Source organism: Brevibacillus brevis (assembly GCF_031583145.1).
GTDB lineage: Bacteria > Bacillota > Bacilli > Brevibacillales > Brevibacillaceae > Brevibacillus > Brevibacillus brevis_E.
Window position 1 is genome coordinate 5,188,397 of record NZ_CP134050.1, and the last position, 230,686, is coordinate 5,419,082.

The following is a 230,686-nucleotide window of genomic DNA, read 5'->3' on the forward strand; positions in this document are numbered from 1 at the left end:
GTTCAGAATCATGAATGCGGCCCGGTCCGCCACTTCCTCGGGAATCGCGGTCAGATCAGGGAGAAACCCGTTTTCCTGACGCAGCGGCATGGCATACGGAATCGCGCCCGCCAAATGGACGCTGCCTGCGTATATGGGATAGCCAGGGTCGGGGACGAGCACGAGATCGCCCGGATCGGTCCAGGCCAACGCGAAGTGAGCGAGGCCATCCTGCGAGCCCATCAGAGAATGCACCTCTTTGTCCGGCGCCAGCTCCACTCCAAAGCGAAACTGGTACCAGCGGGCCACCTCCTCGCGAAACGCCGCTGTCCCTTCGCTCAAAGCATATCCGAACGCTCCCGGCTGCCGGATCGCTTCCGACAGCGTTTGCAGGAGGTGATCGTCCGGCTGCTGGTCCGGGCTGCCGATGCTCAGGTCGTAGACCGCCCTGCGCTTTGCCGCTTCTCGCTTGCGCTCGGCCATCTCGGAAAAGATCGCCGCCGACAAATGCTCGAGTCGTTTGGAAGGCTTTCGCATGTCTACTTGCCTCCCCAGGCTTTTTCCAGTTCCTCTGCCTTGAAGCCCAAGGTCACCTTCTCGTCGTCCGTGATCAGCGGACGCTTGATCAGCTTGCCGTTGGAAGCCAGCAGAGCGAGCATTTCCTCATCAGACATGCCGGGCAGCTTGTCTTTCAGCCCCAGCTCCCGGTACTGGACGCCGCTGACATTGAAAAACTTGCGCAGGTCAAGTCCGCTCGCCTTCCAGATGCTGCTTAGCTCTTCCTTGGACGGAGGAGCATCGACAATCGGGATTTCCTCGAACGCAACACCCTCGTCCTGAAGCCATTTTTTTGCTTTGCGGCACGTGTCGCATTTGTTGTATAAGTACGCTTTGATCGCCATGTATGTCACCTCGGTATGTGGAGTCCTTTGTGCATGATTTTTCCTATGGATAGCATACCATTGTCCAAGCGGCAGTGCATCCCTTTCCAGGAATGCTGCCGGCAGGCTTTGGGGGGTCGTCAAAAGACAGCTGTCTTCGGCATCCGCAAAGCGTTCCGCTCATGACCGACCGGTCCCCGCACCATGAGCTTCCCATCGCTATCGTGCACGATGGGCTCGAAAGGCAGCTCGGGAAAGCGGTCCGGCGGAAAATGCAGCACCCATTTGGTGAACGGCTCGGGTATCGCCGCACCTACTTCGAAGAGCGGGGGAATCTGCTTTCCGATGATGTCGTAGAGGTGCAAGGTCTGATCCTCGACAGCATAGACGAGAATCGCCTGCACACGCTCGGAATAATGCACGAGCCGCTCAAATGAGGGGCTGTACATATGCAGGAAAAAGGAAGACTCGTAGCCGACCGGGGCAAACACCCGAGAGATAGGCTCATGATTTTGGAAGCAGTCCCTCACCAATTGGACATCCCGCTCCTCGCGAAGGTGGATCGGGCGAAGCCCTCCATCCGAGCTGCCGCTGTGGGAATATTCCGCAACATAAGCATACTGCGGCACCATCCGAAATCCAAAGGGGGTGTAAAGCTCCGGCGTCTCCGTAAACAGCCACGCTGCCGGATATTCCCGATCGATGTCCGCGAGCATCTGCGAGAGGAGCTGGCGCATCAGGCCGCGCTTCCGATACTCGGGATGAGTCATGACGGATTGTATTCCGGCAGCCTCCACCCGCGCCCCGTCCATTTGCAGTTTGAGCGTAAACATCGAAGCGTTCGCTACGGCTCCCTCGCCGTCAAAAAACGTGTAGGGCCGGTACGTCGGATCCCAAAACCCTCGTGCGTGAAAGTCCTGAAGCTCATCGGCAGGAATGCCGAAGACACTTTCAAACAACGGGTACAACGATTCACGCTTGCTCGTTTCTTTCGAGTAGTGGCGATGGAAAGTCAGAGAGTCCATCCTATTCTCCTCCTGCAGAAAAACGACAGCCTGTATTTGACGCTTCGGCTGTCGTTTTCCTGATGATGGGCTTTCATTCAATTGTCAGCACGATATCGCCGGCTTCGTCGGGGCCGGGATTGACCTGCCACGTCTGCGCGAGCGGCGAATACGGCACACCCAGCTCCGTTCCTTTCAGGACTTCAGCCGCTTCTGCCAACGTGCCGGTCAAAGGCTCCGTATATTCGATCTCCCCGTCCATCGCTGCCTCTCTCCTCCCTGCCGTTTGTTTCAGTGTGAAGGAGTTGGGGCTACTTTATGCAGATGGCTTCGCCGCTACCTCAATTTGATAACCGGCGTGCTTTCGTGCCTGGAAGACGCCATTGTCGAAAATCAGGTACTGCGCCTTGACACCGATCAGTCGTCCACCGAGCTTTTCTTCCTTATCCAGCGTCCGGGAGTTGATCTTGTCCAGAGATTCCAGGATCGGATACGTGATGTCCACCCATTCGTCCTCCCGGTATTGGAACGGTTTGAACTCGTCCGGGAAATGGCTGTATACCTCGTCGCGCATCGCCAAAAGGTCGATCTCCTTGACGTCGCCCTTGAGCATCTTGCGCCAGTTGGTCTTGTCCGGCAAATACTGGCTCAGATGGAACTCCAATTCGCCTGCCATGCGTCTGGTCGGCACCTCGGCGATCGGGATGGCGCGGATCGCTCCCTGATCGACCCAGCGCTTCAGCTGGTTGTGCTTGCGCGTAAGTCCCACCTTGATGTCGCTGGACACCGCCAAATAGACGAAGTGCGGAATCATGCAGTATTTTTCACCAAAGCTCTCGTCCCGGCACGTCCCCTGATCGAAATGGCATTCGTGCGGCTTGACGATGCACAGGTCATTTTCCGGCAGCTTGGTAAAACAGGGGTAGCAATACCCGCTGTTAAAGGTCTTGTTCGTCTTGCGGCCGCAGGCGATGCAGTTCTTTTCGCCCAAAAAGGAAATGGTCAGCTCTCTGCCCAGCCACTCGTTCAGGGGCAAGCGCTCTTCGCCGATTTCCAGGTAATAGTCTACGGGCTTGTCCTTCCCGTGATACTCGTGCGTGAGTCCATGCAAAATACCGCGGAGCTCCACTTCGTTCTCTCCTCTCCTATGTACGGTCCTTCCATTCTACCATATCCCTTATGCCTACTGGCCGCTGTTTTCTTTTGGCAGCATGTTTTCCAAAAGAGGCGGTGAACCTAAAGGCATCTGAACCCAGAAGGAGGGGACGACATGCGCCGCGGCGCCTTTTACGCTATGCTCATCGCCTGCCTTCTCGGCTGGGGCGTCATTCCTGCTTGGGCGAGCGCTCCTGCTCCGCTCTATGAACCCATCCACCGGATAGACACGCAGAAAAAAGTTGTTGCGCTGACGTTTGATGACGGCCCGGACGCGACCTATACCCCCAAAATTCTCGAGGTGCTGCATCAAAACAAAGTACCCGCCACCTTTTTTGTGCTCGGCTCCCAGGTGGAAAAGCATCCGCGGGTGATGCAATGGATTTCCAAAGCGGGACATGAGATCGGCAATCACGGGTACCACCACTACGATTTGAACAAGCTGACAGAGCACGAAGTCTACGAGGACATCAAACAAGGAGAGCGCGCCATCCTCAAGACGACAGGGATCCTGGCGCAATACTACCGTCCGCCCGGAGGCGTCATGACCCACGATGTGATGAACGCGGTACAGGCATGCGGGTACGACATCATCCACTGGTCCGTAGACCCGCGGGACTGGTCGCTTGCCCGGACAGCATCCGTCATCGCCAAATCGGTGAAAAGCAATGTCTCGTCGGGGGACATCATCCTGTTTCACGACGGCGGACTGAACCAGCGCCAGACTGTAGCCGCCCTGCAGGAGCTCATAACGGATCTGCGTTCGCAAGGATACCGGTTCGTCACCGTCAGCCAGCTGTTGGACGCTGCGAAATAGTTCGAAGAAGAAGAAAAGCACCAGTGCTCGTTGTCAGCGTAGCATCTGGTGCCTTTTGGCGCTTAGACCGTCTCGGCCTTTACACGCGTTTTCCCCGTTGAGAAAGACCTCTTCATCATGGTAGTACGCGACATCTCCTTTGGCCCTTCGGCGTTGTCATTTTCCCCAAGTCATCGGCTTCCATGAAGTCTTGCGGAAACGATTGCAGCTTCAGAGGTTTCGTCATTTCACCAGCACCCGTCCGAGGAAGGAGCGAAGACGTTCGTTTTGGGTGTCTTCGAACAGCTCTTCCGGCTTTCCTTCCGCCATGATAATGCCTTGGTCCATAAAGATGACCCGATCCCCCACTTCCCGGGCAAAGCCCATCTCATGCGTCACGACGATCATCGTCATGCCTTCCCTGGCCAGATCCTTCATGACGGCCAGCACCTCACCCACCAGCTCGGGATCGAGTGCGGAGGTAGGCTCGTCAAACAGCATCACCTTCGGATTCATGGCCAGTGCCCGAGCGATCGCCACCCGCTGCATCTGCCCGCCGGACAACCGATCCGGATAGACGTCCGCCTTGTCCGCCAGCCCCACTTTTTTCAGCAGCTCGAGCCCTCGCTCACGGGCTTGCTCCTGCGGCATTTTCCGCACCTTTACCGGAGCCAGCATCACATTTTCCAGCACGGTCTTGTGAGGGAACAGATTGAAGCGCTGGAACACCATCCCTACATCTTCCCGCACTTTGTTGATGTCGACCTTGGGATCGGACAAGTCGTGCCCATTGATCACGATACGCCCGCTCGTCATTTCCTCCAGCTGATTCAGGCAGCGCAAAAAGGTACTTTTCCCCGACCCGGATGGTCCGATGACGCAGACCACTTCCCTTTCGGCCACCTGGGTCGTGATGCCTTTCAGCACCTGCAGCTGCCCGTAGTTCTTTTTCAAATCGGTTACTTGAATAATCACGGTACGCCCCCCTGTATCCGACTGCTCGCTTTCGTCTGTGCTTATAGTTTACATGAATAGTTAAAAAATTGCATGAATTTTGAACGCGTGCTCGAACAAAAAGACAACCGGGACCGTATCAATGGCCCCGGCTTCTCTCTATATAGGGAAGAACTCCCCCTTACCCTTTGGAAACTCCCAGCTTGCAGGCTCCCTGGCTGCAATTGCACGATTCGCAGGCGGAAATCGCCGGAGGAGGTGCAGTCCGTTTCCGTTTGTTTTTGTCCGCCAAATAATGAATCAGCCGAGCGGAGTTCAGGACGACCAGCACAGACGTCGCATTGTGGACGAAAGCGCCGCCCACAGGGCCGAGGATCCCAACCATTGCCAGGACGACTGCTGCAGCGTTGATGGCGCTGGAGACGATCAGGTTTTGACGAATGACGCGCAGCGTCTTGCGGCCGAGCTCTGCCACGTCCGCTACCTTGGCAATGTCGTCGGTCATGATGACGATGTCGGCAGCCTCTGCCGCGATCTGCGTGCCTCCCGCTCCCATGGCGATGCCGACGTGTGCCGATGTGAGCGCCGGAGCGTCGTTGATTCCGTCTCCCACCATCCCGACGACAAGTCCTCTAGCCCTGTACTCTTCGACTCGCCGGTACTTCGCTTCGGGGAACTGCTCGGCGTACACCGTCGTGACTCCGGCCTGGCGGGCGATTTGCTCGGCCGCTCCGCGATTGTCCCCCGTCAGCATGGCGATCTCCCCTACGCCATGGAGACGCAGGCGGCCAATCGTTTCGCGCGATTCCACCCGCACGCGGTCTGCCAGAGACACCATTCCGATCAATTGGCCTTCACTGGCTACGAAGACAGCCGTCTGACCGGCCTTTTCCTGCTCCTCCTGCAGATGGCGCAGCTCCTCCGTGGACACGCCCCGTTCTGCGAAGAAACGACGATTCCCTACGAGCACCCGACGTCCCTCCACCAGGCCGGATACGCCGTTTCCGGGATGAACTACAAACGAATCGACGTCGGGAAGGACGAGCCGCTGCTCCTGGCTCGCAGCGACGATCGCTTGCGCCAGCGGATGCTCCGAATGCCGCTCCAGTGCGGCAGCCAGCCGCAGCACCTCCTCCTGCTTCAGGCTGTGCAAACGGGCGATGCCGGTGACTTGCAGCTTTCCTTCCGTCAGCGTACCGGTCTTGTCGAACAGCAGGGCGTTTACCAGACCGATCTGCTCCAAAGCTGCACCGCTTTTGATCAGGATCCCGTGCTTGGCGGCACTACCGATTCCCGCCATGATGGCCGTCGGGGTAGCGAGCACGAGGGCGCACGGACAAAAGACGATGAGGATGGTGACTGCCCGCACCAAATCGCCTGTGAACAAGTACATCAACACCGCCAGCGCGAGGCTGCTCGGAACGATCCATGCGGCCCAGCGGTCAAGCAGGCGCTGGACAGGAGCCTTGCGCTCCAGCGCTTCGGCAACCAGGCGAGTGACCTTGGCAAAGGTGGTCTCTTCTCCGACCCGATCCGCCACGACTTCGATCACTCCGTTCGTGTTGATCGTCCCCATGTACACTTCGTCGCCCGCACGCTTTTCCACCGGCAACGATTCTCCCGTCAATGCCGCCTGGTTCACCGCAGCCTGGCCGCTTGCCACCGTTCCGTCTACTGGGACCTTCTCGCCCGGCTTCACCTGGATGAGATCACCGCGCACGACCTTTGCGAGGGCGATTTCGGCCCACTCCTCCTGACGCTTGACGCGGGCGGTTTGCGGTGCCAACTGCACCATTTCCTCCAGAGCGGATGCTGCCTTGGCCACTGTCCGGTTTTCCAGCCACATACCGATCATCATGATCAAGGCCACTTCTCCTGCCGCGAAGATTTCCCCGATGCCGACAGCCGCCGCGATCGCAATGGCGACCAGCACATCGCTGTTGATCGACCTCTCCGCAAACAGCTCTTTGAGCGCCGCCACAGCAATCGGCACCCCGCACAAAAACACCGCCAGCCAGGAAAGCTCCACTCCCCCGACTTCCCCGTACAGCCAGCTGACCAACAACCCGATGCCGGATACAACCATTGCCGCTTTTTGCCACATGCGATCCACTCTCCTTTTTTATGTCCATGGGTACACATTCGCAGTTCTTTGCTGAGAAAGAGAATCAGAGTTATTTCCCCCGTAAAAACAGTGGAAGCTGCTGCCCGAAGGCAACAGCATCCTTAATTGATAATGATTATTCCTATCTTTACTTAGGTGAATTTTTTTGGGCAAGGGAAATAATTTTATAATCATTCTAATTTGCTCCATCCTTTTCGTCAATCCCTTTTTTTCCAGACCCTGCCTCATGCGTAATGTAGCCGTCTGCTGCTCATGCTAAGGACCGAGGTGGTTTTCATGAATCGGAAAAAATGGGTCGCCCTGCTTATCATCCTCGTCGTCTTCATCGCAGGACTCCTGGTCGAAACCGTATCCGACACCAATGCGAGGCTCGCCGACCATCCGGGAATCTCCTGGGAAGAAAACATCGTGTCCGGTTCCGGGACAGGCAAAATCGTCCAGCTGTTTGTCAGCGGCGTCATCTCGGGAGAGCCGAGTGCGGCCGGCGCGCCATCCATGAGCGAGGTGCTTGCCGAACAGCTGCGCCGGGTGGAAGAAGACCCCTCTGTCAAGGCTCTGGTGTTGCGGATCAACAGTCCTGGCGGCGAGGTGGTCGCGACCGACGAGCTGCACACCCGTCTCTTGCGGCTTAAGCAGGTACGGCGCATTCCCATCGTCGTGAGCATGGGTTCCACAGCCGCGTCGGGCGGCTATTATTTGGCGACGGCCGGAGATGCGATTTTTGCCAATCCGAACACTTTGACGGGAAGTCTCGGCGTCATTTTCAACCTGCTCAATTACAGCGAGGCCGCAAACAAACTCGGAGTCCATCAGTTCGCGATCAAAAGCGGACGGTTCAAGGACATCGGCAGTCCCTTCCGGCCACTCACAACTCCAGAGAGGCAAATTTTTCAGTCGCTGGTCAACGAAAGCTACCAAAAGTTTGTCGATGTGATCGTCAAGGGACGCAATCTGTCGCGGCAGCGTGTCCTTGAAATCGCGGACGGTCGCGTGTATTCCGGCGAGCAGGCCAAGCGGCTGGGCCTCATCGACCAGTTCGGGGATTTGGAAGAGGCGACCCGCTACGCTCTCTCCCTTTCAGGCGAACGGGAAGCGACAGTGGTCCGCTATACCGATCAGCTCTCGCTTAGCAAATTGCTGTTCAGCCTCAAGCAGCATCTGGCCAACCCCGATCCGCTTGGCCTCTCCCGGTCGCTCGAACGTCAGAGCTCGCCTCAGCTTTTATATCAGTTCATGCCGTAAAGAAGGGAACGACACGTCTATGGAAACCCGATCGGACGAACATTACGCTTCCGCTGACGCCACCCCTGGCTATCGCTTTGCGGGATTTTGGATCCGCGTCGTCGCCTCCTTGCTGGACTCTCTGTTTCTGGTGGGTGTCAGCATGCTCCTCTTCAATCCTTTGCGCCGCGCCTGGGGCGTATGGGGTGCTTATTTTTCCATCGTCGACCTGGCGGAAGTCGCCTTTGATCTGCTGTACTTCATCCTGCTCACCTGGTGGACCGGGCAGACGCTCGGCAAGATCATCACTGGCATTCGCGTAGTCAATGCCCGGCACTCCCGGAAAAACTTGAGCGCCGGACAAGTGATTTTGCGCGAAGTCATCGGAAAAGCGCTGTCTTCCCTGCTGTTTGGCATCGGGTATATGTGGGCAGGCTGGAACGCCCGCAAGCAAGGCTGGCACGATTTGCTCGCCAAAACATACGTCATACGCGAAGAGCGGGACTAAAGGACCCTTCCAAAGCGGCCCAAACGTCCCGGTCTGCTTGGCGCGGCTCATTCGCAAAAGATAATTCCCTTCCTTGTCCCTATTGTTGATTGATAAACAGATGGTTACAATTACCTCCAAGGCATGACCCACACGAGGAGGTATGATTGATGCGCAAAAAGTATGCAGGCAGCATCCTCGCCGCCGGCCTATCCCTTGCTTTGCTTGGCATCGCACCGCCGCTTGTTCAGGCGGTAGCAGCCCCGATCGCCGCCACGGCATCCACACCCGTCACCCAGACATCTGTCTATGGAATCCAGCTGGGTATGACTGCTGCGCAAGTCGAACAGATTTTGGGACAGCCAGCCCGCAAGGATCCCAGCACTACCGGAGTGGAATGGTGGATTTACAACCGCGATCTCAACCATTACATACAAGTCGGCATCCAAAATGCCAAAGTGGTCACGATGTTCACCAATGGTGCCAATGCCCGCGTCAAAGGAATGGGCATCGGATCCACAACCGCCGAATTGCAAAAAGCGTGGGGAGCCCCGCCAAGCTCACTCGCCATAACCCCCACGTTGAAAATCAACGGCAACACGCTCGGTCATCCGAGTTATTCCCTGAACAATCAGATTGTTACGTTTTCCATTGACCAGCTCGGGGGCGGCAAAATCGCTGGCATCCGCCTTTCTACCCCCGACTACTTCAGCTCAATCGCAATCGGCTTGATGTATCCCATTTCCTATACCCGACTGCCCGCCCAGCCGGTCTTGACGGAGCAGCAGCGCCAAGCGGCGGCGCTCGCGAGCGAGAGGGAGAACTTCGATCTGCTCAACATCACAAGAGCCAGAGCCAATTTGCCTCTGCTTGCCTGGGACGAGAAGGTAGCGACAGTGGCCCGCGCCCATAGCCAGGACATGGCGAAAAACAACTATTTCAACCACACGTCCCAGACGACGGGCAGCCCGTTCGACCGTCTCAAGCACGCTGGCATTTTGTACGGCTATGCCGGAGAAAACATCGCGTACGGACAACTGGACGGGGTCGAAGCGCACATGGGCTGGATGAACTCCGCCGGCCATCGCAAAAACCTCCTCGAGCCCCACTACAAGCAGGTTGGCGTTGGCATCTCGTACAAAGACGGACGAGCCTATTACACGCAAAACTTCGTATCCAAGATGTAGCACAAAAAGACCCTTCCCGTTCACCCGCCGACTGGGGGCATTCGGGAAGGGTCTTCTCGTCTTGGCCTATCCTTTCAGCAAATGCTTCATGACTTTTCCCAGCCCGTTGACAGGAAGGCTGGGGACAAACACAACCTCGGGAATCTTGTACTCGGCCAGCCTTTCCCGGCAGACGCTCACGATATCGGCTTCGGTCAAAGGACTCCCCTCTTTTTTGACGACGTACGCGCGGGGAACCTCCCCCAGCTTCTCGTGAGCGACCCCCACCACCGCCACCTCCATCACATCCGGAATATGGTCGATGACATCCTCCACTTCGATCGGATACACGTTGTCGCCGCCGACCAGGATCATCTCCTTGTAGCGCCCGGAAATGTACAAAAATCCCTCCGGATCGAGTCTGCCCGCGTCTCCCATATGATACCAGCCATCGATCAGCACTTTAGCTGTCGCCTCCGGGTTGTGCAAGTATCCTTTAAACAGATACGGGCTCTTGATCAGGACCTCCCCTACTTCTCCTGCCGGCATCTCTTCGCCAGTGGACGGATGCGCGATCCTTACCTGCACGTTTTTGAACGGACGGCCCACGGAATCGATGGAATCCAGTCCCATGATCGGATGCCAGCCGCTGACGAATGCCGCTTCCGTGCTCCCGTATCCTTGCGTCATCGGAATGCCCAGCTCCAGATACCTTTTGATCAGGGCCGCAGAGGCTTTCGTCCCGCCCGTGGAAACGAATTGCAATGACGAGATGTCCCATTGGTCCCGCTTCAGTTCCTCAAGAATGTAGGCATACACCGAAGGAAACGCGAACATCGCCTCGATCTTCTGCTCCGCGATCGTTTTCAGGATGGATACGGGATCCCCGTCTGCCAACAGGACGATCGTGTTTCCACTGTATACGTTGAAAAAGATCATCGAGGTGCTGCTCATGTGAAACAGCGGATGGACCGCCAAAAAACGCTTCGGCTGCTCCGTCCGGACACGCCCTTCCCGCAAGTACGTATCGTAGCAGCCATGAGAAATCATGCAGCCCTTGGGTGTCCCGGTCGTGCCGGAAGTAAACAGGATCACCGCCAGATCGTCCTCCCCCACTTCCGTATCGGGAAGGACATCCGGCTGCTCTTGAAAAATGCGTGCGAACTCATCCGTCATCGCAAGTCCGCTTCCGGCGGATACCCACCTGGCCGCTCCTCCGTTTTCCCGGGCGATGGCAATGGCATCCGCAAAATCGAGATCGTAAAACAGCACTTTCGGCTTTGCGATCTGCAGAATGCCGTCCAATTCAAAAGCGGTCAGGCGCCAGTTGAGCGGGATCGCTACCGCTCCGATTTTGAGTGTCGCCAGCAGAATCGTCGGAAAGGGATGGTCGTTTTTGCACAGAATCCCGACGAAATCGCCTTTTCGGACACCTGCTTCCAGGAGGAAGGAGGCCAATTGATTGGTGCGCTGGTCCAATTCTTTATACGTAAAGGCATGATTCGCCGACACCAGCGCTTGGACATCCGGTGATTGCCGAGCGTGGTCCGTCACGTAACGGTGCAGGGTCCCCATCTTTATCCCTCCAAAAGACAATCGGTTTCCCCTTACTATGCCCAAAAAGGCTCGCCCATTGTAAGGCGAGCCTTTTTCGTTTGATTGCTTCTTTCTATTTGACGGTAGCCGTATTGGCAGCCGGGGCGGGAGGCGTCTCACTGTCGTCGGAAAAGAACGGAATGATCACCAGGCTGATCAGAAAAAACAAGATCCAAACGAGCCCCCGCTTGAAAACAGACGGAGTAAGCATCGGGTCAACCCCTTCAAACATTTCTTTCCATATATCTCTACGTTTCCCCACCCCGCGCCCGTTTATGCTTTTTTTTCATAGCGCCTGTTTTTTTTGCAGGAAAAAAGCGCCTTCCCCGCGCGGAGACAGACGCTTTTTTCAACAGAAATTCACTTACCCCTGTTTTTGTACAGGGGCCGAGACTTGATCCATTCGTGTCCTTCCCCGTTGTACAGCCAGGCAAGCGGCTGCGAATACGAACAGGAACGCCCCCATGAGCCAGAATATCGTCCATGGCTCCCATACTTCCATCAGAAATCCGTTTACATTCGGGGCCAGGATGCTCGCCACTCCGAAATTGATGCCCGCCACGATTCCGGCTGTCGGAACCATGGAGGCAGGCAATATATCGGCAGCGAACGCCAATCCCAGGGAGTAGAACGATCCCACGGCGGCTCCCGCAATGGCGAGCAGAAGCATCATCAGCCAGACATTCTCCCCGGACAGCGGGAACAGGAAAAAGGCGATCCCGCCTGTCAGAGCGCACGCTGTCATCACCCGTTTGCGTCCGATCCGGTCGCTCAGCGTCCCCAGAGGCATTTGCAAAATAATGCTGCCCACGACGAACGATGGCAAAATAATCGAGACCCATTCGATCGACAGTCCCGTGCGCAGCGCGTAAACCGGAAAGCTGCCGTTCAGGGAGGTCTCCATGAAGCCGTACAAGAACGACGGAATCAGGGCCAGCCAGCCGAGGCGCAGCACGGCTGCGTATTTGTTCTCTTTCTTCTCCGTCTGCTCGATTGCGTCCGGAAACTCGTTTTTCATCCGTCCCAATAGCACAAAAGCGAGCGCGTACAGGACGAGCAGCGTCCCAAACGGCACCCACAGCCCAAACGGGAGCAGGTTCAGCCCGAGCGGCCCGGCGCTAAAGCCCACGCCGTATGCCAGTCCGTACAGGGAAAGGTCGCGTCCGCGATTTTCCGGGGCCGCGATTTTCGTGACCCACATTTGACTGGAGTAGTGCAGGCTCGAGTCGCCGATTCCCATCAGCAGCCTCAGGACAAACCAGACGGCCAGATGGGAGAACATCGGGATCAGAGCCGTAGCCACCGTGAGCAATGACAGCCCGAAAACGATCGTTTTCAAATATCCAAACCTGCGAAGGGGGATTTCCAGAAAAGGCGAGATGAGCACCATCCCGATGTACAGTGCCGCAGCGTTCAGCCCGTTCATCACCGAGGATACGCCTTCCCTCTCCAGCAATACCGCCAGCAGCGGGATGCTCAGCCCCTGGCTGAGACCGGCGATCGCCACTACCGCAATCAACACCCAAAACGTGTATCGCGAAGCTGACATGGTGTTGATCTCCTTTCTCTTCATTTCCATGAAAAATAGTTATCCGTTCGTCGCCACCGTCACATGTCCTTGCTGGAGCTGATACATTTTGTGATACAGACCATCCTGCTCCATCAGCTCGTCATGCGTACCCCGCTCGACGATTTGCCCGCGTGACAGCACCAGAATTTGATCCGCGTGCTGGATCGTCGACAGGCGGTGAGCGATGATAAATGTCGTACGTCCGCGAGACAGCACGTGCAGGGCCTCCTGGATCGCCGACTCGGTCTCGCTGTCGATGCTGGCCGTCGCTTCGTCCAGGATGAGAATGGCCGGATCGGCCGCCAGCGCCCGTGCAAACGAGATCAGCTGGCGTTGCCCTGCCGAGAGCGTCATCCCCCGTTCCACCACCGGCTCTTCGTACCCTCCCGGCAGCTGCCGGATAAACGCGTCTGCCTTTACTGCCTCGGCGGCCCGCCGCACTTCTTCGTCCGTGATGGCGTCGTTGTACATCCGGATATTGAAGCCGATGCTGCCCGTAAACAAAAACGGATCCTGAAGCACCAGTCCGACATGCTTGCGAAGCGCCTGGGTATCGATGCGGCTCATATCCGTACCATCGATCAAGATCCTGCCGTCTGTCACCGGATAAAAACCGAGCAGCAGATTCATCAGGGAGCTTTTGCCCGAGCCCGTATGCCCGACAAGCGCGATCGTCTGCCCGGGCTTGGCGGTAAAGGAGACATTTTGGAGTACGTATTCGTCTCCTGTATAGGAAAACGAGACGTTCTCAAACACCACCTCGCCGCGCGGCCGCTCGATTTCTGCAGGCAGCTGCCCTTGCTGCGCCTCCTGCTCCGTGTCGAGGATGTCAAACACGCGCTTGGCTGAGATGGCAGCCTGCTGCAGCTGTGACAGACGGTTCATGATCATGTTTATCGGCTCAAAGAATCGCCCCATATAGTCCACGAAGGCGAACAAGGCCCCGAAGGAAATGGCGCTGTGGAAGGACGTGGATCCGTAATACCAGACGATGATCGTCAGCACGACTTTCCAAATCAGATCGACCGCCGGCCGCAGAAGAAGCGACTCCAGATTGTTCTCCTTCAGCTTGACCTTGAAGTACTCCTCATTGACCTTGGAAAACTCCTCCGCCACGCCTTGTTCCCGCCGAAACGCCTGAACGATCGCCATGTTCTGAATCATTTCGTTGATCGTCGCATTCATGTCGCTCAGCCGGGTGCGAATGATGGCGTAGTAGCGGGAGCTGTATTTATGGTAGAAATACACGAGCAGCACCAGGATCGGCACCGTCAAAAAGCAGATCAGCGCGAGCTGCGGCTGCAGGATGTACAGCGCGACGAGAATTCCGACCAGATAAATGCCGTTTTGCACAAATGTCGCGAGCACGCTCACATACAGCTCGCGGATGGCTTCCGTATCGTTGCTGACGCGGGAGACGAGCGAGCCGACCGGCGTCTTGTCAAAAAAGGAGACCGGCAGCTTTTGCAAGTGGATGAACAGCTTCATCCGCATCTGCTGAATAATGCGCTGCGCAATCGTCTGCAGCCACAAAATCTGGATGTAATTGAAGCCGGCGGACAGCAGGATCAAGGCGGCATATCCGGCAGACAGCCAGAGGATCGGAGGCACCTCGGCCTGGTACATCGCTTTGACCTCGGAGGTCGTGAGGCGAATCCCGCTCAGTGCCGCACCTGCATTCGCCAGGTCCGCTCCCTTGCCTAACGTCACTTCCACTCGTTCACGCCCGTTTTCAGCGGGGAGAGCCGTCACTTGCTTTTCTTCATTAGGCTGGACGGTTCCATGCACGAGATAGTACGCTGTCCCTTCTACCAACACGCTCACCGGTACGGCTGAAGGGCTTTGGGCTGTCGTCGCTCCCGGATCCGCGAGCCAATCCTCGCGAACGTAGTACTTTTTGTCCAGCTGCACTGTGTTTTCCGCCGCCGCCGGGGCCTTATCGAATTCGTACCAGGGCTTTTGAATGGCAAGGATATGATTGTCGATCATCACCTTCGCCAGGAACGGCCCCGCCAGCTCCGCGCTCGTGCCGAGCAGGAGCAGAAGCAGCGCTCCCGCTATTTGTTTTTGGAACGGCCGGGCGTATTCCACCAACCGTTGCCATACGCTTTGCCCGCTCATGAAACGCACTCCTTCCTGCCTCTACCCGGCGACATCCTGTTCCATCTGCTGACGCCGGAACTGTTCGGCGTACCAGCCGTTTTGCGCCATCAGTTCCTCATGCGTGCCGCGTTCCACGATCTGTCCTTCATCCAGGACCAGAATCAGGTGGGCGTGCTGCACGCTTGACAGTCGATGGGCGGTAATGATCGTGGTTTTTCCGGCGCGCTCCTGCCGCAGATGGCGCAGAATGCTCTCTTCGGTCCGGGCATCGACGGCAGACAGGGAATCGTCCAGGATCAAAATGTCCGCATCCAGAAGCAAGGCGCGGGCGATGGAAATCCGCTGCTTTTGGCCGCCGGAGAGCGAAACGCCCCGCTCTCCCACCTTCGTTTCCACTCCTTCGCGGAATTGCAGGAGGTCGCTGCCCATCTCAGCCAGCTCCAGAGCGCGAAGCACTTCCTTAGAAGTCGCTTCCGGCTTTCCGAATGCCACGTTGTCCGCGATGGTTCGGGAAAACAGCAAGTGCTCCTGCGGCACATAGCCGATTTTCCCGCGCAAGGCCGAAAGCGACAGAGACTCGATGGGCACACCCCCTACGAAAAGCGAACCCGGCTGCAGCTGGTATTGATGCAAGAGCGAGCGGCACAGCGTAGACTTGCCGCTGCCCGTACGCCCGACGATCCCGAGCGTCTCGCCTTCGCCCAGCGTAAAGGTGATGTCGCGCAAGGCAGGCTTATCTGCACCGGGGTAGGCAAAAGTAAAACGGCGCGCCTCCACGACATTGGACAAGACGGAGGTGATCGGATCCGCCTGGTCCCGGACATCCGGCTCCTCTATGAACAGCTCCGACAGACGCTTGTGCGAAGCACCTCCGCGCTGCAAGACGTTGACCAGCCAGCCAAAGGCGAACATCGGCCAGATCAACAGCCCCAGATACATGTTGAAGGCGGCCAGATCGCCCAAGGAAATCGCGCTCGTAAAGACAAGATACGTGCCGTAGCCCAGCCCGATCAAAAAGCTGAAGCCGATGATGATCCCGATCGTCGGCTCGAACAGCGCGTCGATGCGCGACACGCTCACATTTCGCTCCAGCGTCTTTTCGCTTACGCGGCGATAGGCTTCCACATCCGCTTTTTCCTGGACGAATGCGCGGAGCACCCGCACGCCGGAGACGGACTGCTGGACGTGGTCGTTCATTTCGCCGAATGCTTCCTGCGCCAGGTAAAAGCGCTCGTGAAGCAGCCTGCCGTAGTACGCCGTCGACCACGCCAGAAACGGCATCGGGATCAAGGCTGCGAGCGTCAGCTTCCAGTCGATCGCGGTCACCATGACGACCAGCGTCACCAGCGTCATGAACAGCGAATCGGCCAGCGTCAGCACCCCCGTGCTCGCCGTCTGTTCGATGGCAGGGATGTCGTTGGTCGCGACCGCCATCAGGTCGCCGCTGCGCTTTCGCGAATAAAAGGAAGGCGTCATGCGGGTCAGATGGGCAAACAGCCGATCGCGCAGAGTCCGCTCCAATATCAGCGCTCCTCCGTTCAACAGGTAGCGCCACATGAAGCGCATGCCGTACAGGGCCAAACCGAGCAGGAGCAAGATCGTGACCGTCTTCATCAGTGCGGGAGCCGTAAGCGAGCTGTCGCGGATGGAGTCGACCATCTCCCCGATCAGCCGCGGCGGCAGCAGCATGAGCAGATCAATCAGAAACAAAAAGGCGATTCCGACCGTATATCGCTTCCAATGCGCTTTGAAAAACCAGGATAATTGCCGGAGTGTCTGCATATCGTCCACCTCTTTTCCCAAGACGCTTCCCTTCAGGAAACTTCTGATTCCGTGAAAAAAGGAGCTGCTACACGCGCAGGCCCCTTTTTGGCTTTCTCCATCGTAATTTACTGAATTTTCCTTGTCAATCTAACTTTTTTTCCTGTTCCGCCCCTCCGCCCACTCTTCACGAAGCAGACTGTAAACAGCATGGTCGACGTAGTGGTCGTACAGAAATTCATTTCGCCGCAAGACGCCTTCCAGTTGAAATCCGAGGCGTTCCGGGATCGACCTGCTCTTGTAGTTGGCGGTCGCCGCCTGGATCGTCACTTTTTCCAGATCCCACGAGCCGAAGATCAGCCTGTCGATATAGGCAGCGACGGCTTCTGTCATCAGCCCCTTGCCCTGGAACTGCGCTCCCAGCCAATAGCCGATCGAGGTCTTCTTGTTGATCCAGTCGATGTTGTGGACGCCCAGCGTTCCCGCCAGCCGGCCTTTGTGCCAAATCCCGTAGTGCGTCCCCTGATTGTTGTTGTGCTGATTCACCGTCATCTGGATGAACTGGGCCGTATCCTCCACACGCCGCGCGTAATCGAGCCAGGGCAGCCATTCCCGCAAATAGGAGCGATTCGTATCCGTCAGCCAAAACATCTCGGCTGCATCCGCAGGTTCCAGCTGTTTCAAGTGTGAATCTTCGGTCATCGGTATCCGTCTCATGTGCTTCCCTCCATCGCTTCTCTATTGCCATGCGGGCACCAGTCCCCTGTTGTGCTTACGCTCGATTATGGTACAGAGGCGATTGTTTGGCAAGATAACGGTGTTGCTGTATAGACTTCGGGAAAAAGAAAAAGCTGACACGCTGGCCCTCCAAGATTAAGATACAGGGTGGAAAATCGCCTGATAAGGAGCTTGACGGTAACGATGCGTTCAGACTGGTTTCTCAAAAGAGCAGCTCACAGTCTTTATGCTCCCATACATCAAATAAATTCCCGTCCGGGTCTTCAAAAACGAAAAATTTTCCGTAAATGCCTTCATTGCTGATTGGTCTCGTCTTAACCCCGTCAGAGGTCAATCTTGCGTATAACGCTTCAATATCATCCGTAAAAAATGTGATAACCCATCGAGTCCGTCCATTTACTTCAAAAACTGCCCGCGTATCATTATCCGATTCGATTACATCAAGGATGGGGCGGTTATCCCTGAATAAACTTAAATAGTTACCCCTATCGTTTCTGATGGTAAAACCAAAATGCCTGACAAACCACTCTCCAGATTTCTTAGCATCTTTGACTGGAATTACATTATAGGCAATGCCCAAGATCCTCCCATTCCCCATACAAATCAGCCCCTGTCTTCACCATTTCCAAGACATTCGTTCAAGGCGGCCCCGGACATCCTGCCCTCGCTTCTTCGATTTTCTCAAGTACAGTATGTTTCATATCGGCTAAGCCTCCATAACCCCCTAGTCATCCGGCCACTCTCTTCCCTCACATTTCTGAAGGGATCTACAAAAAGTTCTGCGCTTCGATCCTTGAATCCTCGTACGACTGGAAATATTTTACTCACCCTTTAATTCAGTTAGCTTCCCTTCCTATCCCGTACGAATCAAAGACTTCTACGTGAATTCCTCGCAAAAAAGCACCTGCCTCCGACAGAGAAGCAGGTGCTTTTCGCTATTTCTTGCTGGTACCGATCTCTTCCGGCTTGAATATGCCGGTCTCGGTCACGATTGCGGTGATGTATGCCGCAGGCGTCACGTCGAACGCCGGATTGTACACTTTGACGCCGTCCGGAGCCACTTGCTTGCCCAGGCCGCGCGTGATTTCCTCCGCCGGACGCTCCTCGATCGGGATGTCCGCTCCGGTCGGCGTCTCCAGGTCAACCGAGGAGAGCGGCGCCGCCACGTAAAACGGAATGCCGTGAGCCTTGGCCAGTACTGCGACCCCGTACGTGCCGATCTTGTTCGCCACGTCACCGTTTGCCGCCACGCGGTCGGTTCCGACGATTACCGCCTGCACTTTGCCTTGGGACATGACCATTGCCGCCATGTTGTCGCAGATCAGCGTGACATCGATACCCGCCTGCTGCAGCTCGTACGCGGTGAGGCGGGCGCCCTGGAGCACCGGCCGTGTCTCGTCCGCGTACACCTTCAGGTCCCAGCCCCGCTCTTTGGCAAGGTAGAACGGAGCGGTCGCCGTCCCGTACGCTGCCGTCGCAAGCGCGCCCGGATTGCAGTGGGTCAGGACCCCCATTCCGTCGTGCAGGAGCGTCAGCAGATGCTCCCCGATCGTCCGGCACACTTCCGCATCTTCTTTCTGGATCGCCAGCGCTTCGTCGAGAACCGCGGCCTTTAGCTCGGCTACCGGTTTGGCCCCTTCCTGTTGCACGCGGGCCTTGACCCGGTCGAGCGCCCAAAACAGGTTGACCGCTGTAGGGCGGGAGGTGCCCAGGTAGTCTGCCTGGGCTTTCAGTTCGTTCCAAAATGATTCGTGATCGGCCGCCTCGCTGTTGCGAACGCCCAAATACAGGCCGTAGGCGGCCGACATTCCGATGGCGGGAGCGCCGCGCACCTGCATGCTGCGGATGGAGTCCCACACCTGTTCGGAAGTCGTCAAAGTCAAATATACGGTTTCTACGGGCAAGAGCGTCTGGTCGAGCAGGACAAGTGCATCATTCTCCCACTTGACCGGCGCTAGCTGAGTGCTGGTTGTCATACGGTTGTGGCCTCCTGATAAAATCGAGCTGTCACGGTGCGGACGATGTCTGTGATGTCCGTGGATTCCTCTACGTTGCCGCGGCCGAGAATCAACGCTTCCCCGATCGCCAGAGCCAAGCGCTCCGCTTCCGCGCGGGTCTGCGGATCTTCGATGCTGTTTAGGTCAGCCACGCCTGCCAGACCGATGACGCGGCGCAGGATTTTGCAGCCGGCAAAGCCTGCGGCATCCTGGATCAGCCGCTTCACGTAGCTTTGCCAGAAGCCTTCCACGTGGGCGCTGCGCTCTTTGGCGTGCCTGTGCCACAGCTGTACAAACTGGGACACGAATTCATTCCAGACATCTTCCACCGTCGTAAGCAAGTATTCGCGATACGATTCGCGTTCTCCTTGATCTTTTTGCAAGCCGTGCTGACCCGCGAAGTTGAGCAGCAGGTTGGCGATCACTGCGCCGATGTCAAAGCCGATCGGGCCGTAGTAGGCAAACTCGGGATCGATCGCTTTCATGCTGGTCGGTGTAATGAAAATGCTGCCGGTGTGCAGGTCTCCGTGGAGCAGGGCCTCCGCCCGCGTCAGGAAATCGTATTTCAGCTTGGCGATTTCCAGCTTGAGCGGCTTGTTGTTCCAGATCGCTTCCACCTCTTTTTGGATCAGCGGATTGAAATCGTTCGTCGGCGCGTTTTCATAAGGATCAGTAAAGACCAGATCTTCCGTAATTTTGCACAATTCCGGATTCAAGAATGTTCCGACGAGCGCCTTTTTGTCAAAGGGACTTGCGCCCAGATCAGAGGTGTAGAACAGCGTATGGGCGAGAAACTTGCCGATCTGCTTGGCGAACAGCGGATAGCGGTTGCCCTCGATCAACCCTTTGCGCATGATGATGTGGTCTCCCACGTTTTCCATGACGGTCAGCGCGAGCTCCTGATCGAAGTGGTACACCTGCGGCACAAGCTCCGGTACGAATTTGTGCTGAATGCGGAGCGCCTCACTCTCGATGCGCGCGCGATCCACGGTCAGCGGCCAGGATTCCCCTACCACTCGCGCATACGGCAAAGCCTGCTTGACGATGACGCTTTTTCCCGTCGCTTCGTCCCGAATGTCAAAAACCAGATTGAGGTTGCCGTCGCCGATTTCCTTGCTTGTGAGCGTGGCCCCCTCGTTAAACAGCCCCGGCAAAGCCTTTACATACTCAACTGCTTCCTGTTCGCTCAGTGCGCGATATGCCATGATTCTCATTCTCCCCTCTGCTCCATTTTTCGTATATTTCCAGCGGGCGGTCATGCTCCCCGGACTTTGCCCTGCTCCGGTGCGGCCAGCATTTCCCGTCAGTATGCAAAAAGACCTCTTTCCCGAAGAAAGAGGTCGCTGTCGTCACGTACAGAGAAACGTGCCTATGTCCCCCTTATCTTCCAGACCACTTTTGTTTCTGCAGGAATTAGCACCGTGCACGCCGCCTTTTTCAGTCGCCTAGCGCTTCTGAATGGCATCGTGTCGGTTGCCGGGTATCATCGGGCCAGTCCCTCCACCTTCTCTGGATAAGGTATCCAACGTATGCGGTTTTGAATTTAGTTTGAATCATACATCCACGTCAGGGCCATGTCAACACCCTTTTTGGGCGGAATGTGTCCGGCCGCTACCAGCTGTACTCCGTGCCCGATGCCCCGGGCCGGTCCCAGTTCCACCAGTCTACCTTGCCGAGGAAAGCCGCCGTGATGGACTTTTCTGCCTGAAGCTTGAGCAGCTCTTTGGTCGGACCTGTGACGACAGCGCCGTAGATGCGGACGCCATGTTTCTGCAAGTAATCGTAACGCTCTGCAATCCGGGTGTCCCTCCCGAAGATCAGGTCCTCGCCGATGTCATCCGTGAGCCGCTCGTGCTCGGCGAGGTATTTCATCTCCGCCACGAACGTCGCAGTCCTCCTGTCCCAATCCCCTTGCAGCTGGATCGGGGCATCGCCGTAGTCCAGTGCGCGATCAGAAAACCCCCACACCTCTCCCGCGGACAGGAGCAGGTTTCCCCCGTCCGGCTCGTGGCCGCGGGCCTCTGCGCCGGTATCCACCGCGAGCCACGACGTCTCCATGTTGTACGCAAAAACGTGCTGCGCCACCAGGCTCTCGTACTCTTTGAGAGTCATCGGGCGATCAAAGGAGATGGCCAACTGGCTGACGGTTCCCTCCGGTAGCTTGCCCATCGCGTTCCAGGCAGGCGTCCGTAGGTAAGCTGTCTCGTCCCCAGTCATTTTTTCATCTGTCGGGTAGCGGAAGAACAGCTTTTTTTCCCGGATGCCACCCGCCCACTTGGGCTCGGCACGCACATTCCACAAGAAATTGCTGACCTCCAGAAACCCGGCCGTCTTCTGTTCGGCTCCCACCTGCTCCCGCAGCTCCAGCTTGATTTGTCCGTACAGCGCTCCGACCTGCGAGCCGCTGCTGCCCGCGCTGACACCGGACTGGGTAAAATTGACAAGGTCTTTGGTGACGCGGAACATATCGGCGTGCATCCAGGAGCCGACCCAGGCGTTGCCGAAGAAAGCAAGGGCGCCGGCCAGAAAGACAATCCCGAACGTAAAAGCGGAATTCGTCAGCCTCATTCTCCACTTTCCCCGTCTGAGTATCTTCCGCTGCTGTTTGTCCGAGAGCGTCTCGTCCGTCATCTCTTGCCCCCCGCTTCCTTCTCCCAGCAAGAGCCGCTCCAGCCGCCCCGCGTATTCCTCGTCATCTGCGACCATATCCTCGAGCTTTTTCGCATCCGCTTCTCCCAGCTCTCCACGCAGATAAGCCATCAGCTTTTCGTCGAGCTCCCCGATTTCACGCTTTTCCTCACGTCTATTCGTCATCGTCTTCGTCCCTCCACATCTTGCGCATCTTTTGCCGCCCCCGAAACAGCGAACGCTTCACATCGGCCACGTCAATTCCCAGCACCTGAGCGATTTCGGCATAGGAAAACTGCATGGCTGCCAGCAAAATGACCTGCTTCTGCTTCTCTGGCAGCCGGTCCAGGAATGCGTGAGCGGATGCCCACATTTCCCGGTGCACCAGCGAATCAGCCGGATCTACCGCCGACAGGTCCGCTGTCTCGGGCATGTGCTCCACGAAATGCAACGGACGTCTGGCCTGCTTGCGATGCCAATCCACAAAAGCGTGGTACGCTACCTTGAACAGCCACGGCCTGACTCTTTCCCCGTGGTAGTCGTCCAGAGCGGAAAAGGCGCGAAAAAACGTTTCCTGCGTCAAGTCCTCCGCGCATCTGGCATCCCGTGTGAGCCGGTAGAGATAGCGGTAAATATCGTTTACGTGCAGGCGATACACGTCTTCAAGGCCTACCTTCCCAACGGTTTCACACCCCTTCCCTTCTTACCACGCCATACGCGGGGAAAAGTTTCACCTTCGTGTGCATGCCCGGCAAAAAACAATTTGACTCCCGCTTCCGAACGTCATATCATGAAACTATCGCACACGCTATTGTTCGTGTGAATCACATAACACTCTTATCGCGAGCTGGCTGAGGGACTGGCCCTATGATGCCCGGCAACCGGCGCTGCTCTAGCCATTTGGACTGGAGAGCGAAACGGTGCTAATTCCAACGGATAAGAGTCGAGACTGGGCGACGTTTCCCCTTTTCCTCGACTACTGACCCGAGAGATGAGAGGAGACGAAGACGAAAGCATAGTCGACAACCGCCTCCCTGATCGCCGGGGAGGCTTTTTTATTGTCATACCAAAGGAGGATGAGTCCTAGCAATGAGTGAGCACCGTATCCTCGTCACCTATTTGACTCAAGCCAAAGACTTGTACAAAAAAGCGGAAGCGATCGCCGTCGGCATGACTGTCGGCTCCTGGACAGAGCTGCCTGCCGCCAAGCAGGCGGAGCTGAAGCCGTATCTGGGCGAAGCCGTGAGCGCTACCCCGCTCGAGACGCTGGAGAGCGGCGAGACGCGCGGCCTGATTACTGTCAGCTACCCGACCCGCAACTTCACAAACGACATTCCTTCCCTGTTGACCGGCATTTTCGGAAAACTCTCCATGGACGGAAAAATCAAGCTGTTTGATATCGAGTTTCCCGATTCGTTCCTCGGCGCATTCCCCGGCCCCAAGTACGGCATCGACGGGCTTCGCGGACGCCTTGACGCACACGATCGCCCCTTGCTCATGAGCATCTTCAAATCGTGCCTCGGCCTTCCCTTCGACGATTTGAAAACCCAATTCCGGGCGCAGGCACTCGGCGGCGTCGATCTCGTAAAAGATGACGAAATTTTCTTTGCGGACGACCGCGCACCGTTTCTCGAGCGCATCAAGGCGTTCAAGCAAATCGCGGCCGAGACCGAGCAAGAAATCGGGAAGCCCGTCCTGTACGCAGCCAACCTGACCGGTCCCGTAAGCGAATTGAACGAGAAAGCGAAACGCGCGGTGGAAGCAGGGGCCGACTGCCTCCTGTTCAATGTGCTGGCCTTCGGCTTCGACGCCTTGCACAGACTGGCTGCCGATCCGGATGTCCACGTCCCGATCATGGCACACCCCGCCTTGGCCGGCGCGTACTACCCATCGCCTGACTACGGCATCGCCACGCCGCTTCTGCTCGGCAAGCTGATGCGCATCGCGGGCGCCGACCTGGTGCTGTTCCCATCGCCGTATGGCAACGTTGCCCTGGACAAAGGCGAAGCGCTGCAAGTCGCGAAAAACCTGACCGCTCCGCTGGAAGGCGTGCGCCGTTCCTTCCCGGTCCCGTCCGCCGGCATCCATCCCGGCCTCGTGCCTCAGCTCTACGCTGACTTTGGCCTGGACCAGATCGTCAATGCAGGAGGCGGCATCCACGGACACCCAGGCGGGGCAACCGCGGGAGCCAGGGCGTTTGTCGCTGCCATACAGGCCGCAGTCGCCGGCAAAACGCTGCAGGAAGCCGCAGCCAGCTCCCCTGAGCTGGCCGCTGCCCTCGAAAAGTGGGGTGGCGGACGATGAGCAAAAAGCTCGTGCTGTTCTGCGACTTCGACGGGACCATTACCGAAAAGGACAACATCGTGGCCATTGTGCGCAAATTCGCGCCGCCCGAGTGGGAAGCGCTGACCGAGCAGATTCTTTCGCAAAAAATCAGCGTGCAGGAAGGAGTCGGCAAGCTGTTTCAGCTGATTCCCTCCTCCCTGCGCGGGGAGATCGTCGACTTCATCGTGAAGGAAGCCTCGATTCGTCCCGGTTTTGCCGAGTTCGTCCGCTTTTGCCGGGAGGAAGGAATCGAGTGGCTGGTGACCAGCGGAGGGATCGACTTTTTTGTGGAGCCGATTCTCGCCCCCTTCGATCTGGACGGAGTGCCGATCTATTGCAACGGAAGCGATTTTTCGGGCGAAAGAATCACAATCACCTGGCCGCACTCCTGTGACGATCACTGCACCAACGGCTGTGGAATGTGCAAGACGACGATTATCCGCCGCTACGATCCCGCCGAGTACTTCCGGGTCGTCATCGGCGATTCCATCACCGATCTGGCCGGGGCCAAAATTGCCGATTTCGTCATTGCCCGCTCGCTTCTGGCCCAGAAGTCGGAGGAGCTGCAGCTGCCCTACCGCAGCTTCGCCACATTCCACGACGTGATCGCTATCTTACAAGACTTGAAACACCAACAGGAGGTCGGCTGACCCATGACTGCTACTTTCGAACAACGTCTGGACGCTTTTCGCCGCCTGGACGACGCCAAGCTGACGTTCGCCCGCCGAGACTGGTTTCCGGGCACGAGCGGCAATCTCTCCATCAAGCTCACGAACGACCCGCTGCAGTTCGCGGTAACCGCTAGCGGCAAGGACAAAACAAAGCTCTCCCCGGAGGACTATCTGGTGGTGGACCGCGATTCCCGTCCAGTAGACGAGACCTCTCTCAAGCCATCCGCTGAGACGCTGATCCACGCTGTGGTCTACAAGAAGTTTCCCCAGGCAGGCGCCTGCTTCCATGTGCACACGGTGTGGAATAACCTGATTTCAGAGCTGTACTTCGGTCAGCGCGCTTTTTCCATCCAAGGCCAGGAGCTGATCAAGGGACTGGGCATCTGGGAGGAAAACGCGCAGATCACGATTCCGATTGTAGAGAACTTTGCCGATATTCCGACCCTGGCGGCCGCGATCGAAAAAGTGATCACCCCGGAAGTGCCCGGCGTCCTGATCCGCAATCACGGCATTTACGCCTGGGGCAACAGCGACTTCGAGGCGAAACGCCACCTCGAGGCTTTCGAATTCCTGTTTGAGTACCACGCCCGCTTGCTGCAGCTGCGCCAAGCAGTCGTGTCCACTACAACCACAAACTAAAGGAGGAGTTTTACGATGGCACAAGTACGTTTTCACGACACCAACGAGTATATCGGTTCGCCGGAGGAAGTCGTTTCGTTTTTGAATACCCAAGAAATCATCTATGAAAAATGGGGAGTAGATCGTCTGGATCCCAAGCACCGGGACAACTACAGCCCGACCGAAGAAGAGAAACAGGAAATTCTCGACACGTTCAAGCCGGAGATCGAGGCGATCAGCAAGCGCCGCGGCTATTTGACGGCGGACATTATCGTCCTCTCCGACAAGACGCCGAATCTCGATGAGCTTCTGGTCAAATTCAAAAACGAGCACCACCACACCGATGATGAGTGCCGCTTCTGCGTGGACGGCCACGGCATCTTCGCGATTAAAGGAAAGGACGGCCGCTACTTCGACGTCGAACTGGAGCCCGGCGACCTGATTTCCGTACCGCCGAACTTCCGTCACTACTTCACCTTGATGGACGACCGCAAAATCAAAGCGATCCGCCTGTTCGTCACTCCTGCAGGCTGGGAAGCGATTTACTAATCTCCTCTTCGCTCAGACATAAGCAATCACCTCGGTCGCGCATGACCGAGGTGATTTTTTTACTTGACGAGCCCGTTTCCTTTAATGGACACATGGGGAACGATGCGGACGGCCGCATTCGCAAAGGCATGCGGCCAGTCGTTCTCCACCTTTTTCCACTCGGGGTACTGGTAAGCCCTTGCGTACAATCCGAAGCCGAACGGATCGATATGGTTCTTCTGGCACTTTTGCACCAACCGTTGAAACTCCTTGCCCATCTCCTCTTCGATCTTTTTCTCCATTTTTTTGTAATCCTTCTCCATCTCAAATGGAAAAAGGCGCTCGGAGATGGAGACTTTCATGTCCATATCGACATCGATCTGAAAGCGTCCCTGGTCGTGGCTCACTTTGACTTTTTTGGAGATCCCTTTGACAAAAAAACTGAGCCTTTTTTTCACGACTTGCTTCTTCTTTTCCCCTTCCTTATCCTCATCCGGGTACGGGATCGAGACAGAGAGCTCCCCCTTCTTTCCATGAAGCAGCATTTGCAGGTAGACCGATTCCTTTCCGGATATCACCGTTGCCAAGGATCCCTCTTCTTTCAGCAGGGCTGTGCCCATGACCCGGATGACATTTCCCTTCGCCTTCGCCAGCTTCGTGAGGGATGGAGTCATTCCTTTCTCGTACATCTGGCGGTGCAGCTCTTCCACCGTCGTCTTGACGGTAATGTTTCTTCGGTTTGCGGTATCCACCAGCTTGGTCAAGTGCATAGCGAGGCGAGGCTTGGTAGGCGGCGGCTTGCGGAACAAATCATGGACGGGTCCGTCGTAGACGATCATTTTGGCATTGACGCTAAACCGCGCATCGCGAAATACCACGTCCAGGAGACGGAACCAGTCAGGCGTCTCAAGCAACCGCGTGCCTATGACAAACAGCTGCGTCTTTCCCGACAGCGTCAACCCTGTCACCATCTCGTCAAACCTTGCCCGGGATTGCCTCAGGGCTTCTGCCCTGACTCCGTACTCCTCTGACTTTTCTTTTGCCTCCCTGCTGAAAATAGGGCTGGATAAGTAGAAAAGCAGTTCGTTTTTCGGGTTCAAGTCCATGCCGATCATGAGGGAAAGAGTGGCATCCTCCAGATCAATCCGGTCCATGCAGCCGGGCAAAGGCAACCATAACAGCAGCGCCAACAGCAAAAAAAGTGGCTTCCTCATCCGCTTCGCTCCCCCGCCTTTTTTCCCATAAACATCAACAGACCTGCCAGCAGGCATGGAATCGCATACCCGATCACCATTCCAGTCCTTCCCCAATAGTCGACCATCTTTTTCAAGTCGCTGAAGGAGGGCGTATACATCACCGCCGCCACTGTGATGAGCAGCAAGATCAGCTTTAGGTAGCCAAGATGATTTTTGCTGCCGAGCAGCCTGCTTGTGGAAAACACAGTGAGATACATATACGGGATGCCCGTCGTCGACAAAACGAACAGATAGAAAGCCAAAAAGACGATGTCGAACCGCTCCAAAAACCGAAATTCGATCACTTTGCAAAGGCCCAGCGTCGGCCACGTAAATTGGGTAATCTCGTCCGGGCTGAATAAGCTGTAGCAGAGGATCGTCACAGTCAAAAAGACCAGCATGGACAGTGTGTTAGCGACAAGCATGCCGGCTACGGCGTACTGCTTTCTTTGCAGAAAAGGGTACCAGAAAAAGGCAAGCTCAAAGCCCAAAAAAGACAGGATGGTCGATTGGCTGGCTTGCAGAATCGGCTTCCACCCCTCCTTGAACAAGGGAAGCAGATGAATCCCGTTCAACTTGGGCCATGTAAAAAAGAGCACAGGAAACATCCAGAGCGTCAGATAAAAAATCAGTTCGGAATAACGCCCCAGCACCCGCACCCCGCCCTTCATCACCTGGTAGAGCGGGATGATAAACAAAATGACGATGATGTAGCCAGGGGTTTGTGTCAGCAGCCAGATGTTGATCAGGGACACACTGTACGCAAATACCGTGATCGCCCCAAACAGGCAATACAGGACAATCAATACCGCCGCTGTGTTGCCCAGCCATTTACCCAGCAGCAGCGGCAGAATCTCCACGATGGTCTTGTCGGGGTAATGCTTCATCGCATTCAAAAGCAGCAGGCTGGCGACGACGGCAATCCCCCACCCCAGCACGATTGACATCCAGCCGTCCGTTCCCGCGATGGAGGCGAGCTCCCGCGGCATCGTCAAAACCCCGATCCCCACCTGCGTACCGTGAATCAACAGCACATACTGGATCGTCGTGATTTCGTTTTTCCCAATCCCAGTCATTTATCGTCCCCCTTGAGACGATTATCTCCCTGTCTCTTGTTTTGCCTCGCTCTGGCGCTGACTGGCCTGTCCTTCATATTCCATAGCGGCACACGCACGAAAAAGTCTTTCCAGTCCGCGTATCTCGCCGGCGCAAACGGGCTCCCGTACGGTACGCCCAAAGACTCCAATGAAATCAAATGGCCGATCAACGCCATCAGCCCGATGATGATGCCGACAATCCCGAACATGGCGGCCAGCCCCATCATGCCAAAGCGCAGTAAACGCAAGGCTGACGCCATGTCGTAATTGGGGATGATAAACGAGGCGATGGCGGTAAAGGCGACGACGATGACCATGATATTGCTCACGACTCCCGCCTGTACCACTGCCTGCCCGATTACGATACCGCCGACGATGCCGACGGTCTGGCCGATCGGGGCTGGCAGACGAACGCCCGCTTCCCGCAGCATTTCCAGTGTCAGCTCCATGAGCATGGCCTCCAGGATCGGGGGAAAGGGCACCCTTTCGCGAGACTCTCCCACGGACAGAATCAGGTCCAATGGGATCACTTCATAGTTGAACGACACGAGCGCGATGTACAGTGCGGGAAGAAAGGTCGCTACCAAGAAAGCGGTAAAGCGCAGCAGTCGAATAAAGGTGGCAACAGGCCAGCGCGTGCTGTAATCGTCCACGTTTTGAAAAAAGGAAGCAAACGTAGCGGGTCCGACCAGCACGATGGGGGACCGGTCCACCACCACGATAACCCTGCCCTGCAGCAAGTGCGAGGCTGCCGTATCAGGCCGCTCCGTCGTCAAAAATTGGGGGAAGGGCGAAAATGGATCGTCCTCGATCAGCTCTTCCAATTCCCCGGTATTGAGGATGGCATCGACGGTCAGCATGTTGATCCGGCCTTCCAGTTCACGCAGGACATCCTGACTCACGAGATCCTGCATGAACATGATGGAAATCTTGCCGCTCCCCCGCTCCCCCAAGGTCAGCTCCTTGATTTTCAGCTCTCGGTTGGGGATGTATCGGCGAATCAGGGCGATGTTCTGGATGCCTGTCTCCACGAAGCCTTGATGGGAGCCCTTCAGAGAGGCTTCCAATTGGGGGTCTTCCACGGCTCGTTGCGGCCACCCATGGGTTTCCACTACAATCGCTTCCCTGCGCCCCTCAATAAAAAGAACACTGCTCCCGAGCAATATTTCCTTTTCGACGGATGGGAAGTCCACGTATGTCGAGACGCTCCCGACGGACAGCAAGTCAAGAATGCTCGTGCTCCCTCCCTCGGAAGGGTTCAGCAGCGGACGAAGCAGATTGTTGTTGATCGAGTTTTTGTCCACCAGCCCCGACAGGTACACGAGCGCGGCCCGCCCTTCCACGAAGGTGCTTTCAAAGGTGCGGATAACCAAGTCCGGGGTCAGCGTAAAAGTCGATTGCACCATGTCAATGTTGTCTTGCAGCTTCTCGGAGATCGGTTGGATGGAGCGTGTGCTTGTCCGTTTTCCCATCATCGCCAATGCCCGTTTTCTTCCCAACCATCCCTTCAGACTCATCTGTCCACGTTCCTTGCCAAGTTGTAATAGGTTCTATTAGCGTGAGTGAAGACTGCCAAAAATATGCACACACCCGGGAAGATAGCGCCTTGGCCTGCCAGCTGAAAAAAAAGAAGCAGGCTGCCGGGTGATGGAGCCCGTCAGCCTGCCGCTATGTTTTACGTACCCGAGATGGTTTTCGTGAATTTGATGTAGCTGCCGATTCGCCAAATGCCGACATAAAGAACCCCCATCAGCATCATCAGAACGGACAATTCGATAACATCGATGGATTTGAAGTACTGCGTCAACAAGACGCGAATGAGCACGATCGCAATCAGGATGAATTTGAGATTCCGGTTTGGCTTCGAATAGACCAACCCATCCTCTCTTTTCTCATATTCGGTTTGCTTCAGCATGACCACCCCGAAAACGACACCGAGAAGACCGGCAATCAACAGCTCCCAAGCTGCCGGCACGTGAAACGGTTTCCCGGGGATGTGCATGAGCTGGTACAAGCTCCATGGAATCACCACAAGCAATACCACAATGGGGGCCAGAATCCCGTAGCCTTTTCCCCTGATCGGCTTCTTCCCTCTCCTGGTTCTGAGCCAAATTCCCAAACCAATGATCAAGATGACAATAACGATAGGAATATACGTTTCCATGACGTCCTTCCTTTCTTCATAGTTGTAATGGGTGGATGCCCTCGGTTGCTAGAGAGCCAGTTTGCGTTCTAGCAGGTAGGCCGCCACGCGGATGAAAAGATAGGCGGCGATCCAACTGATGACCATGCCTGCCGCCACTCCCCCCGGATTGGGGAACCAGATCCCAGCCTGGTCGCTGAATAGTCGGCGCCCCAAATGGTAGTTGGGAAAAAAAGTCGTAAATCCGTTGTAGAAAGTGCTCAAGCCGCCGATGATGACGATCCACAGAATCGGACTGATCGGTCGGAGAGTCGTGTAATGGGTAGAGGAAAGCAGGATGCTGAGGGAGAGAATGGACGGACTGAAGCCGACGACGATCGCCAGCAACGGCAGTCCCGTCACCATGGTCAGCCATACATCCGCGGACGAATACCCTTCCACCAGCAGCGCGATGATCCCGGCAAACAGCGAAATCAGCACGTACACCCCGCATGCGATCGCTACCGTCCGCAGCCAGGCAGCGACGAACTTGGCGCCTACCAGACTGAGCCGCGAATAAGGCAGGGTGAGCCACCATCCGAAGGTCCCGTTCTCCCATTCCCTTTTGAGCATCATGACTCCCATGACGACCAGCATGTAGGGAAAACCGATCGCGACGCCCCAAAGCTGAGGCAATTGGAGCTGACCTTGGATCGCAAAATAAGCAGCTACTCCAATGGCGACAAGGACGAGAAGCGCCAGGTAAATGGCCCTCCCACCCCTGGAACCATGCGAGCGATCCAGCTTCCTCCTGCTTCCCTTCAGCTTCCATTCATGACGGACGAGCGCCCAAAACGTGCGAGAACTCATCGGCTCCACTCCCTTTTGTAAAACGTCCGGAATACGTCGTGAAGGGATCCATGCTGCGCCCGCAGCTCCTCGGCTTCACCGGACCAGATCGCTTTTCCCCGATCCATGAGGACGATATAGTCAAACAGCCCTTCCACTTCCTGAATATCGTGCGTACTGATCAGGATGGACACCTCCCGCTCTTCCAAATAATCGATCATGCCGGAAATGATCGCTTCACGGGAAATCACATCAATCCCGGCGAACGGCTCATCCAGAATAATGAGCGGTACATCGCGGGCCATGCAAAGAATCAGCATCACCCTCGCCTCCTGTCCTCTGCTCATGCCGCTCATGCTCATTTCCAAATCGACGTCCATGTACGCGGCGAATGCTTTGGCTGCGTCCATGTCAAACCCCGGCAAGAAGGAGGCTCCCCATTCGAACGCCTGCAGCACGGTTTGACGCGGATACCAGCGAGCCCGATCCGGAAGGTAGGCAACGTCGTGGTTCGTCTGCCACCCCGGCGCTCGCCCAAACACCCTGATCTCTCCTGCGTCCGGTTTGATCAGGCCAGTGATGGCGCGAAAAAAAGTGGACTTGCCGCAACCGTTTGGACCGAGCACGCCCACGATTCGTCCGGAGGGAATAGCCACATCCAGGCGGTCGAGCGCGTTTTTTTTGCCGTAGCGCTTCGTCAACTGGTCACATTGGACAATAGGCTGCGCCATCATCGGGTTCCTCCTTCTCCATTTCGATAGTTCCTGTTGAGGTAGCCCTGGATTTCTGCCAGAGATATGCCCAGACTGGCCATCTGCTCCATGAACGAATCCATGTATTTCGACGCCAGCTCCGTCCGAAACGACTGCACTCGTTCGGACGACGAAGTGACGTAGGTTCCCTGTCCCCGGCGTTTTTCCGTTAATCCGTCACGCTCCAGCTCCTGGTAGGCTCTCATCACCGTATTCGGGTTCATCCGGAGTTCCAGAGCCAGCTCGCGTACGGATGGCATTTTTGCTCCCAATTCGATTTCTCCTTTTGCGATAGCGCTGCGTACTTGATCCAGGATTTGCTCGTACAGCGGTTGGCTAAAATCGATCCTGAACCGCAGAGAGCCAATCTTTTGTTCCTCCATGGGCTTTCCTCCTGCCCTTTCTTGCATATGTAGTGTATTATATCACTTAATACACTTAACACAAGGGGGAGTGAACCATATTGTTAGCATTTACCGTTTTACGAAAACAAAAAAAGAGCCGTTTCTTCGGCTCCTTTTTGCTTTTATAGCGCGTATCCGCCCGCTTCGATCACCCGGTCCGCGATGGTTCTCTTCAGGTGCACCGTATTGACCGGGGTGCGGCGTGTCAGCTTTTTCAGGATCGACAAGCGCAGGCGCAGGTCGTCTCCTTCTTCCATAGTCGCGAGCGCTTCTTTTGCCCATGCCTCCACCCGATCGAACGCTTCCTGGACGTAGACCGTGGTCAAATCCAGCTTTTGCTGCTCGCTTTCCAGACCGTTCGCCGCGATCGCCTTTTCCGTCCGTTTCACAATGCTGTCCATCGCGTACAGCTCGATGATCATATCTGCCGCGAAGGCCAGCAGCTCCTGCTCTTTGGAGATGGCCTGCTGGTACTTCATCAGCGCGGAGCCCGCGACCATCAGGATGATTTTCCGCGTCATGTCGATCAAGTGCTTTTCGGCAGCCAGCGGCGCATCCTCGATCTCCTGCGGATAGTAGCTCATCAGCTCCTGCTGCAAGTTGGCGGCAGCCTGCAGCAGCGGCAGCTCGCCCTTCATCGCCTTCTTCACCAGCGTATCCGGAATCAGCAGCCGGTTGATTTCATTCGTTCCTTCAAAAATTCGGTTGATGCGGGAGTCGCGGTACATGTTCTCGATTTCATACTCGGACATAAAGCCGTACCCGCCGTGGATCTGCACGCCTTCGTCCACGCAGTAATCCAGCACTTCGGTCGCAAACACCTTGTTGATGGAGCACTCGATGGCATAGTCGGCGATTGCTTTCGCTACCTCCTGACCTTCGTCCGCCTTCTCGCCAAGTCTGCTGAGCGCGGTGTCAAACAGCCCTACCGTCCGGTAAACCGAGCTTTCTGCCGCGTACGTCTTCAGCGCCATGTTCGCCAGCTTGTTTTTGATCAGTGTGAAATTTGCGATAGGCGTCTTGAACTGCTTGCGTTCCTTTGCATAGTTCGTGGCAATCTCCAACGCGCGCTTCGCGGATCCGACCGCTCCCACCGCGAGCTTGTAACGTCCCACGTTCAGGATGTTAAACGCGATGACATGGCCTCTGCCCGGCTCTCCCAGCAGGTTTTCCACCGGTACTTTGGCGTCCTGGAAAATGACCGTGCGCGTCGAGGAGCTCTTGATCCCCATCTTCTTCTCTTCGGGACCGAACGACACACCGGGGAAGGTCCTCTCTACGATAAAGGCGGTGAATTTCTCCCCGTCGATTTTGGCGTACACGATGAAGACGTCCGCGAAGCCCGCATTCGTGATCCACTGCTTTTCCCCGTTCAGAAGGTAGTGGGTGCCGTCGGCGGACAAGGTCGCCGTCGTCTTCGCCCCGAGCGCATCCGACCCCGATCCCGGCTCCGTCAGGCAATACGCGGCGATCCGGGCACCGGAGGCCAGGTCGGGCAAATAGCGGCGTTTTTGATCGTCGTTGCCGAAGTAGACGATCGGCAGGGAGCCGATGCCCACGTGCGCTCCGTAGCTGAGGGCGAAGCCGCGCGCCAGCGAGAACTTTTCCGTCACCAGTGCGGTGCTCACCTTATCCAGTCCCAGCCCCTCGTATTTTTCCGGCACATCTCCGGCCAGGAGCCCCAGCTCGCCCGCTTTTTTCAGCAAGCGCACGGAAATCTCGAAGTTGTGGTTTTCGATTTCCTCCAGATGCGGGCGCACCTCTTTGTTGACGAAGTCCTCGGTTGTCTTGGCAATCATCTTTTGCTCTTCGTTGTACTCCTCCGGCACGAACACGTCATCTGCCGAGCCTGCATCGATCAGAAAGCTTCCACCGCGGATCAGTTCTTTCGTATCTGCCATTGCAATCCCTCTCCTTTATGGTTCCAAAATGGATGATCGTGAAGGTTTACAACATTTCGAATACGCCAGCCGCACCCATCCCGCCGCCGACGCACATCGTGACGACGCCGTACTTGCCGCCGCGCCGCTTCAATTCGTTCAGGATGGAGATCGTCAGCTTGGTCCCTGTGCAGCCCATCGGATGTCCCAAGGCGATGGCCCCTCCGTTGACGTTTACTTTCTCCGGATCCAGTCCCAGCTCGCGGATCACGGCGACAGCCTGCGATGCGAACGCTTCATTCAATTCGAACAGATCGATGTCCGCAAGCCCCAGCCCCGCCAGCTTGAGCGCTTTGGGGATCGCCACAATCGGTCCGATTCCCATCACATCGGGATCGACTCCCCCTACCGTAAAGGAACGGAACTTGGCGATCGGCTCGATCCCCAGCTCGGCAGCCTTGTCGGCGGACATGACCAGCACTGCCGCTGCGCCGTCGCTCGTCTGCGAGGAGTTCCCCGCCGTCACCGTCCCTTGCACGTGGAACACGGGCTTCAGCTTGGCCAGCGCCTCCAGCGTCGTATCCGGACGCGGACCCTCGTCGATCTGGAATACCTTTTCTTTTATTTGCAGGGTGCCGTTTTCGTCAAAAGAGTGCTGCTTCACCGTGAGCGGCACAATTTCTTCCTGAAACTTGCCGGAAGCGATTGCTGCCGTCGCCCGTTGATGGCTGACGAGGGAAAAGGCGTCCTGGTCTTCCCGGGAAACGTTGTACCTTTTGGCTACTTCCTCCGCCGTGTGCCCCATCCCCATGTACGCCTGGGGCATGGTTTCGACCAACGTAGGGTTCAGTGCGACCTTGTGCCCCGTCATCGGCAAAAGGCTCATGCTCTCCACGCCGCCTGCCACGACGACATCGGCGCTGCCTGTGATGATTTGCTGGGCCGCGTAGGCGATGCTTTGCAGGCCCGATGAGCAAAAACGGTTGATGGTGACACCCGCTACATTCGTCGGCAGCCCGGCGCGCAGGCCGATCAGCCGCGCCATGTTCATCCCCTGCTCCGCTTCCGGCGTAGCGGTCCCCATGATCACATCGTCTATCTGAGCCGGATCCAATTGCGGGACACGGCGCAGCAAATCGCTCACTACCGCTCCCCCCATATCCACCGGATGTACATCCTTCAAGCTGCCCCGCTTCGCTCTGCCGACTGCGGTGCGGGCGCCTGCCACGATCACTGCTTCTCTCATCGCTTTTTTGCCTCCTTCTCCCTTGTGGAACTGCGGACCCTGCCGGAATCAATTGCGCAAAGGCTTGTTTTTGGCCAGCATGTGCTGCATCCGCTGCTGGGTTTTTGGCGTTTGGATCAGCTCCAGAAACGCTTTCTTTTCCAGCTCCAAAATGTAATCCTCCGTCACTTCCGTACCCGCAGGCAGACTGCCGCCCGACATGACGTAGGCGATCTTGCTCGCGATGAGCTCGTCGTGATCCGTGATATATCCGCTCTTCTTCATCGCATAGACGTTCTGGCGAAGGTTGGCGTAGCCCGTCTCGCCGATGACGCGAATCTTGCGCGGTGCCGGCGGCGTATAGCCTTCCCGGTCCATCGTCAGCACCAGCTGCTTGGCATCGTAGAGCAGATGGTCCGGATTGACGCTGATACGGTCTGTCTTGCGCAAGTAGCCGAGATTGATCGCATCCTGGCCGCTGGTCGATACTTTGGCAAGCGCGATCGTCTCGAACGCCCGCGCCACGTACGGGAACGGATCGACCGGCACGCTGCCGCCCTCCGGCACGTTTTCCATCGCGCGAAACAGCATTTCCTTCGTGCCGCCGCCCCCTGGCAACAGGCCGACGCCGACTTCCACCAGGCCGAGGTACGTCTCGGCCGACGCCTGCACCCGGTCTGCGAGGTAGACCACTTCCACACCGCCGCCCAGCGTCATCGCGAATGGCGCCGCCACGACGGGCCGGTGCATGTAGCGCAGCGTCCTGGCCGCCTTGTGGAAGTTGGTCACGAGCAAATCGAGCTCCAGCCAGTTTTCATCCTGGGCTTCCAGCAAAGCCATTGCCAGGTTCATCCCCACGCAGAAGTTTTTGCCCTGATGTCCGATGACGAGGCCGAGGAAGTTTTTTTGCACTTCTTCCGCGGCGATGTTGGCCATCTGCAATACGTCCGGCCCAAGCGCGCTGTTGGGAGAGGTAAACTCCAGGCAAGCGACGCCGTCCCCCAGATCGATCAGCGCTGCGCCCGCATTTTTCCGGACGAGCTTGCCCTGCTCCTTGAGCGCAGCCAGATTGATTTTTTCCTTTTTCTCTTCGACGCCCTTGTAAACGCCGCCGATGGAGAATGCCGCCGTACGCCCTTCGCTCTTTTCATAGAAAGAGGTCTTGCCGCTCGCCAGCAGCTCTTCCACGAGAGCGGGAATCGTCTCTCCCTCCTCGCGCATGCGAGCCACCGATTTCTCCACGCCGATGGCATCCCATGTCTCGAACGGACCGAGCTCCCAGCCAAAGCCCCACTTCATCGCCCGATCGACGGCGACAATGTCCTCTGCGATCTCATGCGCCTTTTCCGCCGCGTACAACAGAACTTTCTTCAGGACCGTCCAGACGAATTCGCTGCCCTTGTCCTTGCCGTAGGCCAGCGTCTTCAGTTTATCCGGCAGCGATTTCGCCGTCTTGGCCGCATCGAGCGAAGGGAATTTCGCCTTGACGCTCGGCCGGTACTCCAGCGCAGCGATGTCGAGCGCCAGGATTTCCTTGCCACCCGCTGTCTGTACCTGTTTGAAAAAGCCTTGGCCCGCCTTTTGGCCGATCCACCGCTTCTCCACCATCTGCAGCACGAACGGCGGTACCTCGAATATCGCTCGCTCCTGCTCATCCCGGCTCTTGTTTTTCACGTTGTTTGCCACGTGTACGTAAGTGTCCAGTCCAACCACATCGAGGGTACGGAATGTCGCGCTCTTCGGACGTCCGATGACGGGACCGGTGAGAGCGTCAGCCTCATCCACTCCGATCCCCAGACGCACCAGCTCGTGCAGGGAGACCTGGAGACCGTATGTACCGATGCGGTTGGCAATGAAGTTGGGGGTATCCTTGCACAGCACTGTGCCTTTTCCGAGCACTTGCTCACCGAATTGCATCATGAAATCGACGACAGCCGGATCCGTGTCGTTGCCCGGTATAATTTCCAGCAGCTTCAGGTAGCGAGGGGGATTGAAAAAATGCGTGCCGAGAAAATGCTTGCGGAAGTCGTCGGAGCGGCCCTCCGCCATTTCATTGATCGATACCCCAGACGTGTTGGAAGAAATGATCGTGCCCGGTTTGCGGTGGGCTTCCACCAAAGCGAATACGCTTTTCTTTACTTCGAGGTTCTCGACGACGACTTCGATGATCCAGTCTGCCTCGGAGAGCAGAGACAAATGATCTTCGAAGTTCCCGACTGTGATCAACTCGAGGTTCTTTTTATCGTAGAGAGGCGTCGGCTTATCCTTCAGCAGCCGGTCCTTGCCCGATTGTGCGATGCGGTTCCTTACCAGAGAGTCGTTCAGAGTGAGCCCTTTTTTGCTCTCGTCCGCGGTCAGTTCACGGGGTACGATGTCCAGCAAGTAAGTGGGAATTCCGACGTTGGCCAGATGCGCGGCGATTCCTGCTCCCATCACACCTGAGCCCAGGACGGCCGCCTTGCGAATTTTGCGTTCCATCTACATATCCTCCTCGATACAAAATGACGCTTTGTAAATAGCCAATTTTCAGACAGGCAGAGTATTCTTATAACTTCTCCCTTTCCAAGGATATTCCTGTCGGCAGATCCTCATGCTCCCGATTGAATGAATACTCATTCAGTCGCTGGGACAAAAAAGCACATCTCTTTTCGCGCGTGCCCTGCAGAGATGCTGTCCCTTACTGAATCATCGTTCATTTTTATTGTAATCGAAAATTCTGTCAGTTGCAATCACAGCGAAGCGCAAATCGGTGAAAAAGGACATCCGCAACAGGATGTCCTTTCGCTCTTCTTACTGGGAGTAGATGACTGCGGCGATTTTTCGGCCGAATGGGGTCGTCGCATCGGGGTCCATTCGGTATTCGATCCGGTATCCGCTGTTCAGGCCGGTTTTGTACTCTGCGATGGCCCACAGTTTCCGGTTGTCTGTCTCATCCACTTTCGTCGTGACGCTGACCAGATCGTCCGTCAGCGGAGTGCGGGGAAGCTTGCCCATGCTGGCAACTGCTCCTTGAGTGTAATAGTAAAGCATTTTGGCTTTGTCTTTCTTCTCGCCTGCGAGATTGGCAGCCCGTATGAACGCCGTCGCCACCTTTTGCGACTGCTCCGCTTTCCCCGTGAATTGCAGGCCGACTTGCTTGCTGTAATAATCGAGCAGGCGCTTCAGGACGACCGCGTATTCGGCTCTCGTCATCAGCTTGTCGGGCTGCAGGGTCGTTTGCGAAGAGAACAGGTGGAACTCCCGGATCGCTGTCGCGTAAGGCGAATATGTATCCCGATAGTAGCTTTCCTGCTTCCATTCGTAGTAGCTCGTAAAGAAAGCGGGCGCATCCTGAGGTTTGATGTTGGCGGTCCGGTAAATTTGCGGCGTGAGCAAATGGAACAGGACCATCGTTGCTTCTTCTCTCGTCATTTCCCGCTGCAAGGCTTGGGAAGAGAGCCACCAATCCGGATTTTCCTTCTCGGGTTTCTTGATCAGTTGGCCGCTTTCGGCAATGTGCAAGTAGTAAAGCATGCGGTCGCCGGGATCGTAGTCGATCGGCACCCCTGTTTCAATTTGCAGCATCGCCTTCATGTTGGTCAACAGCTGTTCGATCTCCCAACGGGATGGATAGCGGTAATCGAGGTTGTTTTTTCGCAGCGGCTTGGCAACCGGCCCGTACACATGCTCGAATACGCGGTTCAGCATCGCCAGCGCTTCCCCTCGCGTAATGGGGCTCTGCGGGTAGAACAGATGCTTCCCGTTATCCTTGATAATGCCCAGGCTCGCTAATTCGCTAATTTGCTGCTGTGCCCAGTGGCCCTTGATGTCTGTGAATGAGCTTGCCGCACCCGCCTTTCCGGCAAAGATGCCCTGCACGAGCAGCAATGCCATCAGAAAAACGATTGCCACACGTTTCATCATGACCATTCTTTCTCCTTTCCGTCCATTGTCTTCCTCGTCATCTTTAGTCTATTCCCTTCATTCTCCCAAATATGAACTTCCAATACCATCCTTTTTGTCCGAATATTTTCCTGCCGATGCCATTCATATCGTAATGATGGCGATTTTCAAGAAAGCTCCCCTATATGTATCGGGTGTCACAAGGCTGTTGTTTAGCTGTTTTATTCCTTTTGGCGGAGCCGCGATTGCCCTTATTCCGGATAGGAATTTTATCATTTCCGATCCGTACAAAAAAGCCGTCCACCTGGAGCGTGGACGGCTGGAAACACCGTGTTTATTCAGCTTTCGATCTTGCTCAGCCATTCCGGTCCCCTGTGGCGCAAAACGCGGTACAAGATCCAATCCGCGAGGGCAAACAGGACGAACAGCAGGGCCGCCAACCCGGCCATCGAGAAGCCCAGCGAAAACGCGAGCAAGACGCAAATCCCCCCTGCCAACAGCCCGAACAGCAGCGAAAACAGCGGATTCAGGTTTTGTTTGACGGCTTCTTGCTCAGAACCCCACACCAGCTTAGGCATCTGCAAATCCACGAGGATGCCGAGCAGATTGATCAAGAGAATCGCGGGCACCCCCACCAGACAGGTGAGAAGGACGAAGGACGGCGACAGCGTGAGCAGCCAGACGCCTTCTGCCAGCAGCAGAGCCATGCTGAACAGGCTAAGTACGGTGCCGGGCACGAGCTTGGCCATGATTATCTGCCCCGGAGAGAGGGGGAAGGTCTTGAGCATGGAAAAGCCTTGTCCTTCCCGGGTGATCGCCGTCACGGATGTGCTGTTGGAGCCGGTCATGATCGCGATCATCGCTACTCCCACGGCCAGGCTGATTCCGCCTGCCTGGCCGCCTTGCATCCACGAGCTCAGCGCCGCCAGCATTTCCCCGCTGTCCCTGCGGCTGAGCAGCGGAATCATTCCGAACAGAGGCAGGAGGATGCTGGAAAGGACGCAATTCATGAAATACGCGGGCGTTCTCCAAAGGATTTTCCATTCCTTTTGGGCGTATGCCAACCATCCTGGGCGGGAACGAAGCCCTTTGCGGATGGCCCCCTGTTCGACCCTTTTTCGAGAGGAGCGGGATTCGCTGATGCCCATGACGCCGGCAAAGTACAGGCGATCGCCGGCAATCAAAAAGACGGCGAGGGCGACGGCAGCCGCTGCATAGAAAGCAAACAGGCAGCCGAGCCCGCTCAAGGCTCCGCTCTCAAACATGGCGAGAGCGGCCAGCTTGCTCGCGGGAAACATCTTGGTGACGATCCCGAGAAGTCCTTGCTCCGTCTGGATCATCTGCTGGAACTGCTCGAGGCCGTTGCCAGCCCCGCTGCTTTGGCGCTGAATAAATGCCTGAAAGCCAATGGCGATGCCAATCGCGAGCACCCCGCCGATGAGTCGGAAACGGTCCTTGCTTTTGCCGAAGCTGGTGAAGCGCATGAACAGCATGACAACCAGCGAAGACAGCGTGAGAGGGATGATCGGAAGCGCGAGAAAAACGAGCAAGCCAACGAGATAGTAGAGAACGCCTCCCCCGCTTTTGACCCCGAACGTGATCAGAATCGGACCGATGAGGACAAGCAGCGTCAAATATTCGTAGTACAACGCTACGAGAAATTTGGCGCCGAGAATGTGCACCGGCGAAAGCGGCAAAGGAAGCAGATGCTCGACATCCTGGGAATAGTAAAAGACCGACAGTACATAGACGATGCCCAATACGAAAATGGCCAATGACGCCCCCGCCACAGCGATCCCGAGCAAGGCGCTCTCCTGGCCGACCTGTGCCAGCCCGTCGTATAGCCCCGCTGTGACGGCCACCATCGCCAGAATGAGCGGAATGATACCCAGTCCGACAGCCAAGAGTAGCAGCAGGCTCTTCCAGCCGCCTCCCTTTTTCGCGCTCCACGCCGGCCCCGCGTTCTTCAGCATGATTTTGGACAGCAGCCACACTTTACTCATGGTCGGTCAGCTCCAGGAACAAGCTCTCGAGCGAATGATTGGACTGAAAATGCTGCTGCATTTCCGGGAACGTGCCGCAAAACAGCAAGTTTCCCTTGCTGATGATCGCCACCCGGTCGCACAGCTTTTCCGCCACTTCGAGCACATGCGTAGAAAAGAATACGGTCCTGCCGCTGTTCGCGTGCTCCCGCATCATTTCTTTCAGCGTAAACGAAGATTTCGGATCGAGTCCGGTCAGCGGTTCATCCAGGATCCATACTTCCGGTTGGTGGATGAGTACGCCCATGATCACGATTTTTTGCCGCATCCCGTGCGAGTAGCTCTGGATCGGGTCACCCAGCGCCTCCTCCATGTCGAAGCGCCCTGCCAAATGCTCAATTCTCTCCTGGCGCACGTTCTCGGGGACTTCGTACATGTCGGCCATGAATGCGAGGTACTCGAGTCCTTTTAATCGCAAAAACAGATCGGGGCTGTCCGGCACATACCCGAACTGACGCTTGGCTGTCAACGTTTCGGTGGCAATATTTTTGCCATTGATGAGGATTTCTCCCGCGTCCGGCCGGATGATTCCGGTGATCATTTTGATCGTGGTGGTTTTTCCTGCTCCATTGGGTCCCAGAAACCCGAAGATTTCGCCTCTTGGAACCGTCAGACTCAATTGGTCGACAGCCTTGGTCGTACCGTTGTAGCTTTTGGTTACGCCTCGCAGTTCAATCATGGAGGTCCTCCTGTCGGTTTTTTCCTTATGCTGCCAATTGACTATTTACCTATACGGCTACAGGCTTCCAAAGGTTGCGGTTTTGCCTAAAAAAAGAGAGCTGTCGGTTTCCCCCCAGCTCTTGTCCGTACTTTTTTGATCGCAGCTTGCCCTCAGGATTGCGGCACAAAGCTGCCGTCGCGCAGCATGGTCAACTCGCCCATGATGAATGCGAAGTCTTCGGAGTCGTCCAGCTTTCCGCTTTCCTCCAAGGATTCCAAACGGCGCAGCAGCATATTCGCAAAATCCTGAATTTCCACCGGATGCGCCTCCATATCGGCATCGTCGTGAATGTCGAAGCCAGTCAGTGCTTCCAAATGAGTCAAAATGCGAAAGCCGCCGATTTCCCCGAGCAGCTCCTGTTTGTTCAACTTGGACTTTTCCAACTTCTTCAGCATCGACAAGACGTCGTTTGCCACCGAGCTGGGAAAGGCCACTTGGTAAAAGCTGCGGTTTTTCGCTTCTTCCGCCTTGATAATCAAAACGTCGATTCCGTTCGGCTTCTTCGCCTTTTTTCCAAATCCAAACATGTATCTTCCACCTCAAATTGTTTCGTTCTGCATAGCTCTCTCCATGATAGACATAATCGGGGACAGAGACAACCCCCTTCCTGTTTCCTTTTGCCACTCCTGCCTGCAAATGTTTTTCCAAGGAAAATGTTAACTCGGCTATCCGTCTTTCAACCCACACACGCTAACGGGAAAGCATGGTTATGGAAAGGGTGCAGACAATTGAACAGCTGGACATTCAGGATCCTTCTCCTCTCCTTTCTCCTGCTTCTCTCCGGATGCAATACGCCGTCCAAAGAACACAAGGCAAAGACGCAAAACAAACCGCCCAAGCAATCCGCCATCCAGAAGCTGGGGGAAAACAAAACGGACGTCGTTCTCTTTCTGAACCGGGCTGAGCACGTGTTGGAAGAGGTGTACTTCGCGGCGGCAGACAACGCCAAAGGAAAGACGATCTACGAGGATGGACTGGCCTACCGGGAGATGCCCAAGCGGTTTGACAGCAAGGACAAAATCGTCCGCTTCTTCTCCCGCTTCTGGAGCAGACCGTTGGCAGAAGCCATGTACGACAACATGTCGACCAAGGTCGTGAAGGACAAGGTGTACGTTTCCTTTCCGAAGAACGACTACCCCGTTTTGATATCCACCCGTAATACCACGGTTCAAAAAACAAACGGAGAACTTCGCGTGACGGTAGAGGATGCGACGACCCCCGCCTTTTCCACCGACCGCACCCTCCGCTACCAGCTCGTTCGCGACGCCAAGACGAAGCGGTTTGAAATCAAATCAAGATTGGGCGCTTATGGCAACGAGCAATTTCAATAAGCCTCTTGACATTTCTCAGTCGACAGGAGAATAATAGTGAATTAAATAAGCACATCGTGATCGGCAATGACGGGGAACAGTACAACCGCCCTTCGGGTCCAGAGAGTGAAATCCACCGGCTGAGAGGTTTCACCCATGAATCGGTTCGAACCCACCCCAGAGCATCCAGGGATGACCTGGACAGGTTTCTTTCACCTGTTATCCAAGAAAGAGAGCCGGATGTCCCGGGCAAGAGCATCGACCGCTCTGTGTCCAGACGTCAAGTAAGGTGGTACCGCGGAGGTCGTATGCCCTTTCGTCCTTATTCAAAGAGACGAAAGGGCTTTTTATATTGTCTGGAACCAGGAGGAACAAACATGAAAAAGGGCAAAATGCGGTTGGTCGTAAAAGTGGGCAGCAGCTCGCTTGCTGCGGCGGGCGGCGGCGTCGATCGTGACAAAATGGCCTTGCTCGTATCGGCTGTGGGCCGGCTTCGGGAAGCGGGGCATCAGGTGGTGCTGGTCTCTTCCGGAGCTGTCGCCAGCGGCTATCAGAGCCTCGGCTACCAGCAGCGTCCGCGCACATTGGCCGCGAAGCAAGCCGCCGCGGCCATCGGGCAGAGCCTGCTGATGCAAATGTACACGCAAATGTTTGCCGCCCATCGCTCCAGCGTGGCGCAAATTCTCTTGACCCGGAGCGACTTTTCCCATCGCGAGCGGTATCAGCACGCTTTCCAAACCCTATCGCTGCTGCTGGATAAAAACATCTTGCCAATTATCAACGAAAACGACACCGTTTCCGTGGCCGAGCTGACGTTTGGCGACAACGACATGCTTGGGGCCTTGGTTGCAGGCTTGGTGCACGCCGACCTGTACATGATCCTGACCGATACCGACGGATTATACGACAAGGATCCGAGAAGCAATCCGGACGCCAAACGCATTTCCTGGCTGCAGGACATTACCGAGGAGGTCGAAGCGCTTGCGGGCGGTGCCTCCCAGCTGGGCACAGGCGGCATGCGCTCCAAGCTGATCGCCGCCAAGACCGCGCAAGGGCTGGGAATTCCGACTTTTATCGGAAAGCTGAATCAGCCGGCAGAGCTTCTCGACGTTTTAAACGGGCATGGAAACGGTACGTATGTGAGCTATCATCCGGAAGCCCCCGCATCGGGCGGTCTTCCTACGCGGAAACAGTGGATCGCCCTGCACTCCCCCATCCGCGGGTCCATCACCATAGACGGAGGAGCTGCGGAAGCCATTTTGAAGAAGCGCAGCAGCCTTTTGCTCGCCGGAGTGCGGGACGTATCCGGAAGCTTTGACCCCAACGAAGTAATCGAAGTGTATTGCGACGGAGCGTTGATCGGCCGGGGTGTCAGCCGGTACGGGGCAGAAGAGCTCCTGGAGCTTTTGTCCCCTGCCGCTAGGACGCGGCGCAGCGGCACTGTCATCCATCGCGACCAATGGACACAGACGATTTAGGTTTGCCTGTCAAAATAGAGAGAATAAAGGAGCTGGGGAAATCATGGAAAGCTTGAAAACGAAAGTGCTCGAACAGATCATGCTGGCAAAACAGGCTTCGCGCCAAATGGCTTTGCGCAGCCGGGACGAGAAAGACAAGGCGCTGTTCGCCATCGCCGATCAGCTCATAGCCGATGAAGCCGCGATTTTGGCGGCGAATGAACAAGATCTGAGCCGTGCGGAAGCCGATGGCCAGCCTGCCTCTTATCTCGATCGGCTCCGACTGACTCCTGCGCGCATTCGCGATCTGGTAGACGGATTGCACCAGCTTGCGAGCCAGGAAGATCCGGTCGGTCAGGTCATGGAAAGCTGGACGCGTCCGAATGGCCTTGCCATCAAGCAAGTTCGCGTCCCTCTCGGCGTGATCGGCATGGTATATGAAGCCCGTCCCAACGTCACGGTCGACGCCGCCGCGATCGCCCTGAAAACGGGAAACAGCATCGTGCTGCGTGGAAGTCACAGCGCCGTGCACAGCAATCTCGCCTTGGCCGGAAGCATCCGCCATGCGTTGTCTGCGGCGGGTCTGCCAAGCGATGCCGTGCAGTACCTGCCGTACGCCGAGCATGAATCCGTGGATGTTCTCTGCACAGCCAACGGTCTGATCGATGTCATCATTCCGCGCGGCGGAGCCGGCCTGATCCAGCGGGTCCTCAAGCAGTCGAGCGTACCCGTGCTGGAAACTGGCGTGGGCAACTGCCATCTCTTCATCGACAGCCAAGCGGCGTACGGCATGGCCGAAGCGATCGTCCTCAATGCGAAAACCAGCCGTCCCGCCGTCTGCAATGCTGCCGAAACCTTGCTGGTGCACCGCGACTGGCCGCTGACGCATCAGCACGCACTGCTCAAAAGCCTGCTCAGTGCCGGCGTGGAGCTGCGCGCCTGCGAACAGACCAAAGCCCTTCACCCTGATCTGGCCGACCAGCTCAAGGACGCTTCGGATGCGGATTGGGATATAGAATACTCCGCCCTCATCATGGCCGTACGCACCGTGGACAGCTTGACCGACGCACTGGAGCACATCCAGCGCCACAGCACCGGGCACTCCGAAGCGATTGTCACCGAAGACCTCGAGGCGGCAGAGCGATTCCTGGCCGCAGTCGATGCCACAACGGTTTATCACAATGCGTCCACCCGCTTTACCGATGGCGGCGAATTCGGATTCGGAGCGGAGATCGGCATCAGCACCCAAAAGCTTCACGCGCGCGGCCCGATGGGTTTGCCTGCGCTTACTTCTTATAAATACGTCGTACACGGCACCGGACAAACCAGATAGTCCAACAGGAGGGGATCAACCATGAACGACCAAAAAGCTTGTTCCATCGAGGGACGGATCGGCTTTCTCGGTGCCGGCTCGATCGTCGAAGCCATGCTGTCAGGGATTCTGAAAGAAGGCCTGGTCTCGCCAGACCGGATCTGTGTAACCAATCGCAGCAACACGGAACGACTCGACCAGCTCTCGCAAACGTATGGAATTCACACCACTCATGACAAAATGGAGGTCGCCCGGTCGGCGGATATCCTGATTCTGGCCATGAAGCCAAAGGATGCCGGGGAAGGTCTGAGAGAGCTTGCAGGGGTCGTAACCCCCGGGCAATTGATCATCTCCGTCATTGCGGGCGTCTCCACTACCTTGATCGGCGAGTGGCTTGGCGTCAATTGCCCCATCATCCGGACCATGCCCAACACCTCGTCGGCTGTCGGCCTGTCGGCTACGGGACTGGCTGCCAATCCTTCCGTAACCGAAGAGCAGCTAAAGCTCGCGACTAGCCTGTTTGAAGCGATCGGAACGGTGTACACCGTCGCAGAGGAAGAGCTCGACATCGTCACAGGGTTGTCCGGCAGCGGCCCCGCCTACATTTATTACCTTGTCGAAGCCATGATGGGCGCAGGGACTACTGCCGGTCTGGACCGGGAAATGGCACGCCAGCTTACCCTGCAGACCGTGATCGGTGCGGCTACCATGCTGCGGGACACCCGGGAAGAGCCTGCCCTGCTGCGCAAAAAGGTCACCAGCCCCGGAGGAACGACACAGGCCGGACTGGAAGTGCTGGAAGCCTACCAGTTCAAGGAAGCCGTTACTTCCGCGATCTTGCGCGCCACCGAGCGTTCCCGGGAGATGGGCGCGGAGTACCGGTAGCTTTTGGTGCTGCTGCCTGTCATGTATACTGGGGAGACAGCATCCCCGAAGGAGGTTCCTATGGAAATCTACGCACTATACGGCACGAGCGGAACAGGAAAAAGCTCAAGCGCCCTGGAACTGGCACATCGCATGAACATTGACGCCATCATCGACGATGGGATCCTCATCTACCAAGGACGCAAGGTTGCCGGAACCTCCGCCAAGTACGAGAAAACGAAAATCCAGGCAGTCAAGCGGGCGATCTTTCACTATCCCGAGCACGCCACCGATGTTCGCCGGGCCATTGACCAATTTCAGCCCGGGCGCATCCTCGTCCTGGGGACGTCGCGGAGGATGATCGGGCGAATCGTCGAAGCACTCGGCCTGACAACGCCTGTCGAGTACATTCCGATCGAATCCATCAAGCCTCCCCAAGAGATCGAAGCGGCCCGCTACGTCCGGGAAACCATGGGCAAGCACGTCATCCCGATCCCGCGAGTGGAGGTGGAAAAAGATTTCCTGCAGCGGCTGGTAGCCTCCGCCCAGCAGATCTTTTCCCCCAAAAAGGAAGTCATCGGAGAGACGACAGTCGTGCACCCTCCTTTCAGCGGTGGACGCATCGTGATCCACCCCCAGGTGCTGCGCAAAATCGTAGAAGCGACCTGCCGTCATTTTCCCGAAGTCAGTCAGATTCTGAAAACAGAGTACACCTTCGAAGATCTGCCGAGGCTGCAGGTAACGCTTGCTCTGGCTGTGCCGTTCGGTACTGAAATTCCTATGCTTGCCCAGGACATCCAGCAGGCGCTTTACAAGGAAACCAGCTACTGCCTCAATATCGCTCCCGCCAGTATTGACATCAAAATTGCCTCGCTGCAATTCGTCACTGCGGCGAAACCCGTTTGATCCGGCCCCCTCGGCCGGATCTTTTTCTTTCCCTGTAATCCACAGGGTTAGGGCTTCGGCGAAGGACCATCCTATACGTGTATCCTCCCTATGAAAGGAGCAGTCTGATGCCAACCATCATGCCTTCCGCGCCTACGATGCAAGTACCGATTCCCGAGCCGCCACGCGTCATCACCACCAAGGACCTTAGCTACTTGAAGGACGCGATGTCATGGGAGCTCATCGCGTTTAAAAAGCTGCACGCGTTCGCCCAGCAAGCAACCGATCCGGAAGTGAAGCAATGTCTGGAAAAAACGGGACGCATGCATCAGCAGCATTACCAAAAGCTGCTCACCCATTTGCAAAACAACAATACGGCGGCGATGAGCGCCATTCCGCAGGTCCAATCCGGGCAACAACAGCAGCAGCAACAACAAATGCAGTAAGGGAGGAAGCCGGATGCCAAACCAAAACCAGATCGCCAATCCGCAGTCGGGTCAGCTGCCTCAGGTAAAAGGTCCGCAGATGAACGACCGCGACTACCTGAACGATTGTCTGGCTACCTGCAAATATTTGACAGACAGTCTCAACATCGCCGTGCGCGAAGCGAGCCACCAGCAGCTGCACCAAGATTTTTTGCAAATGCTGAACGAGACTCACCAGAGCGCGCGGGAAGCGTACGACCTGATGTTTCGCAAAGGCTGGTACAAGCTGGAGGCAGCCCAGCAGCAACAGCTGCAGCAGGCGCACCAGCAGTTCAGCGGCTACTCGACCCAGTTTCCTTATCATTGACAGGCTGTCGGGAACAAAAAGGGACATCCGCCACTCTTGCCGGATGTCCCTTTTTCATGTCGAGAGCAGCCGCGCCAAAGAATGCAGCGCCTGCTCCAGCTTGTCTTCGTCCGCGTAGGCGTAAGACAGCCTGAGATGCTGGCTGTCGGACCGGTCGTAGACATAGCCGGGATTGAGCAAAATCCCCTCTGCGAGCGCCTTGGAAAACAGCGATCGCATGGAGACGGCCCGGCGCAATCGCAGCCAGATGTAAAACCCTCCGGAAGGAACTTCCCATTCGGCGAGGTCTCCGAACCAGCGGGAGAGCAATCGGACGACGAGATCTCTCCGCTTTTTGAGCGCATGCCTCACCTCCCGCACGTGCTCGCTGTACATCCCCGAAGCCAGCCATTCTGCCGCTACCAGCTGAGACAGGCTGCTGGCACCGTAATCCGTCTGCATTTTCACATCCGCAAGCCGCTCGATGACCGGCTGAGGCCCGACGATCCAGCCGATGCGCAGCCCCGGAGAGAGCGTCTTGGACAAGCTCCCCAAATAGAGCACCTGACCTCCTCGATCGCGCGATTTGAGCGGGAGCGGGCCCGGCTCGTCAAACCACAGCTCTCCGTATACGTCGTCTTCCAAAATCGGCAGCCGCTCGCGTGCGCACACCTCCAGCACCTGCTGCCGTCTGTCTTCCGACATGAGAATTCCCGTCGGGTTGTGGTAGGAAGGAATGGTATAGAGCAGAGCCGCGCCTTGTGCGAGCTTTTGCCTTTCCAGCGCATCGGGGCGAATCCCCTCCCGATCCATCGCCACTCCGACCATTCGCATTCCGGATGACTGAAAAAGCGGCAGCGAAAACAGGTAGGACGGCTGCTCCAACAGAATCGTGGAGCCGCGCCTCAGGATGCCGAGTGAAATGAGCTGAAGCGCCTGGAGCGCCCCCGAGACGACAAGGATGGACGCAGGGGATGCCTCGATCCCCCTGGTCCCCAGATACCGGCTGATTTCCTCGCGCAGCGGCAGCAGCCCTTTGGGTTCGGCGTATCCGAGGTGGGTCATCTTGCCGCCCAGTCCGGCCAGGATGGACTCCATCTGCCTCGTCGGCAGCAGCCGGGGAGACAGCTCTCCCGTGCCCAGGCGGATGTAGCTCGGGTCGGGCTCGTACCGGTTGATGTCCTGGATAATCGGCGTGTTGGGGGGATGCACCCCGGCCTCCACATAACCGAGCCAATCCGGCGGCGATGCCGGCTGCAGCAGCGACCACGTGTTGTTGCTCACTATCGTGCCGCTGCCCACCGTCGACTCGATCAACCCTTCCGCCTTCAGCTCCTCCAGCGCTGTGACCACCGTGCTGCGGTTCACTTCAAACGCCTGCGCGAGCGCTCGCTGGGTCGGAAGCGTGCTGCGCAGGGGCCACTCCCCCGCTTCGATTTTTCCTTTGATGTACGCGACAATTTGCAAATACACAGGGATGTCCGCCTGCTTATCCGGTTTCCAATCGACCGTGAGCATTCTAGTCCCCCCTTCTGATGGTTCCATTCTACAAATTGGTTGGGCACAAGGCAAACCAATTGGCTGGAGACAGATACCTTTGCTTCCGTCCATAATGGACGGGAACGACCGGCGACAGCCGCGATCAAAGGAGGAACCACCCGTGTTGGAAGCCATGCTGCATGGATTTATTCTTTCATTCGGACTCATTTTGCCGCTCGGGGCGCAAAATGTCTTTGTCTTTAATCAGGGGGCCGTCCAGCCCACGCTCTGGCGGGCCTTTCCCGTCGTCGTGACTGCCGCTCTTTGCGACGCGATACTGATTTTGCTTGCCGTGTTGGGCGTATCTCTCGTCGTACTGACAGTCGCTTGGCTGAAAACCGTCCTGTACGCGGTCGGCGTCTGCTTTCTGCTGTACATGGGGTATTTGACCTGGCGCAGCCGCCCCGCCTCTGACACCAGCGAGGCAGAACGCTTTTCCGCCAAGCGGCAGGTGATGTTTGCCGCTTCTGTCTCCCTGCTCAATCCCCATGCCATCCTGGACACCATCGGGGTCATCGGAACCAGCTCGCTGAGTTACAGCGGCGCGGAAAAATGGGGATTTACCCTCGCCTGCATCGTGGTGTCCTGCATCTGGTTTTTCGGGCTTTGCATGGCGGGCCGCTTGGCAGGCCGACTCGATCCGTCAGGAAAGCTGCTGCGCGGCCTGAACATGGCTTCCGCTGTCATCATGTGGCTGGTCGCCGTGTACATGGCAAAGCTGATGTTCACTGCCTGAACCATGCTTGGTGAATAATCCTCGCCTCCTCCAAACAAAATACTTCTAGTCGGATTTACAAGCGGAGGTTTGCCATGCTTTTCACAAAATCAGACGCCTTGCTGGAAGACCTGTACGTGATCGCACAAAACGTGCACGCGTCAGCGAGCTACTTCAATCAATATAAAATTTCCTCCATGGAGACCTTGAAAAAGTTTGCGGAAACCATGAAGGAATACGAATCCAAAGGCGACAAGCTGATCCACGATATCATTATCCGCATCAACAAGACGTTCATCACCGCCATCGAACGGGAAGACGTCATGGAGCTGGCCGTCAAAATGGACGACGTACTGGACGGTCTGGAGGCGTGCGCTGCCCGGCTATACATGTACGACATCATGGAGCCGGACGAAACGATGGTGCGTTTTGGGCAGATCATCGAGGATTCGTCCCAGCAAATTTTGCTCGCCTTCGAGCTGCTCAGGCAGCAAAAGCTGACCGCCATGAGGGAGTACATCATCCGCATCAACGATCTGGAGAGCGCAGGCGACGATTTGGTGCGCCGCAGCATACACCGGCTTTTCCACTCCTCCTCCGATCCGATCCACATCATGCAGTTCAAGGAAATTTACGATGTGCTGGAGGGTGTCATGAACCACTGCGAGGACGTCGCTGACGCGATGGAGACAGTCATCATGAGCAACACATAACCCAAGGAGATTTTGCCCATGTATACGAGCCTTCCATTCATCATCGCCGTCGTCGCGTTAGCCGTTTTCTTTGATTTTATCAACGGCTTTCACGATACGGCCAATGCGATCGCGACGACCGTTTCGACCAAAGCCTTGCCGCCGCGGATCGCGATCATCATGGCGGCGGTCATGAACTTCGTGGGAGCCCTCACGTTTACCGGCGTAGCCAAAACGATCGGGGGAAAAATCGCGGATCCGGCCAAGCTGGAATACGGCGTGCTCATCGTCATCTCCGCTTTGCTGGCGGCGATCCTGTGGAATCTCATTACCTGGTGGTACGGGATTCCGAGCAGTTCATCCCACGCTCTCATCGGATCCGTGGTCGGAGCCGTGCTCGTGTCCTCGGGCAGCCAGCAGATCAATTGGGGCGGCTTTGTGGAAATCTTTGAGGCATTGATTCTTTCCCCCATCATCGCCCTCGTGGGAGGCTACGTTTTGATGCACCTGTTTTACCTGCTCTTCCGCAAAGTAGCCACTCCTCCCTCCAAGGTGAATCGCCGCTTTCGCTACTTTCAAATCCTGACCGCCGCGCTCCAGTCGTTTACCCACGGAACCAACGACGCCCAAAAAGCGATGGGGATCATCGTCTTCGCCCTGGTCGCGGCTGACATCCTGCAGGATGCGAATACCATCCCGTTTTGGGTGCAGCTCAGCTGCGCCATGGCCATGGGACTGGGAACTTCCGTAGGGGGATGGAAAATTATCAAGACGGTCGGCGGGAAGATCACCAAAATCGAGCCGATCAACGGGGCGACAGCCGACCTGACCTCTTCCTCCATTATTTTCACGTTTACACAACTCGGCTTGCCCGTCAGCTCCACACACGTCATCTCTTCGGCCATCATGGGAGTCGGATCGGCGAAACGGATCAAGGGAGTCAACTGGGGCGTCGCCAAGCGCATCATCATCACCTGGTTTATCACCCTTCCCATTTCAGCGGTGATCGCCGCTTTGATCTACTACCTCCTCCATCTGATTTTTTAACGAAGAACGAGCCCTCACTGCTTGAAGCGAGGGCTCGTTTTTGCTGCGTCCGGAAGACGGTCCTGGACGCGCGATTTCCAATTTTCCTGCGTCAGCAGTCCAGCCAGATCGTCTCCGAACAGCTCCTGAATCTCCGTCCGTGTCATGAGATAGGATTCCGTGGGAAAGCGATACTCGATAGCCTGAAGGTTGTCGATCAAGGCAAAGGCTGCGATGGAATTGTAGAGCAGCGCTTGCTCTACCTCGCTTCTTCTCGGATCGTCTACGGAGCTCCTGTACTGAATTTGGAGCTTCAGCTGCTCGGGATAAAGCTGAAACTCCCGCTCCCAGCCGTTCAGGGGCAGACGCCCGTACAGATTGATCAGATTGCTCGCGTTTCCCAGGTACTTGTTTTTGTACGGCAGAATCGAGCTCAAATGGTGTGTCAATGGGTTTTGCTGCTCCTGCTCGTATCTCTGTGCCCTCTCGATCTTGTAAGGAATGACAACTCCTCGAATGAGGACAAACAGAAGCACTCCCGCCAGAGCAAGAATCAGGATCGCTTTATGTCTCGTCGCGTTCATCCGCTTCCCCCACTTCGTATTTCATGATGAGCTTGGGCATGAGGTGAAAAGCGAGAGGAAGTACGATGGAGACCACAGGCAGCAAGTAAGGGATCGCGATCATGGCAAACTGGTACGGACCCGAAATGGTGACAGGCCGACCAAACCAGATGCTGCTGCCAAACTGCAGCGCTGTCGTATACAGGGTGGACACGATCATATAGATCGTCCAGAGCGTCCAGACTGTGTTTCGATACACGATAGCTGCTCGCAAATCCATCTTCATTACGCCCTCGGGAGCCGTCTTCTTCTTTTTCAGCAGCGCTGCATAGATAAGACCGGCCAGCAGGCTCAGCGAGAAAAGCGCGAGGCTTTGCACCTCTCCTGCTCCCACGATCTGCAAAGGCATCGAAACGATCCACGCTACCAGCAGATAGAGCAGCACTCGCTGCACCCATTCCAGCCAAAAGCCGTTTGCACGGATGCGCCGCTTTCCACCCAGGAGGATGTCGATGGATGGGAGGTTAGACTTTGCCACGCGTACCGCTTGGTCGTAGGCCATGCCGCCCGCCGTCAAGTCCGCGACCCGCGCCTCCAAATTGCTCAGTACTTCTTCCCTTAATTCCTGTGCCTGACTGCTCCCTCGATAAGGACGAAACAGCTGTTCCACATGATGGCGCAAAGGATCCATGTTCGTTTCAGCCCTTCCTTTCTATCAGTTGGTCGATCAATTCCTTCGCCACTTTCCAGGCGGCGAGGGCCCTTTCGTACGCTTCCGCACCCTCGGGGGTCAGCCGGTAATACTTTCTCCGCCCGCCCTGCGTCTCATCTCCCCAGTACGAGGCAATCAACTTTTGCCCCTCGAGCCTTTTCAAACTGGTGTACAGCGAAGGCTCCTTCAGCTCGTACTGTCCGCCGCTGTTCTTCGCGATGGCTTTGATAATTTCATAGCCGTAATTGTCACCCTCGGACAAGACGCGCAGGATAATCGCATCGAGATGCCCACGGATGATATCGCTGCTGATGCTGCTTTCCCCCATCTCTTTCACCTCTACACACAACTTATCACATATTACTATGTGTGACAATGTACTCTGCAACAAAATCTCACCTGCGAGCCACTTCGCTCTATGTTCTTCCAATCGTTTTGTTTTTTGCCATCTTTTATAGCCCGGTTGAGTCATTTGGAAAACATTTCATGCTGATATGCTAGTGATAGCTCTGCCACAGCGTCCAATCAAAGGGGGAATCACTTTGCCACCTGGAAGGAAGAAACAGTCTGCTTGCTGCTTGGCCTTGCTGATCGCCGCTTTTCTCTTCCTCAGCCATTTTGGCCCTGCTCACGCGAGAGCAGCCGAACAGAACAGCCAGGAATCCTTGCAGCAGCGGATAGACCGGGCACTGCCGGGCGAAACCCTTTCCTTACCGGAGGGTACATACTCGGGCCCCATTCGCATCACCAAGCCGCTTACTGTGGTCGCTCAAGGCTCTGTCACGATCTCCCATCCATCCCCTGATCCAGCACGCGAGCCGGTTGTCACCATCGACAGCGACCATGTGACCCTGCAAGGCATCACGATCACGGACAAACGCATCAACCCCAAAGACGCTTCACTCGTTTTGAAAGGAAACGACAATGTGCTCGAGCAAATCCGCATCGAGACGATGGGAACAGGCATTCAGCTGCGAGAAGCTACGAATAACACTCTGCACGACATCCGCATCACGGGAAAGGTCAAGGATCGGAGCGTCGCCGGCGCTGCTTTGCACGATCATGCCAGCCACGGAGCCTCTTCCGCCGGGAACGGGGACCCCGCAGGCAATGTCCCGGCACGCAAAGGGAACGGGATCGATCTGTTTCAATCGCATCAAAACCGCCTCATCGGCAACCAGATCACCAACGTTTTTGACGGCATCTATCTGGAGAGAAGCACCGGCAATCAGATCCTCCGAAATACAGTCGAGAAATCACGCTACGGCTACCACTTCATGGGGACAGCCCGGACACTTCTGGCGGACAATACCGGGACCGAAAACGTAACCGGAGCAATGCTGATGGAAACCACCCAAGCGACGGTTCAAAACAATCGGTTCCTCAAACAAAAGAACAATCCCAATTCGCAAGGGATCCTCTTGTACGACGTGACGGATTCGAAGCTTAGCGGCAATCACATCGAAGGCAATCGGGTCGGATTGTACCTGGAAAACTCGACTGGCGTAGACATCCGGGAAAATCGGCTGTTGTTAAACTTCATCGGGATGCAGGTAAAGGCTTCGTCCGCGAATATGTTTGCGGCCAACCAGCTCGTCTCCAACGTCATTCAGGCGCAAGCGCAGGACAGCGACTCGGACCGCTTCTTCGGCAACTACTGGGACAACCTGCAGACACTCGACACCGATGGGGACGGGCATAGCGACCTCCCGTATGAAATGAATCCTTTTTACCTGGCATTGACGGATGCCGTATCGCCTTACCAGCTCTTTTTCCAGGCACCAGGCTTCGTCTTTTTGGAGAGCCTGTTCTCTTCCGGGACGGACACCTCTATCCGCGACGAAAGCCCATCCGTAGCGATCACCACGGATGGGGATGAACAGGCTTCCCGTCCCCTCTGGGCAACCGGGATCCTCGGGCTCTTGCTGCTCGCAGGCAGCGTATCAATCATGTATACAGGAGGAAAACGACAATGAAGAAACGTACGTGGGTAACCATCATGGGAGCAATCGTGGGGATGAGCATGCTGATCATCGGCTGCGGCAAGCAAGAGGCGCAGCCCGTCGAGATCGCGGAAGGCGTGGACAAATGCGATGTCTGCCACATGCATGTCGCCAATGACCAGCATGCGACAGAGCTCATTCTTCAGGACGGTAAAGTCTTGAAATTTGATGATATCGGATGTATGCACACGTGGGTCAAAGAGCATGGAACCGAGCAGGTAGATGTGCAGTTTGTCCGCGACTACTACTCGGCAGAATGGCTGAAAGCAGATCGGGCGGCCTTCGCTTACGACAAGACCTTCCAAACACCCATGGGGTACGGCATCTACTCCTTCCGGGACAAAGCCGCCGCCGAGGCGTTTGTACAGGAACAGAAAGCCGGCGTCGTGATGAACGCGGACGGGCTGAGCAGCCATACCTGGGAGCGGACGATCAGTGAACACATGAAGATGAATGGGAGCATGGACGGCAAGCCATCGGGTGAAACGATGCAGCCCATGTCCCAGCATTGACCGGGGGTAGAACGCCATGCACATTCACCTCATCGCCAAGCGGGAAGTGACCTTCGGTTTCCGCAATCCGTGGTCGTATTCGTTTTTGGCTCTGTTCACCTTGTTCAGCTTGGGCCTCCTGGTGATCCAGTCACAGAGCTTTCTGGATGGCTACACGTATTCGACGGGCACCATGCTGAATCTGATCCTGTACTTGCTGCCCCTCATGACAATGCTCCTCTCCGCCTTCTCCTTGACAGCTGAAAAGGAGGAAGGGAACTGGCAGCTTTTATCCACCTATGCGATGACGTCAACCTCCTTTCTGTTCGGGAAGTACGCAGGTCAGGCCATCGTTCTGATCACGATCGTCTGCTTTGGCTACGGCCTCTCCGGGGTCGCCGGCGTCCTTCTGGGCAAAAGCTTTTCGCTCGCGGCTCTCCTGTTTCTGCTTGTGTTTTCGGTGTCGATCATCCTGTTGTTTTTGGGAATGGCAATGATGATCGGTGCGCTCAGCAAAAACCGCTGGCAGGCGCTCACCATGGGGGTTGCCGTCTGGTTTTTCCTGATCCTGGCGTGGCCGACTCTGCTTATTTCCGCGCTGAGCTTTGTGCCGTACACGTGGATCAAGCCGTTGCTGCAGCTCGCGACATTTTTCAATCCTGCTGAATTTGTACGCATTTTTTCTGTGGCGCGCTTGGGCGGCGGCTCGATCTTTGGCCCCGAATACTACAAATGGATGTACTGGATCGATTCACCCTTGGGCGATGTCCTATTCGTCGCCCTCAGTCTGTGTTGGATCGCAGTCACCATGTACATTGCCAAAATAGCGTGGGAAAGAAGGTAGGTCCATGGCAACGAAGGGATTGGTCATTTGGCAAGTCACGAAAAAGATAGCGGATAAGGTGGTTGTCCAGCCATTTGATCTGCATATCGAGCCTGGTGAGGTGGTAGCCCTATGCGGCGGAAACGGAGCGGGGAAAAGCACGATCTTGCGCATGATTGTCGGGATCCTGTCTCCTACCTCCGGAACGATTTCGTTGCACAGCAAGACCTATGCCGAGCACCGGGTGGAATATCTGCAGCAAATCGGGTACATGCCCGATCACTTCAACTTTGCTTCCGCCCTGACTGCACGCGAAACCATTCGCTTCTACGCCGCTCTGCGCGGGAAATCGTCGGAAGCAGCCGATACGGCTCTGCGCGCTGTCGGTTTGGAAGAGGCCAAAAACAAGCGGGTCACCCAGTTTTCCAAAGGAATGCAGCAGCGCTTGCTGTTCGCCCAAGCCATTTTGGCCAAACCGTCTCTCGTCGTTCTGGACGAACCGACGAACGGGCTTGATCCCTATTGGATGGATGCCTTTGTCGACCTCGTCCGGGAGCTGAAGCAGGCTGGCCAATCCGTCCTGTTTTCGACGCATCAGCTGCAAGTGGCTGACGCGGTCGCCGACCGGGCGATCTTCCTGATGGACGGGCACGTCGCTCGGGACAGCCCGATCCAGGAATACCGGAGGGAATACGGGGCGAATGGATTGTACGCTGCCTTCTCCGAGCTGTTTGCCCCTTCCCTCCGGAGCGGCGGCCCCTCCGAGTCTTCCCAGCGGCGAAGATGATCCCGAAGAAAAAATGGAGAAGCCCCTTTTTTCCGGAAGGCTTCTCCTGATTTCCTGCAAATCTTCTGCTACGCCTCTACCTTGACGCCTTTCTCGACGTTCGCCAGCTCGCGTCCGAGGAACTTGGCCACTTCCAGCATGCCGTAGGTGCCAGCAGCAGCTTCCGCGTCCGAGTTGTAGTTGGTATTCGTGTTGATGTCGTACGTGAAAATTTCTCCGTCGCGATTGCGGATGAATTCGATGCCGGCTATCTGGATGCCGTTTGCCGCCAGAAATCGTTCATACTTGTCGATGATCGGATCGTGGAAGCCATCCACGATCTGAAACTTCGGCTTCGCCGGCACTTCCTCTCCTACCGGGCAAAACAAGTCCCCGATCTGGCAAGCGTCGGCCGGACACAGCTCAAAGCCTTCGGACGTGTCCACCTGCACGGCATAAAGGAACTTCCCGCCGACGAACTCGCAGCGGGTGATAAACGGCTGCGGAGCCTGGATGTACTCCTGGATCAGCGTGATGCCATCCACCGGCTCGTCGAATGCCGGTCCGTTCACGTACGACTCCAGACCTTCCAGCGAGTGAAACAGTTGCACCCCAAGCCCCTTCCCTGCCCGGTTGTGCTTGGTGATGAACGATTGCCCCTCGAAGGAACGAGCCGCTTTCAAAATCTGCTCCTTGCCTACTGCCGCGATGGTCCGGGGCGTACGGATGCCGTGTCCGGCCAAGGCCAAATACTGAGCGACCTTGCTCACCTCCAGACGCAGGGCGCTCGTTCCGTTAAACACTTTGCGGCCGTAGCTCTCCAGCCAGTCCAGCACGGCTCCCGTCAACTCCGGAGCATAGCGGTGGCCGCGAGTGTGGGAAGAAGCGCTCATGCGGCTGTAATAGACGCCGACAGGAGGCTCTTGTGTCAAATCGACAGTGCCTTCGTCCAGGTGCCACTCCTCGTAAGGCAGTCCCAGCTCTCGCAATCGCTTGGTCAAATGAACGGTCCATTCGCTGTTTTCATGGATGACGTAGATCTTTTTCATCGTAGGATTCTCCTCATTTTTCCGTTTTTCTGCCCCCAGACGGGGTGGACTAGGACAACAGGGTAGTCGGTGATTCAGCCCGGAGGCGTTCTGCCAAAGGCATGACATCCTTGGCAAAACGCTCCATTTCCTCCAGCTGCGGAGAGAATTGCAGCAGCAAGAGATCGACGCCCGCCTTTTCGAAGGCCAGGATGCGCTCGGCAATTTGCTCCGGTGTCCCGATCAGATCGGGGCGCAGCCCTCGGTTGGATACGGAATAGTCCCGCAATTGAATGTGCTGTTCGAGCTGCGACTTGTTGACGAAGTCCTGGTAGCCTGCGTAGCCGCTCGACTCCTTCACATCCGTGATGCGGGCCAGTTCGGCCTGCGCCTCCTCCTCCGTCGGGCGGCAAATGACGTAGGCGGCCATCCCAAACGAAAAGAACGGCGCTTTCCCCGCCTGCTTCCGGCGTTCCCTCATGTCCCGGATTTTCCGCTCGACCTCTTCCGGCGTGCCGCCGTGCATCACATAGGCGTCGCATGCGGAGGATATGACTTCTTTTCCGCGCTCGCTTTCTCCGCCTGCGTACAGGATGGGATTCGGACGTTGGACAGGCTTTGGCGCCAGCCTGGCTTCGCGAATGTCATAAAATTTACCATGGTAGCTGAACGTCTCTTCGGTCCAGAGACCTTTCAGCACGTCCAAAAATTCCAGCGTGCGCTCGTACCGTTCGTCGTGTTCGGTGAAAATTCCCCCGTACTGACGGGCCTCTTCCTCCCACCACGCCGACACCACATTCAAGGTAAAGCGGCCGTTGCTGATATGATCGATGTTCGCCGCCATTTTTGCCGTAACAGCTGGATTGTGAAAGCCCGGGCGAACCGCTGTCATGATCTCGATTTTTTCTGTAACCGCTGCCAAAGCGGCGGCTGTCGACCACGCTTCGAGCGAATCCGACTCCGGACCTTTTATATCGTTCAAGTACAGCTCCGCGATGAGCGTGGTATCGTAGCCCCAGCGCTCGGCCGCTTGAATCACCGTCTTGGCGTATTCAAACGTCGGGGGCATGTGTTCGTCTTCAACATTTCGGAGCCAACCGCCAAAAATCGGTAACCAAAAGCCGTATTTCATCGCTCTCTTCTCCTTTGCCTTCGGGACTGAAACGACGTGAATGGGTTGAAAGAAAGTAAAGTAATCCTACTACAAAAACCGGAATACTTCAATATTCTGATTTTGGAGAACAGCAGAAAGGCTCTGACGCTGTTCATTCTCAGCATCAGAGCCTCGTGGGCGGGATGATTTTCTTGTTTATCCAAAACCATGCGAGGACAGGATAATAGGTAAAATCACCAAGATTTCACCCGCAAAGGAGCTGATGTGTAATGACTCGTCAACGTCTTTCGCAGCTTCGTTATCCATTCATCGCATTGGCTGTGACGTTAGCGCTACTCGGAACGCATCATCAATATCGACTACATACGTCTTACGCCGCTACGCAACGTACCCAGACCGTCACCATTTCCAGTGCCGGTTTTTTGCCTAACCGCATATCCGTCCACGAAGGGGAGCACATCTCGTTGATGGTCGTGAACACGGACACTCGCCCGCACAACCTCGCTATTCGCGAGTTGAACGTCTCTTCAACCGAGCTCAAGCCGACGCAGTCGACCACGCTGCAATTTGCCGCCGTGAAGAAAGGGCAGTATGCCTTTGTGTCCGATTCTCCCGGCTATCCGGAGACCGGGTATCAAGGAGTGCTGATCATCGAGTAACGTCCCATTCCTCCGCGTGCTTGGCTTGCTTCCACCGCCCGAAGCGGATCAGGCACAGGGGGATGATCCCCACAGCGGTCACCATGCCGAAAAACAAATAGATCGCCAACGTGGAAAACTCGTCTTTGATCCAGCCGGCCAAGAGGTTGCAAAGCATCGTGCCGAGCCCGCTCCCCACCGAGAAAAAGACGGCAAGCGCAGTCACCTGAAGGGATGACGGCGTATTTTCCCGTACGAACTGGGCTGCGGTCGCCAAGTAAAAGCCGACGGACAACCCTTGGATGAAAAACAGGATGAGAACGGCAAGCGTACTGGGAGCAGAGCTGTACCAAAACCAGCGGAGAGCGGAAAAAACGGCAGCCGACAGGAGCACCGTCTCCAGCCCAAAACGCCTGACGAAGTAACCCGCCAGCTTCATAAACGGCGCCTCGCTTCCGGCAAACAGGAGAAAAGCCAGACCGACACCCGCAACCGTTCCCCCGATTTCCTGATAGTACAGGGAAAACCAGATGTTGTTGGCATTGATCGCCCCGAACATGCAGAAGGACGCCAGCAGGAACAGCAAAAAGCGCGGAATCCGGAGCAGCTGCTTCATCCCCTTGAGCATGCTGACGGTAAAGCGGGAAGATTCCGTCACTTCTTCAGGGACGCGCAGGAGGAACAACAGCGCCGCGATGAACGCCAAACAGTACGAGTAGAAAAGAGTGGCCGGCCCCCAACGCTCTACCAAAAGTCCGGTGACGAAAGCCGCGAGCGCAAATCCGACCGCTCCCCATAGGCGAAGGTCGCCAAATTGCAGCTGGTTCTTTTTCGCATAGCCCAATGCCAGGCTGTCGGAGATCGGAACGACCGCGCTTTGGAAAAACGAAAGGAGAATGTAAAGGAGAAAGACAAAGGCATACGTAGAAACTGTCGTAAAGAAAAGGCCTATCAGACCGGATAGGAGCAGGGTAAAGAGGAGAACAGCCTTTCTGATTTGAAACCGGTCGCAAATGAGCCCCCACATCGGTTGGGCGACGATGGCGACGACTGGGGCCACCGCGCTGATCGCGCCGATTTGCGTGCCGGACAGGTGAATGGACTTGTAGTATTGGGTGATGAGCGGAGAAAACGCCCCAAACCCGTAGTAAATAAAGAGGTAGAGGGCGCTGACGCTCCAGTACCTGCTGCCAGCGCCCCCTAGGTATTTGCCGGAAAGTGATCCTGACATCTCGCTCTCCTATTTGACCGCCGGCAATATTTTCGCCATGTTGACGGTTCGTTTCTTTTCCCATGTTTCGGGCTTGCTTTCATCGTACTGCTCCAGGAAGGCGATGACTTCCTTGGTCAGCGGAGTCGGCGTGGATGCGCCCGAGGTGACAGCCGCCCGCTTTTTGCCTTTCAGCCATTCGAGGTCGAGCTCCGAGAGGTCCGCGATCCGATAGGAAGGCACATTTGCGATCTCCTCGGACACTTGGGCCAGGCGATTGGAGTTGTTGCTGCGCGGATCCCCTACGACGATGCACACATCCGCTTCCCCAGCCTGCTCGGCCACTGCTTCCTGGCGCACCTGCGTCGCCAGGCAAATCTCGTTGTGCACTTCCACTCGCGGGAAGCGTTTGACGATGGCATCCATGAGATGTTTGACATCCCACTGGCTCATCGTCGTCTGGTTGGTCACGATCAGCCGGTCGGTCGGCACCTGCAGCGCCTCGAGGTCTTCCAGCTTTTGCACCAGGTGTACATGGTCCGGCGCAATCCCGATCGCCCCCTCAGGCTCGGGGTGCCCCTTTTTGCCGATGTATAGGACATGGTAGCCGTCCGCCACTTTCTCGCGGATCAGTTCATGGGTTTTGGTCACGTCCGGGCATGTCGCGTCCACGACAGTCAGACCCTTGTCGCGGGCTTTTTTGCGCACCTCCGGCGACACTCCGTGAGCGGTGAAAATGACCGTCCCTTCGTTCACCTGATCCAGCAGGGCGAGCCGGTCTTCCCCATCCAATGTCTTGATGCCCTGTTGTTCAAACGCCTCGACGACATGGGCATTGTGCACAATCATACCCAAAATGTGAATCGGGCGAGGAAGATCAAAATTTTGCGCTGTCCGCAGTGCCAGCACCATGGCATCCACGACACCGTAACAATATCCGCGGGGGGAAATCTTGATGACTTCCATCTGTACCCCTCCTACTTATTCTAATGACGTCTCGCCCATTTATTATACCTTATTTGCCAGCGCTTCGCTTCTGTTCGTATACCTTCAAATTATTGTAAACCACCTTCAGCAAAGGCGTGGATACTCCCAGCTGCTCCGCGTGCTGGAGCAGGTACCCTTGCAGATGGTCTCCCTCGACCGGCAGGCCCTTTTCCATGTCTCGCAGCATGGACGACTTCATGGCAGCCCCCTGGTTCTGGAACATTTCCATCTGCTTCTCGACGATATCTTCGCGGATCGGGGCTTCCAGTGCGCGCATGACCTGGGCGCATTCCTCGGAGAGCTGGCGGGTCAGCTCCAGCCCGTAGTGCGAATCGCGGATCGGGCCGACCGCCGCGTTCATCAAGGTCGTAATCCCTGACAGCGTCGTAATGAACAAATATTTGTGCCATGCCTCTTTCTGAATGTTTTTGCTCGCACGCATCGAACCGTTGATGCCGGAGAATGCCTCCGCGATCCGCTCCACCCGCTCGCTGATCCCGCCTTCCCACTCGCCAAACACCGCTTCGTGCGTCGGACTGGTCTGCACTACATCTCCATCCGCGTTCAAGGTCGTCTCGATGAAGCACAGACCGCCCAGCACTCGCTCTTTGCCGAACCGCTCCCACAGCAGCTCCATGTGGGCGATCCCGTTCAACAGCGGAATGACCACGGTTTCTTCGCTTACATACGGCTCGATGTCTCGCACGCTGTCTGCCAGGTGGTACGCCTTGTTGGACAACAGGACCACATCGAACGGTCCGCTTTCCTCACCCGCACGAATCAGCTGCGGCCGCTCGATGACCAGATCTCCGTGCATGCTCTGGATCCTCAGGCCTCGCTGCGTCAATTGCGCATGCCTGCGCTCACGCACGAGAAACGTGACATCCACGCCCTTTTCCGCCAGCCTTCCTCCGAAATACCCACCGATTCCCCCTGCTCCCAAGACCAGTACCTTCATGCGCGTTCCCCTCCATATCAATGTTCCAAACAGTTTGTCTATATTCTACAAAATCGGAACCCTTTTCAACACCCTGCAATATTATGTTAGAAATTCTAACACAAAACGTCAGAAAACCTCTTGACGAACAAACCCTCCTGTCGATATAATTCGAAATAGAAAAACACAAGAAAAAACGAACTTTACCTTTTAATCGATAAAAATAATTCGTGAATGGAGTGTATTGCCTTGGATATGAAAACGGTCTTGTCCACCATTGACTCTGAAAAAGTCGAATACGTCGATTTCCGCATCGTCGACCTGCTCGGCCGCCAGCACCACGTCACGGTCCCTGCCTACGCAGTGGACGAAGGCACTTTCCGCAACGGTGTGGCTTTCGACGGCTCCAGCCTGACCGGCTACAAATCCATCGAAGAAAGCGACATGGTGGCCATGCCTGATCCGGCAACTGCCTTCATCGATCCTTTCGTGGAAGCGAAAACACTGAACATCGTCTGCAACATCGTAAACCCTGACTACACCACCTACGACCGCGACCCGCGCGGCATCGCCCTCAAGGCGGAAGCATACCTGCAGCAACTGGGCGTAGCGACTGCGGCTTACTTTGGTCCGGAATCCGAGTTCTTCCTGTTTGACAGCGTACGCTATGCATCCGGTCCATCCGGCTCCTTCTTCCACATCGATTCGGAGGAAGCGTTCTGGAACACCGGCAAAGAAGGGCAAAACCTCGGCTACAAAGTGCGCAACAAAGGCGGCTACTTCCCTGTACAGCCCACTGACACGCAGGCGGATATCCGCAACGAAATGTGCACCCTGATGACCCAAGCCGGTCTGAGCGTAGAGCGTCATCACCACGAGGTAGCGACTGCGGGACAAGGCGAGATCAACTTCCGCTTCGACACCCTGACTCGCACCGCCGACAACCTCCTGCTGTTCAAATACATCGTGCGCAACGTAGCGGCCAAGCACGGCAAAACCGCGACATTCATGCCAAAACCGATCGTAGGCGACAACGGCTCCGGCATGCACGTACACCAAAGCCTGTTCAACGGCGACACCCCGCTCTTCTACGAGCAAGGCGGATACGCCAACCTGAGCCAAACCGCTCTGTACTACATCGGCGGCATTTTGCACCACGCGCCGGCACTGATCGCGCTGACCAACCCGAGCACCAACTCGTTCAAACGTCTGGTCCCTGGCTACGAAGCGCCGGTCAATCTGGTGTTCTCCAAAGGGAACCGCTCTGCAGCCGTCCGCATCCCGGTAGCTGCCGTCACACCGAAAGCGTCCCGCATCGAGTTCCGTACGCCTGACTCCACCGCCAACCCTTACCTGGCTTTCGCTGCCATGCTCATGGCTGGACTGGACGGCATCAAGCGCAAACTCGACCCGCGCGAAATGGGCTTTGGTCCTCTGGACAAAAACATCTACGACCTGTCTGATGCCGAGAAGCACGAAATCAAGAGCGCTCCCGGCTCTCTCGAAGAAGCGCTGATCGCTCTCGAAGCCGATCACGACTTCCTGCTGGAAGGCGGCGTCTTCACCAAAGAACTGATCGAAAGCTGGATTTCCCTGAAGCGCGGCGAGATCCAACAAGTCGAGCGCACGGTGAATCCGAAAGAGTATGAGCTGTATTACGATCTGTAAGATAGATTCGAAGCCCTTCCCGTTCGGGAGGGGCTTGTTCTATTAAGAAAACCAACTTTTTCATGCGTCACTTTCGGTGCAAAGAAAGAACCCCACCAAAAGGCGAGGTTTTACTCAGAAGCTATCGGTAGCTCGAAAAACGATTCGATGTGCGTCTATATCACGTGCAGTTCAAACCTCACCGATTGGCTTCCTCCTTTCCCCTCATTGGCGGTCAATGTTACGGCCGAATCACCAAACGTCATTGCGTCAACCAAAAATCCTAGTATCCGTATATGTTTGGCCATTCCCATCAGTATTGCTCTCCTGACCAATCATTACCGGCCTAGAAGTGTGACTTTTTGTACGATGGCCATTGATAGGGTAACAAAAGGTATAAAGGAATTTCTCCTGACTAAGGCTAGAGATTGGGCCGTACTTTGAAGTCTTGTCGTTGGTTGACCATCGTTACCGCCTAATGAAAAGACCCTTAGGAGGATGCCCAAGGGTCGAGCCAAACTATTTAGTCGATGGAAAACAATTTAGTCAATGGCAAACACAGACGTTTTGGTAACGGACTTGTTTCCTGCTGCATCTACTGAGTACATAGCGAATGAGATTCTAAGACCACTTGGAACAAAAAAACTTGCGCTGCCGTCTCCTTGCGTATACATGCTGCTGTGTTCATATTTACTGCTTGTATCATCTGCGTCACCTTCTGGAGCGACTAAATAGTACAGCTCATAGTGATCCCAATCGGCATCTGTCGTCCCCACCCAGTTAAGTTTAATGCTTCCACCGAGAAAGGGCGTTGCAACTAAACTCGGTACAGCCTCTGGCGGTGTTGTATCAATCGGTTCGCTATTCTCGTTTTATCCCGTACTTGGGTTTATAACGAGCCTACACCGTGCGGGCGACTTTCATCGCACACGGCGTTCCGTCAACGGATAGAAGGACTCCTTTCCTCGAGATTCTTACAATGGGCATATGAATATTACTGCATAGAAGCACGACTCTCCTGCTCTTATGAAAATTAGCTATTATCGGCAGGTTCCCTCAGATCAACATATACCTTCAGGCGGTTCTGTGACTCGTTGTAGGATCTCCGGATGACTTTAATCGAGTCTATAGTAGAGGTCATTGTTGCTCCAGATCTATCCATTTTTGCTTGCAGGGCGGGTTTCACGCCTTTGTCACTACACAACGACCTCAGCCTATTGAGTTTGTTCTGAAAATGAAAAAAGAGCCCAAGCACTCTATATGAAGAGTTTCGGGCTCAACTTTCTTTCAATTTTTATCTAAATGTTCCTTGCTACGCTACACATCACTTACACTGTCTATAGCTCTGAGATTTGTGCAGTCGTTAAAGGTCTAAAAACTTTCTTGATAAACAGGTAGATACCAACCTTTTGCGATTACGACCAATTCACTGTGATGGTTTCAACCGCTGGAAGAACATGGCCGCTTGAAAGTGATGCACGAATTTTGATCGTTTGCGACCCCGTTCCCAAAGCGATTACGGTATTGGTATAGGATGAAGTAGTTCCGTTTGTCGTATGTTTCACTACATCGTTAACCAAAATTTCGAACTTTGCACCTGTGGGAGTTCCCATAACGTTGGCAAGTTTCCAGTTAACAGTTACAGTTCGAGTGGTTGCACTGGCAGGAACATTAACGGTAAAGTAAAATTCTTTACTACCCGTGGTGTTTAGTTCAGCGCTATACTTGCCAGAACCTACTGTCCATCCACCGACTTCTACGATAGTAAAGTTAAAGTTGGTATCTGTAAAATCTTCCGTGATGGATACCGGAGTTACACCTCCTCCGCTATTAGTGACATTTAGAATAAATGTCCCAGTTATCGAACTGTTGTAGCCATACACTCGCAAGAAATAGGTTGTTCCCGCCGACAGAAAGTAGGAAATTCTTGGTTGTGAATTTCCGTCACTGTCATCGTTATTAGTAATAACTTCACCACTGGAGTTGAGCAAATCCATCACTAGATCAATGGATGAATCAGTGTCGAAAGTAAATGTGCCAGATGTAGTTGGAACGTATTTGAAGTAGTCGGCACTACCAGCCATCAGGTTTCCTTGAGACGAAGATCCGGACAGAATGACTGGGTTTGTGAGCGACTCACCTGGAATACCACCACCGCCTGTCCATGCTCCTACAGTTACACCTTTTCCACTTACTGTAACTTCGTCTACATATATATGGCCCGTTCCTGTATAGGAAAATGCCACATTGTTAGTACCTTCTCCAAGCATGAACTCTTTGTATACCCAATCGGCATTTGCCGTCGCTGAATATTTTTCAACGCCATTAATAACTACTTTAAATGAATCGCCGGGATTCATAACTTGGAGATACCAAAAGGACAATTTAGCATTTGTGACTCCTGTCGGAACTGTAACTTTAAAAGTAGCTTGTGAAGTGCCGACATTTGTATAGCCGTAATTACCCTTATAAGCAACTAATGGAGCTATTTTCCATCCACTGTTGAACGGAATAGTAAATGAACTGTCCTCAAAATCTTCGACAATGTAGTTTCCTTGGTACACAGTATTCAGTGTAAAAGATCCGGTTTGCGTATTACTGAAACCTGATATTGCAATATAATATGTCTGTCCGGCTGTAAGATTTAGAGAAAGTTTTGGTTGAGAACTACCTGCTCCATCATCATCTTGACCCATCAAATTATAATTCGTATCAAAAACCTGCAAGTACAAGTCTAATGAACTTGAAGTGGTGATATCATAAAGTCCGCTTGACGCAGGAATGAATTTGACGTGCTGTATTGCTCCGTTGGTAATCGAGCCACTATAACTACTTCCGTTCAGTGTTGCAGAAGTGGAAGTTGTTTTGCCAATATAATTAGTTGGAGTGAACCAAGGGGATTTTACCATACCTTTACCGTACACAACATCATGGCCATCTTTACCTAATTCTTCAACATTCGTTTCAATCAAGTTACGAAGCTGGTCGACCGTATATTTTGGGTACATTTGTTTATACAGTGCAGCTAATCCAGCCACGTGCGGTGTTGCACAAGAAGTTCCATTAAATGAACCGTATACAGTACTTGGTGTTGTATAATCCGTACCGGATTGATTGGCGGAACTTGGTACTGTCGTCATAACTCCATCACCAGGAGCACAAACATCTATTTCGGGACCACGGCTAGTATAGTCAGCTGACACTCTGTTTTTCTTAACACACCCGACCGCAATAACAAAATCATAAGCTGCTGGATATGACACCTGATTATTACCGGTGCTTCTCCCATCATTACCTGCACCGCAAATAAATAATACTCCATCATTTTCGTAGGCATCTCGCATCGCTGTTTTCCTTGCTAGGCTGTCAAAAGTATTGCCAAAGCTACAATTGATGATCTTTACACCTTGATCAACAAGCCATTCGATACCCTTAATTTGCGCATCTACACTAATGTCCGTTGTGGTGCTACTATTATCGTCGGCTTTTACAGCGTATAGTAAGCACTCAGGGGCCACACCTACATATCCTTTCTCATTATTTCGAGCACCGATAATGCCGGCAACCATTGTACCATGGGGATTTTTGGATGCCTCTGCTGGAGTTGTCCCACCATGAACCGCAGTATATGCATTATAACGCCCAGCATACACCAGATCTTCATGGTTTGCCGCCCCTGTATCAATAAATCCGACTTTCACCCCTGCGCCAGTATAACCTCTAGAATGGAATCCCAAAATATCGGAAAGTGTGTGCGACCATTCACTAGGACTCTGTGCCATAAGAGGTTTGTCATAAATATTTTCTTCTACAGCTACGATATCCCCGTCATTTTCCAAGTCCTCAAGTAACTCATCATCAGCATCTTCAATAATGAATACACGTGGCAAACGTTTTAATTCGCTATTCAATTTTGGTTTTTTCAAATTACGTTTAACTGCGTGTTTGGCAATATGCTTCTCAAGCTTAGCTTTGTTTTTCAAATGGTCACGTTCTTTGAAAGTAATCAAGTGAATTTTTCTCACAAAAATCCTCTCCCTTTTTTGGTTTCTGTTCTTTCTCTTATCAACCCGGCCAACCATGATAGGACCAGTCATACCCCACAAATAGAAAAGCCACCTTGGCGCCCAGGTGGCTCGTTTCTCTATTCGCTTGCGTTCATTTTAACCGAATCTCGCATTTACGTTGGAAATGTTCCTGTACTGTAAACTAGTGTAACTATTTGTATTCTTTGTACCTTGGCAATTCCATCTGCAGTGACAGACTCCCCCTATTGATCATTGCCTTATCCACGGCTCGTTCTTCAGAATTCAGCCTCCACCTTAAAAATACACACATCCCTCCCCACCATCCGTCCGTTTCAAGCAGACGGGTTCCTGCATATTAATGCTATTGAATAAGGATACCCCTTATATCACAAAAGAGAAAAAGGAGGAGTAAAAGTGGCGATCATCAAGCCATTTATCACCTCGGCAAGGTTCAACTCGACCATTGGCTTAGGAACTGGAACGGGAGCAACCTTTGCCATCGCGGCAACGGCTTTCAATACGGATGCAGGCACTGCCGCAACAGCGTTTCCCAGCACGTTCGCGTATTACAATCTGTACGTGAACGGCGTCCTTCAACCAGGGAACACGTCCACGATTACAACCACAGCGATTACCATTCCGGATGGAGATGCGGAAAACGGCGGTACCCCGGTATGCGTCGAGTTTGTAATCAACTAAAAACGACAGGCTTTTACCCCAGTACCGCAAACTACTGGGGTTCTAAATGTCCTGATCGATGTGTGCGAAGAAAGGTGATCGTATGGGCCGTGAATTTTCGCGAGGAAGTCAGGTCAATCGGGGGTATATCCGGATCAACACCTATCAGCTAATGCCTCCGAGTGGCTGTCCCGATATTTTCCCGGTACAGCCATGCCCACCATGTCCCCCGTGCCCCTGCACGCCAGGCGTTTTACGTACGGAGGTTTATCAGTACACGGCTTTTTCTGATGGAGTTCGCAATGTCTACACAAACAGCGACGCCGATGCCGCCTTCAGCACTTCTGCCATCCTCTCTCCGAGTGACTATTCGCTTGTGAATTTGTTTATCAACGGGATTTTGCAGCCACCCCATCTATACGCGGTGCAAGCGGGGGTACTCATTCTCAGTGAAGCGCCGACACAGGGAGTCCCTTTGATTCTGCAATTCATCAAAATTTTCACTTCCTAACATGCGGCTCGCAATGTAAAATCATTCCATATAGTACATTGGGATACGTTGTTATCTTGGCCCCTCCACCCCTTTGGCTTTCCCCCAATCATGAGCTGGGCTGCTATATCCCGGCAAAATCCGGGTTATGAAGTGGGGTGTGAAGTAGGGTACGAGGGAACCCAGGACTTTGTCCCGATACGGCAATCCGTGTTCCATTCAAGAAGGAAAGCGATGAAAATCAGCGATGGATATCCGCTAGCCGGCCGGTGCGGTCTCCGACAGGAAGGTGAAAAGGGCTTTCACGAACAAGCAAAAGCCCCGGTTACAGTCGATTGTTTCGAACAAGCCCTCCTCCCTGGAAGGAATCGTGAAATTGCCGCAGCCTCCGCTTATTTCACCCTGGTCCTTGCCGGGAAGCTTTTTCAAGAAAATGTAAATACAGTCGTTTTAGAATCCGATGCCAATTTACCTAGCAAATATTGAGAGGTGCCTTGATGAAAAAATCGTTCTTCCCTTGGTCTTGGTTCACTTTTATAGCACTCATCGCTTCAGGCTGCTCTCCGACAACGCCCACCGACTCCATCGGTTCGGCACCTGTACACCACCCCCATGCAAAGAGCGAAGAACCATCTGAACCGTTCGAACTGTCCTTCCTCATCGATACAAAAACAATCACCATTCCTGTTGAAAAAATTGCCCCGGTAAAACAATACCTCGATCAACGTGACCCCCAGGAGCGAATGAACGAGTTTAGCCGTATACAAACGGAGACATTCTCGTCACCATCTGGCGTCGTTTACGGCGACATCCGGTATAGTTGCGGTGTGAAGCAGTGCGACCATACTCTGGTTCAGATGAAAAACGATTCCTTCCAAACCCTCCCCTTGCATTCCGGAAGTATCTGGATGAGGCATGCGTTCTCCCCAAATGAGAAGAACCTTGCTATCTTGCTCGGAAGAAACGAAGGCACGGAAGTGCTCCGAAATAGCCTGCTGATCATTGACGCCGATTCATTCCGGCTCGCGGAAATTCAAAACGCCGACGAGCTCGCAAGTCAGCTAACAGCTCCCGAGTTTTTGTTTCCGATTGTTTCGATGAGCTGGGAAAATGACAGGACACTAAAGGCAACGATTCCTGATACAGAGGATGTTTCGTTTGATGCCTTACAGGAATGGAAGCAGGGTGAACACAAAACAAAAGAGGTTTACCTACAAATGAAATAGTATAAAAAAGAGGCGTTCCGGCAGGCAGAAAGCTTTTCTGCAGCATGGCCGAAACACCTCAGAGATCACTGACGAAGGGATGATTTGCACAGCATGTAAGCGTCAACTGCAGCATACTACATAGTCAGCCTGATCTCTCTCATTTAGCCAAAGGGATCCGTCCTTCTCCACCTTTACGTCCAAACCGTTCTTTTTCAGTTCTTCTACATACTCAGGAGGAGCCGTTTCTGACAGCTTGTAGTATTTCTCTTCCTGGCCCAGAAGAAAAAAAGCGATAAGCCCAAGCAGTAAAAAAAACGAAGCAGTGACGAACCGTTTTTTCATAGTGGAAGCCCTCTCTGGGAATGAAAGTACGATTTTGAATTGCGGGAAGGGAAGTGCTGGACGAGGGGCGAATGACCGACTTGCCCCTCTTTTGACACCGTCTCAAGTACTATGATTCTTGTCGTCCCTTGCAGGTTTCCACGATCTCAGCCAGCTTTTGATTCCGCTCTCGGTCGAGCTGCAGCTTTTTCTTCATGAAGCTGAGTGCACTCCACAAGAAATAGACGACAAACGCGTAAAACAAGAGCGCCGGAAGCAACACGAACAGCTGCACGATCATCGTGCCCCATTCCAAAGACACAGCACCGAAATCCAACACATTGTACAACCCCTTCTCCCCAAAAAAAGATGCTCTCGCGGAAAATCCGACTGGTAATATATGCCTGTTCCGTTTTTGATTTTATCATAAACCGCCTGTTTGTTCACTGCGATATGCAACCATCGTGTAACGGGCTACCCGACCATCATGTGTTCCGGGAGAACAAAGGGGACCTTTTACTTGAACAACCGGCGGAAATAAGGGCTCCCCAATGCCAAACGCCGGCTGTTCACCATTTCACAGAGATCCCGCTAATATTGCCTCGATCGAGGCTGCCGATATTTACGGTGACATCCGGTTTCCCCTGCTGCTTCAGCACGTACCCGCCCCAATCTTTGCCGCCGTACGCCTTGTACCCCGAGATATCCAGCCCAAATATGCTTTGGACAAGCGGGTTTGCCACTGCTACGACTTCCTGGATCGACTTGATTTGATAGTCGGTTCCATAGCCGACATGATAGACTTTGCCCGATCTCGCTCCCACTTGTGCGGAATAACGTTCTTGCTTATTGGTAAGCTCCCAGATATCTTCTTTCTTATCATCCGATTTTCTTGCTTCGGTAAAAGAGGCACTCTTGCCATTGGATAGGATCGTGAACGCCTGTTGGGCGGCGGACATCACTTTTTGATCCACATCCTCCGGCTTGTACTGGATACGGAAATCGGTGATTTTGTTCGTTTTCAGGTCAACCCTGACGAACTGCAGATTGCCTGACTCCCCACTTCCTTTCTCATAGGACAACGTTGTTCCTTCGTCATCCTGAAAGAGATGGACGTCATCAAAATGGGCGTCCTGTTTTGCTTCCAGAAAGGCGGCCCGCGCCGTCTCCGTATACTTCCGGTACCGATCCGGGAGCTCGCTGCTCGCTACAATCGCCGAGACAGTGTTGACCTCCGTCGTATCCGGTTTAAATGTAACGATAGCCTCGCGATTCTTTGTTCGCACAATGAAATATTCGGTCGCTTTCTCGGTCTCCTCAAAATGAAATTCCTTGGTGATCCCCGTCGCTTTGATGGCCTTTTGCGCAGCCGCTTCATACGTCGGGTCTACAAAAGAAGCACTTCCTGATGTTTCGGCCGGCAGGGCGAATGGTTTCATCCAAAATAAGGCGAGGATCACGGCACAAGTGACAAGCCCATTGGCCATCCAGCCAAAATACTTTCTCTTTTTATGTTGATTGCGCATTTTGCGTCGCTCCTCCCGAATGCTCGCTAAAATCTTTTCGTTTTTCTCCCTGGCAAGAACCTGTTCCGGGAAATCATGCAATTCGTCCCAGATCATTTGCTCATCTTGTGACGGCATTCGTCATCTCCTCCGTTACTGAAGCATGGCTTCGGTTTTGAACAGCTTTCATGGCCCTGTGCATGGTCAGGTGCACCTTGGCTTCACTCCATCCCAATACCTCCGCGGTCTCCTTGCTGGATAAGCCCTTGATCCCGCGCAAGATCAGCACGTCTCGATACGATCGTTTCAACTGATGGATGATTTCATAGAGAATGCGTTTGTTCTCACTGAGCTCCAGTGACTCTTCCGGGGTCTTGTCGTGCGATACGAGATGCTGCAAGAAAAGCTCCGGCAACCAGCTTCGCAGTTTTCTTCTGCGCCCTTCATCGATGGCGACATTTCTCGCAATGGCAAAGAGCCACGTTTTGGGATTCTCAACCTCGACCTGCTGAGGAGCCTTCAGGGCCCGAATAAACGTCTCTTGGACAAGGTCTTCTATATCCTTGCGTCCTGTGTAGTAGACCAGAAAACGATATACATCGTTGCTGTATGCCCGAAACCATTGTTCGATGCGCACACCATTGTCATCCAATCGTTTTCCACCTCCTTTTTCCACTGTAAAGACGGATTGGTCTTGGCCATCTTTCACTTTATCGGAAATTTTTCTGATTCAGCCTCTGACTCCGGTCCGTTTGCCCAAGCTTGCCCTGCTTTTTCGGCAAAGAAAAACGGCGCCAAAGTTCACCCAGCATGGGGTGATACTTCGGCGCCCTTCGTCTTATGGTATCGATTAAAACTTGAATTTCTGCACAAAAGCCCGCATCTCGTCCGCCATCTTGGACAGCGAGCTCGATAAACTGCTTACCTCTTCCATGGAAGCGAGCTGCTCTTCCGCAGCCGACGCGATGTTTTGCGAATTGGCCGAGGATTGCATCGCGATGGAGGACACATCCTCCATGCTTGCCGATACTTCCTGCATGCTGGCAGATATTTGCTGGGACACGCTGGCCAAGTCCTCGACTTGTCGCGAAACGTCCGTCGTCAGCTCGAGAATGTCAGCAAACCTGCGCTCTGTTTCGTTCGCGACGACAATACCGGAGTCCACTTCCGCCTTTACTTTTTCCATCGTCGAAATGGTTTGCTGCATGTCCTGTTGAATTTCTCCGATCAAGACGGAAATCTGCTGAGAGGACTGACTCGACTGATCCGCCAATTTCCTGACTTCTTCGGCCACCACGGCAAATCCGCGTCCGTGCTCGCCTGCCCGCGCCGCTTCGATCGCCGCATTCAAGGCAAGCAGGTTCGTTTGGGCGGAGATGTCCGAAATGACGTTGAGCATCAATTCAATCTGCTGCGTCCGATTCTCCAGCAATTTGATGACCGAATCAAAATCATTGACGGTGTCTTTGATCGAGTTCATTTGATGGACGGTTTTTTGCACCGCTTCACCGCCAAGCCCAGCCGTTTCCCTGGTATGCTCCGACGAATCCGAAATCGCAGAGGAGCCTTCGGCAATGCGCTGCATGCCAATCGAAATCTCCTCCAGGGATGTGGATGCCTTTTGCAGGGAAACTTGCTGGTTGTCCGCACCTTTGGCCGACTCCTGTACGTCTACCGCAATTTGCTCGGATGCTTTGCTGGTTTGTTCGGCGCTCGCCGACAATTCATTGGAGGAAATTGCTACCCGACTGGCCGAATCATGGACGTCCTTGATGAGCTGCCGCATGCTTTGGATCATTCGATTAAAGTCGGCGGCCAATATGCCAATTTCATCCTTGGAGCGAATATTCACTTCCTCAATGGTAAAGTCACCCTCGGCTACATGGTTGAGCTTGTCCGCAACCAGCAGGATCGGCCTTGTAAAGCGCTTGGAGTAGACGGTCGCAAAAACAGCACCGGCCACCACGGCTGCAGAGGCGATGATAATCACCAAGGTCATGACCTGATCCGCCCCGCTGTTAAACTCCGAAAGATACGCCCCGGCCCCGACCGTCCAGCCCCAATGCGAGTCCGTTTCCACGTAGCTGACTTTCGTCTCGATGGCGTCCGACTTGGCTACCTTCCATTTGTACTGCAAAAATCCTCCGTTTTTTCCGACCGCGACGATGTCGTGTCCCAGCATGATCCCGTCCTCGGTCTTTACATCGGTCAGGTCTGTTCCCTCGTTTGACGGATTCATGACAGACACCATATTCTGATTGACCGCCCACAAATATCCCGTTTTTCCTACTGTGTATTCCTGTTTGATCGGACGCTTGCCGTCTGGGCCTTTCTCTCCCAGCAATTCATTGCGCATTTTGTCTTGCGCTTCATCCAGCGTCATATTTCCCGCTTCCACTTGTTCATTCAGCATATCGATCATGGCGATTGCGATTTTGACATGTTCTTTCAATCGTTCTTTTCCTGCTTCGTCCAGCTTGCTCTTGGCCACTTCGAAGGATCCGATGCCGATCACGAGAGTAGGGATAAGCACGACAAGAAGACAAGAGATGATGAGCTTCGTACGCAGTGACTGTACTTGAAATTTCATAGTTGTGCCCCTTTCTGGAGATTTTTTATTCCTTTTCCCCATTAAAGTCGCTTTCGAAACATTTTGGAGCACATCTTTTACATTTCGGATTTGGTAGATCGGCTGCTTATCCCTCTATTCTCCCCCGGATTCTGCCGATATGTAGGTAACGACTCGACAAAAAGGAGAATCACATGGCCTATCTGGTTGGACTGCTCTTTTGGCTGGGAGTGATCGCCTACAGTATCTACCGCTGGCATACCGTTTCCCCGAACAGCTTTATGTATCCATTGGGGTACTTATGGGCTGTAAGCATCGGTGTCTTCGGCACGCTTGTCACGTTGCTCTACTTTTTCCTTGTTCTTTGGTACCAAGAAAAATTCACATACATGTTCATCGTGCTTGGCATTTTGACAGCGGCTTTGCTCTACCTCCAGCATACCGGTCTGCTATTCATCCTGATTTAGGAGTGTTGGATGAAAAATAATTAAAACAGCCCTAACCCAAACGACTGGAGGGAAGCTCGAACCATGCCGCTTCCCTCTCCGGATGACTGGAAGCCGTATCGACAGTTCCTGCAGGGTCAAAGCGAACGAATAGAAGCATCCTCTTGGAAGTAAAAGGGTTCGCCAAAGAAGAAAACTGCCTGTTGACTGAAAAACCCGCCCTTCACTGGAGGGGCGGGTTCTGCTGTGCCATGTATTTGCTACACTCTCTGGCGTGATCTGATTTCCTCTCGTGCCTTGTCATTCATTCGCGCCGGGCTCCATCTCGGCTCCCAGACGAGGGAGACGTCCACTTCCTTGACACCGGATATAGCTCCCACCGCCTCCTTCACGTTCTTGACGATGTCATCGGCCAGCGGGCACTCGGGAATGGTAAGCGTCATTTCTATTCTCGCCCGCCCGTTTTCATCGACCTTCACCTCGTAGACGAGCCCCAAATCTACAATATTCACTCCGACTTCAGGGTCGTCCACTTCTTCCAAAGCAGACCAGATCGCATCTTCCGTAGTCACGATTAACACCTCGTTTATCCCTCTGCGAGACAAGGGAGAAATGATTCACACGTTCCTACTTTGGTCGTCCGTCGATGATTTTATCCACACAGCGTTGTCCGCTTGCCTATGCGACTAGCTCTGAAACGCCATCGGAAACTGCCGGATGATCCCCATCGTCATCGCGTCCGCCATGCCGAGCGCTTGCGGTTCGATCAGGTCGTTCGCCAGGACGTTTTGGGCGTAGTTCCCTTCGATGCGCGTCATCACTTTGCTGGTGAGCAGCCGCAAGTGCTCGAACAGCATGTTGCGCCATTCCGCGGTGGACCAATACGGATTGATTTTGCCCAGAAAGACCGCAATGTCATTCGCATTCGCATACCACCGCTTTTGCACTTCTTCGGCAGCTGCGGAATCGCCTTTGTGCAGTGTGGTGACCCACTCTGTCGCGAGGGTCAGATGGCCCCGAAACAGATCGGCAAACTTGTCCGCTACGACCGGCGGATAGTGAACATCGAGCACGGCTGCAAAATCGGCGGGATTCCGAAACAGTCGGGCAATCGTCTCCTTCTGTTCGGGAAGGTCGTCGACGATACTGTTCACCGTCAAACTCGTCCAGAAGATATGCTGCTCCCACAATGACCGCAGCTTTCGATTCAGCTCGACCTTCGACGGCGTCCACCCCGCGGTTGATACTTGTCTGACGCCGTAGCCGTAATAATTCGGGAAGTAATTGTGCATGCTGTCTTTCTCCCTTACCCATTTTCCAACAGTATACAGGCGAATGGCCTTCGAGGTGCCTATCCCTACCTGGACTTCAGGCTTCAGACGTGACGGCCAGGGACTTGCTTTGGCAAATGATAGTGCGTCTGTCCCCACATAAAGAAGCGGCAGACATACCAATAATACGAGGGGTGATCAACAAAAGGAGTGATAACGAATGCAGCTGGGGATTCACGAAGCCTGCGAACTGAATGAACTCTTGATGAGCTGTACGAACTCGATCCAATCCATGGCCCTTTTCATCAATCAGGCCCAGGATCCGGAATTGCGGGACATGATTCTCCGCCATTTCTCCGTTCACGTGCAGGATTACAATATGAAAGTGGAATTTGCCACACAGCCAAACGGCTCCCACGACCAATTGAATGTCCCTCCCTTGCAGCAAGCAGGCACTGTCGCCATGGCAGCCGCACCGCAGCCGATTACACCGCAAGTCAAGCTCAGCCAGCTGGACGACCGGGCTATCGCCACTTCTTATTTGCTGACCCTGAAGCGGGCAGGCAGAGATTACGCCTGGGGGACCTTCGAATGTACGGTTCCGTCGCTGCGTTCTTTCCTGGAGGACGCTTTTCGCATGTGTTCCCACCAAGCCTACGAAGTGTGGTCCTACATGGTTCGTAAGGGCTGGTACCCGGCGATTGCCGCTCCGATGGAGGCCATGCACGCCATGGGTCAAGTCTATCAGAAGGTGCAGGCTCATGAGCCGATGGCCGTGTACAGCTGATCGGTTAGGAAAAAAAGCCAATCGTTTCCCGCTGGGGAGGATTGGCTTTTTTCATACAGATCGGAATAAGGGCAACCGAAAGGCATGGCGTAGCCAGGTTTCTCATGCTGCCAGGCGAGCCGCTATTTGCGCGGCGAAACATCCCACGTCTCCTGCAAAAACTGAACGATCCGGTCCACCGACCGCTGTACGAGCAGCTCTCCTTTTTCGCGCGTCGCCATGGTCGGGTATCCGATCGTACCTAGCTGCGATTTGGTTGCATACCGCGCGTATTTGATCACGTCCGGAAACCGGTCTTTTTGCTTCGGCACTTCGTCCACGAAACGGGTCTGATCCACGAGCTCCGGATGCAAGTACAGCATGACGGACGTACCGGCTTCCCCGGCATGGCCATGGGCCACCTCACCTGACTCTACCACCCCCTCATCCTGCGCTTTGATAAACCGCCAGCAGTCGATCTGGGCCAAGCGAATCTCCGGGTGCTCCCGCCACATGTGCGATACGTGGTTGATCATCGCGACGTTGCCTGCATGGCCGTTGATAAACAACACCTTTTTGAACCCCCATTTCACGAGGCTGTCCACGACGTCTTTCAGGTAGTTCGCAAAGCTGTCCGGACGAATCGTGATCGTCCCCGGAAAATTGTCAAGCGCCGATGAATCCCCGACCTCCACTGTCGGCCCGATGATGGCGTTCACCCGCTCGGCGACCCGCTCCGCCAGCTTCGTCGCGACGAGCATGTCCGAGCCCATTGGCAAGTGCGGGCCATACACCTCGCAGGCTCCTGATGGAATCAGGACCAGGTCCGTCTGTTTTTTGCGCTCCGCAAATGTCGTCCAGCTCATCTCCTGCATACGGTTCGTATCGATCATTCAACTCTCCTCCTTGCGAAGCTCGGTTCGCGTCTACTCGTACAAGTGGCAGGCGATGTAGCGGCCGTCCCGCAGCTTGAATTCGGGCTTGACCGTCTTGCAGATGTCCATACAGTCCGTGCAGCGCGGATGAAACGTGCAGCCGGCAGGGGGATTGGACGGACTGGGCACATCGCCGCGCAGGACAATCCGCTCTTTTTTGAGCAGGGGATTGGGAGTGGGCACCGCTGACAACAAAGCTTTGGTGTACGGATGCTTCGGGGCTTCGAACAGCTCGTGCTTATCCGCCAGCTCTACGATCCGCCCCAGGTACATGACGCCGATCCGGTTGCTGATGTGCTTCACGACACTGAGATCGTGCGCGATGAACAAATAGGTCAAATCGAATTGCTCCTGCAAGTCCTGCAACAAATTGATCACCTGAGACTGGATGGACACGTCCAGTGCAGATACCGGCTCGTCGGCGACGATCAGCTTGGGGTTCAGTGCCAGCGCCCGGGCGATGCCGATCCGCTGGCGCTGGCCGCCGCTGAATTCGTGGCCGTATCGCTTGGCGTGATAGCTGCTCAGGCCCACGACATTCAACAGCTCATCAATTCGCCGCTCTTTTTCCTTCCCTTGGGCGATACGGTGGATTTCCAGCGGCTCGGCGATGATATCTCCCACCGTCAGGCGAGGATCAAGGGAAGCGTACGGATCCTGGAAGACCATCTGCATGTCTTTGCGGATTTTCCGCAGCTCGCTTGCGCTCATCCCGACCAAATTCCTTCCCTCGTACTTCACTTCCCCTGCGGTCGGCTCCAGCAAGCGCAAAATGACTCTACCCGTCGTGGACTTGCCGCAGCCACTCTCGCCCACGAGCCCAAGCGTCTCTCCTTTGTAAATGGAGAAGTCCAGACCGTCCACCGCTTTGACATACCCTGCGGTTCGGCTGAACATCCCCCTCTTGATCGGGAAATACTTCTTCAAGCTGGTCACTTCAATGAGCGGACGATTCATGCGCGCTCCTCCCCTCGTCGGACGTGTGGAGCCAGCAGCGGCTGAGGTGTCCCCTCTCGATTCGCTCCAAGGGCGGGGGCTGGATGCGGCACAAATCCATCGCCTTGTCGCAGCGGGGAGCAAAGCTGCACCCCTCGCGCACGGTTCCCTGGGCAGGTACGCTGCCTTTGATCGAATACAGCCGTTTCTCCTGCGAATCCAGCGTCGGCATCGACTTCATCAAGCCTTGGGTATACGGGTGCTGCGGATTCGTAAAAAGAGTGACGACATCGCTCTCTTCCACCACTTTTCCGTCGTACATCACCACCACGCGGTCGCACATCTCCGCCACCACGCCCAGATCGTGCGTAATCAGGAGGATCGCCGTTCCCTTCTTCTCTTTCAGCTCACGCATCAAGTCCAGAATTTGCGCCTGAATGGTCACGTCCAGTGCCGTCGTCGGCTCATCGGCGATCAACAGCTTGGGATCGCACGCCATCGCCATGGCGATCATCACCCGCTGCCGCATCCCGCCCGACAAGCGATGGGGATATTCATCCACGATTTGCTCCGCTCGCGGAATGCCCACCAGCCTCAGCATTTCCACGGCTCGCTCTCTTGCCTGTGCCTTGGTGTACTTCATGTGGATGCGGACGACTTCCCCGATTTGATCGCCAATCGTGAAGACAGGGTTCAGGGACGTCATCGGCTCCTGAAAAATTATCGCCATCTGATTGCCCCGAATCTCCCGCATCCGTTCCTCCGGCAGCGCCAGAATGTCTTTTCCGTCAAACGTGATCGAGCCATCCACCACCTTGCCGGGCGTCAGCCGCATCGCCGATAAGGAGGTCACACTTTTGCCGGAGCCGGACTCCCCGACGATCCCTACCGTTTCTCCTTCCCGAATCCGGATATCCACGCCGTCGACCGCCGCGATGACCCCTTCGTCCGTAAAAAAATACGTCTTCAGTCCTTTGATCTCGAGCAAATACCGCTCCATGCCGCTCCCCCCTTCCTCACAGCTTCATCTTCGGGTCCAGCGCATCCCGCAGGCCGTCTCCCAGCATGTTGAACGCCAGTACCATAAACATGATGGCGAGGCCCGGGATCGTGCTCACGTGCGGGGCGGTGCGCAAATATTCGCGCCCCGTGCTCAGCATCGCCCCCCATTCCGGCGTAGGCGGCTGAGCGCCCATCCCCAGAAAGCTGAGACCGGATGCCGTGAGAATCGCCGTTGCGATGCGCATGGTAGAGAGGACGATGATGGGCGCGACGCTGTTCGGGATCACGTGCTTGATAATGATGCGGGAATGGCTGGCCCCCATCGATTTCGCCGCCTCGATGTACTCCTTGTTCTTGACCGCGATGACGGCGCTGCGGGAAATGCGTGCGAAGGTCGGAACGGAGAAGATCCCGATCGCGATCATGACGTTGATCATCCCCGGCCCCAGCACGCTGACGATCGCAAGCGCCAAAAGAAAGCTGGGAAAGGCCATGAAAATATCCATCATGCGCATGATGAACATGTCCGTCCTTCCGCCGAAATAACCGGAGAGCGTGCCCAAGCCGACTCCCAGCACGACGGAAATCATCACGCCGACAATGCCGATCATCAACGAGATTTGCGAGCCGTACATGATGCGGGAAAAAATGTCCCGCCCGTACTCATCCGTCCCGAAGAAGTGGGCGGCGGACGGAGGCTGCAGGATCACGTTCATGTTCTGCTCGATCGGATCATACGGCGCGATCCATGGAGCAAACGCCGCCAGACCGACAAACGCGACGACCATCCAAAAGCCGACCAGGGCGCGTTTGTTTTTCTTGAACCGGCGGATCATCAGAGCCCAGGGCGAGCGCCGCTTGTAGGCGGCTTCCGGAGCTGGAGCGCCTACCTGCAAAGTGATGTCCGTATCGCTCATGGCTTCTATTCCCCCTTTCTAGTCGTAGCGGATGCGGGGATCGACCGCCCCGTAGCACAAATCCACCACGAGATTCACGATGACGAAAATCGCTGCGACGAACAGGATGCTTCCCTGGATGGCCGGATAATCCCGAAACTGAATCGATTGAATAATGTAGCGGCCGATGCCGTTCATCGAGAATACCGTCTCGGTCAGCACCGCTCCCCCCAACAAGTGGCCGAACTCCAATCCCACGATCGTAATGATGGGAATCAGGGCGTTTTTCAACGTGTGCTTGTAGATGATCAGCTTTTCCTTCACCCCTTTGGCGCGGGCCGTACGGATAAAGTCCTGATGGATCACTTCGAGAATGCTGGAGCGAGTCAGGCGAGCCAGCACCGCCGAGGAGGACACCCCCAGCGCGATGGCGGGCAGGATGTAATGCTTGAGCTGCGTGCTCCCCCCGGATGGCAGCCATTGCAAGTAATACGAAAACACCAGAATCAGCATGATGCCTGACCAAAATACCGGCATGGAGATCCCGAACAAGGAGAACATCATCGTGGCGTTGTCGCGGACGCTGTTTGGCCGAGTCGCGGAGACGATTCCCGCGAAGAGGCCGACGATAACCATGATGACGACCGAAAGCATCGTCAAAAGGATGGTGCTCGGAAACCGAGTCAGGATTTCTTCCGCCACCGGCCGGTCGGAGCGAAGGGATTTGCCCAGGTCCCCCTGAAGCAATCCCCAAGCATAGCTCCCGTACTGCTCGTACAAAGGCCGATCCAGGCCCAACCGCTCCTTGACGATCTGGATCTCTTCCGCCGTGGCATCTGCGCCGGCGATGAGATTCGCCGGGTCTCCCGGAACGGAATGGATGATGACAAAGCAGAGGATCGATACACCGATCAAGGTCGGAATCATTTGCAGCAAACGTTTGACGATATAGCTCAGCAACTCAATCGCCGCCTCCCTTCCCTTCGCGATTCAGTCAGTCCGTTTTGCTTTTCGCAGGCTGTCAGACATAAAGCTCCGGCTGCCTGTGCAGGTGAGAAGGCAACTTGGCACGCACTTGCCGCACGCGGTCCAGATCGATGCGGCAAGGGACGAGCGCTTCCGTCTCCGCGCCGCGCGCCAGCACGACTCCCATCGGATCGACGACAAGGCTCTGCCCGATGTAATGGTCGTTGACCTGGTTGCAGGCGACCACGTACGACGTGTTTTCCAACGCCCGCACCGTCACCAGGCTTTCCCAGTGCCGTTCCTTGACTGGCCCCTTCACCCATCCGGAGGGCACAATCAGGATGTCCGCGCCGCGCAAGGCCTGATGGCGGGAGATTTCCGGAAAGCGCAATTCGTAGCAGACGAGCAGCCCGATCTTTCCGAATGGTGTGTCGATTGGCTCGAACAAGGAGTCGCCCGGTTTGATCGCGAGCGATTCCTGGGCTCCAAATGCGTCATACAGGTGGGTCTTCCGGTACGTGCTCACGATCTCGCCATCCGAATTCGCCAGGACCACCGAGTTGTATACCCTGTCATCCTGCGCATCCTCTGTCCTCTCTCGCATGCCGAAAATAATCCACACGCCGTACTTTTTCGCCAGCCCGCACATCCGGCTGACGAACGGGCCCGCCATGCTCTCCGCATCGTTCAGCTTGACTTCTGTGGGCGTACCGACGATGAAATAGCTCATATAGGCCTCGGGAAACACGACCAGATCCGCCCCGTACGTTTGCTTCGCATCCCGAATGGCCGCCTCCGCCTTCTGCACATTCACTTGCTTGTCATCGGTCGAGCCCAACTGAGCCATCACGACTTGAAAAGACATACAATCACCCCTTCTACTTTTTCACGACTTTGCGCAAGTCCCAGATATAGGTCGGCTGCACCTCTACACCCTCGACGTTTTTCCTGACGCCGACATAGCCCACGTCCTCGTGCAGGGAAATCCACGGCGCGTCATCCTTGATGATGTTGAGCGCTTCCGCGTAGGTCTTCTGGCGATCCTGTGGCTTGACCTGCGCCGCGCCGGCTTTGATCAGCTTGTCTGCCTCCGGGTTGGAATAGTGGGAGTAGTTCGTGGCGCTCGTGGACAAGAGACCGTCGCTCAGCACGGAGTCGGCATCGCCCGTCGCCGCGGAAGCCCCCCTCACGAACAGGTCGTACGTCTTCGGATCCTTCAGCGTTTCCAGATACGAGCCCAGCTCCAGAATCTTCAGTTCCACGACAAGTCCCAGCTTTTGCAAGCCATTCTGGACGAACTCGGCAGCCGGTCTGTCCTGAATGACGTTGGCGGCGAGAATCAGCCGAAACTTGGTCCCCTCCTTGACCCCCGCTTCCTTCAGCAGCTGCTTCGCTTTTTCCGGCTCGTACGGATACGCTCCCACGTCGCTGTATCCAAACGTCTGCGCCGCCACCGCTGCCGTCGCCATCTTCACGCGGCCCTCGTACAGCTTGTTCACCAGCGTCTCCCGGTCGATAGCGTAGTTGAGCGCCTGGCGCACCTTTACTTGGTCAAATGGAGCGACAGTCGTATTGATCCCGACGTACAATACCCGGTTCGTCGGTCTGGAGACGATCTGCACTTCCTCGTTCGATTTCAATCGCTCGATTTCCGAGGCTGGCACCTTTTCGATCACATCCGCTTCGCCCGTCTCCAGCATGATGACCCGAGCCGCGTTTTCCGGCACCGGCTTGAACGTGACGGATTTCACCCCGGGCTTCCCGCCCCAATACTGCGGGTTCGCTTCCAGCACGAGCTGGTTCCCGGGCGTCCATTCCTTGAATGTGAATGGACCGGTTCCGATCGGATGCTTGGCGATGCCTTGCTCATCTTCTTTGATCTGTTTCGGGCTCAGAATCCCGCTCGCCGTGACCGCCAAGTTATTCAAGAACGGCCCTTGCGGGGTATTGAGATGAAACACGACTTCCGAATCGCCATTGGTCGCAATCGACTCGATGAATTGGCCGACCAGCACGCGCCGGCTCAGCTTTTTGCTTTTGTCTGCCAGCCTCTCGAAATTTGTTTTCACCGCTTCCGCCGTAAACGGAGTGCCATCCTGGAAAGTGACGCCCTGCCGCAGCTTGAACGTCCACGTCTTCCCGTCGTCGGACGTCGTCCAGCTTTCCGCGAGCCGCGGGACGATCTCCATTTTGTCGTTGAACGCGACCAGCGTGTCGAGAATTTGATAGTTGATCAGGCTGGAAATCGTATCAGTCGCATTGTGCGGGTCCAAGCTCACTGGATCCCCTGTCAGCCCGACGACCAAATCCTTGGCCTCCACCTCCCCGTTTGATGAGGAAGATTCCGAACTGCACGCCGTTACCAGAAGCGCCAGCACCACGGCCAACAGCCACCCCCGTTTGCCTATCCTCTCCCATTTCATCCGCGATTCCCCCTTTTGCGCTTGGATGGTTTCAAGCCTTCGTCACGCGAGATGCAAGCAGCTGGTCGTACCCGCGCTCCCGCCTCATCTCCGCTTCCTTTTGCTGCTTTTCCAGCGCTCTCTCCCCGTACTCCTTGGCGAGGGCGGGACTTACGACAAACACTCCGTCGTCATCCCCGACGATCAGGTCCCCCGGGTGGATAGACACGCCGCAGACGCTCACCGTCGTATTCACTTCCCCCTCCAGGCCCAGTGTGCGGGTCGTGAGCGCGCTGACGCCGAGGGAAAAGACAGGGAAGCCCAATTCCATGATTGGGCGCACATCCGTCACGCACCCGGCGATGATCGCACCCGCTGCTTTTTTCGTGAGGGCCGCATAGGTCAAAAACTCTCCCCAGCACGCCCGCTTTTCGTCACCCGACATGTCGATGACGAGGACGTCTCCAGGCTCCACCAGTTCCAACGCGTGGCGGATCGCAGTCGCATCGATGTGGGGTATTCTCACGGTCACGGCGTTGCCCACCAGGCGAATGGGCCGAAACAGCGGCTGCAAGCCATTCAGAAAGCCAAAATCGGTAAAGTGGCCGATGGTCGAAGGACTGACCGTTTGATACAGAGCGAGCACCTCTTCCGTTGCCCCTTGCACTCTCGGTTTGACGGTAAACAAAATGTTCTCCCCCTTTCGTTTGCCAGGTAATTCTTGCAATGCCTGTGCCATTAATCCGAATATTCAAATAACTGCATTCATGTCCGCTGATGCGCCACGATCCGTTCCAAATTCGGAACAAACGTACTAAAATAGGTACCAGCATAGACTGGCGAACGTCATTTCTCCCACCAGGAGGGGAACAGCATGACTACCAACATTACCATCGTGGGGCAAGGAGAGTTTATCGGCCTGGCCGAACAGGTCACGACCGCCATCGCCCCGCAATTGGACGTCCACTTCCAGCTGGTCGAAATCCAGCAGCTGGAGTCCAAGGACCTCATTCCCACCATCCTGCCCCTGATCGAGAAAACGGGCACAGACATCATCGTGACCGGCCGCTTTGTCGAAGGACTGCTTGCAGGCAAAACGGACATCCCCATCATCCACCTGCACCTCACTCCCACAGACATTCTCGCCGCTGTCAAAAAGTCGGTCCCCTACTCCCGCCACATCGCGATCGCCATGGCAGAGCTGTCGGATTTGCGATACGACTTCTCCACGCTGCAGGAGCTGTTGAATATCCAGCTCGAGTATTTCAACTACGTCACCCCTGCCGAGCTCCAGCTGAAAATAAGCGAATTTTCAAAGAAGGACGGGGCCGTCATCGGGACAGGCCTGGCCGTCAACTACGCCAAGCAATACGGCATGCACGGCACCCTCATTTACTCGGAGAACAGCATCATCGAATCCATCGAGCGCGCGCTGGAGATCATTCATTTCAAACGGGAAGAAGAAAAGCGCAATCAGGCCTTCAAAGCGATCATCAATTCGGTCCGCGACGGAATCATCGCCACGAATGAGAGCGACAAGATCACCATTGTCAACGATGCTGCCAGGCACCTGCTGCAGCTCCCGGACGAAAACCTCGTCGGGCGAGACCTGTCCGACACCGTGCCGAGCGTCTGCCTCCCTGAGCTGACGAACGAAGAGAGCTTTCAGGACAAGATCGTCACGTGCAGGCAAACCCGTTTGAATACAAACAAGACAGCCATCTACCAAAAGGACGCCAAGATCGGGACTGTACTGACCTTTCAAGACATCACGCACATTCAAAACATTGAGCAAAAGTACCGGCTGGAGAACGAGGCGAAGGGGCTGGTCGCCAAAGCCCGCTTCGAAGACATCATCAGCGCAAATGAAGCCATGCAGCGGACCATGGAACGCGCCAAGCGCTTTTCGCAGACCGACTCCACGATCCTGATCATCGGGGAAACCGGCACCGGGAAAGAACTGCTGGCCCAAAGCATCCACAACCACAGCAACCGAAAATCGCAGCCCTTCGTCGCCATCAACTGCGCGGCTTTGCCGGAAACGCTCCTGGAGAGCCACCTGTTCGGCTATGAGGACGGGGCGTTTACCGGAGCGTCCAAAAACGGCAAGAAGGGGCTGTTCGAAATCGCCCACAACGGCACGGTGTTCCTGGACGAAATCAATTCGATCTCGCTTCATTTCCAGGCGAGATTGCTGCGTGTGCTGCAAGAAAAAGAAGTCGTGCGCGTCGGAGGAAGCAAAGTCATCCCTATCAATATCCGGGTCGTCGCTGCGGCCAATGAAGATTTGCTCCCGCTGGTACGTAGCAGCCGATTCCGGGCAGATCTCTATTATCGACTGAATGTTCTGAAACTGTCTGTCCCTCCCCTGCGAAACCGGCTGGAAGACATCCCCCTTCTGACCAAGCCATTCTTGCGGCATCAAAACCTCGAGCTCTATCAGCAGATCGAGCCGTTCATCGAGAGCGTGTGCGGGGAACTGCAGAAGTACTCCTACCCGGGCAACATCCGGGAGCTGTACAACATCCTGGAGCGCTTTTCTATCCTGTGCGAGCCCGGGAAGACTTTCGGACCTGACACGTGCCGGAAGATCATAGCGGAATGCATGGAGGATCGGGCTGCGGAATGTGCCCCTGGCGATCAGCGGATCGAAATCGGTCTCAAGGAAGGATACCGGGAGAGTGTGGTCGAGGCGGAGCGCGTGATCATGACCTGGTTCATCGATCAGTTTCGCGGGGACAAGACCATGCTGGCCACCAGGCTGGGAATGGGCCGAACGACGTTCTACCGCAAGCTGAAGGAGCTGGGGATCTCCTTATAAGGGAAAAAAAAACATCCTTGCCCGTTCGTGAGCAAGGATGCTTCTACACCGGAGCCGTCTCGCGCTTCGCTTCGAACCGCCCGGCCAGCCTGTTCTTTAGTTCATCGACGGATCGGGGAATGCCGGCTCCCAGCTCCCTTTTCAAGGAATCCGGCAGCACCTCCCACACCTCCGCTACCAGGGGGACGCCGAGATGAAGGCTCTCCAGCATTGCCTTCTGCTCCAGCGCCTCCCGCGGCTCTCCGGCAAAGACGAGACGTCCCCCATCCATGACGCACATCCACTCGGCCCATTCGAAGGCGATGTCCATATCGTGCGTCGCCATCAAGACAGTCGTCCCTTCCTGGTGGATGGCGTCGAGCTCGCGGAGCAACACTTTCGTCTGATAACGGTCGAGGTAGGCCGTGGGCTCGTCAAGCAGCAGCAGCTCCGGCTCCAACACCATCACACCGGCCAGTGCGAGTCGCCGCTTTTGTCCGAGACTCAGATGGTGGATGGGCACATCGGCCAGCTCGGTCATGCCGAATGCAGCCAGCACCTTCTCGACTTTTTCGCGGATGACCTCCGGCGGCAGCTTCCGGTTGACCAGTCCGTACGAGATGTCCTCTGCGACGGTGCTTGCGATCAGCTGATGCTCGGGGTCCTGAAAAACGAGCCCCACCTTCTGTGTCATTTCCTGCAAGAAGGAACGCTTGTAGACAAACGGCACCCCTCTCCATGAGACTTGTCCTGCCTGTGGCTGCAGGATCCCGTTTGCATGCAGAAACAGCGTCGATTTGCCGCAGCCGTTGCGTCCGAGCAAGGCGCATTTTTTCCCCTCCGGAATGCCGAAGCTGACCCCTCTCAGGACAGGCCTTCCGCTTCCCGGATACGTGAATTGCAGCTCTGAAAATTCCAGTAACCACGATGTCAAAACAGCCAACCTCCCGTCAGGCACTCTATGACAACCAGCGCGATGCATCCTGCTACCGCTTCCCGTTCGTACCGGGGAGAGCGCGCATAGGTACGAAGGCTTTGCACTTGAAAGTTTTCCGCGAATCCTCTGGCGGCCATGCCCATGGACAAGGACCGGTATTTTTGCATGGCCCGGACAAACAGCTGGGCCGCCACCATGCCGACATCGCGCAGCAACGCCCGGAACCCTTGGTGACCGCCGCGGAACCGCTGGGCGACCCACAGCTGAAACGAAGTATCCAGCAGGACAAAAATAAACCGGTACATGATCATCAACAGATCCGTGACGAGCTCCGGAATCCCGAGCTTGCGGAAGGCTTGCAGCATTTCCGCAAACGGGATGGTAAACAGCAGAAACGAGAAGCACGCCAGGCTGGCCATGATGCGGACAAGCAGCTCCAGCGCTCGGCTGGCTGAGGCCGCTGCGACGTAAATGGCGTACGGGCCGACTTGCCAGGACACCAGCCATTGGGATGGACGGGGGGCTACCGGATCGTGTCCTGTCAGATCAAAGAGCAGACCGGGCAACCCCGCTACGAAAAAAGACAGCGGAAGGAGCAAAAACAGCAGGTGGGAGCGGAGCGGTATTCGCGCGTACCCTACCACCCATACTCCCATCCAGAGAAAAATCAGCAGCTGCACGACCGAATGCCCGGCCAATGCGAGCAGCAGCAGCACGCCCGCAAACAGGAGTTTTTGGACGGGGGGCAAATGCCGCAGCCGATTTTGATACGAAAGGGAATCAAGCTGCTGCCAGTTCATTTCTTCGACTTTTCCATGCGGCCCTTATAAACTCCCACGGCATATCCGATGACACCCGCGCCTAAAGCCGCCTGCACCGCGAACAAAAGGCTTTCGGTTTCTCCGCCCGGCGGCTCGATCAGCGGTTGGAACCAGGGCTCGTACGACGGAGAGATTTCCTTGATCGCTTCTTCTGCCGCGCCGTCCGCTCCCCCGAACTCCGAATCCTTGATGAACAGAAGCGGCAGCGCAGCCAATACGACGACTCCCAAGATCAGAAGCCAGTTCATTCCTTTTTTCACAGCGATTCCTCCCGCTTGAAGAGGCGCAGTTGCGCCAATTCATTGGCATTGTAAGACTGCAGCCAGTTCCACACGAGCACAGTCAACAGCCCTTCGCTGATCGCAAGCGGCACCTGGGTAATGGCAAAAATGCCTGCGAACTTGACGAAGGAGGCGAGCACTCCCCCTGTCGCCGCCGGAAAGGCCAAGGCGAGCTGAAGCGAAGTGACGACGTACGTGGACAAGTCAGCTAATGCCGCTGCCGCAAACACGGCGGTCCGCTGTTTGCCGCTTTTCGCAATCAGGCGATAGACCCCGTAAGCGACCATCGGACCGACCACGGCCATGGACACGGCATTCGCTCCCAGCGTCGTCAAACCGCCGTGAGCCAGAAGCAGCGCCTGAAACAGCAGAACCATGCTGCCGAGCACCGACATCGTGAGCGGTCCGAACATGATCGCTCCAAGCCCTGTCCCGGTCGGATGCGAGCTGCTTCCCGTGACCGACGGAATTTTCAGGGCGGACAGCACAAAAGCAAAGGCTCCGGAGACGCCCAACAGCAGCTTCATCTGGGGATGCTCTTTCACGATCCGGTTGATTTGGCGCAGCCCCAGTACAAAAAACGGCAGGAAGACCACCCACCAAAACAGTGCCCAGGACAGCGGCAGGTAGCCTTCCATGATGTGCATGGCATGTCCTGTCTGCGGCTCATTGAACAGAAAGTAAACGACGAAGCCGGCTATCAACAGACAGCTGGAAACCAATCGAGAACGATTCATGAATCCGATTCCTCCTTTGAATCAAAAAATCTCATCCCCAAAGTGGATGAGATTGTTGCATACCAAAACAATAGACTGACCCACCAGCCCTATTGCCTCTGTATTCACCTCTCCTTTCCGCGAAGGTTCCGGGTGCGGCAGCTTAGGTAGGTCTCCTGGCTTCCAGATCTTTGCGCTCTTTGTCCTTCCCCATGTCAATGAGTGGCTATCTTTCAAAGAGAACTCCCTGGTTACAGTGGCGGGACCGCTCGGGACTTTCACCCGATTCCCTGTTACCCTGTATGTGTCTATTCACATAAAGGCACCTAACGCCAACAATATGTAATTCTCGGACATTTCTGATTGTCCATCCACATTATACTCCAGGCAATGAAAAAAGAGAACCATAGAAAAAACCGACGGCTCCACGGCGGAACCATCGGTTTTGGCACTGGCTGCTCCTGAGTTACTTTGCGTCCACCCCGACCGCTTCGCTGATGTGGGTGAACCCGTCTCTTGCCAGCAGCTTGAGCAGCTTCTTGTTGATTTGCTTGGCGATTCCCGGCCCCTGGTAGATCATCCCGGTGTACACCTGCACCAGACTCGCCCCCGCCCGGATTTTCTGATAGGCGTCTTCGCCGGTGTAAATGCCACCGACACCGACAATCGGCACTTTGGCTCCGACTTCCTGGTAAATTTCTTTGACCCATGCCGTAGATCGTTCCGTCAGCGGCTTTCCGCTGAGTCCCCCCGCTTCTTCCGCCTTCGGATGGTTGGCGACGGCTTCGCGAGACAGCGTCGTGTTGGTCGCGATGATACCGGAGATGCCTTCCTCGACTGCGGCAAGGACGACGTCCCGCATCTGCTCGTCCGACATGTCCGGCGCCACTTTCAACAGGATCGGCTTTTTCTTGATGCCGCGCATTTCCAGTTCAGCCGCCTTTTCTTTGACGGCGGCAATAAGCACCCGCAAGCTTTCGGTCTCCTGCAAGTCGCGCAGATTCGGGGTGTTCGGAGAGCTGACATTGATCACGAAATAATGGCCATAGGCGTACAGCATGTCCAGGCATTTGCTGTAATCGCTGGCCGCTTCCTCATTTGGCGTCACTTTGTTCTTGCCGATATTGATCCCGATCGGAACATCGGAATAGGCGAAATCCACCAAATGTTGGGAAGCAAGATAGGCCCCGTGATTGTTGAAGCCCATCCGGTTGATCACTGCCTGGTGCTCAGGCAGGCGAAACAGCCTCGGCTTCGGATTGCCCGGCTGCCCTTGCGGGGTGAGCGTTCCTACTTCTACAAATCCAAACCCAAGCGCTCCGAGCGCATGGTATACTTCCGCATTTTTGTCAAAACCCGCTGCCAACCCGACCGGATTGGGGAACTTGAGGCCCCACAGACTGGTTTCCAGGCGGCTGTCCCGCAGCTGGTACATCATTTTCAACAATGTTTTGCCCGGAGCGGATTCTTCCACCAGCTTGAGGGCATGAATCGTTTTCTCGTGAATCTCTTCAGGATCTTGCTGAAACAGATACTTGCGAATAAGCTGATACATCGTGGCTGCACTCCTTACTCCGTTTTACCTCATAGTAGAATACCATATTTTCAAAGGGTGGGTAACCTTTATCCGTGATACATATTTCCAGATGGGCAGGTAAATCCTAGCAGTACCATCCTTCGCGGAGGTGACGAATAATCTCTATGAAAGTGGACGGCAAAATCGGGATTAGTCAGGCGATCATGACGATCATGCTGACTGTCGGCATCACCAACCACGTCACGGTCATTCCGTTGCTGCTCAGCAGCGCCAAACGCGATGCCTGGCTAAGTGTCCTGCTCGCGTCCATACCTTTTATCGGTTGGGTTTGCTTGCTAGCTTTCATCAACACTCGTCTTCATCGACAGCCGCTGAATCGATGGATCCTGCGGACAAGCGGAAAATTCGGAGGCTACCTCATCCTGACCCCGTTGCTGGTGTCTCTGTACGGAATGGCACTCGTTCATCTGATTGATACCCAAACGTGGACAACCGTAAACTACCTGCCTCGCACACCCGAGTGGGTCACAGCGCTCGTGCTTGTGCTGCTGTGCGCCATCGCCGCGTATGGAGGCATCGGACCTCTGGGCATGACAGCGGGAGTATTGCTGCCGCTCGTAGCCTTGCTTGGCTTCTACGTCGCTTTCGGGAATATGCCCAAGAAGGATTACAGCTTCTTGTTGCCCGTGTACCAGTTCGGGCCGATGCCGATCCTGCATGGAATGATCTATGCGGGGGGAGGATTCGCCGAGCTCGTGCTGCTTCTGCTGCTGCAGCATCACGTGAGGCAGCCGCTGCGGCTCATTCATTTTCTCATCATGTTCGTCATCATCATCATTCTCACACTCAGCCCCCTCACTGGCGCCATCGCGGAATTCGGTCCCATCGAATCATCCCGGCAGCGGTTTCCCGCATTTGAGCAATGGCGCCTCCTGACGATCGGCAAGGATATTGAGAACATGGAGTTCTTTGCCATCTTCCAATGGCTGTCGGGTTCGTTCACCCGGATCACCCTTTGTCTGATGCTGATGACGGAAATATTGAACGTACATACGGTCAAAGCCCGGACGCTCGTCTTGCTTGTGCTTGGGGGCAGCATGATCGCCGTTACCGGCCTGCGTTTCAGCGACATGACGTTCGTCCGCTTTTTGAGCGATCTTTATTACCCGATTTACTTGGTGATGACGATACTCCTTACACTCATGGTGGCAGGTCTGGCTCTAAGAAAACCTAACAGAGAGGAGAGAGCAGACCATGACGCGTGAGGATGAGATCCACAGCCTGTTTTCCCACTGCGCAGACGTCGAGACGATGCGCCTTGTCACGCAGGAAGACCAGCCTGTGCTTCTCGTCTATTGCCAAGGGCTCGTCGATCTGAAAGAAGTGCAGCGCCTCGTCATCCCTCAGCTCAATGAGCATCTCTCCGCCGGGGACATTCGCGCACTCCCGCTTTCTCGGTTGGAGGACGACCAACATGTATGGGTGGACCGTTTGTTTGCCGGAGACTTGCTCGTCTTTATCGGGGAGCTCCCCCCTTTTTCCTGGGAGGTGTCCAACCGTCCGCAGCGCACGACCGAAGATGCGAATACGGAAGTGTCGATCAAAGGGCCGCGCGACGGGTTCATCGAAGACATCTCCGCCAACGTCGCCCTGATCCGCAAACGGCTCCGCACCCTCTCCCTTGCCAGCGAAACTTTCACGCTGGGGACACGTTCCCGCACCAAAGTCGCCCTCCTTTACATGCGCGACGGAACCGCCCCCGATATTGTGGAAACCATGCGGGAAAGGCTGCTTGACTGCGCACAAAACAAAATCGTCAACAGCGCCATTCTGGAGCAAAAGCTCAGCGACCAGACGTATTCCGTGTTTCCGCTTGTGGACTATACCGGGCGGCCGGATAAAGCCATTATCATGCTGATGGAGGGGAAAGCGATCGTCCTCGTCGACGGCTCTCCGCTGGCACTCATCGCGCCCGTCACCCTGCTGGAGCTGATCAAGTCTCCCGAAGACGACCAGTATCCGGTCACCCTCGTATGGATGGAACGCATTCTCCGCCTCGGCGGGATCTGGATTTCCGTCTTTTTGCCCGGCTTCTGGATCGCTTTATCTGCCTACAACATCGAGGAGTTCCCGTTCCAGCTGCTGGCGACGCTCACACAGGGCCGAAAAGGGTTGCCGTTTTCCGCTCCCATGGAATTGCTGGGCGTCTTGTTCATCTTTGAATTTTTGCGTGAAGCAGGCGCCCGTCTGCCCAAAACTGTGGGACAGACGCTGGCTCTCGTCGGCGCGCTCATCATCGGGGACGCTTCGATCCGGGCCGGATTCACTTCCCCTTCGATGCTGTTTATCGCCTCGCTGACGGTCGTCGCCTCCTTTACGCTGATCAATCAATCCCTTAGCGGAGCCGTCACCGTGTCCCGATTCGTCGTGTTCCTGCTCTCGGCCACGCTGGGGACGTACGGCTTTGTCATCAGCAATATTCTCATTCTCTACTATTTGTCCACGCTGACTTCCTTTGGCAGGCCGTACGTGCTCTTCCAGTCGTCCAACTTGTTCTATACGCTGTTCCTGATCTTGTTCCGTACTCTGGTCAGCATCTTTCGGCAATCCGCCAAAAAAGGAAGGGATGCCTCGTGAAGCGCCGACTGCTGGCAGCCGTCCTGCTGTTCTGCTCAATGCCCCTGCTCAGCGGCTGCTGGGATCAGAAATCGATCCAGGACCTTCTTTATCTAACAGCGATCGGGGTCGATTACGTCGACGATCAGTACGTCGTGTACGCCCAGTCCTCCGATCTCGCCAGCGTTTCCAAGCAGGAATCGCCGGACCAGACGTCGTCGCCCGCCGTTATCGCGATTGGCCGAGGCGAGACCCTGCAAAACGCGATCGACAATCTGCAAAAAAACTCCCAAATCCCGATGTTCAACGGCTTCGTCAATTCCCTGATCTTTCACGAGCGGATCTTGAAAAGAGACATTTTGCCGGCGTACGACATCTTGAATCGCTACGGCCTTTTTCGTTATACAAAATGGGTGTTTGGTACGCGCGATCCGCTGGAGGACGTGCTCAGCAATCACGCCCTGACAGGCTTTTCGCCGTTGATTTCCATCCTGCATCAGCCGCAGGATGTGTACAAGCAGCGCTCTTTCATCGAGCCGATCCAGTTCTACAAATTCATTGCCCGCTACTGGGAGCCGAGCAATACTGTCATCCTGCCGAATATCACGCTCTACAAGAAGTCGTGGAAAGAAAACAACGACTTTGTCTCCCGCCTCACGATCGACGGCATCCATGCCATCCGCCGGGGAAAGTGGGACGGATTTTTTACCAATCCCGAGCTGCTTGGCCTACGCTGGATCAACCCGCATACGGAGTTTGGCGGATTGATCATTCGCGAGAAAAACGTCCCCAAAGCGACATTGCGCATTCAGAATGTAAGGGTGGAGGTCGTCCCTGTTCAGGGGGGCGAAAACCCGCGCTTTCACCTCCACGTCCATCTGAAAGGTTTTATTCGGGAGGTCATGAGCAAGATCTCGACAAAAGACATCAGGCGGATCGCCGAAAAAGAGGTTCGGCAACAAATACAGGAAACGTTTTTGACGGGGGTCAAACGGGGGGCCGATCTGTACAGCCTCGAGGAAGTGTTGTACAAGCATGACCTCAAGGGCTGGAAGCAGTTTAGCCGCAACCATGCCAACAAAATCAAGGCAGAGGCGCTGGATGGCGTGGACGTTCACGTCTATTTGAGCGATTCCGGAAAGATGAAGCAAAACTGGTACAGCTACCCAGAGGATCTGCTTCCCAAGTAACCGGCCGCTTTCGTTGGTCCTCTCCGCGCCGCGCCAAGCTGGATGGTTCCGCGAAAAAACGGCCCGCCCCCTCGTTCAGGAAGGGTCAGGCCGCTTGGTTTATGTCGTTGCGATTAGTTTTTCACCAGGAGGACGTCTTCGATAGCTGCGTAAGGCAGATTATGCGCATCGGCAACCGCTTTGTACGTCACTTTGCCTTCGATCACGTTTACGCCTTTTGCCAGCGCCTTGTTGTCGCGGATCGCTTGCGCATAGCCTTTGTTGGCCAGCTGGACGGCATACGGTACCGTCACGTTGGTCAGCGCCAGCGTGGATGTGCGAGCGACCGCACCCGGCATGTTCGCTACTGCGTAGTGGATGACGCCGTGTTTTTCGTACGTCGGGTTGTCGTGAGTCGTGATGCGATCCACGGTTTCGATCGAACCGCCCTGGTCGATCGCCACGTCGACGATGACGGAGCCCGGCGTCATTTCTTTTACCATCGCCTCGGTCACCAGACGCGGTGCGCGTGCCCCAGGGATCAGTACAGCGCCTACCACCAGATCAGCCTTTTTCACGGCATTTGCGATGTTGAAGGAGTTGGAGATGAGCGTTTGCACGCGGCCTTGGAACAGGTCATCGAGCTGGCGCAGACGGTCTGCGTTCACGTCGAGGATCGTGACGTTTGCACCCAGTCCAAGTGCCATTTTCGCTGCGTTGGTCCCTACGATACCGCCGCCGATTACCACGACCTCACCTTTTGGCACGCCAGGTACGCCGCCGAGCAGGACGCCTTTTCCGCCGTATGGTTTTTCCAGGAATTGCGCGCCGATTTGCACGGACATGCGGCCCGCTACTTCGGACATCGGCATGAGAAGCGGCAGTGCGCCGTTGTCGAGCTGAATGGTTTCATACGCGATGGCCACCACTTTTTTCTCCATCAGAGCGCGAGTGAGCTCGGGCTCTGGAGCCAGGTGCAGATACGTGAAGAGGATCAGTCCCTCGCGGAAGTATCCGTACTCGGAAGGGAGCGGTTCTTTTACTTTCATGACCATGTCGACAGCCCATGCTTCGGCTGCAGTTTCCACGATTTTCGCGCCTTGGGCGGAATAGTCTTCGTTGGTAAAGCCGCTGCCCTGGCCTGCGTTGTTTTCCACGACGACGCTGTGGCCGTTTTGCACCAGCGCTGCCACGCCTGCTGGAGTGATTGCTACGCGGTTTTCGTTATTTTTAATTTCTTTGGGAATTCCGACGATCATGATAGGTAGTCCTCCTTGGAAACGCCGATTTTATTGAGAGTAGTACCATTGTACTGCGATTTTTGCATGCGTTTCCTTGGGGATTCCTTTAATCTTGCCGTCCCTCTATTTGTGAAAATCCACAAACAAACTATTGTTCGCCGTTCAGTTTTTCCATTTTCAGCTCCAGGTAGAGGGCTGCGCGTTGATTCATATTTTCCAAGTCGACCCGGATGATTTCCTCGATCCTCCGCAGCCGGTAGCTGAGCGTGTTGATGTGGACGTGGAGCTGCTGCGCTGTCACGTTGACCTTCCCCGCCGCATCCAAAAACGTCTCCAGCGTCTCCAGCATGGCGGTCTGGTTGTCCTTGTCGTACTGCCGCAGCTTTTCGATCCGCTCGCTATGGTATCCCTGCTCCTCTTCCCACTGCTTCACTTGCAGCAAATAGCGGTAGATCCCCAGCTCGTGATACCCGTGTATGCCGGAGGTTTCGCGGGGAAAGAGCTTCTTTACCTTGACGGCGTGCAGCGCTTCTCGGTAGCTTTTCACAATATCCGTGTAGGACTTGTACCCGAGCCCGTAGCCTGCCGTGACTTGCCCCTCGCTGACGTGCGTCTCCAGCTTTTCCAGCGAGTCGGCGAGAAAATGCTCCACTTTGCGGAGCAGCACATCTCCCTGCTCCTTCTTCGCTTCGGACATCCCGATCAAGAGGATAATCTGGGGACCGTCCACGACCCAGTAGAGCTTGTCGCGCATGAGCAACGGATACAGATATTGATCGAGACGCGCGCCAGCCGCTTCGACGATGCAAATCAGGTAGGAAGCCGGCAATGCCATCTGCAGGCTCTCGGCCTTTTGCCGGATGGCGGTCTCACTGTTGTGATTGCCCAGAAGAAGCTCCCACAAAAACTCCTTGCGCCGCTGCTCCTCCGCCTTCCGCTTGCCCTGGCGCTGCATGAGCCGGGACACCGCCGCCTTTGCAGCCTGGCGCAGGATCTCATCGTCGTCCTGCGAGATAGGACGATTCACTTCCTGTGCCCAAATATACCCCATGACGTCGTTGTTGCGGCGGATCGCGATGGCTACCCGATTGCCCAGCCCGATTTCGTCCTTCGCCGGGATATGGACAGGGTCGTCCTGCGTCAGCAGCGCCTGAAACACCCCGTCCTTCCACAGGCGGGTCAATACTTTCTCCGGCACTCTCCGTCCCATGATCGTCGACCACCTCGCCTGATCGGTGCTCTCTCCGTGCGAGCTGTACGCGATCAGCTTGTGGTCGGCATCCTCGATGGTGATGGGATTTTGCAAAAGCTCCCCGATCACATCGGCCAATTCATCGATATCGGCATGCTGGTACTGTTGAAAATAGTTTGGTTGAAGAGACACAGTTCCACCTCAGATACGATTTCGAAAGTGGGCTCCGCCTTGACCCAATCGGTCGGGGGAGCCTGTACAGAAAGGATGTCGAGGGGCGTGGCAGCCTCTCATGCCTTGGGCAAACAATTGACGCAGAGAAATCTGACCTGCTCGCTCGTCCGGTTGAACCAATTGTGAGGGGTAGAGGATTCCATGTGGATGCTGTCGCCGGGATATAAATCGATCTCTTCGTCTCCCAGCAGCAGGGTGAGGACCCCTTCCAGCACATACACGAATTCCTGCCCCTTGTGGACGAAAGGCGTGCCTTTCTCGTCATGCGGCAGCAGGGTCACCAGAATCGGCTCCATCAACGGATTGGCGAGATCGCCAGACAAGTCTTCGAAGACAAAGGGGGGCTCTTGCTTGCGCGGAGAGACGCGGCTTCCCCTGTGCAGTCTCGTCTTGGCCGCTGCCGGCTCCTCCGAGAAAAAGTAGCTCGGGCTGACATCCAGCGCCTCGGAAATTTTTTTCAAGGACTCGAGCGTTATCGATGACTTTCCCCGTTCTACCTGGGAAAGGAAGCTTATGGAGAGTTCTGTTTTTTCAGATATTTGCTTGAGTGTCATTTTTTTGCCCACTCGCAGCGCTTTGATCAGTTTTCCTAAGTTGGATTCCATCAGCAATACCTCGGATGTATGCAGGATATCTCTATCATACTCCTTGCCCTCAAAAGGTGCAAAGAATTCGGCCCTATGGATCGGCCTCCGGGATGCAGCACCGCAGCGTTTGCCGAAAGTGGCACTCCTCTTTCTAGGGCAATGCCCCGAAGATCGCAGCAGATGCGATGTCCGAGCTGGCTGCCGTTCAGGGGGCTGCGTGAATCTTGTTGTTCGCCTCCTAGAAAAAATCGGCTTTGCGCCCTGGGCAGCTTTTCCTTTAGTGACTTTTAACGCATGGCAAGCCCGTGGTATAATGAGTGGGTCTATCACAAAACTGTATTCTCGCTTCAGGCGAATTTTTTTATCACCGATAATTGAAGTGACACTTCAATTCATGATTTCAAAAAATATCCGATCAGGAGAGGAAGGATACCATGCTTGTTTTGACCCGGGAGGACATCCAGCGGATCTACACGATGAAAGATTGCTTGCGGGATGTAGAGAAAGTATTCCGCGATCATGTGGAGGGACACGTCGTGACGCCTGTGCGCACGGCGATCGATCATCCCAAATACGGGGCGACCAGCTTGTACATGCCATCGTATCTGGAGTCCGACGACTACGTCGGGGTAAAGGTGATCAGCATTTTTCCCGAGAACCACGCCCATGGCATCAAGGCATTGCAAAGCGTCATTCTGCTGACTGAGGCAAAAACCGGCCAGCACGTCGCCATGATGGATGCAAGCCTGCTCACCGTCATGCGTACGGGAGCGAGCAGCGGGGTCGCCACCAAGTACCTGGCGAAGGAAGATGCCGCGAGCTGCGCCGTCCTGGGATGCGGTGCGCAGTCCCTCGGGCAGATCCAGGCGGTGATGGAGGTGCGCAATCTGACGGACATCATCCTGTACAACCGGACGCGTGCCAAGGCGGACGAGCTGAGAGAAACGCTGCTCGGCCTATACCCCCACTGGAGCGGAGAGATCCGGGTGGAAGAAGATCCGAACGAGGCGGTCGAAAGCGCCGATATCGTGATCTGCAGCACCAAGGCAACCGCGCCGCTGTTTGACGGCAACCGTTTGCGTCCAGGAACGCATATCAACGCGATCGGCGCCTTCCTCCCCCATATGCAGGAGGTCGATCTGACGACGCTGCTCCGCAGCAGCAAGGTGGTAGTCGATACGGAAGAAGGCGCCCTGCACGAAGCGGGCGATCTCTTGATCCCTGTCAGCCGCGGGGAATGGAGCTTTGATGCCCTGCACGGAGAGCTGGGGGAAATCGTGACGGGGTCGAAAGCTGGACGGGAGCATGCCGACGAGATCACGCTGTACAAGTCCGTGGGGATCGCCTACCTGGATACGGCTGTGGCGAAGGCGGTTTATGAGCGGGCCTTGGAGGCTGGAGTCGGGGTCAGGATTGAGCTGTAGGGCTTTCGAATAAGGCTTCGGCGGTTCCGTTCACATTCAAAGCCTCGGCGGTCGTTCGGCGGAAAAAGGAGAAAACGCTGGCAGGTTCTTGTCCGGCCTGCTCGGAAGCTGGTTCTGTCCAGCTGCATTCCGAAAGCGAAACGGCGTCCAAAGCAGCGGGTTCGGGGGTGGGTCTCAAGGTGGACGCTCGGGCGTGTTTCGCTTTCTCCATTCCGCTTCGGTCGGCCTCCCAAAGACCTTCGCTTTTTTCTCCTTTTTCCTGGGCTGCGGTGGGTTTGGGGTGGATTCTGGGGGCCTTTTTTCTACAGTGCCTCTTGGGAGCCTCCAATTACGTCCAAAGCCTCGGCGGCCGTTCGGCGGAAAAAGGAGAAAACGCTGGCAGGTTCTTGTCCGGCCTGCTTGGAAGCTGTCCTGTCCAGCTGCATTCCGAAAGCGAAACGGCGTCCAAAGCAGCGGGTTCGGGGGTGGGTCTCAAGGTGGACGCTCGGGCGTGTTTCGCTTTCTCCATTCCGCTTCGGTCGGCCTCCCAAAGACCTTCGCTTTTTTCTCCTTTTTCCTGGGCTGCGGTGGGTTTGGGGCGGGTTCTGGGGGCTTTTTTGTAAGCTCCGCATGTAAGTCATCCGTGGTCATCAGAGCATCTGAAAAATAGATTCCTCCAGACAAAAAAACAACCGCCTGTCCATTTGGGAACTCGGCGGTCTTTTCCTTGACATTCTATTCGTTACAAAAGCCTCGTGATGGCGTCCAGGATCTGTTCCTTTTGAAACGGCTTGACTACGAAGTCGCTGGCGCCTTTTTTCATGGCTTCCAGGACTTTGGCGCGGTGGCCGATGGCCGAACAGATCAGCACCTTGGCATTGCCGTCGTAGTCGAGTATTTTCTGCATCGCGTCAATTCCGTGCATTTCGGGCATAGTGATGTCCATCGTGACGATGTCGGGCTTCAGTTCTTTGTATTTTTCAATTGCCTCCAAACCGTTGCTGGCCTCTCCGCAGATTTCGTGTTGTCCTCCTACCATGTCAGTCAGCATGCGTCTCGTGAAGGCAGCATCATCAACAATCAGCACTCGGGCCATGATGTCCCAATCCCCTCGCTTCAATACTCACGTCTACCTTCTACTTTTGCAGAAATAGCGGAGCTTGTCCACGAGAGATAATGACTTCTTTTGTCGAACTCATTGAAAAAGATGTCGAAGCTCAGGCTATGGTGTGAAAAAGCCGATCGGCCGTTCGCTTTCCTGTGCAGCGTCGCCCTCGACATAGCTCGCAGAACCTCTCTCCGCCTGGGGGCTATCCGGCTTGGGATGCGGGGTCGTCTCTCCGATTTCGGGAAGGTCCACCTGCCTTACTTCGTCAGGAACTTCAATTTGCGGGATTTCGATCCGATCGTCCATGTTCCATTCTCCTCCTTGGCTGGCTGTGAATGCTTGCTCCTTTTATAGCCTGCCCCAGTGTCTGCCGACCATTCCCCCGTATATTCCTCTCTTCCTTGGACATACTTTGAAGGGACTTTCATGCCCTTTGCTGTAAGAAAACCCATGTTCTGGAGGAGATTCCGAATGCAAAATCGACAACAACACGAGCTGGCTTTTGCCCATCAACAGCACGCGCAGATGCACCGCTACCATGCGGAAGCTCATCAGCAGCAAGCCATGTTCCACCATCAGCAAGCCACGTTCCACCAAAACCAGGCCCAGAGCTTCTCCAACGGGCAAATGTACGCCAACCAGTCAGCCTACAATGAAAAGACGACGGCCTTCAACAATCAGGTATCTCCGGCCGCTCTCGTCTATCAGGGACACATTTCCCCAGAAGCCATCCAATCGTTGAACCAGTTCCAAAATCCGTACCCGATGGGCAATACCTCCATGGCAGTGGGGCCGCAAACAGCCCACACAACCGACAACCAAAATGCTTGGCAGCGTGGCACCAAATTTTAATTCCTGCGACAAACCCGCGTATTTGTGCGCGGGTTTTCTTTTATTTCCAACAGGATTTTTCACAGCGTTATCGAAATCAGTTCTCTTGTGTCTATTTTTTCTTTCCTATCTGGAGGAATCGTCCATGCCCAAATGGCAACCATTCCCCGCCCTTTTCGCCGGTTTGGTCGTTGGGTTGCTTCTGCTCATTACGAGTCAATTTCTTATCAGCATGAGTTATCTTCACTCCATCAATGAACGGGGACAATCCGCAAACAAGCTGCGGGTCGCCCTGCTGCTGGAAGGACCGACGTACGACCAAGGCTGGAACAGCAGCGCGCTGGAGAGCTTGAACGAGTTGCAAAAAAGATACGGATTTTCGCTAGAAGTCGCCAACAATCTCAAGCCTGACCAGATCACGGCGACGGCAGCCAAATACGCTTCCAACGATTACGATCTCATCCTGGGCCACGGCGTCATTTTTTCCGATCCGTTTACGCAAGTGGCACGATTTTATCCAAACACCCGCTTCGTCTCGTTCAACGGGGAAGCGCCTTTCCCCAACCAGACGACCATTCGTTACGACATGAAGCCTACTGGCTATCTGGTAGGCTTTTTGGCCGCGAAAATGACGAAGTCCGGCAAGGTCGGATACGTCTACGTGGACAAACCGCCCGAGCTCGCGCAGATCGAGGGCTTCCGCGATGGCGTCAAAAAAGTCTCGCCTCGCACCCGTGTCGTCGTAGGGAAAGTACCGGACTTCAACGACATCGCTACGGCTGTCCGCGTCACACGGGAGATGATTGCCGCTGGCGTGGACGTCATTTACACAACCGGCGACAGCTTCAATCTGGACGTCATTACGGAAGCGCAGCGTTCCAAAGTCTATTCGATCGGATACATCGCCGATCAGCGTTACATCGCGCCGGATTACGTCCTGGCTTCCATGATGCAGGACGTCCGGCAGTGCTACCGGATCATCATGGAGCAGTATACCCGGGGCAGCTTGCCCAGCGGAAAGGTCATGTACGGCCTCGCCGAGGGCGTCAACAAGTTCAGTCCCTTTGGTCCGATGGTTCCACAGAAGATTCGCGAAGAAATAGACAGGGAGCTGAAGCTGGTTCTCGAGTCCCCTGTCTCGCATGGAGGATAGTCCGTATGTCTGTCTTTTCCCGTCTCGGTTTCCAGAAAAAAATGATGCTCAGCTATCTCGTGATGATGCTCTTGATCGGCTGCGTGACTACCTTGTTCAGCTACCAAATGACAAAAGTCACCTCCGAAGAAATGCACCTCACGCAGAATATACTGCCCCAGACCAGCGCGCTGCTGGAGGTCAAAAACCAGATCTACACGAAGACCTACGCGCTCAAGATGTACACGCTCACACGCCAGCAGTCCTACCTCGATGATTACTACACCAATCTCATCGACACTTCTCGCTTCGATGGCATCCGCCAAACGGAAGAAAACACCGGTTTTTTTTCCATTGTGGAAACCATCTCGAAGCTGGATTTTTTGTTTCTGAATAAAATCAACCCGCTCCTGAAGGCGGACAACGTCCCGGCCGTCAGCTACGTGCTTACTCATGAGGTCCAGCCGCTCATCGACCAGCTGGAGAGGGACCTGTCATTCACCCTGAATCAGTTGGAGTACAAGACCAACAAAGAGTTTCAAAACACCAACGAAAGCATCAAAGTGTCCCTCATCCTGACCTACACCGTATCGATCGCATCCATTCTATTCGGCTTGTTCTGCACCTTTTACTTCCGCAACCTGCTGCTGCGCCCGATCCAGTCGTTGATGGAGCAAGTGCGGGAAGTATCCAAAGGGACGTTTGGCCAGCAAATCGTCTACCAGCAGCTCGACGAGTTTTCGGAGCTCGCTGGAGAATTCAACAAAATGTCCCGCAACATCGCCACCTTGTTTGCCCAGGATCAGGAACAGCGCCAGGTGCTGATCGAGGAGCGCAACCTCCGGGAGCAAATCCTCAACTCGTTGCCGGTCGGCATCATTACCTGTCCGCACAGCACTGCCAGCGTCCACGTGAATCAGCTCGCAAAGCATCTCGTCAAGCTGGGGGAAAACGGGTTTCCCGCAACCAAAGACTCGTCGATCTTATGGGAAGGAGAAGGCGAAGCTCCGTGGTTTGTCAACCGGAAGATGACGTTGCTCAAGCAGGACGGAACTCCGTTTACCGCATTGGTCTCCTACATCCCTCTGCACAACCATGATCAAAGCAGCGAGACCGGATGGATGGTCGCTTTCCTGGACATCACGGAGCAAGAGCAAGTCCAGGAGTACCTCAACCAGTCGGAAAAACTGGCGCTGGTCGGGCAGCTCGCAGCCGGAGCTGCGCACGAGATCCGCAACCCGCTGGCGGTCATCTACGGATTCATCCAGCTTTTGCAGCAGCAGATGACCGAACAGGAACGGGAACGCCACTATCTGCCGCTGATTTTGCAAGAAATCGAACGGGTCAATCAGATCGTCACGGAGCTTTTGATGCTGTCCAAGCCATCCATGCCGAACTATCGGGAGGTCCGCCTGACAGACGTCCTCTACTCGATTCTTCCGTTGATGAAAGCGGAGGCGCTCCTGCACGGCATCGAGATCGTCGACCGCTGCGACCAGGAAATTCGTCTGCACGTAGATGTGGAGCAGCTGAAGCAAATTTTGCTCAACCTGATGAAAAACAGCATCGAAGCCATGAAAGAAGGCGGCATTCTCACAGTGGAGAGCCGCCTGGACGAACGTGCCGTTCACTTGCACGTCCGGGACACGGGCGAAGGCATTTCGCCTGAATACCTCGTCCGCATTTTTGATCCGTTCTTTTCGTTGAAAGAGGAGGGAACCGGCTTGGGACTGCCGATTTCCCGCAGAATGGTGGAAAACCACGGAGGCGACTTGCAAGTACACAGCAAGCTGGGAGAGGGAACGGAAATCATCATCTCCCTTCCCCTGCAGCCGAGCATGCCCTGATCGCTTCTAACGGGTCAACGCGCTGTGCAGACGCTCCCGGCCTTTCTCATCGAGCCAGGCGAACATCCGGCGCGTGTACGTCTCCATGTCCGCTCCTTGAAACAAATGGCTGGCCCCTTCCTCCAGCCACATGTCGTAGGGTTTCCCCGCTTCCCGCAGCGCATGAGCCAGCCTGCGGGCATGCTCCACCCCGACATTTTGGTCCGCCGTTCCGTGAATAATCAGGACGGGGCACGATATCTCGCCGAGACGGTACAGCGGCGTCCGCTGCCGGTAGGCCTCCTCTTGCTTCCGGGGATGCCCGACGATGCGGCGGAGCATGCGCCGCAAATCTACACGTTCTTCATAGGTCAAGAAGAGATCACTCACGCCTCCCCACACCACAGCCGCGAGCACTCCCTCGCACTCCATGGCAGCAAAAAGCGCCATGATGCCCCCGCGGGAAAAGCCGTACACGCTGATGCGCTGCGGGTCGACCTGCGGCATTTGCCGCAGAAGCTCGTAAGCGGAAAACACATCGTTCCGATCTGCTCCGCCAAATTCATCCCGCCCTTCTCCGCCTTCGTTTCCCCGATAATGGGGAGCCAGCACGACATAGCCGAATGCGGCCATCTGGCTGATCCTCTCCGGACTCACTTTTCCGACGCCGCGAATCCCACCGCGGCAATAGAGAAGCGCAGGAAGTCTCTCCTGGCTCTCCCCAGTCGATGTCGGCACGGCGAGAAGGGCTTTGACGAGCAGGCCTTGGCTGTCGTAGCTGACGGTAAACAGCGAGACGCCTGGAACGACTGATGCTTCCGGAGTCATCTTCATTCGATCTGACCTCCTTCGCCTGCGATACTTTCGATCCAGGCTTGCATACCTTGCGAAAGCCACTTCTTCTGATGATAGACCACCTGAATGAAAAACGGCGCCCTGGCAGTATCAAACGGCACGGCAGAAATATCCCCGTCCACTACCTCCTTTTCAACGGCCATGCGCGGCAGCAGTGCGACCCCCAAGCCGCTTCGGACACATTGCTTGATCGCTTCCGGATTGCTGAACTGGCAAGCGATTCTATACCCCGTTCCTGCGTCACGAAGCGCTTCGAGCAGCATCCGACGATATGTGCAGCCCTCCTCCGTCACGATCAGCGACTCGCCCTGCAAGTCCATGGCCCGAATTACCGAAGCGGACGCCAGACGATGAACCGGCGGCAGCACGACGACCAGCTCTTCTTTGCGGACGACTCGTGCGATTACCTCGTCCTCTGTGCAAAACCGGTCGAAAATAAATCCGACATCCAGCAGCCCGTCTTTGATTTGCTGCAAGATGGCGGCCTCGCTTCCCGTCTGCAGGAGCAAATCGACCTCGGAGAACTGCTGGCGAAACGATTGCAAATGCCGGGGCAGGAAATACGCAGCCAAAGTATCAATCGTGCCGATGCGGACAGGACCGCTCATTTGCCGCTTCACGACATCTTTAGATTCCCCATAGAGGCGGATCAATTCGCGGGCATACGGCAGCAGGGCTTCCCCGGCTTGCGTCAAGCGCAGCTTTCTCCCGAAACGTTCGAACAACGGCGCCCCGTACGATTGCTCCAGCTTTTGCATCTGCGCCGTCACCGTCGGCTGTGCATATCCCAGCTCTTCCGCCGCCCGTGTAAAGCTGCCCCATCTGGCAACTTCGCGAAACGTATGCAGGTAGACCAGCTCCATGATGCCCTCCCATAGAAATATGTAATGTACCTCATCATTTTGTATAGATAACTGTGATGTTCACTCTCATGTTACGCTAAAGCCATCCCGATCATCAAGGAGGAATTCCCATGTCTCTCGTCTTGCAAACACCCGCCGCCTCTCCGGAGATGGCCACCCGCCATTTTCTCGCCAAACTGTCTGTGGAAACCGATGTCTCCGACGTCTGGAACGACCTGCAAAACGGCGTCACCGGCTTCCAAGTGATCGATGTCCGCAGTGAAAAGGCGTACCGTGAATGCCACGTGCCTGGAGCGATCTCCCTCCCCCATCCGACGATCTCATCCGAGACGACAGCGGCATTGGACCGGGATCGGCTGCTCGTGGTCTATTGCTGGGGCCCGGCATGCAACGGCGCCACCAAAGGGGCGGCCAAGCTCGCAGCCCTCGGCTTTTCTGTCAAGGAAATGCTCGGCGGGATGGAGTACTGGCGGCGGGAAGGACATCCGGTGGAAGGCAGCCTGGGAGCGTCCGCTCCCCTGATCGGCTGATGCCGCATCTCGGATTCTTCCACGAACGCAAGTCCATAGAAAAAGGACGGGATGAGGATCCCGTCCTTTTGTCATATTCCGTTATCGCAAGGCTTAGTAGCCGCGTTTTGCGTTCTTTTTGTTGATGGTCGCAAGGTTCTCTTCGCTGTGCTTCATCCATTTTTTCAGTTTGTCCTCGAAGGAAGCTGCGTTATCCCGTTTTGCATTTCCTCCGCGGTCGCCTCCACGATATCCACCACCACGGCGCTCTTCACGTTCCGGACGCTCAGGCGCTGGGAGTGCGGCGCGAACCGAAAGCGAGATTTTGCCTGCATCATCAATGGAGAGAACTTTCACCTTTACTTGTGCTCCAACGGTAAAGTGATCATTGATATCCTTTACAAAACCGTTTGCTACTTGGGAAATGTGGACCAGCCCCTGCTCGGTTTCGCTGACTGCTACGAACATCCCAAACGGTTTAATCGCTGTCACTTTTCCCTCGATGATGCTTCCCACTTGTACTGCCATCCAGTTTGCACTCCTTTTATTATTTCCGAAAAATGGTGAGAACCTCAACCCGAAGCCTCATTCTCCTAGTATAGCAGAGAAATTCAAATACTGAAAAGCCTATTCTTTCTAGGTGGAACACATAGGAAATGCGGCTTCTTGGCTAGTTCGGCACCATTTCTATTATGACACGTATTTTCTGGAATACAAGTAAACAATTGATACCACCAGCAGCATACTCACAGATCCTGAAGCATCTAGCAGCACATCACCCACCATCCCCGTGCGATCCGGCGTGAACGTCTGGTGCCATTCGTCGAGGACGGCGACCAGCAGGCTGAAAAAGAGGCTCCAGGGCAAGGCGATAGCGAAGGGCTGATGATGGCGAAACACTCGGTAAAGGACGAGGGCGAGCAGCGCAAAGACGGAAAAATGGGTGGCCTTGCGCAAGAAAAACTCGATAAAGCCGGCGGTTCCTTTTTCTTCCACACTGACTTCCTTTCCTCCGTAAGAGATCGACCAGTCAGCCATGCGCTCGCCCCATTGGTTTTCGTCGACCACTTTCGATAGGGTTCCTCGGATGTCTTGCTTGTAGTACGGGGTGGATGATGATAGAAAGAGGCCGATCAGAATGGCGGCGAGCAGGATGTAGTCGATGGTTTTGCGGAATCGGCGCACGGCTTGATTCCTCCTTCCGATTCGTTTGTTCTCTCTCCCTATCTTACATGAGATTTTGGGTTTGTGCTTTGGTCAGAGGATTTTGGCGGATGCAGTGATGTCATGGTGGAAGCTGTTGCGGTCGATTGGGGCTGATTTCAACATCGTTGTCTCTCGGGCTTTCTTGACTATGCAAACCTTTGGCGGTCGCTCGGCTGAAAAAGGAGAAAACGCTGGCAGGTTCTTGTCCGGCCTGCTTGGAAGCAGTTCTGCCCAGCTCCATTCCAAAAGGGAAACGGCGTCCAAAGCAGCGGGTTCGGGGATGCGTCTCAGGGTGGACGCTCAGGCGTATTTCCCTTTTTCCATTTCGCTTCGGTCGGCCTCCCAAAGACCTTCGCTTTTTTCTCCTTTTTCCTGGGCTGCGGTGGGAGCGGGTTGGTTCAGGGAGGTTTTTTTTGCATGCTTGTTTTTGAGGAAGGTATCTCTAACGGAGCTTCCAAGCAAACGGAAGCGTTTTGACGGAAGCTTGTTCTGCTATTCGATGAGCCAGCCGAAGGTTGTAAAAGGGGTTCATGCAAAAACAGACGCCAACCATCATTGGTTGGCGTCCTTCGTTCGTGCCGTGAGGGGGAGGAAATCCTCGCTGGACAGGTCTTTTGTCCGACGGGTTTCCTGCTCCTTTTGGTCGGCGCGTTGTTGTTTTCGTTGTTCCTTCAGCCACTGCTTCCGGGCTCTGGCCTCCTGCTTGCGGACCCTGTCGTTTTCCCACCAGACGCGGATGCGCTGGAGCACGATCGGGAGGGTGAGCTCGGCCTTGGCCGTCTGCTTCCACTCCGCGGCGTGGAACATGGCCGGGATGAGGACGAGGGAAACAAAGGCGGAGAGCAGCGTGCCGGAGAGCAGCGTGCAGGCAAACGAGGCAAATGGGTCGATGCCTGACGCGAGGCCGACGGTGAGCGGGAGGCTGGCCAGCAGGACAGAGCCAAAGACAGTCAGCAGGCTGGCCAGCGTACGGGCCGTGCCGAGGCGGGTCGCTTCCCATATTGAGGCTCCCTGCGCTCTGGCGGCCTGCAGTTCGTCGAGCGAGACGAGGGCTTGCTGGAGCAGCAGAGCTGCGGATGCTCCGATTCCGTAGGCAGCCATCCCGTTCATTGGCCGATCCATAACAAGCAGTCCGAGCATGACTCCTCCCGCAAGCACCGGCAAGATCGCCAGTGCGAACAAGCCGTCGCGCGTCCTGCGCTGCAGAAGGAGACTCGCCAGGAGAACAGCAGCGATCAAACCGCCGGCGACCAGCACGCGAGCGCCCCAGTCTTCCTTGTCGGCTTGCTCTTCCTTCAGTTTTTTCAGCTCGTCCGCGTTCAAAATGGTGTAGCCTTCCGGAATGATCATCGTCTTTTGCATGCGCAGCGGCAGCACGTACGAGAGCGAATCGATCCGGCCGGCATCCCGCACGGCGCTGCTGACCGTAAACACGTACAAGCCGTCCTCCCGCTGATAGACAGGGGGCTCCTTGCCGAGCTGCCATTGGACGAGGTCGCCGAGACGCACCTTGCCGACCGGGGTCTGGATCAGAATGTTTTTCACCTGCTCGGGATACTCCATCCACTTGTCGGGAAAACGCACTTTCACAGGTACGCTCTGCTCGTTCCAGAATACGCTCCCCGCCGATTGTTCTCCCAGGTAGCTCTCCAGCTGCCTCTTGATCTCCGATTCGGTGATCCGGTAGCGGGCAAGCATCTCCGGCTTAGGCCGGATGTCGATGATGGTCTTGGATGTGCCCGCCCCGATCCGCTCGTCCGTGATGATTTCCCGGCCATCCTCGTCGCGGTACGTGAACTTTTCCAATTCGCTCAGGACTTCCTGGGCGATCGCTTGCGTCGTCAAGAGGGAGGGTCCCTTCACCGTAAACTCCAGGCGCGTTTTGACGTCTTCGCTCACCACAAACGCGAACGGATCCGTCCCCGGGATGTCCCGCAGCCGCTTGTCCAGCTCCTTTTCCAGGTCAGGGGTTTCCATCGTCCGGTCGTATCTGTCCGCTAGCTTCAAATGCAGGGACAGACGCTGCTTGGAAGCCACCGTATAGACGTCAAGCACCTCATCGAGCTCGCGCAAACGGTCTTCGGCGATTTGCGCCGCCCGGATCGCATCGTCCACGCTGCTGCCTTGAACCATCTCCAGCGCCAGCTCCTTGTCGTTGGTCGCCAGTTCTCCGTAATCGTCCACGAGTACGAAAGAGTGCAGCAGTACGATGAAGAGAAGGGACGCTGCAAGCGTTACCCCGTACGGCAAGTACCCTTGCTTCGCCATACGTTCCCAGCGCTGTGCCGCATAGCGTGCGGCCTTTCCGGCTGCAGACGGGGAATTCGTGTCCCGCTCCGCCCCGCTTCCCAGCCACGTCGCAGCCAGAACTGGCGCAAGGAAACCGTAGACGAGCAGCAGGCCAGCCGTGCCCAATAGCAGCACGGGCCAGGCGTCGTACAGGACGATCCGGTCTTTGCCCTCGAGGAAATCCGTCATCATGAGAGCGCTCCAGCAGGCCGCAAGCACCACAATCGCAAGAAGGATCGGCTTGAGCAGCCTCCAGGCCACACGCAGGACTCCGAGAAAGGAATCTTCCTGTGGCCATTGCCTCACGCGATGGAAAAGGGAGGAGCCTGCCCCCGTATACAGCAACGAAAAGAGAATGACCGGCCCCAGTGAAGCATAGGTCAACGGCAGGCCGGTGAGCCACATGCCGCCTAGCAAAAAGCCGGTCGCCATCACGACGGCGAGCAGCGACAAGGCGGACACAGCGATCCGTCTATGCGTCAGGTAAAGGAACACCGCGCAAGCTGCGGCTGCCATTGCCGCCAGCACGGACAGCTGACGGATTGCACCTGTAAGAGGCTGGGCGGGATCGTCAAACAGATCGATCCGGTACTTTCCGGCTGCTGCCTCGTTCAGTTCGCGAATCGCCGCATCGGCCTGTTTTCGAATCTCGGGCATCTGGCCGACGTCGGCAGAAAGCAGCGTGATCCCGACAGCCGGTTCCCCTCGATAGACGCTCACCTCGTCCCCTTTGCTGCCGCGCAAATCCCGGATATCGGCCAGCAGCTTCAACGGCACGTATCCCTGGTCCGTCGCGATCAGCTGCTTGCCCAATCCCTGCGGCCCTTCCGTCATGCTCGACCAGAAAAAGGAAGCCTGATCCTTGTTTTGTCCCACGGTACCTACCTGCTCGGCCACAACATCCCCCGGAAGCTGAGCGAGGACGTCGCCTGGCGTCAGTCCGTATGCGAGCAGCATCGACGGACGGAAAATCACGTCGACCTGTTTTTTGACCGACCGATCATCGATTTCGACGCCGGCGACACCCGGCAGGCTGCTCAGCTTTTCGTACACGGTGTAGTGCGCGACATCGGACAAAGTCTGGACATCGCCTCCATGCAGCAGGTAATAGCCGATCCGGTTGTCGGCCAGATTGTCTTGGCGGATGCTCCATTCCTGAATCGGCAGCTTCCCTCTCACTTCGTCCAGCTTCTTTTCCAACCGCTCTTTGTAATCCGAGCCGATGCTCTCCGTCGTCTCGACAGTGACGGTCGCAGAGCCTGCACGGGATTCAGAGGAAATCGTGCGCGCATCCCCGACGGCCCGTACCGCCTCCTCCACCGGACGGGTCACAGTCTCGTCGATCTTGCCGGAGGTCAGACCGGGCGCTGCTAGCTGAATGGTATAAATCGGCACCGGCCGATCCGGAAAGGTAACCACGTCTATTCGCAATACCGCCCCAAGCCCGATCAGGCAGCAAACCACCGCCAATAGCCGCGCAAGGGAGGGAACGATAGAGAAAAACGTCCGGTTATTCATCCGCCACCTTCACCGCCTCGCCGTCCACCAGATAGGAGAGGCCGGAGCCGACGATCTGGTCGCCCGACTGCAGCCCTTCCACGATCTCGTAAAACGTTCCGTGAATCCCCCCGACTTTGACCGGAGTCTTTTCCACGGAATTTTCATTGATTTTCATCACGTAGTATTCCTCTTCGGATATGCCCACGCTGCTCACCGGCACCAGCATCACGTTTTTCGCATCCAGCTCATATTGGCAGGTCACGGTCATCCCGCCCTTCCAATTGACATCGGCTCCGGACACCGTTACCTCTACCGGATACGCCCCCAGGCTTTGATCCATGACGGGCGAGACGAAGGTGACCTTGCCCTCGGCCCGGCTGCCGTCCGGAGCTTTCACGGTAACTAGGGCGCCTGGCTGCCAGCTGCCGATCTGCTCGCTTTCCACTTGCAGCTTGACCAGCCACTGGGAGGTGTCCACCAAGCGCATGACTTCGCTGCCGGGTCCCGTCTGCTCGGACTGGACCTGGGCAATCGCTGCTACCACGCCCGAAAACGGCGCCTTCAGCACCGCATCGGACGCTTCCTGTTTGGCCCGGGTCAGCTGGACGTTGGCTTGCTGCAGTTCCGCGTTGGCCTCTTCCACATCCAGCCGGTCCGCGCCTTTCAGCAGCTTGCCCAAGGCGACTTCCTCTTCCTGCAGATCCAGCTTGGCTTGCCGCTCAGCCAGCGCGAGCCTGTCCAGCTCGTCCTTGGAGATGGCTCCGCCGGCGTAGAGAGCCTTGGCCTGGGCATGCTCGCGCTCGGCTTTCGCTGCCGTCTCCTTCGCTTTCTCCACTTGCAGCTTTTGAGTCTGCACCTCATGGCTTTCCGGTCCCTGGGCGGCTTTGCTGCGCCGGACGTTCGCGCTCGCCACTTGTCCCAAAGCGGCGTTGACTCCTTGCTGCAAGACGGTTTCGTCCAATGTCGCCAAGGTCTGGCCCGCCTTGACGCTCGCCCCCTTCTCCACGAGTATCCGGTCGATTCTGCCCGAGGCGCCAAAGGACAGCCCTGCCTCCTGTCTGGGGGCCACTACCCCGGAGACTTCCAGCGTCAAGGCGTCCTGATTTTCCTCCACCGTATAGGCATTGACCGTTTTTACCTTGATGACGGTCTCTTCCTCGTTTTTCTTCAATTCGGCCATGTCGCTGTTCAGCTTTTCACAGCCGGTGAGCAACAGCGCCACAATCGTGAGACTGATCCATTTTTTCATCCCTGTCACTCCTGCAACGCATGCGTATCCCGCAATGTTTGCCTTTTTTTGAATAAAAATAATAATTAGCAAAATATATTTTACAGAAAAGCATGCCAGTTGTACCACTTTTCAGTCATTTTTTATATTTTTTTATGAATGCACCCATTACTTTCGTCACTTGTTTGTAACTCGAATCCTGTATGATAGAAGAAAGCGGTTTACAAACCTTGTGGCGCTGCCGATTGTTAGCGCTTTCTCACAAAGGTTTTACGTCATTTTTTCACGGTGGGAGTGATTGACATGGCTAAAATTTTTACCTCTTACACAGACATCGTGGCCGATATTCACGATGGTGCTACGCTGCTGGTGGGCGGATTCGGACTCGTGGGTATTCCCGAAAACCTGATCATTGCCTTGCGTGACAAAGGTGTCCGCAACCTGACTGTCGTGTCCAACAACTGCGGTGTGGACGACTGGGGACTGGGCCTTCTCTTGCGCGAAAAACAGATCAAAAAGATGATCTCTTCTTACGTAGGGGAAAATAAAGAATTTGAACGCCAATTCCTCTCCGGCGAACTCGAAGTCGAGCTGACGCCGCAAGGTACTCTCGCAGAGCGCGTGCGTGCAGGCGGAGCCGGAATTCCTGCCTTTTACACCCCGGCTGGCGTAGGCACGCCGATCGCAGAAGGACGGGAGACCCGCGTATTTGGCGGCAAGGAGTACTTGCTGGAGGAAGGCATCACGGGTGACTTCGCGCTTATCAAAGCGTGGAAAGCCGACAAGATGGGCAACCTCGTGTTCCGCAAGACCGCCCAAAACTTCAACCCGATGATGGCAGCCGCCGGAAAAGTCACAATCGTCGAAGTGGAAGAAATCGTGGAGACAGGCGAGCTGGATCCTGACCATATCCATACACCGAGCGTCTATGTTCAGCGGATCATCCAGGCGCCATCGTTTGAAAAACGGATCGAGCGGCGTACGGTCCGCTCCTAATCGCAACGGAAACGAATGCCATTCACAAGGAGGAAACAGATATGTCGCTGACGCGTGAACAAATCGCCACTCGTGCCGCACAAGAAATCGAAGACGGCTTTTATGTGAATCTGGGAATCGGGATGCCGACGCTGGTCGCCAACTACATCCCGGAAGGCAAGACGGTCGTGCTGCAATCCGAAAACGGTCTTCTCGGCATCGGTCCGTACCCGACCGAAGAGGAGCTCGATCCCGATCTGATCAATGCCGGCAAGGAAACCGTAACCGCCATCCCGGGCGCCGCTTACTTCTCCAGCGCGGAATCCTTCGCCATGATTCGCGGCGGACACATCGACCTCGCGATTCTCGGCGCTATGGAAGTGTCTGCTGAGGGCGACCTGGCCAACTGGATGATCCCCGGCAAAATGGTCAAGGGCATGGGCGGCGCGATGGATCTGGTGCACGGCGCGAAGAAGATCGTCGTCATCATGGACCACGTCAACAAGCATGGGGAAACGAAAATTTTGAATGAATGCGTCCTCCCGCTCACCGGGAAAAAGGTCGTAAACCGCATCATCACGGACCGCGCCGTACTGGATGTCACCCCGGAAGGCCTCGTGCTTGTCGAGGTAGCGGAAGGCTACACCGCTGAAGACATTCAGGCTTGCACGCAGCCCAAGCTGATCATCTCTCCGAACCTCAAAACGATCCAGCTGTAGGCAACAAGCTTCATCCCATCATAACCACACCGATTTGACCTCACCGAATTCGCGTGAGGTCTTTTTTTCGCGTCTGCCCGGATTCGCTTCCCTTCCTCTTCCGGTATATAATGAGGGATACAAACAAATTCCACTTTTTGTGAGGCGATACACGATGAAAAAAACAGTCGGTTGTCTCCTCATCCACGGATTTGCCGGAGACATCAACGACGTCCTTCCGCTGGCGAAAAGATTGCGGGAAGAAGGGTACCAGGTCGAGTGCCCTACGCTGGAAGGGCACGGCACCACCCGCCGCGAGATGGCCAAAAGCACCCGTCACGACTGGCTCCGCTCTGCCCACGAGGCCTACAAGCGCCTATCCATGCGGGCCGACTCCATCGTGGTCATCGGCTTTTCCATGGGCGGGCTCCTCGCGTTTCACCTGGCTACGACCTACCCGGTGGAACTGCTGATCACGATGAACACCCCGTATAAATACTGGGATGTAAAAGAAGCGATGAACTACTTGCGGGAAGATTTCCACACGCACTCCCGGCGATACATCAGAGGCATCGGCCGAATCCCGCTTTCCAGCATGGTGCAATTCCGGCGGCTGCTCTCCGAGACAAAGCCGCTCTTGCCCAAGGTCACGACCCCTTACCTGCTGCTGCAGGCCCGCCGGGACGATACCGTCCACGCCGTCAGCGCCGAGCTTTTGGCGTCCAGCGTAAATGAAGCGGCCAGTGCGCAAATCAGCTGGTACGAGAATTCCAATCACATGATCCTGCACGGTCCGGACAAGGATGAAGCGATCGCTCACGTCGTGGACAAGATCAAAGAACACTTCGCTTCTTATGCCACTGCAGTCGACCTCCCCACATGATCGAAAGTAGCAGCAGGGCCAGCGCAATCCCGCCGTACACCGCCCCTAGTCCCAGCCGCCCGTCGATCCAGAAGGCAAGCAGAGGCCCCAGTGCCGCGCCCACATCGGTCACGACGGAATACAGCGTCATCAGCGCCGTGCTGTTTGCCTGACCGGATGCTTCGTCGGCCGCCAGCGTATCCATCACCGTCGTCAGCACGGTCGCGGTGAGCTGTATCCCCAGCAACACGAAGAGCCACAGCCAATAGGACATAGGCACGTGCAGGACGGCAAAGAGAACGGCAGCGGCCAGGAGCGACCAAGCGAAGAGGCTGTTTCGCCCATAACGGTCGGACAGCCTTCCGAACCACGGGGCTGCCCATGGCTCCCAGCCCCACCTTGCCCCCTGTACCAAGCTCGCCATGACAGCAGCCCCGATGGCGATTCCTCCAACCAGGACAACCGGCTGCCGGACTTCGAGGAGCCTGCTCAGGGTGGAAGCAAACATTCCTTGATACACCATCGCCACCACGAGCGCTGACGCCATCGTCGCCCAGACGCTCCCCTGCTTCCACATGCGCACGTCCCTTCTAGGCAAATCGGTATAAACATGGCTCTTCTGAAAGGATGGGCGAATGTACAAAAATACGAGAGCCAGCGCTGGCAAGGAAAAGAAGCCCAGCACAGTGGAGGTGACTGTCAAGCCGTACCTCGACGCCAGCAGCGCGCCTGCAATCATCCCGCCCAAGCTGCCCAGGCGGTACAATCCATTGTACAGGCCCATCAGCTGGCCCCGGTTGTGCTCCTCGGAGACCGAGACGATCAGGGAATACGCTCCCAGCCTCAGAAACGTCCAGGCGATCCCCCACACGCTGCGCATGATGAGCAACAGCCAGAATCCTTGGAAACCGTACGACACGGTCGTGATAAAGGCGAGAGCCACCGCGATGACCAGCCCGATCCGCCCCCCTGCTCGCTCGTACCATCTCCCCACCAACGGCCCGAGCGGTACCCGGACCAGCCGGTTGATCGACAGCAAAATCCCTACTTCCCACAAAGAATCGAGGCCCGCCTCCTGCCAGTAGACCGGCAGGACGATGTACAGCATCGAATCGCCCAGCAAACAAAAGGCGGTCACCAGTGCGACGGCGATGACCTGTTTCTTTCCGTTACTCTCCTTCATGATTGGCTCCTTTAAACGAACTTGATTCTATGCTATACAGTACAGAGGCTGTTCCCACTTTTCCAATACATCTTTCTGTCTGATTCATAACCAAACGTGATGAATGGAGGATGATTATGAACCTGCATGCGCTTCGCATATTCGTGGAGGTCGCGTCCCGCGGAAGTGTGACCGCCGCCGCTGACGCCTTGTCCATCAGCCAGCCTGCTGTCAGCGCCCAAATCCGCAAACTTGAACAGGAGCTCGGCATCGCATTAATCCTGCCAGACGGCCGCGGCATTGCTTTGACGGACGAGGGGCGTTTCCTTTCCGGGCAGGCCCGCCGAATCTACGACTGGGAAAAAGAGATCGAGCACCAGCTCGCCGAGATGAGAGAAGGAACGAAAGGACGGCTGCGGCTGGCCTCCACCTTTCTTCCATCGCACTACCTCGTCCCCAGATGGCTCGCTTCGTACAAGAAGACGCACCCCCATGTCGAGGTCGAAATTCGTACAGGAAACTCCCGGCAGTCCATCGAACGACTGCTGCATTGCGAAGCAGACCTCGCCGTCATCACCAATGAAGTCTGGGATGAGAGCCCTATCCGCCGTTTCCACCTGATCGATGTGCCCTTCTGGTTCATCGTCCCGCCCCAGCACCCTTTTGCGGGAAAGGAAGTCCCCCTTGAGCGGCTCGTGCAGGAGCCGTTTTTGCTGCGCGAACCCGGCAGCTCTACCCGGGAAAAGCTGTTCTCGCTCTGCCGGGAGCACCGCGTCCAACCTCCGCAGGTAGGCTTGCAGTACCACGGCCTGGTGGAATCGATCCAATCGGTACGCGCCGGTTACGGGACGATGCTCGCGCCCGAGCTGGCTGTCAGCGAGCTGGTAGACCGGGGAGAGGTCGGGCGCGTGACAGTCCCGGGCATCGAGATCAAGCGCCCCGTCTATTTGTGCCTGCGCGAAGATGGCCTGGGGCTGCGCCCCGTAGTTGCCCGCTTTTTGGAGATGGTGTTGGGGTAATGTATCGCGCATCCGCCTAATCCACCTTCGACGAATAGACATACATATAGATTGGAAGCCGTGCATTTCGCCTTTTCAACTTTCTCGCCAAGGAGCGATGGAAATGCCCACGCTAACTTTCGTTTTTACAGGAGGTCTCCAGACGTTTGCCGTTCCGCCTTGTGTGACTTCGCTGACCATCAGGGCTGTCGGAGCGAGAGGAGGCGATTCGGGGGCCCAGGGAAACTTCGGGAGAGGTGCCTCCATTCAAGGAAATTTTCCCGTCACCTCGGGTGAGATCCTCACGATTCTCGTCGGCGGGGCTGGCGGCGACAGTCCGTTGACAGGCGCCGGCGGCGGGGGCGGCTCGTTTGTTTGGCGAACGACCGCTCCTGCTTCGCTCGCCAACCTGCTGATCGCTGCGGGAGGCGGCGGCGGAACCACGGTAAATCCCGGAGTAGATGCATCGGCAACAAGCCCAAATGGCGGGAATGCAGCCGGTAATCCTGGCGGTGGGGCCGGCGGCGCGGCAGGAACGGGAGGCGGGGCCGGGAGCGGCTTGGGAGGTGGCGGCGGGGCCGGTATCATCGGAAATGGCGGCTCGTCTGGGGGAACCGGGGGTACTGCCATTGACTTGGGAGGTTCCGGAGGTGCGGGAAGCCCGATCGGGGAACCCGGAGGCTTTGGCGGGGGCGGCGGCAGTTCCGTTGGAGCTGGCGGGGGCGGGGGCTTTAGCGGAGGAGGCGGCGGGTCCGGTACCATTTCCGGCAATTTGGGCGGCGGCGGAGGGGGCGGCGGGTCGTTTAACGGGGGCAGCAATCCAATCAACCTGCCCGGCGTCGGAACAGGCAACGGTGAGGTTGTCATCACGTATGACTTTGCTTTTGGCCCCCCTACGATCATCTGTCCAACCGGCATCAATGCAACAGCTGCCCCCGGAAGCGATTCGGCGACTGTTACCTACAGCGTTCTCGCAACGAGCCCTGGCTGCGGCATCATTTCCATTTCGTGCGCCCCTCTTGGCATGACCCAGACCTTCCCTGCCTTGCCCGTGGCAATCACCACCGAAACGGGAAACTTTCCCTTGGGGACGACAATCGTGACCTGTACCGCGACCGATGTGGCCGGCCGTTCTGCTTCCTGTACCTTTTCCGTAACCGTGGCAACTGCCGTCATCCCGACCATCCCTCCGCCAATCCCGAACAATCTGCAGCCAGAGTGCGTTCGGGTCCAAAAGGTCTACGACTGGGTCATCGCTGCAAGCAGGGAGCAAAGCAAAATTCCTCTCCCCGACGATTGCCGCAGGCTTGTCGACGCGGCCATCAGTGCAGGCCAGGATATTACTTTGCAATGCGGGGAAACGGCCGTACCTTCTGCATTCCTCCCCGACCCCCGGCTTTCGCGCCTCCCTTCCTTTTCATGCAGGGTCGCGGGCATTCGCCGAGAAACGCTCCTCGTCGCCGGAGCTGCCGTCCGTGTCGGAATTGTCCGTTTTCAGTTCGGTGCCACCCTGCTGGTGAGTGTCTTCGCCGACGGTACGTTGCTGTGTGACTTCCCGGCTGACATCCAGTTCGACGATGAAGTGGCCCTCTGTTTGCCGGAGCCGTTGGACGAAAGCAATATCGTCTGCCGGATCACCGCCGTCGAGTGCTCTCCTCGCGCGGACGTCATGCTCGGCGGTATGGTTGATTTGGAGATTCTCGTTTGCAAGGAGCTTCGGGTAGAAGCAGAATTGATACTGGAAGTGCTGGGAAAATTCTGTTCTCCTCGTCCAGCCAATATTCCCGTGCCCTCTCCCACTGCCTCTGTTTCCTGTACGCCGATCCTCTTTCCGCCGCACTGCCCGGCGATCTTCCCGTGACCCCTGCAACTGACGGGCAGCCGGCACATCGGTCCGCTTTTCTAGCTCGGACATCCTTCATCCTTACTTGTACAAAAAAGCCCTCTCCATTTCCGGAGGTCACAGAAGAACTTCGGTTTTGCCGGTGATCTGAGATTTTTGTAAAAACCGCTTCGAGAGTATCCACTGTATTTTTGGCGGGAAGCTTCGCTTTGAGCGATTTGTCCACGGAGTAAATCGCTTTTCGCAGTTTTCGGGCTCGGTCTTGCAAGATTTCTCTTGGGGATTTCTGATTATAGCGAGCCTTTACATGCGTGTCGTCCACCATGATGGCGGCGCTCTTGAGAATATCTTTCTCGACCGCCAGTTGAACCCGTTTTTCCGATGAGCATGTCCAGCAGGTTTATGTCTTTTAACCGAAGCTTGCGAAACTTGGTCAAGGAACTCGGATCGATGACCGGCTCTTCCGGTGCCATATGAAGGAAATCCTTGAACGACATCTCATACCTGGACCGCTCGACCATATCCACATCCGACAATTCAAAAATGGCTTTGAGCAATAGATATGTAAACATCCGAACAGGGTCAATGGCAGGCCGTTGTTCAGACAGCAGTTCGCTTTTCATTCGTCGTAGATAAAAGAGAAACTCACATGTTCGTTGATCTGGCGCAACATGTTATCTTTCGGGACAACGAGGTCATATAGCGCGGTGCAGGGACTAAACGCAAATGAGATCTGTGGCCGGAACATGGGGCTTCAACCATTAAGTATGTATACAAAGAAAAAGGTACAGACACCAAAAAATTGGGCAACTGTACCTTCTTTGTAATTATGACTTTTTCAGTGGCCTCCCAATTCCGGAGGGGCTTTCGCTTGCTTTTCTTTACCTTTACGGAAACACGATGGTCTTGTTGCCGTACACCAGCACGCGGTCTTCCAGATGCCATCTGACGGCGCGGGCCAGCACCGTGCGCTCTACCTGGCGTCCCAGCTGTTTCAGCGTATCCACGTCTTCCTGGTGCGTCACACGCTGCACGTCCTGCTCGATGATCGGTCCTGCGTCGAGCTCTTCCGTCACGTAGTGGGCCGTCGCTCCGATCAGCTTCACACCCCGGCGGTACGCCTGCTCGTACGGCTTGGCCCCGACGAACGCCGGCAGGAACGAGTGATGGATATTGATGATCCGCATGGCGTAGTCGTCCAAAAAGCGCGGGGAAAGAATCTGCATATAGCGAGCCAGCACGATCACGTCTGCACCCGCTGCCGCAGCGAGCTGCTCCTCCTCCGCCTGCGCTTTGTTTTCCTTGGTCACCGGGATGCAGTGGTACGGAATCCCGAACGATTCCACCGTCTCCTGCATATCGGGATGATTGGAGATGACGACCGAAATGTCGGCGTACAGCTCGCCCGACTTCCAGCGCCACAACAGCTCCAGCAAGCAGTGGTCCTCCTTGGAGACGAAGATGGCGACCTTTTTGCGCTTGCTCGCCTGCACCAGGGAAAAATCCATGTCGAAGTTTTCCGCTATCGGTCGAAACGCCGCTTTGATGACCTCGCAGCGCTCTTCCAGATTCGGGAGGTCAAATTCAATCCGCATGAAGAAGCGGCCAGCCTCCGGATCGGTCGTGTATTGGTCGGACTGGGCGATGTTGGCTCCCTGCTGGTACAGGAAATGGGAAATGGCCGCCACGATTCCGGGCCGGTCTGGACAAGAGATCAGCATGCGTGCGCGGTCCTTGTTTTTCTCCGTGTACGCCTGCCATTCTCTCTCTGATAAACGATACATGATTTACTCTCTCCTCCATGTTTGACAGCAAAAAGTTGCTAGCAATTATACCACTCTCCGTAGCATTTCCATAGCCATAATCGGCCTTTCACCGTTCATATACTCGATAAAATTTTTATGATCAGTGAAATATTATCCTTTAAGAGCGATGCCGTTCATCAGGATGTCGACCGTATAGTCGACCTGCTCTTCGTCACTGCGTTTGCCGTAATCGTCCGAGTCCAGCACTTGCCGGAACAGCACCAGCCCGACCATGGAAGACAAGACGGCCCGAAACACCACTTCCGGCGGCAGCGGCCGCAGTTCTTTGGCGATGATTTTATCCTCGATCAGCTTTTGCATCATGGCCTTGATATCGGCGAACACCGTCGCGATCAGCGCTTCCCGGATCTCATCGTGGAAAAACGCCTCCTGCAGCAGGATGCGGATCGTTTTTTCGTTGGTGACGATCATGTCGAGGCGATTGCGGTACAGCTCCGTCGCAATTTGGGCGAACGGCTTCTTGGCCTGCTCGCGAAAGATTTCCCGTACGTCTTTCAAGATGAACGGTCCGGCGAACTTGACCAGCACCGGCGCTACGACCGCGAGCAGGATGTCCTTTTTGGATTTGTAATGGCGAAAGATCGTTCCTTCCGCCACCCCGGCTTCCTTCGCGATTTCGGCGGTCGAGCTGGCATGGAAGCCTTTTTCGGCGAACAGCTTGATGGACGCCCGCAAAATGCTGCGCTGCTTTTCCGTCATCTCGCTCTCGTCCTTCAGATCCTCTACGTATTGCAACAGGCCCTCTTCAAATGATGGCTTGTTCATCTTTTTCCATACGCTCCTCTATTCGATCTTTTTGCGGAATCGCAGCATGGCGACGGTCAGGATGAAGAGGCAAAAGATCCCCATTCCCATCGCATCCTTCCACAGGGCGGTCAAGTCTACCGCCTTCAAAAAGATGCCCCGCAAAATTTCAAGAAAGTAAGTCAACGGGACGAGCCCACCCAACCATTGTATCACGAGAGGCATCGATTCGCGCGGGAACATGAAGCCCGACAGGAGAACGCTCGGCAGGATGAACGCGAAGGCGATCTGCATGGCCTGGAGCTGCGTCTTTGCGATCGTCGAAATGAAGATCCCGAGGACCAGCGTCGTGATTAAAAACAGGATGGACAGGCCGATCAGCAGAGAGATGCTGCCTTTTACCGGGACTCCGAACCAGTACGTCCCGACCACGAGCACCAGACAGAAGGAAAAAAGGCCAATTCCCACGTACGGCGTGATTTTGCCGAGCATCAGCTCAAGGGGGCGGATCGGCGTCACGATGAGCTGCTCCATCGTCCCCCTCTCTTTCTCGCGTACGAGCGAAAAGGCTGTCAGGATCATCGTTACGTTTTGCATGATCAGCCCGATGAGGCCGGGGATGTTGAACACGATGCTTTCCATGTTCGGGTTGAACAGGACGCGGGTGTCCAGCGACAGGGGCGACTCCAGCTCTCCCATGCCTTGCTTTTGCAGCCGCTGCCCTTGCATGGACATGGCGTGGTTCTGCACGATCAGCTGGGCATTGGAGGTCGCTGTGCGGGCGATGTTCGGATCCGAGCCGTCGATGAGCAGCTGCACGTCGGTCGGTTCATTCCGGTCGAGCTTGCGCGCATAGTCTGGCGGAATGACCAGCGCGACACTGGCCTGGCCGTTATCCAGCATCGACTCGATCGCCTTGTAGCCGCTCGCGTGCTCCGTCACCGCAAACACGTGCGTATTCACAAACTGCTGAACCAGCTCACGACTGTCTGCCGTGGCGCTTTGATCCCACACCACCATCTTGATGTCGTTCACATCCGTATTCACGGCATAGCCGAACAAAAACAGCATCATCAGCGGCATGACCAGCGCGATGGCCAGACTCGGCCGATCCCGCTTGATCTGAATGACTTCCTTTTTGACCACCGACCAGTAGCGTCCCCAAACGAACCTCTTCATCGGCCCGCCTCCCCTGCTGTTCGCCTGGCAAGCCGCGCCTCTTCCTGCCTGACCAGCTCGATGAATACGTCCTCCAGGTTGCCTGCGCCCATGCCCTCGATCAGCTCCTCCGGGGTTCCCTGCGCCAGCAGGTTTCCGAAGAAGATAAAGCCGATCCAATCGCACGTCTGCGCCTCGTCCATGTAGTGTGTCGTGACGAGCACGGTGATGCCTTGCCTGGCCAGCTCGTGGATGACGTCCCAAAAAATGCGCCTCGACACCGGATCCACCCCGGCTGTCGGCTCGTCGAGAATCAACAGCTCCGGCTTGTGCAGCAGGGCGCAGGAAAGGGCCAGCCGTTGCTTCCAGCCGCCGGACAGCGAGCCCGCGATCTGTCTTTCCCTGCCCGTCAGCCCGGCCATCTCGATCAGCTCCGCCTTTCTCTCTTTGCGGGCTGCCGCATTCAGCTGGTAGACGCCGGCGTAGAAATCGAGGTTTTCTTCGACCGTCAAGTCTTCATACAGGCTGAATTTTTGCGACATGTACCCGATCCGCTGCTTGATCTCCTCGCTTTGCGTCATGACATCCAGACCCAGCACTGTGCCGCTGCCCGACGTTGGCGCCAAAAGGCCGCACAGCATCCGGATCGTCGTCGATTTGCCCGATCCGTTCGGTCCGAGAAAACCGTAGATGGAGCCTTTTGGTACGGAGAGCGTCAAACTGTTGACGGCCACCCTCTCCCCGAAGCGTTTGGTCAATTCGTTGCACGAAATGGCGGGCTTCATTGTCCTTCCCCCTTGGCCGACTCGGACAGCAGCACATCCGCAGGCATTCCCGGCTTGATCTTGCCCTGTGAATCGGCAATCCGGATGGTGACGGCAAAGACGAGCTTGGTCCGCTCATCCGGAGTCTGTACGTTTTTCGGAGTGAACTCCGCCTTGTCGGAAATAAACTGGATCGTTCCTGCAAACCTCTCATCCGGGTAGGCGTCTACCTGGATCCCTACCTGTTGCCCCGTATGAACAAGATTCAGATCCGCCTCGGGGATGTACACTTTGAGCTTGAGCTGATCCGCCTTCATCATCGCAAAAAGGTTGGCTCCCGCCTTCGCGACCTCGCCCTGCTCGATCGAGGAGCGCAGCACGATGCCATCCGCCGGAGCAGTGATCTTTGTCTTCTCCATCTGCAGCATCGCCTGGTCGAGCTTGGCCTCTGCCTGCTGCTGGGCGGCGAGCAGGGCTCGGATCGTGTAGTCCGTGCTGCCCTCCTTGAGCAGGTCCAGATCTGCCGCTGCGCCTGCCTGCTGAGCTTGGGCCGTTCCCGTTTGCGCGCTAGCCGCCGCTACCTCCTGCTGAGCAGAGACGTACCCGGCCTGCGCGGCAGCCGCCTGTGCTGCCAGCTGATTCACCTGCGTCTGTGCCTGGCTGACAGCCTCTTGCTGCGTCTCCAGGTCTTTTTTGGATACGGCTCCCTGCTGAAACAGAGCTGTCGTCTCCGCGAGCCGTTTCTGCTGGTAGGCCAGCGTTTGCTGAGCCCCCTCGAGCTGGGACTTGGCCTGCTCGAGCTGTTCCTTCGCCCGGCTGATGCCCGCATCCGCTTGTCTTTGCCGCGCCTCCGCCATACGGACATTCGCGCTCGCCTGCTGCACAGACGCGATCCCTTTTTGAATCGACGCATCCCGCGTCCCTGCCTTTGCCTCCTCCAGCCGAGCCGTCGCCTGATCCAGAGCCGCTCTCGCTTCCGCCACCCCCAGCTGGTAGCTTCTCTCGTCGATTACCGCCAGCTCCTGCCCCGCTTTCACCCGGCTCCCCTCATCCACTTTTACCTCTTTCACCAGTCCCCCCACTTCCGCCACAATCGGCCATTCCTCCGCTTCAATCGTCCCCGACAACGCCGGACCCGATTGAGAAAAAACGCTGCATCCCGGCAGCAACGCCAAGATTCCACAGGCCAATATAGGAGCGATCATGCGTTTCATACCATCACCTCATTATTTTTGAGTGAGTGCTCACTTTATTTTTAGCGACAAGAATACCAGCTTTTTCAGCTGGCCGAATAGAAGCGGATGACTGCAAGGTGTCGGTTAAACGAAAGTGAGTGATCACTCGCTTTTGAGTTCATTATATGCTCTCCCATGGAAAAAAGGTATTCTTTTTTGCGGAGCAAAGAGAAGTGTATTTGTTGCTCAAACGCAGGGATTCACGAGATCCATCAAGCGGAAGAAGGATGAACCCTTGGTGTTTTCTGTTAGGCGTAGAACAAAGTTTTTCATAGGCAGGACGTCTTGGACTCCGACCTCCCTTTTGAAATGGAGCTGGACAGTCCATCTCCCCCGCTACGCCCCAAGAGCCACAGCGTTTTCTCCTTTTTCCGCCCCCGAAGCCACAGTTGGAATATGAAGGCTTTTCAAAACGACGAAGCTGAGCTCACAAAACCCCTTTGGACCAACCACAGCTCGCCACGGAAAAAGGAGAAATAAGCGAAGGCCTTTGGTGCACGCAAACCGTTAACGGAAATTCTCCTCAATCATCGCCATAAACTGCTCATCTGACATCTCCGAACGCACCTTCATCAGAAAACGTGCATCTTCTCCGACCACGTAGCGAAGACGGTTTGACGGATCGTTCGCCGCTTCGAATATCGCCTCCGCGATCACCTCAGGCCGTGAGACAGCCGTCCGAAAGCTCTCCATTTGCTTCTGAAGGATCCGCTCGGAATAATCCTTGTAGGCTTCCAATGAACCGTCCACGATCACATCCAAGGACCGGCCGGTAAAGTTCGTTGCGACGTTCCCCGGCTCAATTACCTTCACCTGGATGTTATGCTCGGCAAGTTCATAGAACAGCGATTCAGAAAATCCTTCGATCGCCCACTTGCTCGCATGATACAGCGTGAGAAGAGGAAAGGCCACTCTGCCGCCGATGGATGAAATGTTGATAATCGTGCCGGTCTTGTTCGATCGGAAATGAGGAAGAATGGCTTGAGTCGTACGGAATACGCCCATTACGTTGACATCGAATTGCCGCGCGATCTGACTTTCGGTTGCCGCCTCGAAAGCGCCGATCGCGGCGTAGCCGGCGTTGTTCAAGAGAACATCGATTCGCCCGAAACGTTCCTTCCCCTCTTGAATGGCAGACTGTATCGTGGCTTGCTCCACCACGTCAAGCTTCGTCACCAGCACATTGTCCAAGCGGTTCAACTCCGTCTCCAACTCAGGTGTGCGCATGGTAGCAACCACGTTCCAGCCTTGTTTCTGAAAATGCACCGCCGCCGCTCTTCCGATGCCGGAAGAAGCGCCTGTGATCAAAATGGTTTTCATGTTATTCCCTCCCTTGGTTATTCCGTACAGGAAGAGTATATAACAATAAACAAACAAAATGAACGTTTTTTATAAATTTAGTAAAGTTATTATGCGTGGTAAACTGTGTTCGCTTTGTGTTCCGCTTTCGCTATAATAGGAGAAGGAAAGCAGAGGAGGCCCGCAGCGATGAGAAAACCGGTAAGCGTCGAGACCTACATAGAAAGGATTAAGCCCGTCCTTCGGAAAGTAAGGTTCAGCCAGCTCAAAATCGACGATATCGCCAGGTATATGGACATTAGTAAGGTAACGCTGTACAAGCATTTCGCGACCCGCGACGACATAATCAGCGAGGTCGTTAACCATTATATCGATTATTTGACCGAAGCGGATTCCGCCGTCCGCGACGAGACGATCCCGTTCGCCGAACGCTTCAGGATGACATACGTACAATCGTTGAAATGCGTGGCCTATGTTTCCGATCTGTTCTTGCTGGACTTGAAGGAATCCTATCCAAACCTGTTGGAAAAGCTGATGGCCGCCCAGCATGCTCGTCATAAACAATTGGAGGTTTTCTTCACAGCCGGAATGGAGAACGGAATATTCAATCCGATGAACGGAACACTGTTTGCCGTTCAGGACGACGCTGTACTGCGGCGCATCATGGAACCCTCCTTCTGCATTCAATACGACCTGACGTTGAAGCAGGCCCTTCTGGACTTTTACCAGTTGAAGAAATACCAGCTGCTCAAGCCGGAGTATCAAGATTCCACCGACGATTTGGCCATGGAACGTGAGATCGTACAAATCCTGCAGTCGATTTCGTAGAGATGCGCAAAAAAAAAACAGCGGCGGTCTAAGGAATCAAAAGCCTTAGACTACCGCTGACCCCAAGAGCCACAGCGTTTTCTCCTTTTTCCACCCCCGAAGCCACAGTTGGATCAAGAGGCCTTTCAAAGACAGCGAAGCAGTGCCCACACAAGCCTTTGGGACCAACCAAAGCTCTCCCCGGAAAAAGGAGAAAAAAGCGAAGGCCTTTGGGGCGCTACCCAAGCGCAATGGAAAAAGAGGAACACGCCCGAGCGTCCAACCCTGAGAAACTCCCCCGAAACCGCTGCTTTTGGACGCCGTTCCTCTTTTGGAATGGAGCTGGACAGTCCATCTTCCCCGCTGTGCCCCAAGAGCCACAGCGTTTTCTCCTTTTTCCACCCCCGAAACCACAGTTGGATCAAGAGGCCTTTCAAAGACAGCGAAGCAGTGCCCACACAAGCCTTTGGGACCAACCAAAGCTCGCCACGGAAAAAGGAGAAAAAAGCGAAGGCCTTTGGGGCGCTACCCAAGCGCAATGGAAAAAGAGGAACACGCCCGAGCGTCCAACCCTGAGAAACTCCCCCGAAACCGCTGCTTTTGGACGCCGTTCCTCTTTTGGAATGGAGCTGGACAGTCCATCACCCCCGCTGTGCCCCAAGAGCCACAGCGGTTTCTCCTTTTTCCGCCCCCGAAGCCACAGTTGGATCAAGAGGCTTTTCAAAACGACGAAGCTGAGCTCACAAAAGCCTTTGGGACCAACCAAAGCTCTCCCCGGAAAAAGGAGCAAAAAGGGAAGGTCACTTGTACAGCACCCCAACGTCCCGCGCAATGAACGTCCCCACCTGCTCCCCACGGCAAATGTCCGCCATCGCCCCCGGCCTGTCGAAGTTGAACACATGCAGCGGAAGGCCGTGATCGCGCGCCAGGATCATGGCCGACTGATCCATCACCCGCAAGTCCTGCCGCACCACCTCGTCAAAGGAAAGCGCTGCGTATTGCTTCGCAGATGGCTCTTTGCGCGGATCGGCCGTGAACACCCCGTCGACGCCGTGCTTGGCGACCAGGAGGGCATCCGCTTCCACCTCGAGGGCACGCTGGACGGCAGGATAGTCTGTCGTGACGTAAGGCTGCCCGTTCCCTCCCGCAAAGATGACGACGTATCCCTTTTCCAGATGGTGCACCGCGCGCAGACGGATGTACGGCTCGGCCACGGCATTGATCGGTACCGCGGTCATGACGCGGACCTCCCTGTTCACCCGCGCTTTCAGCACTCCGCGCAACATCAGGCTGTTGATAACAGTTGCCAGCGTCCCGATATTGTCCGCCTCGACACGATCGATTCCCCACATCTCCGCCATGTTCCCACGGAATATATTCCCTCCGCCGATCACGACCGCCACTTCCACGCCCATGCTCACGAGCGCCAGAATTTCTCCGGCGATGTGCTCGAGCTGTGCCGGATCAAACCCAAATCCGCTGTCTTTCGCTACTGCCCCACCGCTCAATTTGACCAGGACTCGCTTATAACGCATGCTGTGCCCTCCTCCGATTTCTTTTCGAACGTAAGTGGTCCTCCATCTTCCCCGGCCCCTGTGACGTCCGAGCGTTTAAAAAACCTGGCTACGCCTGCTTTTTGGCGGAGCCGTGCTGCCCTTATCCTGGATAGGAAGCTTATAAAATTCCTATCTGCAAAAAAAAGAACGAAAGCCAAAAGCGCTCTCGTTCTTTACGGTCAACAGGAAGGGACAGGCCATGAAGCCTCACTTTTTTCATAACCGGACCGCCTCCTTTTCTGATCATTTCCAAAACTCTTCACCATTTTAAGCAAAGAAATTCGGAAAGTCAAAAGCATCCCGCTTGCCAGCCATGATTTCCTTCAGCAGTCGATCGGCCGTTTCGCAGGCAAAGAGATGGTCTTTCTCGCTGATGATTCCCCTCTCCAACGCTTCGTCCAGTTCATCCTGATCCAGCAAATACACACTGTCATCCGGGAGAACGACAATGTCCAGATAGAGGTCATCATACCAGAGATGGCCGTCTTGATCCTTGCCGTGGCCCTTGCAAATATCGATATACCACTGCACCGTGTTCCCCAGCTCGTCCAGCATTTTGGTCACGGCGTACGCTTGGTCTTGCGGAAAATACTGCAAGTATACGTAACCTCTGTCACCCACGCACAATACCTTTTCTCCTACCGTCATATAAGCCGGCTCCATCACCTCATCCAGGGTCAAGCGAACACAATAGCCGACAAAAGACAGGGCTTCCACCCATTTTTCCTGATAGCCCAGTCGTTTGACCCGCCTCCAGCCCGGACGGTCTGCTCGTTTACGCTTCATGGCCTGTTCTCCTCATCGTTTTCGTTCTCTTCACTCTACCACGAATTGGGGGTTTTTGTCAGAGCGAACGGATAGACATGCCTAATCAACCCGCTACTGATTCTCCGACGATTTTTCCAGGTGGCTGTGTCGGCGTCCGTACAGAAAATAGACGATAGCCCCGACCACGAGCCAACCGATGAACCCGAGCTTGGTCACCAAGGGCAGGCTGTACACCAGATAACCGCAAAACAAAACGGCCAAAATCGGCACCAGAGGAACCAGGGGGACCTGGAACGCCCTGTTCAGATGAGGGTTGGTATTGCGCAGCACGACCACGCCAATGGAAACCAGAATAAACGCGAACAAAGTGCCGATGTTCGTCAGCTCCGCCAGCTTGCTCAAAGGAAGCAGACCGCTAAAGATCGCGACCAAAATCCCGACGATCAGCGTGCTTTTGCGGGGGACCTGCGTCTCCCTGTGCACATGCGAAAAAACAGGAGGCAACAGACCGTCCCTGCTCATGGCGAAAAATAAACGGGTCTGCCCGTACATCATCACCAGCAGAACGGTCGTAATCCCGATGATGGCTCCAAGTGAAATGAATCCCGCTGCCCAATCCTGATGAACGTATGACAGCGCAAAGGCTACCGGATTTTTGACATTCAGCATTTCGTAGGGCACGATCCCGGTCAGCGTAAAGGAAACGGCGATGTAGAGAACGGTGCAGATGAGGAGTGAAGTCATGATTCCGATCGGCATGTTTCGCTGCGGGTTGCGCACTTCCTCGGCGGCAGTCGAGACAGCGTCAAATCCGATGAAGGCAAAAAACACCGTGGCGGCTCCTGTCGCGACGCCCGAAAAGCCGAACGGCATGAACGGGCTCCAGTTTTCCGGCTTGACGTAACCGATTCCCACGACCAGAAAAAGAAGGATGACGGCCAGCTTGACGATCACCATAGCGGTATTGAAGCGTGCGGATTCCTTTGTTCCCTTCATCAACAGCGCCGTGATGACCACGATGATCAATATGGCGGGCAAATCGATTACGGTTCCCTTGGTTGCATCGAAGGCGCTGGTGAGCGCCAGCGGTAAAGAAATCCCGAAACCGCTGAGCAGCCCTTGGGCATATCCGGACCATCCGCTCGCGACCGCCGCTGCCGCTACCCCGTACTCCAAAATCAGATCCCAGCCAATCATCCAGGCGACCAGCTCGCCGAATGCGGCGTAGCTGTAAGTGTAGGCACTGCCCGACACGGGCACGGTAGAGGCGAATTCAGCGTAGCACAGAGCCGCAAAGAAACAGGCGAGTGCGGACAGGACGAACGACAACACGAGGGCCGGTCCCGCGTGCACTGCCGCTGCCACTCCGGTCAAAACGAAGATGCCCGTTCCCACAATCGCGCCTATCCCAAGCATGGTCAAGTCAAACGCGCCGAGGGACTTTTTCAGGCCGCCCGTTTTGCTTTCGGACTGTTCCAGCAGCTGCGACGGCAGTTTTTTTCGCAATAATTGTCGGCTCAAGGGCATAGGATCCGTACCTCCATAAATGGCCGTAGTTTGCAACGCTTCCAGCGGAAACACTTTGAAAGTTGATCCAATGCCGGAATATGTATACATAGCGTGCCCACTGCCGCTATACAGCTATGCAAAACGTTCGCAGCCCAAGCGGCACACGGTTGTTCAGTGATAATAAAGTTTTCGACCGGAACTCCAAATGGTACAAGGAGTCCCTTTAAAAATTAGTTTTAGACTATACCTCAGAACGAAGTTATTCACGGCTCTAAACTGAATAATAAAGTTGTAGACTGGCAGCTGAGTTAAGCTATCGGGCAGGATACTGACAATCCTAATCGAATGTTAAAAAAAGGGATTCAAGGAGGGGACTAATGGCAACGCAGGTTCAATCTGAACATGGTGCTTGTAGAGTTCTAACTAACTTAGGGAAATACCAAGATTCAAAACATCTTCATTTTCATGTGTTTTTCGGAGAACCATTACAAAAAGAACGTTAAACTAACGGGTTCGATAGTTGATCAAACACAAAGATGGGCTGCCGGTGATAATTCGGCAGCCTTTGTTAAACTAAGGTGCAAGTTAATTTTAACAGTGAAACTAACTGAGTAGAGATAAAAAGTAAGCCCTGCAAAAAGGTTTGTTAAAAAAGCTGTGCCCTACTGCTAATATAATAAACAACCGACAAAATTACTGAAATAGACAGGCTGGTGCAACAACCATAAAAGTACTAATCTCCCATACGTTCTACCCATAAAGGGTGCGACAATCTGTGATGCACCGTGGTGGTCGAAGTCAGACTAACAGGTGGGCTCAAGGCATATCGTATAAAAACTAAGATGTTGAATTACTTACACTATACAAATTTTCGGAAAGACAGAAACAAATACTCCACCGCAAGCGTCTAAGAAAAAGATTTAACCATATTTCACAAAAAATGTGAATGACTTTGAGTAACCATTCTTATGAGAATCAAGGAGGTTTATGGAAAAGTGAAGATAAAATTAATGACTTTGATTACATTCTTAACATTAACACTCTTTTCATCGTCAGCTACTGCCGCAACATTTTCAGACGTACCAAATGATCATTGGGCAAAAGATACTATTGAGCGAGCGGTAGATCAAGGGATCATAAAAGGATATCCGGGTAACCGCTTTGCACCAGATGAACATGTATCAGTTGCCGCCTTTTTTACCATGTTGTCCAGAGCCTACCAAGTTCCGATTACTCCTAACAATAAGAAAGTAGAACATTGGGCAGACCCGATTTATGAAGCCATCGAAAAATATCAATATCCCTTTTCAAAATTACAGCAAAAGTATATAAATCGTTGGGAATCTAAGTTTCTCTATAGGGATCGGCCGATCACTCGAACTGAAGTAGCAGAAATCATTGCAGGGGCAGATGGGGTGAACTATCGCGGGGATTTTGCAATTCATTATATTCTCAGCAAAGGCTACGCAAGCGGAAAACTCAACGGGCAAACGAGCATATTATCCTATCATGGCAAGAGTTTCTTAACTAGAGCAGAAGCGGTAGCATTTATTGAGAAATTAAAAACCAACGGCTTAAAAGAACTTCGGGTTCGTCCTCAACAACCAAGTGATCCAAAGAAATTACCACCATTACCTGATAATCAGTTCCCTGATCCAAAGGAAGGGTTTCTTCACGAAGTGTTGATGAATTATCCAGGTTATTATGTTGAACCACTCCATCCAAACGTCAATTCCATGTTTAGGGCTATTCAGCGAGAGATTATCCCTGCCGAAAAAAATGGAGATGATGCAAAACTCGAACTGATCATCCATTTTGAAGATCTTACAGAGTTTGGTGACGATTTTCATGGTTTTAAGAATGAAGAAGACGTGCGCCTTGGTGGTCTTTCTTCAATTGTCATTTCTGATTTAGAAAACGACAACGCGGTTCTGATTGCCATAGATACCTTCCGTCAATTTGATATCGAACCCCCTCCTCGTTTTCATGAAATCATCAAGGAGGTAATGACATCCAAACTGAAAAAAGTAGTTCCGTATAACGGAGGGCAATTTATAATAGTCTATCAAGTAAGTCAGTTAACGATTTCTTTACAGAAGAAATGAATACGTTAAGCTAACGGGTTCGATAACGCAAACCCACCACGACAAAGCTGCCGCGATGATCGGCAGCTTTGTTACGCTAACGGGCAGTTTAACGCAGCAAATATTTCGTGCGAAGCACCATCCAGTCTGTTATGTCTAGACTAAGGGCCATCCCCTGAGGTGGCTGTTTTTTATTTAACCTTCTTTCTTGACCTTTACACTAATGTGAAACTTTATAATAAATGTAGTGCTCCAAATCTGTGAGGTGATCGTTTTGAAGATAGGAAAGGTAAGAAAAATAACCGGCGTTAGCGCCCGGTCGATTCGCTATTATGAGGAGAAAGGATTGATCAAAGCATCTCGTCAAGAAAATAATTACAGGGAATATGACGAAAAGGTGATCGATTCCATAAACGCAATTCAACTTTATCTAGGTTTAGGGCTGACAACGGAACAAATTCGAGACATCATCTTCTGCAAATATCCTGAGCAGCAGGAGCATAAAGATAAGGACGTCTATTGTGAGGAATTACTGCTTATGTATCAGTCGAAAATGCATGAGATCAACCAAAAAATAGCTGCATTAACCGAAGCGAAGTTCAATTTGGCCGAAAAAATCAATCAGATGGTACAAAAACGGGAGGAGGAAAACGGGTGACTATATTAGTTACAGGGGCAACGGGAACCGTAGGGCGACACGTCGTGGACCAACTTATTCAAAAGGGGCAAAAGGTACGTGCATTGACACGTAATCCGCTGCAAGCCAATCTTCCTAATGATGTAGAGGTTGTCGCGGGAGATTTAAGTGATCCAAGTACGCTAATTTCTGCGTTGGTTGGCATAAGCGGCATGCATTTAATTACAACAGGCGCTGAATATACCCCGTTACAAACGGGTCCAGAAATCGTTGAACTTGCTGAGAAGGCTGGGGTGCGCAGGGTTACCATTTTATGGAATGGCGAGAAAGGCCCTTTTGAGATGGCAGTTGAGGCAAGTGGTCTGGAGTGGACTCAACTTCAAGCCTTTGAATTTATGGCAAATGCACGAAAATGGGCGAACTCAATACGCTCTGAAGGGGTTGTTCGAGATCTGTTTGGAGGATCACGAATTGCTTCTGTTCATGAAGCGGATATTGGACGGGTCGCAGCGGTTGCACTAACTGAGGAAGGTCATGCAGGTAAAATATATACACTAACGGGTCCTGAGAGTTTGTCGGTTCAAGATAAAGTCCGGATAATTAGTGAGGTTATCGGACGTGAAATTCAATTTATTGAGAGCTCTGAAGAAGAAGAACGTGAACAGATGAGAAGAATGGGTGTTCAGGAGGATGCAATTGATTACGTAATTAGTTGGCACCTTAATCCGCCTAAATCTGCTTATACGGTTTTGCCGACAGTTGAGGAAGTAACAGGACACAAGCCGTATACTTTCGCAGAGTGGGTTAAGGAGAATGCAGGACTTTTTATAAATTTGGGTATCTCTTAAATCTATTATCTTTGAGGGAATGAAATAGACAAACGTGTCCGAATGCATCGTTGGCAGCGGTGAGGTCAGGGGTTCGTCCGCGCAAGGGGTGAACTTCGAATTGTTCCGCTAACGGGTTCGAAAGTTCAATGAGGCAGTCTACAACTTTATTATTTATCTCTGGACAACGATCAGGCGAAAAAAGCCGAAAGAAAAAAGGTGGGTGAAAAGCAAAAACGCCAGTCATGAGCATGACCAGCGTCGCTTTGTTTCATTACTACACGTTTACGGCAAAGCCTCCTGCGAGCAGGTACAAATAGCTGTCGATCTCCCGCTCGGTTTTGGTAATTTGCCGAATCGCACGGACGTAAAGCTTGATCTGCCCTTCGTACCGTTTGGTAATTTCCGCGATCACAGATGGCGAAGCCTCTTGCGCGATCCAGTCCGTCTTGAAATCAATCAAGACCAGACGACCGTCTGCATCTTCCAGCAGGCAATCGATCACCCCCTGAACGATCACCTGCTCCCGAGAATCCGGTCCGAGCTCAGGCTCTACTTCGTAGGCAGGAATCGTCATGGTAAAGGGAAGCTCGCGATGCACAACCTTCGCCTGCTTCATTTTTTGCCCCAACGGATCGGCGAAAAATCGGGCGATCTGTCCGACGTTGACGGCGCCCACCTGCTCTTCTGTCAAAAAGCGGCGGGCAGCCAGGTCGGCCAGCTGCTCCCGGATGTCCTCTTCGTCCAGCGGCCTTCCGAGATCGAGGTGCTGCATCAACAAGTGAGTAATGGTACCCTTCTCTGCACCGCTCAGCCGCGCTGAGCTTTTCTCCGTCAAAAACTTCGGTTTTTCCGTAATGGAAGGCAGAATGACCGGTGAACCGCCCTTTCCCGTCTTCACCTGGCGCTTTAATTCGCTGACCGTCCACTTCGCTGCGACACGCGGAGCAATCGGGTGGGGATCGCGCCACCCCAGACTGCGCTCAATCCTTTCCTTCAGCGCAGGATCTGCCTGCCGTTCGGGGATTTCCTCCCGCCTGCTCAGCCGCTCCCAAATGGCGTCTTGATCGGCATCCGCATTTGTCTGCTCCAGCAGCTCGTCCGCCTTGTAAAAATGGAACGACCACTCGGAATCGTCCGGGACCGACCGCACCCGGACCATCTCACCCGTTCCCTGCTCCTGGGGGTAGGCTCTGAGCGGTCCTGACAGAGGATGGCGCAGCAGCGCTCTGCCGACCCAATCGAGATAGCCTTTGGCTCCGATCAAGTCTTCGTCGCTCAAGCGTTCTCCGTCACCTTGCCGGCCCCAATCGGCGACGCTTTTGGCCAAATCCTTGGCAGTGCCGAGCAGGACCAGCTTCTCTCGTGCACGAGTCAATGCCACGTACAGGACGCGCATCTCCTCTGCGAGCATATCCCGCCTCAGCTGCTGGCGGATGCCCAATGCTGCGAGGCTCGGATAGCGGAGCTGCAGGGCAGGCTCGAACGCCATCGGACCGAAGCCCAGATCTTTGTGCAGCAAGAACTGGCTCTTGAGATCCATCGTATTGAATTGCTTGCCCATCCCCGCCACAAACACGACGGGAAACTCGAGGCCTTTGCTCTTGTGGATCGTCATGATGCGGACGACATCTTCGTTTTCTCCGATCGTACGGGCTTCGCCCAAATCATTGCCGGCTTCCTGAAGCCGGTCGACAAAGCGCAAAAACCGGAACAGCCCCCGGTACGACCCTGCCTCGTATTGACGGGCGCGATCGTACAAGGCCCGTAGATTGGCCTGGCGCTGCTGACCGTTTTCCAGAGCCGCCACGTAATCCAGATATCCAGTCTCCCGGTACAGGATGGACAGGAGCTCCGACAAAGCCCTGCGCCGCGCCTGCGTCCGCCATTCCCGCAGCCGAAAGAGAAAGGCGCGCAGCCTTTTCTCCCAGCTGGCCACAATCGGCTGTTCATCTGCGTACTGGAATACGGCCTGGTGAAACGGACCGGATGTGTATTGAATTCGTATCTGCGCCAGCTCTTCTTCCCTCAGCCCGACGATGGGAGAGCGGAGGACCGCAGCCAGCGGGATGTCCTGCAGCGGATTGTCGATGACACGCAGCAAGGAGAGCATCGTCTCCACTTCCGTCGCTGCGAAGTAGCCGGCTGTCTGCTCCGCGTAGACAGGAATCCCCAAAGCGCTCAGCTCCTCCTTCATCGTCTCGCCCCACCCCGAGGTGGCACGCAGCAAAATGACGATGTCGCGGTACGCTAACGGACGCATCCCTCCAGCCTTCTTGTCGAAGACCAGCAGAGGCCGCTCCCCTTCCCCCGGCTCCATCCAGCGGCGAATGCGGCGCGCGATCAGTCTCGCCTCCAGCTGGGCCACGCTCGCTTCTTCCACAGCCTCAGCCGCGGGGCCCGGGATGCCTGCTCCTTCCGCATCTTCGCTGCCTTCAGCCGAAGCCGAGGAGCTTTCCTCAGTATCGCTGCCTTTCCGATCGATCAGATGAACCTCTGCCTGCAAGCGACCTTCCTCGGCATCGGGATAAGAGGCCCGATTGATCAGTTCGGCCGACGGATCGTAATCAATCTCGCCCACACCAGGGGACATGATCTGACGGAACAGGAAGTTGACCGCATCCACCACTTCCCGCCTGCTGCGGAAGTTGGCGGCAAGATCGATGCGCAGTCCCGCCGGTTTGGAAGTGCCTTCACCTCCTGCGCCTTCTGCGGAAAGGATTTGATCCAGGCTCTCGAGTGCTCCATCCGTATCGTTACCCTGAAGCGGCGTTTTGCCTTCCGCCGCCAATCCGCCCTCTCCGTCCTTTTGGTAGGTGAGATACTTTTCCAGAAACAGCTTGGGCTCCGCGAGACGGAAGCGGTAAATGCTCTGCTTGACGTCTCCAACCATGAAACGGTTGGCTGCGCCATTCGTATCGACGTCGCGCGAGACCATCTGCAGCAGTGTCTCCTGCACCAGATTAATGTCCTGATACTCGTCCACCAACACCTCGGCGAATTGTTCACGAAGTTGCATGGACACCGCCGACGGTTCGATGGTCCCGTCCTCCCGCTTTTGCGTCAGCACGCGAAGGGCGAGGTGCTCCAAATCGCCGAAGTCGACAATCGATCGGGAGCGCTTCTCCTGCTGGAACGCCTCCGCAAACTCGGTCACCAGACGGGAGAGTGTGCGCATGTGCGGCGCCAGCGCGTGCAAATCCGCCACGTATTGCTCCGCAGACATGGAAAAGTACTGCTCGGCGAGCTCGGACAGCGCTTTTTTCACACTGTTGCGCAGCTCCTGAACCTGCTCCTTGACATCCGGATCCGTCCCTTTCACGGGAGGCAGTTTGGCGAAAACCACTCCATGCACCGCTTGGCACGCTGCTTCCCAGCCAACCCGGCATGCCTGGTTCGCCAGCCCCAGCGCAGTCGCCTCTGCCTCCAGCAGCGGCAAATAGGCGGCAGGGCCTTCCGGCGACGCAGCGAGGATGACAGCACGGCGCATTTTTCCTTCCAGTCCCGCCAGCTCCAGCTCCAGCGAACGGAGCACGCTTTGCGCCCATTTCAGCTCATCCAGGCTGTCTTTGCCGGCAGCGGCAAACATGTCCGCCGCTTCCTCCAGCCAGCGGGCCGGTTCCGGATGGCTTCGCGAAAACTCGTACAGCCTGAGAAGCAATGTCGCCAAAATCTGGTCGTCCTGTCCGTCCAGCATGACATCTGCCAATGCGCGGAAGTCGGCGTCGTCCTGGTACCAGCCCTCGAGCTGCTCTTCGAGGACATCCTGCCTCAGGAGCTCCCCCTCGAGCTGATCGGCGATGCGGAAATCCGGATCGAGATCGATCAAGTAGTAATACTGCCGCAAAATACCCAGGCAAAACGAGTGCAGGGTCGTAATGGTGGCACGTTGCAGGAGCGCCAGCTGCCGGCGCAAATGGGCGGAATGCGGGTCTTCCTTCAATGCTTTTCGCAAGGCATCGCCGATCCGGTGCCGCATTTCCGCCGCTGCGGCATTCGTAAAGGTCACCACCAGAAGCTGATCCACGCCGATCGGCTCCGTCTCATCCATGATCCGGCGGATGATTCGCTCTACCAGGACAGATGTTTTTCCGGAGCCGGCGGCCGCAGCCACGAGCAGATTGTTTCCCCTGCGCGTGATCGCCTGCCACTGTTCGTCTGTCCACTGCTCAGGCTTGGCCGGTGCGAGCTGTACGGTCGTCATTGGACGCTTCCTCCTCTCCTGTCTGCTGTTTTTGCTCCAGCATGCTCCAGATTTGCTTGTTGTTCCATTTCGTGAGTATGCGGTGCTGATTGCCGCCCGTTTCCCCGTCAAACTGGCATACGGGTTTGTACGAGCAGTAATCGCAGGCCGTCATCGTCCCGTTGGAATACGGTGCGATATGGATGTCGCCGTCTGTCATTCTCGTGCTGATCTCCTTCACCGTATCGCGCACAAACGAAGTCAGCGCCTGAAACTGCTCGGCAGTCGCTACCGACGAACGCGAAGAGAGCGTGCCGTCCTTCTTGATCTCAAAGGGGACGAGCTCTGACGCCCCTTGCTCGACCTGGGCATCCATCATCCTCGCAAGCTCGGATCGGCCAGCATCAGCCCTTTCATACGGAGCCGCTTGGCGCGCTCCCGGGCAGCCTCTTCGGAGGAAAGCAGCCGTTTTGCGGTAACAAACGGATCCGCCACCTGATAATAGAAAACGCCGCCCATCTCCGCTTTTTTCCCCAGCCATTGTTCCGCATTCGCGACCACGACGTCGAGATAGACCAGGAGCTGCAGGTTGAGGCCGTTCCATACATCCGAGAGCTGCAGCTGCTTGGGACTGGACTTGTAGTCGATGACGCGCAAGTACGGCACGTCGCCATCGAGGGATTGGTCCACCCGGTCGATTCGGCCGATCAGCTGCAGGTCCACCCCGTTTTCCAGCTGGAGCGAAAGTCCCGGCAGATCGCCATTCGGCCCGAAGGAAACCTCCAGTCCGACTGGTGCGAAGCGGCTTCGCTTGGCGTGCTCGCCAAGCACGTAGATCGCCCGTCCCACCGCCCGCTTCAGCTTTCCGGACAGGTAGCGGTAGCGGGCAGTCCGCGTCAAGATGCTGCTTCTTGTAGCCGGGACGAGCTCTTCCACTACATCGTTGGCCAGCTGCATGCTGCTGCCTTCCGTGAGCCTGCTCCACTCCAGGTTTTCCTCGTTCATTTTTTCCACGGCTCTCTTCAGCGAGGCGTGGAAAAGCTCACCGACGTCAAATCGCTCGAGCTTGTACAACGTCCGTTCGGACAGCCTGAGTCCGTGGGAGGAGAAATGGGAAAACGGACAGGACTGAAAGCGTTCCAGCCTGGACACGCTCATCCTGAGCTGCTGGCCATATAAGCCGAGGCTTGTCTCCGTTCGCAGCTCGGACGGCAAATTCGCGTAACGCAAGCCCGATAGCAGCCATTTCTCTCTCGCTTCCTCGCCGGAGTGACGGATGTACCAGTCGTACACTTCCCACCAGAAGCCAGGCAGCTCTCCCGTCTTCTTCATCGCGCGAAGGAGAGTCAGCAAGTGGCTGAACACCCGTCGCGGATGGCCCAGCAAAAAGGAGTCCGTCTCTGGATCTCCCGTCGGCTCATTGTGGAAAAACGGGTGCTCGACGGCGGGGAGAACCTCCTTTACCCGCGAAAATACCGATGACGGCAGAAGGGCTGCCCCTTCGTGATCGGCCAGGGCGCAGCTCAGCAACAGCCGCTCGGAAGGTCTCGTCATGGCCTGATAAAGCAGATACGGCTCCGCCATCAGCCGCTGTCTCGCGCCGGGAGCCAGCTCGATCCCCAGCTCGGCGAGCCGTTCGCGCTCCGCTTCATCGAGGATGCCATCCTCCTTCGGCCGCAGCGGAATGACGCCTTCATTTACGCCGAGCAGAAACAACGCCTTGACATCCGGCTGGCGCGAACGCTCCATGGACCCGACCAGCACCTGGTCGAGAGCGGGCGGGACAAGCCCGAGCTCGATTGTCTCCAGGCCGCTGTCGAGCACGCGCGCGTAGGTGGCGAGGTCCAGCTGTTCTTCGCCCATGACTTCCACCACCTGGTCCATCAGCTCGATCAGCCCGCTCCACACTTGGCCGTGCACCTGCGCCGCATCCAGGTCGCCCTTTTCCTCGGCTTGCCGCTGCCAGCGCTCGAGCTTGCCAGGGACATCGAGCGAGGCCAGCAGATTGTACAAGGCTGCCGTCATTTCCCTGACATTCTTGCCAGCAGCCTGCTTCATTTCCTTTTCAAAGGCAAGCAGTGGGGAGGCGTACTTGCGGCGAAGCTCGTCGGCTCTGCCGTCATCCTGCGCCCCGGCCGCTCCCCGGAAGCTCCAGGCTGACTCGTCCCCCCATTGGGAACCGAAGACGCCGTGGGCCAGGACGTAATTCTCCAGGAAGTCCACGTCCCGGCGAGACTCGTCGTCGCCCAGCGTATCCAGCGACAGCAAATCGGTCTTCAGGCAGCGAAATACCGCATCGTACCGCCACCTTGTCACGATGACTTCGAGGGCCGAGCGGACGAGCTCGACCAACGGATGATGCATAACCGTACGCTTGTGGTCGAGAAAGTGCGGAATTCCGTAATCCGTAAAAACCGAGCTGATTTCATCCGCGTACGTGCCGATTTCTCGCAGCAGAATGGCCATATCCTTCCAGCGGTAGCCTTCCTCGCGAGCCAGCTGCAGGATTTGCAGCGCGACCGCCTCTACCTCGGCTCTCCGGTTCGCCGCCGACAGCAAGGCTACCTCCATCGGCCGGCTCGGCTCAGGCGCCGCTCCCGGATCTCCCCATTGAAAATAGGTCCGCTCCAGATGCTGCAGCCACGGGCTTTCCGCAAAACGCACAGTATCTACCAGGAGAACCGGCTGTTCGATGGCGACACCCGCTTCCCGCGCCATCAGCTCCAGCGCCTGATATGTACGCAAGGTCGGGTGGAACAAGCCCAGCTCGTCGACTGCATCATACCGCTGGGCAGGGTCGAGCGAGAGTGCGATCGTCACCTTCCGGGCGTGGATCATCAACTGCTCGATCAGACGCAGCTCCTGATTGGTAAAGCCGGTAAAGCCGTCGATGAACACCTCCGCCCGCCTGATGTAGGCGGAGTCGGGGACCATGACCGCCACCCGGTTCAGCATGTCGTCGGCGTCGCAGTACCCGTCTGCCAAATACGCCTCGTACGCATCCAGGATCAGCCGCAGGTCGTTCATTTTTTGATTGAGGTTGGCGCTGCCCCATTCCAGGTTCTCCGAATGGGCCAACGTCACGCCGTACGACTTGAACTCGCTGATCAATCGTCCGAGCTGCGAGGCAAAGCCTGGCTGCGAGGCCGAGCGCGCAAACATCTGCAGCTCTTCCTTGTGCCGCTCCAAAAGCATGCGCAAGACCATATGCTTGCCCAGATCATCCACGGGAACCAGCGTCAAATCTCCCAGCTCCTGCAGCAAGCGATGCGCCAGCCGGCCAAAGCTCAGAACCTGGGTCCCGATGACCCCGTCCAGCCCCGGCAAGGTCGCCAGGGCGTACTCCTCCTGAAAGCTGGCCTGCTCCGGGACCAGCAGGATCATCGGCGATCCGAACGGATCCGTTTTTCGCCGCTCTGAAATTTTCCGGTGCATCTGCTGATGGATCGCTGTCGTTTTCCCGCTCCCCGCACGCCCCAGAACAAATTGGACTGCCATGTTTTTCTCTCCTCGCTATTCCATTTCCAGATGGAGCCTGCTGCCCGCTCCCATCGGCTCAGCAGGCGTGACAATCAGCCTGCGCGGCATCCGCAGACGGATTTCCGGCACGTGGCTGATGACGCCGATCGCAAAGTCGTCCATGCGCAGACGTTCCAGCGCATCCATGACCACTTCCAGCAAATCCGGGTCCAGCGTACCGAAGCCTTCGTCCAGGAAGAAGAACTCCAGCCGCCCGCCGCGCATCTGGATCTCCATCGACAAGGCAAGCGCCAGCGAGAGCGAGGTCAGGAACGTCTCTCCGCCGCTCAGCGTGCTCACAGGTCGACGCATGCCCCCCGCTCCCTCGTCGCGCAGGACAAACTCGCCTTCATCTCCGATTTCGAGAGCGTAGCGCCCGGCGGTCATCCGCTTCAAGTGGTACGACGCGTCCCGCGCGATGGTCGCCAGCTTTTCCTCAGCAATGAACTGGACAAAGGCCTTGGCTTCGAACAGCTTTTTCAGCTCCTCCAGCCTGCTTTGCTCATCCTGCTGTTCCTCCAGCTCTTTTTCCAGCTCCAGCCATTTTTCGTGATTGCTCTCCATCCGGTCTACCTGCTCTTTGGCCACAGCTACCTGCTTTTGCACCTCCTGGAAGGTCTGCTCCCACGCATCCCACTCCTGTTTGGCCGACAAAAACTCCTCGCCGGATACCGTACGTCCGGCCAAGCTTTGTACGAGCCGGCCTTCCTCATAGCGCAATTGGTCGCGCGCCCGCTCGAATGACTCGACCAGCTGGACGGCCTCGGGGAGCCGCTCGCGCTCTGCATACCATTGCCGGACTTCCTCGACTGTCGCCATTCCGCTCTCTGCCAAAGCGCTTTGCAAAGCCTCATGCGCTTCAGCCCGCTGGCGCGTCAAAACGGCGTACGCCTCCGTATGCTTGAGCAGGTTGTTTTGGGCCGACTCGCGCACGGCAGCCGTCTCTTTTCGTTTTGCTTCCGCCGCGCTTACCGCCTCGCGCAACCCGGCGATCGTCTCCTCGATCAGTCTCAGCCGCTCGCGGGCAGGCTGTCCACCGGTCCGCTCCAGCCATTGCGCGTGCTTTTGCTCCCACATGCGCTTTCGGTCGTCGAGCTTTTCGGCGACGGACGCTTCCCGGGCCTTCCATTCGCTCCGGCTCGCCCTTGTTGCCTCGCACTGGGCCTGCAGCTTGCCGCGAAGCTGCTCTTTTTCCGCACGGACGCTTTGCAGCCCGGCCATTTGACGATCGCGTCTGCCTATTTCCTCGTAATGCCGCTCGATCTCTTCTATCCGCAAGTCTTTGCGCTTGGCATCCAGCTCTTCAGACGCCCGCAAGACCTTTTCCTCTGCCGCCTGCATGCGGCTTTTCCCATCGGATATCGATTTTCCCAGCTGCTCGAGAATCAGGTCGCTGCGCTCCAGCAGCCGCTTTTGCTCCGCTTCTTCCTCGCGCAATGACTCGAGCTGCTGCAGCAGCCGCTCCCGCTCTTCCCGAGCACGCTGCCGCTGCTCCTGCTTCGCCGCCAGCTCCTTTTCCTCGCGCTGGTACACAGCGAGCAGCTCCTCGAACGATTCCACGGCCCATGTTTCCCCGTGTCCGCTGCACTCCTTTTTGATTGTTTCCAGCCGGACTTCCAGCGACTCCCGCTCCCCCTGCAATGAAGTCAGCCGATCTTCGAAAGCGAGCTGCTCTCCCTTGGCGGTGAGCAGAGCTTCCTTCGCCAGTCTGGCCAGCCGCTCGGCTTCGCGCAGCGATTCTTCCGCAGTCTTGATTCTCTCCCGCAGCGACTCGCCTTCCGATCGCGACTCCTCGCTGCCGCTGTGCTGTCCTTCCCGCGGATGATGGACGGAACCGCAGACGGGGCATTCTTCCCCGTCCGCAAGCCTCTCGCGCAAGTAGCGGGCCATGTTTTCCTGCTGCCAACGCTCCCAAGCCTCGCGCAGTTCCTGACAAAGAACCTGTTGCCTCGCGACTTGTGCGTCCTTCTCTTCGCTGTCAGCCAGCAGCGCGCTCCAGCGGGCCTCAGCCTGCCGCTTTTCTCCGGCAGTCTTTTCCCAACGGCTCTGCCAATCAGCAGACTGCTGCAACAGCTCCCGCCACTGGCGGCCCACTTGCTTCATCTCATTCAGAACCGATCTGGCCCGCTCCCACTCGTCATCGGAGAGGATCTGGGGGGCTTCCGCAGAAGCCAATTCTTTTGCCTGCTCCAGCCGCTTGGCGCTTGCCTCCCAATTCTGGCGGTGCTGTTGCGCCTGCCGGGATACCTCCTGAAGCTGCTGCTCGGCCGCAGCGACCTCCTTTTGCAGCTCCTGCAGCTTGGCGTGTTCCCGCTCCCAGTGCTGCCTGGCCTCTCTGGATGCCGTCACCTGCTCGCGCCATTCCGGAGTGACGACTGCCTGCTTCATCTGCTCATCCAGCCTTTTCCACTCCAGCTCCCACGCTTGCAGTGCCTGCTCGTCCCGGACAAGCTGCTCTTCTGTCTGGGCCAGAGCCGCAAGCACTTCGCTCTTTTCCCGCTCGAGCCGTGTCCACTCTTCCCGGATCGCCGCCAGCTCGGCTTCCCATTCCTCCGCCTGAGCCAACCGGCCTTTTTGCTCGAGCAAATCCGGCTCCCGGGACAGCAAGGCCGTCTGGGCATCCTGAAAATGCTGTTCTGCGGACTCCAGCATGGCACGGGCGCGCTCCTGCTCCTCCTTGCTGCGCTCCACGGCCTGACCGGTGGCCAGCCATTCCCGGTCCAACCGCTCCCACTGCTGCACGAGCGGCCACAGCCGGATGCTGGACTCCCAGCCGCGAATGCGCGCTTGCCACGACTCGATCTCAGGCTGCCGGGCAGCGTACTCCTGCAGCTGCTCTTGCACGCGCCCCAGCTCCTGCTGCCACTGATGCACCTGCTCCAGCTCCTTCAGCTTGCCTGCCAGCTCCTGCTTTTGCCGCGCGTATTCCTGCTCCTTTTTCGCTGCTTCCGCCCATGTCTCCCTCGCGAACTCCAGCGCTTCATACCCGGCATCTCCCAGCGTAGCCGCCTCCAGCTGCAAGCGGTGCATCTGTTCCTTCACCTGCTCCAGCGCGTTCCGAACGCGCTCGCTCAGCTTTTCGCCATAGATATGCAGGCGGAACATCCGTTGCAGCATCTCATTGCGCTCGCTGCCTTTCAGTGTCAAAAAGCGGGAAAACTGCCCCTGCGGCAGCACGACGGCGCGGGTAAAATCCTGCAGGGTCAGTCCGATCAACGCTTCGATCGCCGCAGTAGCCGCCGTCGCCTTGGATTCCAGCACCACATCCGGTTCGCCGGTCAAGTCACCTGACTGGATCAGGCGCACCTCCGGCTGGCGCTTGTTCCCCTTTTTGTCCAGGCCGAATTCCCGCTCTACGGTATAGCGCTTGCGATCCGCGTCCTTGCCCAGCTCGAAGGTAAAGGAAACTAAGACGCGCTGTTCGAGCTGATTTAGCACTTCCTTCGGGTGGTTCCCCCCGCCCAGGCGGACCACCTGCCCGTAGAGCGCGAGTGTGATCGCGTCCAAAATGGTGGATTTCCCGCTTCCCGTCGGACCAAATATCCCGAACAGTCCGGCCTGGCACAGGATTTCGAAATCGACTTCCTGCAATTCCCGGTAGCTGTGCATTCCCGACAGCTTCAATCGTATCGGTCTCACTGCTCTTCCTCCTCTCCGCCCGTCTCTGCCAGCAAACGCTGGAACATCGCGACCAGCCGCTCATCCGGCTGCGCTCCCCGCTTTCGCTCATAGAAGCGTCTGAACAGCTGATCCGGCGTCAGCTCGGTCAGCTCCACGCGCTGGGCCCGGTCGTCTTCCTCCTGATCGGTTCGGACTACCACGCGCTGAATCTTGAGAAAATCGTCGCTCATTTTTCGAAGCCGCTGAAACTCTGCCGGGTCAATCACATCCGACACGTGCAGCTCCAGATCGATCCAGGCCCCGGCGTCGCGGCCCTCCGCCAGCCAGCGCTCTACCTGTGCGATGCCTTCCGTGGCCTTCCACTTCGTGAGTGGACGTCCGCTCGTCAGGTACACAATCTCCTCCTGCACCTCGCCCCCTGGCACGACATCGACCAGCACGACCGCCTTGCTCTGCCCCGCCTCGGAAAAGCTGTAGCACAAGGGTGATCCGCTGTAACGAACCAGAGGCTTGTCCCTGAGCTTTTGCAGGCGGTGCAAGTGGCCGAGCGCCACATAGTCGGCCTTTTCAGGGAAAGCGAGCGGCGAGACGGTCATAGCTCCGCCGATCTGGATGGGGCGCTCCGAATCCGTCTCGAGCCCGCCCATCACAAACAGATGGCTGGTGATCAGATTGACGGTATCGTCGCGAAAATGGCCGGACAGCTCCGACAGCAGCGCTGCGATCCGCTCGGAAAAAGCGAGCTGCATCTGTTCCTGGGTAAAGCTCTCGGACAACAGCTCTTTCAGCCGGGATTCCGACGGATACGGCAACGCCAGCACGACCGCATGGTGATCGCACCCCGGCACGGAGAGCTCCAGCCAAGACGGACCCCCGTTGACAATCCGCACGCGTCCTTCCGCTGTCTCCTCCGGCGTAAGCGGCGCTTCTTTCGGCAGACCCAGCAAAACGATCCCGTGCTTCATCGCCAGTGGCGCTGCCGCCCTGACCCGCTCGGGCTGATCGTGGTTGCCCGCAATGACGACCACGCCGCGCCTCCCCTCGGAGGACAGACGCTCCAACGCCTCGTAAAACAGCTCCTCCGCCCATGCAGGCGGATTGACGGAGTCGTACACGTCGCCCGCGATGAGTACCAGATCGACGTGCCGCTCGTCCGCGATCCTGCACAGCTCGTCCACAAACGCCGCTTGCTCTGCCCGCCGATCCCGGCCTTCCAGCTGCCGCCCGAAGTGCCAATCGGCCGTATGTAAAATGCGCAAGTCTTTCACCCTTTCCTCACGATCATGTGTTTGCTTTTTATTGTAGCAAAAGACAGCGGAGAACGCGGCCTACAATTTACTCCACTTCACGGTAACTTTTTGCTGGCTGCCTTCGTCTTTCTACTAATCCGGCATGAAAGGAGACTGTTGCCCATTATGCGCTGGCACCTTTTATTTACGATCGCAGCATGGTTTGTCATGCCCGGGCTCGCCCAAGCAAGCACGCCCATCCAGGCTTCCTCCCCCCCTGAAGCAGACAAACAGCAAATCATCTCGTGGATCAACGCCTCCGCCCAGCAAAAAGCATCGACCGATTCTTTTTCCTATCAATACGTCAATCTTGACGAGGACGATGATCTCGAGATTGTCGCCAAGGAAAACAGTTCGGTTCACATCGGCACCTTTTACGTTCTCGACCGTCGTTCGGACCATCAGTATGCACTGATCGCCGAGAAAAGGTGGAACGTGCCGCAGCTCCAAATGAAGCGCTGGGACATCACCAGCTACGAGGAAGGATCGGGATGGAATCGTTCAGACCCCGATCAAGTGGGTAGAATCGCCGGCAAACGATTGTTTGAGACGATCAACCATACCGGAGGCACCGGGATTGTCGTGTACGAGGCTCACTTGTGGTACCTGGACAACGGCAACCTCATCGAAGCGTGGAGCGGCACTCTGCAGGAGACCGCGTACGAGACGGGTGGCAATGCGTACCGCACAGTCGGAAGCTACCAGCTGGTCGATTCGGAAAGCCCGCCCATCCTCTACTACTGGCAGACGCTACTGAAGCTGGATCCGGACAGCGGCCAGCCACTTCCCGCCGCTCCTGTCACGAAGCTCGAAATTCTCACCTGGGAGAACGGTACCTTCCAAGAGAAAAGCTCCCGCTGATTGAAACGCAACCCGAAAGGAACACGCAAAGGAGAGTCCCGCCATGATTCAATACCGCACGGAGTATGTCACCGTCTTTCAAAGCGCTTTGTTCCAAACGACGTCCACCGTCATTTCGCTGGACGAACATATCGTCATCGTGGATCCGAACTGGCTCCCCCACGAAGTCCGGGAAATCCAGAACTACGTCGAAACCATCAGAGGAAACAAAGAGCTCTACCTGCTGTTCACGCACGGGGACTTCGATCATATCATCGGGTACCGGGCCTTTCCCGACGCGAAGACCGTCGGCAGCATCGGGCTTCGAAATCATCCCAAGAAAGAACACAAGCTCCATCTCATACGCGAGTTCGATGCGACCTACTATTTGACCAGGGATTATCCGATCGAATTTCCCGAGCTGGACATTTCCATTGCCGAAGATGCCTGGCAGCTCACGCTCGGAGGTTCGACCTTGCACTTTTACCTGGCTCCCGGTCATTCCGCAGACGGTTTGTTTACCGTCATCGAGCCCCTCGGTGTTTTTGTCGCCGGCGACTACCTCTCTGACTTCGAGCTGCCTTTCCTCTACGACAGCGCCAAGAGCTACAAGCACACTGTGCAAAAAGCCCTGAAGATCGTGGAGCGACACGAGGTTCAGCTGCTTGTTCCCGGTCACGGTCTTGCTACCGGCAGCCAGGTGGAGATGAGGAGGCGCGCGCATCTGGCTTTGGACCATCTGGAGAGACTGACCCAAGCCGTCATGGCGGGCGACGAAGCCGCGATCTCAGAAATGGAAAAGGAGCACGCCTTTTTCTCCCCTTCCACTCAGGAATCCCACAAGGAAAATGTCCGCATTATCCGCAGCGAATACACAGACAGATCAGCGAATTAGAAAACCTGGCTACGATATGATTTTTGACGTTTTCTACATTCCTGTCTGTACAACAAAGCCGCCTGCCCTGGGTAACGGGACAAGCGGCTTTTTGGCTTAAGGCAGCCAGCAGTTATTTTCTTGGTACGTTCGGACGCGGTGACTTCAGCGACTGCAAGCACATGTAGCAGATGACCCCGAACAAGATGGTAATAATCATCGAGTGCAGGAGCGTCGCGTACAGATGCAGCTTGAACAGTACCACAAAGCCTCCGCTGAACACTTGCAGCACCACGAGGACAAAAGCGATGATGCTGGCTCCGAACAGGTCGCGGCGTGTCTCTTTGAAATGCTTCACGGCGTAGATCAAGTTCACGAGCAGCAGGATCAGCAGCAGCATCGCGCCGAGCCTGTGGGTGAACTGGATCCCCACTTGGCCAGACAGCTCAGGTATCAGCTTGCCCTCACACAGCGGCCAGTCGCTGCAGGCCATGCTCGAACCGGTATGGCGAACGTACGCCCCCAGGTAAACTACTCCGTACGTATACAGGGCGACGAACCAGATCCAGTTGCGAAAGCCTCCGGTGACGGGGCCCTGCACCATGCTCTCCATTTTGTCGCGCTGCAGCACGAACCCTGTGAGCAAGAACACCCCGGTAAACGCCAGCAAGGAAAAACCGAAGTGCAAGGCCAGCACAGCCGACGACTGCGGCCAAATCACGGCAGACGCCCCGAGGATCGATTCCAGCGCGATAAAAAACAAGCCGAAGAGGGCCAGGTTGCGCACTTCTTTGTTGCCCCGGTAAAAGCGCCAGCAAAGCACCGAGAAAAGAATGACGACGATGCCGGCAATTCCCGTAATCAAGCGATGCGTGTATTCAATGATCGAAGCCAACGTGTACTCCGGTACCCATTTGCCATTGCAAAGCGGCCAGTCATTTCCGCATCCTAATCCGGAATCCGTTTTCGTTACAAGCGACCCTGCGATCATGACGACAAACATGACCAGAGTCGCGATCACGGCGAGAGGTTTCAGCCATTTTTCCATAGTGAATACACCCTGTTTCCTGTGAGGATGGAGGTCTGCCTTATCAGTGAAGACCTCTTGCGTTGTCCCCTCTTACGATAATGAAACATCCCCTGCTAAGCAAGGGATGTTCCGTGAACATTTGGTGAGTGTTTCGTGTCAATAATGGTACACCATTGTGCTGATGACAACGGCTGCGCAAAAGACGGTCAGGTACAGTATGGAATAGCCGAACAGCTTGCGCGCCCACGCCAGTTCGTCCTTGGCACGGAAGCCTTGGAACAACAGCACCATGTAGACGAGCCCCATGATCCCCATGACAATCAGGTAGACGTAGCCTACGCTGCCATGAATGAAGAGCAGCAGGGACGCCGGGAACAGAACGGAGCCCCACAGCACCATTTGCCGCTTGGTTTCCGCAAACCCTTTGACAACAGGTAGCATCGGCAAATTCCCCGCCCGGTATTCTTCCGTTTTCAGCATGGCCAGCGCCAGGAAGTGAGGCGGCTGCCACAGGAACAAAATAAGGAACAGCAGCCAAGCCGCCGGATCCATGTTGTTGGTCACTGCCACCCATCCGATGACGGGGGGAGCCGCGCCTGAAATGCCCCCGATGACGGTATTCAAAGTCGTCACGCGCTTCAACGGCGTATAGATCAGTACGTAGAAAATATGACCGATCAAGCCCCATACCGCAGCCAGCGGGTTGGCAAACACCGCGAGTACGGCCAATCCGATCAGGAGCAGCCCGATTCCGAGAAGGATCGCATTGCGCGGCGAAATTCGCCCGGCCGCAAGCGCACGGTTTTGGGTCCGCTTCATTTTTTTGTCCAAATCACGGTCGTAAAAGTTGTTCAATGTCGCACCTGACATGATCACCAAAGCAGTTCCGAGCATCGTAAAGATCGCGAGTTTCCAATCCGGAAAACCGTAGGATGCCATCCATAAAGCAGCGAATGTGGTCATCAGGTTGGACATGGTAATGCCAGGCTTCGTCAGTTGTACGTAGTCGCGCCAGGTTGCCTGTTCTACCGGTTGTGCCTGCAAGGCAGTATCGGCTTCGAGCGATTCCTGCATGCTTACTTGCTGGTCCACATCTTGTTCCTCCTGTCTGAATCTATCTGAACATCCGAATTTGCAGTAGACAAACTAACTTTCATTGTAGCCAATAGTCGCGAGGCAAGTCAACTCGCCCCAGCGCTTCCCTATCGGCCGAAGATGACGTCGAGGACGCCAGCCGTCTCTCCGCCGGGGTAAATCAGGTAGAGCAAAACGTATACCGTCGCCCCGGTAATTGCCGAAATAAACCAGATGATCGACGTCCACGGACCGATCTTTCTGTGCTTGGCGTAGTCTTTCTTGTAGCCGTATCGGAGGGTGATGAGACCCATAATTCCGCCGATCGTTGCGAGTGTGATATGGAAGATCAGGAAAGTCTGATAGATCGGTTTCAGACTGTCCGGCCCGCCGAAATGCGTGTTCCCCACGAATGCCGTCCGGGAGACGTAGACCAGGAAAAAGATCGTCGCGCAAACGGCCGCCCATTTCATGAGTTTCATATGTTTTTCTATTTGTCGCTTCGCAATCGCGTACCATCCAAAGGCGACCAGGATGCCGCTGATGACGATAAACGACGTGCTGATCGTAGGCAACAAGATGTGCATATCCTACACCTCATTCACAAATTCTGTCTCTTTTTTACACGCCGCCTTCTTTTGCCGCAGACGTGTTCATCAAAATCGCTCCCTGCGGCTGCTCCATCGGCAAGTCGTCCTGCTTCTCCTGTTTATACCAGTTGTAGAAGACATAGGCAAGAACGGATCCGTAGACGAGCTCTTGGATGAGCTTCATGATGATCCCGCCCAGTCGCTGGTCGCTGAAGGTATTCAGGCTCGGGAACAGCTGCGGCACGTTCATGTACGTCGCGTACAGCGGGTTTTCGGCGAAGATGATCAGCGCACAAGCCGGAGTGATCAAGACGCCGTTCGCAAATATGTACGCGAGCTTTTTCAGACCCGCCAGCTGCTGTTTGCTTTCCGACAGCGGGCTTACGATCGGCCACCACATGGAGAAGGCGGCGAAAAGCAGCACGACGTGATAGACTGTCATCCACTCGTGATGAAGCGCAGCTGCGTCAAAAATAAACGGAACATGGTAGAAGGAAAACAGTGTATTAAACAGCAGGGCAGCCATCAACGGATGGGTCGCAACCCTGAGCAGGGCCTTCAGCCATCTGGGTTGAAACATCTTTTCCAAGAGCCACTCCGGCAATGCCAACAACACGAGTGGCGGCAAGGTAAAGTACAAGATCGACTGTTGCAGCATGTGCAGACTAAACAGGTAATGATGGCCGTAATAGCTGATAGGGCTCCCTTGTGCCGCGTAAAACAAAATCAACGCGAAAACAAACAAGCTCTTTTGTTTGACGGTTGCCGGCGCCGCCTGGGCAAACCTGTGGCGCAGCGGTCCTGTCAGCGAAAAGTAGGCGACCGCGATGAGCAAAACGAGTAGCATCACATCCGGGCTCCACAAATCGGAAAAGGATGCGCCTCCCGCGCCTGATGACAAGCCGTGCAGGTGTTGCTGACTATCCATGAATATCCTCCCTTCATACTAGAAAGGGTGCCCTCTTTATACATTCTTCATTATACCGTTGTTCCTCTGATCTTTCCCGGTTAAAAATGAACAAAGTGTTGACAAATGGCACGGAAAAACAAAGCAGCCGCTTCTTTGTCAATGCGTCTTTTTCCGCTCAAACAAATACAGCTTCCCATTGGCAGGAGTCCGATACGACGGACCCACAAATCCCCGTCTGCGCAGTTCCTTTCTCATGTACATCATGAGCGCGGCGTGGCTGACGATGAGAGTGTCGTGCCCCTCTTCTATCACTCTGTCGAGAATCGCCCCGATCCGCTTTTCTCCTTCTGCTATTTTCTCACGGGTGTCCCTGGACAGATAGGCGGACAGCCTGACGATGATTGCCCAGCACAGAAACGGTAGACGCATTTGCAGCTTGAAGTGCGGAAGGGGAATTTCACGCAGTTCATCCGTATATGCAATCGGCCCTTCATAGATGGCTTTGGCAGTACGAGAGGCGCGAGGCAGGTCGCTGGCATAGCATTTCCCCCACTGAATTCCCTGCAAATCGGTAGCCTCTTCTTCGATATCCGCCTCATCGTATTCCCGAAACCATTGAGCGAGTTCCCCATACGTCAGCCACCTTTTTTCAGGAAACCCTTTCTTAACTTTGTAATGACGCACCAAACCGATCTTCATTCTCGTCCACCCTTTCGTCTTTTATGACTTTTATCGTTCATATAGTCATATATATTTAAAAAGAAAAAGCTGCATGGCAAGCAGCCGACATTTACTTCCCACCCATTGCTGGGTAAGATGGATGTAATTGTACCTTTTTTATGACTAAAAGTAAATGTTTAGTCACAGGACCACACAGGAGTTGATTCCATGCCCAAATTCTCGGAAACCGAAAAGGATCAAATTCGCAAAAGTCTGCTGAACAAAGGAAGAGAATTGTTCATCCAATACGGACTGGCCAAAACGAGCATAGACGACATCGTACATGCCTGCGGGATCGCGAAAGGGTCGTTCTACCGGTTCTTCTCCTCCAAAGAAGAGCTTTTTTACGTCATTTTAAAGCAGGAAGAAGAAGTCCGGGCAAATGTGCTGATGCAGCTCTTCCGCGAGGACCTACCCCCCAAGCAGCTGATCCGCGCTTTTTTTCACAAATCTCTGGAGCTCGTCGAGGAAAACCCCTTTTTCCGTTTCCTCTTTCAGGACGGGGAGTATGAAAGAGTCATTCGCAAGCTTCCCAAGGCGCTTCACGAAGAATGGCAGAGCCAGGATGTCGAGCATGGCGTGGAGGCTGTCAACCGCTTGATCAAACGGGGTGTCTTGCCCAATGGCGACCCGCAGCTCATCGTCGGTATCATGAAAGCGGTCATGCTGCTGCGTTTGCATAAAGACAAGTTCGGTGAAACTCTGTTTCCGCTCGTCATGGAAAAAATAATCGATTACGTCTCCGAAGGACTGACAAAGGAACACGAATAAAAAGAGGCCATCCCTTTCGTAGCAGTTCTACGGTTGGGATAGCCTCTTTTTTAGGGTTACAGTCCGAACGATACGAATTTTGTCTCCAGATACTCATCCATTCCGTAGCGGCCGCCTTCGCGCCCGATTCCGCTCTCTTTGAATCCGCCGAACGGAGCCTGTGTCTGGGTAGGCGAACCGTCGTTGATGCCGACGATGCCGTACTCCAGCTGCTCGGCCATGCGGAAGCAGCGCTGGTTGTCGCGGGTGTAGACATAGGCGGCGAGTCCGTAGCGGGTGTTGTTGGCCTGCTGCACTACCGCAGCCTCATCGGTAAAGCGGACGATCGGCACTACTGGGCCAAACGTCTCCTCATACGCGATCTTCATCTCGTCCGTCACATTCGTGATCACGGTCGGCTCGCAGTAGAAGCCTTTCGCGTAGTCGCCTTCCGTCAAGCGGGCTCCGCCGTGTACGACCTGGCCGCCCTTCGCCTTCGCGTCCTCGATGTGCTCCAGCACTTTGTTTAATGCTCGTTCGTTTACCAGCGGGCCGATCTCGGTCTCCTTCAGGCGGCCGTCTCCCACTTTTGCCTTTTTCAGTCTCTCTACCAGCTTCTCTGTAAAGGCATCGACGACATCCTCATGCACGTACAGACGGTTGGTGCAGATGCACATTTGTCCGGAGTTTCGGAATTTGCTCTCAAACAGCCCCTTTACCGCCGCATCCAGGTCGGCATCGGGGAAGACGATGAACGGCGCATGTCCGCCGAGCTCCATGCTGACGCGCTTGACCTGTTTTGCTGCCCCTTCCATGAGCAGCTTGCCGACGCGGGTCGAACCGGTAAAACCGATCTTGCTCAGCTTTGGATTGTCGATGAACTCCTGCCCGATCGCTTCCGGTTTGCCGATCACGAGGTTGACGACGCCTTTCGGGAAGCCGGCCTGTTCGATCAGCTCAAACAGACGGATGGCGGAGAGCGGCGTGCCCTCTGCCGGCTTCAGCACCACTGTGCAGCCTGCAGCCAGCGCCGGAGCGATTTTGCGGGCGACCATGTTGACCGGGAAGTTCCACGGCGTGATCGCTCCGACGACACCGACGGGCTGGCGAAGCACCATGATCCGCTTGTTTGCCACGGAAGACGGGATAGTTTCGCCGTAGACACGCTTGGCTTCCTCCGCGTACCAGACAAAATTGTCGGCGGCGCCAAGCACCTCGCCCTTGGCTTCGCCGATCGGCTTGCCCATTTCGGCGGAGATGATGCCCGCCAGCTCATCCCGGCTGTTTTTCACGAGTTCGGACAACGTGTACAAGTATTTGGAACGCTCGCGAGCGGTCAGGCGGGACCAGCCGGCAAAAGCCTCGTGCGCGGCGTCGATCGCTTTTTTGGCGTCGCGCTCGTCACCGAACGATACAGTCCCGACAGTCTCTCCAGTCGCCGGGCTGACGATCTGCAGCGTTTCCCCGCTCTCGGCGGATACCCATTCCCCATTGATATACATGTGCTTGTACTCTCCCATGACACTCGCTCCTCTCATTCTCTCACTAGATAGGTTTTAGAGCCTCAAACGGATTTTTGCAGTGCCGGCAATACAAAATGCTGCGACAGGCTGCCGGGCCAAACAGGTTTTCCATCTGGGTATACGGAGAATCGCAGTAAGGACAAGCGACCTCCCACGGATCCCCCGGCTTGATCCCGAGCGGCGGCGGCGCAATGCCAAAGCTGCGCAGCTTGCCCCGGGCATCGATCTGGATGCGGTCGGAGGTCCATGGGGGATCGTAGACGAAGAGGACCTCTACGTCGTCGATCCCCTCCTTTTCCGTCAGCTTTTCCCCTATGTTTTTCTTCATGATTTCCAGCGCCGGACAGCCTACGAACGTAGGCAGCACTTCCACCCTTGCGATGCCCGCCTTGACGGTGACCTTGTGGATCATGCCCATTTCGACCATGCTGATCACAGGAATTTCCGGATCCTTGACCTCTTGTAGCAGCTCCCAGCATGCCGCTTCCAGCGAGTCTTGCCGCTCTGTCATCTCTTGCGCCATGCAGATCATCCCTTCGTTACCAGCTTGCCGCCGGATCGATCCGGTACACTTCGGACAAGGTCGCCAGCGCCTGGGCCAGCTCAGCGGTATGCTCGCCTGCGCGGCCGCGCTCCGGTGCCTTGCCCGGCTCGCCCGGCCAGCTCAAGCCAGCAGTTTGGAAAACCTCTTTCACAAGATCCAGCCACTTTTGGCGGAGCAGCTCTTCCCCTGCGATCAGTCCGCTGCGCACAATAGCATCTGCATTTGGTCCGAGATCGCTGAGCTCGCCTGCATCCTGCCATACTTTCCCGATCGCCGCTTCCAGTCTGCGGCGGGCTTCCGGCGTGCTGTTTGCGAGCTGCTTCAGCCACACCTGCCAGTGCATCAGGTGGTAGCGGTGCTCCGTCATCATCTTGCGGCTGACCTGCGCGAGCGGCGCGAAAGAAGACTGCTGCAGCGCCTCCAGCCTCACCTGCTTGTGCAGGCCGTACACGTAGCTGCGCACGATTGCGTAGGCCCAATCGTAATGCGGATCCTCGCTGTACTCTCCGGAGCCGTTTTTGCGCTCGACCAGAATCGCGTTGCGCATGGCGGACGGCTCCCGCAGCTGTGCGATATCGTCCGCTCTTCCGAGTCCGAGTGCCTCCAGCATTTCGTAGTACATCACCGCGTGTCCCATCATGTCCTGCGCCATCGAGGAGAACGCCACGTCCTCTTCGATATGCGGCGCAAGCCCGAGCCACTCCGACCCCCGGTACGCCAAAATGAAATCGTCATCGGCGAGCTGGAAGAGGAGATCAGCCAAGGCGGCTGCGTATTCCCGGTTTTGCTTCGCTTGTTCGACGGTATCTACTGGCAAATGATCGCCCATGATCGAATCCCTCCTTCTCAGTTGCCGCTCCCGGTGTTTTGCTGCGCTTCATACTGCTCCTTGTGGCGACGCCATCTCGCCTGCAGGTCGCCGTATCCTTTCGTCTCGCGGTAGCTCTTGTTGTCGAGCCGCTCCAGGAAGGGCCGTTCCTCTGGAGGCAGTCCGTGGATGTCGTCGCGTTTGACTACCCACAGGTTGAAGCAGGGCTCGCGGCGCAAAAAGTTTTCACGCGCCATCGACAAGGCCACTTCGGCATTCGGAGCCAGCAGGCTGAACTGGTGCACAAAGGAAGCGCTTACGTTTTTCTGGCTGAATACTTCGTAGATGAAAAAGTTTTCACTAGTAGATTGGTTGCTCATGACATTCACCTACCCTACTTGGCGGCCGTACGACATGATCGCGTCGCGCACCCATTTGGTTTCTTCATAGGACATTTCCCGCAGATGCAAGCGCTGGGCGGACCTGGGCCCTTTGCCTTTGACGATCAGCTTGAACTCTTCCCAGTCCGGCTGCTGGTACACCCATTTGTCTTCCGCTTCATCGAAATAGATCGTATCGTCCGGCACCGTAAACCCGAGGTGGAAAATCCGCGGGAGATATTTTTTCAAAAAGACCTGCCGCAGCTCTTCGTTCGTTTGCGAGCGGATCTTGTAGCGCATGTTTGCCGCTTGGTTGCTCGTGATGTTGCCATTCTCCGGCGGGCCGAAAAACATCAGCAGCGATGGCCACCAGCGGGTGATTGCCTCTTGCAGCATCTGCCGCTGCTCCTTCGTGCCTTCCGCCAGCTCGAGCACGATGCTCTCCCCATGCTGCGCATGGAATTTTTCTTCCGCGCAGATGCGATGCAAAGCCCGTGCATAGGGAGCGTACGATGTATCGAGAGACATCGACTGGGTAATGATGGCGGCGCCGTCGACCAGCCAGCCAATAACGCCCGCATCCGCCCACGTCGGCGCTTCCATGTGAAACACGTTGTGGAATTTCAGGCGGCCGGCGAACAGATCCTGCATCAAGTCCTCGCGCGTCTTGCCCAGAGGAGCGATCAGATCCTCGGCGACCCGAAGCAGCAGCTGCCCGTGTCCCATCTCGTCCTGCACCTTCGCCATGATCGCCAGCTTGCGGCGGAGCGTCGGCGCTTTCGGCACCCATTCTTTTTCGGGCAAAGCGCCCATGATCTCGCTGATGCCGTGCATGGAAATCAGCTTGATCAACTGATTGCGGTAGTCATCCGGCATCCAGTCGTCCGCTTCGATCTTTTCCCCGCGGTCGATTCGCTCTAAAAACGCTTCCATTTTTTCATTTTCCGTCAAGTCTGAACGTTCGATCTGTGAATTCACGGAAAGCGACCTCCTTTTTGGACATTCTCTATCTCGAATAAATTATAATACGTTTTTGTAACGTAATAATATCATAACGTCATACTTCATCGCAATAGGCGCAAACGCATACACCCCGGCCGATTTATTCCAACCGTCCGAAAGCCTTCGCTTTCCACAGCTGGCTCCGGACGTCGGCCCGCTGCCGCCTGGACATGGGCACCACGGAGACGAGCCTCTTCCTTCCTAGCAGAAAGCAACAAAAAAACAGCCGTCCTTCCCGCAGATGATGTGCCTGCGAAAAGAGCAGCTGTTTGACGCTGTCCGTATTATTAGTTGTGGAGCCGGGCTTGCTGACGCTTCGGAACGCTCGTGCGCTCTCTGTAAGCGGGCATTGTCTGCTTACACGGGCGCCGCCTCGTACACGGTCTCGAAAAATCGCACCGCCCCCGGATTCAACAGCCGATAGTAGTCCTGGAAAAGCTGATCCGCCTCTTTGCCCAGCCATAGCTCGGGCAGCAATTCCTCCGGCAGATCCGGATCGATGAACAAAAACTTCCGGTACTGGTGCACCAGCTTGGTCTTGTTCACAAAGCAAAGACTGTCGGGCACTTCTTTTCCTTGCCGAATGCTCTCGGCCAGCTCCTCGTACTCGGCCCGGTACACATCGATAAATTCCTTGTACTTGGCGTTGATCTCCTCGATGTTCCAGCACTTCTGCACCAGCTGCTTCGGATTGCTCCAGCCTGTATGCTCGGCCGAAAAAATCTCCACGTACTCCGTGATTTCCTGTACCTCGGTCAGCTCCCTGATCCGCTCGTTCAAGTTGTTGGGGCTGATCCAGGTACTCGTCGTCAGCATGCCGAAGCCCATCCAGCCGAGCTCCTTGCGCAGTTGGTCCCGCAAGGCCCTGCGTTCCTCGGGAATATTGTAGCTGACCATGCACCACTTTCCATCCCAACGGCCCGTTTCCACCTTATAGATTCTCTCGGCAGCTTCCTCCATCCGCTTCCTGCCGCGCTCGGACAGCGAATAAAAGCTGCGGTTGCCTACCTTCCGCGACTCCAGCCAGCCCTGGCGCAGCATCCGGGAGATGGCGGCCCGCACAGCTGGCTCCGACAAGCCGAACTCGCCCATGAGCTTGGTCAGGCTGCCAATCCAGATCTCGCTCCCGTAATGGCGGACGTATTCGCCGTAAATTGTAAACAGCATGGATTGTGGCTTCACGTATTTCTACCCCCAGATCGATTCATACCTGTTCGCTGTGAAATTGTACCATATTCTTTGCGTGCCCGTGAATCGTCCGAGATTGAGAATGTATGACGTCGCAGTGACGTCATAACGATACAGCGTCATGAAATGCGTCGTCCGCTTCCAGCGGTTTCTATTCGCCCACTCGTCCGTCTTCACTTTGACGGTCGATTTCGGCCTGCAATTGCCGGAAGCGGCGCTTCATCTCATCCTTGTTGAAAATGGCCTGCGTAAACAGGCCCACCCCTACCCGATTGCGGGCGGTGTCAGCCATGACCTTGCAGACCACGCGCTTTTCCGTCACTTCCACACAGACAGCCCGAAAGGTGACCTCCTGGCCGATGACTGCCGGACCGACGTGCTTGATATCGATGGCGAAGCCGGAGCCTTCCTCGTGCTCCTCCAGATGAGGCGCGAGGACGTAGCGGCCCGCCTTTTCCATGTAGTAGACCATGCTTACGGTAGACATCACCGGATGGATGACTTCGCCGTCAAAAACGGGTACCATCTCTTCCGTGACGGTTACCGTAAAGGTCGCTTCCACCCCTGGCACGAGTCCCTCTTTCACAGCAAGCCCCTCCTTTTGGTCCGTCACTCTACGCGCTCGATGATCGTAGCGATGCCTTGACCGACTCCGATGCACATAGAAGCCAGACCAAAACGCGACCCGCGGCGCTCCATTTCATACAGCAGGGTGGTGAGAATGCGCGCTCCGCTGCAGCCGAGGGGATGACCCAGCGCGATGGCACCGCCATTCACGTTTACCAGCTCCGGATTCACGCCCAGCTCGCGGACGCAGGCGACGGCCTGAGCAGCGAACGCTTCATTGAACTCGAACAAATCGATGTCTTCCACTGACAGCCCTGCCTGCTTCAACGCTTTGCGAGTCGCGGGAACCGGGCCAATCCCCATTACAGACGGATCAACGCCCGCCACCGCGGAAGCGACGATCCGGGCGCGCGGTTTGAGTCCCGCAGCCAGAGCCCTTTCCTGTTCCATGATCAAGAGAGCGCTGGCCCCGTCATTGAGTCCGCTGGAATTGCCTGCCGTGACCGTTCCATCCGCCAGGAAAGCCGGCTTCAGCTTTTGCAGCTGCTCCATGGTCGTCTCCGGCCGTGCGTGCTCGTCGCGCGCAAACAGCGTGACCTCACCCTTTCTTCCTTGCAGCTCCACCGGCACGGTCTCCGCTTCCCAGTAGCCCTTCTCCAGCGCGCGGGCGTAGTTTTGCTGGCTGCGCAGGGCGAATTCGTCCTGGGCTTCGCGGCTGATGCCATACTTCTGCGCCACCTTTTCCGCCGTCTCTCCCAGGCTGATCGGCGGGTACATTTCCTTCATCCTGTCATTGACCAGCCGCCAGCCCAATGTCGTATCCACGAGCTGCTGATTGCCGCGCTGGAAGGCAGTGCCAGGCTTCATCATCACCAGGGGCGAGCGAGTCATGCTCTCGGTGCCGCCGGCGATGTAGACCTGCCCCGCTCCCGCTTTGATCGCATTGGCGCTCTGATTGACAGCCTCCAGACCGGATCCGCACAGGCGGTTGACCGTCACGCCTGGGACTTCCACCGGCAATCCGGCCAACAGCAGGGACATCCGCGCCACATTGCGGTTGTCTTCCCCCGCCTGGTTGGCGCAGCCAAAGATCACGTCGTCGATGCTCGCCGGATCAATGGGATTCCTCTCTATCAACTTGCGAATGACCAAAGCTCCCAGATCGTCCGGCCGCACGTCTTTGAGCGCGCCCCCGATCCGGCCGATCGGTGTCCGCAAGGCATCTATGATTACAGGGGTGTTCATCGTTTGCTCCTCCATCCCGTCCAACGTATTCTTTTCCCTCTGCCTACAACGCTTCCACCAATGTAGCCAGCCCCTGGCCGCCGCCGATGCACAAGGACACGACTCCATACCGGGCCTTCCGCCGGCGCAGCTCGTACAAAATCGTCCCGGCCAGCCTGGCGCCGCTGCATCCGAGCGGATGACCCAGAGCGATCGCCCCGCCGTTTACATTGGTACGATCCGCAGGCAAGCCCAGCTCGCGCATGCAGGCGAGCGATTGAGACGCAAAGGCTTCGTTCAGCTCGAACAGGTCGATCTGATCGACGGTCATCCCCACCTCCGCCAGCAGCTTGCGAATGGCAGCGACTGGCCCGATCCCCATGATGCGCGGGTCTACGCCCGCCGCTGCGAAGTGGACGATCCGGCCAAGCGGAGCGAGTCCGGACTCACGCAGCTTTTCCTTGCTCATCAGCAGCAAGGCGGCTGCCCCATCGTTGATTCCGGAAGAATTGCCGGCTGTGACCGTGCCGTTTTTGCGAAACGCCGGTCGCAGCTTGGCGAGCGACTCCAGGCTGGTGTCGCGGCGCGGGAATTCGTCCTTGTCAAAAACTGTTTCCTCGCCTTTTTTCCCCCGCAAGGTCACAGGGACGATCTCCTCGCGAAACAGCCCCGCGTCGATTGCGGCTACCGCACGGCGCTGGCTCTCCATCGCGAACAAGTCCTGGTCCTCGCGGCTGATCCCGAACCGCTCCGCCACGTTTTCCGCCGTATCGCCCATCGTCAGCTCCCCGTAGAGGGATACCGGCGCCGAGCGCGGCCCGCCGAACGATTCCATCAGGGTCTGATTTCCTCTTTGGTAGGGCTGTTCGAACTTCTCCATGATGTATGGAGCCCGCGTGAGATTTTCGACTCCGCCTGCCAGCATCACGCTGCTGTGTCCGGCCTGGATCGATTGCGCCGCCAGGTTGACCGCCTCCAGCCCGGAAGCGCACACCCGGTTAACGGTCAGTCCCGGCACGCTTTCCGGCAAACCAGCCTTGAGCAGCCCTACCCGGGCGATGTTGATGAACGGCCCCGCCGAAATGACATTGCCCATAATCACGCCATCCACGGCTTCCCCCGTCTGTCCGGCTTGATGGAGCGCGCCGTTCAATACGATCGCGGTCAAGTCGTCGATCGGCGTATCCTTGAGACTGCCGCCCAGCTTGCCGATCGGCGTGCGGACCGCAGCCGCTACGTAGACTTCCTCCCGTGTCGCCATCCTCCTGTATCACTCCTTTCCTTGGTACATGTAAAATCCCTGGCCGCTGCGCACCCCGAACCGCTTGGCCAGCACCAGCTTTCGCAAGAGCGGCGCTGTGCGGTAGCGCTCTTCCGCCAGGTCGCGCTGCAAGCCGCGGGAAATGGCGTAAATCTCGTCCAGGCCGATCCGGTCCGCCCATTCCAGAGGACCGTACGGATAGTTCGTGCCTTTTTTCATGGCGGTATCGATGTCCTCCGGAGTAGCCGCCCTTTCCATCAGCGCGAACGCCGCCTCGTTGATGATCAAGGAAAGAATGCGCGGAAACACGAGTCCGACTTCATCCTCGACCACTTCCGTTTCTTTGCCAAGGGACTGAAACAACGCTACGGTCGCCTCCAGAGCTGCTTGTTCTGTCTGCAGCGCAGGAGCCACCTCAAACAGCTCTCGCTCTGTGAGCGGCACCAGCGTGCCGAAGCCGCATACACGCTCCGGATACCGTGTCCAGGAAGCCGCCTCCGTCGCCGTGACCGCCAAAGACGTAGCCACAATCGGCACGGAAGATGGCAAAATGCGGTCCAGATCGCCGAGCTGCTTCCTTTTCTCCTCCAAATCGAGATTGTTCACTTCCAGTGCGAGATAGACCGCCTCCGGCTCTGCCTCGCCTTCCTCGAGCGAGACGACTCGATAGCCGCTTGCGGCAAGGAGGGTATGCAGCTCCGCATGCAGCGGGCTGTCCCCGGTGAGCAATACCGTCTTATTTGCTGTAGTCATAGAAGCCATCCCCCGTCTTTCTGCCCAAGCTGCCTGCCTGTACCATCCGCTGCTGGATCCGGCTGGGCTTGAATCGTCCTTCGTGGAAGAAATCGGTGTAGACCGATTGCGTCGTGGCGAAGTTGATGTCGATTCCGATCATGTCCTGCAGCTCAAACGGCCCCATTTTGAAACCGCCGGCTTTCTTCATGATCCGATCGATTTGCTCGACACCCGCAACGTTGTCACCGAGTATACGCAATGCTTCATTATAGTAAGGTCGGGCGATGCGATTGACGATGAAACCAGGGGTATCGGTCACGAGCACCGGCACCTTCCCCAGCTCCTCCGCAAAGCGATACGCCGCCTGCACATTTTCTTCGCTGGACTTCTTCCCGCGGATCACTTCCACCAGGGGCATGACTGGCGCAGGGTTGAAAAAATGAAACCCGAGAATGCGCTCGGGGTGCGGCAGCCCTCCGGCTATTTCCGTGATGGAAATGGAGGAGGTATTGGTTAAAAGCAACGCTTCGCTTTTGCAGATTCGGGAAAGCTCGCCGAATATGGTCTTTTTCAGATCCAGCCGCTCCGGCACTGCTTCGATGACGATGTCGCAAGCCTCCAGCTGCTGCATGTCGGAGACGAACTGTACACGCTCCAGCGTCTGCTCTTTTTGCTCGCCGCTGATCTTGCCTTTTTCCACGTCCTTGGACAGCACGCTCCGCAAGTACCCGAGCGCTTTATCCAATACGGCCTGATTCGCATCCAGCAGTTCGACACGGTATCCACGGCGGGCACAGACGAGAGCGATCCCCGCTCCCATCGTCCCGGCCCCGATGACACCTACCGTTTTTGTTTCTCCCACTTTTCTCCCCCCTGTGCCCTATCGTCCCGTAAAACGGGGAGCGCGCTTTTCCATGAAGGCGGCTACCCCTTCCCGGTGATCCTCCGTGCTGCCAGCCGCCTCCTGTGCGAAAGCTTCGTAGGCGAGCGTCTCTTCCAGGTTCATCTCGAGCCCTTTGTACATCGTCCGCTTGATCAAGCCGATAGCGCGAGTGGGCAGGGCTGCGAGCTTGCGCGCATACGCCAGCGCGTCCTCCTGAAAGCTCTCCGCCGGATACACCTGATTTACCAGTCCGATCCGCAGCGCTTCAGCGGCCGATACCTTTTCACCCGTCATGGCCAGCTCCAGCGCTTTGCCCATTCCGATGATGCGCGGCAAGAAGTAGCAGCCCCCGGAGTCAGGCACCAGCCCGATGTTGACAAACGAACTCACAAACGACGCCCTTTCGGAAGCGAGGCGGATGTCGCAAGCGAGCGCCACGCTCATCCCCGCTCCCGCCGCTACGCCGTTTACCGCCGCGATGATCGGCTTTTCCGTTTTTTGAAACTGGAGAATCATCGGGTTGTACCGCTCCCGCAAAAAGGCGCCGTAATCCACGTCCCCGCCTGCCACATCGCCAAGGTCCTGGCCCGCGTTGAACGCGCGGCCCGCCCCCGTCAGCAAGAGACAGCGCACCTTTGGATCCTTTTGCGCCTGCTTCAAGGCATCCGTGATTTCCTTGTTCATTTTCTCCGTAAAGGCGTTGAACTTGTCCGGACGGTTCAATGTCACGACTGCTACACCTTCCGACACTTCATAGCAAATGGTCTCGTACATGGCCGCCTCCTAGTTTCCCGTGAACCGGGGTTTGCGCTTTTCCAAAAAGGCTTGCATGCCTTCCCTGCGATCTTCGCTTGCGAGCAGCAAGTAAAAGCCGTTTCGTTCGTAGTCCATGCCATCCTGCAGGGGCAGGTCCTCCGCTTTGAGCGCCGCCTTTTTGATGACTTGTACAGCGAGCGGCGGCTGCGCGGCGATTTGCTTCGCCAGCTTAAGCGCCTCGCGGAAGTACGCCTCGACCGGCACGACACGGTTGACCAGTCCGCAGCGCAAGGCTTCCTGCGCGGAAATCGGCTCGCCTGTGAGCAGCATTTCCATCGCCTTCCGCAGTCCCACTGCCCGCACGAGACGCTGGGTACCGCCAGCGCCCGGCATCACGCCCAGCTTGATTTCCGGCTGTCCGATCACCGCCGTCTCCGAGGCAATCACGATGTCGCAGTTCATCATGAGCTCGCAGCCGCCTCCGAGAGCGAATCCGCTGACCGCGCCGACGATCGGCTTGGAAATGCGGGAGATGCGATCCCAGACGGCAAACTGGTCGCGCTTCATGATTTCGATCGCCGACGCTTCCGCCATTTCGTTGATGTCGGCTCCCGCCGCAAACGCCTTGTCGCCTCCCGTGAGCAAAATAGCCCCGATGTCTGGATCGTTGTCCAGCCGCTCCAGCTCATGGACGAGCTCGCTGACCAGCTGCAAATTCAACGCATTGAGAATTTTCGGTCGATTGAGAGTGACAATGCCGACCCTGTCCTCGCGAGCCACGGAAATGCACTCATACGTCACTGCTTCCACCTGCTTTCTTTGGGCTCGTGCCCGTTTAGATCGCCGCTTGCGTCTTGTTGCGGTTGTCCACGACCCGGATCGCCTTGCTCTCGCTCCGGACGAGGGAATTCGGCGACAGTATGCGCACTACGACAGAAACGCCAAGGGAGCATTTGATCATGTGGCCGATTTGCTTGACGAGAGACCCCAGAGCTGGGTTATCGGCGGAACCAATCTCACTCATGTATTCCGGCGCCAGCTCACAGTGGACTTCAAAGCGGTCCAAGGCTCCGTCGCGTTCGATGACCACCTGATAGTGCGGCGCCAGCTCTTTGAAGGTAAGGAGAACCGCTTCGATTTCCGTAGGGAACACATTGACCCCGCGGATGATCAGCATGTCGTCTACGCGGCCTTTGATGCGGGACATGCGCATCGTCGTGCGGCCGCATTTGCATGGCTCCGGATGGAGGGAGGCGATGTCCCCGGTTCGGTATCGAATGACCGGGAAGGCTTCCTTCGTCAGGGAGGTAAAGACCAGCTCGCCTTCTTGTCCATACGGCAGCACCTCGCCTGTCTGCGGATCGATAATCTCCGCGATGAAATGGTCTTCTGCGATATGCAGGCCATCCTGGGCCTCGTGGCACTCGATGGATACCCCTGGCCCCATGACCTCGCTCAGCCCGTAAATGTCGACGGCCTTGATGTCGAGTGCCTCCTCCAGCTGGGCGCGCATCTCTTCCGACCATGGCTCTGCCCCGAAAATGCCGTATTTGAGACTGGTTTCGCGGGGATTGATCCCTTGCTTTTTCATTTCCTCGACGATGTTGAGAACATAAGAAGGAGTGCCGGACAGTCCGCGTGGCTGGAAGTCTTCGATCAGCGTGATTTGACGAGGTGTATTGCCGCCTGATACGGGAACCGCGACTGCGCCCATCCGCTCGATGCCGTTGTGCAGCCCCAAACCGCCGGTAAACAGACCGTAGCCGTAGGCGTTGTGGAAGATGTCGCCCGGCTCCCCGCCTGCGCAGCAAATGGCCCGCGCCACGATTTCCGCCCAGTTGTCCAGATCGTTTTTCGTGTAGCCCACTACGGTCGGCTTTCCTTTGGTGCCAGACGAACCGTGGATGCGCGCGACTTCTTTCATGTCGACGGCGAACAGCTTGAACGGATAGTTTTCACGCAGGTCCGTCTTCTTCATGAACGGAAGCTTTTGCAGGTCCTCGATCGATTGAATGTCTTCCGGCTTCACGCCAGCTTCATCAAACGCCTTTTTATGAAAGGGGACCCGCTCATACACACGCTTCACGGTTTCTTGCAGACGCTTCAGCTGCAATTCTGTCATTTTATCCCTTGACAGCGTTTCCATTTCCACGTTAAAGATCATTCTGCTCCCTCATTCCTATTCGTTCTCGTTGTTCGTTTATGCCCAGCTGTCACTCGCCTGTAAATACCGGCTTTCTCTTCTCGCGAAAAGCTTCCAGTGCCTCCAGCCTGTCTTTGGTCGGGATGATGACCTCGTAGCACATCGTCTCCAGATCCAGTCCGGTTTGCAAATCGACGCTACATCCTCGATCAATGGCCGCCTTCGCCTGGTAAACTGCCAGAGGCGCATTGGCGAGGATCTCCTTCGCCAGCCCTGCCGCCAGCTCGTTCAACTGCCCGACATCCCCGGCCACACCGTTCACAATTCCGAGCTCGTACGCTTCAGCGGCCGAAATGCGGCGTGCAGTCAAGATCAGCTCCTTGGCCTTGGAAGGGCCGATCAACCGCGACAATCGCTGCGTGCCGCCCGCACCGGGAATGATCCCCAGGCTCACTTCGGTCAAGCCCATTTTTGCCTCCGCCGCCGCGTAGCGAAAATCGCAAGCCAGCGCCAGCTCGAAGCCTCCTCCGAACGCAAAGCCGTTGATGAGTGCAATCGACGGCTGCGGGAGCCGCTCCAGGGCGGTGAATACGTCCCGGATTTTGCGTACGTTTCGGCGCACCTGCTGCTCCGTCAACGTCCGGCGCTCCTTCAAGTCGGCGCCGGCGCAAAAAGCCCGTCCTTCTGCTTTGACCATCACTACGCGGATGTCCTTGGAGCTGGCCCGAATCTCCTCGATGATCTCGTCCAAACGGTCCAGTGTATCATAGTTCAACGCGTTCAGCTCGTCGGGACGGTTCAGGGTGATCACCCCTGCGTGTCCGGCCCTCTCAAAGCGCACCGTATCCTGCTTCATGCTTGCCCTCCTTCTCCCATTCGGAAATTACCCCTGCTTGGTTCGGGCATACGTCCCTGTGGCTACTGCCACGAGCTTGCCGTCGCAGGTGACGCGCGCCTCCATGATGATCAGCGTCTTGCCTCTTTTGAGCACATAGGACTGCGCTTCGAGGAGCTCTCCTCTTGCAGGGTACAAATACTGGATCTTGCTCTCCACCGTGACGCATTGCTGTACGCCGTCCACATGCGGCGCAGCGCCGTGCCCCATCGCGACGTCAGCCAGTGTGGAAGTGACTCCCCCGTGCACGACCCCGTCAATGCTGTTGTACAGCTCGGGGCGAATTTTCAGAGCGACCTTGCACCCCTGCTCATCCTGATGAACTACTTCTATCCCCAAATACTGGTTGAACCGGTTGCGGCTTTCTTCCGTCATCGCTGCGTCTCCTTCTTCGTCATCTCGCTTATCGTAATAAAGAGGGAAAGGAGCCTTTAGCTACCTGCTATCGGGCATCCTTTCCGTCGTGTTCTTTCCTCGTTCGGCGGCTATGCTTCCTCATCCTCGACCGGTACGAAGTATTCGTTTTTGCGGTAAGCCAGCGCATCCAGTGTAGCTACCAGACCGTTCTCGCTTTCCACGCGAATTCGGTACCAGGCCGTGCGATTGTTTTTCTTTTCCTCCGTCGCAGTCGCCACAAGACGGTTTCCTTTGAAGCCGGCCGCTAAAAAACCGATGTTCATCGACAAGGCCACAGACGTCTTGCCATATGAATTGCACGCTGCCGCAAATACGAAATCCGCCAGTGAAAAGATCACGGCCCCGTGTGCCGTCCCGTGCGCATTCAGCATGTGGTCGGCTACCGTCAATTCCGCTGTGGCCGTCCCTTCTCCCAATTGTAGCAGCTTCATCCCCAAAAATTGCGCGAACTGGTCCTGTGCCAGCTTTTCACAGATCTCGTCGTAATGCTTTTGATGGACCGCGCGCTCGTCGATCATCGATTTTGCTCCCACGGTTATACCACTTCGGCAAAGTGCATAGATACTAGTGGCCCGGCAAATCCGCGCAGGTCTTTTCCGGCTGCGCGTCCCTCAGGGGATGACAGCGCTTCCAATAGTGCCTCTTTGGATTCGAAGTGCATTTCCGCAATCAGGTGCAGATCGCTCTCGCCCATCGGCGTACCGTATATTTTGTTGACTTCCAGCTTGATCAAGCCCGGCATTTTCTTCACCAGCGGCGTATGGACTTCCTCGTAGTGCTTGTCAAATGCCTCGGCATCCTCCGGTTTGCGATAGATAGCCACCAATTTCACCATGATATCCCTGCTTTCTTATGGAAATAGCAATAACATGTGACGAGTTAATTGTATAACGTTATTTTAACGCACGTTACAGTTTTTATTATATAAATTCTTCAGAATTGACGCAAGCTTTTTTGCGCGGTGCTTCCTGGCGCCGGAATAACCGTGATATCACCTATCATCCACTATCGGATGCTTTTCTTCACAAAAAAAGAACCTCCGCTACTGGAAGTCCCTATGCAAAAAAATAGCAAAAAAAGAGGGCGGACGCGATGTCCACCCTCTTTTCGTATTAGATCCAGACCCAGAACACAAACACGATGACCGCGAGCAGGATGACAAACAACCCTGCAAAAATGCTGATCCGCGCAAATTCGTGACCTTTTTGGTCCATGTGCATCCAGACAAAGAGCTGGAAGAAGGCTTGAACAAATGCCAGCACCACGATGAATGGCACCGTAAAGCCTGCCGGGATCACTTCGAAGGCCACTGCGATAAACGCGAGCGCCGTCAATACCAGAGAACCGATGAAAGCAACGAGGTGTCGTTTCGGACTGTCGTGCTTCACTTTAGGCTTGCGCACTTCTTCTGTATGTGCCCCCATGTTTATCCCACCTTTCCACCGATCATACCCATGAGATACACCACGGTAAAGATGAATACCCATACGACGTCAATAAAGTGCCAGTACAGGGAAGCCAAGTAGAACTTCGGAGCGGTAACCACAGTCAGGCCTTTTTTCGTTGCGGACAATTGCAGAAGGACGATCCAGAGAATCCCGAACGCTACGTGACCCCCGTGGAATCCGACCAGCGTGTAGAAGGAAGAACCGAACGCGCTTGTCGAGATCTTGTGTCCTTCGTGCACATAGTGCATGAACTCGTAAATTTCCAGACCGAGGAAGCCCAGGCCGAGCAGTACGGTGATGGTCAGCCACACCTGGATTTGCTTCAGGTTTTTCTTGTGCAGAGCCAAGGTAGCCATTACGGCAGTCATGGAACTGGTCAACAGAAGCAGAGTCGCTGCCGCGACCAGCGGCATGTCGAACAGCTGCTGCGAAGTTGGACCGCCGTTTGTTTGGTCGCGGAGCGCAATGAATGTAGCAAACAAGGAACCGAAGAGAACAGTCTCCCCACCGAGGAAGAGCCAGAAGCCAAGAAGCTTGTTCTTGCCCTCAAGGGTGGCTTTTTCCGGTTCGTCAGGCAATACTGCATTTGCATGATGTGTAGCCATTAAGCCTTAACCCCTTTCTCCTCAATTTCGTCCTCATGAATATGATAACCCGGATCGTCTTTTACGGAACGGGTAAACATGCAAGCGAATGTTACCAGCAGACCGATCACGACTACCACGTAGTTGTGGTACATGAAGCCGTAGCCTGCGATGAACAGACCGACGGACATCAGAAACGGCAGGAACGAAGGCGATGGCATGTGGATGTCGCCGAGCGGTTCCGCAGGCGTCATGCCTTTGTTGCCAGCCACTTTCTCGATCCAGAACGCATCCAGACCGCGTACCAGCGGAGTCTGTGCAAAGTTGTACTCTGGCGGCGGCGATGGAATCGCCCATTCCAGAGAACGTCCGTCCCACGGGTCAGCAGGAGCGCGCTTGGAGCTGGCTGCCGTGACGAAGATGTTGACGACGAACAGGATCGTACCGATCGTCATACCGAATGCGCCAATCGTACTGATGAAGTTGCCCAGGTCGAGGTTTTGATCCTTCAGGTACGTGAATACGCGGCGAGGCATCCCCATCAGACCCAGGAAGTGCTGCGGGAAGAACGTCAGGTGGAAACCGATGAAGAACGTCCAGAAGTTCCATTTCCCCAGCGTTTCGTTGAGCAGCTTCCCGAACATTTTTGGCCACCAGTAGTACAGCCCCGAGAAGAGTCCGAACACGAGACCCCCTACGATAACGTAGTGGAAGTGGGCAACTACGAAGTAGCTGTCATGGTATTGGTAGTCAGCCGGCGGAATCGCGAGCATGACCCCTGTCATCCCGCCGATGGTAAAGGTCGGGATGAATCCAACCGCCCACAGGTTGGCTGTCGTGAAGCGGATTTGCCCGCCCCACATGGTGAGCAGCCAGTTGAAGATTTTGATACCGGTCGGCACCGCGATGAGCATGGTAGCCAGACCGAACAGCGTGTTGGCGATGGCGCCTAGCCCTGTAGTGAACATGTGGTGCGCCCACACCATGAAGCCGAGGAAGCCGATCAGCGCAGTCGCGAATACCATGGAGCTGTAACCGAACAGGCGCTTTCTCGCAAATGTAGAGATGACTTCAGAAATCACACCGAATGCCGGGAGAATCAGGATGTATACCTCGGGGTGACCGAAGATCCAGAAGATGTGCTCCCAGATGACAACGTTACCACCCGCATCCGGGTTGAAGAAGTTACCGCCGAACAGACGGTCGAACATCAACAGAACCAGGCCGACGGTAATCGCCGGGAATGCGAAGAGAATCAAACCGGAAGTCACGAAGGACGCCCAGGTAAACATCGGCATGCGCATGAATGTCATGCCTGGAGCGCGCATGTTGATGATCGTAACCAGGAAGTTGATACCACCGATCAGCGTACCGAGACCGGCGATCTGCAGACCAAGTACGTAGAAGTCTACACCGTGGCCGCTGAATTGGTTCAATGCCAAAGTCGTATACGAGGTCCAACCGGCATCGGGAGCTCCACCCAGGAACCAGCTGGTGTTCAGCAGGACTCCCCCGAAGAAGAAGAGCCAGAAGCCGAGCGAGTTCACAAACGGGAACGCCACGTCGCGAGCCCCGATTTGCAGAGGAACAACCGCGTTCATCAGAGCAAAGATAATCGGCATCGCTGCCAGGAAGATCATTGTGGTGCCGTGCATGGTGATCAGTTCGTTAAACGTCTTGGCACCCACGACGGAAGACTCCGGATACATCAATTGCAGACGAATCAACAGGGCCTCAAAACCGCCAGCCAGGAAGAAAATCCCACCGGCAATCAAGTACAGGATCGCGATTTTCTTATGGTCCACTGTTGTGAGCCAATCCCACAGCCCTGAGCGCTTTGGTGCGTGAGAAGCATGTGCAGACACAGGTTTACCTCCTTTTAAGCGTCACTGCCTATGACGAGTAGTATTCAATGGCGGATCTTACTTCACGCTGAGTGTTTGCAAGTAATCTACAAGCGCTTTCACTTGCGTATCATCCAGGTTCAGGTTCGGCATGTTGTTGCCCGGCTTCACCTTTTGCGGATCTTTCAGCCACTCTGCGACGTTTTCAGGCGTGTGGGCGAGGATACCTGCTACGCGTTCGCGATCTGCGAAGTTGGTCAGGTTTGGACCCATTTTTCCGCCTTTGCCAGCTACAGCATGGCATCCCAGACAGCTCTTGTTGAAGATTTCTTGACCTTGTGCCGCACTTGCGCTGGTCGCAACCGCCGGCTCTGCGGACTGGATGCCCTTCATGCCGTTGGTCCAGCTGTCAAACGCTGCCTGATCCATGACTTCCACCTTGAAGTCCATCAAGGCGTGGGACGCTCCACAGAGCTCCGCGCATTTTCCGTAGAAAGTGCCAGTCTTGTCGGCTTGGAGCCAAATTTTGTTTTCCTGGCCAGGGTTCGTGTCGATCTTGCCACCCAATGCCGGAATCCAGAATGCGTGCATAACGTCAGCAGACGTCACCGTAAATTGAACTTTTTTGCCGACAGGAATCACCAGGTCCTGTGCAGTGGATACGCCAAGATCCGGATATTCGAATTCCCACCAGAACTGGTGAGCCGTCACCTTCACTTGAAGCGCTTCCTCTTTGGAATACGACTTGTGGAGCTCGAATCCGGTCGTCACCGTCGGAACCGCCATTACGATCAGAAGCAGGAATGGAATTACTGTCCAAAGAATTTCAAGTGCATGATTGCCTTCCACCTGTTTCGGAATTCCCTGCTGTCCCGGACGCTTACGGTATCGAATGAGGACGTACGTAAAGATCAGCATAACGACAATAAAAACGCCGATCATGATAGCGGAGGACAGCTTCATCAAGTCATACTGCATCGCTGCAACCGGACCGGATGGCTTGAGCGTGGAGAGCTCATCTTTGCCACAACCGGTTAATGCCAGCGCCAGCAGACCAAACAGAGATAGCTGACGCCAAAACTGTTGCCAACCCTTCATACCCATGAACCCCTCTTTCTTCGTGTTGGTAACGTTCTAGCCACGCTTGCAACTAGAAGGTTTTATGTACTCTTTTCTTTGCAAAGGATAGCCCACTTCTACTTTTCACCAGATATGATACCCAATCGCGAAAAGTATTAGCAGCCATTCCAAAAACAAACAAATAGAGTAGCAGTAGGAGAACACACTTCTATCCGCGCGTGGTAACCATTTAAGTATACATAAATTTTCCTTAATCTAAAGGCTATTTGTTATCATTTTGTTAACAAATTTATGAACAAATTTGTGAACTTTCGAGACAGATCAACCCTGTTTTGGTAGGAAAAAGGAGAAAAACATGCAAAAACGACTGGTTTGCCTCGTAACAGGCTCCTCTAGCGGCTTCGGAAAACACGTTTCCGCAGCATTAGTCAAGGCTGGTTTTCAGGTAATTGCATCCATGCGCGACACGTCCAAACGAGAGCCACTTGACAAAATTGCAAAATTGAATATAGAGAGCGAACATATGGAAGTAATCCCCTTGGATGTCACATCTTCGAAGCAGATTGAGGAAAGCGTCTCTGCTATCATCGACCGCTATGGAAGAATCGATCTCTTGGTGAACAACGCGGGCTGGGCCTGCGGAGGCTTCGCCGAGGAAATCCCGGAAGAAGACTGGCGCGAGCAATTTGAAGTCAATGTGTTCGGACTGATCAACGTCACCCGGGCCGTCTTGCCCCACATGCGAAAACAGGGCTGCGGCCGGATCATCAACATCAGCAGCATCAGCGGCCGCATCGGCTTTCCCGGCCTGGCCCCTTACGCCGCTTCCAAGCACGCGGTCGAAGGCTTCAGCGAATCTCTGCGGCTGGAGATGCGGCCGTTTGGTGTGGACGTCATCCTGATCGAGCCGGGCTCGTACCGTACATCCATATGGGAAAAGGGGCTGCGCAAGACCACATTCTCACCCGACTCTCCCTATGCGGCGCAAAATGAACGGCTGATGGCCTCCGTCGCGCAAATCATGGAGAGCGCCCCCGAGCCGGATGAAGTCGTGTCCGCCATCGTGCACGCAGCCACGATCCCCAAGCCTCGCCTGCGCTATCCCGTCGGCCGGGGAGTACGCCTCGCGATCGCTGCGAAAAGCATCCTCCCGTGGTCGTGGATCGAAGCCATGATCGCCAGCAGGCTCAAGTGAGGCCCTTCTCACGGACGGAGGCACAGGCTGCCCCCTAGGAAGACGCGCTCGTCCGCTTTTTGCTGGAGGGAGCAGCCGACAATACGCTGTGCAGGACCATCCCGACAATGACCAGCACCATCCCGACAGCGGACCAGATTCCAGGCAGCGGCGCACTCAGGATCAGGATCTCGAGCAGGACCGCAAAGACGACCTCGCCGGCCTGCGTCGCCTCGACCACCGCCAGCCGCTGCGCGTTTCCTTTGGCCATGTCCGTCGCCTGGAAAAACAGGACGGTCGCCACGATCCCCGATGTCAGCGCAACGAGCAGCGATTGCAGCATTTGACTGCCGCTGGGCGGACCTTCCGTCGCGAGACCCCATCCCCCGAGCAGCAGCCAGAAGGGGAGGCTGGCCAGCGTCATGCCCAGCACGCGCTCATAGGCGTCGATCCGCCCCCCTGTGATCGCCATCATCTTGCGGTTCCCGAGCGGATAGGCAAAGGCAGCGACGACAATCGGGACGATCCCGAGCCATACTTCCCGTCCCCCCAGCGCTCTTGCCTCGTGGAGCTGCATGAGAGCTACTCCGACCAGGATCAGCAAGGACATGAGCAGGCCCTTGTACGGAATTTTCTGACCGAACAGCGGAACCAGAAGTGACCCGGCAATGATCGTCACCTGCCATGTCCCCGCGATCAGCCAGCCCGGGCTGTACATCGCCGCGAAGCAGAGGGGCGCGTAAAACAGGACGAAACCCACAAAGCTCCATACCAGCCACTGCCACGGCCGAGCTTTCATTTCCTCCCACAGCGGCCGCAGCCGACCGCGAATGCCGACGATCAAAAGCAGGAACGGAATCATAAACAAATAGCGCAAGGATGCACTGTACAGCCAGCTTCCGCCCGACAGCTCCATCGCCCGGTTGAGCACGAATGTAAATGCGAAAAAGAGTGAAGCCACGACTCCCAGTATGATTGCCCTCATGAATCTCCCCCACCTGATTCGAAAACAGTCTGTGCTTTTTTCTATCGTCTTCCTGTAGAATATCGCTTGTTTGTCCTGTCTGTCAAAAGCTGGGCTAGTAAACCTGGCTACGCCATGCCTTTTGGAGGAGCCGCGGTTGCCCTTGTACTGGATAAATTCCGATCTGTACAAAAAAACCCGCTCTTTCCCGAGGATCGAGCAGGCTCTGTTCTCCTTTATTCCGCTCCCCGAACCCGGCCGGTCCGGATCAGCCAGCCGTGCTGCACGTATTCGGCCACGCCGAACAAGATCGCCACGAACCCCGCTCCCACCGCCGAGATTTGGGAGCCCGGCACCAGAAAGGCGCTGGCGTACACAATCAAAAACCCCGCGATGAAATCCGCCGCCGTGCTCATCCACAGGGTACCTGGCCGCAAAATCATATGCTCCAGCCAGTATCCTGCCAAAGCCAGGACAAAGCCCACTCCGATCGAATAATAGAGGGACGAGTAATTCACTTCAGGGAACAGCGCGTCTGCCAGCACTACCACTACGGGACTTACGAGCAGCTTCACCAGTAAACCGTCCACGCCCATCCGCCTCCTTTTTCAGCTTTCCACAGTATTCCCGATTCCAGCGATTCCTACCGGGCATTTTTTCATGCCGCGAAAGGGCGCACCCTGGAAGACGAAAGCAAAGCGCAAAAAACCCGCATCGATACCGACGCGGGTTTTGTCCAAGCACTTTCTTATTTGATTGGGGCCTCGGTTTGCGTCTGTGCACTGTCGGCAGCACTTTCGGCAGCGCTCTCGGCAAACGACGGATCGTACCATTCGACCTTGTGATTCTTCTCCAGCGACTCCATCCACTTCCCGTAATTTTCGCTGCGGTTGCTTTCCACCAGAACGTTTTTGATCTGATCCCGCACTTTGTCCAATTCGGGGGCAGGCGAACCCATCTGGTCTTTGTTCGCGTTGTAGTACTGCTGGATTTGCTCCTCAGTCACCGGGAACGCCTTGTCCAGCAGCTTGTCGCGGGTCATGAGGAGCTGCAGCTGGTTCCGGAGCTTTTCTTCGTTCATTCCCATACTGTCCAGGTAGTTTTTAAAAGCTTCCTCCGAACCGATCTGCTGCTTCATCCCGTTGATTTCCTTGTCTACATCTTCTTTGCTGACCGTTATATTTTGCAGTTTGGCTTCCTGCTTGATTAAAGATTGCGCCACAAGTTCGTTTAGCATCTGTTTCCCGTACAGACTTTTCATTTCATCGTACAATTGGTACTGCGTGATCGAGGTATCGCCTGCCTTGACCAACGCAGGGTCGCGCTCCTGCTCGCTTGCCTGGTAGACCCCTAGCACAGCTAGTCCCACCAGCAGGATGGAGGCCGAAAGAATGGAAACGTCAAACTTCTTCACATGGAAATCCTCTCTTTCTTTAACTTGCCCCCCAGTATAGGCAAAAGTTGCGGTAGAAAAATGGAACACCGTTACACAGGATTTCCACATTTCCTCCTATTTTCCGTCCGCCTCCGTCCCTCACATGAGAAAACGAGTCAAAAAAGAGGTGAGTACGGAGGCGATTACAGGTCCCAAAACCGCCCATATTTGCAAAAAACGCTCTTGCTTTCTTCCTTTGTCTCCTTCGATCATCTCTGCCATTTTTTCTTGGTTCGTCTTCTCGTTGTTCAGCAGCTGCATGATGATGTCTTTCTCTTTATCTGTGATTCCTGACTTCAACGCGATTTCCGTCTGCAATTTCGTCAATGCTTGCACCAGTTCTGCCCGTACCTCTTCCATTCGCTCCAAGCGATGCTCGATTCTCTCCAGCCATCTCGTGGCTACCGTCATTTTTCCTTCTAGTTTGTCGATGCGTTCCTCGAATTTGTCCAAGCGCTGATAGATGCGTTGCAGTTGTTGATCCAGGTCCTTGCTCGATTCATTTTGTCCCGGCGTCATGGGTCCACCTCCTCCGTCTCCTGTACTACCTTTTATATGAACGGGGGGTGGCCATTGCTTGTACTCGTACCCTTCTTCCCTTACCGGTAGCGAAAAAAGGCTGTCTCAGAAAATCATTCGGGGCGCTGCGCTGTAAGGAAGAAGCGATGCGTCGGAATATCGATATACCCCTCCGCTTCTATTCGATTATGCAGGGACAGCAGCCGGTCTGCATGGCTCTCCACGGAAAAGCCGGGAAATTGCCAGATGATCGCGTTTACGTAGTAGACGATTGCCCCGATGTCGTAATAGCGCGTGAAGCCCATCTCTTCCTTTTGCTGCAGAATGGCAAAGCCGGCCTCCCGAAGCTCCTCTACGGCGTAGGCGAGGTTCCAGTGCGAATACTCGCCCGAGGACGGTATGTCCAGCAAGCGGTTCAACTCGAGGTTGTCCTGCCCTCCTACCTGCTGGGTGACAAACACGCCTCCGTCTGTGAGCACGCGATACACTTCCGCGGGAATATAGGCTTCATGTCTGTTCACCACCAGCTCGAACGACTGGTCGGGAAAAGGCAGATCCTCTTCCCCGTCCGCTTCGGCGACGGCAACCCCCAACGGTTCCAGACGATTGCGGGCGATCTGGACGTTGGGCGGATAGCCTTCGGTGGCGACCGTCTGCGCCGGGAGTGGCCGAAGCATCGAAAGCAGCTCGCCGCCTCCCGTGCCCATGTCGAGCATCGACGCTTTCCCCTTCATCCTTTGCTGGACGACGCTCGCGTAGTTCCAAGACAAGGGAGAATCCTGCATCCTTCCAGTCCCGGTCAAATAAGAAAAGTCCCACCCCTCGAAGGGCTGCTCGGCCTCTTTGCACAAATATTCGATCCACTCTGTTCGGTTCATTCCGTTTGCCTCCTTGCGTTTGTCTTCCCTGCTTACGTCCGACCTGAGACGGAGATAAAATCCGGCCCCGGTACGTGTGGGTCTGAGACGTTCCTCTTTATCATAGAAAGCGAACTTATTTTCGGGGGGAAATGATCATGCCCGATTTTACTTTGCTGGCAGGGGTCGATCAAGGATTGTACATCGTTGTCTTCGTCCTCGCGCTTGTTTTTGCCTTTCGCGCCGGACGCCTCGCCGCGCGTCCGCCCGGCCCCGCTATGGCAAGCAGCGCCCGCTGGACCTTTTCTCTGGGCTGCCTGACGCTTTTGGCCGCGGTGGCGCAATGGCTGCAGACGTGGCTCATGTTCGACTCCTTCGGCTGGCTTTACATAAACGACAAGCTGCTCGGCTTTCTGCCGCTTATCCTGGCTCCCGCGATCGCAGTTGCGCTGGTGTCTTTGCCGCGCCTTTGGAGGTTGGGGGTTCGCGTGCTTCCCTTCCCCGTCCGAACAGACGCATCCGACGAGGAACAGGCGGCTTGGCGAATGGCGGCAGCCGCGCCGGAAACAATCGTCCCTATTCACGCCTTGTCCCTGGGGGCCTTCCTCGCCGCTGCGCTGCAGTTCGTTTCCCCTGCTGTCACGCTGGATACCGGGGCGCTCATCGGCGCATGGGGAACGCTGATCGCCGGCACCTCCGCCCTCTGGATCGGGCAGTCATGGCGCCAGCAACGGTTCGGCCGTCCCGGACCGCTGCACAAAGCCCATCCGCTGATCCGCTTCCTGCGCTTCGCCATCCTTCTCCTCCTCGTATGGGGCGGCATCGCCACTTGGTTCAACCAGGCGCTGGAAGCAAGCCGCTTGCCTGACAGGATGAACATGGCGGAGCCTAGCGCAGGCGGACAGGAGAACAGGCATGCCCATGCAGCAAATGCGCAAGAGCAGCATGCCTCCGGTGTATCCCGCGGTCAATCAGTCAGCGTGACGGAATTGACGGGACCCCGATCGGAAATTCCCGATCGGCGGTTTACACTGACGGCACAAAAAACGCAGCTCTCGCTCCCTTCCGGCAAAAGCGTGGAAGCCTGGACGTACAACGGCCAATATCCCGGCCCTGAATTGCGGATGCGGGAGGGCGAGCTGATCGAGGTCGTGCTGGAGAACAAGGACATCCCCGAAGGTGTCACGATTCACTGGCACGGCCTGAACGTCCCGAATGCAGAAGACGGAGTGGCCGGCGCTACCCAGGACGCCGTGCTGCCCGGAGAGAAGCACGTGTACCGGTTCGTGGCCAAACAAACGGGAACGTATTGGTATCATTCGCACCAGCAGTCATCCGTACAGGTAAAAAAGGGGCTGTTTGGCCCGCTCGTCATCGAATCGGCAAATGAAGCAAAATCGCCAAAGCAGCCGTCTCTTGATCTTACCCTCGTACACCACAAGCTGAACGGAGGGGGCGGCTTCACGCTAAGCGGCAAGCAGGGAGTCACAAAGGAGCAGGCCGCACCCGGCACGCCTGTCCGCCTGCGTCTTATCAACGCCGACAGCAGCCCGGCCTACTTCCAGCTCCTGGGCTCCCCTTATCAGGTCGCCGCAATAGACGGAAACGATGTGCACGATCCAAATCTGATCGCAAACCAGACGCTGCTGATCGCGGCTGGCGGTCGATACGACATCACCTTTACCATGCCGCAGCGGCCCGTCTTTCTTTCCCAGTCAAGATCGGACGGAGGCCGCGGGCTCCTGCTCAGTCCGGACGGAACGGGAGAAGCACCCCCTCCCCATCCGGATCTTCCCGTATTTGATCCGGCCGGCTACGGCAGTCCCGTGCCGCTGCCTTTCGATCGAGCGGCCCGATTCGACCGGGATTTCCGGTTCGTTTTCGACGTCCAGCTCGGATTTTACGACGGGCGGCTGGATGGGCTGTGGGCGATCAACGGCAAGGTCTTTCCCGACACCCCGATGCTGATGGTACAAGAAGGGGACCTCGTCAAAATGACGTTCGTCAACCGCAGCTATATGGATCACCCGATGCACCTGCACGGGCATCACATGCTGGTGCTCAGCCGAAACGGAACGGCCACGACAGGAAGTCCCTGGTGGACCGATACCCTCAATGTCGCCCCGGGAGAGACCTATGAAGTGGCTTTCCGCGCAGACAATCCAGGCCTGTGGATGGACCATTGCCACAACCTCACCCATGCCAGGGTCGGGATGACGATGCACCTCGTCTACGAAGGAGTGACCACACCATTTCTAATGGGAAGACAGACTCGCAACCAGCCCGAGTAGGAAGCGACGGCCGGAGAGCCATTGAACAGAAAGCAGCCAGACGCTCTGCGCGCCGGCTGCTTTTCTTGCTTGCAAAGCTGTCACTTCGTTCTCCGTTTTTTCGCTGCCAAAAGGCGGTTCAACGTCTCGTCCGCAGGAGCATCCTCTTTGGCTCCCCGTTCTTGCTGCCTGGCAACCTTTGGAGCTGCAGGGGTGGTATGCGCAGGGCTTCCCGATGCCTGTTCGGTAGGCCGCATGACTCCTGCAGCCGACTTGGGATTCTGCTGCGCGCCCGCTGCCCTTCTCTCTCCCAGACGCGTCAACACAGCTTGGCCGCGTGCATCAGACTGGGCCAGAGGCCGTTTGCGCCACAAAGCCGTCAGCTTTGCCCACCAATGATCAGGCAGCTGCAGCCTGCGAGACGCCACATCGAGCGGCCAGAGGAGCGCCGCCAGCATCAGCAGCCACTCGCCGATCGGCTGTGTCTCCCACTTGCCAGCCATGCTGCCCGCGAATGCTTCCCCCGGCTGCTCGATCAGGGAACCTCCTCCGGCAATCAGCCAATTGCGCAGCTCCTGTTCGCCGTCCCGCGGCAATCCGAATTCCGGCGAATACGCTACTGTCAATCCGGCCGTTTGATTGGCTACGATCTGTCCGCCTGCCTTTTCCACGATTTGAATCAAGTAGGAACCCGGATCGGCTGCCGCGAAATCGCCTGCCAGCACGCCGGGAGCAGTCGGCTTCAACCGGATGGCCTCGCGCTGCATCTGCTGGCTGATCACGACCGCTTCCAGCTCCTGCGGCATAGGGGCGTTGTCCGGAAGCGTCACTGTGACCCGTCCCGTACCGTGAGCCAACTGCGTCTCCGTCTTCCAGTTCCCCTGGCTTACTTGGGGCAGCGTCCAGGCTACCAGCTCGTTCCAGAACCGGCTGCTTCCTCCCCAGCTCACCCAATCTGGCGCCCACTTGCCTTCCAGATCGCTCGTCCACGCAACCGTCCGCCCCAGGCCGTACTGCCAACGGGCGAGCACCGGATCTTCGTCCACGCTCACAAGAGGGGTCTCGGCTGTCTGTTTCGGCGTGGTCGCGATATAGGCGAGAAGCGGCGGTACTGCCTGCTTCAGCGAAGCCCAGCCGCCGGATCCTGTACGGATCGGCTCTTGCGGCTTTTCCACGATGAAGGTGCGGCTGGCCAAAGCCGTTTCCTTGCTGAAAATCTTCGGGATGGATTCGGCGTCGCCTGCAAAGTAATACCGGCCTTTGCCCATTTCGCTGATCATCTGGAGCAGCTGCGTATCGGCACCATCTCCCACCGCAACGGTCGATACGGTGATGTTTTCCCCCGCCATCTGCTGCAGCAGTCCCGCGTAGTCGTCGTCCTGACCAGACTGCCCATCCGTCAGCAGGATGACGTGCTTGCGCTGCGTCTTCATCGTCTTGATACGTTCGTACGCCAGCTGCAGGGCGGGATAGATGTCCGTGCCGCCGTCCGCGTAAATGCTGCCGATTTGGCGCTGCATTTCATCGAGCTGCGTGACGCTTCTCGGAGCGACTACTTCCCATGGGGAACCGTCGAAAGCGATGACCCCGATCTGATCCTGCCCGTTCATCATGGTCGTGGCGCGGATTGCTGCTTCCTTGGCCAGCTCCATCTTGTCCACGCCACGCGCATCTCCGGTCATGCTGCCGGACTTGTCGATCACCAGCTCCAGGCCGAGTGACGGCAGGTTTTCCTTTCCCTTGAGATCCATCTGGACGGGCAATGCCTCTTCGATCGGCGTCTGAAACCAACCGCCCATGCCAAAGCTGTCCCCGCCTCCTGTCATGATCAGCCCCATTCCCAGATCGCGGACGGCCGTACGGATGCGCTCCATGTCTTCATCCCCGATCTGCGTCGCGGGCACGTCTGCCAGCACAAGAGAGGCGTACGGTTTATAGCCGTCCAGCTCCTTCGGCAGCAGCCGGGCGTCCTTCACTTCCACAGCCATGTTGCCCGCTTTCAGGGCTTGCGTCAGGTTGCTCGCCGCTCCCGGATGCCCTTCGACAACGAGCACCACGGGCGCGCCCGCTACCCCCGTGTAGGCGGTCGCCTGATTGTTTGCCCGCACCGTATCGCGCTCCGGCTCGATCTCGACTCGGAAACGGTGAAAGCCTTGCTGTATGGCCTTTTGGGAAAAGACGAAACGGTTTTTCCCCTTTTCGATCGCGACCTTTTGGCTGCCCGCTTCCCGGTTGCCCTCGTACAGCCGAAGCGTCGCCCCGGTCGATTGCGTGCTTTCCACGTCCACGCTGATGGCGAATTCTTCTCCGGCGTACAGACGCTCCGGCACCTGCACCGCAGCCAGCAGTACCTCGTCTCCCTGCGGCTGCTGCATGGAAACAGCCTCCACAGCGATACCCCGATCCACGGCGAGTCTGGTCTCCCGCTCCGCATCTCCGCCGGTCGCCACGCCATCCGTCAGCACGACGACTTTTCCCCGTGCCTGGCTCGGGATCATCGCGGCGGCCAGGCGTATTCCTTCCGCCAAATTGGTCGCATTGCGATTCACCTCTACTCCGAGCGGCTGCACCTCATCGCGCGTGGTCAAGGGCTGGTCTACCGCCGCTTTTTCCCCGACCGCGACGACGGCGTACTGATCCTGCGGCTGTTTGCGGCTGACCGCCTCCCGCAAAAACGCGGCGAGCCGCGGATCGTCCTTCATGGAGGCCGATCGGTCGACGACAAACACGACAGTTTTGCCCTGCACGGGTGTAAGCAGCTGGGTGCCCGCCAGCGTCAGGATCAGCAGCAGAAATACAAGCGTTCGCAGGGCCAGGATGACCGCTTTTCTGCTCGCAGGCATATGCCTCTCGCCGCGCCACCAGCGAATCAGCACGTAGCAGGCCGGGAGGAGGAGCAAGAGCAACCATGGCGACGAAAAATCAATACCCACGCTGATACACCCTCCATTCCACAAACACGGCCAGCAATGCCAGCGCCGCAAGCCATGGCATCAGCTCCCGGCTCCCCGCCGCTGCGGCCGACTGGCCTTCGCTCTCATCCGTCGGCTGCATTTCGCCGGTCGCCACCCGGATCGTTTTAGGTGTGATATCGGATTGGGACTCGTTCATCTGTACCGGAAAATACCGGCTGTGCCATTTCGCATCGATCTCTTCGTCGATCCGGTACAATCCTGTTCGATCCGGCGCCTGCAGCGTCCAGCTCGTCCCTGCCGCCTGAATCGGCTTGTGCCCGCCGGAAGGATCGACCAACACCCGCTTCGTTGCGCCCGGAGTCAAAGGTACGGTCAGCAATTCCCCCGGTGCGGCAGGGCCGATCGACGCTGTACGGGAAGGGGTGAGCCAGTTGACGGCATTTTGCATGAATATCGGAAAAGCCGGGCGCAGCGGCAGGTCGGAGTCGTGCAGGTCAAAACCGATGATCACGACACGCTTTCCTTCGAGGGTGCCTGCACGCACAAGCTCGGCTCCACCCGCCATCACCAGCGGCTTCATGCCCGGCATCTCGCCGAGCACGGCGGTCTTGGCGACGTGTACGTCACGCCAGTCCACGTAGCGGAGCAGCGGTTCGTCCGTGCTCCCCGACTTGGGCTGTTCGTCCAGCTCGACCTCACCCTTGTACGGAAGCCAATCCGCGCCTCTTTCCGGTGCTATGAGCAGGATATTGCCCTCCGGCAGACGGTCGGGCACGACTCCGTCAAACACCCAGACATCCCTCGCAGCGCCATTCTTCACTGGCATTTCCTGCATGGTCTCCACATCCAGACTGCCGACCGTCTGCAGAGCTTGATGGAGAAAGCGATTGCCGCCTGGCGAGACGAGCGCGACTTTGCCGACTCCCGTCGAAGAAGGCACGCTCCACGCCTCGTTGTCCGTCGCAAGCCCATCCTGCTGCGGCTCGATGACCGCCCGATAGACGGGGGAGCCAGGCAGATCGTCCCACGTGATCGTTCGGGAGGCGCCCGCTTCTACCGAGAAGGTATCCGTATCGAGCAGCTTGCCCTCTCCGTCATAAACGGTCACCTTTCCTTTCGCCGTTTGGCTGCCGTGGTTGTCGATCCGCACGAGCCCATTTGTCCCCTTCGCTCCTTGTTGCGTCACGAAGGCGCCAATTGCCGTATTTTCTCGCGTTTGTCCCATCTGCATGAAGCGGAAGCGTCCGGGATAGGCAGCCGCGGAAAGCTCGCCCGTCCCCCCTTGCGCACCGTCCCCCAGCCAAACGATGCTGCTGCCGGGCTCGTTTGCCGCGATTGCACCCGCAAGCGACAAGGCGGCCCCGGTATCGACGCTGCCGCTCGCCGGGGGCAGCTGCCGAATGGCTTCTCCCAGCTGCTGACGATCGGAGCTTTTGGATACCAGTACGTTTGGCTCTCTTCCTGCGACCATCAGCGTAACGGTTTGCCCTGCGCCCAGCCTTTCCATCAGGCTCGACGCTTCGGCCACGGCCTTCTCCAGCCTGGTCTGCCCGCCTTCGCTCGTCTGCATGCTCGCCGAATTTTGAATGACCAGCACAGTGTGATCCGTCGTCATGCCATCAGTGGAAATAGCCGGCCCGAGCAGCGCCAGCACCAGCAAAAGGGCAGCCAGAAGCTGCAGAAGCAGAAGCAGATTGCGTCGCAGCTTTTCCCAAGGCCGCACCGCTTCCCAGTTTTGCAGCGTCCGCTGCCAGAGCAGCGTGCTCGGCACGACGCGATCTTCGACTTTCCGCTTGAGCAGGTAGAGAACGATGATCGCGGGGATGATCAGCGCGATCCATATGTTTCCTACTGTCATCCACTGCATGGTGGTTCCTCCCCTCTCTAGCGAATGATGCCGGCTCTGCGAAATACTTGAAAGACGATCGATTCCACGGCCTGCTCCGCCTCGACGGACAGTACCGGCATGCCCCGTCCAAAGGCAAAGGCGGACAGCTCCTGCCGGTACTGCTGCAGACTCTTGCGGTACTGCTCCAATAGCGTTCCGGTCAAAGACACTTCTTTCGCCTGGCCGGTCTCCGCGTCGATCAGACGCAGCTCTCCCCGATAGGCAGGGTCCTGCTCTTCGCCGGAGAGCACCTGCACCAGGATGACGTCCTGCTTGGCGGCCTGCAAATAAGCGAGGCCGCTCTCATAGCCGGACTCGAACAAAAAGTCGGACAGCACGATGGAAATGCCCCCCTTGCCGCTGACAGCGCCTGGTGACCGCAACGCCTCGTTCAAATCGCCGGTCCCTCCCGGCTCCAGCTTGGCCAAAAAGTCGAGCAGGCGCGGAGCCTGGCTTTTCCCTTGCAACCCTCGCACGGCTGCCACCATTTGCCGATCGAAGGCGTAGATCGATACGTGATCCAGATGGCAGAGGGAAAGATAGCCCAGCGCAGCCGCCAACTGGACGCTGCGCTCCCATTTGCCGGTCTGGCCGTGGCTCATCGAACGGCTGCAGTCGATGTACACATTAACGGTCAGCTGCGTCTCGTCCAGGTACTTTTTCAAAAACAGCTTGCCCGAGCGTGCGTACGCATTCCAGTCCAGCTGGCGCAAATCGTCTCCGGGCACGTAGGCGCGATACTCCGCAAACTCCATGGAGCTTCCGAGCTGCTTGGCGCGCCTAAGTCCCGCCTGATTTCCGCTCGCTGTCCGCTTGCTTGCCATCTGCAGCCGCTCCAGCTTGGCCAGCCAGGCAGGATCCAACAGATGCCCGCTCATGCTCGGTGACTCTCCATTTTATCCAGAATGTCGCGGACGATTTGGTCGGTGCGGATGCCGTTCGCTTCTCCCTCGAAATTGAGCAGGATCCGATGGCGCAGGGCGGGCATCGCTACTGCCGCGACGTCCTCGAAGGCCAGGTTGAACCGGCCGGCCAGCAGGGCGCGCACCTTCGCCAAAGCGACCATCGCCTGCACACCGCGTGGACCGGCTCCGTTTCGCACATACTGCTTCACCGATTCCACGGAGTCCTCATGCGGATGGGTCGCCAGCAGCAGCCCCACGGCATAGTCCAGCACGGGCTCCGCCACCAGCACTTCGCGGGCGGCCTGCTGAATGTCGGCGATCTGCTCGGCTGACGCTGCCTTGCCCACATCCGCGGCTTGGCCCGACGTAGTCTGACGCACGATGAGTTTCAATTCTTCTGCCGTCGGATACGGGACGTCGATCTTCAACAAGAACCGGTCCATCTGGGCCTCCGGCAACGGATAGGTGCCTTCCTGCTCCAGCGGGTTTTGCGTCGCCAGCACGAAGAACGGCTCTGGCAGCTTGCGGGTCGCGCCTCCTGCCGATACTGTCCGCTCCTGCATCGCCTCCAGCAAGGCGCTTTGCGTCTTCGGCGTCGCCCGGTTGATCTCGTCTGCCAGGACCACGTGGGCGAAGATCGGGCCGGGCTGAAACGAAAAAGCTTGCTGTCCCTTCTCGTCCACGCGCAAAATATTCGTACCTGTGATGTCGGTCGGCATCAAATCCGGCGTAAACTGGATGCGCTGGAACGACAGCTCAAACGCCTGCGACAGCGTACGCACCAGCAGTGTCTTCCCCAGGCCGGGCACCCCTTCCAGCAGTGCGTGCCCCCCTGCAAACACCGCCCAGAGCAGCTGCTCCACCACGTCTTTTTGTCCTACCAGCACTTTCCCGATTTCTTGCCTGACGAGTTCTACCCGTTGCAGGCAGTCCTCCAGCGTTTGTTGCGCCATCGCCTGGCCCTCCTTTTCTGTGAGCGGTTGTCCTCACGGCTCGATATTGCTGAAATACTGTTTGACGACTTCCTGGTAGTCGCCGGGTATGTTCCCTTTTTCCATGCTTTCGCGGGCGAACTGCTCGTACTGGCCGTACACTTCCTCGTAAGGCAGCGCGCCGCCTGCGGATACCTGCGTGCTTTGGCTCTGGCGCGATTGGGAAGGACCGGCTCCGAGCGGGCCGCCTGCCGTATCGGTTGGACCGCTATTGCCGCCGATTCGGGCGGACGGCACGGTGACGAGCTCATGCGATCCCGTTCCCAGGTCGGCGCCGCCGCCCCTTCCACTGCCTGCTCCTCTCCCCGACCCGGAGCCGCTTCCGGAACCCGAGCCATTGCCGTTGCCCTGGCTCGAGCCACTGCCTTGTCCCGAGCCGTTTCCTTGGCCCGCCCCTCCATTACCCGGCTGTCCGGCGGCACCCTGACCCGCATTCGCGGCGCTGTCGCCCGCTGACGTCCCTGCTGGTACTCCCGATGCCGGCACTGCTTGACCCGGGCTCGCTGTCCCGGCTGGAGCGCCAGCACCTCCTGCACCTCCTGCACCTCCTGCACCTGCGCCTCCCGAGCTGGCGAGCATCATTTGGGCCTGCTGCAAGGAGGTGGCGGCATTGGAGAGAGCCAGCGTAGCTGGTCCCGCTTGTTGCGTACCTCCCATCGCCGACATCAGTCCACTTTCCATCGCAGCCATCGCCTGCGGTACTTGTCCCTGCGACAACTGCTGCGCCGCCTGGGCCAATTGGGTCGCGATCGGCTCCAGCGATTTGGCCGCAGCAGCCTCCTTGCCCAACTGTTCGGCCGATTTTGCCAGTTCTTTCGCGAGCGCGTCGCGTTGGCTCGGGGACATCTTTTCCATCTGCTCCGCCGCTTGCTTCAGCGCTTTTTCCAGCTCCTGCATGTTCCCGGACTTCATGGCATCCGCAAGCGCCCTCGTCCCTTCCTGGCTGCCCAGATTGTTTTGCAATTGCTGGAGAGCCGCTTGCCGCTTTCGCTCGATTTCCTTCCATTTGTCCAGCTGCTTCTGTGCCGCCCGAAGCGCATTTTGGCGCTCAGCGGGATCTTTGGCGGCAGCCAGCTCTTTTTTGGTTTGCTCGAGCAGTTGCGCCAGCTGCTGTTTTTCGGTCTTGCTCATCTCTTTGTTGTTCTGAAGCTCTTCCTTCGCTTCGTCCAGCTTTTCCTCCGCTTGGGCAAGAGACTTCTTCTCCTGTGCCATTTGCGCCAGACGAAGATCCTGCGGGTTGGGCAGGCAAAACAGCAAGACGCCCGCCGCGAGCAAGGCTCCGCCCGCGTACAGCCGCTTTTGCAGCCCGCCCCACACCCGCACGCTTTCCACCGTTTGCGGCAGGGTGCGCCGCAAGTGCTGCAGCGCGTCTTCCCGCTGCATAGCCGCGATCCTTGAAGAGTTTTCCCTGTTTTCCCACGCGGTGACTACCCGCTGTGCGAGGCCGTTTGCGTCGGCGGTCCGGGCGGAGTCCAGCACGGACGGCTTTTTCCTGTACCCGGTCGCCCAGCCGCAGAGAAGAGCGACGCTGGGCAGCGCTATCACCAGCCATGAATAATACGGAATCGGCCAAAGGCGAGCAACGAGGAGAAGCGCCACGCTTCCCCCCAGCCCGCACAAGCCGTATGCGGTCAACTGCCTTGCCCACGTGCGCCTCTCCAGCTTTTTGCGAATCGGCCTGAGCAACGCTTGCAGTTCATCCTGCGCCCTTGCTTTCGGAGCGAACATGGCTTAGTTCTCCTCGGGAGCGGCTTTTCGCAAGCGCGGCCGCACAGGCTGAATCAGGTAAATCGACAGGAGCAGGCAAACGACTGTCACTACCGCAAAGAAGAGGCAGTAATACCAAAACGGATCCACTGCCAACAGGCTCGATGCCGGGTGCGTCTTGCTCATATCCCGCACCGGACCTTCGCCGAAGATGTTCATCAAGGCGAACAGCGGATTGATGCTGTGCAAAAGGTCCGGCCAGACCGGCATGGGTCCAGACGGGTAATTGTTCATCCGCCGCTGGTAGCGGATCAACTCGCGTATGATTTCGGCCAGCACGCTGGAACCGATCGAATAGCCGAAGACGATCGCATAGCTGACGACCGTCGCGATCCCCGTCCGTTTGATGAGGGTGGACAGCAGGACGCCGATGCTGCCGATGCCGAACATGGTGATGACGTAAAAGCCGAATACCCGCAGCAGCTGCGATGGAGAGATTCCGCCGTACAAAAAGACAATCGCGTACAGCGGGATGGTGGCGAATACGAGAAACGTCATAAAGCTGAGGGACGCCAGCCATTTGCCCACGATGAGGCGGGTCGCACTGACGTTGGTGGTGAGCAGGACGCTTAGCGTCTGCCGCTCCCGCTCGCCGGAAATGACTCCTGCCGTGAGACCGGGGACGACAAAGCAGATCATCCCCAGCTGCAGGATGGACAGCATCATGAACAGTTCGCGCGTCTGATTGGGATTGTAGTAGCTGCCGCCGTTTGTCTCCAAAAAGATGTAGAGCAGCGTGATCCCGCCCAGCACGAGCAGGTAGAGCAGGATGATCCAAGGCGAACGCTGCGTCCGCATCCGCATCTTCCATTCGTTGAACAACACCGGATTGCGCCATGCTCTCCATGCGTTCATGACCCCACCCCCTTCGTAATTTCCAGGAAGATTTCCTCCAGGTTGCCCTGCGCCTCATTGAATGCCGCTACCGGAAAGCCTGCCGCTGTCAGCTCGCTGAGCAGTTTGACCTGCTGCTCGTCGTCGCCGGCAAAACCGGCCACCACCCAGTTGCCTTCCCGGGTGACACCGGAGACAGCGGGCATTTCCCGCAATCGCGTCATCGCTTCCTCCACCTGATCCAGCAATCGGATGCGCAAGACGCGTTTTTCCTGCATTTTCGCGTAAATTTCATCGACCCGGCCAAAGGCCATCAGATTGCCTTCCTCGATCACCCCGATCACGTCGCACATCTCCGCCAGCTCTGGAAGGATGTGCGAGCTGATGATGATCGTCTTGCCCATGTCGCGCAGCTCTTTCAAAATTTCCCGCAGCTCGATGCGTGCGCGCGGATCCAGGCCGGATGCCGGTTCGTCCAAAATGAGCACCTCCGGATTGTGCACCAGCGAGCGCGCCAGCCCCAGACGCTGCTTCATCCCGCGCGAGAGCGAGTCGACGTAGGCGTCCCGCTTGTGGCTCAGATTCACCAGCTCGAGCAGCTGCGGGATGATCTGCTTGCGCTCCGCTGCCGGAATATCGTAGTTGGCTCCGTAGAAATCGAGGTATTCTTCTGCGGTCAAATTGTCGTACACGCCGAAAAAGTCGGGCATGTATCCGATCAGCTTGCGCACTTCCTTCGGGTGCTTGGTCACTTCGTAGCCGCCCACGTACGCCTTTCCGCTCGTCGGCGCAAGCAAGGTCGCCAGGATCGACATGGTCGTCGACTTGCCGGCTCCGTTCGGCCCGACAAAGCCGAATACCGTCCCTTTGTCAATTTCGAGGGTCAGTCCTTTCAGCGCCTCCATTTTTCCGTATCGCTTCTTCAAGTTTTGGATCTGGATCACAGATGGGTCACCTTCCCTTCCACGCTGGCGCTCGGAATGCCGATATGGCGTTCGTCTGGGAATGCGTGCGAGAATTTTACCCGCAGAACACCATCCTCAGAGAGGTAAGCCGCAGCCTTCGTCCCGTCCATGATATTGTTCGCAAATACCTGATCGTACGGGTCGAAGGCCTTCGTCTTCCAGTTGTACACCTGCTTGTCGAACGGAGTATTGTCATCGGACCAGGTGTACAGATACAGGCGGGAGATTTGCAGCTTCTTGCCTTCCCGCTCGATCCGGGCGTCAAACGTGATGTCTCCCGCAGCCAGGAAATAGCCGTCGCCGTTGTCGTCGACCGGCACGCTGCTTCCTGACATCGTCACGTCGAATGTACCCGCCGGATAGTACACATGCCCATCCTTGGACGGCTTGACCTCGAGCTCGGATGTGACCAGCGAGAGGCTGTCCATGTGAACGGACTCTCCTTTTACGGTCGCGTCCACGATCGGCTCGTTCGTCCAACCCGCAATCATCACCTGTTGCATCTGGTAGGAAGCACTGCCTCTGAAACGAAGAGTTTCCACCATGGTTTGCTCGCGCGCATCTTCGTTTCGGACTCCTTGCAGATGCTGCGGCACGAGCTGGCTGGTCAGCCGCTGGATTTGCCCTCTCCTCATCTGCGTCTGCGCGCTTGGCTGGAAGCTCAGCTTGACCTGCACGGTGCTGCCCGGCGCCATTTCCCCGACCTCCTGCACCTGGGTGTCAGAGACGACCTTCACGTCGCGGAGCGTGTACTTCGTCTGGTTGGTCACCGTTCCGGTCAGTGCTCCATCGGCGTAGGACAGATCGGAGACAAACTTGCCTGCATCGGGTACGGGCCGCTCAGTCGCCACCTTGCGCATCGACCAGAACTCCACGTCGCGGAATTTGACGTCGGTGTGGTCTGGCTGCAGGGACGCCCATATCAGCGGGACTTCTCCCCACCGGCTCCCGTCGACGATCGGCTGGGACAAGCCTTCCCCGTAGATGGTCAGCTGGTAATCGCCCCCTGTCGGCACAAACATCGCCGTCACTGCCTTGGCTTTGGCGCCGCCTTCTTTCGTCAGCTCGAGATAGCCTGTCTGATGGACCATCACACCGCTCCCTCGCTGCATGGCTCCGAAGGAAAAAATCCCGATCCCGGTCACGACGGACAAGACGGGAACGATGGCCCACATGTAGCTTTGCTTGCGCTTGTGACGCAGGATGTAAAACAGCACAGGCCCTGCGATCAGGGCGTAAATCCCGAAGAACAAGGCAAACCATCCGACGTTCGGAATTTTCAGCGAAGGCATACGCTCCGCCGCATCGCTCAACGCCCACACACTGTCCAAGAACTGCTCCCGGGAATCGTCAAGCGAGGATCCGAAAGCGCGGGGCAGGACGTCCGCCCAAAGCTTGCCGTTTCCGGACCAGCTCGCCAGCGGCTCAGCCGCCAGATCGTAGGCCACGTACAGCACCTTTCCCTCTTCGACCGTGCGCGATGCGAACAACGGCTGCTTCCCTTCCGTGTACAGCGCTTTCCCCGCCTTGAGCGTGCCGCTGCTGATGGTAAAGGGTGCGGTCAGCTCCACCGGCTTGCTTTTGTCGAGAATCAGGCTAGGCAAAGATTTCACGGTCGTGACGCCGCCTACTTCCACTGGCGACAGATCAGCCAGTTCTCCCGCAGTTTTGCCGTACTGGGCGCCCCCCGCCAGAATCAGCATCCCGCCGGAAACGGTCCATTCCCGAATCGCCTGGATTTGCTGCGCGTTCAACGTATCCAACGCAAAATTGTTCAGGACGAGCAGATCGATCATACGCAATTGCACGCCCGCCGTCGGCACCTGCTCCGGCTTCATCGGCAAGACTCTGACCTCGTTTCTGAAAGCCCCTTTGGGCAGCACTCCCAAAAAATTGGCCGTATCCCGGTCTTCCGCCAGCACCCCGACCATCAGGGTGTCCCGGCTGTATCGCCTGCCGCCGACGGGTGCCTTGGCGACAATCTGGTCAGCTTTCATCAATGCCACATAGGAATCCGAGCGAACTTCGGAGCCAGGCACGGTAATCGTGATTTGCTTGGCCGCCCCTTTCGCGATGGAGACGGGTTGATAGTAGGCGACGGAGAACGTATTGTTGCCCATGTCTCCTGTCGCCACGATCAGATCCCCTTCCACATCCGCTCCGCTGTTCGTCATGGTCACCTGTACCGGCACCATCCCCGAATCTTTGTACTCGCCGCCGATTCCCGCCGTGACGCCCAGTTGCACGCCTGCTTCCGCGCGGGCGCTGCCGACCTCTCCGAGAGGTCCTCCCGTGAACAGCAGCAGGAGGGCACAGACGGCCATCAGCCACATTTTGAACATTACTGGTTTCATTCGCTTCCTACCCCCATGATCCGCTCTTCTCCCCAAAAATTTGTCAATTTCATACATATATAGACGGTTCGATCGGGAAAAGGCTACATGAAATTTGGAAAATCCTTGTCTGTGGCTTGCGACTCATCTGTATCGCCCCGGGTATTTACTTTTGCTTCGCGGCATGCTATTGTTATTTCGATGATTGTAGAAATAAGGGATGACTACGCCAAAAAGGATGCTTGCGATGAATGACGGAAACCTGGAAATGAATCAAGCCGTGAAGGTGCACAGAGCTTTGGGCGAGCAGACGCGATACAAAATTATTCGGATCCTGACGAAGGAAAGCAATCTGTGTCCGGCTGACCTCGAGAGACGGCTGGAATCGGTCGCCTTGTCGACGCTCTCGCATCATTTAAAGCAGCTGGCGGATAGCGGCCTCCTCGTTTCCCAAAAAAAGGGGACTTATATTTATTACAGCCTGAATGAGGAAACGATCAAAAAATTTGCCCCCTATCTGCTTGATTAAATTTTTCGCTTATATTTCGATATAACTAGAAATATAAAATTCCTTCTTGTCATCCGCATCCTTTTACGCGTACCAGTAACCTTCTTATTTCTATGTTTTTAGAAACATAAAATTAAATCAAGAAAGAGGTTGTCGCCATGTCGCAAGTCTGGAAGGTCTATATTCTCGCTCTGGTCAGCTTTCTGGTAGGGACGTCCGAGTACATCATCTCGGGAATCCTGGACAAGATTGCAGACAGTCTCGCTATTTCCGTGGTCGCAGCCGGGCAGCTGATCACCGTCTTCTCCCTCGTGTACGGTCTCGGCACTCCCCTGTTGATCGCGTTGACGGTTCGCTGGGAACGCCGCAAGCTGCTTTTGTCAGCGCTTGGGCTGTTTGTCCTCGCAAACGGCCTCGCCTTCGCCCTACCCGGATACGGGCTGTTCCTCGGGGCTCGCGTATTGATGGCGCTCGGCGCGGGAGTCGTTGTCGTCACCGCACTGACCATTGCGGCCAAAATCGCTCCGCAAGGGAAGCAGGCCAGCGCGATTGCGACTGTCGTGATGGGCTTTACCGCATCGCTGATCGTCGGCGTTCCTTTGGGACGAATGATCGCCGCTGCCTATGACTGGAAAGCCGTCTTTGGCGGGATCGGTGCACTCGGCTTGCTGGCCATGCTGATTCTTTTCCTTTCCATTCCAAAAACGAAGGGAGATGCCCCTATTCCGCTGCGTCAACAGCTGTCGCTGCTCAGGCAACCCCGCATTGCCTTCTCTCTTCTCGTCACCTTCATGTGGCTGGGCGGTTATTCACTCGCTTACACCTATATCACCCCGTACCTGCTGTCTGTCGCAGGCATGAGCGAGGGCATGTTAAATTCGGCCTTGCTGGCATTTGGTATCGCGAGCTTGATCGGTTCCAAGCTGGGCGGCTACAGTGCGGATCGCTGGGGCGTGTATCGCACGCTGACGTCCGGAATGGCCCTGCATATCGCCACACTGTTTTTGCTGACCTTGGCCGCTCACTCCACCGTCCTTGTCTTTTCTTTGTTAATCCTGTGGTCGTTCGCCGCCTGGTCTACCGGTCCGACTCAGCAGTACCATCTGGTCACTCTGGCGCCGGAATCATCCGGTATCATGCTCAGTCTGAACAGCTCCGTCATGCAGCTGTCCATGGCTGCCGGGGCAGGGCTCGGGGGGATTGTCGTAAACAGCGTGTCGCTGGCTTCCGTCACCTGGATCGGAGCACTCGGTGTCTTGATCGCAGCGGCCATCGTCTCCCGTTCGTACCGGCCTGCCAGCCCCCAAAGGGAAGGAGCGAGAGAAGTACGCCAGGCGTAATTCCCTCGACCGTCGGAAAGTCAAAAGAACAAAAGCCTTGGCCTTGGCGATGCCGCCGGCTAAGGCTTTGTTTTGCTTTTCAGCGCTGTCTTTTCAAAATCCCCAAATACGCCTGCCACGGACCGACATCATCCCTGTACCTTTCGGCCATGACCCGAACGATCTGCGCGATGTGCGTCAAATCGTGAACCACCCATGTAGACACCAGCTCCCTCGCCTTTACGGAGCCGAATTCCGGATGGGAGCCCGTCCGTTCCAGGTGCGATTCCTTCGCAACCAGCTCGATGAGTCTGGCTATGTTTTGCGTGCGAATGGCTTTGAACTCCTCGAGCTTCGCTTCCAACGATCTTGCGTTTTCGGCCTTCAGGTGGGAATAGCGGTCAAACAGAGGAAACGGCTTGTTTTCGCCATCCCGAACAATCGTCTCCAGCCTGGGGATCCAGTTGTACTTCTCAGCCTCAATGAGATGCTCCACCACTTGGGTGGGGGTCCACGTACCCTCGCCTTCGTCGGATTGCAGCCAGCCCTCCGACAATCCTGCTAAAAACTGCGACAAGGTCTGCGGGGTGCGCTCGAGAACTTCCATTGCTTCGTTCAAGGTAAAATTCATAGCCCTGCTCCTTTTTCCGGATTCAACGCCAGGTCTTTCGCATCGATGTCATTTTCCCTATGATATTCGCCCCCGCAGCAAAGAATTTCCTTTTTGTGCTGCACATCCGCAGGTCGCTATTGCTATGACCCGTATTGAGGTCGCCCCTCATCCCGCCTCCGTCCGTTCCACCCTCTGCGCCAGCTTCCGCTTGGCAAATGCCAAAAACAAGAGGGCCGAAATCGCCACGGACACTGCGCATACCGTAAACAGCACGCCATATCCCGTATACTGGGAAACCCAGCCGAGGGCGATCGAGCCTGCCCCGATGCCGAGGTCGAAGGCGGTCATAAACGACGCGGTCGCAACTCCTCTCTTTTCCGGCGGAGCCAGACGCAGGTTGGCCGCCTGGAGTGCCGGCTGGGCCGAGCCAAAGCCTAGTCCGTACAGAAGAGCCGCGACGATCACACCGAACAGTCCGTTCGCAAAGCTCAGGACGAGCAGCGACGCCACCGTGAGGACGAGCGAGGGGACGATCACATTCGCTTCCCCGAGCCGGTCAGACAGCTTGCCGGCAAACGGCCTCGCCAACGTCAGAGCCAGGGCGTAGACGAGGAAAAAGGTGCCCGAGTTGATCTGGATGGATGCTGCGAACAGCGGCACAAAGGTCGTGATCCCGCCGTAGGCCACCGCCAGAAAGAACAGCGACACGGTCACCGGCCAAAGCGCCTTCTCGAAGATGCCCATTTTCTTCGCCCCGGCTTTTGGCGTGAACGGCGTTTTTGTCGCGAAGACGAGGATCAGAGCTGCTACGGACAGAGCCGTCGCCAGCAAAAACAAACCGTGGAACGAGCTGTTTTGCAGCACCCATACCCCCAGCATCGGGCCGATCGCCATCGCGAGCGTCATCGCCATGCCGAACCAGCCCATCCCTTCTCCTCTGCGCGTAGTCGGAATGATGTCGGTGACCGATGTGCTCACCGCTGTCGTGGAAAAGGCCCAGCTGGCCCCATGCAGTACGCGAAGCGCCAGCATAACCGCGATGCTCCCTACCCAGTCGTACAGGTACATCGACACCGCAAAGAAAACCATTCCCCAAAGCATAAACGGCCGTCTGCCGTACCGATCGAGAAGTCCCCCGACAAACGGGCGAAAGACGACAGCCGTCAACGTAAATACCCCGGCCGCCAATCCCACGTGGGCATCGCTGCCGCCCAACTCCTTGATAAACAGCGGAAACGTGGGCAAAAGCAAATAAAATCCGGTAAACAAGATCAGCATACCGGCCATCATTTGAATAAATGTCTTGGTCCACAGACGCTCCAAGCGTCTCCCCTCCTTGCATGCCCTTCTTTTTTGGACGCGTCCGTTGCCGCTTTACTCCTCCAGCATGCGGACCCGCTGAATCTCTTCCTTGACCCACTGCATATCCGCCTCGCCCAGCCGCTTGCGATGGTCGAACACCCGCAGCAGTTGGACGCGCTGCTTTTCCGGCTCCGGCTTCACCGTGAGGAGATACCTCTCGAAGCTCGTTACGTGCTGATAGCTCTTCTCGAGCATTTGCAGGTACTGTTCCAGACAGGCCAGGCGCACGTCCTTGTCGACGTACGAAAAGTACACCATTTTGAAACGGAACAACAGCTCTGTTTCAGCAACCGCTTCCGTCCCCAGCGGCTTTTCCATGAGCTCATGAAATCGCCTACGTCCCGCCTCGGTAATCCCGTAAATTTTTCGTGTCCGTCCTCCTGCCGTTTCTTCTTCAATCCGCAGGTGGATCCACCCGGCCTCCGTCATGCGGGATAGGAGCGGATACAAAGTGCCCGAGCTGATTTTCCGGACGAGCCCGACCGAGTTCGCCAGGATGTCTTGCAGCTGGTAGCCGTGCTTGTCTCCCGTCATCAGCTCCCCCAATACAAACAATTCGTACAATCCAGCGCCTCCCTTCCGCAGCTTATGTGTCGATACGATAGTTATAATATATGTCGCCACGACATATTTTTCCACCGAAATTTTCCTTTTTCGTCCGATTTCCGCTCTTTTTCACAAAAAAACACCGATTGCCACCCCGGAAGCTCACACAGACTCATTCTTCCGAAGGATATGGCAATCGGTCCAAAAAAGACGCCAGCAAGAAGACGCTCTCTCGTTCAGCGCATGACTGCTAGGAGCTCCAGCCGCCCCTTACCTGAAGCGACGGCAGCATCCCGGCGGACAGAACCTGCAATGATCCGGACACCGTCTTCCAAAAGATCGGAAACGCCTCCATTGGCTAGACTCCGGAGGACGTTGACCGTATCCCGGACGTTGACCGTATCCCGGCCATTGCATTGAGGAATTGGAGGATGGGAAGGACACGGATTGATTGTACGTCGAAGACTGGGATGACGACCAATACGAACTTGGATAATACATGCTGTCGCCCTCTTTCCTGGTAATTTTGGATGACTATATGTGTATATGCAGGGGAGCATGTGTCCGCATAGACGAGTAACATTCCCAATAGGAAAATCAGGTAGCCACCTATGCCCGATCCTGACGTACCCCGTCGCCCCTTTCGCTCCGCACCTCGCTCATCCGTGGACGCCGCCTCCCAGATTCAGCAAGACGCATCCCCCGATGATGAGGCCGATCGCGATGACCTTCTTCACGGTAAATACGTCGTGGAAGACGAGAACGCCGATCACGGCCACGATGGCCGTCCCCAATCCCGACCAAATGGCATAAGCCGTTCCGACCTCCATCTCCTTCAGCGCGAGACTCAGCGAAGAAAAGCACAAAATGTATAGTACAAACATCGAGATCGTGGGAATCGGCTTGCTCAGCCCTTCAGACAGTTTCATCGATGTGGTGCCGGCCACCTCAAACACGATGGCCAGCAGCAAGTAAATCCAGCTCATTACGAATCCTCCACTCCCTGTTTTCTGCCATTCTCTACGCGATGGCCTTTTTCGATTAGATCCAAACTCTTCCTATCCAACTATACACGGTTTCGTTATGATGATGAAAAAAAAGGGAGGAAATTCCGATGACACTTTTCGAACCGGCGCCAAAACCTGTTCGCTTCCTGGAAGGGGAGCGCGTCTATTTGCGGCCCATCGGATTGGATGATACGGACTGGTATTTCCGTTCGTTGTACAATCGCGAAGGCCGCCGCCTCACGGGCACGCAAAAGCACTATTCTCGCGAGCAAATCCAGCAGTACATCGAGGGAAAATCGCAGGATTCCTCCAGCGTGCTGCTGCTCATCGCCAGACGGGACGACGACCGGGTGATCGGGGACATCCAGATCGGCACGATCGATACGTTCAACCGCAACGCCTTTCTCCGCATCGCCATCGACCAGCAGGAAAACCAGGGAAAAGGCTACGGCAGCGAAGCTATCCGTCTCATGCTGGACTACGGCTTCGGCATTCTCAATCTCCACCGGATCGAACTCAACGTCTTCGCGTACAACGAGCGGGCCATCCACACGTATGAAAAGCTCGGCTTTCAGCGCGAAGGCGTGCAGCGCCAAGCCCTCTACTACAACCACGCCTACCACGACTCGATCCTCATGTCGATGCTGGCGGAAGAATATCGGGCGAAATACCTCGGTTCCCGGCAAGAGGCGGGGACAAAGACCACTGTGACGTAGCATCGGGACCTATATCCGTCCCATCGAGCGCATGTAGGTCGGAATGAAATCAATTCCTATCCGTACAAAAAAGGAGCTGATCCGATCCAGCTCCTTTTTTACAGCATTCCGCGTCCTTCTTCCTTTGCCTCCAGACGCGCCAAGCGCTTCTGGTACGCGAGCCCCTCCGCCTTGGAACGCTGGCGCAAAAGGCTCCCCCGCCGCTTCCACTGCTCATAGGCGAGACGGGTGTAGTGCAGCGCCTTTTCCCAGTCCTTGAACTGATGCTCGCACAGCTTTGCCGCCTCGATGTAGACTTCCTCCGGGACATGCCCGGACGCCCCCATGCAAGACTCCCACACCTGCAGAGCTCTTGCCCATTCCTTCCGCTTTTTGTACAAGTGCCCGACCGCCAGCTTCGCCCGCACGCTCCACGGGTGGTCGCTGCGCGCAACCGACATGTATGCCTGCATCGCCATCTGGCCATCTCCGAGCGCGTCATACCAACGGGCGATTTCAAATCGTTCCTCGTGAGATACCTCTTCCCGCTCGTACTCCAGCAGCATCCGGGAAATGTGGATGTACAAGGTGATCAGCGACAGCACGTCGATTTCGTTGTGCCGCAACACCCCTTCGATCACGTCCGGATCCTGGGAGTGAAGGAAGTCGAAATAGCGGATCGGGGCCAAATACCCCGGCAAATCGTCCTCCCGCCTGACATCCAGCTTTTCCTGCTCGATGATCGCCAGACGGCACGATTCCAGCTCGGCCTTCCACAATCTCCTCGCCCCGTGCAGCAAATCCAGATGGCCAAAGGCCGGGAGCGCTTGCACCTGATCGCGGATCAGCGTATGCCGGGTGCGCACCTGCGGCCAGTCGAACGACTTGCCGTTGAAGGTAACCAGATGGGACGACTGCTTGGCCTGTTCCAAAAAGGAATGATACAGCGTCACTTCCGCATGGGGAGCCGGCAAAAAATGCTGCCGGACGACCACTTCTTCCCCTTCGACGCGGCTGTACCCAAGCAGAAAGACGGTATTGCCCGCCCCGCCGGACAGTCCGGTCGTCTCCGTATCGAAAAACAGCAGGTCTTCCGCCCGCCTCCCCGCCGCAGACAGCGGATGCTCCCTGCCAAACGCCTCCCACGCCGCGATCGTCTCGTGCAGCTGGGAAAAGGTGTAGGCTCCGTGCCGTTGTCCGAGGGGAAATCGGACTTCACGGATCATGACGTGCTCATCCTCCCAGACGAACGGCCTCGCCTGCATGCTTTGCCACTTGTCGCTGAAAGGAATGTCGGGATCGACGCGTTGACTGCCGGGTTTCTCCGCCTGATCAGCGGTCGTGGGGAGCTCAAGCGCAGGGTTCTTGTCCTTGTCCGGCTCCAGGGCGAGGTGCCCCTTCATCCGCTGCAGCTTGGACTTAAGAGACATACGCGCTTCCTCCTTGGGCCACGCGCAGGAGTGTCATCGCCAGCTCCTTGCTGCCGTCATCGGTCGCTCCCACGCAAGACGGGCAGCCGGACTCGCACGGGCACGAGACGATCAGGCGCTCGGCCTGCGCGAGAATGGTCTCCATCTCTTTGTACACTTGCTCGGAAAGCCCGATCCCTCCCGGGTAACGATCGTACAAAAAGATCGTCGGCTGCTGGGAATGCACAGCCTTGCGCTGCGGGATGACGTGCAAGTCCATCGGATCGCACATGACGAACAGGGGTGCTACGTGCTGAAGCACATGCGCCAGACCGACCAGCCCCCGCTCCACATCCTCCGTGCCGATTTCCTCCAGCAAGCTATCCGCGAATCCGATCCAGGCGGCATTGGTGTGCAGCTCTTCCTCCGGCAAGTGAATCGGGCCGGACCCGATGTTTTCATGCGTCTCGAACTTGATTTTCTTGAAGATCGTCGCCATCGCGTGCACGGACACTTCCCCGTAGGCAAAAGCGCACAGCCCTTCGCTCCGGTACTGATCCTGCTCCAGCACCTTCAACTGGACTGCCAGATTGGCATCCGTGTAGTAGTCGACCGCAACTTCCCGGACATACGCCTTCTTTTCCTCGTAGTCGAGCTTCTCTACCTGGTACTGCGTCCCTTGGTGCAGGTAGATCGCTTCCTCATGCAGCAGCGTCATCGAGCTGAATCGGTCCATTTCCCCGATGACCCGCTCGTTGCCTCGCTCACTGATGTCGATGATGACCACGTTTTCCTGCGAGGCGGACCGCAGGCTGATGTTGTGCGCCGGGAACGAGTCGTTCATCCAGAACCATTTTCCTTTGGAATGGTGCAGGACCTGCTCCTCCGTCAAAAACTCCAGAATCTCCACGATTTCCGCCCGTCCGAACAGATCTCCCTCCCGAAACGGCAGCTCGTAGGCGGCACACTTCAGATGATCGACGAGGATGATCAGATTGTCCGGGTTGATCCGCGCCGTCTCCGGGCTGCGGTCAAAAAAGTACTCCGGGTGGGAAATGACGTACTGATCCAGCGGCGTGGAGCTGCCGACCATAACGACGACCGACTCCCCCTGCCGCCTACCCGCCCGGCCCGCCTGCTGCCAGGTGCTGGCGACAGAGCCTGGGTAGCCGGTGATGACACAAGCCTGCAGCTGCCCGATGTCCACGCCCAGCTCCAGCGCATTTGTGCTGACGACCCCCATAATGTCGCCGTTGCGAAGTCCCCGCTCGATCTCTCTTCGCTGGCTGGGCAGATAGCCGCCGCGATACCCCTGGATCGTCTTGGGGCCGAGCTTCTTCTTAATGAGCTCTTGCAGGTATGTGAGCAAGATTTCCACGCGGACCCGGCTGCGGGCGAACAGGATCGTCTGGATGCCGTTCACGAGAAACTGCTCCGTGATGTCGCGCGCTTCCAGCGTGGCGCTGCGCCGGATATTCAGCTGGCGGTTGACCACGGGCGGATTGTAGAACAGGAAGTGCTTGATGCCGGCAGGAGCGCCGTTGTTGTCCACCAGCTCCATCGGCTCTTCCGTCAGCTGCTCCGCCAGCTCTCTTGGATTGGCGATGGTAGCCGACGTGCAAATGAACTGGGGATGGCTGCCGTAAAAGGCGCAGATGCGCTTGAGGCGGCGGATGACGTTGGCCACGTGGCTGCCGAACACGCCGCGGTATGTATGCAGCTCGTCAATGACGACGTACTTCAGATGCTCGAAAAAGGAGACCCACTTGGTGTGGTGAGGCAAAATCGCGGAGTGCAGCATGTCCGGGTTGGTAATGACGATGTTCCCCGCCTTGCGCACCATCTGCCTGATGTTGGCCGGCGTGTCTCCGTCGTACGTCTCGGATTTGATGGAAAGGCCCATTTCCGTAATGAGCTCGTGCAGCTCGCTCTTTTGATCCTGTGCCAGCGCTTTGGTCGGGAACAGGTAGAGAGCGCGGGCCTGCGGGTCTTCCGACAGGGTCTGGATGATCGGCAGGTGGTAGCACATGCTTTTCCCCGAAGCCGTCGGGGTCACCGCGACGATGTTCTTCCCGCCCCGCACATGGCGAAACGAGGTCTCCTGGTGGGTATATAGGGAAGGAATGCCCCGCTTCTCGAGGGCTTCCCGGATGCGTTTATCCAATTCATTCGGAAAAGGAACCGTTTTGGCCTCGCGGGCAGGAATCGTTCGCCAGTGCGCGATATTGGCGGAAAACCGCTCGTCCTGACGAAAGCGATCCAGCAGCTCGGCCATGCTTTTTTTCATATTCATCGGCGTCACCTTCTTGCTATCATTTTACGAATGGATGTTCGCGATGTAAACGAATTGTTTTTTTCCAGCCCGCCGGTCACAGATATTTATTCTGGTTAAACCAGGATCCATTTTGTATAATAGAACACTGTATCTAACGGCCCCGACTTTTCTGAAAGGGGAAAGTCATCATTCTACGAAAAAGAGAGGTAACCCTTTGAACATTCAACAATTGAAAACGGATTGGTTCTCCCATGCACGCGGTGACGTATTGGCCGGAATGACTGTGGCCCTGGCTCTGATTCCCGAAGCGATCGCCTTCTCGATTATTGCCGGTGTCGATCCCATGGTCGGACTGTACGCTTCCTTCTGCATTGCTGTGACGATTGCCTTCGCTGGCGGAAGACCCGGAATGATTTCGGCAGCGACAGGAGCCATGGCTTTGCTGATGGTCAACCTCGTGAAGGAACACGGCCTGGAGTACCTGCTGGCAGCGACTTTGCTTACAGGTGTCATCCAGTTTCTTCTCGGCGTTTGCAAGATTGGCCGGTTCATGACCTTCGTTCCCCATTCGGTCGTGATCGGCTTTGTCAACGCCTTGGCGATTCTCATCTTCATGGCGCAGCTGCCGCACTTTGCAGGAGCATCCTGGGTGATGTACGCGATGGTGCTCGGTACGCTCGCGATCATTTACATTCTTCCGCGCTTTACGAAAGCGGTCCCGGCCGCACTGGTCGCCATCGTCGCGATGACCGCCATCGCCATTTTCGGCGGCCTTGATTTGCGCACGGTAGGCGACATGGGGCAGATCACGCGCAGCCTGCCGATGTTTCATGTGCCAGCGGTTCCTTTTACCTGGGAAACGCTGATGATTATTCTCCCGTACTCGTTCCCTCTGGCCCTGGTGGGAATTCTCGAATCGCTGATGACAGCGTCGATCATCGATGAAATGACGGATACGCGCTCCGACAAGAATCGCGAGGTCAAAGGCCAAGGCATCGCCAACCTCGTCAACGGCTTCTTCGGAGGAATGGCTGGTTGCGCCATGATCGGCCAATCCGTCATCAACGTCAAATCCGGCGGCCGCGGCCGCTTGTCTACCCTCGTAGCCGGCGTCTTCCTTCTGTTCTTAATCATGGTGCTCGGGGACGTCGTCCAGCGGATTCCGATGGCCGCATTGGTGGGCGTGATGATCATGGTTTCCATCGGCACCTTCAATTGGCAGTCGATCAAGGACCTGCGCAAGGTTCCCCTGAGCGACTCCCTCGTCATGATCGTGACGGTAGCGATTGTAGTCGCTACCCATGACTTGGCGAAAGGGGTCATCGCGGGCGTCATCCTGAGCGCCGTGATCTTCGGATGGAAAATGGCCCGCTTGAAGTCAACCGAATCGCTCACGTTGTCGGGAGCCAAGGTGTACGCCATCTCCGGTCCGCTGTTCTTCGGAACCATGACGTACTTTATCGAGCAATTCCACTTCACGGAGGATCCGGAACAGATCGTCATCGACCTGAGCCGTTCCCACGTCTGGGATCATTCGGCAGTGGCTGCGATTTCCAAGGTCGTGTCCAAGTATCGGCAGCTCGGGAAGCACGTCTCCATCGAAGGGCTGAACAAAGAAAGCCAGTCGCTGGTCGACCGCATCGGCCTTTCGGTTCCTTCCGGTCATTAAAAAGCTTGGGAAGCCAAGGAATTTGCGGGCGAAAGACAGGAAAAAGCATTCTGCACACGTTTCTGTGTCGGAATGCTTTTTTCACATTTCTTCACGTTTTCCTAGGCACCATGATATTAGTCATTTGTTATAATGGAAGAGGGTGATAGAAGCTATGAACGACTTACTTCAACACGCTTTTCGTATCCGTGCTGCCATGAACAAAATGCAACGAGATATATCCATAGAGATGCAAAAACAATTCGGGATGGATCTGACGAGGCCGCAATGCTATCTGCTGTCGCTGATCTCCAATGAAGAGCCGTGCAAGATCACGCATCTTGCCAAAAAGCTCGGAGTGCGCCCCAGCACCATTTCCACGATGATCAATCGTCTCGTCGATGACGGCTTCGTATCGCGGGAGTACGGCCACAACGACCGGCGCAACGTCCTGGTGTCCATCACGCTGCTCGGCAAAGAAGTGCTGAAGAAAGATGTCGAAAATTACGGCAAAGTGCTTCAGCAATTCATCGGTTCTTTGGAGTCCACCGAATTGGAAACGTTTACGCGAACCTTCGAAAAGATCGCTGCCATCCACGAAGCGAGATGACACACTCGGCCTCGCGGCAATGGAAAAGCCAGCCGGTACCGGAGCTGTCGCGGCGATCCGGCCGGTTGGCTTTGCGCTGGCTCTCCCCCTACGACTCGAACGCTTCCTCCAAAATGGACCGGTAATCCTCGGCGGTGATTGTGCGGACGTTGCTCGGTGTCGAGCCGTTTTTCATCGCCAGCTCCACGATCCGGGGAAAGTCTTCCCTGCGTACCCCAGGCAAATCTTTGAGCTTGGGAATATGCAGGCTCTCGGTGAGGGCACGGATGCCTTCGATCAGCTTGCTGATGGCCTGATCGTCCGAATCCGCATCGGCGGCAAAACCCATGTATCTGCCCAACCGGGCGTGCATCGGCTTGTTCTCCGCAGCGTTGAACTTCAATACATAGGGCAGAAATACCGAGTTGGCTACGCCATGCGGAGTATCGTACAGGCCCCCCAGCGCTTCGGCCAGACAATGCACGGCCGCGACATCGGCAGACCCGAAGCACAGCCCCGCCAGCAGGCTCCCTTCGAGCATCGCGTGACGTGCTTCTTCATCCTGCCCGTTGGCGTAAGCGGCAGGCAAAGCGTCGACGATCGTGCGCATCGCTTGCGCCCCGAGAGCTTGGGAGATCGGATTGGTCACCTTGCAGGTGTAGCCCTCGATGGCGTGCACCAAGGCATCCACCCCCGTGGCAGCCGTGACAGCGGGCGGCACGCTGTACGTCAGCGCCGGATCAAGCAGCGCCAGCGTCGGGCGCAAGGTCTCGTGCTTCAGCGTCATTTTGCGATGCGTCGACGACTCCGTAATTACGGCCGATCTCGTCACCTCCGAACCGGTCCCGGCTGTAGTCGGAATGCAGATGATCGGAGCAATATTTTCGTATGGCAGCCGGCCGTCCGCATAATCGGTGGGCGTCCCGCCATTTGCTCCGCACAGGGCGATCGTTTTCCCCGTATCCATCGCGCTCCCGCCGCCGATTGCCACTACCGCGTCGGCCTTTGCCTCGCGATACAGTGAGGCCCCTTCCAAGCACTCTGTATCGCGCGGGTTTTGACTAAGCGCGTCAAAGAGCGTCACGCGAAAGCCCGCTTCCTCCAGCGCGGCGCGAATAGGGGCCACCAGTCCCGCACGAATGACCCCTGGATCGCTCACCAGCAGGACCGACTTTCCCACGTGCAGAAAACGCAAGAGCTCCGGCAGCTCCTTCGACTTCCCTTTCCCCATCTCGATTCGTGTCTGGCAATGATAACGGTATGCTGGCATGCGTATCCCCCCTGATCTTACTTCCATCATACAGGCGTTGGACAAGCTGCACCAGATTTCTTGCAGAATAGCGGAAATATTTTTACTCCGTTTTGTAACATTCCTTTTTTTTCCACGTCGGAATGGGCAAAGGGGGTTTTTAGAGATGAGAAACAGAATCAAAGCAGGTGCGATCTTCATTTTGACAGCGTCGTTGGTCGGGTGCAGCTCCGGCGGGCAGAGTCACCGGCCTGCCTCGAGCGAGCAAGCCGGAGGACAAAACCAGCTGGCGGCCCGTCCGGAAGCTGAGGCGAGCTATGCTGGTGCACCTTCAGGCAACAAGGCCGACGCCTTCGCTCTGAAAAGGCGTCCGGAGGCTGAGCCGCCCGGCGCAGGCGCCATGACCTTTCAGCATTACGGTACGAATCCGTTTATTTCCACCTCCGAAGACAACCTCTCCACTTTCGCGGCCGACGTCGACACCGGCTCTTACACGGTGACCCGCAGCTACATCCAGGATGGGGAGCTTCCCCCTGCGGATGCCGTCCGCGTGGAGGAATTCATCAATTACTTTCCCGCTGCCTATCCTCCCCCCGCTACCGGCACCTTTGGGATTCACGTAGACGGCGGCCCTTCTCCTTTCGGCCCTGGCTACCAGCTGGTGCGGATCGGGATCAAAGGAAAAGAAATCGTCCCGGAAAACAGGAAGGCCGCCCATCTCGTCTTTGTGATCGATGTCTCCGGCTCCATGGACCAGGAAAATCGACTGGAGCTGGTCAAGAAGAGCTTGCGAGTCCTGGTCGATCAGCTCCAGCCGAGAGACACGGTCGGGATTGTCGTCTACGGATCGGAGGGACGCGTCGTCCTCGATCCTACCTCCGCCGAAAACAGGAGGGCCATCTTGTCGTCCATCGACGCGCTCCGGCCCGAGGGCTCCACCAATGCGGAGGAAGGCTTGCGGCTCGGTTACGAGATGGCGAACCGCTCGTTTGAACGTGGCGCCATCAACCGCGTCATCCTCTGTTCCGACGGCGTAGCAAACGTCGGCGAGACGGACACGGAGGGCATTTTACGCTCCATCGAGGACTACGCCCGAAAGGACATCTACCTCAGCACGTTCGGATTCGGCATGGGCAACTACAACGACGTGCTGATGGAACAGCTCGCGGACAAAGGCCAGGGACAATACTCGTACATCGACACGTTTTCCGAAGCGCGGCGGGTCTTTACGGAAGCATTGACGGGCACCTTGCAAACGATCGCCCGCGATGTGAAAATCCAGGTGGAATTTGATCCGAAAGCGGTGGATCGCTACCGGCTGCTCGGCTATGAAAACCGGGACGTGCGCGACGAGGATTTCCGAAATGACAAGACCGACGCCGGGGAAGTCGGCGCAGGCCACACGGTGACGGCTCTCTACGAGGTGAAGGTGAAGAACGAGGCAGCCTTGAAGCTGGGAGACGTGCGCATCCGCTACCATAACGCCTCCAACAATCAGGTAGAGGAAACGAGCCGGCCCGTGACGGTTCACGCAAAGCTGTCCCCTGATTTGCAGTTTCTCGCTTCTGTCGCCGAGTTTGCGGAAATCCTGCGGGAAAGCGCCTGGGCCGAGGACGGTTCCTTGCGGGATGTGCTGAAGCTGGCGGAAGCCTCCGCAGCGAGCGAAGAGCAACTGGAGTTCGTCCGGATGGTAAAGGATAGCCTCGCGATTCGCAGGCAGTAAGGAAACAAAGGCAGAACCTCCCTGTTTGGCCGCGGGGAGGTTCTGCTTTGCGCGCATTACAGGGTGACGACAGCGGTCATTCCCGAGCGCAGCTCACCGTTCTTGTTTTCCAGGACGACTTTGACCGTGAACATGTCTGTCCCCGCAGAGGCTTTGGGACTGATCCTCTCTACCTTGCCTGTCATGTGCTTGCGAGTCGCTTCTACGGTCACGTCCACCTCTTTTCCCTGCGCAAACCGCTCCAGGTCTTTTTCCGCCACGCCGATTACGACGTACACTTTTTCCGTATTGACGACCGTCATCGCGGCCACGCTCGGGGTGATCATCTCACCGGCATGGATATTCCTTGCGCTCACATACCCTTTGATCGGGCTTTTGACCGCCGCGTTTTTCAGCTGGTATTCGGCATTGTCTACGGATGCCTGCGCCCGCTCGACATTGGCGGCCAACTGGGCGAGCTGCTCGGGCGTCGCGCCATTCTTGGCCTTGTCGTACATCGCCTTCATTTGCTCCACGCCCGCAGCCATTGCCCGCAGCGTCGGCTGTGTCGCCCCTTGCTTCGCCATCGCCAGCTCCTCCTGGCTTTTTCGGTATTGAGCCTCCGCCTGCGAATAGGCGGTTTCGGAATCCTCCCACGCCTGCTTGGAGATGGCACCTTGGCTGTACAGCGATTGCGTGCGTTCCTTTTTCGCGGCTGCCATCTCCCAGTTCGTCTTGGCAGACTCCAGCGCCGCTTCGAGCTGGGCCATTTCTTCGGGACGCTTGCCGTTCTTCACGTCTGCGTACTTTTGAGCGGCCTGCTGCCATCCTGCCTGAGCGTAAAGCAAATCCTCCGTGCGTGCTCCTTTTTTCGCTTCCTCCCACTTCGCTTTGGCCAAAGCCAGATCGGCCTTGGCCATCCGCAGGCTCGCCGCCAGCTCTTCCGACTCCATGTCAAACAGCGGGGCTCCTGCTGCAATCGCATCTCCGGTATCGCCGTACACAGCTGCGACTCTGCCCGCAGTCTTGGCATAGATCGTCACTTCCTCGATCCCCTCCAGCTTTCCGGTAAACGTACGGGGTTGAGCCGTGTCCTCCGCCGCATGCTGTTGCCCCGGGCTCGCTGCGGCGGTCAAAGCCACCGGCTGTACCGACCCGCAGCCCGCAAGTATGATGAGCGCGGCCGCTCCCCAAAGCACGCCAAACCATTTCTGCCCTTTCATTTCCGTTCCACCTTTCTTTATCGATTATTCCAGCATCGCCGGCTGTGTTTTCGGATCTGCCGAAGCTCCAAGCGCGGCTTTGTTTTCTTTCACGAGCAGCATGACGGCGAGCGCCGCCAGCAGGACGAGCGCTGCTGCGAGCAAACTGTCCTGCAAAGCCTGAATCGCAGCGTATTTTTTGACCAGCTGTCCCATGAGCTGCAGGGCGGACGCCGCCGCCTCCTGTACGGACAGCCCTTTTGCGACGTACATTTGCTGCCACTGCTCCAAGGCAGCCGTGACCGGAGGATGCGTCGCGGTTACCTGCTCGCCGGCGTGAACCGCATGCTCCACGCCGCGCCGGGTAAACAGGCTGATCAGTCCGGCGATCCCGATGGAAGTCGCCACCTGCCTCGCAATATTGGTAATGACAGATGCCGCCGGGACTCGCGCGGGATCGCCGACAGCCAGCAGCGGTATTTGCATCGAGGTCATCAGGCACATTCCCAGACCTGCGCCGCGAATGGCAAGCAGCCATCGCAAGGTCGAGACGTTCGTATCCAGATCGACTTGCGATAAAAAGAAGCCCGGCACCGTGCAAAAAATGAGTCCGACCACGATCAGCGGCTTCAGTCCGACCCGCGCGGCGATCACACTGCAGATCGGCGTGACGATGCCCGAAGCAATCGCCTGCGGCAGCATCAGTAGACCGGTATCCATCGCCGTTTTGCCCAGCATGTTTTCCGAGTAGATCGGCAGCAAATAGATCACACCGAAATTGCCGACCATGATCATGCTGTTCACCAGAAGGCCCAACGTAAAATCCCGTTTGGCGAGCAGCCGGATGTCGACCAGCGGATGGCCTGTCGTCAGCTCCCGGAAGACGAACATGGTTCCGCTGACCAGCGCGGCAAGGAGCAAAGAGACGATGAAAAAGGAATCCCAGCCTTTCTCCTCCCCTTTGGTTACCGCCAGCAAAAGGCTGACGAGAGCCGTTGCCGACCAGACGAAGCCGGCCAGGTCAAACGGGTGGTCCTTTTTCACTTCCCCTTCCCGCAAAAAGCGCCAGACCAACAGCATCGCCACGATCCCGAACGGAATGTTGACCGTAAAAATGAACCGCCAATCCAGGTGCTGCACGAAGTAGCCGCTCAGCGTCGGCCCGACAGCGGGAGCGACGAATACGGAGATGCCGAACACGCCCATCGCGGACCCCATCTTTTCGCGCGGCACCACGAGCTGAATCATCGACTGACCGATCGTCATCATCAGCCCGCCCCCTGCCGCCTGGATGATCCGCGCTGCGATCATGCTGCCGTTGCTCCAGGCCAGGCCGCAAAGGAGCGAGCCTACCGTAAACAGAAACAGGCTGGCGAGGTAGCTTTTCTTGATCCCGAACCGCACCCCGGCAAAGCCCGCGAGCGGTATGACGGCCGCCATCGTCAGGGTGTAGCTGGTCACGACCCACTGTATTTCTTCCGTAGAGGCTCCAAACACATTCATCATCTCCGGGATCGCGACGTTGACGATGCTGGTGTCCAGCACGGCCATGAACGTCCCCAGTACGATGGCAAACACGCCGGGCCAAAAGTTTTCCTGCGGCTTCATTCCCCCCACATCCTTATCTCACGTGTATGGTGACCTCGGCATTCAGGCCGGGCTGGAAATCGTACGGCCCTTCCGTAAACGCAATCTTGATGGGAATGCGCTGGGTGACCTTGGTGAAGTTGCCCCCTGCGTTGGCTGGCGGCAGCAAGGAAAAGGTCGATTGGGTCGCCTCGCCGATTTTTGCGACCTTGCCGGCAAACGTGCGGCCGGGATACATGTCGAGGGCGATGTCGACGGGCTGCCCGATCTGGATGTAGCCGGCTTCCGTCTCCTCGACATTGGCCTGCACGTACAACTGCCGCTTATCGACCACCAGCGCGATCGGATTTCCGGCGCCGACCACTTCTCCCTCCTTGGCTGCCCGCTGCAAAATGACTCCGCTGATCGGCGAACGGATCGTGACGTTTTCCACCTGGACGTTGCTCGCGACGTTGACCTGCTCCTGCTCTGCAACGATCTGCCCGCTCTCTACCTCGCTGCCCTCGTCGATTTCCACGCTCTTGAGCTTTCCTGCCACTTTCGGGGCGATCTTGTAAATGTCTCCCGTGACGATCGCATCCTCTGTCTTGACATAAAAATAGCCTTGGTACCCGTAGTACCCGACGACAGCTGCGACCAACGCCCCTGCCGCAAGAAGGATGGCTTTCCGATCCAGTTTCCTTTTTTCCATTCGTGCGTCCCTGCCTTTCATCTTTTACAGACCGACTGGCGGTTTGTTTTCGTTCAAAAAATACGGAGCTTCTGCCAGCTCCTTTGATCCCCTTTTTCTGCGTGGCCATTTACCAAGAAAAGGCCATTCGCTCTGATTGTCATTTTACAAACCGGCAGTCGGTTTGTAAAGGGTTATTTTTCCGTTCAGCCGGATTTGAAGTTTTGCCGCCATCGGATGATGAGATATGCGGCCAGAGCAACCGAGACCGCAATCATCAGCGAGGTCAACCCGTAGTGGCGAATATACACGACGACCTTGAACCATTCTTTTTCCAGCGTTCTGCCCAAAAACAAAAAGGTGATGCTCCAGATCAGCGCTCCTGCGTATGCAAAGCCGGCAAATCGGCGGAATTCCATCGAAGCGATTCCGGCCAAATAGGCCGAAATATGGCGTACCCCGGGCAAAAAGTAACCGACCAGCAGCAAATACGGGCCGTACTTGGTAAACATCCTCTGGGTGGACTCGATCTTTTTCGGCGAGATGTGCAGGTACGGGCCCACTTTCAGGAGCAGCGGCAGCCCCCACTTCAATCCGATCCAATAGCTGATGGAAATGCCAGCCGAAGCGCCCAAAAAGGCACTGATCAGCGTGTACGGCATGTACAGAACCCCGCGCGAAACCGCATACCCAGCATACGTCATCAACACTTCGTCGGGTATCGGGACCCCCACCACGCCAAGCGCCAGCGCAACAAAGATTCCTACGTACCCGTATTTCATCAGAAAGATATCCAGATGTTGTTCCACGGCTACCTCCCTCTCCTTGTCCTTCTACATCTTATTCTCTCCATGTTCCAAGACATGCTGGCTTTTTCTTTCTATTGTAAGAGAAAAAGAGAGGAGAATGCCAACCCCGTCCGCGGCGGCCTTCGACCCAAAGGCGCTTGTCCGGCTATTTCCGCAAAAAACAGCCATCCCGCGGTATCGTCTACCGAAAGATGGCTATCCTCACTCAAGCCGACGGTTTTTCTTCGTCCGCTTCTTGATTTATTGCTGGCTGCTTTTTGCCGAAAAGCTTTTTCCCGAACTTCGCGATGGCCCCAATCAAGACGATAATCAGTACCCAGCCCTTTTTGGCAAAGGCCAGAATCAAGGCCAACAGCCCGAGCTTCTTGGCTGCGGCCAGACCCAATCCGCCGAGGATCAGTCCGGTCAGTCCGTATTCGGCCACCTTGTCTGTCTTCGCGTCAAAGTCGGTGTAGCGATGCCCTTCCTTTACCGTAAAGTTTTTCAGGATGTTCGTGCGCAGCGTTTGCTTGTCCTTTTCCAAATGCTCCTGGTCCGTCACCAAAATAAACGATACATACCCGGTTCGCGTCAACACCTGAAGCTTGTAGTTCAAAAACTTCTCTTTCTGCGCCGTTTCCAGGAGCATCGAGTACTCGAGCTCATGGGTAGTCGCGTCATACACCGGCTTTACGTTCCAGCCGACCACGTGGAATCGGTCCTCTGGCTTCCTCTGCTCGTTGGCTTCTTCCGTCCCGTCTTTGTAGCTCTGGAGCAGCTCGTCCGCATCGATGTCATTTTGCTCATCGTCGCTGATGTGCCCGCTCTCGTCGTATTCCATGTACAGGAGCCATTCTTCCGCCTCGTCCTTTGGCATGACGCTCCCGATTTCCTTTTGTGTGGGAATCTCGCCCACTTGCCGCTCCATCTTGATCGTATCCTCTTTATTCAGGTAGACCATTTCTTGTGGAACCGTGAACAGAAATTTATTCTCCATTTCCACTTTCGTCCCGCTGTCCACCCAGTTGAGCTTGTCCTCTGCCCCAGCTGGAAGAAGCGTTCCGAAAGAGATCGTCATCCCCATGAGAATTGATAGCCATGCTCTTTTTTTCATTTCTGTACCCCTCTATCCTTTTTTTCCTAGAACCACCTTATCTTACATGCAATAGTTTCCTCGTTCAAAATGAAAAGTAGAAAAATGAGAAAAAATGGTAATATTTAACCGGATATTTCTCTTTCAGCATGGTTTAAACCATGACCAATAACCTAGGTAAGTATTGTAAAGGATAATGGACGCTGCGTCCTTTCCGGTGGAATAAAAGCCTCTTCTCCGTGAACAATACGGGTGCACCCCATTTTTTCCGGATTGAGGGAGGAATTATATGAAACGATTCATCCGCTGTGCCATGCTGACCAGCTGTGTCCTGTCCCTCGCAACCCTTTCCCTGTTTCCCGTACACCCTTCGTCAGCGGCTTCGGACCGGAATCCGCCGGCTATGCAGATCAGGCAGCTCGCCGAATCACGGGAGAAGCTGGCCTATTCGTTGGGAATACAGGCATACCTGTACGGCTATCCGCTCGTCGTCGTAGCGAAGACGAGGGGAGACATGACACGACGTCTTGCCCCGCTCGACGAGTTTGCCTATTCGGAGTCGCTGGCCTCTCCGGCTTTTCGCGAGATCGTCACGCCCAACTCCGATACGCTCTACCTGAACGCATGGCTGGACTTGTCGCAATCGCCCGTCCTGCTCGAGGTGCCAAACGACCCGCAAAACCGCTACTATACGGTGCAAATGCTGGATGCCTACACCAATACATTTCACAATGAGTCCAACCGCAGTACGCAGCAGCAGGCTCGGCAAAGCATCATCGTCGGTCCGGGCTGGAGCGGCCCGCTCCCGAAGCACCTCAAAAGAATAGACGCCCCGACCAACACCGTGTGGCTGGTGGGACGAGTAGAAGTAAAGGATAAGCAGGACCTCCCCGCGGCCCTCGCTTTTGAAAAGCAGATCCGGATCCATCCGCTCCTCCCGTCCAGGCTGGAGCGTTCGAAGCGTACTGCTCCTGCCGTACCTGCCGACGCCCTCCAGTCGCTGTCCTTTTACCGCATCATGACGGACATGATCCGTCAAAACCCGCCGCCGGCATGCGACAATGTGCTGCTCCATCAGTTTGCGCTGGCAGGGATCGACGTACAAACCGGATTCGACCCCGCACGACTCGATCCGGCCACCCGCGTCGGCCTTCAGCGGGCCCTGCAGGATGGCCCCCGGATCGTGCAAAACGGATTTTTCCCCTATACGACGGTGAAAAACGGCTGGGGCTCTTTCTCTCCGATCGGCTCGTATGGAGACGACTTTCTGGCGCGCGCATTCATCGCGTACTCCGGGCTTGCCGCCAATGTCCCAGCGGAAGAGGCTTACTTCCGCGCACTCACGGACTCTGCGAACAAGCCCTTGTCCGGCGCCAAGAAGTATCTTCTGCACTTTGACCGGGACCAGATTCCCCGGACGACGGCGTTCTGGTCCATCAACGTCTACACCCCTGCGTCCTATTTGGCGCAGACGAAGGCGAACCGCTCTTCGGTGCGAAGCAATAACGGGACCCTGCAGCTGAACCCGGACGGCTCACTGGACATCGCCATTCAGCAGGAGCCTCCGAAGGATAAGCAAGTGAACTGGCTGCCGACCCCTTCAGGGGATTTCAATCTCGTCCTGCGCATATTCGCTCCGGAGCAGGGATCGCAGGGGCCGGGGTACAACTTGCCTCCTATTCAGGAGAGGCGATGACGTACACCTTGCCTCCTTAGTCGGGTGAGACGCCAGATAATCGGGGGATGGAATGAGCCATCGTCGAGAGAAGCACATTCCCGTCTTCGCTTCGTGCTTCGCCCTGCCAGAAGATGTGGAATGACAATGGAGAACCAATCTCCAATCTTCGAGACGAATACAAAAAACCCGTTCCCCTGTAAGAGGAACGGTTTTTTTTCGCTTACCATACGATTTTCACAAAAACTGCAGCTTTTCCGGGTTGCGGACGAAGTACAGGCGGTCAGCCACTCCGTTATGGAACGCAAATAGCACCACGGTTTCCGGCTTGCCGCCCTCCCGGAAAACGAGTCCGGTCTGCCCGTTCATGGAGACCAGCTCCGGCTGCAGATTCCTGTGCGCGTAAAACTTGCGCTGCAAGCCAACCAGGAATTGAGCGATGCGTTCGGCGGATAGGATCGGATGAAGGGCAGCCGACACTTTGCCCCCGCCATCGGTGAGCAGTACGGCGTCCTTATCGAGCAGAGACAGCAGGGTATCGACCTTGCATTCTTCCAGTGCGGACAGAAACTTGCCGAGCCATTCGGGACTGAGCTCCTTTTCCGATGTGGCGATCGGGTCGTCCGGTTCGAGCCCCATTTTTCCCTTGGCCCGGCTGATGATCTTGCGGCAATTGGCCTCGCTTTTTCCGACCAGCTCCGCAATCTCGTGATACTCAAAACCGAATGCTTCCCGGAGGACAAAGACAGCTCGTTCCCCCGGCGACAGCTTCTCCAGCAGCACGAGCATCGCGTAAGACAGCAAGTCTTTCTGGAGCACGGATTCGTAGCTGTCGATATAAGTGGCAGCGACAGGCTCAGGGAGCCAAGGCCCGGTGTAGAGCTCCCGTTTTTTGCGAGCCGATTTCAGCAGATCGAGGCAGCGGTTGGTCGTCATTTTGCACAAATACGCTTTTGGCTCCCCGACCTGATCCCAGGAGACATCATGCACCTTTAGGAACACGTCCTGGACGACATCCTCCGCGTCGGCTGCCGAGCCAGTCATTTGATAAGCCAGACCGAAAAGCAGTCCTTTATACGTTTGGTATAAAGCCTCCACTCCAGGCTCACTTCCTCTTTTTGCAGAATCGGTAAAATTTGCCTTCATTTTACCATACTGGCAACATTCCAGGTGAATTCGCGGAGCTTCCACCCCAGCTTGCCTGTCAGAATGATGTCCAACCCCCATTTTCTTGTCCAGACGATGCCGCGATTGGGGCCCAGGCCGATGCAGAAGAAATCCATGTAGCTCTGATGCAGAGGAGCAGGCGCCCCTTGCAAGTCAGCCAGCACGATCTGGGCGAGGCGAGTCGCCTGTCCCGTCGCTTCCTTGCAGGTCATTCTATCCGCTCGGCCAGTCGCCGGGTCCACGATTCGCGCGCAATCCCCGATACTGTATACGCCGCTCGTTCCGACCACCCTGTACGACGCGTCGACCTCTACCTGTCCTTGCGAGGTGAGAGGCAGGCCCATCCGGCGCAAGAGAGGATGGGGGGTTAGGCCGAGCGCCCATATGCACAGTCCGACAGGCAAGGTCTGCCCATTGGAAAGCGTAACAATCCCAGCCTTCTCGTGAAGCACCTTTTGCTTGTGCAGCACGGTGACACCCCCCTCGCCCAGCAGCTGCTCCAGCCGTCTCGCCATCTTGATCGGTCCTTCCGGGAACAGCCGGTCTTGGGCGTTTACCAGATACACGCTGACATCGTCCGGACGAATCCCTAGCTGTGCCGCCTCCGCTCGCATCGCATAGGCAAATTCGGCCGACATTTCGATCCCGCTGATGCCGGCACCGGCTACGGCCAGAGTCAGCAGGCGTTGCCGTTCCTCCCGATTTGGCTCCTCTACCGCCCTGCGCAGGTTTTCCTTCCAAAGAGCACGAACCGTCTCCGCATCCCGCACGTTGGTCAACGAGATGCCTCCCTGCTCCGGAAGAGCCTGCCGCACTTTGCTCCCGACAGCAAGCACCAGGACGTCGTAGCTCAGCTCTTGCTCCATGCTTTCTTTGTCGATGTACAGCAGCGTTCGTTCGCTTGCTTTTACGGTTGTCACCATTCCCTGTACGAGCTCGACGCCTTCCGGGAACAGCTTTTCCAGCGGGACGGCGACATCCGTGTCGCTTACGGCCGGTTTGAACAGCAGCACTTTCCGCAGATGGTGCGGGTTTTGATCGATGAGAATCAGCCGAAGCTCCCGGCCGCCCACTATCTTCTTCAGTTCATGGACAGCGTGTATGCCAGCATGCCCTCCTCCGACCACCACACACGTGACGGGTTTCATAGCCATCGCTCCTTTTTGGTGTTTCCCATATAACGACGCAAGGCGCGATTTTGTGACATCCTGCACCGGAAGCAAAAAAAGCCCTGGCCTGATGGATGATCAAGCCAGGGCTGTTGAATTAGAGGTGGGAGTCATGCAATAAAGCCGTTTACTTCTTGAGGTCTTCAATCGAGTTGATGTTCATATAGGTCGGAACTGCCAGACCCAGCTTGGTGCCGTCCAGGTTTGGTCCGAGATCCTCGACGGTGGAGCCGAGTTTTTTATAGTAATCCGCATGGGTCGTAGGCAGCCATGCCGCTACCATACCGTCCACATCCCCGTTGGAGACGCCGATCCACATCGGACCTGCCTCCACCTGGCTCAGCTCTACCTGATACTGCAGCTTTTGCTCCAGGACGGTTTTGACTACATTCGTGCTGGCAATTTCCGAATCCCAGGCGACATAAGCCAGCGTCAGCTTTTTGCCTGGAGCGGGCTGAATGCCTTCTACCCATTTGTTTACGGTATCCTCGTTGTTTTTCACCCAGTCGGCAGCAGCCTCCTCAGGCTTTTTGCCGTCGGCGATGTCCAGCATGACTTTTTCCATGTCAGACGCCTTCCACTCGAACTTGTCGAGAAAAGCGTACGCGCTCGGCTGGTCCTCTTTCAAGCCTTTGCGGACGATCGTGTGGATCTGTTCATCCTTGCCGAATACGCCTTTCGGATCGTCCAGGTACTTCATTTCAAACTTCGAGAACATCCAGTGCGGCGTCCAGCCTGTGACGATGATCGGCTTCTTTTCTTTATAGGCTTGCGTCAAAGCTGCCGTCATCGCCGCGCTGGAGCCTTCCACCAGCTCCCAGTCGTCCAGGCCGTATTCCTTCATTGCGTTCTCGGCGGCCTTCATCAATCCGGCACCAGGGTCGATTCCGATGATTTTGTGGTCTACCTGCTCACCTACATTGCCACCGGCTACCTCGGTATTGCCGTTGGACGGCTGATTGTCCTGCGGCCCGCTGCTCGAGCACCCTGCCATCAGCATGCTGAGTCCCAATGCGACTGCGAGTCCTTTGAACATGGTTCGTTTTTTCATGAAAACCCCTCCTACGCTTTTTTTCTCTTTCCTACCCCTTGCGTGATGCGGTCCAGCAGAATCGCCATGATGACGATCGCGAGACCTGCCTCGAAGCCTTGGCCGATATTGATTTGCGTGACGGCGCGATAGACGTCCGCCCCCAGGCCCTTGGCCCCGATCATGGACGCGATCACTACCATGGACAAGGCCAGCATGATACTCTGGTTGACCCCTGCCATCATCGTAGTTTTGGCGATCGGGAGCTGTACCTTCGTCAGCTTTTGCCAGTAGGTGGATCCGAAAGCATCGGAAGCCTCGGTCAAATCGGCAGGGACCTGGCGAATCCCCAAGTTGGTCAGGCGGATGGTCGGTGGCATCGCGAAAATGACGGATGCGATGACCCCTGGCACCTTCCCCAGTCCAAAGAAAAAGATGGCGGGAATCAAATAGACGAACGCCGGCATCGTCTGCATGAAATCAAGCAGCGGCGTGACGACCTTTTGGACCGAGTCGTTCTTGGCGCACCAGATCCCGACCGGAATCCCGACGACTACGGAAATCAAGGCCGCCGCGAGCACCAGCGAAAGAGTCTCCATGGAATGCTCCCAATAACCGAGATTTTGGATCAGGAGCAAACCGATGAAGGTAAACAAGGCCATCGTCCACTTGCCAGCGCGAAACGCCAGCAGCGCGATCAGTATGATGACCACCCAAAACGGCAATCCGGTCAGGATCGCATGAAACAAGTCGACAATCCCGCCGATGACCGCGGAAATCACGTCAAAGACAATCCCCAAATGTTTATCCAGTCCGTCTACAATGGCTTCAATCCACTCATCCAAAGGCAGCTTCGGAAACAGTTGACTCATTGCGCGTTCACCTGCCCTTCCTCATCAGCCGGCACGGTGCTATCCGGCTTGACCTTGCCTGCAAGTCCGCCCAGCACGGCGCCTTTGACGATCACGCCCAGCAAGCGGTCATGCTCGCCTGTGACGGCAACCGGAATGTCGGAAAACGCCACGAGGTCGAACAGCTCGTTCAAGAGCGTCTGCGGGCCGACTTTCGGTACTTCTGTGCGCAGTACATCTTCCAAAGCTTTGCCCGCCAGTTTGGCGTCATTGACGGCATCGGCGGTCAGTACGCCGAGCAGCGTCTTTTTCTTGTCGACGACGTACAGGCTGGAGACGCCGCGATCCCGCATCATTTGCAGGGCGACACGCGGCCCTTTGTCCAGTGTGATCGTCTCCGCCCGCTTCATGACGTGCTCCGCCGACAAGACCTTCGAGCGGTCTACGTCCTCTACGAATCTCTCTACGTACTCGTTGGCCGGATTGGTCATGATTTCTTCCGGGGTGCCGATCTGCACGATCGCCCCGTCCTTCATCAAGGCGATCCGATCGCCGATCTTCAGCGCTTCGTCCAGATCATGCGTAATAAAAATGATGGTTCGCTGCATGGAGCTCTGCAATTCCAGCAGCTCATCCTGCATGTCTTTGCGGATGAGCGGATCGAGCGCGCTGAACGCTTCGTCCATCAGCAGCACATCGGGATCGTTGGCCAGCGCGCGGGCCAGGCCGACACGCTGCTGCATTCCGCCGCTGAGCTGATCGGGATAGCTTTGCTCCCAGCCAGCGAGACCGACGAGCGCCAGCGATTCCTTCGCCTTCTGCTCGCGCTCGCTTTTCGGTATATTTTGAATTTCCAAGCCATACGCTGCATTCTCCAGGACGGTTCTGTGCGGGAACAGGGCGAATTTCTGAAACACCATCCCCAGCTTCTTCCGTCTGACCTGCTGCAGCTGTTCCGCATTCATGCTGACGATATCCGTACCGTCAATGAGGATTCTGCCCTCCGTCGGCTCGATCAATCGGTTCAAGAGCCGGACCAGCGTGGATTTCCCGCTCCCCGACAGCCCCATGATGACAAAGATCTCGCCGGCGTGTACCTCAAAGCTCGCCTGGTTCACACCCAGAGTCAGACCGGTTTCCTTTAAGATTTCCGACTTGGTCTTCCCCTGTTTGACGAAAGGCAGCGCGCGATGCGGCTGGCGTCCGAAGATTTTCGTCAAGTTTTCTACTTTGATTTTGGGCATATGGTCACCTCCAACTTTCTACCCGATTCCGGACGATGATTACCCTTCTCATTGTATCGGTGCTGGATTTTTCCCTCAAATTGGCTGAGACTCGATAATCGGGCGTTTCGAGCGTTCAGAAAAAACTTTACGTACTTTTCTTACCGTATTCGCAGAATACCTCGTATATACTGTACGATATCTTCATTTACTTTTCCCGGCCGGAAACGTACAATCTTAGTCAGGTAATATGAAAGACTAGAGGAGCTGCTTTTTTCAAAATGGATACCACACAGGAACGAATCCTGGAAAAAGCTCAGGAACGCGTGATCGAGACCCTTGCCCGCAACATGGATTTATACGGCATTACCATGTCCACTGGGCTGTTGTACGGCACGTTGCTGTTTCAGGACAAGTCAATGACGCTCGATGAAATGGGAGAAGCGCTGGGGATGAGCAAGACCAGCATGAGTACCGGCGTTCGCACGTTGATGGACTTAAATATGGTAGAGAAGATATGGAAAAAGGGGACGCGAAAAGATCACTACGAGGTCAATCTGGACTGGTACCAGAACTTCATTGATCTCTTTTCTGTCAAGTGGCGGCATGCCTGCGAGCAAAACGTCGTGAGCTTGAAGAAGTCGCTGCTGGAGCTCCGCGCCCTCCGAGAAACGGAAGATATCACGGAACAAGATAGAGAACGGGTCGATCTCAGTATCGAGCGGATCGAAAATGGATTGGAGTACTACCATTGGCTGTCCCGCCTGATCGACACTTTTGAATCGCACGAGATTTTTCAATTTGTGCCAAAGAAAAAGCTGGAGTCGTAAACCGCATAGAAGAAGGGCCTCACTTCCCCGCCGGATGCAGCGGGAACGAGGCCCTCTTTTTTTGTATAAAAGTACCAGGCAATCATGGTACACTACGACTACAGGCTGCTGTTTAACGAAGCATCCCTGCACCTTGCATGGAGAAAGGGGTTGGCGTAGATGAACACAAAAAAACTTCGGAATTCTCATAGATGGACGGTTGTGAACATGGAAAAAAAGGGGGAGCTGACCAGCTAGCCTCCCCCGCCAAGGAGGACGTACATGAATCGCAAGACAGCCTTGCTCGTGATCGACGCTCAGACAGGAATCATCGAGGGAATGTCCCATGATCCGGTTTATCAAAAAGAAGCATTACTGCAAACCATTCATTCTTTGGTTACCCAGGCCCGCAGCAGAAACATTCCGGTTTTGTACGTGCAGGATCTGGATGTCGCTCCCGAAGGAGACCCGGCCTTTGCCATTCATCCTTCTATCGCTCCCGCTCCTCACGAGCCGGTCTTCCGGAAGAAAGCGACGGATGCGTTTCACGGTACGGACCTGCACGAACGACTGCAGGAGATTGGCATCGATCACCTCGTCATCGCCGGCTGCAAAACGGAATACTGCATCGACAGCGCCTGCCGGAGAGCGACGACCCTCGGTTATGATGTCACGCTTGTCGGGGACGGCCATTCTACGAACGACAGCAGCGTGATGCCGGCCGAGAGCATCATCGCGCATCACAACCGCTGCCTGCACGGCCTCAGCAATCTCGAGCCGTTCGTCGTGGTTCGCACATCCGCGGAGGACGTGTTTGCTCCGATCCACGACTTCTATCGGACGCACGAATAAATGAAAAAACGGGCGGGCCATCCAGCATGGCCGTGCCCGTTTTTTCGTTGGCGGCTATTCGCCCTTTCCGATAATTTCCTGCACGCGGCCCACTTGCCCATCCGTCAGCCGCACCTTGATTCCGTGCGGGTGTGTGGCAGAATTGGTCAAAATGTCCTTCACGATGCCGCGCGTCCGCTTGCCCGTACGCTGATCCTGCTTCAATACAATATCGACCGTCAGCCCGGGCGCGATGTCTTTGCGGTTTTTCCCGTTCATGTCCGTAGATCCCCTTTCTGCTCTGCGCGTTGTTTTTCTTTCCTTGTCTCACCTGTGATATAATCGACAAACAAATCCATCTCATCGGAGGAATTCATGCTTACGTTTGAAGAAAAACTGGCCATTATCGAATCTTTCCCGGAGTTGACGCGCAACGACGTCTCCCTGGGGCGGGTGAACTTCCATTTCGAAGGCAGCGTGCACGAAAAGAAGACGGTCGTGTACCACCTTCACCCCAATGGCAACGGTTTCGTTTACGGCGCGTATCTAAAAGGATATCGCAAGGACGACAAAGGATTCGTCAACATCCGCGAATTTTCGGCGGAAGAGCTGCGCACCATCATCGCGGCATCCATCGACATGCTTTCCCACAAACGCGAGACCGCTCCCCAGGAGAAAGTCTCGGCCGAGCCGCAAAAGGAAACGTGGGTGGACAAGAAAAACGTGACCTTGCTGCTCGAGCAGGAGGATTCGCTGTGGAACGTCTATCACGGGCTGAACCTCGAAGCTTCCTTCGAATCGTACGTCGAGGCTGAAAACTACCTGAAAGAAGAAGGATTCTCCCGCCGCTAGTCCAAGGTGCGGTCCGCATCCTCCTCCCATCATAAGCAACAGGCAGCGGCCAAGCAACCGCTGCCTGTTTTTTTGTTTTCCCTGCGCATTCGGCTGAAATTCACTGAAAACTCCGTGTTATTCCCCAACGCGCCATGATTTTTCGTTATCGATTCCCGCATAGGACGATCAGAAAATCTTGGTATATTCATGGCCGTTCCATCACACATTAATAGAGGTTAAGGTCCGCACCATGCCCCGCAAAGGAGGAGTTCATGTGTATTTCTCTAAAAAAGCAGTGGTTCCGGTCGAAGAAGAGGAAACAGATGTATGGATGTGCACAAGCGACAGCTGTACGTGCTGGATGAGAGATAACTTTTCCTTTGACAATAGCCCGAACTGCCCCTTTTGTCACTCCCCGATGGTGAAAGAAACGAAAGTCCTGCCGGTTTTGACCAACCACAGCAAACGCCATTCCTAAAAGCATAACTACTCTTTTTTTCTTGCGAGCGCTCCTTCTCTTCCCTACAATAAACACATGACCGTCCGATAGGGAGAGGAGTTTTGCCCATGATGCGAAAAGAGATGGAAGACCAAGTGATTCAGGCATACCAGCGCGACGAGGGCATGATGATTCTCGTATTCGCCCAATGGTGTGTCAACCATGGACTGGACCCGCACGAGCTCTATCGCCGTGCCTATCCGGACCAAGGCACCAACCCCTTGCTGATCCAGATGGTGGAAAATACCGTCCCCAAAGAGGAATCCGAAGACATCCCTGACGAGACCCTGCTCGGCGTCCTGTCCCTCTATGGAAACGACGATTTGGCGTTCGTGGTCAGCGAAGAAATGGAACGGCTCAAACGGCAAAACGGTTAGCGAAGCAAAGTCACACGAGGGTGTGGCTTTTTTCTTTTGCCCTTTTTTGCAACTTCCATGTACAGGCAATCCGTCTAATGTTTACATGCCAAGTGAATCCCCCAATCAAATATAATTCTAAGAAACATTTCATATGATGGAGACCATTCCGCAGGGACAATCGGCCATTCGCAGTTTATTGTTTGCGTACGATCGCAAGTCGACAAAACATAAATGGAGAATGCTATGTATACTGACACGAAAATGTTGAAGTCTCTTTTCTACATCCAACTGTTTTCCAGCTTTCTCGTCGTAGTCGGTCACTTCACCGCTTCTGCGATGTATTTCAACGATCCTTTCTGGATTGTCGCCTTAAACCAGATCAGCCGATACGGTACGGTGCTGCTGACGATCGCGACCGGTTACCTGACCGCCTATTCGTTTGATAAAAAGCAACCGAGCTTCCGCGAGTTTTTTACCGGCAAGCTCATCTACATCGTCATCCCGTATCTGGTTTCAGGGGTTCTCTACCATTACCTGCTGAACAACGTGATGCCCCACACGCTGCGGGACTTTGCCAACATCGTGCTCGGCAAAACGGGTGACCATCTGTACTTCGTGTTCATGATTTGCCAGTACTACGTGGTGGCTTATCTGCTTCGGAATGTCATCACCAAGCGCAATATTCTTTTTGTGATCTGGATATTGCTGGCGGTGCAGTACGTGTACATCCATTACATTCACCAAGGCTGGCTGGGATTGACGACCCGGCATGTGCTGCCGACCTGGATTTTCACCCTGTACATGGGGCACCTGATTTACTGGTATCGGGAGTGGATTCTCTCCTTTTTGCGCAACAACCGCTCCATCCTGATGCTTGTGACAGGCGTCTCCACTGCGGCTGCGATCTTTTTTGTCGTTTCGAGCAAGCTTTACGTGGCGGTTCATCTGACATTTGTCTTCGCCACGCTGCTGTCCTTCCTGGTGCTCATGGTGTTTTTCCTGGAGCTGGTCGACCATGTGAACATCAAGTTCCGCAAAGGCCTGACCTACTTCATCTTCCTGTTCCACTCCGCGTTTCTCATCCTGTTCAAGGATGTGCTCTACGGGTGGTTCGGAGAAGTGTCATGGATTTTCCAAAACACCTGGTACTCGCTGATTTACCTGGCAGCCATCTTTGCATGCAGTGCCCTCTTCTCCGTTCTGCTCGTCCGTCTGGTCAGATGGCTCGAGAAGGCATGGAGCAATATGGGGCGCGTTCGCAAGGAACGTCTGCAATAGGTTGACGGGAAGCAAAAAGGGGCTTTCCCCCACCGTTTTCACGGTATGGGAGAAAGCCCCTTATTTTCGTGAGTACGCCCCAGTCCCGGGCTGAACTCCATGGTAAACGTAGTGTTCTCGTCCGAAGATTCGCACGTAAGCGTACCTGCATGCCTTTCGATGATTTCTTTGCAGACGTACAGCCCAATGCCTGTCCCCAGCTCCTTGGTTGTGAAAAAGGGCTCAAAGATGACAGGCAGCAGATCCTCGGGGATGCGCCCTCCGTTGTTCGAAATGGAGATCTGGGTCGTATCCTCCGCCTGAACTACATCAATCGTGATCTGTTTGTGGCCCGCTTTGCGCTGCAGGGCATCCAGGGCGTTGGAAAGAATGTTGATGAGCACCTGCTTGATTTCATCCCGGTAACCGGTGACTTCGCTGGCGGGATTGATGCTGCACTGGATGTCAGCATTGACGTCGACGATGTTCGGATAGAGGAAGGAAAGGATTTCTTCAAACAGCTGCTGAAGGTTAAAAACTTCTATGTTTCTTTGAATGGCCCCCTTTTTGGAGACCAGCAAAAATTGCGAGACTCGGAAGTTCAATTGATGCAGTTCATTCATGATAATATCGACATACGGGAGGTTGGGATAATCCTCCGTCAGCAGCTTGGAAAAGCCGATAATGGAGGTCAGCGGATTCCGAAACTCGTGTACGAAACTCGATGCCATCTGGCCCAAAATGGTCAACCGATCCTTGTGGGACCGCTCGATAAACAGTTCCTTTTCGGCCAGATCGTTGTTTTTCAGATCCGTATATTTGGATACGGCGTGAACCAGAAAAACGTCGAAGCATTCATTGATCTTGATGATCGCCGGAACGAGAGTAGACGGTTCAAAGGACCCGGTTTGCAGCAAGTCCAGAATCAGGCGGCGGCCCAGGCAGACATTGTAGACGAAATCGCCGATGTTGCTGTCGGCCTGATTGCGTTCGCTCGCGACTTTATAGGCCAGCTGTCTGATGTCTTCGTGCGTCACCTGTGCCCGAAAGTACCCGATCACCATCCGGTACAGAGCTTGTCCATTTAAAGGGATCACGTCCTTGAACTGATCGTGATCGGAAACGACAATCTGCTCTCGAAACGCCTGGACCATTTTTTCCTCGTGCTTATCCAAAAATGCTGTCAGCTCATCCATCCGCACCTGTCCCCACTTACGCATGTACACGTATGTTATTTTTGCAAATATTATACTATACCGCAGGGGAGTTATTGTTTAAATATTTCGACTCATTTTTCTGCCCTTTATTCATCGACTCCATTGGATCGGCTGATTCGATTCTGCCGTAAGCTGCGCGGCCCCCATACCCCGTCGTTTAGCCATGGCTTCGCCAGAGAGCGCGCAGGCGGAATGATCCGTATTTCCAGTCGCGGACTAATCCCTTGCCTATCGATCCCTTCCATCCTTTCCCTGGCCCTCTTCACCCAGCCCCTGGCAGCAGGGCTCAAATAACCATGTGAACCCTCCAGTTTTTTGACCGCAGCGAGCAAGGCTTCTTGCTCCTCCTGATGCGCTTTGTCCGGCTGCCATCCGGTATCGGCCATCAGGATACTCAACAACTTACGCTTTTGTTCCAGGATGCGGAAAAGTTCATCGAGCTGCTGAAACATGCTATCCCCCAGCTGCTCGACTCCCTCCTTAAGCGGCTCGGACGAGACAGCTTGCGAAACCAGAGAAAGGACTCCCTCCCCCAGGGAGACCGCTGCCGCCAGCGCCTGTTGGCATGCTTCGTACAGCAGCCGGGCCATGTCAAACGATTCCCAATCCTTGACTCTCGACTGTATAAACGGCAGCAGTCTCCGTATTCGAACAAGAGAGATCCAGTGTTTAAAAAGGATGGCATCCATTACTTGATTTACAATCTCGATCCCTGCTTGAATTTGTGTCAGCCTTTCTTCAAGCAGCTGCTTATCCGGCGACAGCAGTGCGAAACGCATCTGGCGTGACAGAGAATACGTCAACGCTGTCAGAGCGTTTTCCGCAGCAAGTCCGGACTCAGCCAAACGCTTGTATCCGTCATGAGGTGCTTTTCGCCCTCGCTGCCAGATCCAATCCCTTGCATCCCCATATAGCCCGGACCTGTCAGTTGTCATTTTCTTCTGTGGACTCAGCCACGTCCTCATTCTCGACGACTTTGTCCATTTCTTTGTACGGAGCGGGTTCCCTGCCTGCGCTGTTGCTTTCCAGCTCCAAAACATGATCCAATCGAAACTGAAGAAGGATTTGTTTGCTGACAATGCTGCGGAGCATCCGTTCGACACTCTGGTTGACACGGAGGAATTCCTCGAGGCTGACATCTTCTCTTTCCAGGAACCGCTGTATTTTTTCCCCCTCCGCATTCATGAGCTGAGACAAGCTCATTTCTTCCATGGCAATCGATGTTAACAGCAAATGAATGACTTCACTCCGTTCCAGCTTCATGAGAGGGGCAAGATCCGTTAAATCGGAAAGCGTCATCGCCACAACCCTCCATTTCCAGTATGTAGTCCACTCCACAGTCTGGAGTACGTTTCCAAAACTCTACCACCATTCTATTTCCGGGAGCTGACCTTTATGTATGAGGTATTTCTTCTGTCTGCCACAGTGGTTCAGGCCGGTTGGCACGTACAAATGGAGCGAACGGTACGGGGCCATTTTCGATCAGGTGCCTCATGAGGTGAGGGAAAGAGATGTTTGTGTCATATAAACTAACACATAACCAACAAGTTCACGTTTTTTCTATTCAAAAAATCAAATGTTGTAAATATATCCGCTATTCATGTAAGATTAAATAACATAAACATAACGTTATGAGATGGAGGAGGAATCAGTCGCGTGGGGTTATTACTGAAGATTGTCAATGCGTACAGAAATCCGGCTGCCCATGAATCGACGAATGGCCAGCTCATGACGGATGATATCGTGGTCGCCACGGACCGGCTGGAGTCGATTGTCGAGCGGATTTTCAACGAATCGGGGCGAATCGAGCAGGCCTCGGGCAACGTCCTGACGATGAGCGAAACGATCTTGCGCCACCAGACGGAAGCTGTGGACGGGGTCGAGGCTCTGAATCACTTCCTGCAGTCCGTGCGGCATCGGGCTGAGGATTCGTCGGCCCAGGCCAAGAT

214 protein-coding genes, 2 pseudogenes and 3 riboswitches (2 of these 219 cut by a window edge) are annotated in these 230,686 nt (G+C 56.0%); of the genes and pseudogenes, 68 read left to right on the forward strand and 148 right to left on the reverse strand.

All coding sequences use genetic code 11. The annotated features are described in order from the left end of the window. From RGB73_RS25725 to RGB73_RS25745, 5 genes are all read right to left on the reverse strand, one after another. Positions 1 to 516 carry the start of an aminotransferase class I/II-fold pyridoxal phosphate-dependent enzyme gene (locus tag RGB73_RS25725; RefSeq protein ID WP_310765904.1) on the reverse strand. The gene continues 675 nt to the left of window position 1, outside the view, so the window shows 516 of its 1,191 coding nt (coding positions 1-516); it begins with the start codon at positions 514 to 516; its stop codon lies off the left edge, out of view. A gap of 2 nt (positions 517 to 518) precedes the next feature. Continuing rightward, positions 519 to 881 carry an arsenate reductase family protein gene (locus RGB73_RS25730; RefSeq protein WP_310765906.1) on the reverse strand — a complete coding sequence of 121 codons (363 nt, stop codon included), beginning with the start codon at positions 879 to 881 and terminating at the stop codon, positions 519 to 521. A gap of 119 nt (positions 882 to 1,000) precedes the next feature. Next, positions 1,001 to 1,885, reverse strand: coding sequence for a GNAT family N-acetyltransferase (locus tag RGB73_RS25735; RefSeq protein ID WP_310765908.1), 885 nt, complete (start codon positions 1,883 to 1,885; stop codon positions 1,001 to 1,003). 73 nt (positions 1,886 to 1,958) lie between these two features. Next, positions 1,959 to 2,126, reverse strand: a complete 168-nt coding sequence (locus tag RGB73_RS25740; protein ID WP_310765910.1) for a hypothetical protein — start codon at positions 2,124 to 2,126, stop codon at positions 1,959 to 1,961. A gap of 54 nt (positions 2,127 to 2,180) precedes the next feature. Next, positions 2,181 to 2,993 carry a DUF2797 domain-containing protein gene (locus RGB73_RS25745; protein WP_310765912.1) on the reverse strand — a complete coding sequence of 271 codons (813 nt, stop codon included), beginning with the start codon at positions 2,991 to 2,993 and terminating at the stop codon, positions 2,181 to 2,183. A 141-nt stretch (positions 2,994 to 3,134) separates the two neighbouring features. Between RGB73_RS25745 and RGB73_RS25750 the strand changes: the two genes are divergently transcribed. Further along, the gene (locus RGB73_RS25750; protein WP_310765914.1) at positions 3,135 to 3,836 is read left to right on the forward strand and encodes a polysaccharide deacetylase family protein; all 702 of its coding nucleotides are present in this window, start codon (positions 3,135 to 3,137) and stop codon (positions 3,834 to 3,836) included. A 222-nt stretch (positions 3,837 to 4,058) separates the two neighbouring features. Here the strand turns inward: RGB73_RS25750 and RGB73_RS25755 are convergent, their stop codons facing one another. Both RGB73_RS25755 and RGB73_RS25760 read right to left on the reverse strand, forming a co-directional pair. Then, the gene (locus tag RGB73_RS25755; protein WP_310765916.1) at positions 4,059 to 4,790 is read right to left on the reverse strand and encodes an amino acid ABC transporter ATP-binding protein; all 732 of its coding nucleotides are present in this window, start codon (positions 4,788 to 4,790) and stop codon (positions 4,059 to 4,061) included. Positions 4,791 to 4,950: 160 nt separating this feature from the next. Next, complete coding sequence (locus RGB73_RS25760; RefSeq protein WP_310765917.1) at positions 4,951 to 6,873, reverse strand: heavy metal translocating P-type ATPase; 1,923 nt, start codon at positions 6,871 to 6,873, stop codon at positions 4,951 to 4,953. A 297-nt stretch (positions 6,874 to 7,170) separates the two neighbouring features. On the opposite strand from RGB73_RS25760, the gene sppA reads away from it, so the two are divergent. The 3 genes from sppA to RGB73_RS25775 all read left to right on the forward strand — a co-directional run bounded on the left by sppA (position 7,171) and on the right by RGB73_RS25775 (position 9,789). Next, positions 7,171 to 8,136, forward strand: a complete 966-nt coding sequence (gene sppA, locus RGB73_RS25765; protein ID WP_310765919.1) for a signal peptide peptidase SppA — start codon at positions 7,171 to 7,173, stop codon at positions 8,134 to 8,136. Between the two features lie 19 nt (positions 8,137 to 8,155). Beyond that, positions 8,156 to 8,623, forward strand: a complete 468-nt coding sequence (locus RGB73_RS25770) for an RDD family protein (protein WP_310765921.1) — start codon at positions 8,156 to 8,158, stop codon at positions 8,621 to 8,623. 149 nt (positions 8,624 to 8,772) lie between these two features. After that, positions 8,773 to 9,789: a CAP domain-containing protein gene (locus RGB73_RS25775; RefSeq protein WP_310765923.1), complete on the forward strand. Its 1,017-nt coding sequence runs from the start codon at positions 8,773 to 8,775 to the stop codon at positions 9,787 to 9,789. 66 nt (positions 9,790 to 9,855) lie between these two features. Here RGB73_RS25775 and RGB73_RS25780 read toward each other — a convergent pair whose 3' ends face one another. The 11 genes from RGB73_RS25780 to RGB73_RS25830 all read right to left on the reverse strand — a co-directional run bounded on the left by RGB73_RS25780 (position 9,856) and on the right by RGB73_RS25830 (position 22,819). Further along, positions 9,856 to 11,343, reverse strand: coding sequence for a class I adenylate-forming enzyme family protein (locus tag RGB73_RS25780; protein ID WP_310765925.1), 1,488 nt, complete (start codon positions 11,341 to 11,343; stop codon positions 9,856 to 9,858). A 94-nt stretch (positions 11,344 to 11,437) separates the two neighbouring features. After that, positions 11,438 to 11,575 carry a hypothetical protein gene (locus tag RGB73_RS25785; protein WP_310765927.1) on the reverse strand — a complete coding sequence of 46 codons (138 nt, stop codon included), beginning with the start codon at positions 11,573 to 11,575 and terminating at the stop codon, positions 11,438 to 11,440. A gap of 153 nt (positions 11,576 to 11,728) precedes the next feature. Further along, positions 11,729 to 12,913: an MFS transporter gene (locus RGB73_RS25790; RefSeq protein WP_310765928.1), complete on the reverse strand. Its 1,185-nt coding sequence runs from the start codon at positions 12,911 to 12,913 to the stop codon at positions 11,729 to 11,731. 39 nt (positions 12,914 to 12,952) lie between these two features. Continuing rightward, the gene (locus tag RGB73_RS25795) at positions 12,953 to 15,055 is read right to left on the reverse strand and encodes an ABC transporter ATP-binding protein (protein ID WP_310765930.1); all 2,103 of its coding nucleotides are present in this window, start codon (positions 15,053 to 15,055) and stop codon (positions 12,953 to 12,955) included. A gap of 21 nt (positions 15,056 to 15,076) precedes the next feature. Next, positions 15,077 to 16,819 carry an ABC transporter ATP-binding protein gene (locus tag RGB73_RS25800; protein ID WP_310765932.1) on the reverse strand — a complete coding sequence of 581 codons (1,743 nt, stop codon included), beginning with the start codon at positions 16,817 to 16,819 and terminating at the stop codon, positions 15,077 to 15,079. A 129-nt stretch (positions 16,820 to 16,948) separates the two neighbouring features. After that, positions 16,949 to 17,515 (reverse strand): GNAT family N-acetyltransferase, encoded by a 567-nt coding sequence (locus RGB73_RS25805; protein ID WP_310765934.1) that lies wholly within the window; start codon positions 17,513 to 17,515, stop codon positions 16,949 to 16,951. Between the two features lie 223 nt (positions 17,516 to 17,738). Further along, positions 17,739 to 18,116 carry a VOC family protein gene (locus tag RGB73_RS25810; RefSeq protein ID WP_310765936.1) on the reverse strand — a complete coding sequence of 126 codons (378 nt, stop codon included), beginning with the start codon at positions 18,114 to 18,116 and terminating at the stop codon, positions 17,739 to 17,741. A 355-nt stretch (positions 18,117 to 18,471) separates the two neighbouring features. Further along, positions 18,472 to 19,512 (reverse strand): S-methyl-5-thioribose-1-phosphate isomerase, encoded by a 1,041-nt coding sequence (mtnA, locus tag RGB73_RS25815; protein ID WP_310765938.1) that lies wholly within the window; start codon positions 19,510 to 19,512, stop codon positions 18,472 to 18,474. Then, complete coding sequence (mtnK, locus tag RGB73_RS25820; protein ID WP_310765940.1) at positions 19,509 to 20,738, reverse strand: S-methyl-5-thioribose kinase; 1,230 nt, start codon at positions 20,736 to 20,738, stop codon at positions 19,509 to 19,511. The genes mtnA and mtnK overlap by 4 nt, the downstream gene beginning before the upstream one ends. Positions 20,739 to 20,910: 172 nt before the next feature. Continuing rightward, positions 20,911 to 21,053: riboswitch (SAM riboswitch) on the reverse strand. Positions 21,054 to 21,144: 91 nt separating this feature from the next. Then, complete coding sequence (locus tag RGB73_RS25825) at positions 21,145 to 22,347, reverse strand: anti sigma factor C-terminal domain-containing protein (RefSeq protein ID WP_310765942.1); 1,203 nt, start codon at positions 22,345 to 22,347, stop codon at positions 21,145 to 21,147. Beyond that, positions 22,337 to 22,819 (reverse strand): sigma-70 family RNA polymerase sigma factor, encoded by a 483-nt coding sequence (locus tag RGB73_RS25830; protein ID WP_310765944.1) that lies wholly within the window; start codon positions 22,817 to 22,819, stop codon positions 22,337 to 22,339. The genes RGB73_RS25825 and RGB73_RS25830 overlap by 11 nt, the downstream gene beginning before the upstream one ends. Positions 22,820 to 22,995: 176 nt before the next feature. Next, positions 22,996 to 23,159, forward strand: a riboswitch (SAM riboswitch). A gap of 91 nt (positions 23,160 to 23,250) precedes the next feature. Here RGB73_RS25830 and RGB73_RS25835 point away from each other — a divergent pair. The 4 genes from RGB73_RS25835 to RGB73_RS25850 are packed head-to-tail and all read left to right on the forward strand — an operon-like array spanning position 23,251 to position 26,324. Further along, the gene (locus RGB73_RS25835; RefSeq protein WP_310765946.1) at positions 23,251 to 24,465 is read left to right on the forward strand and encodes a 2,3-diketo-5-methylthiopentyl-1-phosphate enolase; all 1,215 of its coding nucleotides are present in this window, start codon (positions 23,251 to 23,253) and stop codon (positions 24,463 to 24,465) included. Beyond that, the gene (locus tag RGB73_RS25840) at positions 24,462 to 25,136 is read left to right on the forward strand and encodes a 2-hydroxy-3-keto-5-methylthiopentenyl-1-phosphate phosphatase (protein ID WP_310765947.1); all 675 of its coding nucleotides are present in this window, start codon (positions 24,462 to 24,464) and stop codon (positions 25,134 to 25,136) included. Before RGB73_RS25835 ends, RGB73_RS25840 begins: the two co-directional genes overlap by 4 nt. A gap of 3 nt (positions 25,137 to 25,139) precedes the next feature. Beyond that, positions 25,140 to 25,796: a methylthioribulose 1-phosphate dehydratase gene (locus tag RGB73_RS25845; RefSeq protein ID WP_310765949.1), complete on the forward strand. Its 657-nt coding sequence runs from the start codon at positions 25,140 to 25,142 to the stop codon at positions 25,794 to 25,796. Between the two features lie 15 nt (positions 25,797 to 25,811). Beyond that, entirely contained in the window at positions 25,812 to 26,324 is a 513-nt protein-coding gene (locus RGB73_RS25850) for a 1,2-dihydroxy-3-keto-5-methylthiopentene dioxygenase (RefSeq protein ID WP_310765952.1), read from the forward strand. Positions 26,325 to 26,383: 59 nt separating this feature from the next. Here the strand turns inward: RGB73_RS25850 and RGB73_RS25855 are convergent, their stop codons facing one another. From RGB73_RS25855 to RGB73_RS25920, 14 genes are all read right to left on the reverse strand, one after another. Further along, positions 26,384 to 27,517: a Ger(x)C family spore germination protein gene (locus RGB73_RS25855; RefSeq protein WP_310765954.1), complete on the reverse strand. Its 1,134-nt coding sequence runs from the start codon at positions 27,515 to 27,517 to the stop codon at positions 26,384 to 26,386. Beyond that, positions 27,514 to 28,614, reverse strand: a complete 1,101-nt coding sequence (locus RGB73_RS25860; RefSeq protein ID WP_310765956.1) for a GerAB/ArcD/ProY family transporter — start codon at positions 28,612 to 28,614, stop codon at positions 27,514 to 27,516. Before RGB73_RS25860 ends, RGB73_RS25855 begins: the two co-directional genes overlap by 4 nt. Then, complete coding sequence (locus RGB73_RS25865) at positions 28,611 to 30,152, reverse strand: spore germination protein (protein ID WP_310765957.1); 1,542 nt, start codon at positions 30,150 to 30,152, stop codon at positions 28,611 to 28,613. The genes RGB73_RS25860 and RGB73_RS25865 overlap by 4 nt, the downstream gene beginning before the upstream one ends. 158 nt (positions 30,153 to 30,310) lie before the next feature. Continuing rightward, positions 30,311 to 30,799, reverse strand: coding sequence for a CcdC protein domain-containing protein (locus tag RGB73_RS25870; RefSeq protein ID WP_310765959.1), 489 nt, complete (start codon positions 30,797 to 30,799; stop codon positions 30,311 to 30,313). Between the two features lie 48 nt (positions 30,800 to 30,847). Further along, positions 30,848 to 31,627, reverse strand: a complete 780-nt coding sequence (locus RGB73_RS25875) for an ABC transporter permease subunit (RefSeq protein ID WP_310765961.1) — start codon at positions 31,625 to 31,627, stop codon at positions 30,848 to 30,850. Then, on the reverse strand, positions 31,624 to 32,337 hold the full coding sequence (locus tag RGB73_RS25880) for an ABC transporter ATP-binding protein (RefSeq protein ID WP_310774553.1): 714 nt from the start codon (positions 32,335 to 32,337) through the stop codon (positions 31,624 to 31,626). Before RGB73_RS25880 ends, RGB73_RS25875 begins: the two co-directional genes overlap by 4 nt. Continuing rightward, positions 32,337 to 32,741 carry a GntR family transcriptional regulator gene (locus RGB73_RS25885; RefSeq protein WP_310765962.1) on the reverse strand — a complete coding sequence of 135 codons (405 nt, stop codon included), beginning with the start codon at positions 32,739 to 32,741 and terminating at the stop codon, positions 32,337 to 32,339. Before RGB73_RS25885 ends, RGB73_RS25880 begins: the two co-directional genes overlap by 1 nt. Before the next feature lie 143 nt (positions 32,742 to 32,884). Then, positions 32,885 to 34,663, reverse strand: coding sequence for an acyl-CoA dehydrogenase family protein (locus RGB73_RS25890; protein ID WP_310765964.1), 1,779 nt, complete (start codon positions 34,661 to 34,663; stop codon positions 32,885 to 32,887). 46 nt (positions 34,664 to 34,709) lie between these two features. Further along, the gene (locus RGB73_RS25895; protein ID WP_310765966.1) at positions 34,710 to 35,888 is read right to left on the reverse strand and encodes an acetyl-CoA C-acetyltransferase; all 1,179 of its coding nucleotides are present in this window, start codon (positions 35,886 to 35,888) and stop codon (positions 34,710 to 34,712) included. Positions 35,889 to 35,936: 48 nt separating this feature from the next. After that, on the reverse strand, positions 35,937 to 38,345 hold the full coding sequence (locus RGB73_RS25900) for a 3-hydroxyacyl-CoA dehydrogenase/enoyl-CoA hydratase family protein (protein ID WP_310765968.1): 2,409 nt from the start codon (positions 38,343 to 38,345) through the stop codon (positions 35,937 to 35,939). A 312-nt stretch (positions 38,346 to 38,657) separates the two neighbouring features. Next, positions 38,658 to 39,770, reverse strand: coding sequence for an S-layer homology domain-containing protein (locus RGB73_RS25905; RefSeq protein ID WP_310765970.1), 1,113 nt, complete (start codon positions 39,768 to 39,770; stop codon positions 38,658 to 38,660). Positions 39,771 to 40,087: 317 nt separating this feature from the next. Then, positions 40,088 to 41,752 carry a putative ABC transporter permease subunit gene (locus RGB73_RS25910; RefSeq protein WP_310765972.1) on the reverse strand — a complete coding sequence of 555 codons (1,665 nt, stop codon included), beginning with the start codon at positions 41,750 to 41,752 and terminating at the stop codon, positions 40,088 to 40,090. Beyond that, positions 41,745 to 42,470, reverse strand: a complete 726-nt coding sequence (locus RGB73_RS25915; RefSeq protein ID WP_310765973.1) for an ABC transporter ATP-binding protein — start codon at positions 42,468 to 42,470, stop codon at positions 41,745 to 41,747. Before RGB73_RS25915 ends, RGB73_RS25910 begins: the two co-directional genes overlap by 8 nt. Positions 42,471 to 42,622: 152 nt before the next feature. Continuing rightward, on the reverse strand, positions 42,623 to 43,039 hold the full coding sequence (locus RGB73_RS25920; RefSeq protein ID WP_310765975.1) for a hypothetical protein: 417 nt from the start codon (positions 43,037 to 43,039) through the stop codon (positions 42,623 to 42,625). A gap of 201 nt (positions 43,040 to 43,240) precedes the next feature. Here RGB73_RS25920 and RGB73_RS25925 point away from each other — a divergent pair, with 201 nt between their 5' ends. The 7 genes from RGB73_RS25925 (at position 43,241) to RGB73_RS25955 (ending at position 49,132) form a co-directional block, all read left to right on the forward strand. Further along, positions 43,241 to 43,843 (forward strand): DL-endopeptidase inhibitor IseA family protein, encoded by a 603-nt coding sequence (locus RGB73_RS25925; RefSeq protein ID WP_310765977.1) that lies wholly within the window; start codon positions 43,241 to 43,243, stop codon positions 43,841 to 43,843. A 356-nt stretch (positions 43,844 to 44,199) separates the two neighbouring features. Then, entirely contained in the window at positions 44,200 to 45,300 is a 1,101-nt protein-coding gene (gene proB, locus RGB73_RS25930) for a glutamate 5-kinase (RefSeq protein WP_310765979.1), read from the forward strand. Positions 45,301 to 45,343: 43 nt separating this feature from the next. Beyond that, positions 45,344 to 46,612, forward strand: a complete 1,269-nt coding sequence (locus RGB73_RS25935) for a glutamate-5-semialdehyde dehydrogenase (RefSeq protein WP_310765981.1) — start codon at positions 45,344 to 45,346, stop codon at positions 46,610 to 46,612. A gap of 21 nt (positions 46,613 to 46,633) precedes the next feature. After that, positions 46,634 to 47,476 carry a pyrroline-5-carboxylate reductase gene (gene proC / locus RGB73_RS25940; RefSeq protein WP_310765983.1) on the forward strand — a complete coding sequence of 281 codons (843 nt, stop codon included), beginning with the start codon at positions 46,634 to 46,636 and terminating at the stop codon, positions 47,474 to 47,476. Positions 47,477 to 47,536: 60 nt separating this feature from the next. Then, on the forward strand, positions 47,537 to 48,361 hold the full coding sequence (locus tag RGB73_RS25945; protein ID WP_310765984.1) for a hypothetical protein: 825 nt from the start codon (positions 47,537 to 47,539) through the stop codon (positions 48,359 to 48,361). 107 nt (positions 48,362 to 48,468) lie between these two features. Next, positions 48,469 to 48,786 (forward strand): ferritin-like domain-containing protein, encoded by a 318-nt coding sequence (locus RGB73_RS25950; RefSeq protein WP_310765986.1) that lies wholly within the window; start codon positions 48,469 to 48,471, stop codon positions 48,784 to 48,786. A gap of 13 nt (positions 48,787 to 48,799) precedes the next feature. Continuing rightward, the gene (locus tag RGB73_RS25955; protein WP_310765988.1) at positions 48,800 to 49,132 is read left to right on the forward strand and encodes a spore coat protein; all 333 of its coding nucleotides are present in this window, start codon (positions 48,800 to 48,802) and stop codon (positions 49,130 to 49,132) included. 54 nt (positions 49,133 to 49,186) lie between these two features. Here the strand turns inward: RGB73_RS25955 and pdxR are convergent, their stop codons facing one another. Continuing rightward, positions 49,187 to 50,629, reverse strand: a complete 1,443-nt coding sequence (gene pdxR, locus RGB73_RS25960) for a MocR-like pyridoxine biosynthesis transcription factor PdxR (RefSeq protein ID WP_310765990.1) — start codon at positions 50,627 to 50,629, stop codon at positions 49,187 to 49,189. Between the two features lie 142 nt (positions 50,630 to 50,771). On the opposite strand from pdxR, the gene RGB73_RS25965 reads away from it, so the two are divergent. The 3 genes from RGB73_RS25965 (at position 50,772) to RGB73_RS25975 (ending at position 53,104) form a co-directional block, all read left to right on the forward strand. Beyond that, entirely contained in the window at positions 50,772 to 51,386 is a 615-nt protein-coding gene (locus RGB73_RS25965; RefSeq protein WP_310765992.1) for a LysE/ArgO family amino acid transporter, read from the forward strand. 74 nt (positions 51,387 to 51,460) lie between these two features. Then, complete coding sequence (locus RGB73_RS25970; protein WP_310765994.1) at positions 51,461 to 52,078, forward strand: DUF47 domain-containing protein; 618 nt, start codon at positions 51,461 to 51,463, stop codon at positions 52,076 to 52,078. An 18-nt stretch (positions 52,079 to 52,096) separates the two neighbouring features. Continuing rightward, entirely contained in the window at positions 52,097 to 53,104 is a 1,008-nt protein-coding gene (locus RGB73_RS25975; protein WP_310765996.1) for an inorganic phosphate transporter, read from the forward strand. Between the two features lie 14 nt (positions 53,105 to 53,118). Here the strand turns inward: RGB73_RS25975 and RGB73_RS25980 are convergent, their stop codons facing one another. From RGB73_RS25980 to RGB73_RS25990, 3 genes are read right to left on the reverse strand one after another with little or no spacing between them, the layout of a single operon-like run. Further along, on the reverse strand, positions 53,119 to 53,667 hold the full coding sequence (locus tag RGB73_RS25980) for a DUF4825 domain-containing protein (protein ID WP_310765998.1): 549 nt from the start codon (positions 53,665 to 53,667) through the stop codon (positions 53,119 to 53,121). Next, the gene (locus tag RGB73_RS25985) at positions 53,648 to 54,337 is read right to left on the reverse strand and encodes a permease prefix domain 1-containing protein (RefSeq protein ID WP_310766000.1); all 690 of its coding nucleotides are present in this window, start codon (positions 54,335 to 54,337) and stop codon (positions 53,648 to 53,650) included. Before RGB73_RS25985 ends, RGB73_RS25980 begins: the two co-directional genes overlap by 20 nt. Positions 54,338 to 54,344: 7 nt before the next feature. Beyond that, positions 54,345 to 54,686: a PadR family transcriptional regulator gene (locus RGB73_RS25990; RefSeq protein WP_310766002.1), complete on the reverse strand. Its 342-nt coding sequence runs from the start codon at positions 54,684 to 54,686 to the stop codon at positions 54,345 to 54,347. A gap of 214 nt (positions 54,687 to 54,900) precedes the next feature. On the opposite strand from RGB73_RS25990, the gene RGB73_RS25995 reads away from it, so the two are divergent. From RGB73_RS25995 to RGB73_RS26010, 4 genes are read left to right on the forward strand one after another with little or no spacing between them, the layout of a single operon-like run. Continuing rightward, positions 54,901 to 56,334, forward strand: a complete 1,434-nt coding sequence (locus RGB73_RS25995) for a right-handed parallel beta-helix repeat-containing protein (protein ID WP_310766004.1) — start codon at positions 54,901 to 54,903, stop codon at positions 56,332 to 56,334. Then, positions 56,331 to 56,873 carry a nitrous oxide reductase accessory protein NosL gene (locus RGB73_RS26000; protein ID WP_310766006.1) on the forward strand — a complete coding sequence of 181 codons (543 nt, stop codon included), beginning with the start codon at positions 56,331 to 56,333 and terminating at the stop codon, positions 56,871 to 56,873. The genes RGB73_RS25995 and RGB73_RS26000 overlap by 4 nt, the downstream gene beginning before the upstream one ends. 16 nt (positions 56,874 to 56,889) lie before the next feature. Continuing rightward, positions 56,890 to 57,696 (forward strand): ABC transporter permease, encoded by an 807-nt coding sequence (locus RGB73_RS26005; protein WP_310766008.1) that lies wholly within the window; start codon positions 56,890 to 56,892, stop codon positions 57,694 to 57,696. 4 nt (positions 57,697 to 57,700) lie between these two features. Continuing rightward, entirely contained in the window at positions 57,701 to 58,462 is a 762-nt protein-coding gene (locus RGB73_RS26010; protein ID WP_310766010.1) for an ABC transporter ATP-binding protein, read from the forward strand. 68 nt (positions 58,463 to 58,530) lie between these two features. On the opposite strand, the gene RGB73_RS26015 is transcribed toward RGB73_RS26010, so the two are convergent. Further along, positions 58,531 to 59,490, reverse strand: coding sequence for an ATP-grasp domain-containing protein (locus RGB73_RS26015; RefSeq protein WP_310766012.1), 960 nt, complete (start codon positions 59,488 to 59,490; stop codon positions 58,531 to 58,533). Between the two features lie 49 nt (positions 59,491 to 59,539). Then, on the reverse strand, positions 59,540 to 60,601 hold the full coding sequence (locus RGB73_RS26020) for an LLM class flavin-dependent oxidoreductase (protein WP_310766014.1): 1,062 nt from the start codon (positions 60,599 to 60,601) through the stop codon (positions 59,540 to 59,542). Positions 60,602 to 60,852: 251 nt separating this feature from the next. Here RGB73_RS26020 and RGB73_RS26025 point away from each other — a divergent pair, with 251 nt between their 5' ends. After that, the gene (locus RGB73_RS26025) at positions 60,853 to 61,242 is read left to right on the forward strand and encodes a cupredoxin domain-containing protein (RefSeq protein WP_310766016.1); all 390 of its coding nucleotides are present in this window, start codon (positions 60,853 to 60,855) and stop codon (positions 61,240 to 61,242) included. Here RGB73_RS26025 and RGB73_RS26030 read toward each other — a convergent pair. From RGB73_RS26030 to panE, 3 genes are read right to left on the reverse strand one after another with little or no spacing between them, the layout of a single operon-like run. Further along, complete coding sequence (locus RGB73_RS26030; protein WP_310766018.1) at positions 61,232 to 62,452, reverse strand: MFS transporter; 1,221 nt, start codon at positions 62,450 to 62,452, stop codon at positions 61,232 to 61,234. The two genes, RGB73_RS26025 and RGB73_RS26030, sit on opposite strands and share 11 nt — an antisense overlap. A gap of 9 nt (positions 62,453 to 62,461) precedes the next feature. Continuing rightward, positions 62,462 to 63,397: a 4-hydroxy-3-methylbut-2-enyl diphosphate reductase gene (locus RGB73_RS26035; protein WP_310766020.1), complete on the reverse strand. Its 936-nt coding sequence runs from the start codon at positions 63,395 to 63,397 to the stop codon at positions 62,462 to 62,464. A gap of 49 nt (positions 63,398 to 63,446) precedes the next feature. Further along, positions 63,447 to 64,376 carry a 2-dehydropantoate 2-reductase gene (gene panE, locus RGB73_RS26040; RefSeq protein WP_310766022.1) on the reverse strand — a complete coding sequence of 310 codons (930 nt, stop codon included), beginning with the start codon at positions 64,374 to 64,376 and terminating at the stop codon, positions 63,447 to 63,449. A 228-nt stretch (positions 64,377 to 64,604) separates the two neighbouring features. Here panE and glnA point away from each other — a divergent pair, with 228 nt between their 5' ends. Further along, the gene (gene glnA / locus RGB73_RS26045) at positions 64,605 to 66,023 is read left to right on the forward strand and encodes a type I glutamate--ammonia ligase (protein WP_310766025.1); all 1,419 of its coding nucleotides are present in this window, start codon (positions 64,605 to 64,607) and stop codon (positions 66,021 to 66,023) included. A 1,394-nt stretch (positions 66,024 to 67,417) separates the two neighbouring features. On the opposite strand, the gene RGB73_RS26050 is transcribed toward glnA, so the two are convergent. Beyond that, positions 67,418 to 70,027: a S8 family serine peptidase gene (locus RGB73_RS26050; protein WP_310766027.1), complete on the reverse strand. Its 2,610-nt coding sequence runs from the start codon at positions 70,025 to 70,027 to the stop codon at positions 67,418 to 67,420. Between the two features lie 417 nt (positions 70,028 to 70,444). Between RGB73_RS26050 and RGB73_RS26055 the strand changes: the two genes are divergently transcribed. From RGB73_RS26055 to RGB73_RS26070, 4 genes are all read left to right on the forward strand, one after another. Continuing rightward, positions 70,445 to 70,729, forward strand: coding sequence for a DUF4183 domain-containing protein (locus RGB73_RS26055; protein WP_310766029.1), 285 nt, complete (start codon positions 70,445 to 70,447; stop codon positions 70,727 to 70,729). Between the two features lie 151 nt (positions 70,730 to 70,880). Further along, positions 70,881 to 71,219 (forward strand): DUF4183 domain-containing protein, encoded by a 339-nt coding sequence (locus RGB73_RS26060; protein WP_310774555.1) that lies wholly within the window; start codon positions 70,881 to 70,883, stop codon positions 71,217 to 71,219. Positions 71,220 to 71,432: 213 nt separating this feature from the next. Then, the gene (locus RGB73_RS26065) at positions 71,433 to 71,684 is read left to right on the forward strand and encodes a hypothetical protein (RefSeq protein WP_310766031.1); all 252 of its coding nucleotides are present in this window, start codon (positions 71,433 to 71,435) and stop codon (positions 71,682 to 71,684) included. A gap of 11 nt (positions 71,685 to 71,695) precedes the next feature. Next, positions 71,696 to 72,424 (forward strand): hypothetical protein, encoded by a 729-nt coding sequence (locus tag RGB73_RS26070; RefSeq protein ID WP_310766033.1) that lies wholly within the window; start codon positions 71,696 to 71,698, stop codon positions 72,422 to 72,424. Positions 72,425 to 72,857: 433 nt separating this feature from the next. Here RGB73_RS26070 and RGB73_RS26075 read toward each other — a convergent pair whose 3' ends face one another. From RGB73_RS26075 to RGB73_RS26090, 4 genes are all read right to left on the reverse strand, one after another. Further along, the gene (locus tag RGB73_RS26075; protein WP_310766034.1) at positions 72,858 to 73,067 is read right to left on the reverse strand and encodes a hypothetical protein; all 210 of its coding nucleotides are present in this window, start codon (positions 73,065 to 73,067) and stop codon (positions 72,858 to 72,860) included. A gap of 229 nt (positions 73,068 to 73,296) precedes the next feature. Continuing rightward, the gene (locus RGB73_RS26080) at positions 73,297 to 74,370 is read right to left on the reverse strand and encodes a hypothetical protein (protein ID WP_310766036.1); all 1,074 of its coding nucleotides are present in this window, start codon (positions 74,368 to 74,370) and stop codon (positions 73,297 to 73,299) included. After that, positions 74,354 to 74,884: an RNA polymerase sigma factor gene (locus RGB73_RS26085; protein ID WP_310766037.1), complete on the reverse strand. Its 531-nt coding sequence runs from the start codon at positions 74,882 to 74,884 to the stop codon at positions 74,354 to 74,356. Before RGB73_RS26085 ends, RGB73_RS26080 begins: the two co-directional genes overlap by 17 nt. 198 nt (positions 74,885 to 75,082) lie before the next feature. Further along, positions 75,083 to 76,822 carry a methyl-accepting chemotaxis protein gene (locus RGB73_RS26090; protein ID WP_310766039.1) on the reverse strand — a complete coding sequence of 580 codons (1,740 nt, stop codon included), beginning with the start codon at positions 76,820 to 76,822 and terminating at the stop codon, positions 75,083 to 75,085. A gap of 173 nt (positions 76,823 to 76,995) precedes the next feature. Here RGB73_RS26090 and RGB73_RS26095 point away from each other — a divergent pair, with 173 nt between their 5' ends. After that, complete coding sequence (locus RGB73_RS26095; RefSeq protein WP_310766041.1) at positions 76,996 to 77,268, forward strand: hypothetical protein; 273 nt, start codon at positions 76,996 to 76,998, stop codon at positions 77,266 to 77,268. A 239-nt stretch (positions 77,269 to 77,507) separates the two neighbouring features. On the opposite strand, the gene RGB73_RS26100 is transcribed toward RGB73_RS26095, so the two are convergent. Continuing rightward, positions 77,508 to 77,819, reverse strand: coding sequence for a metal-sulfur cluster assembly factor (locus tag RGB73_RS26100; RefSeq protein ID WP_310766043.1), 312 nt, complete (start codon positions 77,817 to 77,819; stop codon positions 77,508 to 77,510). Positions 77,820 to 77,933: 114 nt separating this feature from the next. Further along, positions 77,934 to 78,539: an acetylglutamate kinase gene (locus RGB73_RS26105; protein WP_310766045.1), complete on the reverse strand. Its 606-nt coding sequence runs from the start codon at positions 78,537 to 78,539 to the stop codon at positions 77,934 to 77,936. A gap of 199 nt (positions 78,540 to 78,738) precedes the next feature. Here RGB73_RS26105 and RGB73_RS26110 point away from each other — a divergent pair, with 199 nt between their 5' ends. After that, the gene (locus tag RGB73_RS26110; RefSeq protein ID WP_310766047.1) at positions 78,739 to 79,305 is read left to right on the forward strand and encodes a spore coat protein; all 567 of its coding nucleotides are present in this window, start codon (positions 78,739 to 78,741) and stop codon (positions 79,303 to 79,305) included. Positions 79,306 to 79,427: 122 nt separating this feature from the next. Here the strand turns inward: RGB73_RS26110 and RGB73_RS26115 are convergent, their stop codons facing one another. The 8 genes from RGB73_RS26115 to RGB73_RS26150 form a co-directional block, all read right to left on the reverse strand. Beyond that, entirely contained in the window at positions 79,428 to 80,177 is a 750-nt protein-coding gene (locus RGB73_RS26115) for a creatininase family protein (protein WP_310766049.1), read from the reverse strand. Between the two features lie 33 nt (positions 80,178 to 80,210). Then, positions 80,211 to 81,176, reverse strand: a complete 966-nt coding sequence (locus RGB73_RS26120) for an ABC transporter ATP-binding protein (RefSeq protein WP_310766051.1) — start codon at positions 81,174 to 81,176, stop codon at positions 80,211 to 80,213. Next, positions 81,157 to 82,155 (reverse strand): ABC transporter ATP-binding protein, encoded by a 999-nt coding sequence (locus RGB73_RS26125; protein WP_310766052.1) that lies wholly within the window; start codon positions 82,153 to 82,155, stop codon positions 81,157 to 81,159. The genes RGB73_RS26120 and RGB73_RS26125 overlap by 20 nt, the downstream gene beginning before the upstream one ends. A gap of 16 nt (positions 82,156 to 82,171) precedes the next feature. Then, positions 82,172 to 83,074, reverse strand: coding sequence for a nickel transporter permease (gene nikC, locus RGB73_RS26130; protein ID WP_310766054.1), 903 nt, complete (start codon positions 83,072 to 83,074; stop codon positions 82,172 to 82,174). An 18-nt stretch (positions 83,075 to 83,092) separates the two neighbouring features. Next, a complete protein-coding gene (nikB, locus tag RGB73_RS26135; protein WP_310766055.1) occupies positions 83,093 to 84,013 on the reverse strand; it encodes a nickel ABC transporter permease in 921 nt (306 codons plus the stop codon). Between the two features lie 61 nt (positions 84,014 to 84,074). Next, positions 84,075 to 84,884, reverse strand: a complete 810-nt coding sequence (locus tag RGB73_RS26140) for a carbon-nitrogen hydrolase family protein (RefSeq protein WP_310766056.1) — start codon at positions 84,882 to 84,884, stop codon at positions 84,075 to 84,077. 13 nt (positions 84,885 to 84,897) lie between these two features. Beyond that, positions 84,898 to 86,442: a glutathione ABC transporter substrate-binding protein gene (locus tag RGB73_RS26145; protein ID WP_310766057.1), complete on the reverse strand. Its 1,545-nt coding sequence runs from the start codon at positions 86,440 to 86,442 to the stop codon at positions 84,898 to 84,900. A gap of 31 nt (positions 86,443 to 86,473) precedes the next feature. Then, positions 86,474 to 87,109, reverse strand: coding sequence for an RraA family protein (locus tag RGB73_RS26150; protein ID WP_310766059.1), 636 nt, complete (start codon positions 87,107 to 87,109; stop codon positions 86,474 to 86,476). A gap of 186 nt (positions 87,110 to 87,295) precedes the next feature. Here RGB73_RS26150 and RGB73_RS26155 point away from each other — a divergent pair, with 186 nt between their 5' ends. Continuing rightward, positions 87,296 to 89,242 carry a sigma 54-interacting transcriptional regulator gene (locus RGB73_RS26155; RefSeq protein WP_310766061.1) on the forward strand — a complete coding sequence of 649 codons (1,947 nt, stop codon included), beginning with the start codon at positions 87,296 to 87,298 and terminating at the stop codon, positions 89,240 to 89,242. A 43-nt stretch (positions 89,243 to 89,285) separates the two neighbouring features. Here the strand turns inward: RGB73_RS26155 and RGB73_RS26160 are convergent, their stop codons facing one another. The 5 genes from RGB73_RS26160 to RGB73_RS26180 all read right to left on the reverse strand — a co-directional run bounded on the left by RGB73_RS26160 (position 89,286) and on the right by RGB73_RS26180 (position 93,531). Then, on the reverse strand, positions 89,286 to 90,155 hold the full coding sequence (locus tag RGB73_RS26160) for an energy-coupling factor ABC transporter ATP-binding protein (protein ID WP_310766063.1): 870 nt from the start codon (positions 90,153 to 90,155) through the stop codon (positions 89,286 to 89,288). Beyond that, entirely contained in the window at positions 90,152 to 90,958 is an 807-nt protein-coding gene (gene cbiQ / locus RGB73_RS26165; protein ID WP_310766065.1) for a cobalt ECF transporter T component CbiQ, read from the reverse strand. Before cbiQ ends, RGB73_RS26160 begins: the two co-directional genes overlap by 4 nt. Then, positions 90,955 to 91,239 carry an energy-coupling factor ABC transporter substrate-binding protein gene (locus tag RGB73_RS26170; protein ID WP_310766067.1) on the reverse strand — a complete coding sequence of 95 codons (285 nt, stop codon included), beginning with the start codon at positions 91,237 to 91,239 and terminating at the stop codon, positions 90,955 to 90,957. The genes cbiQ and RGB73_RS26170 overlap by 4 nt, the downstream gene beginning before the upstream one ends. Beyond that, entirely contained in the window at positions 91,236 to 91,997 is a 762-nt protein-coding gene (locus RGB73_RS26175) for an energy-coupling factor ABC transporter permease (RefSeq protein WP_310766069.1), read from the reverse strand. The genes RGB73_RS26170 and RGB73_RS26175 overlap by 4 nt, the downstream gene beginning before the upstream one ends. A 128-nt stretch (positions 91,998 to 92,125) precedes the next feature. Beyond that, positions 92,126 to 92,319, reverse strand: a riboswitch (cobalamin riboswitch). 123 nt (positions 92,320 to 92,442) lie between these two features. Beyond that, positions 92,443 to 93,531, reverse strand: coding sequence for a quinone-dependent dihydroorotate dehydrogenase (locus RGB73_RS26180; RefSeq protein WP_310766071.1), 1,089 nt, complete (start codon positions 93,529 to 93,531; stop codon positions 92,443 to 92,445). 146 nt (positions 93,532 to 93,677) lie between these two features. On the opposite strand from RGB73_RS26180, the gene RGB73_RS26185 reads away from it, so the two are divergent. From RGB73_RS26185 to RGB73_RS26195, 3 genes are read left to right on the forward strand one after another with little or no spacing between them, the layout of a single operon-like run. Beyond that, positions 93,678 to 94,778, forward strand: coding sequence for a GerAB/ArcD/ProY family transporter (locus RGB73_RS26185; protein WP_310766073.1), 1,101 nt, complete (start codon positions 93,678 to 93,680; stop codon positions 94,776 to 94,778). Beyond that, positions 94,768 to 96,150, forward strand: coding sequence for a spore germination protein (locus tag RGB73_RS26190; RefSeq protein WP_310766075.1), 1,383 nt, complete (start codon positions 94,768 to 94,770; stop codon positions 96,148 to 96,150). The genes RGB73_RS26185 and RGB73_RS26190 overlap by 11 nt, the downstream gene beginning before the upstream one ends. Next, positions 96,147 to 97,319: a Ger(x)C family spore germination protein gene (locus tag RGB73_RS26195; protein WP_310766076.1), complete on the forward strand. Its 1,173-nt coding sequence runs from the start codon at positions 96,147 to 96,149 to the stop codon at positions 97,317 to 97,319. The genes RGB73_RS26190 and RGB73_RS26195 overlap by 4 nt, the downstream gene beginning before the upstream one ends. A 113-nt stretch (positions 97,320 to 97,432) precedes the next feature. On the opposite strand, the gene ald is transcribed toward RGB73_RS26195, so the two are convergent. The 3 genes from ald to RGB73_RS26210 all read right to left on the reverse strand — a co-directional run bounded on the left by ald (position 97,433) and on the right by RGB73_RS26210 (position 100,570). Beyond that, positions 97,433 to 98,557 carry an alanine dehydrogenase gene (ald, locus tag RGB73_RS26200; protein ID WP_310766077.1) on the reverse strand — a complete coding sequence of 375 codons (1,125 nt, stop codon included), beginning with the start codon at positions 98,555 to 98,557 and terminating at the stop codon, positions 97,433 to 97,435. Between the two features lie 130 nt (positions 98,558 to 98,687). Then, a complete protein-coding gene (locus RGB73_RS26205; protein WP_310766078.1) occupies positions 98,688 to 99,923 on the reverse strand; it encodes a PucR family transcriptional regulator in 1,236 nt (411 codons plus the stop codon). Between the two features lie 98 nt (positions 99,924 to 100,021). Next, positions 100,022 to 100,570 (reverse strand): helix-turn-helix domain-containing protein, encoded by a 549-nt coding sequence (locus RGB73_RS26210; protein ID WP_310766079.1) that lies wholly within the window; start codon positions 100,568 to 100,570, stop codon positions 100,022 to 100,024. Positions 100,571 to 100,986: 416 nt separating this feature from the next. On the opposite strand from RGB73_RS26210, the gene RGB73_RS26215 reads away from it, so the two are divergent. Next, positions 100,987 to 101,976 (forward strand): ornithine cyclodeaminase family protein, encoded by a 990-nt coding sequence (locus RGB73_RS26215; RefSeq protein WP_310766080.1) that lies wholly within the window; start codon positions 100,987 to 100,989, stop codon positions 101,974 to 101,976. 721 nt (positions 101,977 to 102,697) lie between these two features. Here RGB73_RS26215 and RGB73_RS26220 read toward each other — a convergent pair. Both RGB73_RS26220 and RGB73_RS26225 read right to left on the reverse strand, forming a co-directional pair. After that, on the reverse strand, positions 102,698 to 103,051 hold the full coding sequence (locus RGB73_RS26220; protein WP_310766081.1) for a response regulator: 354 nt from the start codon (positions 103,049 to 103,051) through the stop codon (positions 102,698 to 102,700). 126 nt (positions 103,052 to 103,177) lie between these two features. Further along, entirely contained in the window at positions 103,178 to 103,369 is a 192-nt protein-coding gene (locus tag RGB73_RS26225; protein ID WP_310766082.1) for a hypothetical protein, read from the reverse strand. Between the two features lie 165 nt (positions 103,370 to 103,534). Between RGB73_RS26225 and RGB73_RS26230 the strand changes: the two genes are divergently transcribed. The 3 genes from RGB73_RS26230 to RGB73_RS26240 all read left to right on the forward strand — a co-directional run bounded on the left by RGB73_RS26230 (position 103,535) and on the right by RGB73_RS26240 (position 106,873). After that, complete coding sequence (locus RGB73_RS26230) at positions 103,535 to 103,915, forward strand: hypothetical protein (protein WP_310766083.1); 381 nt, start codon at positions 103,535 to 103,537, stop codon at positions 103,913 to 103,915. Between the two features lie 124 nt (positions 103,916 to 104,039). After that, on the forward strand, positions 104,040 to 105,047 hold the full coding sequence (locus tag RGB73_RS26235; protein WP_310766084.1) for a BMP family ABC transporter substrate-binding protein: 1,008 nt from the start codon (positions 104,040 to 104,042) through the stop codon (positions 105,045 to 105,047). Between the two features lie 5 nt (positions 105,048 to 105,052). Beyond that, entirely contained in the window at positions 105,053 to 106,873 is a 1,821-nt protein-coding gene (locus RGB73_RS26240) for an ATP-binding protein (RefSeq protein WP_310766085.1), read from the forward strand. A gap of 6 nt (positions 106,874 to 106,879) precedes the next feature. On the opposite strand, the gene RGB73_RS26245 is transcribed toward RGB73_RS26240, so the two are convergent. Next, entirely contained in the window at positions 106,880 to 107,686 is an 807-nt protein-coding gene (locus RGB73_RS26245) for an alpha/beta hydrolase family protein (RefSeq protein ID WP_310766086.1), read from the reverse strand. Further along, a complete protein-coding gene (locus RGB73_RS26250; RefSeq protein WP_310766087.1) occupies positions 107,683 to 108,570 on the reverse strand; it encodes a LysR family transcriptional regulator in 888 nt (295 codons plus the stop codon). The genes RGB73_RS26245 and RGB73_RS26250 overlap by 4 nt, the downstream gene beginning before the upstream one ends. 110 nt (positions 108,571 to 108,680) lie before the next feature. Here RGB73_RS26250 and RGB73_RS26255 point away from each other — a divergent pair, with 110 nt between their 5' ends. Beyond that, positions 108,681 to 109,100 carry a rhodanese-like domain-containing protein gene (locus RGB73_RS26255; protein WP_310766088.1) on the forward strand — a complete coding sequence of 140 codons (420 nt, stop codon included), beginning with the start codon at positions 108,681 to 108,683 and terminating at the stop codon, positions 109,098 to 109,100. 93 nt (positions 109,101 to 109,193) lie between these two features. Here the strand turns inward: RGB73_RS26255 and RGB73_RS26260 are convergent, their stop codons facing one another. The 4 genes from RGB73_RS26260 to RGB73_RS26275 all read right to left on the reverse strand — a co-directional run bounded on the left by RGB73_RS26260 (position 109,194) and on the right by RGB73_RS26275 (position 115,323). After that, a complete protein-coding gene (locus tag RGB73_RS26260; protein WP_310766089.1) occupies positions 109,194 to 109,607 on the reverse strand; it encodes a S1 RNA-binding domain-containing protein in 414 nt (137 codons plus the stop codon). 162 nt (positions 109,608 to 109,769) lie between these two features. Then, a complete protein-coding gene (locus RGB73_RS26265) occupies positions 109,770 to 110,264 on the reverse strand; it encodes a VanZ family protein (protein ID WP_310766090.1) in 495 nt (164 codons plus the stop codon). Between the two features lie 573 nt (positions 110,265 to 110,837). Further along, positions 110,838 to 114,092: an efflux RND transporter permease subunit gene (locus tag RGB73_RS26270; RefSeq protein ID WP_310766091.1), complete on the reverse strand. Its 3,255-nt coding sequence runs from the start codon at positions 114,090 to 114,092 to the stop codon at positions 110,838 to 110,840. After that, positions 114,085 to 115,323, reverse strand: coding sequence for an efflux RND transporter periplasmic adaptor subunit (locus tag RGB73_RS26275; protein ID WP_310766092.1), 1,239 nt, complete (start codon positions 115,321 to 115,323; stop codon positions 114,085 to 114,087). The genes RGB73_RS26270 and RGB73_RS26275 overlap by 8 nt, the downstream gene beginning before the upstream one ends. 282 nt (positions 115,324 to 115,605) lie before the next feature. Between RGB73_RS26275 and RGB73_RS26280 the strand changes: the two genes are divergently transcribed. The 3 genes from RGB73_RS26280 to RGB73_RS26290 all read left to right on the forward strand — a co-directional run bounded on the left by RGB73_RS26280 (position 115,606) and on the right by RGB73_RS26290 (position 117,858). Beyond that, entirely contained in the window at positions 115,606 to 116,298 is a 693-nt protein-coding gene (locus RGB73_RS26280; RefSeq protein ID WP_310766093.1) for a CoA transferase subunit A, read from the forward strand. 41 nt (positions 116,299 to 116,339) lie between these two features. Beyond that, positions 116,340 to 116,996 carry a CoA transferase subunit B gene (locus RGB73_RS26285; RefSeq protein WP_310766094.1) on the forward strand — a complete coding sequence of 219 codons (657 nt, stop codon included), beginning with the start codon at positions 116,340 to 116,342 and terminating at the stop codon, positions 116,994 to 116,996. A gap of 154 nt (positions 116,997 to 117,150) precedes the next feature. Further along, positions 117,151 to 117,858, forward strand: coding sequence for an alpha/beta hydrolase (locus RGB73_RS26290; RefSeq protein ID WP_310766095.1), 708 nt, complete (start codon positions 117,151 to 117,153; stop codon positions 117,856 to 117,858). On the opposite strand, the gene RGB73_RS26295 is transcribed toward RGB73_RS26290, so the two are convergent. Next, a complete protein-coding gene (locus tag RGB73_RS26295) occupies positions 117,809 to 119,020 on the reverse strand; it encodes an MFS transporter (protein WP_310766096.1) in 1,212 nt (403 codons plus the stop codon). The genes RGB73_RS26290 and RGB73_RS26295 overlap by 50 nt on opposite strands. Before the next feature lie 116 nt (positions 119,021 to 119,136). Here RGB73_RS26295 and RGB73_RS26300 point away from each other — a divergent pair, with 116 nt between their 5' ends. Both RGB73_RS26300 and RGB73_RS26305 read left to right on the forward strand, forming a co-directional pair. After that, positions 119,137 to 120,018, forward strand: a complete 882-nt coding sequence (locus RGB73_RS26300) for a LysR family transcriptional regulator (protein WP_310766097.1) — start codon at positions 119,137 to 119,139, stop codon at positions 120,016 to 120,018. 103 nt (positions 120,019 to 120,121) lie between these two features. Next, positions 120,122 to 121,858, forward strand: a complete 1,737-nt coding sequence (locus RGB73_RS26305) for a BMQ_0737 family morphogenetic spore coat protein (RefSeq protein ID WP_310766098.1) — start codon at positions 120,122 to 120,124, stop codon at positions 121,856 to 121,858. A 151-nt stretch (positions 121,859 to 122,009) separates the two neighbouring features. Here RGB73_RS26305 and RGB73_RS26310 read toward each other — a convergent pair. The 7 genes and pseudogenes from RGB73_RS26310 to RGB73_RS26340 form a co-directional block, all read right to left on the reverse strand. Further along, positions 122,010 to 122,588: pseudogene (locus RGB73_RS26310) on the reverse strand (transposase); the annotation flags it as partial. Between the two features lie 139 nt (positions 122,589 to 122,727). Further along, complete coding sequence (gene purU / locus RGB73_RS26315; protein WP_310766099.1) at positions 122,728 to 123,624, reverse strand: formyltetrahydrofolate deformylase; 897 nt, start codon at positions 123,622 to 123,624, stop codon at positions 122,728 to 122,730. Positions 123,625 to 123,756: 132 nt separating this feature from the next. After that, the gene (locus RGB73_RS26320) at positions 123,757 to 124,431 is read right to left on the reverse strand and encodes a TetR/AcrR family transcriptional regulator (protein WP_310766100.1); all 675 of its coding nucleotides are present in this window, start codon (positions 124,429 to 124,431) and stop codon (positions 123,757 to 123,759) included. A gap of 18 nt (positions 124,432 to 124,449) precedes the next feature. Further along, positions 124,450 to 125,589 (reverse strand): ABC transporter permease, encoded by a 1,140-nt coding sequence (locus RGB73_RS26325; protein ID WP_310766101.1) that lies wholly within the window; start codon positions 125,587 to 125,589, stop codon positions 124,450 to 124,452. Further along, positions 125,586 to 126,353, reverse strand: coding sequence for an ABC transporter ATP-binding protein (locus tag RGB73_RS26330; RefSeq protein ID WP_310766102.1), 768 nt, complete (start codon positions 126,351 to 126,353; stop codon positions 125,586 to 125,588). The genes RGB73_RS26325 and RGB73_RS26330 overlap by 4 nt, the downstream gene beginning before the upstream one ends. Beyond that, entirely contained in the window at positions 126,350 to 127,546 is a 1,197-nt protein-coding gene (locus RGB73_RS26335; protein WP_310766103.1) for an HlyD family secretion protein, read from the reverse strand. Before RGB73_RS26335 ends, RGB73_RS26330 begins: the two co-directional genes overlap by 4 nt. A 528-nt stretch (positions 127,547 to 128,074) precedes the next feature. After that, positions 128,075 to 128,887 carry an SDR family oxidoreductase gene (locus RGB73_RS26340; protein ID WP_310766104.1) on the reverse strand — a complete coding sequence of 271 codons (813 nt, stop codon included), beginning with the start codon at positions 128,885 to 128,887 and terminating at the stop codon, positions 128,075 to 128,077. Between the two features lie 168 nt (positions 128,888 to 129,055). Here RGB73_RS26340 and RGB73_RS26345 point away from each other — a divergent pair, with 168 nt between their 5' ends. Beyond that, a complete protein-coding gene (locus tag RGB73_RS26345) occupies positions 129,056 to 129,694 on the forward strand; it encodes a TetR/AcrR family transcriptional regulator (RefSeq protein ID WP_310766105.1) in 639 nt (212 codons plus the stop codon). 779 nt (positions 129,695 to 130,473) lie between these two features. On the opposite strand, the gene pyrH is transcribed toward RGB73_RS26345, so the two are convergent. The 3 genes from pyrH to RGB73_RS26360 form a co-directional block, all read right to left on the reverse strand. Then, complete coding sequence (gene pyrH, locus RGB73_RS26350; protein WP_310766106.1) at positions 130,474 to 131,208, reverse strand: UMP kinase; 735 nt, start codon at positions 131,206 to 131,208, stop codon at positions 130,474 to 130,476. A gap of 288 nt (positions 131,209 to 131,496) precedes the next feature. Further along, entirely contained in the window at positions 131,497 to 132,015 is a 519-nt protein-coding gene (locus tag RGB73_RS26355; protein WP_310766107.1) for a ribonuclease FAU-1 family protein, read from the reverse strand. Positions 132,016 to 132,108: 93 nt separating this feature from the next. Further along, positions 132,109 to 133,524: a branched-chain amino acid transporter BcaP gene (locus RGB73_RS26360; RefSeq protein WP_310766108.1), complete on the reverse strand. Its 1,416-nt coding sequence runs from the start codon at positions 133,522 to 133,524 to the stop codon at positions 132,109 to 132,111. Between the two features lie 359 nt (positions 133,525 to 133,883). Between RGB73_RS26360 and RGB73_RS26365 the strand changes: the two genes are divergently transcribed. From RGB73_RS26365 to RGB73_RS26380, 4 genes are all read left to right on the forward strand, one after another. After that, positions 133,884 to 134,009 (forward strand): hypothetical protein, encoded by a 126-nt coding sequence (locus RGB73_RS26365; protein ID WP_396136144.1) that lies wholly within the window; start codon positions 133,884 to 133,886, stop codon positions 134,007 to 134,009. 492 nt (positions 134,010 to 134,501) lie between these two features. Then, positions 134,502 to 135,611 carry an S-layer homology domain-containing protein gene (locus RGB73_RS26370; RefSeq protein WP_310766109.1) on the forward strand — a complete coding sequence of 370 codons (1,110 nt, stop codon included), beginning with the start codon at positions 134,502 to 134,504 and terminating at the stop codon, positions 135,609 to 135,611. 244 nt (positions 135,612 to 135,855) lie between these two features. Beyond that, the gene (locus RGB73_RS26375) at positions 135,856 to 136,248 is read left to right on the forward strand and encodes a MerR family transcriptional regulator (protein ID WP_310766110.1); all 393 of its coding nucleotides are present in this window, start codon (positions 135,856 to 135,858) and stop codon (positions 136,246 to 136,248) included. Continuing rightward, entirely contained in the window at positions 136,245 to 137,075 is an 831-nt protein-coding gene (locus RGB73_RS26380; RefSeq protein ID WP_310766111.1) for an NmrA family NAD(P)-binding protein, read from the forward strand. The genes RGB73_RS26375 and RGB73_RS26380 overlap by 4 nt, the downstream gene beginning before the upstream one ends. Before the next feature lie 256 nt (positions 137,076 to 137,331). On the opposite strand, the gene addA is transcribed toward RGB73_RS26380, so the two are convergent. The 4 genes and pseudogenes from addA to RGB73_RS26400 all read right to left on the reverse strand — a co-directional run bounded on the left by addA (position 137,332) and on the right by RGB73_RS26400 (position 149,636). Next, positions 137,332 to 141,258, reverse strand: coding sequence for a helicase-exonuclease AddAB subunit AddA (gene addA, locus RGB73_RS26385; protein ID WP_310766112.1), 3,927 nt, complete (start codon positions 141,256 to 141,258; stop codon positions 137,332 to 137,334). Beyond that, a pseudogene (addB, locus tag RGB73_RS26390) lies at positions 141,224 to 144,735 on the reverse strand (helicase-exonuclease AddAB subunit AddB). Before addB ends, addA begins: the two are co-directional and overlap by 35 nt. Before the next feature lie 15 nt (positions 144,736 to 144,750). Further along, positions 144,751 to 148,395, reverse strand: coding sequence for an AAA family ATPase (locus RGB73_RS26395; RefSeq protein WP_310766113.1), 3,645 nt, complete (start codon positions 148,393 to 148,395; stop codon positions 144,751 to 144,753). Next, positions 148,392 to 149,636, reverse strand: coding sequence for an exonuclease SbcCD subunit D (locus RGB73_RS26400; RefSeq protein ID WP_310774557.1), 1,245 nt, complete (start codon positions 149,634 to 149,636; stop codon positions 148,392 to 148,394). Before RGB73_RS26400 ends, RGB73_RS26395 begins: the two co-directional genes overlap by 4 nt. Positions 149,637 to 149,792: 156 nt before the next feature. Between RGB73_RS26400 and RGB73_RS26405 the strand changes: the two genes are divergently transcribed. After that, positions 149,793 to 150,527 carry a hypothetical protein gene (locus tag RGB73_RS26405; RefSeq protein ID WP_310766114.1) on the forward strand — a complete coding sequence of 245 codons (735 nt, stop codon included), beginning with the start codon at positions 149,793 to 149,795 and terminating at the stop codon, positions 150,525 to 150,527. A gap of 43 nt (positions 150,528 to 150,570) precedes the next feature. After that, on the forward strand, positions 150,571 to 151,401 hold the full coding sequence (locus tag RGB73_RS26410) for an MBL fold metallo-hydrolase (RefSeq protein ID WP_310766115.1): 831 nt from the start codon (positions 150,571 to 150,573) through the stop codon (positions 151,399 to 151,401). 112 nt (positions 151,402 to 151,513) lie between these two features. Here the strand turns inward: RGB73_RS26410 and RGB73_RS26415 are convergent, their stop codons facing one another. The 5 genes from RGB73_RS26415 to RGB73_RS26435 form a co-directional block, all read right to left on the reverse strand. Continuing rightward, complete coding sequence (locus tag RGB73_RS26415) at positions 151,514 to 152,428, reverse strand: COX15/CtaA family protein (RefSeq protein ID WP_310766116.1); 915 nt, start codon at positions 152,426 to 152,428, stop codon at positions 151,514 to 151,516. A gap of 138 nt (positions 152,429 to 152,566) precedes the next feature. Further along, positions 152,567 to 153,502, reverse strand: a complete 936-nt coding sequence (gene cyoE / locus RGB73_RS26420) for a heme o synthase (RefSeq protein ID WP_310766117.1) — start codon at positions 153,500 to 153,502, stop codon at positions 152,567 to 152,569. A gap of 110 nt (positions 153,503 to 153,612) precedes the next feature. Further along, on the reverse strand, positions 153,613 to 154,071 hold the full coding sequence (locus RGB73_RS26425; protein WP_310766118.1) for a DUF420 domain-containing protein: 459 nt from the start codon (positions 154,069 to 154,071) through the stop codon (positions 153,613 to 153,615). Positions 154,072 to 154,105: 34 nt separating this feature from the next. Continuing rightward, on the reverse strand, positions 154,106 to 155,002 hold the full coding sequence (locus RGB73_RS26430) for a cytochrome c oxidase assembly protein (RefSeq protein WP_310766119.1): 897 nt from the start codon (positions 155,000 to 155,002) through the stop codon (positions 154,106 to 154,108). Positions 155,003 to 155,140: 138 nt separating this feature from the next. Further along, the gene (locus RGB73_RS26435) at positions 155,141 to 155,683 is read right to left on the reverse strand and encodes a histidine phosphatase family protein (protein ID WP_310766120.1); all 543 of its coding nucleotides are present in this window, start codon (positions 155,681 to 155,683) and stop codon (positions 155,141 to 155,143) included. A 189-nt stretch (positions 155,684 to 155,872) separates the two neighbouring features. Between RGB73_RS26435 and RGB73_RS26440 the strand changes: the two genes are divergently transcribed. Then, positions 155,873 to 156,475 carry a TetR/AcrR family transcriptional regulator gene (locus RGB73_RS26440; RefSeq protein ID WP_310766121.1) on the forward strand — a complete coding sequence of 201 codons (603 nt, stop codon included), beginning with the start codon at positions 155,873 to 155,875 and terminating at the stop codon, positions 156,473 to 156,475. A 56-nt stretch (positions 156,476 to 156,531) separates the two neighbouring features. Here RGB73_RS26440 and RGB73_RS26445 read toward each other — a convergent pair whose 3' ends face one another. The 22 genes from RGB73_RS26445 to coxB form a co-directional block, all read right to left on the reverse strand. After that, the gene (locus RGB73_RS26445) at positions 156,532 to 157,974 is read right to left on the reverse strand and encodes an NAD-dependent succinate-semialdehyde dehydrogenase (RefSeq protein WP_310766122.1); all 1,443 of its coding nucleotides are present in this window, start codon (positions 157,972 to 157,974) and stop codon (positions 156,532 to 156,534) included. 25 nt (positions 157,975 to 157,999) lie between these two features. Further along, positions 158,000 to 158,500: a 1,2-phenylacetyl-CoA epoxidase subunit PaaD gene (gene paaD, locus RGB73_RS26450; protein ID WP_310766123.1), complete on the reverse strand. Its 501-nt coding sequence runs from the start codon at positions 158,498 to 158,500 to the stop codon at positions 158,000 to 158,002. Between the two features lie 16 nt (positions 158,501 to 158,516). Then, a complete protein-coding gene (gene paaC / locus RGB73_RS26455; RefSeq protein ID WP_310766124.1) occupies positions 158,517 to 159,350 on the reverse strand; it encodes a 1,2-phenylacetyl-CoA epoxidase subunit PaaC in 834 nt (277 codons plus the stop codon). Positions 159,351 to 159,367: 17 nt separating this feature from the next. Then, a complete protein-coding gene (gene paaB, locus RGB73_RS26460; RefSeq protein ID WP_310766125.1) occupies positions 159,368 to 159,709 on the reverse strand; it encodes a 1,2-phenylacetyl-CoA epoxidase subunit PaaB in 342 nt (113 codons plus the stop codon). A 9-nt stretch (positions 159,710 to 159,718) separates the two neighbouring features. After that, the gene (paaA, locus tag RGB73_RS26465) at positions 159,719 to 160,642 is read right to left on the reverse strand and encodes a 1,2-phenylacetyl-CoA epoxidase subunit PaaA (protein WP_396136238.1); all 924 of its coding nucleotides are present in this window, start codon (positions 160,640 to 160,642) and stop codon (positions 159,719 to 159,721) included. Between the two features lie 426 nt (positions 160,643 to 161,068). Then, positions 161,069 to 161,893, reverse strand: a complete 825-nt coding sequence (gene paaX / locus RGB73_RS26470) for a phenylacetic acid degradation operon negative regulatory protein PaaX (protein ID WP_310766127.1) — start codon at positions 161,891 to 161,893, stop codon at positions 161,069 to 161,071. Between the two features lie 157 nt (positions 161,894 to 162,050). Next, positions 162,051 to 162,485 carry a thioesterase family protein gene (locus RGB73_RS26475; RefSeq protein ID WP_310766128.1) on the reverse strand — a complete coding sequence of 145 codons (435 nt, stop codon included), beginning with the start codon at positions 162,483 to 162,485 and terminating at the stop codon, positions 162,051 to 162,053. 23 nt (positions 162,486 to 162,508) lie between these two features. Next, a complete protein-coding gene (locus RGB73_RS26480) occupies positions 162,509 to 163,711 on the reverse strand; it encodes a thiolase family protein (RefSeq protein ID WP_310766129.1) in 1,203 nt (400 codons plus the stop codon). A gap of 43 nt (positions 163,712 to 163,754) precedes the next feature. Further along, positions 163,755 to 164,951, reverse strand: coding sequence for a thiolase family protein (locus tag RGB73_RS26485; RefSeq protein WP_310766130.1), 1,197 nt, complete (start codon positions 164,949 to 164,951; stop codon positions 163,755 to 163,757). Positions 164,952 to 164,960: 9 nt separating this feature from the next. Further along, positions 164,961 to 165,704, reverse strand: a complete 744-nt coding sequence (locus RGB73_RS26490) for a 3-hydroxyacyl-CoA dehydrogenase family protein (protein ID WP_310766131.1) — start codon at positions 165,702 to 165,704, stop codon at positions 164,961 to 164,963. Then, a complete protein-coding gene (locus tag RGB73_RS26495) occupies positions 165,688 to 166,506 on the reverse strand; it encodes a 3-hydroxyacyl-CoA dehydrogenase family protein (RefSeq protein WP_310774559.1) in 819 nt (272 codons plus the stop codon). Before RGB73_RS26495 ends, RGB73_RS26490 begins: the two co-directional genes overlap by 17 nt. 60 nt (positions 166,507 to 166,566) lie before the next feature. After that, positions 166,567 to 167,343 (reverse strand): enoyl-CoA hydratase-related protein, encoded by a 777-nt coding sequence (locus RGB73_RS26500; protein WP_310766132.1) that lies wholly within the window; start codon positions 167,341 to 167,343, stop codon positions 166,567 to 166,569. A gap of 9 nt (positions 167,344 to 167,352) precedes the next feature. Further along, positions 167,353 to 168,126, reverse strand: a complete 774-nt coding sequence (locus tag RGB73_RS26505) for an enoyl-CoA hydratase-related protein (RefSeq protein ID WP_310766133.1) — start codon at positions 168,124 to 168,126, stop codon at positions 167,353 to 167,355. Positions 168,127 to 168,160: 34 nt separating this feature from the next. Continuing rightward, positions 168,161 to 169,489 carry a phenylacetate--CoA ligase PaaK gene (gene paaK, locus RGB73_RS26510; protein ID WP_310766134.1) on the reverse strand — a complete coding sequence of 443 codons (1,329 nt, stop codon included), beginning with the start codon at positions 169,487 to 169,489 and terminating at the stop codon, positions 168,161 to 168,163. Positions 169,490 to 169,538: 49 nt separating this feature from the next. Continuing rightward, entirely contained in the window at positions 169,539 to 170,324 is a 786-nt protein-coding gene (locus tag RGB73_RS26515; RefSeq protein ID WP_310766135.1) for an enoyl-CoA hydratase-related protein, read from the reverse strand. 27 nt (positions 170,325 to 170,351) lie between these two features. After that, a complete protein-coding gene (locus RGB73_RS26520) occupies positions 170,352 to 170,738 on the reverse strand; it encodes a PaaI family thioesterase (protein ID WP_310766136.1) in 387 nt (128 codons plus the stop codon). Positions 170,739 to 170,848: 110 nt separating this feature from the next. Next, a complete protein-coding gene (locus RGB73_RS26525; RefSeq protein WP_396136145.1) occupies positions 170,849 to 171,298 on the reverse strand; it encodes a hotdog fold thioesterase in 450 nt (149 codons plus the stop codon). 17 nt (positions 171,299 to 171,315) lie between these two features. Continuing rightward, entirely contained in the window at positions 171,316 to 171,615 is a 300-nt protein-coding gene (locus RGB73_RS26530; protein ID WP_310766138.1) for an EthD family reductase, read from the reverse strand. A 277-nt stretch (positions 171,616 to 171,892) separates the two neighbouring features. After that, positions 171,893 to 172,204, reverse strand: coding sequence for a cytochrome C oxidase subunit IV family protein (locus tag RGB73_RS26535; RefSeq protein WP_310766139.1), 312 nt, complete (start codon positions 172,202 to 172,204; stop codon positions 171,893 to 171,895). 2 nt (positions 172,205 to 172,206) lie between these two features. Then, positions 172,207 to 172,833, reverse strand: a complete 627-nt coding sequence (locus RGB73_RS26540) for a cytochrome c oxidase subunit 3 (RefSeq protein ID WP_310766140.1) — start codon at positions 172,831 to 172,833, stop codon at positions 172,207 to 172,209. Then, the gene (ctaD, locus tag RGB73_RS26545) at positions 172,833 to 174,677 is read right to left on the reverse strand and encodes a cytochrome c oxidase subunit I (RefSeq protein WP_310766141.1); all 1,845 of its coding nucleotides are present in this window, start codon (positions 174,675 to 174,677) and stop codon (positions 172,833 to 172,835) included. Before ctaD ends, RGB73_RS26540 begins: the two co-directional genes overlap by 1 nt. A gap of 57 nt (positions 174,678 to 174,734) precedes the next feature. Continuing rightward, complete coding sequence (coxB, locus tag RGB73_RS26550) at positions 174,735 to 175,754, reverse strand: cytochrome c oxidase subunit II (RefSeq protein ID WP_310766142.1); 1,020 nt, start codon at positions 175,752 to 175,754, stop codon at positions 174,735 to 174,737. A 337-nt stretch (positions 175,755 to 176,091) separates the two neighbouring features. On the opposite strand from coxB, the gene RGB73_RS26555 reads away from it, so the two are divergent. Further along, positions 176,092 to 176,931 carry an SDR family oxidoreductase gene (locus RGB73_RS26555; protein WP_310766143.1) on the forward strand — a complete coding sequence of 280 codons (840 nt, stop codon included), beginning with the start codon at positions 176,092 to 176,094 and terminating at the stop codon, positions 176,929 to 176,931. 34 nt (positions 176,932 to 176,965) lie between these two features. Here the strand turns inward: RGB73_RS26555 and RGB73_RS26560 are convergent, their stop codons facing one another. The 5 genes from RGB73_RS26560 to RGB73_RS26580 form a co-directional block, all read right to left on the reverse strand. Beyond that, entirely contained in the window at positions 176,966 to 177,895 is a 930-nt protein-coding gene (locus RGB73_RS26560) for a DMT family transporter (RefSeq protein WP_310766144.1), read from the reverse strand. A gap of 215 nt (positions 177,896 to 178,110) precedes the next feature. Further along, positions 178,111 to 178,464, reverse strand: a complete 354-nt coding sequence (locus RGB73_RS26565) for a hypothetical protein (protein ID WP_310766145.1) — start codon at positions 178,462 to 178,464, stop codon at positions 178,111 to 178,113. A gap of 158 nt (positions 178,465 to 178,622) precedes the next feature. After that, a complete protein-coding gene (locus RGB73_RS26570; RefSeq protein ID WP_310766146.1) occupies positions 178,623 to 179,288 on the reverse strand; it encodes a SurA N-terminal domain-containing protein in 666 nt (221 codons plus the stop codon). A 120-nt stretch (positions 179,289 to 179,408) separates the two neighbouring features. Further along, entirely contained in the window at positions 179,409 to 179,828 is a 420-nt protein-coding gene (locus RGB73_RS26575; RefSeq protein WP_310766147.1) for a hypothetical protein, read from the reverse strand. Positions 179,829 to 179,941: 113 nt separating this feature from the next. Next, positions 179,942 to 180,706: a class I SAM-dependent methyltransferase gene (locus RGB73_RS26580; RefSeq protein WP_310766148.1), complete on the reverse strand. Its 765-nt coding sequence runs from the start codon at positions 180,704 to 180,706 to the stop codon at positions 179,942 to 179,944. 137 nt (positions 180,707 to 180,843) lie between these two features. On the opposite strand from RGB73_RS26580, the gene RGB73_RS26585 reads away from it, so the two are divergent. Beyond that, a complete protein-coding gene (locus RGB73_RS26585; protein WP_310766149.1) occupies positions 180,844 to 182,976 on the forward strand; it encodes a multicopper oxidase family protein in 2,133 nt (710 codons plus the stop codon). 80 nt (positions 182,977 to 183,056) lie between these two features. Here the strand turns inward: RGB73_RS26585 and RGB73_RS26590 are convergent, their stop codons facing one another. From RGB73_RS26590 to RGB73_RS26625, 8 genes are read right to left on the reverse strand one after another with little or no spacing between them, the layout of a single operon-like run. Then, positions 183,057 to 185,888, reverse strand: coding sequence for a VWA domain-containing protein (locus tag RGB73_RS26590; protein WP_310766150.1), 2,832 nt, complete (start codon positions 185,886 to 185,888; stop codon positions 183,057 to 183,059). After that, positions 185,878 to 187,737, reverse strand: a complete 1,860-nt coding sequence (locus tag RGB73_RS26595) for a vWA domain-containing protein (RefSeq protein WP_310766151.1) — start codon at positions 187,735 to 187,737, stop codon at positions 185,878 to 185,880. Before RGB73_RS26595 ends, RGB73_RS26590 begins: the two co-directional genes overlap by 11 nt. A 17-nt stretch (positions 187,738 to 187,754) precedes the next feature. Further along, positions 187,755 to 188,636, reverse strand: coding sequence for a DUF58 domain-containing protein (locus RGB73_RS26600; RefSeq protein WP_310766152.1), 882 nt, complete (start codon positions 188,634 to 188,636; stop codon positions 187,755 to 187,757). Continuing rightward, positions 188,633 to 189,616: an AAA family ATPase gene (locus tag RGB73_RS26605; protein ID WP_310766153.1), complete on the reverse strand. Its 984-nt coding sequence runs from the start codon at positions 189,614 to 189,616 to the stop codon at positions 188,633 to 188,635. The genes RGB73_RS26600 and RGB73_RS26605 overlap by 4 nt, the downstream gene beginning before the upstream one ends. 33 nt (positions 189,617 to 189,649) lie before the next feature. Then, positions 189,650 to 191,383 carry a hypothetical protein gene (locus RGB73_RS26610; RefSeq protein WP_310766154.1) on the reverse strand — a complete coding sequence of 578 codons (1,734 nt, stop codon included), beginning with the start codon at positions 191,381 to 191,383 and terminating at the stop codon, positions 189,650 to 189,652. 3 nt (positions 191,384 to 191,386) lie between these two features. Next, on the reverse strand, positions 191,387 to 192,277 hold the full coding sequence (locus RGB73_RS26615; RefSeq protein WP_310766155.1) for an ABC transporter permease: 891 nt from the start codon (positions 192,275 to 192,277) through the stop codon (positions 191,387 to 191,389). Further along, positions 192,274 to 193,200 carry an ABC transporter ATP-binding protein gene (locus tag RGB73_RS26620; protein WP_310766156.1) on the reverse strand — a complete coding sequence of 309 codons (927 nt, stop codon included), beginning with the start codon at positions 193,198 to 193,200 and terminating at the stop codon, positions 192,274 to 192,276. The genes RGB73_RS26615 and RGB73_RS26620 overlap by 4 nt, the downstream gene beginning before the upstream one ends. Further along, a complete protein-coding gene (locus tag RGB73_RS26625) occupies positions 193,197 to 195,575 on the reverse strand; it encodes a DUF7408 domain-containing protein (protein WP_310766157.1) in 2,379 nt (792 codons plus the stop codon). The genes RGB73_RS26620 and RGB73_RS26625 overlap by 4 nt, the downstream gene beginning before the upstream one ends. A gap of 226 nt (positions 195,576 to 195,801) precedes the next feature. Here RGB73_RS26625 and RGB73_RS26630 point away from each other — a divergent pair, with 226 nt between their 5' ends. Together RGB73_RS26630 and RGB73_RS26635 are read left to right on the forward strand one after the other, a co-directional pair. Further along, complete coding sequence (locus RGB73_RS26630) at positions 195,802 to 196,083, forward strand: ArsR/SmtB family transcription factor (RefSeq protein ID WP_310766158.1); 282 nt, start codon at positions 195,802 to 195,804, stop codon at positions 196,081 to 196,083. A gap of 137 nt (positions 196,084 to 196,220) precedes the next feature. Next, positions 196,221 to 197,402: an MFS transporter gene (locus RGB73_RS26635; RefSeq protein WP_310766159.1), complete on the forward strand. Its 1,182-nt coding sequence runs from the start codon at positions 196,221 to 196,223 to the stop codon at positions 197,400 to 197,402. 79 nt (positions 197,403 to 197,481) lie between these two features. Here the strand turns inward: RGB73_RS26635 and RGB73_RS26640 are convergent, their stop codons facing one another. The 4 genes from RGB73_RS26640 to RGB73_RS26655 form a co-directional block, all read right to left on the reverse strand. Then, positions 197,482 to 198,012, reverse strand: a complete 531-nt coding sequence (locus tag RGB73_RS26640; protein ID WP_310766160.1) for a DinB family protein — start codon at positions 198,010 to 198,012, stop codon at positions 197,482 to 197,484. A gap of 147 nt (positions 198,013 to 198,159) precedes the next feature. Beyond that, entirely contained in the window at positions 198,160 to 199,317 is a 1,158-nt protein-coding gene (locus tag RGB73_RS26645) for an MFS transporter (protein ID WP_310766161.1), read from the reverse strand. Between the two features lie 51 nt (positions 199,318 to 199,368). Next, complete coding sequence (locus RGB73_RS26650) at positions 199,369 to 199,920, reverse strand: PadR family transcriptional regulator (protein WP_310766162.1); 552 nt, start codon at positions 199,918 to 199,920, stop codon at positions 199,369 to 199,371. 641 nt (positions 199,921 to 200,561) lie between these two features. Next, positions 200,562 to 200,888, reverse strand: a complete 327-nt coding sequence (locus tag RGB73_RS26655; RefSeq protein ID WP_310766163.1) for a DMT family transporter — start codon at positions 200,886 to 200,888, stop codon at positions 200,562 to 200,564. Between the two features lie 128 nt (positions 200,889 to 201,016). Here RGB73_RS26655 and RGB73_RS26660 point away from each other — a divergent pair, with 128 nt between their 5' ends. Continuing rightward, positions 201,017 to 201,625, forward strand: a complete 609-nt coding sequence (locus RGB73_RS26660) for a GNAT family N-acetyltransferase (RefSeq protein WP_310766164.1) — start codon at positions 201,017 to 201,019, stop codon at positions 201,623 to 201,625. A 98-nt stretch (positions 201,626 to 201,723) separates the two neighbouring features. Here the strand turns inward: RGB73_RS26660 and RGB73_RS26665 are convergent, their stop codons facing one another. Further along, positions 201,724 to 203,034 carry a ribonuclease H-like domain-containing protein gene (locus RGB73_RS26665; protein ID WP_310766165.1) on the reverse strand — a complete coding sequence of 437 codons (1,311 nt, stop codon included), beginning with the start codon at positions 203,032 to 203,034 and terminating at the stop codon, positions 201,724 to 201,726. Next, positions 203,024 to 205,306: a DEAD/DEAH box helicase gene (locus tag RGB73_RS26670; protein WP_310766166.1), complete on the reverse strand. Its 2,283-nt coding sequence runs from the start codon at positions 205,304 to 205,306 to the stop codon at positions 203,024 to 203,026. The genes RGB73_RS26665 and RGB73_RS26670 overlap by 11 nt, the downstream gene beginning before the upstream one ends. Positions 205,307 to 205,502: 196 nt before the next feature. Between RGB73_RS26670 and RGB73_RS26675 the strand changes: the two genes are divergently transcribed. Both RGB73_RS26675 and RGB73_RS26680 read left to right on the forward strand, forming a co-directional pair. Further along, on the forward strand, positions 205,503 to 206,957 hold the full coding sequence (locus tag RGB73_RS26675) for a SulP family inorganic anion transporter (protein WP_310766167.1): 1,455 nt from the start codon (positions 205,503 to 205,505) through the stop codon (positions 206,955 to 206,957). 154 nt (positions 206,958 to 207,111) lie between these two features. Further along, complete coding sequence (locus RGB73_RS26680; RefSeq protein WP_310766168.1) at positions 207,112 to 207,546, forward strand: MarR family winged helix-turn-helix transcriptional regulator; 435 nt, start codon at positions 207,112 to 207,114, stop codon at positions 207,544 to 207,546. 88 nt (positions 207,547 to 207,634) lie between these two features. Here the strand turns inward: RGB73_RS26680 and RGB73_RS26685 are convergent, their stop codons facing one another. Next, entirely contained in the window at positions 207,635 to 208,795 is a 1,161-nt protein-coding gene (locus tag RGB73_RS26685; RefSeq protein ID WP_310766169.1) for an iron-containing alcohol dehydrogenase, read from the reverse strand. Between the two features lie 145 nt (positions 208,796 to 208,940). Here RGB73_RS26685 and RGB73_RS26690 point away from each other — a divergent pair, with 145 nt between their 5' ends. After that, entirely contained in the window at positions 208,941 to 210,497 is a 1,557-nt protein-coding gene (locus tag RGB73_RS26690) for a vWA domain-containing protein (RefSeq protein WP_310766170.1), read from the forward strand. Positions 210,498 to 210,553: 56 nt separating this feature from the next. On the opposite strand, the gene RGB73_RS26695 is transcribed toward RGB73_RS26690, so the two are convergent. The 5 genes from RGB73_RS26695 to RGB73_RS26715 form a co-directional block, all read right to left on the reverse strand. After that, the gene (locus RGB73_RS26695; RefSeq protein WP_310766171.1) at positions 210,554 to 211,699 is read right to left on the reverse strand and encodes an HlyD family secretion protein; all 1,146 of its coding nucleotides are present in this window, start codon (positions 211,697 to 211,699) and stop codon (positions 210,554 to 210,556) included. Positions 211,700 to 211,723: 24 nt separating this feature from the next. Next, complete coding sequence (locus RGB73_RS26700) at positions 211,724 to 213,286, reverse strand: DHA2 family efflux MFS transporter permease subunit (RefSeq protein WP_310766172.1); 1,563 nt, start codon at positions 213,284 to 213,286, stop codon at positions 211,724 to 211,726. A 13-nt stretch (positions 213,287 to 213,299) separates the two neighbouring features. Beyond that, positions 213,300 to 213,956, reverse strand: coding sequence for an HlyD family secretion protein (locus tag RGB73_RS26705; protein ID WP_310766173.1), 657 nt, complete (start codon positions 213,954 to 213,956; stop codon positions 213,300 to 213,302). Positions 213,957 to 214,141: 185 nt separating this feature from the next. Beyond that, positions 214,142 to 214,744 (reverse strand): DedA family protein, encoded by a 603-nt coding sequence (locus tag RGB73_RS26710; protein ID WP_310766174.1) that lies wholly within the window; start codon positions 214,742 to 214,744, stop codon positions 214,142 to 214,144. Positions 214,745 to 214,949: 205 nt separating this feature from the next. Beyond that, positions 214,950 to 215,837 carry a DUF2167 domain-containing protein gene (locus RGB73_RS26715; RefSeq protein WP_310766175.1) on the reverse strand — a complete coding sequence of 296 codons (888 nt, stop codon included), beginning with the start codon at positions 215,835 to 215,837 and terminating at the stop codon, positions 214,950 to 214,952. 268 nt (positions 215,838 to 216,105) lie between these two features. Between RGB73_RS26715 and RGB73_RS26720 the strand changes: the two genes are divergently transcribed. Continuing rightward, a complete protein-coding gene (locus tag RGB73_RS26720; protein ID WP_310766176.1) occupies positions 216,106 to 217,512 on the forward strand; it encodes a DUF1254 domain-containing protein in 1,407 nt (468 codons plus the stop codon). A gap of 216 nt (positions 217,513 to 217,728) precedes the next feature. Here RGB73_RS26720 and RGB73_RS26725 read toward each other — a convergent pair whose 3' ends face one another. The 5 genes from RGB73_RS26725 to RGB73_RS26745 all read right to left on the reverse strand — a co-directional run bounded on the left by RGB73_RS26725 (position 217,729) and on the right by RGB73_RS26745 (position 222,952). After that, positions 217,729 to 218,589, reverse strand: a complete 861-nt coding sequence (locus RGB73_RS26725) for an RNA polymerase sigma-70 factor (RefSeq protein ID WP_310766177.1) — start codon at positions 218,587 to 218,589, stop codon at positions 217,729 to 217,731. Positions 218,590 to 218,633: 44 nt separating this feature from the next. Further along, the gene (locus RGB73_RS26730; RefSeq protein WP_310766178.1) at positions 218,634 to 219,806 is read right to left on the reverse strand and encodes an NAD(P)/FAD-dependent oxidoreductase; all 1,173 of its coding nucleotides are present in this window, start codon (positions 219,804 to 219,806) and stop codon (positions 218,634 to 218,636) included. 148 nt (positions 219,807 to 219,954) lie between these two features. Beyond that, the gene (locus tag RGB73_RS26735; protein WP_310766179.1) at positions 219,955 to 220,878 is read right to left on the reverse strand and encodes a glycine betaine ABC transporter substrate-binding protein; all 924 of its coding nucleotides are present in this window, start codon (positions 220,876 to 220,878) and stop codon (positions 219,955 to 219,957) included. Between the two features lie 11 nt (positions 220,879 to 220,889). Next, complete coding sequence (locus RGB73_RS26740) at positions 220,890 to 221,729, reverse strand: ABC transporter permease (protein ID WP_310766180.1); 840 nt, start codon at positions 221,727 to 221,729, stop codon at positions 220,890 to 220,892. After that, positions 221,726 to 222,952, reverse strand: coding sequence for a quaternary amine ABC transporter ATP-binding protein (locus tag RGB73_RS26745; RefSeq protein ID WP_310766181.1), 1,227 nt, complete (start codon positions 222,950 to 222,952; stop codon positions 221,726 to 221,728). The genes RGB73_RS26740 and RGB73_RS26745 overlap by 4 nt, the downstream gene beginning before the upstream one ends. A gap of 260 nt (positions 222,953 to 223,212) precedes the next feature. Between RGB73_RS26745 and RGB73_RS26750 the strand changes: the two genes are divergently transcribed. Next, positions 223,213 to 223,761, forward strand: coding sequence for a GbsR/MarR family transcriptional regulator (locus tag RGB73_RS26750; RefSeq protein ID WP_310766182.1), 549 nt, complete (start codon positions 223,213 to 223,215; stop codon positions 223,759 to 223,761). Positions 223,762 to 224,022: 261 nt separating this feature from the next. Continuing rightward, positions 224,023 to 224,592: a cysteine hydrolase family protein gene (locus RGB73_RS26755; protein WP_310766183.1), complete on the forward strand. Its 570-nt coding sequence runs from the start codon at positions 224,023 to 224,025 to the stop codon at positions 224,590 to 224,592. A 54-nt stretch (positions 224,593 to 224,646) separates the two neighbouring features. Here the strand turns inward: RGB73_RS26755 and RGB73_RS26760 are convergent, their stop codons facing one another. Next, on the reverse strand, positions 224,647 to 224,850 hold the full coding sequence (locus tag RGB73_RS26760) for a YwbE family protein (protein ID WP_310766184.1): 204 nt from the start codon (positions 224,848 to 224,850) through the stop codon (positions 224,647 to 224,649). Between the two features lie 96 nt (positions 224,851 to 224,946). Here RGB73_RS26760 and RGB73_RS26765 point away from each other — a divergent pair, with 96 nt between their 5' ends. From RGB73_RS26765 to RGB73_RS26780, 4 genes are all read left to right on the forward strand, one after another. Beyond that, positions 224,947 to 225,423 (forward strand): hypothetical protein, encoded by a 477-nt coding sequence (locus RGB73_RS26765; protein ID WP_310766185.1) that lies wholly within the window; start codon positions 224,947 to 224,949, stop codon positions 225,421 to 225,423. A gap of 313 nt (positions 225,424 to 225,736) precedes the next feature. Further along, positions 225,737 to 225,883 (forward strand): cold-inducible protein YdjO-related protein, encoded by a 147-nt coding sequence (locus RGB73_RS26770; protein WP_396136239.1) that lies wholly within the window; start codon positions 225,737 to 225,739, stop codon positions 225,881 to 225,883. 89 nt (positions 225,884 to 225,972) lie between these two features. Next, on the forward strand, positions 225,973 to 226,281 hold the full coding sequence (locus RGB73_RS26775) for a hypothetical protein (protein WP_310766187.1): 309 nt from the start codon (positions 225,973 to 225,975) through the stop codon (positions 226,279 to 226,281). Between the two features lie 225 nt (positions 226,282 to 226,506). Then, on the forward strand, positions 226,507 to 227,541 hold the full coding sequence (locus RGB73_RS26780; RefSeq protein WP_310766188.1) for an acyltransferase family protein: 1,035 nt from the start codon (positions 226,507 to 226,509) through the stop codon (positions 227,539 to 227,541). Positions 227,542 to 227,579: 38 nt separating this feature from the next. On the opposite strand, the gene RGB73_RS26785 is transcribed toward RGB73_RS26780, so the two are convergent. From RGB73_RS26785 to RGB73_RS26795, 3 genes are all read right to left on the reverse strand, one after another. After that, complete coding sequence (locus tag RGB73_RS26785; RefSeq protein WP_310766189.1) at positions 227,580 to 228,716, reverse strand: histidine kinase N-terminal domain-containing protein; 1,137 nt, start codon at positions 228,714 to 228,716, stop codon at positions 227,580 to 227,582. 107 nt (positions 228,717 to 228,823) lie between these two features. After that, positions 228,824 to 229,582, reverse strand: coding sequence for a hypothetical protein (locus RGB73_RS26790; RefSeq protein ID WP_310766190.1), 759 nt, complete (start codon positions 229,580 to 229,582; stop codon positions 228,824 to 228,826). Between the two features lie 79 nt (positions 229,583 to 229,661). Then, complete coding sequence (locus tag RGB73_RS26795) at positions 229,662 to 230,036, reverse strand: alpha-helical endospore appendage domain-containing protein (RefSeq protein ID WP_310766191.1); 375 nt, start codon at positions 230,034 to 230,036, stop codon at positions 229,662 to 229,664. Positions 230,037 to 230,393: 357 nt separating this feature from the next. On the opposite strand from RGB73_RS26795, the gene RGB73_RS26800 reads away from it, so the two are divergent. After that, positions 230,394 to 230,686, forward strand: partial view of a methyl-accepting chemotaxis protein gene (locus RGB73_RS26800; RefSeq protein WP_310766192.1) — the beginning only. It continues 1,108 nt past the right edge of the window; 293 of the gene's 1,401 nt are visible here — the first part of the coding sequence; the start codon lies at positions 230,394 to 230,396; its stop codon lies beyond the right edge, outside the window.

Coding starts and splice junctions, on each gene's coding strand:
- RGB73_RS25730 (WP_310765906.1), bottom strand. CDS start 881: ATGGCGATCAAAGCGTACTTATACAACAAATGCGACACGTGCCGCAAA.
- RGB73_RS25735 (WP_310765908.1), bottom strand. CDS start 1,885: ATGGACTCTCTGACTTTCCATCGCCACTACTCGAAAGAAACGAGCAAG.
- RGB73_RS25740 (WP_310765910.1), bottom strand. CDS start 2,126: ATGGACGGGGAGATCGAATATACGGAGCCTTTGACCGGCACGTTGGCA.
- RGB73_RS25750 (WP_310765914.1), top strand. CDS start 3,135: ATGCGCCGCGGCGCCTTTTACGCTATGCTCATCGCCTGCCTTCTCGGC.
- RGB73_RS25760 (WP_310765917.1), bottom strand. CDS start 6,873: ATGTGGCAAAAAGCGGCAATGGTTGTATCCGGCATCGGGTTGTTGGTC.
- sppA (WP_310765919.1), top strand. CDS start 7,171: ATGAATCGGAAAAAATGGGTCGCCCTGCTTATCATCCTCGTCGTCTTC.
- RGB73_RS25770 (WP_310765921.1), top strand. CDS start 8,156: ATGGAAACCCGATCGGACGAACATTACGCTTCCGCTGACGCCACCCCT.
- RGB73_RS25775 (WP_310765923.1), top strand. CDS start 8,773: ATGCGCAAAAAGTATGCAGGCAGCATCCTCGCCGCCGGCCTATCCCTT.
- RGB73_RS25780 (WP_310765925.1), bottom strand. CDS start 11,343: ATGGGGACCCTGCACCGTTACGTGACGGACCACGCTCGGCAATCACCG.
- RGB73_RS25785 (WP_310765927.1), bottom strand. CDS start 11,575: ATGCTTACTCCGTCTGTTTTCAAGCGGGGGCTCGTTTGGATCTTGTTT.
- RGB73_RS25790 (WP_310765928.1), bottom strand. CDS start 12,913: ATGTCAGCTTCGCGATACACGTTTTGGGTGTTGATTGCGGTAGTGGCG.
- RGB73_RS25795 (WP_310765930.1), bottom strand. CDS start 15,055: ATGAGCGGGCAAAGCGTATGGCAACGGTTGGTGGAATACGCCCGGCCG.
- RGB73_RS25800 (WP_310765932.1), bottom strand. CDS start 16,819: ATGCAGACACTCCGGCAATTATCCTGGTTTTTCAAAGCGCATTGGAAG.
- RGB73_RS25805 (WP_310765934.1), bottom strand. CDS start 17,515: ATGAGACGGATACCGATGACCGAAGATTCACACTTGAAACAGCTGGAA.
- mtnA (WP_310765938.1), bottom strand. CDS start 19,512: ATGACAACCAGCACTCAGCTAGCGCCGGTCAAGTGGGAGAATGATGCA.
- mtnK (WP_310765940.1), bottom strand. CDS start 20,738: ATGGCATATCGCGCACTGAGCGAACAGGAAGCAGTTGAGTATGTAAAG.
- RGB73_RS25825 (WP_310765942.1), bottom strand. CDS start 22,347: ATGACGAATAGACGTGAGGAAAAGCGTGAAATCGGGGAGCTCGACGAA.
- RGB73_RS25835 (WP_310765946.1), top strand. CDS start 23,251: ATGAGTGAGCACCGTATCCTCGTCACCTATTTGACTCAAGCCAAAGAC.
- RGB73_RS25840 (WP_310765947.1), top strand. CDS start 24,462: ATGAGCAAAAAGCTCGTGCTGTTCTGCGACTTCGACGGGACCATTACC.
- RGB73_RS25845 (WP_310765949.1), top strand. CDS start 25,140: ATGACTGCTACTTTCGAACAACGTCTGGACGCTTTTCGCCGCCTGGAC.
- RGB73_RS25850 (WP_310765952.1), top strand. CDS start 25,812: ATGGCACAAGTACGTTTTCACGACACCAACGAGTATATCGGTTCGCCG.
- RGB73_RS25855 (WP_310765954.1), bottom strand. CDS start 27,517: ATGAGGAAGCCACTTTTTTTGCTGTTGGCGCTGCTGTTATGGTTGCCT.
- RGB73_RS25860 (WP_310765956.1), bottom strand. CDS start 28,614: ATGACTGGGATTGGGAAAAACGAAATCACGACGATCCAGTATGTGCTG.
- RGB73_RS25865 (WP_310765957.1), bottom strand. CDS start 30,152: ATGAGTCTGAAGGGATGGTTGGGAAGAAAACGGGCATTGGCGATGATG.
- RGB73_RS25870 (WP_310765959.1), bottom strand. CDS start 30,799: ATGGAAACGTATATTCCTATCGTTATTGTCATCTTGATCATTGGTTTG.
- RGB73_RS25875 (WP_310765961.1), bottom strand. CDS start 31,627: ATGAGTTCTCGCACGTTTTGGGCGCTCGTCCGTCATGAATGGAAGCTG.
- RGB73_RS25880 (WP_310774553.1), bottom strand. CDS start 32,337: ATGGCGCAGCCTATTGTCCAATGTGACCAGTTGACGAAGCGCTACGGC.
- RGB73_RS25885 (WP_310765962.1), bottom strand. CDS start 32,741: ATGGAGGAACAAAAGATTGGCTCTCTGCGGTTCAGGATCGATTTTAGC.
- RGB73_RS25890 (WP_310765964.1), bottom strand. CDS start 34,663: ATGGCAGATACGAAAGAACTGATCCGCGGTGGAAGCTTTCTGATCGAT.
- RGB73_RS25895 (WP_310765966.1), bottom strand. CDS start 35,888: ATGAGAGAAGCAGTGATCGTGGCAGGCGCCCGCACCGCAGTCGGCAGA.
- RGB73_RS25900 (WP_310765968.1), bottom strand. CDS start 38,345: ATGGAACGCAAAATTCGCAAGGCGGCCGTCCTGGGCTCAGGTGTGATG.
- RGB73_RS25905 (WP_310765970.1), bottom strand. CDS start 39,770: ATGATGAAACGTGTGGCAATCGTTTTTCTGATGGCATTGCTGCTCGTG.
- RGB73_RS25910 (WP_310765972.1), bottom strand. CDS start 41,752: ATGAGTAAAGTGTGGCTGCTGTCCAAAATCATGCTGAAGAACGCGGGG.
- RGB73_RS25915 (WP_310765973.1), bottom strand. CDS start 42,470: ATGATTGAACTGCGAGGCGTAACCAAAAGCTACAACGGTACGACCAAG.
- RGB73_RS25920 (WP_310765975.1), bottom strand. CDS start 43,039: ATGTTTGGATTTGGAAAAAAGGCGAAGAAGCCGAACGGAATCGACGTT.
- proB (WP_310765979.1), top strand. CDS start 44,200: ATGAAAAAGGGCAAAATGCGGTTGGTCGTAAAAGTGGGCAGCAGCTCG.
- RGB73_RS25935 (WP_310765981.1), top strand. CDS start 45,344: ATGGAAAGCTTGAAAACGAAAGTGCTCGAACAGATCATGCTGGCAAAA.
- proC (WP_310765983.1), top strand. CDS start 46,634: ATGAACGACCAAAAAGCTTGTTCCATCGAGGGACGGATCGGCTTTCTC.
- RGB73_RS25945 (WP_310765984.1), top strand. CDS start 47,537: ATGGAAATCTACGCACTATACGGCACGAGCGGAACAGGAAAAAGCTCA.
- RGB73_RS25950 (WP_310765986.1), top strand. CDS start 48,469: ATGCCAACCATCATGCCTTCCGCGCCTACGATGCAAGTACCGATTCCC.
- RGB73_RS25955 (WP_310765988.1), top strand. CDS start 48,800: ATGCCAAACCAAAACCAGATCGCCAATCCGCAGTCGGGTCAGCTGCCT.
- pdxR (WP_310765990.1), bottom strand. CDS start 50,629: ATGCTCACGGTCGATTGGAAACCGGATAAGCAGGCGGACATCCCTGTG.
- RGB73_RS25970 (WP_310765994.1), top strand. CDS start 51,461: ATGCTTTTCACAAAATCAGACGCCTTGCTGGAAGACCTGTACGTGATC.
- RGB73_RS25975 (WP_310765996.1), top strand. CDS start 52,097: ATGTATACGAGCCTTCCATTCATCATCGCCGTCGTCGCGTTAGCCGTT.
- RGB73_RS25980 (WP_310765998.1), bottom strand. CDS start 53,667: ATGAACGCGACGAGACATAAAGCGATCCTGATTCTTGCTCTGGCGGGA.
- RGB73_RS25985 (WP_310766000.1), bottom strand. CDS start 54,337: ATGGATCCTTTGCGCCATCATGTGGAACAGCTGTTTCGTCCTTATCGA.
- RGB73_RS25990 (WP_310766002.1), bottom strand. CDS start 54,686: ATGGGGGAAAGCAGCATCAGCAGCGATATCATCCGTGGGCATCTCGAT.
- RGB73_RS26000 (WP_310766006.1), top strand. CDS start 56,331: ATGAAGAAACGTACGTGGGTAACCATCATGGGAGCAATCGTGGGGATG.
- RGB73_RS26005 (WP_310766008.1), top strand. CDS start 56,890: ATGCACATTCACCTCATCGCCAAGCGGGAAGTGACCTTCGGTTTCCGC.
- RGB73_RS26010 (WP_310766010.1), top strand. CDS start 57,701: ATGGCAACGAAGGGATTGGTCATTTGGCAAGTCACGAAAAAGATAGCG.
- RGB73_RS26015 (WP_310766012.1), bottom strand. CDS start 59,490: ATGAAAAAGATCTACGTCATCCATGAAAACAGCGAATGGACCGTTCAT.
- RGB73_RS26020 (WP_310766014.1), bottom strand. CDS start 60,601: ATGAAATACGGCTTTTGGTTACCGATTTTTGGCGGTTGGCTCCGAAAT.
- RGB73_RS26025 (WP_310766016.1), top strand. CDS start 60,853: ATGACTCGTCAACGTCTTTCGCAGCTTCGTTATCCATTCATCGCATTG.
- RGB73_RS26030 (WP_310766018.1), bottom strand. CDS start 62,452: ATGTCAGGATCACTTTCCGGCAAATACCTAGGGGGCGCTGGCAGCAGG.
- RGB73_RS26035 (WP_310766020.1), bottom strand. CDS start 63,397: ATGGAAGTCATCAAGATTTCCCCCCGCGGATATTGTTACGGTGTCGTG.
- panE (WP_310766022.1), bottom strand. CDS start 64,376: ATGAAGGTACTGGTCTTGGGAGCAGGGGGAATCGGTGGGTATTTCGGA.
- RGB73_RS26060 (WP_310774555.1), top strand. CDS start 70,881: ATGCCTCCGAGTGGCTGTCCCGATATTTTCCCGGTACAGCCATGCCCA.
- RGB73_RS26065 (WP_310766031.1), top strand. CDS start 71,433: ATGAAAATCAGCGATGGATATCCGCTAGCCGGCCGGTGCGGTCTCCGA.
- RGB73_RS26070 (WP_310766033.1), top strand. CDS start 71,696: ATGAAAAAATCGTTCTTCCCTTGGTCTTGGTTCACTTTTATAGCACTC.
- RGB73_RS26080 (WP_310766036.1), bottom strand. CDS start 74,370: ATGCCGTCACAAGATGAGCAAATGATCTGGGACGAATTGCATGATTTC.
- RGB73_RS26090 (WP_310766039.1), bottom strand. CDS start 76,822: ATGAAATTTCAAGTACAGTCACTGCGTACGAAGCTCATCATCTCTTGT.
- RGB73_RS26095 (WP_310766041.1), top strand. CDS start 76,996: ATGGCCTATCTGGTTGGACTGCTCTTTTGGCTGGGAGTGATCGCCTAC.
- RGB73_RS26105 (WP_310766045.1), bottom strand. CDS start 78,539: ATGCACAATTACTTCCCGAATTATTACGGCTACGGCGTCAGACAAGTA.
- RGB73_RS26110 (WP_310766047.1), top strand. CDS start 78,739: ATGCAGCTGGGGATTCACGAAGCCTGCGAACTGAATGAACTCTTGATG.
- RGB73_RS26115 (WP_310766049.1), bottom strand. CDS start 80,177: ATGATCGATACGAACCGTATGCAGGAGATGAGCTGGACGACATTTGCG.
- RGB73_RS26120 (WP_310766051.1), bottom strand. CDS start 81,176: ATGAATCGTCCGCTCATTGAAGTGACCAGCTTGAAGAAGTATTTCCCG.
- RGB73_RS26125 (WP_310766052.1), bottom strand. CDS start 82,155: ATGGAGCGGTATTTGCTCGAGATCAAAGGACTGAAGACGTATTTTTTT.
- nikC (WP_310766054.1), bottom strand. CDS start 83,074: ATGAGCGATACGGACATCACTTTGCAGGTAGGCGCTCCAGCTCCGGAA.
- RGB73_RS26140 (WP_310766056.1), bottom strand. CDS start 84,884: ATGTCTTTTCAAGTCGTGATGGCTCAGTTGGGCTCGACCGATGACAAG.
- RGB73_RS26145 (WP_310766057.1), bottom strand. CDS start 86,442: ATGAAATGGGAGAGGATAGGCAAACGGGGGTGGCTGTTGGCCGTGGTG.
- RGB73_RS26155 (WP_310766061.1), top strand. CDS start 87,296: ATGACTACCAACATTACCATCGTGGGGCAAGGAGAGTTTATCGGCCTG.
- cbiQ (WP_310766065.1), bottom strand. CDS start 90,958: ATGAACTGGCAGCAGCTTGATTCCCTTTCGTATCAAAATCGGCTGCGG.
- RGB73_RS26175 (WP_310766069.1), bottom strand. CDS start 91,997: ATGAATCGTTCTCGATTGGTTTCCAGCTGTCTGTTGATAGCCGGCTTC.
- RGB73_RS26180 (WP_310766071.1), bottom strand. CDS start 93,531: ATGTATCAGCTTATTCGCAAGTATCTGTTTCAGCAAGATCCTGAAGAG.
- RGB73_RS26185 (WP_310766073.1), top strand. CDS start 93,678: ATGAAAGTGGACGGCAAAATCGGGATTAGTCAGGCGATCATGACGATC.
- RGB73_RS26190 (WP_310766075.1), top strand. CDS start 94,768: ATGACGCGTGAGGATGAGATCCACAGCCTGTTTTCCCACTGCGCAGAC.
- ald (WP_310766077.1), bottom strand. CDS start 98,557: ATGATCGTCGGAATTCCCAAAGAAATTAAAAATAACGAAAACCGCGTA.
- RGB73_RS26210 (WP_310766079.1), bottom strand. CDS start 100,570: ATGGAATCCAACTTAGGAAAACTGATCAAAGCGCTGCGAGTGGGCAAA.
- RGB73_RS26215 (WP_310766080.1), top strand. CDS start 100,987: ATGCTTGTTTTGACCCGGGAGGACATCCAGCGGATCTACACGATGAAA.
- RGB73_RS26220 (WP_310766081.1), bottom strand. CDS start 103,051: ATGGCCCGAGTGCTGATTGTTGATGATGCTGCCTTCACGAGACGCATG.
- RGB73_RS26225 (WP_310766082.1), bottom strand. CDS start 103,369: ATGGACGATCGGATCGAAATCCCGCAAATTGAAGTTCCTGACGAAGTA.
- RGB73_RS26230 (WP_310766083.1), top strand. CDS start 103,535: ATGCAAAATCGACAACAACACGAGCTGGCTTTTGCCCATCAACAGCAC.
- RGB73_RS26235 (WP_310766084.1), top strand. CDS start 104,040: ATGCCCAAATGGCAACCATTCCCCGCCCTTTTCGCCGGTTTGGTCGTT.
- RGB73_RS26240 (WP_310766085.1), top strand. CDS start 105,053: ATGTCTGTCTTTTCCCGTCTCGGTTTCCAGAAAAAAATGATGCTCAGC.
- RGB73_RS26245 (WP_310766086.1), bottom strand. CDS start 107,686: ATGAAGATGACTCCGGAAGCATCAGTCGTTCCAGGCGTCTCGCTGTTT.
- RGB73_RS26250 (WP_310766087.1), bottom strand. CDS start 108,570: ATGGAGCTGGTCTACCTGCATACGTTTCGCGAAGTTGCCAGATGGGGC.
- RGB73_RS26255 (WP_310766088.1), top strand. CDS start 108,681: ATGTCTCTCGTCTTGCAAACACCCGCCGCCTCTCCGGAGATGGCCACC.
- RGB73_RS26260 (WP_310766089.1), bottom strand. CDS start 109,607: ATGGCAGTACAAGTGGGAAGCATCATCGAGGGAAAAGTGACAGCGATT.
- RGB73_RS26270 (WP_310766091.1), bottom strand. CDS start 114,092: ATGAATAACCGGACGTTTTTCTCTATCGTTCCCTCCCTTGCGCGGCTA.
- RGB73_RS26275 (WP_310766092.1), bottom strand. CDS start 115,323: ATGAAAAAATGGATCAGTCTCACGATTGTGGCGCTGTTGCTCACCGGC.
- RGB73_RS26280 (WP_310766093.1), top strand. CDS start 115,606: ATGGCTAAAATTTTTACCTCTTACACAGACATCGTGGCCGATATTCAC.
- RGB73_RS26285 (WP_310766094.1), top strand. CDS start 116,340: ATGTCGCTGACGCGTGAACAAATCGCCACTCGTGCCGCACAAGAAATC.
- RGB73_RS26290 (WP_310766095.1), top strand. CDS start 117,151: ATGAAAAAAACAGTCGGTTGTCTCCTCATCCACGGATTTGCCGGAGAC.
- RGB73_RS26295 (WP_310766096.1), bottom strand. CDS start 119,020: ATGAAGGAGAGTAACGGAAAGAAACAGGTCATCGCCGTCGCACTGGTG.
- RGB73_RS26300 (WP_310766097.1), top strand. CDS start 119,137: ATGAACCTGCATGCGCTTCGCATATTCGTGGAGGTCGCGTCCCGCGGA.
- RGB73_RS26305 (WP_310766098.1), top strand. CDS start 120,122: ATGCCCACGCTAACTTTCGTTTTTACAGGAGGTCTCCAGACGTTTGCC.
- purU (WP_310766099.1), bottom strand. CDS start 123,624: ATGTATCGTTTATCAGAGAGAGAATGGCAGGCGTACACGGAGAAAAAC.
- RGB73_RS26320 (WP_310766100.1), bottom strand. CDS start 124,431: ATGAACAAGCCATCATTTGAAGAGGGCCTGTTGCAATACGTAGAGGAT.
- RGB73_RS26325 (WP_310766101.1), bottom strand. CDS start 125,589: ATGAAGAGGTTCGTTTGGGGACGCTACTGGTCGGTGGTCAAAAAGGAA.
- RGB73_RS26330 (WP_310766102.1), bottom strand. CDS start 126,353: ATGAAGCCCGCCATTTCGTGCAACGAATTGACCAAACGCTTCGGGGAG.
- RGB73_RS26335 (WP_310766103.1), bottom strand. CDS start 127,546: ATGAAACGCATGATCGCTCCTATATTGGCCTGTGGAATCTTGGCGTTG.
- RGB73_RS26340 (WP_310766104.1), bottom strand. CDS start 128,887: ATGAAAACCATTTTGATCACAGGCGCTTCTTCCGGCATCGGAAGAGCG.
- RGB73_RS26345 (WP_310766105.1), top strand. CDS start 129,056: ATGAGAAAACCGGTAAGCGTCGAGACCTACATAGAAAGGATTAAGCCC.
- pyrH (WP_310766106.1), bottom strand. CDS start 131,208: ATGCGTTATAAGCGAGTCCTGGTCAAATTGAGCGGTGGGGCAGTAGCG.
- RGB73_RS26355 (WP_310766107.1), bottom strand. CDS start 132,015: ATGAAGCGTAAACGAGCAGACCGTCCGGGCTGGAGGCGGGTCAAACGA.
- RGB73_RS26360 (WP_310766108.1), bottom strand. CDS start 133,524: ATGCCCTTGAGCCGACAATTATTGCGAAAAAAACTGCCGTCGCAGCTG.
- RGB73_RS26365 (WP_396136144.1), top strand. CDS start 133,884: ATGGCAACGCAGGTTCAATCTGAACATGGTGCTTGTAGAGTTCTAACT.
- addA (WP_310766112.1), bottom strand. CDS start 141,258: ATGACGACCGTACAGCTCGCACCGGCCAAGCCTGAGCAGTGGACAGAC.
- RGB73_RS26405 (WP_310766114.1), top strand. CDS start 149,793: ATGCGCTGGCACCTTTTATTTACGATCGCAGCATGGTTTGTCATGCCC.
- RGB73_RS26410 (WP_310766115.1), top strand. CDS start 150,571: ATGATTCAATACCGCACGGAGTATGTCACCGTCTTTCAAAGCGCTTTG.
- RGB73_RS26415 (WP_310766116.1), bottom strand. CDS start 152,428: ATGGAAAAATGGCTGAAACCTCTCGCCGTGATCGCGACTCTGGTCATG.
- RGB73_RS26425 (WP_310766118.1), bottom strand. CDS start 154,071: ATGCACATCTTGTTGCCTACGATCAGCACGTCGTTTATCGTCATCAGC.
- RGB73_RS26430 (WP_310766119.1), bottom strand. CDS start 155,002: ATGGATAGTCAGCAACACCTGCACGGCTTGTCATCAGGCGCGGGAGGC.
- RGB73_RS26435 (WP_310766120.1), bottom strand. CDS start 155,683: ATGAAGATCGGTTTGGTGCGTCATTACAAAGTTAAGAAAGGGTTTCCT.
- RGB73_RS26440 (WP_310766121.1), top strand. CDS start 155,873: ATGCCCAAATTCTCGGAAACCGAAAAGGATCAAATTCGCAAAAGTCTG.
- RGB73_RS26445 (WP_310766122.1), bottom strand. CDS start 157,974: ATGGGAGAGTACAAGCACATGTATATCAATGGGGAATGGGTATCCGCC.
- paaD (WP_310766123.1), bottom strand. CDS start 158,500: ATGGCGCAAGAGATGACAGAGCGGCAAGACTCGCTGGAAGCGGCATGC.
- paaC (WP_310766124.1), bottom strand. CDS start 159,350: ATGGGCGATCATTTGCCAGTAGATACCGTCGAACAAGCGAAGCAAAAC.
- paaB (WP_310766125.1), bottom strand. CDS start 159,709: ATGAGCAACCAATCTACTAGTGAAAACTTTTTCATCTACGAAGTATTC.
- paaA (WP_396136238.1), bottom strand. CDS start 160,642: ATGGAAGCGTTTTTAGAGCGAATCGACCGCGGGGAAAAGATCGAAGCG.
- RGB73_RS26480 (WP_310766129.1), bottom strand. CDS start 163,711: ATGAACACCCCTGTAATCATAGATGCCTTGCGGACACCGATCGGCCGG.
- RGB73_RS26485 (WP_310766130.1), bottom strand. CDS start 164,951: ATGGCGACACGGGAGGAAGTCTACGTAGCGGCTGCGGTCCGCACGCCG.
- RGB73_RS26490 (WP_310766131.1), bottom strand. CDS start 165,704: ATGACTACAGCAAATAAGACGGTATTGCTCACCGGGGACAGCCCGCTG.
- RGB73_RS26495 (WP_310774559.1), bottom strand. CDS start 166,506: ATGGGAGCGGGGATCGCTCTCGTCTGTGCCCGCCGTGGATACCGTGTC.
- RGB73_RS26500 (WP_310766132.1), bottom strand. CDS start 167,343: ATGTACGAGACCATTTGCTATGAAGTGTCGGAAGGTGTAGCAGTCGTG.
- paaK (WP_310766134.1), bottom strand. CDS start 169,489: ATGATCTTTAACGTGGAAATGGAAACGCTGTCAAGGGATAAAATGACA.
- RGB73_RS26515 (WP_310766135.1), bottom strand. CDS start 170,324: ATGAAGCAGGATACGGTGCGCTTTGAGAGGGCCGGACACGCAGGGGTG.
- RGB73_RS26520 (WP_310766136.1), bottom strand. CDS start 170,738: ATGACGGAAGAAAGCCGCAACCGGTTCAACCAGTATTTGGGGATAGAA.
- RGB73_RS26525 (WP_396136145.1), bottom strand. CDS start 171,298: ATGATCGACGAGCGCGCGGTCCATCAAAAGCATTACGACGAGATCTGT.
- RGB73_RS26530 (WP_310766138.1), bottom strand. CDS start 171,615: ATGGTGAAATTGGTGGCTATCTATCGCAAACCGGAGGATGCCGAGGCA.
- RGB73_RS26535 (WP_310766139.1), bottom strand. CDS start 172,204: ATGGGGGCACATACAGAAGAAGTGCGCAAGCCTAAAGTGAAGCACGAC.
- RGB73_RS26540 (WP_310766140.1), bottom strand. CDS start 172,833: ATGGCTACACATCATGCAAATGCAGTATTGCCTGACGAACCGGAAAAA.
- coxB (WP_310766142.1), bottom strand. CDS start 175,754: ATGAAGGGTTGGCAACAGTTTTGGCGTCAGCTATCTCTGTTTGGTCTG.
- RGB73_RS26555 (WP_310766143.1), top strand. CDS start 176,092: ATGCAAAAACGACTGGTTTGCCTCGTAACAGGCTCCTCTAGCGGCTTC.
- RGB73_RS26560 (WP_310766144.1), bottom strand. CDS start 177,895: ATGAGGGCAATCATACTGGGAGTCGTGGCTTCACTCTTTTTCGCATTT.
- RGB73_RS26575 (WP_310766147.1), bottom strand. CDS start 179,828: ATGACGCCGGGACAAAATGAATCGAGCAAGGACCTGGATCAACAACTG.
- RGB73_RS26580 (WP_310766148.1), bottom strand. CDS start 180,706: ATGAACCGAACAGAGTGGATCGAATATTTGTGCAAAGAGGCCGAGCAG.
- RGB73_RS26585 (WP_310766149.1), top strand. CDS start 180,844: ATGCCCGATTTTACTTTGCTGGCAGGGGTCGATCAAGGATTGTACATC.
- RGB73_RS26595 (WP_310766151.1), bottom strand. CDS start 187,737: ATGCAGTGGATGACAGTAGGAAACATATGGATCGCGCTGATCATCCCC.
- RGB73_RS26600 (WP_310766152.1), bottom strand. CDS start 188,636: ATGAGCGGGCATCTGTTGGATCCTGCCTGGCTGGCCAAGCTGGAGCGG.
- RGB73_RS26605 (WP_310766153.1), bottom strand. CDS start 189,616: ATGGCGCAACAAACGCTGGAGGACTGCCTGCAACGGGTAGAACTCGTC.
- RGB73_RS26610 (WP_310766154.1), bottom strand. CDS start 191,383: ATGTTCGCTCCGAAAGCAAGGGCGCAGGATGAACTGCAAGCGTTGCTC.
- RGB73_RS26615 (WP_310766155.1), bottom strand. CDS start 192,277: ATGAACGCATGGAGAGCATGGCGCAATCCGGTGTTGTTCAACGAATGG.
- RGB73_RS26625 (WP_310766157.1), bottom strand. CDS start 195,575: ATGAAACCAGTAATGTTCAAAATGTGGCTGATGGCCGTCTGTGCCCTC.
- RGB73_RS26630 (WP_310766158.1), top strand. CDS start 195,802: ATGAATGACGGAAACCTGGAAATGAATCAAGCCGTGAAGGTGCACAGA.
- RGB73_RS26635 (WP_310766159.1), top strand. CDS start 196,221: ATGTCGCAAGTCTGGAAGGTCTATATTCTCGCTCTGGTCAGCTTTCTG.
- RGB73_RS26640 (WP_310766160.1), bottom strand. CDS start 198,012: ATGAATTTTACCTTGAACGAAGCAATGGAAGTTCTCGAGCGCACCCCG.
- RGB73_RS26655 (WP_310766163.1), bottom strand. CDS start 200,888: ATGAGCTGGATTTACTTGCTGCTGGCCATCGTGTTTGAGGTGGCCGGC.
- RGB73_RS26660 (WP_310766164.1), top strand. CDS start 201,017: ATGACACTTTTCGAACCGGCGCCAAAACCTGTTCGCTTCCTGGAAGGG.
- RGB73_RS26665 (WP_310766165.1), bottom strand. CDS start 203,034: ATGTCTCTTAAGTCCAAGCTGCAGCGGATGAAGGGGCACCTCGCCCTG.
- RGB73_RS26670 (WP_310766166.1), bottom strand. CDS start 205,306: ATGAATATGAAAAAAAGCATGGCCGAGCTGCTGGATCGCTTTCGTCAG.
- RGB73_RS26680 (WP_310766168.1), top strand. CDS start 207,112: ATGAACGACTTACTTCAACACGCTTTTCGTATCCGTGCTGCCATGAAC.
- RGB73_RS26685 (WP_310766169.1), bottom strand. CDS start 208,795: ATGCCAGCATACCGTTATCATTGCCAGACACGAATCGAGATGGGGAAA.
- RGB73_RS26690 (WP_310766170.1), top strand. CDS start 208,941: ATGAGAAACAGAATCAAAGCAGGTGCGATCTTCATTTTGACAGCGTCG.
- RGB73_RS26695 (WP_310766171.1), bottom strand. CDS start 211,699: ATGAAAGGGCAGAAATGGTTTGGCGTGCTTTGGGGAGCGGCCGCGCTC.
- RGB73_RS26700 (WP_310766172.1), bottom strand. CDS start 213,286: ATGAAGCCGCAGGAAAACTTTTGGCCCGGCGTGTTTGCCATCGTACTG.
- RGB73_RS26705 (WP_310766173.1), bottom strand. CDS start 213,956: ATGGAAAAAAGGAAACTGGATCGGAAAGCCATCCTTCTTGCGGCAGGG.
- RGB73_RS26715 (WP_310766175.1), bottom strand. CDS start 215,837: ATGAAAAAAAGAGCATGGCTATCAATTCTCATGGGGATGACGATCTCT.
- RGB73_RS26720 (WP_310766176.1), top strand. CDS start 216,106: ATGAAACGATTCATCCGCTGTGCCATGCTGACCAGCTGTGTCCTGTCC.
- RGB73_RS26730 (WP_310766178.1), bottom strand. CDS start 219,806: ATGAAACCCGTCACGTGTGTGGTGGTCGGAGGAGGGCATGCTGGCATA.
- RGB73_RS26735 (WP_310766179.1), bottom strand. CDS start 220,878: ATGAAAAAACGAACCATGTTCAAAGGACTCGCAGTCGCATTGGGACTC.
- RGB73_RS26740 (WP_310766180.1), bottom strand. CDS start 221,729: ATGAGTCAACTGTTTCCGAAGCTGCCTTTGGATGAGTGGATTGAAGCC.
- RGB73_RS26745 (WP_310766181.1), bottom strand. CDS start 222,952: ATGCCCAAAATCAAAGTAGAAAACTTGACGAAAATCTTCGGACGCCAG.
- RGB73_RS26750 (WP_310766182.1), top strand. CDS start 223,213: ATGGATACCACACAGGAACGAATCCTGGAAAAAGCTCAGGAACGCGTG.
- RGB73_RS26755 (WP_310766183.1), top strand. CDS start 224,023: ATGAATCGCAAGACAGCCTTGCTCGTGATCGACGCTCAGACAGGAATC.
- RGB73_RS26760 (WP_310766184.1), bottom strand. CDS start 224,850: ATGAACGGGAAAAACCGCAAAGACATCGCGCCCGGGCTGACGGTCGAT.
- RGB73_RS26765 (WP_310766185.1), top strand. CDS start 224,947: ATGCTTACGTTTGAAGAAAAACTGGCCATTATCGAATCTTTCCCGGAG.
- RGB73_RS26770 (WP_396136239.1), top strand. CDS start 225,737: ATGTGCACAAGCGACAGCTGTACGTGCTGGATGAGAGATAACTTTTCC.
- RGB73_RS26775 (WP_310766187.1), top strand. CDS start 225,973: ATGATGCGAAAAGAGATGGAAGACCAAGTGATTCAGGCATACCAGCGC.
- RGB73_RS26780 (WP_310766188.1), top strand. CDS start 226,507: ATGTATACTGACACGAAAATGTTGAAGTCTCTTTTCTACATCCAACTG.
- RGB73_RS26785 (WP_310766189.1), bottom strand. CDS start 228,716: ATGGATGAGCTGACAGCATTTTTGGATAAGCACGAGGAAAAAATGGTC.
- RGB73_RS26795 (WP_310766191.1), bottom strand. CDS start 230,036: ATGACGCTTTCCGATTTAACGGATCTTGCCCCTCTCATGAAGCTGGAA.